General features: G+C 62.2%; 195 protein-coding genes, 3 tRNA genes and 1 riboswitch (2 of these 199 only partly in view). Of the genes, 81 read left to right on the top strand and 117 right to left on the bottom strand.

Going from position 1 to position 187,634, the window contains the following annotated elements; genetic code table 11:
- Positions 1 to 1,197: the 3' portion of a M23 family metallopeptidase gene (locus tag M9924_10680; GenBank protein ID MCO5064873.1), read on the top strand. It extends 765 nt beyond the left edge of the window; 1,197 of the gene's 1,962 nt are visible here — the last part of the coding sequence; its start codon lies off the left edge, out of view; it ends in the stop codon at positions 1,195 to 1,197.
- Between the two features lie 8 nt (positions 1,198 to 1,205).
- Here the strand turns inward: M9924_10680 and M9924_10675 are convergent, their stop codons facing one another.
- The 7 genes from M9924_10675 to M9924_10645 form a co-directional block, all read right to left on the bottom strand.
- Positions 1,206 to 2,495, bottom strand: a complete 1,290-nt coding sequence (locus tag M9924_10675; protein ID MCO5064872.1) for a L,D-transpeptidase — start codon at positions 2,493 to 2,495, stop codon at positions 1,206 to 1,208.
- 536 nt (positions 2,496 to 3,031) lie between these two features.
- Entirely contained in the window at positions 3,032 to 5,641 is a 2,610-nt protein-coding gene (gene clpB / locus M9924_10670; protein MCO5064871.1) for an ATP-dependent chaperone ClpB, read from the bottom strand.
- Between the two features lie 203 nt (positions 5,642 to 5,844).
- Entirely contained in the window at positions 5,845 to 6,633 is a 789-nt protein-coding gene (locus M9924_10665) for a DUF4167 domain-containing protein (GenBank protein MCO5064870.1), read from the bottom strand.
- A gap of 330 nt (positions 6,634 to 6,963) precedes the next feature.
- Entirely contained in the window at positions 6,964 to 7,827 is an 864-nt protein-coding gene (prmC, locus tag M9924_10660; protein MCO5064869.1) for a peptide chain release factor N(5)-glutamine methyltransferase, read from the bottom strand.
- Positions 7,820 to 8,899 (bottom strand): peptide chain release factor 1, encoded by a 1,080-nt coding sequence (gene prfA / locus M9924_10655; protein ID MCO5064868.1) that lies wholly within the window; start codon positions 8,897 to 8,899, stop codon positions 7,820 to 7,822. Before prfA ends, prmC begins: the two co-directional genes overlap by 8 nt.
- 10 nt (positions 8,900 to 8,909) lie before the next feature.
- Positions 8,910 to 11,180 (bottom strand): phosphoenolpyruvate--protein phosphotransferase, encoded by a 2,271-nt coding sequence (gene ptsP, locus M9924_10650; protein ID MCO5064867.1) that lies wholly within the window; start codon positions 11,178 to 11,180, stop codon positions 8,910 to 8,912.
- A gap of 66 nt (positions 11,181 to 11,246) precedes the next feature.
- Complete coding sequence (locus M9924_10645; GenBank protein ID MCO5064866.1) at positions 11,247 to 12,500, bottom strand: aspartate kinase; 1,254 nt, start codon at positions 12,498 to 12,500, stop codon at positions 11,247 to 11,249.
- Between the two features lie 372 nt (positions 12,501 to 12,872).
- Here M9924_10645 and ubiG point away from each other — a divergent pair, with 372 nt between their 5' ends.
- Complete coding sequence (gene ubiG, locus M9924_10640; GenBank protein ID MCO5064865.1) at positions 12,873 to 13,619, top strand: bifunctional 2-polyprenyl-6-hydroxyphenol methylase/3-demethylubiquinol 3-O-methyltransferase UbiG; 747 nt, start codon at positions 12,873 to 12,875, stop codon at positions 13,617 to 13,619.
- 5 nt (positions 13,620 to 13,624) lie between these two features.
- On the opposite strand, the gene M9924_10635 is transcribed toward ubiG, so the two are convergent.
- Genes M9924_10635 through M9924_10620 form a run of 4 tightly spaced genes read right to left on the bottom strand, consistent with a single transcriptional unit; the run spans position 13,625 to position 15,973 of the window.
- On the bottom strand, positions 13,625 to 14,050 hold the full coding sequence (locus M9924_10635) for a DUF1178 family protein (protein MCO5064864.1): 426 nt from the start codon (positions 14,048 to 14,050) through the stop codon (positions 13,625 to 13,627).
- Positions 14,047 to 14,907 (bottom strand): carbon-nitrogen hydrolase family protein, encoded by an 861-nt coding sequence (locus tag M9924_10630; GenBank protein ID MCO5064863.1) that lies wholly within the window; start codon positions 14,905 to 14,907, stop codon positions 14,047 to 14,049. Before M9924_10630 ends, M9924_10635 begins: the two co-directional genes overlap by 4 nt.
- 9 nt (positions 14,908 to 14,916) lie before the next feature.
- Entirely contained in the window at positions 14,917 to 15,183 is a 267-nt protein-coding gene (gene grxC / locus M9924_10625; GenBank protein ID MCO5064862.1) for a glutaredoxin 3, read from the bottom strand.
- 22 nt (positions 15,184 to 15,205) lie between these two features.
- On the bottom strand, positions 15,206 to 15,973 hold the full coding sequence (locus tag M9924_10620) for a ComF family protein (GenBank protein ID MCO5064861.1): 768 nt from the start codon (positions 15,971 to 15,973) through the stop codon (positions 15,206 to 15,208).
- Between the two features lie 71 nt (positions 15,974 to 16,044).
- Here M9924_10620 and M9924_10615 point away from each other — a divergent pair, with 71 nt between their 5' ends.
- A complete protein-coding gene (locus M9924_10615; GenBank protein ID MCO5064860.1) occupies positions 16,045 to 16,914 on the top strand; it encodes a methyltransferase domain-containing protein in 870 nt (289 codons plus the stop codon).
- Here the strand turns inward: M9924_10615 and M9924_10610 are convergent, their stop codons facing one another.
- The 5 genes from M9924_10610 to argJ form a co-directional block, all read right to left on the bottom strand.
- On the bottom strand, positions 16,915 to 17,103 hold the full coding sequence (locus M9924_10610; protein ID MCO5064859.1) for a Flp family type IVb pilin: 189 nt from the start codon (positions 17,101 to 17,103) through the stop codon (positions 16,915 to 16,917).
- A 97-nt stretch (positions 17,104 to 17,200) separates the two neighbouring features.
- On the bottom strand, positions 17,201 to 17,506 hold the full coding sequence (locus tag M9924_10605) for a hypothetical protein (GenBank protein MCO5064858.1): 306 nt from the start codon (positions 17,504 to 17,506) through the stop codon (positions 17,201 to 17,203).
- Positions 17,507 to 17,646: 140 nt separating this feature from the next.
- On the bottom strand, positions 17,647 to 18,060 hold the full coding sequence (locus M9924_10600) for a (deoxy)nucleoside triphosphate pyrophosphohydrolase (protein ID MCO5064857.1): 414 nt from the start codon (positions 18,058 to 18,060) through the stop codon (positions 17,647 to 17,649).
- A 2-nt stretch (positions 18,061 to 18,062) separates the two neighbouring features.
- On the bottom strand, positions 18,063 to 18,848 hold the full coding sequence (locus M9924_10595; protein MCO5064856.1) for a GNAT family N-acetyltransferase: 786 nt from the start codon (positions 18,846 to 18,848) through the stop codon (positions 18,063 to 18,065).
- Positions 18,848 to 20,089, bottom strand: coding sequence for a bifunctional glutamate N-acetyltransferase/amino-acid acetyltransferase ArgJ (gene argJ, locus M9924_10590; protein MCO5064855.1), 1,242 nt, complete (start codon positions 20,087 to 20,089; stop codon positions 18,848 to 18,850). The genes M9924_10595 and argJ overlap by 1 nt, the downstream gene beginning before the upstream one ends.
- Before the next feature lie 222 nt (positions 20,090 to 20,311).
- On the opposite strand from argJ, the gene M9924_10585 reads away from it, so the two are divergent.
- Together M9924_10585 and M9924_10580 are read left to right on the top strand one after the other, a co-directional pair.
- On the top strand, positions 20,312 to 21,778 hold the full coding sequence (locus M9924_10585) for a hypothetical protein (GenBank protein ID MCO5064854.1): 1,467 nt from the start codon (positions 20,312 to 20,314) through the stop codon (positions 21,776 to 21,778).
- 69 nt (positions 21,779 to 21,847) lie between these two features.
- Positions 21,848 to 22,258, top strand: coding sequence for a TonB C-terminal domain-containing protein (locus M9924_10580; GenBank protein ID MCO5064853.1), 411 nt, complete (start codon positions 21,848 to 21,850; stop codon positions 22,256 to 22,258).
- A gap of 35 nt (positions 22,259 to 22,293) precedes the next feature.
- On the opposite strand, the gene M9924_10575 is transcribed toward M9924_10580, so the two are convergent.
- Positions 22,294 to 23,223, bottom strand: a complete 930-nt coding sequence (locus M9924_10575) for a peptidylprolyl isomerase (protein ID MCO5064852.1) — start codon at positions 23,221 to 23,223, stop codon at positions 22,294 to 22,296.
- A gap of 255 nt (positions 23,224 to 23,478) precedes the next feature.
- Between M9924_10575 and secA the strand changes: the two genes are divergently transcribed.
- The 3 genes from secA to M9924_10560 all read left to right on the top strand — a co-directional run bounded on the left by secA (position 23,479) and on the right by M9924_10560 (position 27,241).
- A complete protein-coding gene (secA, locus tag M9924_10570) occupies positions 23,479 to 26,184 on the top strand; it encodes a preprotein translocase subunit SecA (protein ID MCO5064851.1) in 2,706 nt (901 codons plus the stop codon).
- A 426-nt stretch (positions 26,185 to 26,610) separates the two neighbouring features.
- On the top strand, positions 26,611 to 26,916 hold the full coding sequence (locus M9924_10565) for a type II toxin-antitoxin system RelE/ParE family toxin (protein MCO5064850.1): 306 nt from the start codon (positions 26,611 to 26,613) through the stop codon (positions 26,914 to 26,916).
- Entirely contained in the window at positions 26,900 to 27,241 is a 342-nt protein-coding gene (locus tag M9924_10560) for a putative addiction module antidote protein (GenBank protein ID MCO5064849.1), read from the top strand. Before M9924_10565 ends, M9924_10560 begins: the two co-directional genes overlap by 17 nt.
- A gap of 85 nt (positions 27,242 to 27,326) precedes the next feature.
- Here the strand turns inward: M9924_10560 and M9924_10555 are convergent, their stop codons facing one another.
- On the bottom strand, positions 27,327 to 27,806 hold the full coding sequence (locus M9924_10555) for a hypothetical protein (protein MCO5064848.1): 480 nt from the start codon (positions 27,804 to 27,806) through the stop codon (positions 27,327 to 27,329).
- Complete coding sequence (locus tag M9924_10550; protein MCO5064847.1) at positions 27,787 to 28,587, bottom strand: archaeosortase/exosortase family protein; 801 nt, start codon at positions 28,585 to 28,587, stop codon at positions 27,787 to 27,789. Before M9924_10550 ends, M9924_10555 begins: the two co-directional genes overlap by 20 nt.
- A gap of 671 nt (positions 28,588 to 29,258) precedes the next feature.
- On the opposite strand from M9924_10550, the gene M9924_10545 reads away from it, so the two are divergent.
- Both M9924_10545 and M9924_10540 read left to right on the top strand, forming a co-directional pair.
- Positions 29,259 to 30,668, top strand: a complete 1,410-nt coding sequence (locus M9924_10545) for a lipopolysaccharide biosynthesis protein (GenBank protein ID MCO5064846.1) — start codon at positions 29,259 to 29,261, stop codon at positions 30,666 to 30,668.
- Complete coding sequence (locus tag M9924_10540; GenBank protein ID MCO5064845.1) at positions 30,665 to 31,924, top strand: GNAT family N-acetyltransferase; 1,260 nt, start codon at positions 30,665 to 30,667, stop codon at positions 31,922 to 31,924. The genes M9924_10545 and M9924_10540 overlap by 4 nt, the downstream gene beginning before the upstream one ends.
- Positions 31,925 to 31,926: 2 nt before the next feature.
- Here the strand turns inward: M9924_10540 and M9924_10535 are convergent, their stop codons facing one another.
- From M9924_10535 to M9924_10525, 3 genes are read right to left on the bottom strand one after another with little or no spacing between them, the layout of a single operon-like run.
- Positions 31,927 to 32,697, bottom strand: a complete 771-nt coding sequence (locus M9924_10535) for a rhomboid family intramembrane serine protease (GenBank protein ID MCO5064844.1) — start codon at positions 32,695 to 32,697, stop codon at positions 31,927 to 31,929.
- A gap of 10 nt (positions 32,698 to 32,707) precedes the next feature.
- On the bottom strand, positions 32,708 to 33,289 hold the full coding sequence (locus M9924_10530; protein ID MCO5064843.1) for a cob(I)yrinic acid a,c-diamide adenosyltransferase: 582 nt from the start codon (positions 33,287 to 33,289) through the stop codon (positions 32,708 to 32,710).
- Between the two features lie 11 nt (positions 33,290 to 33,300).
- Positions 33,301 to 33,492, bottom strand: coding sequence for a twin transmembrane helix small protein (locus tag M9924_10525; protein MCO5064842.1), 192 nt, complete (start codon positions 33,490 to 33,492; stop codon positions 33,301 to 33,303).
- Positions 33,493 to 33,694: 202 nt separating this feature from the next.
- Here M9924_10525 and M9924_10520 point away from each other — a divergent pair, with 202 nt between their 5' ends.
- Positions 33,695 to 34,555 (top strand): YihY/virulence factor BrkB family protein, encoded by an 861-nt coding sequence (locus tag M9924_10520; protein ID MCO5064841.1) that lies wholly within the window; start codon positions 33,695 to 33,697, stop codon positions 34,553 to 34,555.
- Here M9924_10520 and M9924_10515 read toward each other — a convergent pair.
- Both M9924_10515 and gluQRS read right to left on the bottom strand, forming a co-directional pair.
- Positions 34,509 to 35,414: a DMT family transporter gene (locus M9924_10515; protein ID MCO5064840.1), complete on the bottom strand. Its 906-nt coding sequence runs from the start codon at positions 35,412 to 35,414 to the stop codon at positions 34,509 to 34,511. The genes M9924_10520 and M9924_10515 overlap by 47 nt on opposite strands.
- Before the next feature lie 126 nt (positions 35,415 to 35,540).
- Positions 35,541 to 36,404 carry a tRNA glutamyl-Q(34) synthetase GluQRS gene (gene gluQRS, locus M9924_10510; protein MCO5064839.1) on the bottom strand — a complete coding sequence of 288 codons (864 nt, stop codon included), beginning with the start codon at positions 36,402 to 36,404 and terminating at the stop codon, positions 35,541 to 35,543.
- A 71-nt stretch (positions 36,405 to 36,475) separates the two neighbouring features.
- Between gluQRS and M9924_10505 the strand changes: the two genes are divergently transcribed.
- Both M9924_10505 and M9924_10500 read left to right on the top strand, forming a co-directional pair.
- Positions 36,476 to 37,135, top strand: coding sequence for a DNA-3-methyladenine glycosylase (locus M9924_10505; protein MCO5064838.1), 660 nt, complete (start codon positions 36,476 to 36,478; stop codon positions 37,133 to 37,135).
- 105 nt (positions 37,136 to 37,240) lie between these two features.
- On the top strand, positions 37,241 to 37,798 hold the full coding sequence (locus tag M9924_10500; GenBank protein MCO5064837.1) for an HNH endonuclease: 558 nt from the start codon (positions 37,241 to 37,243) through the stop codon (positions 37,796 to 37,798).
- Here the strand turns inward: M9924_10500 and M9924_10495 are convergent.
- Together M9924_10495 and M9924_10490 are read right to left on the bottom strand one after the other, a co-directional pair.
- Entirely contained in the window at positions 37,795 to 38,289 is a 495-nt protein-coding gene (locus M9924_10495) for a disulfide bond formation protein B (protein MCO5064836.1), read from the bottom strand. The genes M9924_10500 and M9924_10495 overlap by 4 nt on opposite strands.
- A gap of 19 nt (positions 38,290 to 38,308) precedes the next feature.
- A complete protein-coding gene (locus M9924_10490; GenBank protein MCO5064835.1) occupies positions 38,309 to 38,896 on the bottom strand; it encodes a DedA family protein in 588 nt (195 codons plus the stop codon).
- 173 nt (positions 38,897 to 39,069) lie between these two features.
- Between M9924_10490 and M9924_10485 the strand changes: the two genes are divergently transcribed.
- From M9924_10485 to M9924_10455, 7 genes are all read left to right on the top strand, one after another.
- Positions 39,070 to 39,154 (top strand) — tRNA-Leu (locus M9924_10485).
- A gap of 18 nt (positions 39,155 to 39,172) precedes the next feature.
- A complete protein-coding gene (locus M9924_10480) occupies positions 39,173 to 40,828 on the top strand; it encodes an AMP-binding protein (protein ID MCO5064834.1) in 1,656 nt (551 codons plus the stop codon).
- Positions 40,829 to 41,048: 220 nt separating this feature from the next.
- Positions 41,049 to 41,795, top strand: a complete 747-nt coding sequence (locus M9924_10475) for an electron transfer flavoprotein subunit beta/FixA family protein (protein ID MCO5064833.1) — start codon at positions 41,049 to 41,051, stop codon at positions 41,793 to 41,795.
- A gap of 25 nt (positions 41,796 to 41,820) precedes the next feature.
- Positions 41,821 to 42,750: an electron transfer flavoprotein subunit alpha/FixB family protein gene (locus M9924_10470; GenBank protein ID MCO5064832.1), complete on the top strand. Its 930-nt coding sequence runs from the start codon at positions 41,821 to 41,823 to the stop codon at positions 42,748 to 42,750.
- 112 nt (positions 42,751 to 42,862) lie between these two features.
- A complete protein-coding gene (locus M9924_10465; protein ID MCO5064831.1) occupies positions 42,863 to 43,741 on the top strand; it encodes a 3-hydroxybutyryl-CoA dehydrogenase in 879 nt (292 codons plus the stop codon).
- Between the two features lie 201 nt (positions 43,742 to 43,942).
- On the top strand, positions 43,943 to 44,785 hold the full coding sequence (locus M9924_10460; protein MCO5064830.1) for a MoxR family ATPase: 843 nt from the start codon (positions 43,943 to 43,945) through the stop codon (positions 44,783 to 44,785).
- A 2-nt stretch (positions 44,786 to 44,787) separates the two neighbouring features.
- Positions 44,788 to 45,231, top strand: coding sequence for a GNAT family N-acetyltransferase (locus tag M9924_10455; protein ID MCO5064829.1), 444 nt, complete (start codon positions 44,788 to 44,790; stop codon positions 45,229 to 45,231).
- Here M9924_10455 and M9924_10450 read toward each other — a convergent pair.
- Positions 45,209 to 45,655: an HNH endonuclease gene (locus M9924_10450; protein ID MCO5064828.1), complete on the bottom strand. Its 447-nt coding sequence runs from the start codon at positions 45,653 to 45,655 to the stop codon at positions 45,209 to 45,211. The genes M9924_10455 and M9924_10450 overlap by 23 nt on opposite strands.
- Before the next feature lie 45 nt (positions 45,656 to 45,700).
- Between M9924_10450 and M9924_10445 the strand changes: the two genes are divergently transcribed.
- On the top strand, positions 45,701 to 46,891 hold the full coding sequence (locus tag M9924_10445; protein MCO5064827.1) for a VWA domain-containing protein: 1,191 nt from the start codon (positions 45,701 to 45,703) through the stop codon (positions 46,889 to 46,891).
- Here the strand turns inward: M9924_10445 and M9924_10440 are convergent, their stop codons facing one another.
- Complete coding sequence (locus M9924_10440) at positions 46,892 to 47,524, bottom strand: NrsF family protein (GenBank protein ID MCO5064826.1); 633 nt, start codon at positions 47,522 to 47,524, stop codon at positions 46,892 to 46,894.
- Positions 47,521 to 48,042 carry a sigma-70 family RNA polymerase sigma factor gene (locus M9924_10435; GenBank protein MCO5064825.1) on the bottom strand — a complete coding sequence of 174 codons (522 nt, stop codon included), beginning with the start codon at positions 48,040 to 48,042 and terminating at the stop codon, positions 47,521 to 47,523. Before M9924_10435 ends, M9924_10440 begins: the two co-directional genes overlap by 4 nt.
- A gap of 191 nt (positions 48,043 to 48,233) precedes the next feature.
- On the opposite strand from M9924_10435, the gene M9924_10430 reads away from it, so the two are divergent.
- The 4 genes from M9924_10430 to M9924_10415 are packed head-to-tail and all read left to right on the top strand — an operon-like array spanning position 48,234 to position 50,675.
- Positions 48,234 to 48,509, top strand: a complete 276-nt coding sequence (locus M9924_10430; GenBank protein ID MCO5064824.1) for a DUF2282 domain-containing protein — start codon at positions 48,234 to 48,236, stop codon at positions 48,507 to 48,509.
- Positions 48,510 to 48,566: 57 nt separating this feature from the next.
- Positions 48,567 to 49,421: a DUF692 domain-containing protein gene (locus M9924_10425; GenBank protein MCO5064823.1), complete on the top strand. Its 855-nt coding sequence runs from the start codon at positions 48,567 to 48,569 to the stop codon at positions 49,419 to 49,421.
- A 1-nt stretch (position 49,422) separates the two neighbouring features.
- The gene (locus tag M9924_10420) at positions 49,423 to 50,184 is read left to right on the top strand and encodes a putative DNA-binding domain-containing protein (protein MCO5064822.1); all 762 of its coding nucleotides are present in this window, start codon (positions 49,423 to 49,425) and stop codon (positions 50,182 to 50,184) included.
- Positions 50,181 to 50,675: a DoxX family protein gene (locus tag M9924_10415; GenBank protein ID MCO5064821.1), complete on the top strand. Its 495-nt coding sequence runs from the start codon at positions 50,181 to 50,183 to the stop codon at positions 50,673 to 50,675. Before M9924_10420 ends, M9924_10415 begins: the two co-directional genes overlap by 4 nt.
- Here M9924_10415 and ugpC read toward each other — a convergent pair.
- The 5 genes from ugpC to M9924_10390 form a co-directional block, all read right to left on the bottom strand.
- On the bottom strand, positions 50,634 to 51,677 hold the full coding sequence (ugpC, locus tag M9924_10410) for a sn-glycerol-3-phosphate ABC transporter ATP-binding protein UgpC (protein MCO5064820.1): 1,044 nt from the start codon (positions 51,675 to 51,677) through the stop codon (positions 50,634 to 50,636). The genes M9924_10415 and ugpC overlap by 42 nt on opposite strands.
- An 8-nt stretch (positions 51,678 to 51,685) precedes the next feature.
- Positions 51,686 to 52,534, bottom strand: coding sequence for a sn-glycerol-3-phosphate ABC transporter permease UgpE (gene ugpE / locus M9924_10405; GenBank protein MCO5064819.1), 849 nt, complete (start codon positions 52,532 to 52,534; stop codon positions 51,686 to 51,688).
- A 25-nt stretch (positions 52,535 to 52,559) separates the two neighbouring features.
- Positions 52,560 to 53,444, bottom strand: a complete 885-nt coding sequence (gene ugpA, locus M9924_10400) for a sn-glycerol-3-phosphate ABC transporter permease UgpA (GenBank protein MCO5064818.1) — start codon at positions 53,442 to 53,444, stop codon at positions 52,560 to 52,562.
- A gap of 100 nt (positions 53,445 to 53,544) precedes the next feature.
- Positions 53,545 to 54,840, bottom strand: coding sequence for a sn-glycerol-3-phosphate ABC transporter substrate-binding protein UgpB (gene ugpB / locus M9924_10395; protein MCO5064817.1), 1,296 nt, complete (start codon positions 54,838 to 54,840; stop codon positions 53,545 to 53,547).
- Positions 54,841 to 55,013: 173 nt separating this feature from the next.
- A complete protein-coding gene (locus M9924_10390; GenBank protein MCO5064816.1) occupies positions 55,014 to 55,709 on the bottom strand; it encodes a TlpA family protein disulfide reductase in 696 nt (231 codons plus the stop codon).
- Between the two features lie 30 nt (positions 55,710 to 55,739).
- Here M9924_10390 and argH point away from each other — a divergent pair, with 30 nt between their 5' ends.
- The 4 genes from argH (at position 55,740) to M9924_10370 (ending at position 61,348) form a co-directional block, all read left to right on the top strand.
- Entirely contained in the window at positions 55,740 to 57,140 is a 1,401-nt protein-coding gene (argH, locus tag M9924_10385) for an argininosuccinate lyase (protein ID MCO5064815.1), read from the top strand.
- Between the two features lie 61 nt (positions 57,141 to 57,201).
- On the top strand, positions 57,202 to 57,408 hold the full coding sequence (locus tag M9924_10380) for a lipoprotein (protein MCO5064814.1): 207 nt from the start codon (positions 57,202 to 57,204) through the stop codon (positions 57,406 to 57,408).
- 14 nt (positions 57,409 to 57,422) lie between these two features.
- Entirely contained in the window at positions 57,423 to 58,691 is a 1,269-nt protein-coding gene (gene lysA / locus M9924_10375; GenBank protein ID MCO5064813.1) for a diaminopimelate decarboxylase, read from the top strand.
- Between the two features lie 128 nt (positions 58,692 to 58,819).
- A complete protein-coding gene (locus M9924_10370) occupies positions 58,820 to 61,348 on the top strand; it encodes a TIGR02302 family protein (GenBank protein MCO5064812.1) in 2,529 nt (842 codons plus the stop codon).
- Positions 61,349 to 61,620: 272 nt separating this feature from the next.
- On the opposite strand, the gene M9924_10365 is transcribed toward M9924_10370, so the two are convergent.
- The 4 genes from M9924_10365 to M9924_10350 are packed head-to-tail and all read right to left on the bottom strand — an operon-like array spanning position 61,621 to position 64,633.
- Positions 61,621 to 61,986 carry a response regulator gene (locus tag M9924_10365; GenBank protein MCO5064811.1) on the bottom strand — a complete coding sequence of 122 codons (366 nt, stop codon included), beginning with the start codon at positions 61,984 to 61,986 and terminating at the stop codon, positions 61,621 to 61,623.
- Between the two features lie 46 nt (positions 61,987 to 62,032).
- Positions 62,033 to 62,935, bottom strand: a complete 903-nt coding sequence (locus M9924_10360; protein ID MCO5064810.1) for a CBS domain-containing protein — start codon at positions 62,933 to 62,935, stop codon at positions 62,033 to 62,035.
- Positions 62,932 to 64,053 (bottom strand): 3-dehydroquinate synthase, encoded by a 1,122-nt coding sequence (gene aroB, locus M9924_10355; protein ID MCO5064809.1) that lies wholly within the window; start codon positions 64,051 to 64,053, stop codon positions 62,932 to 62,934. Before aroB ends, M9924_10360 begins: the two co-directional genes overlap by 4 nt.
- Positions 64,040 to 64,633 carry a shikimate kinase gene (locus M9924_10350; protein MCO5064808.1) on the bottom strand — a complete coding sequence of 198 codons (594 nt, stop codon included), beginning with the start codon at positions 64,631 to 64,633 and terminating at the stop codon, positions 64,040 to 64,042. The genes aroB and M9924_10350 overlap by 14 nt, the downstream gene beginning before the upstream one ends.
- Before the next feature lie 114 nt (positions 64,634 to 64,747).
- Between M9924_10350 and M9924_10345 the strand changes: the two genes are divergently transcribed.
- The 5 genes from M9924_10345 (at position 64,748) to M9924_10325 (ending at position 68,639) form a co-directional block, all read left to right on the top strand.
- A complete protein-coding gene (locus M9924_10345; GenBank protein MCO5064807.1) occupies positions 64,748 to 64,912 on the top strand; it encodes a histidine kinase in 165 nt (54 codons plus the stop codon).
- A complete protein-coding gene (locus tag M9924_10340) occupies positions 64,909 to 65,832 on the top strand; it encodes a site-specific tyrosine recombinase XerD (GenBank protein ID MCO5064806.1) in 924 nt (307 codons plus the stop codon). The genes M9924_10345 and M9924_10340 overlap by 4 nt, the downstream gene beginning before the upstream one ends.
- Positions 65,833 to 65,917: 85 nt before the next feature.
- Positions 65,918 to 66,868, top strand: a complete 951-nt coding sequence (locus tag M9924_10335) for an acetyl-CoA carboxylase carboxyltransferase subunit alpha (protein ID MCO5064805.1) — start codon at positions 65,918 to 65,920, stop codon at positions 66,866 to 66,868.
- Positions 66,869 to 67,026: 158 nt separating this feature from the next.
- Positions 67,027 to 68,385: a hypothetical protein gene (locus tag M9924_10330; GenBank protein ID MCO5064804.1), complete on the top strand. Its 1,359-nt coding sequence runs from the start codon at positions 67,027 to 67,029 to the stop codon at positions 68,383 to 68,385.
- An 11-nt stretch (positions 68,386 to 68,396) separates the two neighbouring features.
- Complete coding sequence (locus M9924_10325) at positions 68,397 to 68,639, top strand: sulfurtransferase TusA family protein (protein MCO5064803.1); 243 nt, start codon at positions 68,397 to 68,399, stop codon at positions 68,637 to 68,639.
- Here the strand turns inward: M9924_10325 and M9924_10320 are convergent, their stop codons facing one another.
- Positions 68,640 to 69,728, bottom strand: coding sequence for a GTP-binding protein (locus tag M9924_10320; GenBank protein MCO5064802.1), 1,089 nt, complete (start codon positions 69,726 to 69,728; stop codon positions 68,640 to 68,642). It lies immediately after the preceding gene.
- Entirely contained in the window at positions 69,725 to 70,876 is a 1,152-nt protein-coding gene (locus tag M9924_10315) for a D-alanyl-D-alanine carboxypeptidase (protein ID MCO5064801.1), read from the bottom strand. Before M9924_10315 ends, M9924_10320 begins: the two co-directional genes overlap by 4 nt.
- A 159-nt stretch (positions 70,877 to 71,035) precedes the next feature.
- Here M9924_10315 and M9924_10310 point away from each other — a divergent pair, with 159 nt between their 5' ends.
- Positions 71,036 to 72,199 carry a M20 family metallopeptidase gene (locus tag M9924_10310; protein MCO5064800.1) on the top strand — a complete coding sequence of 388 codons (1,164 nt, stop codon included), beginning with the start codon at positions 71,036 to 71,038 and terminating at the stop codon, positions 72,197 to 72,199.
- A 53-nt stretch (positions 72,200 to 72,252) separates the two neighbouring features.
- A tRNA-Arg gene (locus tag M9924_10305) sits at positions 72,253 to 72,329 on the top strand.
- A gap of 23 nt (positions 72,330 to 72,352) precedes the next feature.
- On the opposite strand, the gene M9924_10300 is transcribed toward M9924_10305, so the two are convergent.
- The 5 genes from M9924_10300 to pqqB form a co-directional block, all read right to left on the bottom strand.
- Positions 72,353 to 72,991, bottom strand: a complete 639-nt coding sequence (locus M9924_10300) for a NeuD/PglB/VioB family sugar acetyltransferase (GenBank protein ID MCO5064799.1) — start codon at positions 72,989 to 72,991, stop codon at positions 72,353 to 72,355.
- Positions 72,992 to 73,067: 76 nt separating this feature from the next.
- The gene (gene pqqE, locus M9924_10295) at positions 73,068 to 74,159 is read right to left on the bottom strand and encodes a pyrroloquinoline quinone biosynthesis protein PqqE (GenBank protein ID MCO5064798.1); all 1,092 of its coding nucleotides are present in this window, start codon (positions 74,157 to 74,159) and stop codon (positions 73,068 to 73,070) included.
- The gene (gene pqqD, locus M9924_10290) at positions 74,156 to 74,455 is read right to left on the bottom strand and encodes a pyrroloquinoline quinone biosynthesis peptide chaperone PqqD (GenBank protein ID MCO5064797.1); all 300 of its coding nucleotides are present in this window, start codon (positions 74,453 to 74,455) and stop codon (positions 74,156 to 74,158) included. The genes pqqE and pqqD overlap by 4 nt, the downstream gene beginning before the upstream one ends.
- A complete protein-coding gene (gene pqqC, locus M9924_10285; GenBank protein MCO5064796.1) occupies positions 74,452 to 75,210 on the bottom strand; it encodes a pyrroloquinoline-quinone synthase PqqC in 759 nt (252 codons plus the stop codon). The genes pqqD and pqqC overlap by 4 nt, the downstream gene beginning before the upstream one ends.
- Positions 75,207 to 76,136, bottom strand: a complete 930-nt coding sequence (gene pqqB / locus M9924_10280) for a pyrroloquinoline quinone biosynthesis protein PqqB (GenBank protein ID MCO5064795.1) — start codon at positions 76,134 to 76,136, stop codon at positions 75,207 to 75,209. The genes pqqC and pqqB overlap by 4 nt, the downstream gene beginning before the upstream one ends.
- An 831-nt stretch (positions 76,137 to 76,967) precedes the next feature.
- Here pqqB and M9924_10275 point away from each other — a divergent pair.
- The 4 genes from M9924_10275 to M9924_10260 all read left to right on the top strand — a co-directional run bounded on the left by M9924_10275 (position 76,968) and on the right by M9924_10260 (position 80,274).
- Positions 76,968 to 77,519 (top strand): hypothetical protein, encoded by a 552-nt coding sequence (locus M9924_10275; GenBank protein MCO5064794.1) that lies wholly within the window; start codon positions 76,968 to 76,970, stop codon positions 77,517 to 77,519.
- Positions 77,520 to 78,066: 547 nt separating this feature from the next.
- Entirely contained in the window at positions 78,067 to 78,672 is a 606-nt protein-coding gene (locus tag M9924_10270) for a CDP-alcohol phosphatidyltransferase family protein (protein ID MCO5064793.1), read from the top strand.
- Positions 78,673 to 78,697: 25 nt separating this feature from the next.
- Positions 78,698 to 79,342 (top strand): 1-acyl-sn-glycerol-3-phosphate acyltransferase, encoded by a 645-nt coding sequence (locus M9924_10265; protein MCO5064792.1) that lies wholly within the window; start codon positions 78,698 to 78,700, stop codon positions 79,340 to 79,342.
- On the top strand, positions 79,342 to 80,274 hold the full coding sequence (locus tag M9924_10260) for a phosphatidate cytidylyltransferase (protein MCO5064791.1): 933 nt from the start codon (positions 79,342 to 79,344) through the stop codon (positions 80,272 to 80,274). Before M9924_10265 ends, M9924_10260 begins: the two co-directional genes overlap by 1 nt.
- Positions 80,275 to 80,280: 6 nt before the next feature.
- On the opposite strand, the gene M9924_10255 is transcribed toward M9924_10260, so the two are convergent.
- The 3 genes from M9924_10255 to M9924_10245 are packed head-to-tail and all read right to left on the bottom strand — an operon-like array spanning position 80,281 to position 82,127.
- On the bottom strand, positions 80,281 to 80,571 hold the full coding sequence (locus M9924_10255) for an N-acetyltransferase (protein MCO5064790.1): 291 nt from the start codon (positions 80,569 to 80,571) through the stop codon (positions 80,281 to 80,283).
- Complete coding sequence (locus M9924_10250) at positions 80,568 to 81,194, bottom strand: alpha/beta hydrolase (GenBank protein MCO5064789.1); 627 nt, start codon at positions 81,192 to 81,194, stop codon at positions 80,568 to 80,570. The genes M9924_10255 and M9924_10250 overlap by 4 nt, the downstream gene beginning before the upstream one ends.
- A 3-nt stretch (positions 81,195 to 81,197) precedes the next feature.
- Positions 81,198 to 82,127, bottom strand: coding sequence for a VOC family protein (locus M9924_10245; GenBank protein MCO5064788.1), 930 nt, complete (start codon positions 82,125 to 82,127; stop codon positions 81,198 to 81,200).
- Positions 82,128 to 82,313: 186 nt separating this feature from the next.
- Between M9924_10245 and M9924_10240 the strand changes: the two genes are divergently transcribed.
- Positions 82,314 to 83,861 (top strand): alkaline phosphatase family protein, encoded by a 1,548-nt coding sequence (locus M9924_10240; protein MCO5064787.1) that lies wholly within the window; start codon positions 82,314 to 82,316, stop codon positions 83,859 to 83,861.
- 48 nt (positions 83,862 to 83,909) lie between these two features.
- Here the strand turns inward: M9924_10240 and M9924_10235 are convergent, their stop codons facing one another.
- The 4 genes from M9924_10235 to M9924_10220 all read right to left on the bottom strand — a co-directional run bounded on the left by M9924_10235 (position 83,910) and on the right by M9924_10220 (position 85,586).
- Entirely contained in the window at positions 83,910 to 84,458 is a 549-nt protein-coding gene (locus M9924_10235; protein MCO5064786.1) for a PRC-barrel domain-containing protein, read from the bottom strand.
- 102 nt (positions 84,459 to 84,560) lie between these two features.
- Complete coding sequence (locus M9924_10230; GenBank protein MCO5064785.1) at positions 84,561 to 84,731, bottom strand: hypothetical protein; 171 nt, start codon at positions 84,729 to 84,731, stop codon at positions 84,561 to 84,563.
- A gap of 78 nt (positions 84,732 to 84,809) precedes the next feature.
- Entirely contained in the window at positions 84,810 to 85,256 is a 447-nt protein-coding gene (locus tag M9924_10225) for a hypothetical protein (protein MCO5064784.1), read from the bottom strand.
- Positions 85,257 to 85,262: 6 nt separating this feature from the next.
- On the bottom strand, positions 85,263 to 85,586 hold the full coding sequence (locus M9924_10220; GenBank protein ID MCO5064783.1) for a hypothetical protein: 324 nt from the start codon (positions 85,584 to 85,586) through the stop codon (positions 85,263 to 85,265).
- Between the two features lie 185 nt (positions 85,587 to 85,771).
- On the opposite strand from M9924_10220, the gene M9924_10215 reads away from it, so the two are divergent.
- Positions 85,772 to 86,152: a response regulator gene (locus tag M9924_10215; GenBank protein ID MCO5064782.1), complete on the top strand. Its 381-nt coding sequence runs from the start codon at positions 85,772 to 85,774 to the stop codon at positions 86,150 to 86,152.
- On the opposite strand, the gene M9924_10210 is transcribed toward M9924_10215, so the two are convergent.
- Together M9924_10210 and M9924_10205 are read right to left on the bottom strand one after the other, a co-directional pair.
- The gene (locus M9924_10210; GenBank protein ID MCO5064781.1) at positions 86,138 to 86,686 is read right to left on the bottom strand and encodes a sigma-70 family RNA polymerase sigma factor; all 549 of its coding nucleotides are present in this window, start codon (positions 86,684 to 86,686) and stop codon (positions 86,138 to 86,140) included. The genes M9924_10215 and M9924_10210 overlap by 15 nt on opposite strands.
- An 8-nt stretch (positions 86,687 to 86,694) precedes the next feature.
- Positions 86,695 to 86,880, bottom strand: coding sequence for a hypothetical protein (locus M9924_10205; protein MCO5064780.1), 186 nt, complete (start codon positions 86,878 to 86,880; stop codon positions 86,695 to 86,697).
- A gap of 212 nt (positions 86,881 to 87,092) precedes the next feature.
- Between M9924_10205 and M9924_10200 the strand changes: the two genes are divergently transcribed.
- The 3 genes from M9924_10200 (at position 87,093) to M9924_10190 (ending at position 88,669) form a co-directional block, all read left to right on the top strand.
- A complete protein-coding gene (locus tag M9924_10200; GenBank protein MCO5064779.1) occupies positions 87,093 to 87,893 on the top strand; it encodes a response regulator in 801 nt (266 codons plus the stop codon).
- A 94-nt stretch (positions 87,894 to 87,987) separates the two neighbouring features.
- Positions 87,988 to 88,152 carry a DUF1328 domain-containing protein gene (locus tag M9924_10195; protein ID MCO5064778.1) on the top strand — a complete coding sequence of 55 codons (165 nt, stop codon included), beginning with the start codon at positions 87,988 to 87,990 and terminating at the stop codon, positions 88,150 to 88,152.
- Between the two features lie 196 nt (positions 88,153 to 88,348).
- Positions 88,349 to 88,669 (top strand): hypothetical protein, encoded by a 321-nt coding sequence (locus M9924_10190; protein MCO5064777.1) that lies wholly within the window; start codon positions 88,349 to 88,351, stop codon positions 88,667 to 88,669.
- 2 nt (positions 88,670 to 88,671) lie between these two features.
- Here the strand turns inward: M9924_10190 and M9924_10185 are convergent, their stop codons facing one another.
- From M9924_10185 to xylF, 3 genes are all read right to left on the bottom strand, one after another.
- The gene (locus tag M9924_10185; protein MCO5064776.1) at positions 88,672 to 89,460 is read right to left on the bottom strand and encodes an ATP-binding cassette domain-containing protein; all 789 of its coding nucleotides are present in this window, start codon (positions 89,458 to 89,460) and stop codon (positions 88,672 to 88,674) included.
- 14 nt (positions 89,461 to 89,474) lie between these two features.
- Positions 89,475 to 90,791 carry a sugar ABC transporter permease gene (locus tag M9924_10180; GenBank protein ID MCO5064775.1) on the bottom strand — a complete coding sequence of 439 codons (1,317 nt, stop codon included), beginning with the start codon at positions 90,789 to 90,791 and terminating at the stop codon, positions 89,475 to 89,477.
- Positions 90,792 to 90,871: 80 nt separating this feature from the next.
- Positions 90,872 to 91,912: a D-xylose ABC transporter substrate-binding protein gene (gene xylF / locus M9924_10175; GenBank protein MCO5064774.1), complete on the bottom strand. Its 1,041-nt coding sequence runs from the start codon at positions 91,910 to 91,912 to the stop codon at positions 90,872 to 90,874.
- A 226-nt stretch (positions 91,913 to 92,138) separates the two neighbouring features.
- On the opposite strand from xylF, the gene M9924_10170 reads away from it, so the two are divergent.
- Positions 92,139 to 93,365 carry an ROK family protein gene (locus M9924_10170; protein ID MCO5064773.1) on the top strand — a complete coding sequence of 409 codons (1,227 nt, stop codon included), beginning with the start codon at positions 92,139 to 92,141 and terminating at the stop codon, positions 93,363 to 93,365.
- On the opposite strand, the gene phoB is transcribed toward M9924_10170, so the two are convergent.
- The 8 genes from phoB to M9924_10130 form a co-directional block, all read right to left on the bottom strand.
- Entirely contained in the window at positions 93,344 to 94,033 is a 690-nt protein-coding gene (phoB, locus tag M9924_10165) for a phosphate regulon transcriptional regulator PhoB (GenBank protein ID MCO5064772.1), read from the bottom strand. The genes M9924_10170 and phoB overlap by 22 nt on opposite strands.
- Positions 94,034 to 94,043: 10 nt before the next feature.
- Positions 94,044 to 94,751: a phosphate signaling complex protein PhoU gene (gene phoU / locus M9924_10160; GenBank protein MCO5064771.1), complete on the bottom strand. Its 708-nt coding sequence runs from the start codon at positions 94,749 to 94,751 to the stop codon at positions 94,044 to 94,046.
- Between the two features lie 34 nt (positions 94,752 to 94,785).
- Positions 94,786 to 95,610, bottom strand: coding sequence for a phosphate ABC transporter ATP-binding protein PstB (pstB, locus tag M9924_10155; GenBank protein MCO5064770.1), 825 nt, complete (start codon positions 95,608 to 95,610; stop codon positions 94,786 to 94,788).
- A gap of 12 nt (positions 95,611 to 95,622) precedes the next feature.
- Complete coding sequence (gene pstA / locus M9924_10150) at positions 95,623 to 96,939, bottom strand: phosphate ABC transporter permease PstA (protein ID MCO5064769.1); 1,317 nt, start codon at positions 96,937 to 96,939, stop codon at positions 95,623 to 95,625.
- A complete protein-coding gene (gene pstC / locus M9924_10145) occupies positions 96,936 to 98,378 on the bottom strand; it encodes a phosphate ABC transporter permease subunit PstC (GenBank protein MCO5064768.1) in 1,443 nt (480 codons plus the stop codon). The genes pstA and pstC overlap by 4 nt, the downstream gene beginning before the upstream one ends.
- Positions 98,379 to 98,452: 74 nt before the next feature.
- Positions 98,453 to 99,490, bottom strand: a complete 1,038-nt coding sequence (locus M9924_10140; protein MCO5064767.1) for a substrate-binding domain-containing protein — start codon at positions 99,488 to 99,490, stop codon at positions 98,453 to 98,455.
- 202 nt (positions 99,491 to 99,692) lie between these two features.
- Positions 99,693 to 100,715, bottom strand: coding sequence for a PAS domain S-box protein (locus M9924_10135; GenBank protein MCO5064766.1), 1,023 nt, complete (start codon positions 100,713 to 100,715; stop codon positions 99,693 to 99,695).
- A 48-nt stretch (positions 100,716 to 100,763) separates the two neighbouring features.
- A complete protein-coding gene (locus M9924_10130; GenBank protein ID MCO5064765.1) occupies positions 100,764 to 101,105 on the bottom strand; it encodes a response regulator in 342 nt (113 codons plus the stop codon).
- Between the two features lie 213 nt (positions 101,106 to 101,318).
- Between M9924_10130 and M9924_10125 the strand changes: the two genes are divergently transcribed.
- On the top strand, positions 101,319 to 101,594 hold the full coding sequence (locus M9924_10125) for a hypothetical protein (GenBank protein MCO5064764.1): 276 nt from the start codon (positions 101,319 to 101,321) through the stop codon (positions 101,592 to 101,594).
- A 29-nt stretch (positions 101,595 to 101,623) separates the two neighbouring features.
- Positions 101,624 to 101,839, top strand: a complete 216-nt coding sequence (locus M9924_10120; GenBank protein ID MCO5064763.1) for a hypothetical protein — start codon at positions 101,624 to 101,626, stop codon at positions 101,837 to 101,839.
- On the opposite strand, the gene cbbX is transcribed toward M9924_10120, so the two are convergent.
- The 6 genes from cbbX to M9924_10090 all read right to left on the bottom strand — a co-directional run bounded on the left by cbbX (position 101,836) and on the right by M9924_10090 (position 108,618).
- A complete protein-coding gene (gene cbbX / locus M9924_10115) occupies positions 101,836 to 102,771 on the bottom strand; it encodes a CbbX protein (protein ID MCO5064762.1) in 936 nt (311 codons plus the stop codon). The genes M9924_10120 and cbbX overlap by 4 nt on opposite strands.
- Entirely contained in the window at positions 102,761 to 103,183 is a 423-nt protein-coding gene (locus M9924_10110; protein MCO5064761.1) for a ribulose bisphosphate carboxylase small subunit, read from the bottom strand. The genes cbbX and M9924_10110 overlap by 11 nt, the downstream gene beginning before the upstream one ends.
- 20 nt (positions 103,184 to 103,203) lie before the next feature.
- Positions 103,204 to 104,661 (bottom strand): form I ribulose bisphosphate carboxylase large subunit, encoded by a 1,458-nt coding sequence (locus tag M9924_10105; protein ID MCO5064760.1) that lies wholly within the window; start codon positions 104,659 to 104,661, stop codon positions 103,204 to 103,206.
- Complete coding sequence (gene tkt, locus M9924_10100; protein MCO5064759.1) at positions 104,658 to 106,628, bottom strand: transketolase; 1,971 nt, start codon at positions 106,626 to 106,628, stop codon at positions 104,658 to 104,660. Before tkt (M9924_10100) ends, M9924_10105 begins: the two co-directional genes overlap by 4 nt.
- A 65-nt stretch (positions 106,629 to 106,693) precedes the next feature.
- Entirely contained in the window at positions 106,694 to 107,566 is an 873-nt protein-coding gene (locus M9924_10095; protein ID MCO5064758.1) for a phosphoribulokinase, read from the bottom strand.
- A gap of 8 nt (positions 107,567 to 107,574) precedes the next feature.
- Entirely contained in the window at positions 107,575 to 108,618 is a 1,044-nt protein-coding gene (locus M9924_10090) for a class 1 fructose-bisphosphatase (GenBank protein MCO5064757.1), read from the bottom strand.
- Positions 108,619 to 108,742: 124 nt separating this feature from the next.
- On the opposite strand from M9924_10090, the gene M9924_10085 reads away from it, so the two are divergent.
- From M9924_10085 to M9924_10070, 4 genes are all read left to right on the top strand, one after another.
- A complete protein-coding gene (locus tag M9924_10085; protein MCO5064756.1) occupies positions 108,743 to 109,678 on the top strand; it encodes a LysR substrate-binding domain-containing protein in 936 nt (311 codons plus the stop codon).
- A gap of 123 nt (positions 109,679 to 109,801) precedes the next feature.
- Positions 109,802 to 110,212 carry a hypothetical protein gene (locus M9924_10080; GenBank protein MCO5064755.1) on the top strand — a complete coding sequence of 137 codons (411 nt, stop codon included), beginning with the start codon at positions 109,802 to 109,804 and terminating at the stop codon, positions 110,210 to 110,212.
- A gap of 160 nt (positions 110,213 to 110,372) precedes the next feature.
- Positions 110,373 to 111,353, top strand: coding sequence for a formylglycine-generating enzyme family protein (locus tag M9924_10075; GenBank protein ID MCO5064754.1), 981 nt, complete (start codon positions 110,373 to 110,375; stop codon positions 111,351 to 111,353).
- 140 nt (positions 111,354 to 111,493) lie between these two features.
- On the top strand, positions 111,494 to 113,050 hold the full coding sequence (locus tag M9924_10070) for an arylsulfatase (protein ID MCO5064753.1): 1,557 nt from the start codon (positions 111,494 to 111,496) through the stop codon (positions 113,048 to 113,050).
- 333 nt (positions 113,051 to 113,383) lie between these two features.
- On the opposite strand, the gene M9924_10065 is transcribed toward M9924_10070, so the two are convergent.
- The 5 genes from M9924_10065 to M9924_10045 all read right to left on the bottom strand — a co-directional run bounded on the left by M9924_10065 (position 113,384) and on the right by M9924_10045 (position 116,424).
- Positions 113,384 to 114,097, bottom strand: coding sequence for an LrgB family protein (locus tag M9924_10065; GenBank protein MCO5064752.1), 714 nt, complete (start codon positions 114,095 to 114,097; stop codon positions 113,384 to 113,386).
- Positions 114,090 to 114,449, bottom strand: a complete 360-nt coding sequence (locus M9924_10060) for a CidA/LrgA family protein (protein MCO5064751.1) — start codon at positions 114,447 to 114,449, stop codon at positions 114,090 to 114,092. The genes M9924_10065 and M9924_10060 overlap by 8 nt, the downstream gene beginning before the upstream one ends.
- 184 nt (positions 114,450 to 114,633) lie before the next feature.
- Complete coding sequence (gene corA, locus M9924_10055) at positions 114,634 to 115,608, bottom strand: magnesium/cobalt transporter CorA (GenBank protein MCO5064750.1); 975 nt, start codon at positions 115,606 to 115,608, stop codon at positions 114,634 to 114,636.
- A 297-nt stretch (positions 115,609 to 115,905) separates the two neighbouring features.
- Positions 115,906 to 115,980 (bottom strand) — tRNA-Glu (locus M9924_10050).
- Positions 115,981 to 116,043: 63 nt separating this feature from the next.
- Positions 116,044 to 116,424, bottom strand: a complete 381-nt coding sequence (locus tag M9924_10045) for a fimbrial protein (protein MCO5064749.1) — start codon at positions 116,422 to 116,424, stop codon at positions 116,044 to 116,046.
- 19 nt (positions 116,425 to 116,443) lie between these two features.
- Between M9924_10045 and M9924_10040 the strand changes: the two genes are divergently transcribed.
- Together M9924_10040 and rpoH are read left to right on the top strand one after the other, a co-directional pair.
- Positions 116,444 to 117,472, top strand: a complete 1,029-nt coding sequence (locus M9924_10040; GenBank protein MCO5064748.1) for an RluA family pseudouridine synthase — start codon at positions 116,444 to 116,446, stop codon at positions 117,470 to 117,472.
- A gap of 221 nt (positions 117,473 to 117,693) precedes the next feature.
- Positions 117,694 to 118,602: an RNA polymerase sigma factor RpoH gene (gene rpoH / locus M9924_10035; protein MCO5064747.1), complete on the top strand. Its 909-nt coding sequence runs from the start codon at positions 117,694 to 117,696 to the stop codon at positions 118,600 to 118,602.
- A 52-nt stretch (positions 118,603 to 118,654) separates the two neighbouring features.
- Here the strand turns inward: rpoH and M9924_10030 are convergent, their stop codons facing one another.
- Entirely contained in the window at positions 118,655 to 119,170 is a 516-nt protein-coding gene (locus M9924_10030) for a gamma-glutamylcyclotransferase (protein MCO5064746.1), read from the bottom strand.
- Positions 119,171 to 119,263: 93 nt separating this feature from the next.
- On the opposite strand from M9924_10030, the gene M9924_10025 reads away from it, so the two are divergent.
- Complete coding sequence (locus M9924_10025; protein ID MCO5064745.1) at positions 119,264 to 120,229, top strand: DUF2125 domain-containing protein; 966 nt, start codon at positions 119,264 to 119,266, stop codon at positions 120,227 to 120,229.
- Between the two features lie 174 nt (positions 120,230 to 120,403).
- On the opposite strand, the gene M9924_10020 is transcribed toward M9924_10025, so the two are convergent.
- Both M9924_10020 and hisC read right to left on the bottom strand, forming a co-directional pair.
- Positions 120,404 to 121,339, bottom strand: coding sequence for a prephenate/arogenate dehydrogenase family protein (locus M9924_10020; GenBank protein ID MCO5064744.1), 936 nt, complete (start codon positions 121,337 to 121,339; stop codon positions 120,404 to 120,406).
- Between the two features lies 1 nt (position 121,340).
- Positions 121,341 to 122,453: a histidinol-phosphate transaminase gene (hisC, locus tag M9924_10015; GenBank protein ID MCO5064743.1), complete on the bottom strand. Its 1,113-nt coding sequence runs from the start codon at positions 122,451 to 122,453 to the stop codon at positions 121,341 to 121,343.
- 121 nt (positions 122,454 to 122,574) lie between these two features.
- A riboswitch (SAM riboswitch) is annotated at positions 122,575 to 122,651 on the top strand.
- A gap of 74 nt (positions 122,652 to 122,725) precedes the next feature.
- Between hisC and M9924_10010 the strand changes: the two genes are divergently transcribed.
- On the top strand, positions 122,726 to 123,892 hold the full coding sequence (locus M9924_10010; protein MCO5064742.1) for a homoserine O-acetyltransferase: 1,167 nt from the start codon (positions 122,726 to 122,728) through the stop codon (positions 123,890 to 123,892).
- A 1-nt stretch (position 123,893) separates the two neighbouring features.
- Entirely contained in the window at positions 123,894 to 124,508 is a 615-nt protein-coding gene (gene metW / locus M9924_10005) for a methionine biosynthesis protein MetW (protein MCO5064741.1), read from the top strand.
- 2 nt (positions 124,509 to 124,510) lie between these two features.
- On the opposite strand, the gene M9924_10000 is transcribed toward metW, so the two are convergent.
- The 3 genes from M9924_10000 to M9924_09990 all read right to left on the bottom strand — a co-directional run bounded on the left by M9924_10000 (position 124,511) and on the right by M9924_09990 (position 128,177).
- Positions 124,511 to 126,346: an ABC transporter ATP-binding protein/permease gene (locus M9924_10000; protein MCO5064740.1), complete on the bottom strand. Its 1,836-nt coding sequence runs from the start codon at positions 126,344 to 126,346 to the stop codon at positions 124,511 to 124,513.
- Between the two features lie 84 nt (positions 126,347 to 126,430).
- The gene (locus tag M9924_09995; protein MCO5064739.1) at positions 126,431 to 127,339 is read right to left on the bottom strand and encodes a lipid kinase; all 909 of its coding nucleotides are present in this window, start codon (positions 127,337 to 127,339) and stop codon (positions 126,431 to 126,433) included.
- 70 nt (positions 127,340 to 127,409) lie between these two features.
- Complete coding sequence (locus M9924_09990) at positions 127,410 to 128,177, bottom strand: class I SAM-dependent methyltransferase (GenBank protein ID MCO5064738.1); 768 nt, start codon at positions 128,175 to 128,177, stop codon at positions 127,410 to 127,412.
- Positions 128,178 to 128,281: 104 nt separating this feature from the next.
- On the opposite strand from M9924_09990, the gene gloB reads away from it, so the two are divergent.
- Positions 128,282 to 129,049, top strand: coding sequence for a hydroxyacylglutathione hydrolase (gene gloB / locus M9924_09985; protein MCO5064737.1), 768 nt, complete (start codon positions 128,282 to 128,284; stop codon positions 129,047 to 129,049).
- Position 129,050: 1 nt separating this feature from the next.
- Positions 129,051 to 129,482: a cupin domain-containing protein gene (locus M9924_09980; protein MCO5064736.1), complete on the top strand. Its 432-nt coding sequence runs from the start codon at positions 129,051 to 129,053 to the stop codon at positions 129,480 to 129,482.
- Here M9924_09980 and M9924_09975 read toward each other — a convergent pair.
- Together M9924_09975 and M9924_09970 are read right to left on the bottom strand one after the other, a co-directional pair.
- Entirely contained in the window at positions 129,467 to 131,080 is a 1,614-nt protein-coding gene (locus M9924_09975) for a hypothetical protein (protein MCO5064735.1), read from the bottom strand. The two genes, M9924_09980 and M9924_09975, sit on opposite strands and share 16 nt — an antisense overlap.
- A gap of 66 nt (positions 131,081 to 131,146) precedes the next feature.
- Entirely contained in the window at positions 131,147 to 132,436 is a 1,290-nt protein-coding gene (locus tag M9924_09970; GenBank protein ID MCO5064734.1) for an adenylosuccinate synthase, read from the bottom strand.
- A 180-nt stretch (positions 132,437 to 132,616) separates the two neighbouring features.
- Here M9924_09970 and M9924_09965 point away from each other — a divergent pair, with 180 nt between their 5' ends.
- Positions 132,617 to 133,516 (top strand): DMT family transporter, encoded by a 900-nt coding sequence (locus M9924_09965; GenBank protein ID MCO5064733.1) that lies wholly within the window; start codon positions 132,617 to 132,619, stop codon positions 133,514 to 133,516.
- Between the two features lie 2 nt (positions 133,517 to 133,518).
- On the opposite strand, the gene serA is transcribed toward M9924_09965, so the two are convergent.
- The 6 genes from serA to M9924_09935 form a co-directional block, all read right to left on the bottom strand.
- Positions 133,519 to 135,111 (bottom strand): phosphoglycerate dehydrogenase, encoded by a 1,593-nt coding sequence (gene serA, locus M9924_09960; GenBank protein ID MCO5064732.1) that lies wholly within the window; start codon positions 135,109 to 135,111, stop codon positions 133,519 to 133,521.
- Positions 135,112 to 135,203: 92 nt separating this feature from the next.
- The gene (locus M9924_09955; protein ID MCO5064731.1) at positions 135,204 to 136,382 is read right to left on the bottom strand and encodes a phosphoserine transaminase; all 1,179 of its coding nucleotides are present in this window, start codon (positions 136,380 to 136,382) and stop codon (positions 135,204 to 135,206) included.
- A 253-nt stretch (positions 136,383 to 136,635) separates the two neighbouring features.
- Positions 136,636 to 137,313 carry an outer membrane beta-barrel protein gene (locus M9924_09950; protein MCO5064730.1) on the bottom strand — a complete coding sequence of 226 codons (678 nt, stop codon included), beginning with the start codon at positions 137,311 to 137,313 and terminating at the stop codon, positions 136,636 to 136,638.
- A gap of 160 nt (positions 137,314 to 137,473) precedes the next feature.
- A complete protein-coding gene (locus tag M9924_09945) occupies positions 137,474 to 138,265 on the bottom strand; it encodes a porin family protein (protein ID MCO5064729.1) in 792 nt (263 codons plus the stop codon).
- 179 nt (positions 138,266 to 138,444) lie between these two features.
- Positions 138,445 to 139,797 carry a phosphoglucosamine mutase gene (gene glmM / locus M9924_09940; GenBank protein MCO5064728.1) on the bottom strand — a complete coding sequence of 451 codons (1,353 nt, stop codon included), beginning with the start codon at positions 139,795 to 139,797 and terminating at the stop codon, positions 138,445 to 138,447.
- A gap of 76 nt (positions 139,798 to 139,873) precedes the next feature.
- The gene (locus M9924_09935; protein MCO5064727.1) at positions 139,874 to 140,197 is read right to left on the bottom strand and encodes a hypothetical protein; all 324 of its coding nucleotides are present in this window, start codon (positions 140,195 to 140,197) and stop codon (positions 139,874 to 139,876) included.
- 73 nt (positions 140,198 to 140,270) lie between these two features.
- Here M9924_09935 and M9924_09930 point away from each other — a divergent pair, with 73 nt between their 5' ends.
- Complete coding sequence (locus M9924_09930; protein ID MCO5064726.1) at positions 140,271 to 140,519, top strand: hypothetical protein; 249 nt, start codon at positions 140,271 to 140,273, stop codon at positions 140,517 to 140,519.
- An 83-nt stretch (positions 140,520 to 140,602) separates the two neighbouring features.
- Here M9924_09930 and ftsH read toward each other — a convergent pair whose 3' ends face one another.
- From ftsH to M9924_09860, 14 genes are all read right to left on the bottom strand, one after another.
- A complete protein-coding gene (ftsH, locus tag M9924_09925) occupies positions 140,603 to 142,540 on the bottom strand; it encodes an ATP-dependent zinc metalloprotease FtsH (protein ID MCO5064725.1) in 1,938 nt (645 codons plus the stop codon).
- 112 nt (positions 142,541 to 142,652) lie between these two features.
- Positions 142,653 to 143,879 (bottom strand): tRNA lysidine(34) synthetase TilS, encoded by a 1,227-nt coding sequence (tilS, locus tag M9924_09920; protein ID MCO5064724.1) that lies wholly within the window; start codon positions 143,877 to 143,879, stop codon positions 142,653 to 142,655.
- Positions 143,880 to 143,920: 41 nt separating this feature from the next.
- A complete protein-coding gene (gene ybgF / locus M9924_09915; GenBank protein MCO5064723.1) occupies positions 143,921 to 144,973 on the bottom strand; it encodes a tol-pal system protein YbgF in 1,053 nt (350 codons plus the stop codon).
- Between the two features lie 187 nt (positions 144,974 to 145,160).
- Positions 145,161 to 145,664 (bottom strand): peptidoglycan-associated lipoprotein Pal, encoded by a 504-nt coding sequence (gene pal / locus M9924_09910; GenBank protein ID MCO5064722.1) that lies wholly within the window; start codon positions 145,662 to 145,664, stop codon positions 145,161 to 145,163.
- A 229-nt stretch (positions 145,665 to 145,893) separates the two neighbouring features.
- The gene (tolB, locus tag M9924_09905) at positions 145,894 to 147,144 is read right to left on the bottom strand and encodes a Tol-Pal system beta propeller repeat protein TolB (GenBank protein MCO5064721.1); all 1,251 of its coding nucleotides are present in this window, start codon (positions 147,142 to 147,144) and stop codon (positions 145,894 to 145,896) included.
- 89 nt (positions 147,145 to 147,233) lie between these two features.
- The gene (gene tolA, locus M9924_09900; GenBank protein ID MCO5064720.1) at positions 147,234 to 148,376 is read right to left on the bottom strand and encodes a cell envelope integrity protein TolA; all 1,143 of its coding nucleotides are present in this window, start codon (positions 148,374 to 148,376) and stop codon (positions 147,234 to 147,236) included.
- A gap of 8 nt (positions 148,377 to 148,384) precedes the next feature.
- Positions 148,385 to 148,837: a protein TolR gene (gene tolR, locus M9924_09895; GenBank protein MCO5064719.1), complete on the bottom strand. Its 453-nt coding sequence runs from the start codon at positions 148,835 to 148,837 to the stop codon at positions 148,385 to 148,387.
- A 27-nt stretch (positions 148,838 to 148,864) separates the two neighbouring features.
- Positions 148,865 to 149,581: a protein TolQ gene (tolQ, locus tag M9924_09890; GenBank protein ID MCO5064718.1), complete on the bottom strand. Its 717-nt coding sequence runs from the start codon at positions 149,579 to 149,581 to the stop codon at positions 148,865 to 148,867.
- A 206-nt stretch (positions 149,582 to 149,787) separates the two neighbouring features.
- Positions 149,788 to 150,246 carry a tol-pal system-associated acyl-CoA thioesterase gene (gene ybgC / locus M9924_09885; GenBank protein ID MCO5064717.1) on the bottom strand — a complete coding sequence of 153 codons (459 nt, stop codon included), beginning with the start codon at positions 150,244 to 150,246 and terminating at the stop codon, positions 149,788 to 149,790.
- 5 nt (positions 150,247 to 150,251) lie between these two features.
- Positions 150,252 to 151,289: a Holliday junction branch migration DNA helicase RuvB gene (ruvB, locus tag M9924_09880; GenBank protein ID MCO5064716.1), complete on the bottom strand. Its 1,038-nt coding sequence runs from the start codon at positions 151,287 to 151,289 to the stop codon at positions 150,252 to 150,254.
- Between the two features lie 43 nt (positions 151,290 to 151,332).
- The gene (gene ruvA, locus M9924_09875; protein ID MCO5064715.1) at positions 151,333 to 151,953 is read right to left on the bottom strand and encodes a Holliday junction branch migration protein RuvA; all 621 of its coding nucleotides are present in this window, start codon (positions 151,951 to 151,953) and stop codon (positions 151,333 to 151,335) included.
- Positions 151,954 to 151,962: 9 nt separating this feature from the next.
- Positions 151,963 to 152,478, bottom strand: coding sequence for a crossover junction endodeoxyribonuclease RuvC (gene ruvC / locus M9924_09870; GenBank protein MCO5064714.1), 516 nt, complete (start codon positions 152,476 to 152,478; stop codon positions 151,963 to 151,965).
- A 70-nt stretch (positions 152,479 to 152,548) separates the two neighbouring features.
- Complete coding sequence (locus M9924_09865; GenBank protein ID MCO5064713.1) at positions 152,549 to 153,073, bottom strand: DUF1465 family protein; 525 nt, start codon at positions 153,071 to 153,073, stop codon at positions 152,549 to 152,551.
- 591 nt (positions 153,074 to 153,664) lie between these two features.
- Positions 153,665 to 156,205, bottom strand: coding sequence for a sulfatase-like hydrolase/transferase (locus tag M9924_09860; GenBank protein ID MCO5064712.1), 2,541 nt, complete (start codon positions 156,203 to 156,205; stop codon positions 153,665 to 153,667).
- A 198-nt stretch (positions 156,206 to 156,403) separates the two neighbouring features.
- Here M9924_09860 and M9924_09855 point away from each other — a divergent pair, with 198 nt between their 5' ends.
- The gene (locus M9924_09855; protein MCO5064711.1) at positions 156,404 to 157,444 is read left to right on the top strand and encodes an AraC family transcriptional regulator; all 1,041 of its coding nucleotides are present in this window, start codon (positions 156,404 to 156,406) and stop codon (positions 157,442 to 157,444) included.
- 401 nt (positions 157,445 to 157,845) lie between these two features.
- On the opposite strand, the gene M9924_09850 is transcribed toward M9924_09855, so the two are convergent.
- Positions 157,846 to 159,486, bottom strand: a complete 1,641-nt coding sequence (locus tag M9924_09850) for an acyl-CoA synthetase (GenBank protein ID MCO5064710.1) — start codon at positions 159,484 to 159,486, stop codon at positions 157,846 to 157,848.
- A 150-nt stretch (positions 159,487 to 159,636) separates the two neighbouring features.
- Between M9924_09850 and M9924_09845 the strand changes: the two genes are divergently transcribed.
- The 7 genes from M9924_09845 (at position 159,637) to M9924_09815 (ending at position 166,503) form a co-directional block, all read left to right on the top strand.
- On the top strand, positions 159,637 to 160,299 hold the full coding sequence (locus tag M9924_09845; protein MCO5064709.1) for a thiamine phosphate synthase: 663 nt from the start codon (positions 159,637 to 159,639) through the stop codon (positions 160,297 to 160,299).
- Positions 160,299 to 161,348: a sel1 repeat family protein gene (locus tag M9924_09840; GenBank protein MCO5064708.1), complete on the top strand. Its 1,050-nt coding sequence runs from the start codon at positions 160,299 to 160,301 to the stop codon at positions 161,346 to 161,348. Before M9924_09845 ends, M9924_09840 begins: the two co-directional genes overlap by 1 nt.
- A gap of 98 nt (positions 161,349 to 161,446) precedes the next feature.
- Positions 161,447 to 162,013: an elongation factor P gene (gene efp, locus M9924_09835; GenBank protein MCO5064707.1), complete on the top strand. Its 567-nt coding sequence runs from the start codon at positions 161,447 to 161,449 to the stop codon at positions 162,011 to 162,013.
- Positions 162,014 to 162,041: 28 nt separating this feature from the next.
- The gene (locus M9924_09830) at positions 162,042 to 162,842 is read left to right on the top strand and encodes an inositol monophosphatase (GenBank protein ID MCO5064706.1); all 801 of its coding nucleotides are present in this window, start codon (positions 162,042 to 162,044) and stop codon (positions 162,840 to 162,842) included.
- 98 nt (positions 162,843 to 162,940) lie between these two features.
- The gene (locus M9924_09825; protein ID MCO5064705.1) at positions 162,941 to 163,951 is read left to right on the top strand and encodes a MotA/TolQ/ExbB proton channel family protein; all 1,011 of its coding nucleotides are present in this window, start codon (positions 162,941 to 162,943) and stop codon (positions 163,949 to 163,951) included.
- 1 nt (position 163,952) lies between these two features.
- Complete coding sequence (locus M9924_09820) at positions 163,953 to 164,981, top strand: peptidoglycan -binding protein (GenBank protein MCO5064704.1); 1,029 nt, start codon at positions 163,953 to 163,955, stop codon at positions 164,979 to 164,981.
- A gap of 25 nt (positions 164,982 to 165,006) precedes the next feature.
- Positions 165,007 to 166,503, top strand: a complete 1,497-nt coding sequence (locus M9924_09815; GenBank protein MCO5064703.1) for a carboxypeptidase M32 — start codon at positions 165,007 to 165,009, stop codon at positions 166,501 to 166,503.
- 6 nt (positions 166,504 to 166,509) lie between these two features.
- On the opposite strand, the gene M9924_09810 is transcribed toward M9924_09815, so the two are convergent.
- From M9924_09810 to M9924_09800, 3 genes are read right to left on the bottom strand one after another with little or no spacing between them, the layout of a single operon-like run.
- Positions 166,510 to 167,187 (bottom strand): lysoplasmalogenase, encoded by a 678-nt coding sequence (locus M9924_09810; GenBank protein ID MCO5064702.1) that lies wholly within the window; start codon positions 167,185 to 167,187, stop codon positions 166,510 to 166,512.
- Positions 167,184 to 168,074 (bottom strand): EamA family transporter, encoded by an 891-nt coding sequence (locus M9924_09805; protein MCO5064701.1) that lies wholly within the window; start codon positions 168,072 to 168,074, stop codon positions 167,184 to 167,186. Before M9924_09805 ends, M9924_09810 begins: the two co-directional genes overlap by 4 nt.
- Before the next feature lie 22 nt (positions 168,075 to 168,096).
- On the bottom strand, positions 168,097 to 168,861 hold the full coding sequence (locus tag M9924_09800) for a DUF3108 domain-containing protein (GenBank protein ID MCO5064700.1): 765 nt from the start codon (positions 168,859 to 168,861) through the stop codon (positions 168,097 to 168,099).
- Between the two features lie 232 nt (positions 168,862 to 169,093).
- Between M9924_09800 and rpmB the strand changes: the two genes are divergently transcribed.
- Both rpmB and M9924_09790 read left to right on the top strand, forming a co-directional pair.
- Positions 169,094 to 169,387: a 50S ribosomal protein L28 gene (gene rpmB, locus M9924_09795; GenBank protein ID MCO5064699.1), complete on the top strand. Its 294-nt coding sequence runs from the start codon at positions 169,094 to 169,096 to the stop codon at positions 169,385 to 169,387.
- Positions 169,388 to 169,507: 120 nt separating this feature from the next.
- The gene (locus M9924_09790) at positions 169,508 to 170,185 is read left to right on the top strand and encodes a queuosine precursor transporter (protein MCO5064698.1); all 678 of its coding nucleotides are present in this window, start codon (positions 169,508 to 169,510) and stop codon (positions 170,183 to 170,185) included.
- A 265-nt stretch (positions 170,186 to 170,450) separates the two neighbouring features.
- Here the strand turns inward: M9924_09790 and M9924_09785 are convergent, their stop codons facing one another.
- From M9924_09785 to M9924_09765, 5 genes are all read right to left on the bottom strand, one after another.
- A complete protein-coding gene (locus M9924_09785; protein MCO5064697.1) occupies positions 170,451 to 171,380 on the bottom strand; it encodes an esterase-like activity of phytase family protein in 930 nt (309 codons plus the stop codon).
- A 98-nt stretch (positions 171,381 to 171,478) separates the two neighbouring features.
- Positions 171,479 to 173,377 (bottom strand): cobaltochelatase subunit CobT, encoded by a 1,899-nt coding sequence (gene cobT / locus M9924_09780; protein MCO5064696.1) that lies wholly within the window; start codon positions 173,375 to 173,377, stop codon positions 171,479 to 171,481.
- 3 nt (positions 173,378 to 173,380) lie between these two features.
- Positions 173,381 to 173,860 carry a hypothetical protein gene (locus M9924_09775; protein ID MCO5064695.1) on the bottom strand — a complete coding sequence of 160 codons (480 nt, stop codon included), beginning with the start codon at positions 173,858 to 173,860 and terminating at the stop codon, positions 173,381 to 173,383.
- Positions 173,861 to 173,869: 9 nt separating this feature from the next.
- Positions 173,870 to 174,856 carry a cobaltochelatase subunit CobS gene (gene cobS, locus M9924_09770; protein ID MCO5064694.1) on the bottom strand — a complete coding sequence of 329 codons (987 nt, stop codon included), beginning with the start codon at positions 174,854 to 174,856 and terminating at the stop codon, positions 173,870 to 173,872.
- 117 nt (positions 174,857 to 174,973) lie between these two features.
- Positions 174,974 to 175,591, bottom strand: coding sequence for a J domain-containing protein (locus M9924_09765; protein MCO5064693.1), 618 nt, complete (start codon positions 175,589 to 175,591; stop codon positions 174,974 to 174,976).
- A 131-nt stretch (positions 175,592 to 175,722) separates the two neighbouring features.
- On the opposite strand from M9924_09765, the gene M9924_09760 reads away from it, so the two are divergent.
- Complete coding sequence (locus M9924_09760) at positions 175,723 to 176,025, top strand: BolA family transcriptional regulator (GenBank protein ID MCO5064692.1); 303 nt, start codon at positions 175,723 to 175,725, stop codon at positions 176,023 to 176,025.
- Between the two features lie 3 nt (positions 176,026 to 176,028).
- On the opposite strand, the gene hpt is transcribed toward M9924_09760, so the two are convergent.
- The gene (gene hpt, locus M9924_09755; GenBank protein ID MCO5064691.1) at positions 176,029 to 176,571 is read right to left on the bottom strand and encodes a hypoxanthine phosphoribosyltransferase; all 543 of its coding nucleotides are present in this window, start codon (positions 176,569 to 176,571) and stop codon (positions 176,029 to 176,031) included.
- A gap of 10 nt (positions 176,572 to 176,581) precedes the next feature.
- Positions 176,582 to 177,151, bottom strand: coding sequence for a hypothetical protein (locus M9924_09750; protein ID MCO5064690.1), 570 nt, complete (start codon positions 177,149 to 177,151; stop codon positions 176,582 to 176,584).
- Positions 177,152 to 177,346: 195 nt separating this feature from the next.
- On the opposite strand from M9924_09750, the gene ftsE reads away from it, so the two are divergent.
- The 5 genes from ftsE (at position 177,347) to M9924_09725 (ending at position 180,805) form a co-directional block, all read left to right on the top strand.
- Positions 177,347 to 178,006: a cell division ATP-binding protein FtsE gene (ftsE, locus tag M9924_09745; GenBank protein ID MCO5064689.1), complete on the top strand. Its 660-nt coding sequence runs from the start codon at positions 177,347 to 177,349 to the stop codon at positions 178,004 to 178,006.
- Positions 177,999 to 178,994 carry an ABC transporter permease gene (locus M9924_09740; GenBank protein MCO5064688.1) on the top strand — a complete coding sequence of 332 codons (996 nt, stop codon included), beginning with the start codon at positions 177,999 to 178,001 and terminating at the stop codon, positions 178,992 to 178,994. The genes ftsE and M9924_09740 overlap by 8 nt, the downstream gene beginning before the upstream one ends.
- A 168-nt stretch (positions 178,995 to 179,162) precedes the next feature.
- Positions 179,163 to 179,309 (top strand): hypothetical protein, encoded by a 147-nt coding sequence (locus M9924_09735; protein ID MCO5064687.1) that lies wholly within the window; start codon positions 179,163 to 179,165, stop codon positions 179,307 to 179,309.
- A 135-nt stretch (positions 179,310 to 179,444) separates the two neighbouring features.
- Positions 179,445 to 180,017, top strand: a complete 573-nt coding sequence (locus tag M9924_09730; protein MCO5064686.1) for a YdcF family protein — start codon at positions 179,445 to 179,447, stop codon at positions 180,015 to 180,017.
- A 5-nt stretch (positions 180,018 to 180,022) separates the two neighbouring features.
- Positions 180,023 to 180,805, top strand: coding sequence for a 1-acyl-sn-glycerol-3-phosphate acyltransferase (locus M9924_09725; protein MCO5064685.1), 783 nt, complete (start codon positions 180,023 to 180,025; stop codon positions 180,803 to 180,805).
- Here the strand turns inward: M9924_09725 and M9924_09720 are convergent, their stop codons facing one another.
- Entirely contained in the window at positions 180,806 to 181,171 is a 366-nt protein-coding gene (locus M9924_09720) for a cell division protein ZapA (protein MCO5064684.1), read from the bottom strand. It lies immediately after the preceding gene.
- A 77-nt stretch (positions 181,172 to 181,248) separates the two neighbouring features.
- Positions 181,249 to 181,521: a DUF4164 domain-containing protein gene (locus M9924_09715; protein MCO5064683.1), complete on the bottom strand. Its 273-nt coding sequence runs from the start codon at positions 181,519 to 181,521 to the stop codon at positions 181,249 to 181,251.
- A 223-nt stretch (positions 181,522 to 181,744) separates the two neighbouring features.
- Here M9924_09715 and tkt (M9924_09710) point away from each other — a divergent pair, with 223 nt between their 5' ends.
- The 4 genes from tkt (M9924_09710) to M9924_09695 form a co-directional block, all read left to right on the top strand.
- Positions 181,745 to 183,742, top strand: coding sequence for a transketolase (gene tkt, locus M9924_09710; GenBank protein MCO5064682.1), 1,998 nt, complete (start codon positions 181,745 to 181,747; stop codon positions 183,740 to 183,742).
- A gap of 58 nt (positions 183,743 to 183,800) precedes the next feature.
- A complete protein-coding gene (gene gap / locus M9924_09705; GenBank protein MCO5064681.1) occupies positions 183,801 to 184,808 on the top strand; it encodes a type I glyceraldehyde-3-phosphate dehydrogenase in 1,008 nt (335 codons plus the stop codon).
- Between the two features lie 178 nt (positions 184,809 to 184,986).
- The gene (locus M9924_09700) at positions 184,987 to 186,846 is read left to right on the top strand and encodes a potassium/proton antiporter (protein MCO5064680.1); all 1,860 of its coding nucleotides are present in this window, start codon (positions 184,987 to 184,989) and stop codon (positions 186,844 to 186,846) included.
- 79 nt (positions 186,847 to 186,925) lie between these two features.
- A protein-coding gene (locus tag M9924_09695) for a phosphoglycerate kinase (GenBank protein MCO5064679.1) crosses the window boundary here: on the top strand, positions 186,926 to 187,634 show its 5' portion. The gene runs 488 nt beyond the window's last position; only the first 709 of its 1,197 coding nucleotides appear in the window; the start codon lies at positions 186,926 to 186,928; its stop codon lies off the right edge, out of view.

Below are 187,634 nucleotides of genomic sequence, written 5' to 3'. Positions count from 1 at the left end.
AAGCAGGGGGTCGAGGACGATATTTCCTATGCCGAGGACATCATCCCGATAACCACCGGCACGGCGATCGAGGCCGCTCTGAAGAATGCAGGCTATGTCGGCGCCGACGCGGATGCCGCCGCGGCCAAGCTGAACGAGCTTCTGCATTCGCCGACGCTCAAGGAAGGCCAGGTTCTGCGCGTCGGCCTCGAACTGCACGGCGAAACGCCGACGATTGTGCGCGCCAGCCTCTATGAAAGCGCCGGCGCGGCGAGTTCGATCCTGTGCGTGGCGCTCAACGACCGTAAGCTGTTCGTTCCCGCGCAGGACCCCGACCCGACGCCCGCGCTTCTTGCGGCCTTCGACGATTCGCCGCCCGTCATGGCGAGCGGCAACCTGCCCACCATTTACGACGCGATCAACCGCGCCGCCGGTTCCTACGGCATTTCCGAGTCGGCGACTCACGCCCTGCTGCGCATGTTTGCGTCGGACGTGGACTTCCAGTCGCGCGTCTCGGCCACGGACCGGATGGAACTGCTGTTCTCCGAGCCGGACGAGGACGACCGCATTTCAAGCGATTCGCAGCTTCTCTACGTATCCGCCACCTTCGGCGGCCAGATGCGCACGCTCTACCGCTTCCAGTCGCCGGACGGCGGCGTGGATTATTTCGACAAGAACGGCAAGAACAACAAGCAATTCCTGTTGCGCACCGCCGTTCCGAACGGGCGCTTCACATCGGGCTTTGGCGCGCGGCGTCATCCAGTGCTCGGCTACACGCGCATGCATACCGGCGTCGACTGGGCGGCACCCACCGGAACGCCGATTCTCGCGACCGGCAACGGCGTCGTCGAAAAAGCCGGTTGGGCGGGCGCCTATGGACGCCAGACCATTATCCGCCATTCAAACGGCTACGAAACATCCTACAATCACCAGAGCGCCATTGCGCGGGGCATCAAGCCCGGCGCGCGGGTGCGGCAGGGCCAGATCATCGGATATGTCGGTTCGACCGGCCTAGTTACCGGCGCGCACCTGCACTACGAGCTTATCGTCAACGGCACGAAGGTCGACCCGATGCGCGTTCGCCTGCCTGCGGGTAAGACGCTGAAGGGCGACGAACTGACCGCGTTCAAACGCGAGCGCGACCGCATCGACGAGATCATGAAGGAAAACGATTCCGGTCAGTTGAAGGTCGCCAGCACCAAGGGCACCGACGGCTAGCGCGTCGCCTACTCCACAAATTCCACGGTCACGCCGGGCTTCACCAGCTTCGCCAGTTCCTTTGCGTCCCAGTTCGTCAGGCGCACGCAGCCATGGCTTTCGGTCTTGCCGATCTTCGATGGCTCCGGCGTTCCGTGCACGCCATAGGTCGGCTTGTCCAGCGCGATCCAGACATTGCCGACGGGTCCGTTCGGGCCGGGTGGAATGTTCAGCACCTTGTCATTGGCGCCCTGCTTGAAATTCACTTTCGGATTATAGGTATAGCCGGGATCGGTCACCACGCGCGACACCACATGGGTCCCTGTAGGCGAGGGCGTCTCGGATGAACCGATCGTCGCCGGATAGGCCGCCACCAGCTTGCCGTCCTCGCCATAGGCGCGCACCTGCTTATTGCCTTTATCGGCAATGATCCGCGCAACCGGACTGGTGACGTTCTTGCCGACATTGGCGACGCGGACGACCGTTCCCGGTCGATTGAAATTCGCATCGGGATTGAGTGCGCGCAGGAACTTTTCGTCCATGTGGAAGCGCTCGGCCAGCATTTCCGGCACCGAGGTATAGCCAAGCTGCTCCAGCTTGGCCTTTTCGCTGTAGTCCTCCGGCACCGATGCGACGAACGGGCCCGCCGCATCTTCGGCGGTAATCATGTAGTCGATCAAAGCGTCGCCGCCGGTCGCCGCCAACTGCTCCTTGATTATTGCCGTGTCCGTCGATTTCAACGGCTGCCCGGTCAGCGCGCGATAGTTCTCCAGCGCCCTGTCCACATTCGAGCCGAACCGACCGTCGATGACGCCCGGCGATGCACCGGCCCGGTCGAGCAGCACCTGCAATCCGGCGACATCCTCGCGGATTTCCGACTGGATCGTCGGCGTTGTCGCGGGTGCCTTGCCGAGATCAATCACCGATCCCCCACCGTTTGGCGACCGCGCAGCGTCCGGTTGCGTCAGGTCTGGCGCGGGCAGCGGCTCGCGCTCGACCACGCGCGGCTCCTCGCGCATCGTCTCGTCCGGATATTGGCCGTAACCGTCGTCCGGATAGCTGCGCTCATAGCGGCGGCGTTCATATTGCTCGAGTTCCGGGTCGTCATAAGGCGCGTCGTCGTTCCACCTGCGCGGAGCCTGGAAGCGCGGGCGCGGCGGCTCCGCCGGTTCGACCGAAACCACTTCGCCGGTCACGGAATCGACGATCACGCGGTTTCCCTGTGCGTCGTAATAGACCTCGGCATCGCGGAACTGCGCCTGCGCCGCGCTCGCGCCGGCGACCGTCGCTGCAACAAATACAATCCGGGCAATGCGAATCACGTCCAACTCCGCGTTAGGCGATGACAATGCAAATCACTCGCTATCATCTCATATATGAACCGGGCGTGAAAATGGCCGGATCGCGGCGGAACGGCGTTAACATCGCTGGATTTGTACAACCCCTCATCCCGCTACCGCGACCTTCTCCCACAAGGGGAGAAGGACGATTTCACTATCGTCGGCGCAAATCGCGAATGTTTCGCAATAAGCCAGATGTTGAAAAAGTCTTCCTTCTCGCTTGTGGGAGAAGGCGGCTGCGCCAGCGGCGGCTCCAGAATGAGCGGGTTGCCCGAGACGTCGTCCTTCTCCCCTTGTGGGAGAAGGTGCCGGCAGGCGGATGAGGGGTCGGGTCAATGAGAACCGCTCGGTGACCATTCTGCATGGCACGGGGAGCAGCATGGACAACGATAATTTCTGGCAGGATTTTGCTGGCCAGCTACCGATCATCTTCCGATCCAATCAAGGCGTTGTGGCTCCAACAAAAAAAGCGCGGCGGAAACCCGCCACGCCTTTTGTCCTGACGCCCGCCAATCTCAGGCGGCGACTTCGGCCTCGTTCACCACGCGCGGCTTCGACCGGAAATTGAGCCGGTCGGAGCCCGCGGTTATCTTGACCTTCGAGCCGTCGAGAATGTCGCCGAGCAGGATTTTCTCCGCCAGCGGGTCCTGAAGCTCCTTCTGCATGACGCGCTTGAGCGGTCGCGCACCGAAGGCGGGCTCGTAGCCCTTGTTCGCCAGCCAATCGACGGCATCCTTGTCCAGTTCGAGCTTGATCTTGCGGTCGGCAAGCAGCTTTTCGAGCCGCGCAAGCTGGATTTCGACGATCTGGCCCATGTCCTGACGCCGCAGCCGATGGAACAGGATGATCTCATCGATACGGTTCAGGAATTCCGGGCGGAATGCGGCCCGCACGCGCTCCATGACAAGCTCGCGCACCGAGTCCACATCGTCGTCCTCGCCGAGATTGACGAGGAATTCCGCGCCGAGATTCGACGTCATGACGATCAGCGTGTTGCGGAAATCGACGGTGCGACCCTGCCCGTCCGTCAGGCGTCCATCATCCAGCACCTGCAACAGCACGTTGAAGACATCGGGATGCGCCTTTTCGATCTCGTCGAACAGGATGACCTGATACGGGCGACGCCGCACGGCTTCGGTCAGCACGCCGCCTTCCTCATAGCCGACATAGCCGGGAGGCGCACCGATGAGGCGGGCCACGGAGTGCTTCTCCATGAATTCCGACATGTCGATGCGCACCAGCGCCTGGTCGTCGTCGAACAGGAACCCTGCCAGCGCCTTGGTCAACTCCGTCTTGCCGACGCCGGTTGGACCGAGGAACATGAACGAGCCGATGGGCCGGTTCGGGTCCTGCAAACCGGCGCGCGCGCGGCGCACCGCCTTGGACACGGCCTGAACCGCTTCGCCCTGACCGACGACGCGCTTGCCGATGGAATCTTCCATATGCAGGAGCTTTTCCTTTTCGCCTTCCAGCATCTTGTCGACGGGAATGCCCGTCCAGCGGGAAACGATGTGCGCGACGTGATCCGGCGTCACGGTCTCCTCGACCATGCTACCGCGATTGTCCTGCGATTCGGCCTCCGCAAGCTTCTTTTCCAGCTCGGGAATCCTGCCATAGGCAAGCTCGCCCGCCTTCTGGAACTCACCCTTGCGCTGCGCGCTCGCAAGTTCGTTGCGCGCATCGTCAAGCTGCTTCTTCAGTTCGGCGGCAAGGCCAAGCTTCTGCTTTTCCGCCTGCCACTTGGCGGTGAGGTTGGCGGACTCTTCTTCAAGTCCTGCCAGTTCCTTTTCCAGCCGGATAAGCCGGTCCTTCGAAGCGTCGTCCTTTTCGACCTTCAGCGCCTCGCGCTCGATCTTCAACTGCATGATTCGGCGGTCGACCTCATCGAGCGCTTCCGGCTTCGAATCGACCTGCATGCGCAGGCGTGAAGCGGCCTCGTCCACGAGATCGATGGCCTTGTCCGGCAGGAAACGATCGGTGATGTAGCGGTTCGACAGCGTGGCCGCCGAAACAAGCGCGGAGTCCGAGATGCGAACCTTGTGGTGCTGCTCGTACTTTTCCTTGAGGCCGCGGAGGATCGAGATCGTGTCCTCGACCGTCGGCTCGTCGACAAACACCGGCTGAAAGCGACGGGCGAGCGCCGCGTCCTTCTCGATATATTTCCGGTATTCGTCCAGCGTCGTGGCGCCGACGCAGTGCAGTTCGCCGCGCGCGAGCGCCGGTTTCAACAGGTTGGACGCATCCATCGCGCCGTCCGCCTTGCCCGCCCCGACCAGCGTGTGCATCTCGTCGATGAACAGGATGATGTCGCCGTTTGCCGAGGTGACCTCGTTGAGCACGGCTTTGAGCCGTTCCTCGAACTCGCCGCGATATTTCGCGCCGGCAATGAGCGCACCCATGTCGAGCGCCATCAATTGCTTGTCTTTCAGGCTTTCCGGCACATCCCCGTTGACGATGCGCAGCGCAAGCCCTTCCGCAATCGCGGTTTTGCCGACGCCCGGCTCACCGATCAGCACGGGATTGTTCTTGGTGCGGCGCGAAAGCACCTGAATGGTGCGGCGGATTTCGTCGTCACGGCCGATCACCGGATCGAGCTTGCCCGAGCGCGCATCGGCGGTCAGGTCGCGCGCATATTTCTTCAACGCATCATAGCCCTGTTCGGCGGATGCGGTATCGGCGGTGCGGCCCTTGCGGATGTCGTTGATGACGGCGTTCAGCGTCTGTGGGCTGACACCGGCCTTGGCCAGAATATCGGCGGTTTTCGCGGATTTCTCCATGGCCAGCGCCTGGAGCAGGCGCTCCACGGTGACGTAGCTGTCGCCCGCCTTCTTGGCCAGTTCCTCGGCCGTCGAAAAGACCTTCGCGAGCGGCTGGGCCATGTAAAGCTGGCCATTGCCGCCCTCGACCTTGGGCAACGCCTCAAGAGCAGCGTCGACGGCAAGTTCCACATCGCCCGGACGCCCCCCGGCACGCTCGATAAGCGAGGCCGCGAAGCCTTCATCGTCATCGATGAGGGCCTTCAGAATATGCTCAGGCGTGAACTGCTGATTATTGCGATTGAGCGCATATTGCTGGGCTGCCTGGACAAAGCCGCGAACGCGCTCGGAGTATTTTTCCAGATTCATAGTCTATGTCTCCCTTCCCTCCCCACCCCGCTTCGCGGCGGCGGTTCGGCTTGTGAGGAACCCTCTTCACCGAAGCAGGGCCCGTTTCTCGAAGACATATGGGTGATTTTCAATACTACTCAAGGGCACATTAGCCCTTGCCGAAAAGAAAATCGGCGGGAACAAACATCCCCGCCGATTTCCGCTTTTATCTCTGCCTTATCCTATTCGTCGGATGCGGCCACGGCAGGCGCTTCGCCGCCGCCCTGCGCCACCTCCTGGGGGGCCGAACCATCCTCTCCGGCCTGCTCGTCGCGGCGGCGCTCGCCACGGCGCGGCCTGCGGGTGCGGCGCGGCTCCTCGGGCGCGGCCTCAGCCGCAGGAGATGCAGTTTCGCCGGTCAGGAAGGCCGGAAGCGAATCGGCATCAGCGCCGGCATCGTCCGACGCCTGCGCATCGCGGGGCTGATCGTCCTGCGGCCTGCCTTCGCCGTTGCGATGGCCATTCTGATAGCCGCGCTCGCGACGTTCCCTGTTGCGGAAATTCTCGCGGCGACCATTGTTTTCGCGCTGGCCGTTTTCGCTGTTCAGCGCCACTTCGGCAGGGACCCCGTCGATCACCGGCTGCGGACCGGCCCCGGCATCCTGAGTCGCTCCAGCGCCTTCGGAAACACCGGCCGGCCTGTCGAAATCGCCGCCGTCATCATCCATGTCGTCGTCGAAATCGTCGCGATTCTGGACATTCTGGATCGGCATCTGGGCCTGCGCCGCAGCGATGATCCGGTTGTAGTGTTCGGCGTGCTGGAGATAGTTTTCCGCCATCACGCGATCGCCTGAACTCATGGCGTCACGCGCCAGAGCACCGTATTTTTCGGCGATTTGTTGAGCCGAGCCCCGGATTTTCACATCCGGCCCGTTGCTTTCGTAACTGCGCGTAAGGGGGTTCGGGCCCTTGCGATTGTTGTTGTTATTGTTGCGACCGCGCATGCGCCGGTTCTGCTGTTGTGGCCTCATTATGATCTCTTCACATTGCAAATCATGATCGAAGCGGGCGTCCGCGACGCTCGCTGCTTCGTGTTTCCCTGACGGTGCTCGCCCGCTGGAATCGCGTTGGCGTCACGTGCCATCCAACCCGGTTTCGAGTTACCAGAGCCGGCTGACCACCGCACTCAAGCGGAGCGTCGTCTTACGCAGAAAGGCAGCTTTTAAATTGGAGCCCGATTCCCATCGAAGCTGCCTGCTTCGTCCAATCCGGCTGGCCGGACCCTATAGATTGTTTCCCGGCCTGCCAAGAGCTTTTTTTTCCGCGCGCAAAGCTCCTGTTCTCAGCGTAAAAATCCCGTTTCAGGCAAAAATAAAGGCGCATACCCGGTCGTTTTGCGCGAGATCGCGGTGTTTTTGCGCGAGAACAAACTCCCTTTGCGCGAAAACGCGTTCGACGTCGGCGGCCTGATCGAATCCGATCTCGACCGCGACCATTCCCCGAGCTTCGAGATGGCGCGAAACACCTTCGGCAATCGCCCTGTAGGCTTCCAGACCGTCATCCCCGCCGTCAAGCGCGGCCCAGGGATCGAAATCCCTCACTTCGCGCTCCAGATTCGGTAGGTCGTTCCTCCTTACATAGGGAGGGTTGGACACGATTACATCAAACGCCCCTTCGACCGGCTCGAACCACGATCCCTGCCGCGTAGAAAACCGGCTATCGAGCCCAAGTCGGCGGGCATTCGAAACGGCGGTTTCCAGCGCCTCGGAGGAGATATCAACGCCGACCGATTCGGCCTCCGGCACCTCGTGCAGCAGCGCAAGGGCGATCGCCCCGGTGCCGGTTCCCAGATCGAGAATCCGACAGCTTCCCTTTTTCCGCACGATGTCGCGGACCGTGGGCAGCACAGCATCGACCAGTATTTCGGTGTCGGGACGCGGTTCGAGCGTTTCGGGCGAAAGTGCTAGCCTCAGGCCGTAAAACTCGCGAAACCCAAGAATACGATGGACCGGCTCGCCGGAAAGACGGCGGGCGACCGACAGTTCAATCGAATCGACAATGGCGGGCGGCAACAAGCGTTGCGGATCGGCGATGGCGTCCGCCCGGCTTGTGCCGGAAAAATGCTCGACGATGAGCCGCGCATCGAGATCGGGTGTCGCAATCCTGGCTTCGGCCAACGCGGATCGCGCCGCGCGCAGCACCGAGCCGAGCGTCCGCTCAGCCATCGGCGTTCATATCCGCCAGGAGCCGCGATTGCTGGTCGGCGATCAGCGCATTGACGATCTCGTCCAGCTCGCCCTCCATGACGCGGTCAAGCTTGTAGAGGGTGAGGTTGATGCGGTGGTCGGTGACCCGCCCCTGCGGGAAATTATAGGTGCGGATGCGTTCGGAGCGGTCGCCGGACCCGACCTGCGAGCGCCGCGATTCGGAGCGCTCCTCGGCAGCCTTCGAGCGCTCCATGTCATAGAGCCTCGCCCGCAGAATCTGCATGGCGCGGGCGCGGTTCTGGTGCTGCGATTTTTCAGCCTGCACGACGACGATCCCGGACGGAATATGCGTGATGCGCACCGCCGAATCGGTGGTGTTCACATGCTGCCCACCCGCGCCGGACGCACGCATCGTATCGATGCGGATGTCCTCGTTGCGGATTTCGATATCGACCTCCTCCGCCTCGGGCAGCACGGCGACGGTGGCTGCGGAAGTGTGGATGCGTCCGCTGGCCTCGGTCTCCGGCACGCGCTGGACGCGATGGACCCCGGATTCGAATTTGAGATGGGCGAAAACCCCCTTCCCTGCGACGGAAGCGATGATTTCCTTGAAGCCACCGACCTCGCCCTCGCTGGCGGAAACCAGCTCGACGCGCCAGCCCTTCAGGGCGGCGTAGCGCTCGTACATGCGATAGAGGTCGCCCGCGAAAAGCGCCGCTTCGTCACCGCCGGTTCCGGCGCGGATTTCGAGGATCGCGTTCCTCTCGTCCGCCGCATCCTTGGGAAGCAGCAGGATCTGGATGTCGCGTTGAAGCGCCTCGATGCGATCCTCGACCTCGGGCAGGTCCGCCTCGGCCAATGCCCGCATCTCCCCGTCAGTCGACTTGTCGGCAAGCATGGCTTCCAGATCGGCCTGCTCCTGTTCGGCATCGCGGAGCGAGCGGATCTTGCCGACCATTTCCTGCATGTCGGAATATTCGGACGCCATCTTCACATAGGCGTCGGCGCTCGGCCCGGCAGCCATCTGCGCTTCGAGCATCTCGAAACGCTTCACGACCTGATCCATCCGATCACGCGGCAAGGCAATCATCGTCTACACTCTACAAGGGAATCTTGCGGTCGTCGGCAAATGCTTGGAGCAGCGCCCGCATCGGCAAGGTGGCGCTCTTGCCGGACAGGTTTTCCTGCATGAAGGTCTCCAACTGGCCAAGCGGCAGTTCGAGCATCATGGCCTTGACCGGGCCGATGGCGGCAGGCGACATGGAGATGGAGCGATAGCCGAGGCCCATCAGGGCCATTGCCGAGATCGGCTTGCCGGCCAGTTCCCCGCACAGCGTGACAGGCGTGTTGTTGCGCCTGCCCGCATCCGCAATGTCCTTCAGCGTCCTGAGGAACGGCACGGACAACGGATCGAAACGGTTGGCGAGGGTCGAATTGCCCCTGTCGGTCGCCATGACGAACTGGAACAGGTCGTTCGACCCCACCGACACGAAATCCACCGCCGACATCAGCTCGTCCAGTTGCCACAGAAGCGAAGGGACTTCGAGCATCGCGCCGAGCTTCAGCGTGTTCGGCAGCATGTGCGCAAAGCGCGACAGATGGCGAACCTCCGTGTCGATGATCTCGCGCGCCTGCGCGATTTCGCCCAGTTCGGTGACCATGGGCAGCATCACCTTGAGCTCGCGACCCCCCGCCGCCTTGAGCAGGGCGCGAACCTGAGTCTTGAGCAGGCCGGGACGGTCCAGCGTCAGGCGGATGGCGCGCCAGCCGAGCGCCGGGTTTTCCTCCGGCTGCATGCCCTTGAAATAGGGGAGCACCTTGTCGCCGCCTATGTCGATGGTGCGGAAGGTGACGGGCTTGCCACGCGCGGCGTCCAGCACGTCCTTGTAGAGCCTTTCCTGCGCCTCGGCGCGCGGGAAAGTGGATGCGACCATGAATTGCAGTTCGGTGCGGTAAAGCCCGATGCCCGCCGCGCCGGACTCCGCGAGTTGCGGCAGGTCCACCAGCAGGCCTGCATTCATCAGCAAGTCGATCTTCGTTCCGTCCTTGGTCAGCGACGGCCTGTCGCGTAATTCCCTGTAAAGCTGCTGCCTGCGGGCGCGGAAGCGAACCTTTTCGGCGTAGGCAAGCTCCACATCCTGCTGCGGACGAAGATGGATCGTTCCCTCATCGCCATCGACAATGACCGGGTCGCCGTTTTCGGCCATCGACACCGCGCCCTTGACCTGCCCGACGGCTGCAATGCCCATGGCGCGCGCCACGATCACAACATGGCTGGTGGCCGCTCCGTCCTCGAGGATGAGGCCGCGCAGCTTTTCGCGCGGATAATCCAGCAATTCGGCAGCGCCCATCGAGCGCGCGACGATGATCGAATCCTTCGGCAGGGCAGCGGCGATGTCGTCGGGTGCCCGGCCCATCAACTGGCGCAGCAGCCGATTGCCGAGATCGTCGAAATCGCTCATGCGCTCGCGCAGATAGGGATCGGTCATGTGCAGCATGCGGGCGCGCATGTCGCTCTGCACCTTTTCGACCGCCGCTTCCGCCGTCAGCCCATTGTTGATTGCCTCTTCCAGCCGGCGCACCCAGCCCCGGTCGTTGGCGAACATGCGATAGGCTTCAAGCACGGCGCGGTGCTCGCCCTCGAACGCCACGTCACGGCGCGACAGCATGTCGTCGATGGAAAGCCGCAGCGAACCAAGTGCGCTTTCGAGGCGCTCCAGTTCCCTGTCGCTGTCCTCGTTGAACAGGTTGGTGACGACGATGCGCGGCTCGTGCAGCACCACATGGCCGAGGCCGACGCCTTCATTGAATGACAGGCCGCCGATTGTGACCGGCTTGGACAGGTCGAGTTCCAGTCCGGGGCGCGTCAGCCGCGTAAGGCCGCCCGCCGCGATCATCTCGGCCATCACCATGGCGGTGGTTTCGAGCGCCTCGACCTCGTCTTCCCGATAGGTGCGCATGGTGCGGTTCTGCACGACGAGCACGCCAAGCGTGCGCCCCGCTCGCAGGACCGGCACGCCAAGGAAGGAGTGGTAAATCTCCTCGCCCGTTTCCGGCAGGTAGGTAAAGGCGGGGTGCTTCTGGGCGTCCGACAGGTTGAGCGCACGCGCGCTGGCCGCGATGGTGCCGACGAGCCCCTGCCCCACCTGTAGCTGGGCAAGGTGGACGGCGCTCGGATTCAGACCCTCCGTCGCGTAGAGTTCGAGGACGGAATCGGCGCGCAAGACGTAGAGCGAGCAGACTTCAGCGACCATGTTCGAGGCGATGTCGCGCACGATCCTGTCGAGTCGCTCCTGCGGCTCTAGCGGCTCCGCCATCAATTCGCGGAGTTTTTTCAGCAATACACGCGGACCACCCGCAGCATCGCGCATCGGCGTCCCTTCCGACCCTGACGGACCATTTTGCCCGGCGAACCGCTCGATTCGCCAGCAGAATTTCTACTGCTTATCGAGCCCGTAGACCGAATGCAAAGTGCGAACGGCCAGTTCGGTATACGGCCCGTCGATAAGGATGGAGATCTTGATCTCCGAAGTGGTGATCGCACGGATGTTGATCGCTTTTTCGGAAAGCGCCTTGAACGCCGTCGCGGCGACGCCCGCATGGCTGCGCATTCCGATGCCGATGACCGATACTTTCGACATGCCTTCATCGTGCTGCACGGTATCGAAGCCGACCGTTGGGCGGATTTTCTCCAGCACGGCCAGCGCCTTGTCGACATCGCCGGACGGCACCGTGAAGGTCATGTCGGTCGATTTGCCGTCTTCAGAAATGTTCTGGACGATCATGTCGACATTGATGCCCGCCTCGGCCAGCGGCCCGAAAATTCCTGCGGCGACGCCGGGACGGTCGGCGACGCGGCGGAGCGAAATCTGCGCCTCGTCCTTGGCGTAGGCAATGCCGGTAACAACCTGCTGTTCCACGATTTCATCCTCGTCGCAAATGAGCGTTCCGGGCGGGTTCAGGAGATCGCCCATGCCGGGCGCGTCCGGATCGTCGAATGAGGAACGCACGAATGTGCGCACCTTGTGCACCATTGCAAGCTCGACCGATCGGACCTGCAGCACCTTTGCCCCGAGCGACGCCATTTCCAGCATTTCCTCGAAGGTGATCTTCGACATGCGCCGCGCCTTCGGCTCGATGCGCGGATCGGTGGTGTAGACCCCGTCCACGTCGGTATATATGTCGCAGCGATCGGCCTTCACGGCAGCCGCGATGGCAACGGCGCTGGTATCCGAGCCCCCGCGGCCAAGCGTCGAAATGCGGTTGTCGGGCGCCAGCCCCTGAAAACCGGCAACCACCGCCACCTGGCCTTCCTTGAAGCGCTGGATGAGGAACGAGCCATCAATGTCGGTGATGCGCGCCGCGCCGTGCGCGCCGTCGGTACGGATCGGTATCTGCCAGCCGAGCCACGAACGGGCATGGATGCCCATGTTCTGCAGCGTGATCGCCAGCAGGCCCGCCGTCACCTGTTCGCCCGACGCAACCACGGCGTCATATTCGCGCGCGTCGTGCATGGGCGAGGCTTCCTTGGTCCACCCGACCAGCTCATTGGTCTTGCCCGCCATGGCCGAAACCACGACGGCCACCTCATGGCCCGCATCGACCTCGCGCTTTACATGCCGCGCCACATTGCGGATGCGGGCGATGTCGGCGACCGATGTTCCGCCGAATTTCATCACGATGCGCGCCATGTGCGGACAGATGCCTTGTCGAATGTCGCCGGAGAACCCCGGCTGCTCCTGCAATGAAGCGCCCGCAAAGGCGAGCGCCGAAACCGCGGCCTCCTTAGCCAAAGCCCGCCCGCTTCGCAAGTTGTCTGCGCGCATTGCGGCGGGCAGGGGGGCGAGGCGGGGGCGTCATTGCGGCTTGCTTGACGCGATTTAGCTGCCCCTCATCCCGCTGCCGCGTCCTTCTCCCCGTTTTGACGGGGAGAAGGAGGATAGTCGCCGACGCTGGCGTCCCCCTCGCCCCGTTGTAACGGGGAGAGGGTAAGGGTGAGGGGCAGCGCCAACCTTGACATTTCGCCGGCCAGACCCGACTTCCTTGCCTCCAAGGAGAGATTCATGGCGCAGGCAGAACGCACGACGATCGACCCCGAAGAACTGGAACGGTTCTCGCGCATCGCAGCCGAATGGTGGGACCCTTCCGGAAAATTCCGCCCGCTGCACAAATTCAACCCGGTGCGGCTGGCCTATATACGCGACCAGATCGCGGCGCGGATGGGACGCGACCCGCTGGCTGCACGGCCGCTCGAAGGCGTGCGCGTTCTCGACATCGGCTGCGGCGGCGGCCTGTTGTGCGAGCCGATGGCGCGGCTGGGCGCAACAGTCGTTGGCGTCGATCCGGCGGAGCGCAACATCGAGGTGGCGCGGCTGCACGCCGCGGAAGGCGGGCTCGACATCGACTATCGCGCCACCACCGCCGAAGCGCTGGCGGACGCCGGAGAACAGTTCGACGTGGTGCTGAACATGGAAGTGGTCGAGCACGTCACGGACATCGACCTGTTCATTCAGCGCACCAGCGAGATGGTTAAACCCGGCGGGTTGATGTTCGTTGCGACGATCAACAGGACGCTGAAAGCGCTGGGGCTGGCGATCATCGGCGCCGAATATATCCTGCGCTGGCTGCCGCGTGGAACGCACCGCTTCGAAAAGCTGGTGCGCCCACAGGAGCTTGAGACCGCACTCGGTAAGGCCGGACTTACGGTAATAGACCGCACGGGCGTGACCTACAATCCGCTTGCGGACCGCTGGAGCCGGTCGAAGGATATGGATGTGAACTATATGCTGCTGGCGGAACGGCCGGCATAGGCCGGTCAGTTGCGCTCGTCGGGAAAATTCGGCAGCGGCAGGAATTCGATGCCGTCCTCGGCAAGCTCGCGCGCCTCCTCGACAGTCGCCTCGCCATAGATGCCGCGCGCATCGGTTTCGCCAAAGTGGATTTTTCGGGCCTCGTCGGCAAAGCGATCGCCGACATAATCCGCATCGGCCTTCACGCGCTCGGCGAATGCCTTCATCTCCGCCATGACGCGGCGCTGCTGCTCGCCCATGGCCAGCGCGATCTTTTCCTGCTTGCGCGCCGTGGACACCGCAGGCGCCATCAGCGCCTTCTCCACCCTCGTGCTGCCGCAATGCGGGCAATCGACGAAGCCGCGCTTCTTCTGCGTGTCGAAATCGTCATTCGAGCGGAACCAGCCCTCGAACTCATGAGCGCTGTCACAAACCAGGGAAAAACGAATCACGATGCGGCACCCTTGAACTCCACAGGCCCGACCTCGCTCAGCCCGAACTCGCGCGCATTCTTGAGATTGGGAATTTTCGCGCGCGCGGCAGCTACCTGAGCGGTGTCGATCTCGGCCAGGATAACGCATGGTTCGTTACCATTCGCTTCCGCGATCACCCGCCCCCAGGGGTCGATGACGAGCGAATGGCCATAGGTCTCGCGGCCATCCTCGTGCAGGCCGCCCTGCGCGGCAGCAACGACAAAGGCTCCGTTCTCGATGGCACGGGCGCGCAGCAGCGTATGCCAATGCGCCTCGCCGGTCTGGCGGGTGAAGGCGGCGGGAACCGTCAGCACCTGCGCACCGGCGAGCGCCTCGGCGCGGAAAAGCTGCGGAAAACGCAGATCGTAGCAGATGGCGAAGCCGAGCCTCGCAAAGGGAAGATCTGCGACCACCGCCCGCGTTCCGGGCTCGTAGGCCGAGGATTCCCGCCAGCTTTCGCCATTGTCGAGATCGACGTCGAACATGTGGATCTTGTCGTAGGACGCGATCAGCGCGCCGTCCGGCCCGTACAGCAGCGCCCGGTTGGCGAGCTTGCCGTCCTCTCGCAGGATCGCGGTGGAGCCGACATGCAGCACGATGCCAAGCTCGGCGGCAAGGCGGGAGGCCGTGCGGGCGACAACATCCCGCTCGACGGAGGTGAACAGCGCGACACGCGCATCCTTGTCGCGGATGAGGCCGCCGGTCATCTCGGGCGACTGGACATAGGCCGCGCCCTTCGCGGCGGCCTCGCGCACGAGATGCTCGAACTCGACGGCGTTGCGGTCCGGGCTGGTGCCAGAGCGCATCTGGACGGCAGCGGCCTTGAAAATCGTCATGGCGTATCCTCAGCCCAGCGCGCCGGTCTTGAGCAGGCCGTCGAGCCTGCCCTGGTCCTCGAGCGCATGCAGGTCGTCACAGCCGCCGACATGAACATCGCCCACGAAAATCTGCGGAAAAGTGCGGCGACCGGAGCGCGCGACCATCTCCTCGCGCAGTGCGGGGCTGAAACTCGCATCGTGTTCGGTATAGGCCACGCCCTTGCGGTCGAGCAGCCGCTTGGCCGCCGCGCAATAGCCGCACATCGCTCGCGTATAGATGGTCACATCAGGCATGTTCGTTCGCTTTCCTTGCCGACTATATAGTCTCAGCCTCATCCGGCTGAAAGTCCCCCGGCAGCACGCGCGCGAAGGTGAGCACATCAACCGCCCCCGCGCCGCCTTTCATAAGGGCTTTGGTCACGGCGTTGACGGTCGATCCGGTGGTGTACACATCGTCGACCACGAGCACGCGGCGTCCGGCCACGTCGATAAGCTTCTGCGGCGGCACGACGAAAGCCGCGCGCACATTGTCCTGCCGCTCGGCAAGCTTGAGGCCGACCTGCTGGCGCGTGTTCCTGATGCGCATGACCGCATCGGGAAGCATCGGCTTCGCGGAAAGGCGGGCGAGCGAGCGCGCAAGCTCCGCCGACTGGTTGAACCTTCGCCGCAGCAGCCGCGCCCGGTGCAGCGGGACCGGCACGATCACGTCCGCCTCCCGCAGCAATTGCGATCCGGCGCGCATCATCCACCGCGCCATCCAAGGCGCGAGATCGGTCTGGTCGCGATATTTCAGGCTCTGCACCATCGAACGCGCAACCCCGCTGTAGCCGACCGCCGCGCGCGCCCGCCGAAACGGCGGCGGATTTGCAATCGCGTCCGCCGACAGGAAACCGTCGCCCATGTCGTGCGAGAAGGGCGTGCCCATGACCTCGCACCACGGGCGTTCGAGAAAGCGGACGCCCGGCCAGCACAAAGCGCACAGCGTGGCAGGCGCCGAGACGACGCGGCCGCAACCCGGACAGCAGGGCGGAAAGAGGATTCCCGCCGCACGTACCGCCAGATCCGTCAAGGAAGCCCTGAACATGGCCATTGTCACCGATCAACCGCTTCGGTATGGCCTGTGCCGTGCCGCCGCACAACAGGAAGAAATGCCGCGTGCAACTGCTATTCGATACCGAACTTGCGCTCGCCCGAAGGTTGCGGGCGCTGCATGCCCATGTGACCGGCGCGGATTTCCTGATGGAACGTGTCGCAGACGATCTCGGCGAGCGGCTGGCGACCGTGGAGCGGCGGTTCGACCGCGCCATCGCCGCTTTCTGCACCACCGGACATGCGGCAAGGGCGCTGGAGCGCAGCGGCAAGGTCGGTCACGTCTTGCGCGTGGAGCGCGACGCGGCGCTGCTCCTTCCCGATGACGGGCTGACGGCGGCGGCTGAAACCCTGCCGGTCGAACCCGAAAGCGTGGAGCTTGCCGTCTCGCTGCTGGCGTTCCAGGAGGTCAACGACCTGCCCGGCCTGCTGCTCCAATTCCGGCGCGCGCTGAAGCCGGACGGCCTTTTCCTTGCGGCCATGGCAGGTGGGGAAACCTTGCGGGAACTGCGCGAAAGCCTGCTGGTCGCGGAAACCGAATTGACCGGAGGTGCGGCGCCGCGCGTCAATCCCTTCACGGACGTGCGGGATGCAGGCGCTCTGCTCCAGCGGGCCGGTTTCGCGCTGCCGGTCGCGGATGTCGAGGCGATCACGGTCCGGTACCCGCATCTTTTCGCGCTGATGGCGGACCTGCGGGCGATGGGCGCTACCAACGTCCTGCTCGACCGCAGCCGAAAGCCCGTGACACGTCGGCTTTTCATGCGCGCGGCGGAGATTTATGCGGAGCGGTTCTCAGATGCGGACGGACGCATAAGGGCGACATTCGCAATCATCTGGCTGTCGGGATGGGCGCCCGACGCCTCGCAGCAAAAGCCTTTGAAGCCGGGGTCGGCACAAGTTTCGCTGGCGCGGATATTGAAGCAGGGCGGCGACTGATCAGCCGGGCGGGATGCCGAGCGCTTCCTGCACGGTTGAGCTGTTGTTGTCCCACATATTGTTGATGGACAGCCCCGCGCTTTTGGCGCCACCGAGCAGCGCAACGCAGATCAGCACAGCGATCAATCCATATTCCACGGCGGTGGCACCGCTCTCGTCTTCAATGAATTTTCTGACCGTGTAGAACATGGGTCGACCGCCTCTCCATGCGAGAACGGTAGCAAACGGAAATTAAAAAGCCCTGCGCTGCTTTGCTAAGATTGCACCGGAAATCTGCCGCATCCGTTCAGCATGCGCCGCGCCGGGAGCCGTCCGGGCGAATGACGCAGACGGAATCGGGCGATGGCTGGAGAACGCTGCGACGAAGCGTGTAGGTGTTGCCCTTGTTGATCGAACCGACCTGCATCGTATCGATGCCCGCGCCGTCGGCCCATTGGTCGCTGCGCTTGTCGAGCACGGGGACAATGAGGATCGTCAGCGCGGCGATGCCGAGGCCGAAGAGCAGCGTTGCCCTGAGAAGGCCCATGCCGGCTCCCCGCATACTCCAGCTTCCCTCGTCACCGACGAACTGCCACCCGCGTTCCTGCTCCATCGACCCTCGCAACGCGACTTCCCGCACAAGTTGTAGATTTGAGGGACATTTTCACGATCGCCTCAACGACTCGTTAACAAATCGCCGATGCTCGCAACACCGTTAATGAAAGGTGAAGCCCCCCGCATGGACAGCACGGGTCAAAGCAGGTCGATCAAGAATGGAATGAGGGGCGCGTCGGCGGGCGGCATGGGGTAGTCGCGCAGCTTCGAGGGCTTGACCCACTTCAAGGCCTGCGCATCCAGAGGTTGCGGAATGCCCGTGAACTTCCGGCAGACATAAAGCGGCATCAGCAGGTGAAACTTCTCGTAGCGGTGGCTGGCGAAGGTCAGTGGCGCAAGGCATTCGGGCTTCGTCTCGATGCCGAGTTCCTCGCGCAATTCGCGCACCAGCGTTTCCTCCGGCGTTTCGCCGGGCTCCACCTTGCCGCCCGGAAATTCCCAGAGCCCGGCAAGCTGCTTGCCTTCGGGACGCTGCGCAATCAGCACGCGGCCGTCAGCATCGACCAGCGCGCAGGCGACGACCAGCAGGATGGGGAGTACGGGCTTTTCCATGCTCATTTCTTCGCCGGGCGGCGATAGTGATAGCGATAGGCTTCCACAAAGCCGATCGTCTCGTAGAGCCTGAGCGCCGGCGTGTTGTCAGCCTCGACCTGGAGCCATGCCTGTTCAGCGCCACGCAGGCGCGCCCACCGCAGGGCCGACAGCACGACGCGCCTTCCATAGCCCTTGCCGCGTTCGCGGGGGCCGGTGGCGATCTCGAACAGCCCGGCGAGATCGCCGTCATGGACGCAAACGGCGGTCGCAAGCGGCGTCCCGCTGTCTTCCAGCACGAACAGGCCCGCCTCCGCATGGATAGAGCTGATGATTTCCGTCAGGCCGGGCCGCAATGCCGGGTCCATCATATGGACTTCCATCGCGGCATTGATGAAGCGCCCAATGTCCTTCAACGGAATCTGAAGAATCGCATTGTCGACGGGCAGGTCCTGGAGGCTCGCCCGCATGACCAGCGATTCCGACATGCTGATCCAGCCCTGCGCGTCGAAATAATCGGTCAGCGCGGGACCCGACAATGGCGAAAGGCGAAAAGTCAGCGGCCTGCCATAAGCTTCGAACCAGCGTCCGGCGCGCGCCACGCGCTCTTCGAGGTCGCGCACATCGCCCGGATCGAGCGGATTGACGGAGTTCAGCCGCTTGGCCGGGTGCCCGGCGTTGAGCCGCACGACCCAGGTTCCGTCATAATGCACAGAGGCCGCAGGCCACGCGCGAAACGCCGCCGCTTCGAAGCGGCGCACCAGCGGCAGGCCCGCCGAAATGCCTGGATTTGTGCCGTTTGAGATCATCAACTGCGGTAATCGCCATTGATGGCAACATATTCCTTGGTGAGGTCGCAGGTCCAGACCGTGGCCTTGCCCCGGCCAAGCCCGATATCGGCGCGGATGCGGATTTCATCGCGCTTCATGTAGGCCGAGGTCGCTTGTTCCGAATAGGAAGGATCGCGCTCGCCCTCAAAGGCAAGCCTGTTGTCGCCGAACCAGATCGACAGCAGATCACGATCCGCCGGTTCGCCCGACTTGCCGACCGCCATGACCACGCGTCCCCAATTGGCATCCTCGCCTGCAATCGCTGTCTTGACCAGCGGCGAGTTTGCGATGGATAGCGCAATGCGTTTGGCCGAGCGGGCCGACCGCGCCCCGGTTACCGTAACCTCGACCTGCTTGCGCGCGCCCTCGCCGTCGCGGACCACCTGTAGGGCAAGATTCTTCAGGATTTTGTTCAATCCGCGCTTGAAGAGCATCAGCAGCGGGTCGCGTATGTCGGAGATGCGCGGCGCGCCGCGATCCGCAGCGGCGCCGGTCGCAAACAGAAGCAGCGTATCGCTTGTCGAAGTGTCGCTGTCGACCGTGACGGCGTTGAATGTGCCGCTTACGCCTTTGGAGAGCAATTGCTGGAGAACGGGCGCGGCAATCGGCGCATCCGTTGCAACGAAGGACAGCATGGTCGCCATGTCGGGCGCGATCATTCCGGCCCCTTTTGCGATGCCGTTGATAACCACGTCGGTCTCCCCGAGCTTCACCGTGACGGTGGCGACCTTCGGATAGGTGTCGGTGGTCATGATCGCCCTCGCCGCATCCAGCCAGCGGTCCTCGCTCGCCTGCCGGGCAAGGTCCGCCAGAAGATGGGTGAACTTGCCGGGGTCGAGCGGCTCGCCGATGACACCTGTTGAGGCGAGGAACACTTCGGAGATGTCACATGCAGCGGCAGCCGCAGCGGCCTTGCCGGTGGCCGAGGTCGACTCGCGGCCCTTGCGCCCCGTGAATGCATTCGCATTGCCGGAATTGACCACGAGGATGCGCGCCTTGCCGCCGCCAAGGTTCTCGCGGCAGAAATCGACCGGAGCGGACGGGCATCTGGAGCGAGTGAAAACCCCGGCGATTTCAGTTCCCGGTGCAAACACCATTGCGAGCAGGTCCGTCCGGTTTCGATATTTGATGCCGGCCTCCGCCGTCGCGATGCGCACACCCGCAACGGACGGCATCTTTGCGTATTTCTTCGGTGCGAGGGGTGAAATCTGTTCCGACATTGGGCGACCGGCTGCCTTTTCTGGATTTGCGTTCCGTTTGCCCCAGCCACGCACCGAGCGCAAGTGCGCCGAGCAGCACGAAGCCCGCCAGAATGCACCAGTGACCGCCCGATACATGGAGTTGCGGTTGCAAGCAGGTTTCAATCTGATAATCAGTAATCTCTAATATTCGATGTGCCGCTCCCACAATGCGGACCTGAAAGAATGAAATTGCGAGGCACGATGAGCGATCGAGGCACGGCGGCGGCAGCGCGCGACGAAACTGATTCGGTGTTGACCTTCCGGGACATCTTCAACCGGCTCTGGACATGCCGGGCGCTGCTCGTGCTGCTGCCGTTTCTCGGCATCTGCGCCGCCGCGCTCGCCGTGCTCGCCGACAGCGCGTCGAACCGCCAGATCATCTCATACCATGTGAAGCTGATCGGCATAGAAAACGGAAACTATCCGAACGCGACGGCCTTCTCGCCCGCAGACCTCAAGTCGTCGACCGTCCTGACCGCATTGGCGGAGCGGTTTCATATCGGCACGGATCGGCTGGAGCAGGCCATCGGCGTCAGCTATGACGACCCGGCGGCGGCAGGCATCGAGCGAAAATACCAGCAGAAGCTGGCCACGCGGGGCCTCCAGCCGGCGGATATAGATGCTATCAACAGCGACTATCTCGCCGAGCTTTCAGCCGCCATGAACAGCGGGCTGCGCATCGAAGTGAACAACGACCTGCTCGGCCTTTCCTCCCGCGAGGCTATCGCACTGGCCTTTGCCGTACCGGCGACATGGAACGATGTTTTCGTCAAGCGGTATCGCGTGCTGGCCAGCTCGGACCTCAGCGAAGCCAGCATCAGCTCCGTGCCGAAGCAGCCTTCCGGCACGGTCGCCCTGCTGCTCGTGGGGGAGCAACTGGACAGGATCGAGGCAGGCGTCGCCATCATAAGCGAGGACAACCGGCTGGCCGGACTCACTACGCCGGACGGGCTGACCGCGCAGGAACTGGCGAACCTGATCCGGGAGTTCAGGACGATCGAGTACAACCCTCTGCTGGCAGGAGGATTTCCGCCGACCGATCCGGTCGCCGTCGCCCTGCGCAGTCAGTTGGTCACGAAATCGAGGGAGATCGCAGGACGCATAGAAGGGATCGACCGGAACCTGAACAGGCTGTTCGGAGAAACGAGGTCTAGGTCGCCCGAAAACGGCTTCACGAGCGGCCCGCTTCTGGACCAGGGCGCACTCGACAAGGTGGTCGAACTCGTGGAGCGGGCCTCCTATGTCGCCTATGTTCGGGACCTGATGGACAAGCGGCAGCAGCTTGTCGGCCAGATGTCGCGACTCAATGCACGGCAGGACGCGATCATCATACGAGATGCCGGAAGCGTGCTGCCGGAGGCGGGCAACCTGCCGGAGACGGCGAAACGGAACCTCGACATGCTAACGTCGAAATATCGAGACCTGTTTTCACTGGCGCAGAGGAAGCTCTTCGAGAGCAGCGGCACGTTCTATGCGGCAAGGTCCACGCCCACCGATCGCGGCTCGCTCTATTCCGCCCTTGTCGTGGTGGCGCTGGGCGGGGTGGCGGGCTTTGTGCTCGCCATGCTCTACGCGCTTCTGATGCCCGCCTTCCGCGCGGCAATCGCCAAGGGCAGGAACCACGCCTCTCGCCAGCTTCGCGTAATTGCCTCGGGCGAGACAACGTGAGAGCATCGCATCCGCGCCAATCCCGGCGCGGGGCAGCCGCCGCCGGCTGCCGGGACAGGCGAGGCCGCAATGCATGGACCGCTGATCGTTGCAGCCACGGGACTGGGCATTCTGGGCCTTTCGGCCTTCGCTTGCGCAGCACAGGACGCCTCCTGTCGCCAGAGTACGCCCGTCAATACGCTGGAAGCGATGTGGTCTGCGCTCGGCAGGTGCTGGCAGCCGCCGGAGGGGACGCAGGGCCTCGAAGTGACGGTGCGGTTTTCGCTCAGGCGTGACGGCTCGCTCAACGGCAAGCCGCAGATTACCTGGCTGAAACGCGGCGGTACCGAAGCGGCGCGCGAGGCATTCGTGGCGTCCGTATTCCGCGCGCTGGAGCTGTCGCTGCCGATTCCCCTCACGGAATCGATGGGAAATGTCGCGGCGGGCAGGCCGATGACCATGCGGTTCACCAGCCCCGATCCCAAGGAAAGGACGCTCTGAGCCTCAGCCGGAGCGTCCCTGTATGTGGTCTCCGGTCAGGGTTTGGGCGTTTCCATCCCCTCGACGGACTGCTTCAAGGCAGGATCGGCGATATCGATCTTGGCCGCGCCGCGCAAGCTCTGGATCAGTTCGAGATATTTGTCGCGCAGCACCAGCGAACGGACCTGGTCCTTCACATCGTCGAAGGCCGGCGGCTGCTTGGCGCGCTTGTCCTCGACCTTGATGACGTGGAACCCGAACTGCGTCTGCACAGGCGTCTTGGTGTAGGTACCCGGCGCGAGGTCGAAGGCGGCCTTCTCGAATTCGGGGACCATCTGGCCCGCAGAGAAATAGCCAAGGTCGCCGCCATTGGCGCCCGAGCCCGGATCGGTGGACTTTTCCTTGGCGATGTCCTCGAACTTCTTGCCCGCGTCGAGATCCTTGATGATCGCCTCCGCTTCCTCCTTGGTCTTGACGAGGATGTGGCGGGCGTGAATTTCGTTCTCCGCAGGCTGCGCGGCGATTTCCTTGTCGTAGCGCGCGCGGATTTCGTCATCGGTGATCTTCGCCTGGACTTCCTTTTCGATCACCGCCGCGTGGAGCGCGCGCTGCTGCAGGAAGGCGAGGCGACGCTGCATGTCGGGGTCCTTGTCGATGCCCTTCGCGGCAGCCTCGGCCGCCATCAGGCGAATTTCGATGACCGCCGAAAGTGCCGCGGCGCGCTTCTGCTCCTCGGGCAGGCGCGCGAACTGCTGGTCGAGGTCCTCGATGGCGAGATCAAGGTCGGCCTCGGTGATCGGCTGGCCGTTGACGGTGGCAAGCACGGTGTCGGGCGCGGGCTTCGGAGCAGGCGCGGGAGCCGCAGCCGCGGGCGGGGTCTCGGCCGGTTTCGCATCCTGTGCGAATGCCGCGAACCCGGTCCCGGCGGACAACAGGGCAGCGATGGAAAGCCGGATCAGGGATACGCGGCAAAAGGACGGGGACATCAAAACAACTCCAGTAGGATTCGAGCGCGCAAGTACATGCTGAAAGCGGCTTAAAATGTGGCGGTTTCCCAAGTGCGACGGTGTTTAGTTGCCACGTTGACATCGCCGCGCACCCCTCTTATCTGTCCACCACCTTTGCGTCCAGAAGCGATTTTGGGCGCTTTTCGTTTTGCTTCGAATCCACTGCCTTTAACGGTTGCGCGGCGGATTCGCCCGGTTTCCCGACCGGGGTGCGCCAATTGAAAGGGCCATTGAATGGTCAGCTTCGGCAATCTCGCCCGCAAGATTTTCGGTTCCGCGAATGACCGCCGCGTCAAGGGCATGCGTCCACGCGTCGAGGCGATCAATGCGCTGGAGCCGGAGGTGGCGGCGCTGTCCGACGAGGCGCTGCGCGCACGAACGGCGGAGTTCAGGCAGCAGCTTGCCAACGGCGCGACGCTGGACGACCTCCTGGAGCCTGCCTTCGCCACAGTGCGCGAGGCAGCGAAGCGCGCGCTCGGCCTGCGCCCCTTCGACGTGCAGCTCATGGGCGGCATGGTGCTGCATGGCGGAAACATCGCCGAGATGCGCACCGGCGAGGGCAAGACGCTGGTCGCCACCCTGCCCGTCTACCTGAACGCGCTGGCCGGCAAGGGCGTGCATGTGGTCACGGTGAACGACTATCTCGCCAGCCGCGACGCCGAATGGATGGGCCGCGTCTATGGTTTCCTCGGCATGACGACCGGCGTGATCGTCCACGGTCTGGACGACGAGCAGCGTCGCGCCGCCTACGGTTGCGACATCACCTACGCGACGAACAATGAGTTGGGCTTCGACTACCTTCGCGACAACATGAAGTATGAGCGCGCCCAGATGGTGCAGCGCGAACACTTTTTCGCGATTGTCGACGAGGTGGACTCGATCCTGATCGACGAGGCGCGCACACCGCTGATCATTTCGGGGCCGCTCGAAGATCGCTCGGAAATGTACAACACCGTCGACGCGCTGGTGATCAAGCTCGAAGCCGCCGACTATGAGGTCGACGAAAAGCAGCGTACGGCGATCTTCACCGAGGAAGGCACGGAGAAGATGGAGGGCCTGCTCGCCTCAGCCGGTCTGCTGCGCGGGGAATCGCTCTATGACGTGGAAAACGTCGCGATGGTCCACCACGTCAACAACGCGCTCAAGGCGCATCGCCTGTTCCAGCGCGACAAGGACTATATCGTGCGCAACAACGAAGTCGTCATCATCGACGAGTTCACGGGCCGCATGATGCCGGGCCGCCGCTATTCGGAAGGGCTGCATCAGGCGCTTGAGGCCAAGGAGCATGTGGCGATCCAGCCGGAAAACCAGACACTCGCCTCGATCACTTTCCAGAACTATTTCCGCATGTACAAGAAGCTGGCGGGCATGACCGGCACGGCGCTGACGGAAGCGGAGGAATTCGCCAACATCTACAATCTTGGCGTCACCGAAATCCCGACGAACCTGCCCATCCAGCGCCTCGACGAGGACGACGAGGTCTATCGCACCATCGAGGAAAAATACCGCGCCATCGTCCGCGACATCCGTGAGGCAAGCAGCAAGGGCCAGCCGATCCTCGTAGGCACGACCTCTATCGAAAAGTCCGAGCTGCTGGCGGAGCGGCTCCGCAAGGAGGGTCTCAAGGATTTCCAGGTGCTGAACGCCCGCTACCACGAGCAGGAAGCGGCCATCGTGGCCCAGGCGGGACGTCCGGGCGCAATCACCATTGCGACCAACATGGCCGGGCGCGGCACCGACATCCAGCTTGGCGGCAATGCCGACATGCGCATCGCGCAGGAGCTGGCCGACATGCCGGCGGGACCGGAGCGCGAGGCGAAGGAAAAGGCCATACAGGAGGATATCGCCAAGCTGAAGCAGCAGGCGCTGGCCGCCGGCGGCCTCTATGTGCTGGCGACGGAACGCCACGAATCCAGGCGCATCGACAACCAGTTGCGCGGACGCTCGGGACGCCAGGGCGATCCGGGCCGCTCGAAATTCTACCTGTCGATCCAGGATGACCTGATGCGCATCTTCGGCTCGGACCGCATGGACGGCATGCTCCAGAAGCTCGGCCTCAAGGAAGACGAAGCCATCATCCATCCCTGGATCAACAAGGCGCTCGAAAAGGCGCAGAAAAAGGTCGAGGCCCGCAATTTCGATATCCGCAAGAACCTGCTCAAATATGACGACGTGATGAACGACCAGCGCAAGGTCGTGTTCGACCAGCGCCTGTCGCTTATGGACGGCGGGAGCCTCACCGAGACGGTCGCGGAAATGCGCGAGGACGTCGTCGACGATCTCGTCACCCGGTTCATCCCGGAAAATGCCTATGCAGAGCAATGGGATGTGCAGGGGTTCAAGCAGGCCGTGCTCGAACAGTTGAACCTCGACCTGCCTGTGGACGAATGGGCGAAGGAAGAAGGCATCGCCGAGGAAGAGATGCGCGAGCGCCTGCTGAACGCGGTCAACGCCGCCGCCGAGGACCGCGCGAAGCGGTTCGGCCCCGAGATCATGACCTATGTCGAACGCTCCGTTTTGCTCCAGACGCTCGATCAGCTCTGGCGCGAGCACATCGTCAATCTCGACCATCTGCGCTCGGTGATCGGCTTCCGCGGCTATGCGCAGCGCGATCCGCTGAACGAATACAAGTCCGAATCCTTCGAGATGTTCCAGGCGATGCTCGCCAATCTGAGGCAGGCCGTGACCGCGCAGCTCATGCGTGTCGAACTGGTGCGCGAGGCCGCCGATGCGCCGCCGCCGGAAGCGCCCAAGGTGTTCGGCCATCACATCGATGCGACCACCGGTCAGGACGATTTCGGCGAAGGCGACGACGAAGCGGTCGTCGATCCTTCACAGCGCGATCCGAACAACCCCGCCACCTGGGGCAAGGTGGGGCGCAACGAGCCATGCCCGTGCGGCTCCGGCAAGAAATACAAGCACTGCCACGGCGCGTTCTAGATGTGAGCTTTCAGGAGCAAGATTCAACACACTCTCGGGGGGCATCGCCGCGTCAGCGGCAAACGACGTCGAAGCAGCGGCTCCCATGCTGGCAACAGCAGGCGGAACGCTTCTCAGGAACAGGCGGCGAGCGATCTTCATGTCAGCCTTCCCCCACTGAGCCAGTGCTGCGAGTTCGGCCTCGGGACGGCGCCGCGCGATGTCAGCCAACTGCGCTTCCTTGTGCTTCTCCCATAGGCAAATCAGGCACCGTGCGAAGTTCGGGCGGTCGAAGGACAGCCTGTGCCACGGCTGAGCGAACATGGAACGACACTTTTTGAGGAGAAAGTTCTGGCCGAATGGCTCAAGGACAAGGGCCAACTGCCCAAATGAATGACCGGTCCAACCCCTGACCTTGCATTTCTGTAGTTTATAGGATACATATTTGTGGTCGACGTCGTCACGACGAGCGTATTCGATGCGTGGTTTGACAAGTTGCGGGACCGTGGCGCCAAGGTTCGAATTGGGGTACGAATTAGCCGAGTCCAGCGAAACAACTTTGGCGATGTCAAATATTTCGGTGGAATCGGAGAACTGCGCATTCCATACGGGCCGGGCTATCGGATCTATTTCGTCAAGCGCGGTGAAGTGGTTGTGATCGTTCTGTGTGGTGGCGACAAAGACAGCCAGGACCGGGACATAAAGCGCGCCCTTGAGATCGCAGAGGAAATCAAAGATGCCGACTACTCTTAAAAGGTGGGACCTCGCGAATTTCCTCAATTCGGCGGACGATGTTATTGCCTACCTTGAGGTTATCCTTGAAGACGGCGACATGGCGGAGCTTTACGCCGCCCTTGGCGATGTGGCTCGCTCTCACGGCATGACAGAGATTGCCAAGATCACAGGTATGTCGCGCGAAAGCCTATACAAAGCCCTAAGCGCCAAAGGGAATCCGTCCTTCTCAACCGTGATGCGCGTCCTCGGAGCGATGGGCCTTCGCTTGACAGTCAAGCCAATCGAAGCCGCGAACGACGGACGCGAAAACGATAATTACGCCGAGGCTCGTTTAGGCGCATGACGCGCTATCAGTACATTTTCACTCCGGGCTTATCCGCCAAAACGCGCAGCGTTCTAAAAACGCTCCACCGCTTCCGGTTTCGGTGTCAGCCTGAGAGAGCCGCGAGCTCATCCTGCGAGATCGGCATGGGTTCGCAGCCCTTGTCGAACAGGATGGCGCGCACCCGGACCGCAGGCGCGCCGATGCCCACATAGCGCTTGAGTCGGTTCAGGTAGTGATGCGCCATCGGACCAAGCAGAGGCTGCTTTGGCTCCAGCGAGCCGCCCGCCGAGTAGATCAGCGTCCTGTCCTTCGACGCCCATTCCACGATGTTGCGGTGCCAACCCTGCGGCGAGACGTTGGCGATCTGCACACGGCATGCGCCGCGCGTGCCGGTCACCCATTGCGGATCGGTGTTGGGCGGCGCGAATTGCACCGCGAAGCTGTTATGCTCCAGCAGGGCGACAATGTCGTTCTGGTCCGGATACATCATCCGGTCGCTCGCGCGGCCATCGGCGTTCACCTTCAGCGAGAGGCTGACCACGCCGACGAGGATGAGGAGAACGCTAAGCGCGAGCCGGGGCATCGGAATCGATCCACCTGAAATAGATAGACAGCACGGCAATGATCGACAGCCATTCGGCAAGGGACGCGCCGACGGCACCGTGGATCACGTCGTAATAGGCCGGGAAAAATGCAATCGCGCTCATGCGAACGACATTGATCGCGACGGTCGCGGCGCAGGCCAGCACCACCGCCTTCAAAATGGTCAGGGACCATTTCCGGTTGAACACGCTCATGAAAAAGACGCCGCACAAAAGAGCCAGCGAAACATTGGTGAGCGAGGAACAGGCAGGTTCGAGGAACAGCACGCCGGTGCCGTCCCAGAAGGGAATGGTGTTTCCGGCCGAACCGGTGCCGACCACGAAGCCGACCAGCTTGGCGTCAATGGACAGTATCAGGTTGCTGAAGCTCGCAAAAAGCAGCCGCGCCCAGAGCATCGGAATGGTGATGCCGAACATCAGCACCCCGACCCGGCGAAACGGCGTGCCGGAGGTGCTCGTCCACACGAGGTAAAGCGCCATGAGGGCGACGCCAAGCCAGCTCGCCGCCGAGATCGGGAACAGAAAGCCGAGGCAGGCAACCACGGCAAGCACATAGTCGAATGGCCGGATCGGCTCGTCGCCCGCCTGCTTGAGCAACCAGAAAACGCCGCCCGCCGCCACCCAGACAAGGGCGCTGATGCCGAAGGTGTTGAAAACGGTGCCCAGCGCGCCGCTTTCGCCCAGTTCCTTGAAAAAGCGCTCGCTGATGCCGTTCAGGAAGCCGACCGCGAAAAGCCCCGCATAGAGCTGCGCCCGTGTCATTCGAGAAGCTGTTGAAACTTCCGCCACGCCCGAGGCGGAAAGTGAATGCGCCACCATTACCCCATCCCGCCTTGATGGTGCTGTCACGCCAAAACGCTGCTGCGCTCCGGCGTGACAATTATTGTCCGGCAATTACTTCTTGGAGCGACGACGGAACAGAACATAGCCGCCAGCCACCGCAAGCGCCGGGAGACCAAGCCCGAGAACCGGCACCGGAGCGGAATGCGAACTGCCGCCCCCGCCATTGCCGCCCTTGGGTGGAAACAGGATACCCCCAGCATTTGCCGGTACTACATATGACAGGCCCAAGATGGCCGCACAGATCAGTGGTTTTGTAAATTTCACCTCGAACCCTTCCTGAGACATGGTAGCACGACTCCGGATTGTATTCGCGCGGGCGCGCGCAGGCAGCATATAAGAGGGTGTAACATGGCTTATGCATTGGGAGTAGTACAAAGCTGCCAGGCACGGACGCCCCACCCCCTCCAACTTGCTGAATTACTCCGCAAACTTTGTAGGAAATTCACAGATTTGGCAGATTATGCAGCAGATGCACAGAAGTTAAGGTCCTTTTGCCGGGTCATGGTCCTCTAAATCATTTGATCTGTACGCCGAACCGATTCTTAAAATCTGTTCTCCAATATGCAAAGGCCCCAAGCGGAGACGAGTATTTGCGCTTTTCCGCCGCAACCACTGCGGAACGTATCCTACCTTCGCGGCTGAGCGCCCTGGCACAACCGGGCCTCGCCCGTATCGATGCCGTTCTGTTTGCCGACGACGAGCGGGCCGCCGCCGGGCGCATGTCGCTGGCCGCCTTTTCCATCCGCGTCGTCAGCGCGGTCATCGCCCTCGTCATGCAGATCCTGATGGCGCGCTGGATGCAGAGCTTCGAATACGGGATCTTCGTGCTCGTCTGGACCACCATCATCATCGCGGGCTCGGTCGCCAGCTTCGGCTTCCACACCTCCGTGATTCGCTATGTCTCCGAATATCGCGAGCGAGGCATGCCATCCGAACTGAGGGGCATTCTTCTCACCAGCCGGTTGTTCACGCTTGTCGTGTCCTCGCTCCTCGCGGCGCTCGGCATTCTGGGCGTCTGGCTGTTGCGGCCCTGGATCGAGAGCTATTACGTCGTGCCGTTCTACCTGGCCATGATCTGCATGCCGATGGTGGCGCTCGGCGACGTGCTTCAAGGCATAGCGCGGGGAAATTCCTGGGCGTACTGGGCGCTTGGTCCCATCTACATCGTGCGCCCGACGCTGATCCTGCTGTTCATGGGCGGGGCAATCCTCGCCGGTTTTCCTGCCACCGCCGACACGGCGATGGTGGCAGCCATTCTCGCCACCTACGCAACCACGATCGGCCAGATGACGGGCATCGGGCTGAACCTCTCCCGCATCGTCGCGCCCGTCGGACCCTCGTTCAGGCTGCGGGAATGGATCACGGTCTCGCTGCCGATCTTCCTCGTCGAGGGTTTCTTCTTCCTGCTGACCAACATGGACGTGCTGATGGTCGGCTTCCTGATGGAGCCCCATGACGTGGCCGTCTACTTCGCCACGGTGAAGACGCTCGCGCTGGTGCATTTCGTCTATTTCGCCGTGAAGGCGGGCGCGGCGCAACGTTATGCCCAGTTCACCCATTCGAACCCGTCGCGCCTCGCGCAATTCGCGCGCGAAACCGTGTCCTGGACCTTCTGGCCTTCGCTTGCCCTTGCGCTGGTCGTGCTGGCGCTCGGCAGGCCGATGCTGATGCTGTTCGGCGCGGATTTTGTCGCGGGATACCCCCTGCTCTTCGTCCAGATGATCGGTGTGGTGGCGCGCGCCGCGGTCGGCCCCGCCGAAAGCCTGTTGACCATGAGCGGCAACCAGAATTCATGCGCGACCGTCTACGGTGCGACGCTCGCCCTGAACCTGACCCTGTGTTTCGTCCTGATTCCGGCGTTCGGCCTGTGGGGCGCGGCGATGGCGACTGCCCTGTCGATGATGTTCGAGGCGGCGGCGCTCTCCTGGACGGTGTGGCGGAAGCTCGGCGTGACAATGACCATTTTCCTCCCGGCGGTCGCGAAAGACGCAAGCGCATGAAGGCTTCGCCCATTCTGGAGGAGGTCGCGCGCAGTTCCGCCGGGCAGGACCGTGGCCGAACCGACTGGTACGTGCCGCCCGTTCTGGTCCAGCCGGACAGGTCGCCAAGACGTCTGGCGATCTATGCGGGACAATCCGGCTTCGACCTGATCGACGAGTTGCAGTTCCTCTGCGACAGGACGATCGAGCCGAACGTGTTTTTCAGCCCGCCCTTCCTGGCGCCCGCAATGCCGCGCGTGGAGGAGCGGGACGTGCGGCTGGCGGTCATTCGCGACGGCGCGCAAAGCAATGACCGGGTGCGCATGCTGCTACCCTTCACGGTGCAGCAACCGCCCGGCGGTATCGGACCGGGCATCATGCGCACATGGGCGCACGCCTTCGGCCTGCTCGGCACGCCGCTGATCGACCGCGACGACCCGGCGGGCGTTCTGGAGGACTTCCTCGCCATGATCGGCCGCGCGCATCTTGGCCTGCCCAAGGTGCTGGTGCTGCCGGACATCAAGCTGGACGGAGCCTTTGCGGGACTGCTGCGGACGCTGGCCGAGGCGAGCGCGCTGCCCTGGAATATCGTTTCTCGCGTCGAACGCCCGATGCTGGGCAGCCATCTGTCCGGCGACGACTATTTCCGCAAGGCGCTTCGCCCGCACCATCTGCGAGAGTTCAGGCGGCTGCGCAGACGTCTCGAAGAACAAGGCAAGGTGGAGCACACGGTGGCGCGCACACCGGAGGAGGTCCGCATCGCGATGGAAACCTTCCTTGCGCTGGAAGCGGCAGGCTGGAAGGGCAAGGGCCGCACCGCAATGGCAATCGACCGCTACGTCGCTGCATTCGCCCGCGAGGCGGTGCAAAACCTTGCCGAGCGCGGCATGTGCCGCGTTCACGCGCTGACCCTCGACGGCAAGGCCATCGCCTCGCTGATCGTGTTCATCGAGGCAGGTGTCGCCTATACGTGGAAAACCGCCTTCGACGAGGCATGGTCCGCATTCTCGCCCGGCACCCTTTTGATGATGGACGTCACGCGGCAGCATCTGGAAGATCCGAACATCGATGTCACGGATTCCTGCGCGGTGCCCGACCACCCGGTCATGAGCAGGCTCTGGTCCGAACGCCAGATGATCGGCACCATCGTGCTCGGCATCAGGCCGGAGGCCGATCGCGCCGCGCGGCAGGTGGCCGCGCAACTGCATCTCTATGACGAGACGCGCGCCATCGCGCGCGAGGTCAAGAAGCGGGTCAGGAAAGTCACGCGCCGATAGCGCTATTGGCGGCCCCAGCGCGGCACGGGACCTTCCGGGACCGGCTCCACCGCGCTTGTCTGTTCGAGTTGCACTGCCTTCGGCACCACGATCGCATGGTCGAAGAGCGGAACGCCGCGACGCCGCATGACAAGCACAAGCAGCGCGCCGGCGATGATGCCGCCGACATGGGCGGCGAAAGACACCTGCTCCTCGCCGCCCCACAGGAACATGCCGAACTGGAGCGCGACCCAGGCGGCGAGCGAAATCCATGCAGGAATGCGCAGCGGGATGCGCCCGAAGGCAAGCACCCAGACCTTCACGCGCGGGTGCAGCATCAGATAGGCAGCCACGATGCCGGCAATCGCGCCGGATGCGCCGATCAGCGGCGTCTGCGAATCCGGCGCGGCAAGGCCGTGCACCAGCGCGCCTGCCGCCGCGCACAGGAAATAGAACAGCAGGTAACGGAAATGGCCCAGCGCATCTTCGACATTGTCGCCGAAAACCCACAGGAACAGCATGTTGCCGCCGAGATGGAATATGTCGCCGTGCAGGAAGGAATAGGTGAGGTAGGTCAGGTCTTCCGGCACGATGGCGAAGTTCGGCGGCAGTTCGGCGATGTCGAACACGACGGACGGAATGTAGCCCAGCCCGAACACGGCCGCCTGAACGAACTCATCCGACTGGAAGTTGACCAGCAGGAACACCAGCACATTCGCGATAATCAGGCCGATGGTCACATATTGCGCCTTGATGTAGCGCAGGCTGTTCGCATCGTGCAGCGGAATGAACATCGCGCTCCGTCTATCTGTTCTGGCCGGGGACCCATAGCACGTCAGCATTGCCGTTGTCATTTGCGGCGCGGGCCGCCACGAACAGCAGGTCGGACACGCGGTTCATGTAACGCAGCGCCTGCGGGTTGACCTGTTCGCCGGGCTGCCGCGACAGCGCCACCATCAACCGCTCCGCGCGGCGCGCGACCGTGCGCGCCAGATGCAGCGCGGCGGCGGCAGGCGTTCCGCCGTTCAGCACGAATGAGCGCAGCGGCTGAAGATTGGCGTTCAGGCTGTCTATGTCCTTTTCGACCCGCTCCACCTGCGAGGCAACGATGCGCAGCGGCTCGTAATCGAGCGGCTTGCCCGTATCCGGCGTGCTGAGGTCGGCGCCGAGGTCGAACAGGTCGTTCTGGATGCGGCCGAGCATGCGGTCGATGTCGGGAAGAGCAGTGCCGAGATGCACCCGCGCCAGCCCGATGCAGGCATTCGCCTCATCGACCGTGCCGAACGCCTCGACGCGCAAATCGTCCTTGGGTCGTCGCGTGCCGTCGCCGAGGCCGGTCGTGCCGTCATCGCCGGTGCGCGTGTAGATCTTGTTCAGGCGGACCATCGAGAAACACTCTAGTTTCGCGTGGCCCAGACCGCCAGCAGGATGAACACCAGCGCGAAGAACTGGAGGACGACGCGCGCCTGCATCAGCTTGTTCGACGTGTTGCCCGAGCCGCCGCGCATCAGGTTGACCAGACCGCGAATGAGCACCGCCAGCACGGCAACCATGAAGATGATGGCGATGATGTTGAAAACTGAGGACATGGAGATTTCCTTGCTGTGCCCGACCACATGCCGGATGCCCGGCGGCGCGACTCCTGCTGACGTGATAGCGCCGTTTCGCACGCGCCGACAGGGTCTATGTCACAAAGGAACGCCTTCTTTCAGGGTTGCCAAGGCGGGCAAAGCCCACGCATATGTCGATGCGGCGGGGCGGGGTCGCGGTACCAAAGGGACTGGGAAGTGAATGCTGCGCAGGATCGTCGCCGTCAAGCGTGTCTTGTATGACGCACTTGGTCATTTCAACTACGACGACGGCTGGTCGATGGCGAGCCATCTCGCCATCAGCGCGCTCATGGCCTTGTTTCCGTTCCTTATTTTCGCGACCACGCTGGCCAGCTTCCTCGGCGCGCAGGCCTTCGCCGAAACGGCGGTGCACCTCGTATTCGACACCTGGCCGGAGCAGATCGCAGCACCCATCGCCAGCGAAGTGGTGAACGTGCTCACCGTGCAGCGTGGTGACCTTTTGACCTATGGCGCCGTGCTGGCGGCATTTTTCGCATCGAACGGCATCGAAGCGCTGCGCACCTCGCTCAATCGCGCCTATCGCGTCGTCGAGAACCGTTCATTCATCTGGCGGCGCCTGCAAAGCCTCGTCTTTGTGATGATCGCGACGATCAGCTTCGTCGCCATCAGCGTGCTGCTGGTTTTCGCGCCGATCCTCGTGCGCCTTGCTGAACAGAACTTCGAATGGATCAGGCCCTATCTCGGGACCATCACGATCTGGCGTTACGTCATTGCGTCTGTCGTCATCGTGGTCGGACTGGTCGCCGTCCATTTCTGGCTGCCGGCGGGCAAGCGCCGCTTCACCGAGATCGTGCCGGGCTTGATCTTCACGCTCGTCGGCTGGCTCGTCGGTTCCACCGTGTTCGCCACCTATCTCGACAATTTCTCGTCCTACGTCACGACCTATGCGGGGCTGGCCTCCATCATGATCGCCATCGTGTTCCTGTATATCGTTTCGGCGATCTTCATCCTCGGCGGCGAGCTGAACGCGTCCATCAGCCGCTTTCTGGAAGCGCGCGCGCGGGTACCTTCGCAGTGGTGAATCCGCCGCGCGTCGCAAGCGCCACACCGATCGTGGCGACCGCCATGCCGGCGATCTGTACCGGGGTCAGTGTCTCCCCGAACAGGTACCACGCGATCACCGCCGTGACCGACGGCACCAGATAGAACAGCGACGACACGCGCGCCATCTCGCCTTCGCGAATCATCCGCATCAGCAGGAAAATCGCGCCGATGGAGAGCACCAGCGTCAGCCAAAGCAGCGCGAACACCAGTTCGCCGTTCAGCGTGACGGTGCGCGTTTCGAACAGCGCGGAGCCGAGCGCCATCACCAGCGTCGCGCCGACATATTGCCACGCGGCGTTGCCCAGCAGGTCGACTCCCGCGCCGAACTTCTTCTGCCACACGGTGCCGGAACTGATGGCAAGCACCGCGACCGCGCTGGCCGTGAGCGTCGCCGTATTGATGCCCGCGCCGGTCACGCCGAGCTTCGGCCACAGCACCACGACGACACCGACGAGCCCGGTGGCAAGTCCCAGCCATTGGCGCGGCGCGATGCGCTCCTTCAGCAGCCATCCCGCCAGAACGGAAGTGACCAGCGGCTGCAATCCGGCGATCAGCGCCGAAATTCCGGCGGGCAGGCCCCTATGCACGGCCCAGAAGACGCCGCCGAGATAGACCCCGTGGATCAGCACGCCTGCAATGGCCGCCTGCCCCGCCTGCCGCCATGTCAGGCGGGTTCTGGACAGCGCCAGCGCCAGAATTGCAATGATCGCAAAGGCGAGCGCGAACCGCACCGCCAGAAAGGTGAAGGGCTCCGACCACGGCATCGCATAGCGCGCGCCCAGAAAGCCGGTTGCCCACAGCAGGACGAAGACGGGCGGAATGAAGCGAGCAGGCATTGGCGCGACCGATTGGAAAGGCTGGGGGACTAGGCCGAATTGCGCCCGACAGCAAAGGCAAAGAATTGAACCAGAGGTTCAGGAAAGCGAACAGATGTGTTTGGCCGGGGTGAGTTTGTGGAGATGTCAAAACCCCAGCATCGCCCTGATGTCCTCGGGCGTCCTGCCTGCCTCGCGCAGCGCGCGAAGGCCGGTGCTGCGTTCGGACTTGGACAGTTTGCGCCCGTCGGGCCCAAGGATCAGCCGGTGGTGATGATAGGCGGGCGCCTTGAAGCCGAGGAGCTTCTGCAACACACGCTGCACGGACGTGGCTTCATAAAGGTCGCGTCCACGCACGACATGCGTGATCCCTTGCAATGCGTCGTCGACGACGACCGAAAGATGATAGCTGGTGGGAACGTCGCTGCGGGCGATGACCACATCGCCCCAGCGTTGCGGCGCGGCGGGGATCATCTCATGCGCAGATACGTCGGAAGCGGAGAACTCCGTCCATTCCGTCCCGCCGACGACCGCGATGGCCTTCCCCATGTCCAGCCGCCACGAATAGGGTGCGCCCGATGCAAGGCGTGCGCGCCGCGTGGCTTCGCTCGCCTGCCGGTCGAGCGGCGGATAGAGCGGTGCGCCGTCGGGATCGCGCGGCCAGTCGCCCTCATGGCCGGTGACGAAGGCGCGAATTTCGCCCCGGCTCATGAAGGCGGGATAGACCAGCCCCTCTGAACGCAGGCGCGCCAAAGCTTCGACGTAGACATCGAAATGATCAGACTGCCGGCGCACGGGCCGTTCCCATTCGATGCCGAGCCAGCCGAGATCGCGATAGATGCCCTGCTCGAATTCCGGCGTGCAGCGCGCGGTATCGATATCCTCGATGCGCAGCAGCACGCGCCCGCCGCGCTCCCCGGCAAGCTTCGCATTCAGCAGCGCCGAATAGGCGTGGCCGAGATGCAACTCGCCATTCGGGCTGGGCGCGAAACGAAAGACCGGAACCATCATTGCTGCCAGAATCGGATTGTGCCGTGCGTTTGCCCGTTGATAGTGCAAGGGAGCAGCAACAGGGAAGCTTCATGCGCCGCATCGCGACACAGGAGGACATCGGCGAAGCGCTGGACGCATTGTGCAGGGCCGACGCCCGGCTGCGCGACGTGCGGACGATCGCGGGCGACATTCCGCTGCGCCGAAATCCGCCGGGCTTCGCGAGCATCGCCGCCGTGGTGGTGTCGCAGCAGGTGTCCACGGCCAGCGCCGCCGCGATCTTCGGGCGCTTCAGGCAATTGCTCGACCCGCTGACGCCGGAAGCCGTGCTGGCGGCAGGCGATCCGCTGTTCCGCGAAGCGGGTCTGTCCCGGCCGAAGCAGAAGGCCCTGCTCGCCATCGCAGGCGCGGTGCAGGGCGGACTGGACCTCGAAGCGGTCGCATTGCTCGACGGCGAACAGGCGATGGCGGCGCTCACCGCCATTCCCGGCATCGGGCCATGGACGGCTGAGGTCTACCTGCTGACCGCTGCCGGGCATCCCGACATCTTTCCCTCGAAGGACGTGGCGCTGCAGGCGGCGGTCCACCACGCGCTCGGGCTCGAATCACGTCCGACACATAAGGCATTGGAAGCGCTGGCCGAATCATGGTCGCCATGGCGGGCGGTCGCCGCAAGGCTGTTCTGGGCCTATTATCGCTCTACAAAAGGGCGTGACGGCCTGCTGACTGCACCGGAATCATCCAAAAACTGACGAATTTCGACATTCGGATGGGGTCCCGCGACACCGGGACGCTTCACAATCCCGTCATGTCGCGCATACATTGTGCCTGCCAGTGATTTGGGCGGAGGTGAACGAGTGACGATCGCCGTGTCTCCCGATGGGCTACCGGCTCTGGTGCTGAACGCGGACTACCGCCCGCTCAGCTACTATCCATTGTCGTTGTGGTCCTGGCAGGACGCAATCAAGGCCGTGTTCCTCGACCGGGTGAACATTGTCGCCGAATATGAGCATATGGTTTCCTCGCCGACCTTCGCGATGAAGCTGCCGAGCGTCGTGAGCCTGAAATCCTATGTGAAGCCCTCGCGCTATCCGGCGTTCACCCGTTTCAACGTGTTCCTGCGCGACCGCTTCCAGTGCCAGTACTGCGGTACGGATCAGGACCTCACATTCGACCATGTGATCCCACGGCGTTGCGGCGGCGCGACGACGTGGGACAATGTCGTCGCCGCATGTTCGCCCTGCAACCTGCGCAAGGGCGGTTTGCTTCCGGCCCATGCCAAGATGTGGCCGCGCCAGAAACCCTACCAGCCGACCGTTCACGACCTGCACAACAATGGCAGGCTTTTCCCGCCCAACTATCTGCATGAAAGCTGGATGGACTATCTCTACTGGGATGTCGAACTGGAGCCTTAGGCGTTCTTCGCTGCCGCACGCGCCGCGACCAGCATCAGCACGAAGCTCACCACAGCATTCCACCCGGCAAAGGACAGGCCGAGCACGCGCAGCGCCGCCGTGTCGCAGGACGGCGGTATGATGGTATTGATGGCATCCAGCACGCCCTTTCCGCCGGTTTCAACCGGAGCGACCGCGCCGCAATCGGTCGGGCCGGCCCACCAGCCCCATTCGACGCCCGCGTGCTTGACGCCGAGATAGAGGCTGTAGGCCATGATGGCCGCGCCGATCCACAGCAGCGCCCGCGTCAGCACCGGCGGCCAGCGCAGCCAGGCCGACAGCGCGGCCAGCAGCATCAGCGGCGCGCCGACATAATAGGGCGTGCGTTGCGCATAGCAGAGCTTGCAGGGGATGTAGCCGCCCAGATGCTGGAAGCCGAGCGCGGTGCCGACCGTGATCGCCATGGCGAGGGCGAGGAAAAGCGCGGCGCGCAGATGGATCGATGACGGCATGGACACGTATCCCGAATGGTCAGTGCAGATATTTGAAGGCGATGTAGAGCAAAATCACGGCAGCCGCCGCAAGGGCCGCAATGGTTCCGAGCCTTTGCTCGATGAAGTGCCGAATCGGCTCGCCATAGGTCTTGAGCAGCCAGGCCAGCGCGAAAAAGCGCGCCCCGCGCGCGACAATGGCCAGCAGGATGAACAGCCAGAGATTGACGCCGACGACCCCCGACAGGATGGTCACGACCTTGATGGGCGGCAGATGCGCAAGCCCCGAGGTAGCGAGCAGGATGATGATGAGCCCGATGCCTGTCGAGTTCTTCAGTGCTTCGAACTCGTCGAGCTTGCCGTAGAATTCAAGAATGGGCTTTGCCAACCCCTCATAGGCATAGTGTCCGAGAAACCAGCCCGCGATGCCGCCCAGCACCGATGCGACCGTCGCAACGAGCGCATAGCGATAGGCTCGGTCGGGCCGCGAGAGCGCCATCGGCAGGTAAAGCACGTCGGCGGGAACGAGAAAGACTGAGCTTTCGACGAAGGCGATGATGGCCAGCCACCATTCCGCCGATTTGCGCGCCGCAAGCGACAGCGTCCAGTCATAGAGTTTGCGAAGCATTGCCCGTCCGGAATTGGCCTTGGCGCGTGTCTAGAGAGATTTTCGCGGCGGAGCAATGCACGCACGGCACGCATGGCGTCAATGCCGCGTGATCGGATTCGCCGAGAGCGCAGTTGACGAGGAAAGCCGCCTTCGTGTACTGCCCCTGCCGTCCGGTGCAATTCGCATCGTGGGCCCCTATGGCGGAACTGGTAGACGCGTCCGACTCAAAATCGGATTCCGCAAGGAGTGCTGGTTCGATTCCGGCTAGGGGCACCATTTCGCTTACAGGCGGTGATGCTCGAAAAACGCGACAGCTACGATGCGCTCATCCGGGACTTCCGCTGGAGGATTCCGGAGCGTTTCAACATCGGCGTCGCGGTGTCCGACCGCTGGGCCGCAATCGACCCGGATCGCGTCGCCATCCATGCCTTCGATGCTGGGGATGGAAAATCCACGCTGACATTCGGGGAACTTGCACGGCAATCCGACGCGCTTGGACTGGGCCTGCGCGGGCTTGGGATCGGCGCGGGCGACCGCGTGGCGCTGCTGCTGCCGCAATCCTTCGAGGCGGCAATCGGCCATGTGGCGATCTACAAGATTGGCGCGGTGGCCGTTCCCCTTGCCCTTTTGTTCGGCGTCGAAGCGCTGGAATACAGGCTGAAAGCCTGCGGCGCGAAGGCCGTCATCACCAATGCAGGCGGCGCAGCCACGCTCGCTGCGATCCGTGGCGCACTGCCGGAACTGGCGCATGTCGTCGTGACGGAAGCGGTTGATCCGGGAGCGGGCCTGCTGCCCTTTCACGAACTGGCTGCGCGGGCGGACAGATTCCAGCCGGTCGAGACCGGCCCCGACGATCCGGCGCTGATGATCTTCACCTCGGGCACGACCGGCCCGCCGAAGGGCGCCTTGCACGGCCATCGCGTGCTGCTCGGGCACCTGCCGGGCTTCGAGATGGCCTATCAGTTTCCGCCACAGGCCGACGATGTGATGTGGACGCCGGCGGACTGGGCATGGGCAGGCGGGTTGCTGAACGCCATGCTGCCCGCGCTCTATCTTGGCATTCCGGTCGTCGCGGGACGCTTCGAGCGGTTCAATCCGCGCACCGCGTTCGATCTCATGGAGCGCATGGGCGTGACGCTGGCGTTCCTGCCGCCGACGGCGCTGCGCATGATGAAAGGCTCCGGCGAGAGCGCGAAGAGACGAGCCTTGCGGCTTCGCGCCGTCATGTCGGCAGGCGAGCAGCTTGGCCGCGAAACCTATGAATGGGCCGAACAGGAATTCGGGCTGACGGTCAACGAGTTCTACGGGCAGACGGAATGCAATCTGGTGATCGGCTCCTGCGCCGCGCTGGGTGCGGCGAAGGCCGGTGCGACGGGCCGCGCGGTGCCGGGGCACGTGGTCGAGATCATCGACGCGAAGGGCAATGTGCTGCCGCAGGGCGAGGTCGGGCAGATCGCGGTCCGGCGGCCCGATCCGGTCATGTTCCTCGGCTACTGGCAGGACGCCGCGGCGACGGAGAAGAAGTTCCTCGGCGACCGGATGCTGACCGGCGACCAGGGCCATGTCGACAATGACGGTTTCATCCATTTCTTCGGGCGCGACGACGATGTGATCACCTCTGCGGGTTACCGCATCGGGCCGGGCGAGATCGAGGATTGCCTCGTCGGGCACCCGGAGGTGGCGCTGGCCGCCGCCGTTGGCAAGCCCGATTCCGTGCGCACCGAGATCGTCAAGGCCTATGTGGTGCCGAAGCCGGGCGTCGAGCCGTCCGAGGAGCTGGCGCGCCGCATCCAGCTCTGGGTGCGTAGCCGCCTGTCGGCGCACGAATATCCGCGCGAGATCGAGTTCGTGGACAGCGTTCCCTTGACCACATCCGGCAAGGTGATCCGCCGCATTTTCCGCGAACGCGCCAAGCTGGAAGCGCAGGGCAAAACCGCAGCCGGCAACTGATGCGGATGCGGAAAATTCAACCGATTTTGGTCGATGTTGTGATATTGACGCAGGTAGCCGGTCAAACTAGGGTCCGCCCGCTTTCGAGCCATCCGCCCGGCGATGCGGGCGTCCAGCGAATGACAGCGACATGAACGGCGCCAAAATGTCGGCAATCGGCAAGTTTCAAGGCTGGTGCGGTGATATTTGCCGCGAAGTCCCGAGAAGAGGTGATTGAAAGATGAAGGTACTCGTCCCGGTCAAGCGGGTTGTGGATGCGAACGTGAAGGTCCGGGTGAAATCGGACGGGTCGGCGGTTGAGCTTGCCAATGTGAAGATGGCGATGAACCCGTTCGACGAAATCGCCGTTGAAGAGGCGATCCGCATGAAGGAAGCCGGCAAGGCGGAGGAAATCGTGGTGGTCTCCATCGGCCCCGCGCAGGCTGCCGAAACGCTGCGCACCGCGCTTGCGATGGGTGCGGACCGCGCCATTCTGGTCAAGACCGACGAGACGGCGGAGCCGCTCGGCGTCGCCAAGGTGTTGAAAGGCGTGGTCGATGCCGAGAAGCCGGGCATGGTGATCCTCGGCAAGCAGGCCATCGACGACGATTCCAACCAGACCGGCCAGATGCTGGCGGCACTTCTCGGCTGGGCGCAGGGAACGTTCGCCTCCAAGATCGAGTTTGCCGGCGACAAGGCGAAGGTCACGCGCGAGGTCGACGGCGGCCTGCAGACCGTCGAACTCAAGCTGCCCGCCATCGTGACGGTAGACCTGCGGCTGAACCAGCCGCGCTATGCCTCGCTGCCGAACATCATGAAGGCGAAGAAGAAGCCGCTGGACGAGAAGTCCCCGGCGGATTTCGGGGCCGACCTCAAGCCGCGCCTCAAGGTGCTCAAGACCGAGGAACCGGGCGGCCGCAAGGCGGGCGTCAAGGTCAAGGACGTGGCCGAGCTGGTATCCAGCCTCAAGGCGGCAGGCGTGCTGTAAGCGAGCGATAGAAAGGAACAAGACAATGGCAATTCTTCTCATCGCCGAACATGACAATGCCTCGCTGTCCGACCAGACCGCGAAGGCGCTTTCCGCCGCGCTCAAGATCGGCTCAGATGTCGATGTGCTGGTTGCTGGCAAGGGTGCGAAGGGCGCTGCCGACGCCGCCGCGAAGCTGAAAGGCGTTCGCAAGGTTCTGCTGGCGGAGGCGGACGAACTGGCCGAGCGGCTGGCCGAACCGACAGCCGACCTCGTCGTCTCGCTGGCGGGCGACTATGACACGATCGTCGCGCCCGCCACCACCAGCGGCAAGAACGTGCTGCCGCGCGTGGCCGCGCTGCTCGACGTGATGCAGGTTTCGGAGATCGTCGAGGTCGTCTCGCCGGACACGTTCAAGCGCCCGATCTATGCCGGCAACGCCATCCAGACGGTGCAGGCGACCGATGCGAAAAAGGTCATCACGGTGCGCACCGCCTCCTTCCAGGCGGCGGGAGACGGCGGTTCGGCCAAGGTCGAGACGGTGAAGGCGGCAGCCAATCCGGGTCTCTCCACCTTCGTCGAGAACAAGCTTTCGGAAAGCGACCGGCCCGAGCTGACATCGGCCAAGATCATCATTTCCGGCGGTCGCGCGCTCGGCTCCTCGGAAAAGTTCCAGGAAGTCATCCTGCCGGTGGCCGACAAGCTGGGTGCAGCCGTTGGTGCTTCACGCGCAGCGGTCGACGCCGGGTATGCGCCGAACGACTGGCAGGTCGGACAGACCGGCAAGGTTGTGGCGCCCGATCTTTACATCGCCTGCGGCATTTCCGGTGCGATCCAGCATCTTGCGGGCATGAAGGACTCCAAGGTCATCGTCGCCATCAACAAGGACGAGGAAGCGCCGATCTTCCAGGTGGCCGACTACGGCATCGTGGGCGACCTGTTCGTGATCCTGCCGGAGTTGCAGAAGGCGCTTTGACTTTCGGTCAGCGACACGCAAAATTTAGCGGGCCGGGGTGGACGAAAGCCACCCCGGCCTATTAGTTTGCGCTGCAACAGAAACTCATTTCACCATCCGGCGGGTATCGGAAATGACGAAAATCAAGACGGTCGGCATCATCGGTGCGGGCCAGATGGGTGGCGGGATCGCCCATGTGTCCGCGCTCGCGGGCTATGACGTCCTGCTCTACGATATTTCGCCCGACCGCATCGAGAACGGCATCGCGACCATAAACGGCAACCTCGCCCGCCAGGTCTCGTCCGGCAAGCTGGACGACAAGACGCGCAAGGAAGCGCTGTCGCGAATTTCGCCCGCGCCCGCGATGGCCGATCTGGCCGGCGCGGACATCGTCATCGAGGCCGCGACGGAAAACGAAGAGGTGAAGCGCAAGATCTTTCAGGAATTGTGCCCCCAGCTCAATCCGGAAGCGATACTGGCGACGAACACCTCGTCCATTTCGATCACCCGGCTGGCGGCGCAGACCGACCGCGCCGAGCGCTTCATCGGCATCCACTTCATGAACCCTGTCCCGGTGATGAAGCTGGTGGAACTGGTGCGCGGCATCGCAACCGAAGACCCGACCTTCGAGGCGGCGAAGGAATTCGTGCACCGGCTCGACAAGACGGTCACGCTTTCCGAGGATTTCCCGGCTTTCATCGTCAACCGCATTCTGCTGCCGATGATCAACGAGGCGATCTACACGCTCTATGAGGGCGTCGGCACCGTGGAAGCTATCGACACCGCCATGAAGCTTGGCGCGAACCATCCGATGGGGCCGCTCCAGCTTGCGGATTTCATCGGGCTGGATACATGCCTTTCCATCATGCAGGTACTGCATGACGGCCTGTCCGACTCCAAATACCGCCCCTGCCCTCTGCTGGTGAAATATGTCGAGGCCGGGTGGCTCGGACGCAAGGCCGGACGCGGCTTCTACGACTATCGCGGCGAACATCCGGTCCCGACACGGTGAACAGCGGACAAGTGTATTTGAACAGTGAGCGTGGCGATGTTCGCGCTGCCCCTCACCCTTACCCTCTCCCCGTGAAAGACGGGGCGAGGGGGACACAAGCGTTGGGGATTGTCTCCCTTCTCCCCGTCACGACGGGGAGAAGGTGCCGGCAGGCGGATGAGGGGCTGTCCGCGCAGCGCCCCGTACTGCGGAGGACCTCGAATGCGCTTTGAAGGCACCCGCGACTATGTTGCGGACAAAGACCTGATGGTGGCAGTGAACGCCGCAATCGCGCTGGAGCGGCCTTTGCTGGTGAAGGGCGAGCCCGGAACCGGCAAGACCGAACTCGCACGGCAGCTCGCCTCGGCGCTCGGTCTCGACCTGATCGAATGGCACGTCAAATCCACGACACGCGCCCAGCAGGGCCTCTATGAATATGATGCCGTGTCGAGGCTGCGCGACAGCCAGCTTGGCGATGCACGGTTCAACGACATCCACAACTACATCAAGCGCGGCAAGCTGTGGGATGCGTTTGCCTCGGACAAAAAGGTGGTGCTTCTGATCGACGAGATCGACAAGGCGGACATCGAGTTCCCGAACGACCTGCTCCAGGAACTCGACCGCATGGAATTCTTCGTCTACGAAACCGGCGAGACGATCCGTGCAGAGCAAAGGCCCATCGTCATCATCACCTCGAACAATGAGAAGGAACTGCCGGACGCATTCCTGCGCCGCTGCTTTTTCCACTATATCCGCTTTCCCGACTTGGACACGCTTCAGCGCATCGTGGAGGTGCACTATCCGGGCATCAAGCAGAACCTCGTGCGCGCCGCGCTGAACCAGTTCTACGAAATCCGTGAGGTGCCCGGCCTGAAAAAGCGGCCTTCGACCTCCGAAGCACTGGACTGGATAAGACTGCTGGTTGCCGACGACATCGAACCCGCGGACCTGCGGGGCGACGCGAAGAACGCGCTGCCGCGTCTGCACGGAGCACTGCTCAAGAACGAGCAGGACGTGCATCTGTTCGAGCGGCTGGCGTTCATGGCCCGCCGCCAGGGTAGCTGACCATGGGCGTCGAGGTCCGGGCATTGTCCGAGGGCGACCATTCACAATGGCGCAGGCTGTGGGCAGCCTATCTGGAATTCTACAAGACGAACCTGCCGGACGAGGTTTTTGAGACGAGTTGGCAACGTTTGTTCGCAGAAGGCGAATTCGAGCCGCGCGGCCTGATCGCAACGATAGGCGGCGAGCCGGTCGGCCTCGTGCACTATCTTTTTCACCGCTCCATGTGGTCGATCGAGGGCAACTGTTATTTGCAGGACCTCTACACCTCGGTCGAGGCACGCGGCAAAGGTGTCGGAGCAGCACTCATCGAGGCGGTCAGGCAGGCAGCCGCCGAGCGCGGCGTCACCAATGTCTACTGGATGACCCACGAGACGAACCAGACAGCGCGGGCGCTTTACGACCGCGTGGCGCGCCGCACCGGCTTCATTGAATATGATCTGCTTTGAGACTTGGCCGCACCGAAATACCGGCTGAGGAAACGGACAGGCTGAGAGCGGTCCTGATGGCTGAAATGCCCGCGACGGCCCACAGCGCCTCGATCGGCCAGCAATGATCGGCAGGCAAGGCGCGTTTCACCTTGAGGTAGTCGCTGTCCAGAAACTCCGCGAGAAACTTCTTGCCCTTGGCCTCGTTGCAGGCGCGGCAGGCGGGAATGGTCAGGCGTCCGCCGCGATGCGCTTTTGCGATGACATGGTCTCGCGTGGCCTGCTGGCCCGGCGTCGTTCCCTTGCCGCACCAGCGCTGCATGCCGATGCCGCAATAGGCGCACCAGTTGCGGCGATCATCCTGCCACCAGTCGCCAAGTGCCTGATAGGCCACGCGGTTCAGCGTTTCGAGGCTGCTCAAATCCATGGTGACCGGATAAACCAACCGCGCTAAGATTCCGTGGAAGCGATAGGGACAAGTTTATCGTTTATGTTCATACCTTTTTTCCTCGAATTGAAGGCTGCGCGGGTTCCCGTCTCGCTGCGGGAATATCTGACCCTGCTGGAAGGCATGCAGTCTGACCTCGTCACCTACGACGTGGAAGGCTTCTACTATCTGGCGCGGGCGGCCTTGGTGAAGGACGAACGGCACATCGACCGCTTCGACCGCGTGTTCGCGCATGTGTTCCGGGGCGTCGAGGCCGTATCGGGCCAGGCGGGCATCGACGTTGCGAACCTGCCGGAGGAATGGCTGCGGCGGCTGGCGGAAAAGCACCTGACGGAGGAAGAGAAAAAACTTGTCGAGGCGCTGGGCGGCTTCGACAAGCTCATGGAGACCTTGAAGAAACGGCTCGAAGAGCAGAAGGGACGCCATCAGGGCGGCAGCAAATGGATCGGGACGGCGGGGACATCGCCGTTCGGGGCCTATGGCTACAATCCCGAAGGCATCCGCATCGGTCAGGAGACCAGCCGCCATCGTCGCGCGGTGAAGGTGTGGGACAAGCGCGAGTTTCGCAATTTCGACGATTCGGTCGAGCTTGGCACGCGCAACATCAAGGTGGCGCTGAAGCGCCTGCGCCGCTGGGTGCGCGACGGCGCGGTGGAGGAACTGGACCTGCCGGGCACGATCCACGCCACGGCGGAACATGGCTATCTCGACGTGCAGACGCGGCCCGAACGCCGCAATGCGGTGAAGCTGCTGATGTTCTTCGACGTGGGCGGTTCAATGGACGATCATGTCCGCGTCGTCGAGGAACTGTTTTCGGCGGCGCGCGCCGAGTTTCGCCAACTCGAATTCTTCTACTTCCACAACTGCCTCTATGAGGGCGTGTGGAAGGACAATCGCAGGCGTCACGCCGAAAAGATTCCCACTTTCGACGTGCTGCACAAATACGGGCACGACTACAAGGTGATCTTCGTCGGCGATGCCGCGATGAGCCCCTATGAAATCGTCACACCCGGCGGCTCGGTCGAGCACTGGAACGAGGAGGCCGGCGCCGTCTGGCTGCAACGCGCCAGGGCGCAATGGCCGGATGCGGTGTGGATCAATCCCACCCGGCACGAGCATTGGGGCTATTCGCATTCGACCAGCCTGATACGCGACCTGTTCGGCGGGCGCATGTATCCGCTGACGCTGGAAGGGCTGGACACCGCTACGCGCGAGTTGTCGCGCAGGCATTGACTACCAGCGCAGCAGGAAGCGTCCTGCAAGGGCGCCGAGCACGGCAAGGCCGGTAATGGCGAGCGTGTACCAGGTCGCAACGAAAAGAGGCGAATCGTCCGTGCAATGCGCGGCATAGAAAGTGGCGGCGATACCACCTGCGAGAACCCCGGCGACCGCCCCCGCCAGCGCAGGGCGGGTTGGCGCTCCGTAGCGCAGCGCGGCAAGGAAAATCGCCAGCGGACCAAGGCCGATCAGCGGAATGAATGTCATGCAAAGCATCGCATTCGTGCCGATCCAGGCAGCCTCGCGCGAAGCGGGAGAAAGCACGAGCAATTCCAGAAGGGCCGCAATTCCGACGACGGCGGGTGCCGCGAGCAGGACAACCGCGCTTCCTCGTTCGCCCGGCCGCGCCAGCGGCAGAAACAGCGAGGCCGCGCTGAGCGCCAGCACGACCGTCACGACGAACTTGAAGGGAAAGCGCATGGTGCCCATGGCAATTGCGATGTCGGGGCGCGGGCCGAGCATGGCGAAAAACGCCAGCGCCGCCGCAAGGATGGCGGCGATGAAGGCGAGCTTCAGGACAGTTGCAAGCGAGGCGCCTTGCGCCGGGCTGTCTGTCTGCAATGCGTGGATCAGTTCGTCGGTCTTCATGTTTCGCCCCGCCCGAACCTGGCCGCAAGCGCCTTCAACCCGCGATGCAGCGCGACGCGCACCGCCGTTTCGTTCATGCCGAGCTTTGCCGCCGTTTCGCCGATGCTGTTGCCATCGACGGAAATGGACGAAACCACGGATCTCTGTCCGGCGGGCAGCGCATCGAGCACGCGGCCAAGGTCGCGTTCGCTGAGCGATTCCTGAGGCTCCGGCGCAGCGATCATATCCCGGAAATCATCGATATCGACATCCACGCGCCGGCCGCGCCTGCGCCACGCATCGATCAGCTTGTAGCGCGCGATCGCATAGAGCCACGGCAGCACGGCGGCGTCCTGCCGCCATGTATGGCGCTTGAGATGAATGGCCAGCAAGGTTTCCTGCACCACGTCCTCAACATCGGCCCCGCCTTGCGTCTTGCGCCCCACGAAACCACGCACCAGCGCGGCCGTGCGACGCAGAAACTCGGCATAAGCCTTCTCGTTACCGCCGAGCGCGGCCCGCAGCAAACCGGCCAACATGGCTTCGGTATCGGCGTCCACGCCCAATCGCTTTCCTTCTATTCGCGTTTCGCCGCCATTTGTTACGCACAGCGTGGCCCTTAGCCAACCCGCCCGCAGAAAAAATTCCATCCGCTGTAACAAGCGCGTCGAGACTGGCGAACCCTTGCTTGTGAGGCAACCGACCTCGCCAACTGAAAGAGGAGATTTCCATGAACCGCAATACGATTGCGCTGGCGCTGGCCGGCTCGCTTGCGTCCGCTCTCGCTGCTTCGGCAGCCCCGCTTCCCGCCGAAAAGATGGTCGGCATGGAGAAGTGCTACGGGATCGCGCTGAAGGGGCAGAACGACTGCGCCGCCGGCGCCGGAACCACATGCGCGGGAACCTCCGCAACGGACTACAATCCAGCGGCCTGGAAGGCCGTTCCGGCAGGAACCTGCACGACGATGGAAGTCGACGGGCACAAGGGCATGCTCGAACCGATGTGATCGCAGGATTACGGGGAGCCTTTCCGGCTCCCCTTTTTCACGAATGGAGGCCGGACAATGGACAATCGCACCCTACCGTTGCGCGCAGGCGTCGGCCTGAAGCCGGAGCACTATGGCGAGATCATCGAAACACAGCCGGATGTCGGCTTTTTCGAGGTTCATGCCGAAAACTACATGGGAGCGGGCGGGCCGCCGCATCGCTATCTCGAGGCGATTGCCGGGCGCTATCCATTGTCGCTGCACGGCGTCGGGCTCTCCATCGGCTCGGAAGGACCGCTGGACAAGGCGCATCTCGCGCGGCTCAAACATCTCAATGAGCGTTACGCGCCCGCCAGTTTCTCCGAACACCTGGCATGGTCCACGCATGAGTCCGAATTCATGAACGACCTGCTGCCCCTGCCCTACACGCAAGCCTCCCTTCGTCGCGTGGCAGACCATGTCGATGAGGTACAGCAGGCGCTCGGTCGCCGCATGCTGCTGGAAAATCCCTCGACCTATGTGCTGTTCGAGGAAAGCACCATCGACGAGATCGACTTTCTCGAAGGGATCGCCGCACGCGCCGGATGCGGGCTGCTTCTGGACGTTAACAACGTCATGGTGTCGGCGGTCAATCACCGTCTCGATCCCTATGCTTATATCGACCGGTTTCCGCTGCATCTGGTCGGCGAAATTCACCTCGCCGGGTATGACGAAGCATTCGATGGCGCGGGCGACCGGCTGTTGATCGACGCGCATGGCAGTGCCGTGCTGGACGACGTTCTGGCGCTCTATCGCCACACGGTCGCGCGCGGCGGTGCGAAGCCGACGCTGGTGGAGTGGGACAACAACATTCCCGACTGGCAGACGCTCTTTGCCGAGGCGGTCAAGGCCGACGCGATACTGACCGACGCCCAGGTGCGAAAGGTCGCCTGAAATGGCCGCGATCACGCAATCGCAATTTGCCGCAGCACTTTTCGCGCGCGAAGCCGCGCCGCCCGGATTGACGACCGCGCGCGGGGAGGCTGACGCGAGCCGCTTTGCCGTCTACCGCAACAACGTGGCCGTCGCGCTGATCAAGGCGCTTGAAGGCCGGTTTCCCGTGACCCGGCGCGTCGTGGGCGACGGTTTTTTCCGTATGATGGCGCACGCGTTCATCGAGAAGAACAAGCCGAGCTCGCCGCTGATTTTCGAATATGGCGCTGAGATGCCGGATTTCATTTCAGGTTTCGAGCCTGCCCGCCAACTGTCCTATCTGCCCGACCTTGCACGGATCGAGGCCGCTTGGACCAGCGCCTATCATGCCGCGGAAGCGCCGGTCGTCACAGCGGCAGATCTGGCAGCCATTGCGGACGACCTCGCCGGGTGTCGCCTCGTCGCGCATCCCTCGACTTTCCTGATTGCAAGCGCCCACCCGGCAGGGTCCATCTGGGCCGCCAACCAGGCATCGGACGTCGCGCCACTACAGACGTATGGCCCCGAAACGATCCTTGTCGCGCGGCCGTTCGCGGACGTTCACGTTCATATTTTGCCAGCGCAGGACACGGCATTCGTGCAGCACCTGTTTGCGGGCCACAGCCTTGGCGACGCGGGGCAAGAGGCGCTGTCCCGGAACGAACGTTTCGATTTCGGGACAGCGCTTGTCGGTCTGGCTTCGCTGGGCGCATTCACTTCCATTCAGACCGGGAGGACCCGATGAGCACCTATCCCGAAGCAACGCCGCTCGGCGGCTCGCTGCTTTGCCGCGCGCAATCCCTGCTGGCCTCCATCCCGGCTTCGATTCCCCTGCTCGCGCTGCGTGTGGCGCTCGCCGTGCCGTTCTTCAAATCGGGGCTGACGAAGTGGGACGGATTCCTGACCCTTTCCGGCGGCGCACAATATCTGTTCTCCCAGGAGTTCAAACTTCACATTCTGGGCGCCGAATATCCGTACCCGTTCCCGATGCTCATGGCCTATGCCTCCGGCATTGCCGAAATCACGCTGCCGATCCTGCTTGTGCTCGGGCTGGGAACGCGATTCGCGGCGCTCGGCCTGCTGGCAATGACCGCGATCATCCAGCTTACCGTACCGGAGGGATGGGCGAATTTTCACCTTCCATGGGCCTCGATGGCGTTGACCCTTGTTGTGTTCGGCAGCGGCAGATTCGCACTAGACGCGCTTGCCGGCAGCGTCAAACCAGTGAAGCATTGACTGCGGGACGGATACGGTGAGCTTACCGCCAAGCTCTTGCGAGGAGCGCCCGGCGACGCGCACAACCACGCGCTGGCCGGCGGCTGCGCAATAGAGGAAGCTCTCCGCGCCGACCGGTTCGACACCCTCGATGACCGCAGCGAGCGCCAGTCCACCCTTGGCCGCCTTTGCATCGACATCTGCATCCTCCGGGCGAAAGCCCAGTGTGACCGCACCGGCAGGAGGGGTAAGCGAAAGTGCAGCGCCGTCCGCCAGCCTACCCTCTTTGAGTGGCAGAAGGTTCATGGGCGGCGCGCCGATGAAACCGGCGACGAAGGTGGATGCGGGCCGTTCGTAGATGTCGAGCGGATTGCCCATCTGCTCGACCTGCCCCGCATTCATTACCAAGAGAATGTCGGCCAGCGTCATCGCTTCGAGCTGGTCATGCGTAACGTAGACGGAGGTGACGCCCAGCGCGCGCTGGAGGTTCTTGATCTCGACGCGCATCTGGCCGCGCAGCTTCGCGTCCAGATTGGACAGCGGCTCGTCGAAGAGGAACACCTTTGGCTGGCGCACGATGGCGCGCCCCATCGCGACGCGCTGCCTCTGGCCACCGGACAGTTCGCGCGGGCGGCGGTCGAGAAGATGCGACAGTTCGAGGACCTTCGCCGTCTCGCGCACCCGCCTGTCGATCTCGTCCTTCGGCGTGCCGCGATTGCGCAGGCCGTAGGCCATGTTGTCGTAGACCTTCATGTGCGGGTAGAGCGCGTAATTCTGGAACACCATCGCGATGTCGCGCTCGGTCGGGCCGATGGCGTTCACCACCTTGCCGTCGAAGGCGCATGTGCCCTCGGTGATCGTTTCCAGCCCCGCGATCATGCGCAGCAGCGTGGACTTCCCGCAGCCGGACGGCCCAACCAGCACGCACAGCGCCTTGTCGGGTATGGCGATGGAAACGCCTTTCACTGCCTCGACACCGCCGGGATAGACCTTGCGCACGTCCTTGAGATCGACAGTCGCCATTCACACACTCACTTTTCCGTCTCGACCAGGCCGCGCACGAACCAGCGCTGCATCAGCACGACCACCAGGATCGGCGGGACGATGGCCAGCATGGCCGTCACCATGACGAGGTGCCATTCGGTGTCGGCGTCGGCGAAGGACACCATCTTCCTCAGCGCGATGACGATTGTGTTCATCTGGTTGTCGTTGGTGACAAGCAGCGGCCACAGATATTGCGTCCAGCCATAGATGAACAGGATCACGAACAGCGCCGCTATATTCGTGCGCGAGAGCGGCAGCAGGATGTCCTTGAAGAAGCGGAACGGCCCTGCCCCATCGACCCGCGCGGCCTCGACCAGCTCGCCCGGAATGGTCAGGAAGAACTGCCGGAAAAGAAGCGTCGCCGTGGCCGACGCGATCAGCGGCACGATGAGCCCGGCATATGTGTCGATCAGCCCGAGATCAACCATCACCTTGTAGGTCGGCAGGATGCGCACCTCCACGGGCAGCATCAGCGTGATGAAGATGATCCAGAAGAAGGTCATGCGCAGCGGAAACCGGAAGAACACAATGGCGTAGGCCGACAGGATCGAGATGACGATCTTGCCGAGCGCGACGCCGAGCGCCACCACCGTCGTGTTGAACAACAGGGTCGAGACCGGCACACCGCCGATGCGCCCCACCCCACCGAACAGCGCCTCGGAATAATTTTCGAGGAAGCGGTCGCCGGGCAGCAGCGGCAGCGGCGGACGCAGGATCGTTTGCAGCGAATGGGTGGACGCCACAAATGTGTAGTAAATCGGAAAGGCGACGATGACGATGCCGGCGATCAGCACGGCATGCGCGACATAGATGCCCGCCCGCGACTGGCCGATCATCAGCTTGTCGGCGCCACTCGATGGCTCAGCCATAGTGCACCTTCCTCTCCACATAGCGGAACTGGATGGCCGTGAGCGCGATGACGATTGCCATCAGGATCACCGATTGCGCGGCGGAATCGCCGAGGATCAGATTGACGAACCCGTCATTGTAGACCTTGTAGACCAGCGTCTCGGTGGCCTTGCCGGGACCGCCCCCGGTGACGGCGTGGATGATGCCGAACGTGTCGAAGAAGGCGTAAACCGTGTTCACCACCAGCAGGAAAAAGGTAGTCGGCGCCAGCAGCGGGAACACGATCGTCCAGAATCGCTTGAACTCGCGCGCGCCGTCGATTGCCGCGGCCTCGATGAGGGTTTTCGGAATGGCCTGCAGGCCAGCCACGAAGAACAGGAAATTGTAGCTGATCTGCTTCCACGCCGCCGCCATGACCACCAGCACCATGGCCTGGTCGCCTTTCAGCAGGGGGTCCCATGCAATGCCCATCCAGCGCAGCCCATAGGCCAGCGAGCCGATGGAGGGATTGAACAGGAACAGCCACAGCATGCCCGCAATGGCGGGCGCGACCGCATAGGGCCAGATCAACAGCGTGCGATAGAGATTGCGGCTGCGCACCACCTTGTCGGCCATCACCGCAAGCACAAGCGCGACAACCATGGAAAGCAGCGCGGTCGAGATGGAAAACACCGCCGTGACGTGAATGGAATTGATGTAGTTGGGGTCTGAAAGAACGCGCTTGAAATTGTCGAACCAGACGAATTGCGATTTCAGGCCGAAGGGATCTTCCCTGAGCATCGACTGGTAAAGCGCCTGGCTGGCCGGCCAGTAGAAAAACACCAGCGTGATCGCCAGTTGCGGAGCAACCAGCAGGTAGGGAAGCACCTTGTTCGGAAAGACCACGCGTGGGGTCAATGAAAACCTCGTTAACCGGGATGGAAATGACGCTCGCCAGCCTGCCGGTACCCTCTCCCTTCAAGACGGGAGAGGGTGAGGCGCGGGATCAACGCCAGCTTTACTGCGTCGCTTCCTTGATTGCCGCGTTGCCGCGCGCAACAGCATTGTCGAGCGCCTGCTGGGTCGTCTCCTGGCCAGCCAGCATCTTTTCGAACTCCTCGTTCATGATGTCGCGCACCTGCGGCAGGTTCGGCAGGCGAACGCCCTTGGAGTTTTCCGTTGGAGCCTTGCCCATCATCTGCTTGATCGGAATTTCGCGCGCGGGGTTCTTTTCATAGAAGCCGTCCGCCTTGGTCTTTTCATAGGCGGCAAGCGTCACCGGCAGATAGCCCGACACCTGATGCAGGCGCGCCTGAATGTCGGTCTGCGACAGGAAGTTGAAGAACGCGGCGACCGCCTTGTATTCTTCGTCGGACTTGCCGCCGAACACCCAGAGCGACGCGCCGCCGGGGATCGTGTTCTGCGGCTCGGTGTCATAGGGCAGCATGCCGGTTCCGTAGTTCATGCCCGACTTCACGATGTCGCCAAGGCCGCCCGACGATTCGGTGAAGATGCCGCATTCGCCCGCAAGGAAGATCTGCTTCGCCTCGGAAGTGCGGCCGCCATATTTGAACGTGCCGTCCTTGGCGAGGTCAGCCAGCGCCTGGAAGTGCTTCACGAATGGCTCGGAATTGATTTTCAGTTCCACGTTCGGCCCGGCGATGCCGTTTTCCTGCGTGCCCCACTGGTAGTTGTTCCACGCGGCATAATTTTCCGTGTGAATCCAGGTGAGCCATGTCGAGGTGAAGCCGCAAGGAGCAGCACCCGAGGACTTGATCTTCTTCGCCGCATCCCACACCTCGTCCCATGTCTTCGGCGGGTTGTCGACGTCCAACCCGGCCTTCTGGAAGATGTCCTTGTTGTAGTAGAGGATCGGCGAGGACGAATTATAGGGAAACGACAGCATCGTACCGTCCGGCTTCGAATAATAGGCGACGATGCCCGGCAGGTACTGGCTCTTGTCGAACGGCTTGCCGCCCATGGAGAGGATGTCCGCCACCGGCTTGATCGCGCCTTCCGCCGCCATCATCGTGCCGGTGCCCGCGTCGAACACCTGGATGATGTTGGGAGCCTGCTTGGCGCGGAAGGCCGCGATGCCGGCATTGAGCGTCTCGGGATAGGTGCCCTTGAACACGGGGGTGACCTTGTAGTCGCCCTGGCTTTCGTTGAACTCCTTGGAAAGCTGCTCGACGACTTCGTTGTTTGCGCCGGTCATCGCATGCCACCAGCTTATTTCGGTGACGGCATAGGCGGAGGTGGTGGAGAAAATGGTGAATGCAGCGGCAAACCCGGCCGCAAAGCCTGTAACTTTCATCGATCACTCCCTAATCTCGTTGGGATGAAGGGAGGCCGATCATCAAGCTGGGCCGCCCCGACAACCAAGGCGAGTATTCCCGGATTGTGACGGTCGCACAATAAATTTGTTTCCGTTTTGTGAAACAGCTAACAAAATCCAAGTTTTCCAAGGAAAAGTGACGTAAGGGAAGGTTAGCCGCCTAACGCCTTTTCGATCAACCTGTGCGCGTCCGGCCCGGACCATTCGGCGGGTCCGTTCATGCTGGCGACAAGACATCCACGCGGATCGATGAGCAGTGTGACCGGAAGGCCGAGCGCGAGGCCCTGCTTCTTCAGGTCCTCGAAAAGGGCCAGCGTGTTCTCTCGATAATAAGCCAGCGACTGCACGCCGGTTTCTTCCAGAAATTTGCGCGGCTTTGTATCGTCGCCCGTGTCGACATTGACCGCGACGACCTCGAACCTCTCGCTACCCTTGTCACGCTGGAGCGCATCGAGCGCCGGCATTTCGGCGCGGCACGGCGCACACCACGTGGCCCACAGGTTCATGAGAACGGTCCTGCCGGAAAAGTCGCCGAGCGTCATCGGCTTGCCCTCGGGCCCGTTGAACGAAAGCGAGGCGAGCGAGCGCGGCGGATCGGCGGGAAGCATGGCGGCGACATCGCCCGTTGCGGCGGCGGCCACGGTCTTCGCCTCGTCGGCGGCAGCCGCGCAGGCGGTGTCTTGCGGCGCGGGCGCAGTGCTGGCAGCTTGCGGCGCGTCGGCTGGCATGTTGCGTTCCGGCCCGCCGGTGACATATACGGCAACCGCGCCGGCAGCCAGACCGGCGACCGCGGCGAGCGCGATCAGCCGCAGTGAAGGAAACAATCTGGTCTGCTTGTCATCGGACATGCGGTCAATTCTCCGTAGCGGGTTATAGCAATGAGCGACAAGAAGACCAGCAACCAGATGTGGGGCGGACGTTTCGCCTCAGGTCCGGCCGCGATCATGGAAGCCATCAACGCCTCCATCGGCTTCGACCGCAAGCTTTACCGGCAGGACATTCAAGGCTCCGTCGCCCATTCCCGAATGCTTGCCGAAAAAGGCATCATTTCGGCAGCCGACCAGAAGAAGATCGAACAGGGGCTGGGCGAAATCCTTGCCGAGATCGAAGCCGGCACATTCGAGTTTTCGACGAAGCTCGAGGACATTCACATGAATGTCGAGGCGAAGCTGGCGGAAAAGATAGGAGCGGCGGCGGGCAGGCTGCACACGGCGCGCTCGCGCAACGACCAGGTGGCGGTCGATTTCAGGCTGTGGGTCAAGGACGAGACGCTGCGCGTGGCAGCGGCTCTCAAGGATTTGATCTCGGCCTTTCTCGACCGCGCGGAAGAGCATGCCGCCACGGTGATGCCGGGCTTCACCCATCTGCAGACCGCGCAGCCCGTGACCTTCGGCCATCACTGCATGGCCTATGTGGAAATGTTTTCGCGCGACATGTCGCGGGCGACCGATGCGGCGGAACACATGAACGAAAGCCCGCTGGGCGCCGCCGCCCTTGCCGGCACCGGCTTTCCGATCGACCGGCATATGACGGCTGCAGCGCTCGGCTTCCGCGAGCCGACGCGCAACTCGCTGGACAGCGTGAGCGACCGCGATTTCGCGCTGGAGTTCCTGTCGGTGGCGGCGATCTGCGCGACGCACCTGTCGCGGCTGGCGGAAGAAATCGTCATCTGGTCGACGCCGCAATTCGGCTTCGTGCGCCTGTCGGACGGCTACTCAACCGGATCGTCGATCATGCCGCAGAAGAAGAACCCCGACGCCGCCGAACTGGTGCGCGCCAAGACGGGCCGCATCAATGGCGATCTGATCGGCCTGCTGACTGTGATGAAGGGCCTGCCGCTCGCTTATTCCAAGGACATGCAGGAGGACAAGGAAGCGGTGTTCGACGCCGCCGAAACGCTGGACCTGATGCTGGCCGCCGCGACCGGCATGGTGAAGGACATGACCGTCAATGTCGCCGAGATGAAGAAGGCCGCCGGTTCCGGCTATGCGACGGCGACCGACCTTGCCGACTGGCTGGTGCGCGAACTCGGCCTTCCCTTCCGCGAGGCGCACCATGTGACCGGCCGCGCCGTGGCGCTGGCGGAGGCAAGGAAGAAGCCGCTCGACAAGCTGTCGATTGCCGATTTCCGCTCGATCCACGACGGCATCACACCGGATGTGTTCTCGGTGCTCACCGTGCAGAACTCCGTCAGGAGCCGCACTTCGTTCGGCGGCACCGCACCATCTGAAGTGCGCAAGCAAATCCGCTACTGGCGCAAGCGACTTGCAAAAGGATAAGCTCGTGCAAGATGGAGATAATTCGGCTAGAAGCATCTGCGCATCGGACTGGGAAAAGCATATGAGCGGCAGCAGATTGTTGGTAGCGCTTGCGTTGATCGGCGCCGTGGCGGCATTGTCCGGCTGCGGGCGCAAGACCGCGCTCGACACGCCCTATCAGGCGTCCGTCGACGCCCGAAAAGACGCCCAGCGCAACAAGCAGCCCCTGCCGCCGGAACAGCCGAAACCGGTCGAGGACAGGCCGTTCATTCTTGACCCCCTTCTATAGCCGGACCAATTCCAGTGAACCATTTCGAGTATCGTGACGGCGTCCTCCATGCCGAGGATGTGCCTGTGCCGCAGATCGCGGCTGAGGTGGGCACGCCTTTCTACTGCTATTCCACCGCGACGCTTTCGCGCCACTACCGCGTGTTCAGCGAAGCCTTCGCGGGGCTGGATTCGCTGGTGTGCTACGCCATGAAGGCCAATTCCAACCAGGCGGTGCTGCGCACGCTGGCGCGGCTTGGCGCGGGCGCGGACGTGGTGTCCGAAGGCGAATTGCGCCGCGCGCTTTCCGCCGGGATTCCGGCTTCGAAGATCATGTTTTCCGGCGTCGGCAAGACCGCCCGCGAGATGGATTTCGCGCTGGAGGCCGGCATCCACTGCTTCAACGTCGAATCCGAGCCGGAACTCGACCTGCTTTCCAGGCGGGCGGTGGCCGCCGGGCGCACCGCGCCCGTTTCGGTGCGCATCAACCCGGACGTGGATGCCAAAACGCATCGCAAGATCGCAACCGGCATGGCGGAGAACAAGTTCGGTATTCCATGGCAGAAGGCAAGACAGGTCTATGCCCATGCCGGGAAGCTGCCGGGAATCAGGGTCGTCGGCATCGACATGCATATCGGCAGCCAGATCACCGACCTGCAACCTTTCGACGACGCCTTTGCGCTCCTGGCCGAACTGGTCGGCACGCTGCGCGCGGATGGCCACCAGATCGAGCATGTCGACCTCGGCGGTGGCCTCGGCGTGCCCTATCAGTTCGACAACAGCCCCCCGCCCCTGCCCGACGAATATGCGCGCATCGTGATGAAGCACACGACGGAGCTGGGCGTTAAGGTGATCTTCGAGCCGGGACGGCTCATCGCAGGCAATGCGGGCATCCTCGTCGCCGAAGTGATTTATGTGAAGGAAGGCGACGCCAAGAACTTCGTGATCGTCGATGCGGCGATGAACGATCTCATCCGGCCCACGCTCTACGAAGCCTATCACGAGATCCGCCCCGTTGTTCAGACGGCGGCGAGCGGCCCGCGCATCCGGGCCGATATTGTCGGGCCGGTCTGCGAGACCGGCGATTTCCTCGCGCAGGACCGGGACCTGCCCTTCCTGAAATCCGGCGACCTGATCGCGATCGGAACGGCGGGCGCCTATGGCGCGGTCCAGGCCAGCACCTACAACACCCGCCTGCTCGTGCCCGAAGTGCTGGTCGACGGCGACCGCTTCCATGTCGTGCGCGCACGACCGACCTACGAGCAGTTGATCGGGCTGGATTCAATCCCGGATTGGCTCGCATAGCGAATTTCTATTCCGGATTGAAGCGTCGCGGCCCCGTTCACGATTTCGCTATTCTGCCTCGCCAGCGCCCATATTGATGCTATGTTCGTCCGGACAGCGGGCCGATGCCGGGCCGCACTGGATGCTCGATGACGCAAGAGCCGACCGATACCGCACCGAGTGGCGAGACCGTGAAATCACTGCGCGGCTCACGCATGATCGTTCGCGCGACGATTATCGTGGAGCGGCTGTGGCCGCTGGTGCTGCCCTTCCTGCTGGTCGTGGCGCTTTATCTCAGCGCATCCTGGTTCGGGCTGTTTCGCGGGTTGTCCGAACCGGCGCGGCTGGCGTTGGCTGGAATATTCGTGCTTTGCGCGCTCGGCGCGCTGGCGCTGCTGCGGCATTTCAGGCTGCCGGATGCGGCTGAGGTCGACCGCCGTGTCGAAACGGCAAACAGGCTGGCGCACACGCCCGTGCAGGTTCAGTCCGAACGACCCGGCGGCGCGCCGGACGGATTCGCGGAAGCGCTGTGGCGCGAGCACCAGAAGCGCATGGCGGAAAAGCTGCGGGGTCTCGGAGGCGATACGCCGCGAACCGGCGTTCCCGAACGCGATCCATGGGCGATTCGTTCGGTGGCGGCGCTGTTGGTCGTGACGGCATTCGCCTTTTCATTGGGCTCCTCCGGCGGCAGCATCACCGACGCGTTCCGCCCCGGCGCGGGCGTCGCAACCGTTCCGCCGCGCATCGATGCCTGGGTCACGCCGCCCGGCTATACCGGCAAGGCACCGATCTTCCTGACCTCGGAGGCGCATCGCGACAGCAGGGAATTCACCGTACCTGCGGGCAGCGAACTGGCGTTGCGCGTGACGGGTGGCAGCGGCGAGGAAACGCTGGGCTACCTGACGCCTGCGGGTGAACGGATCATCGATCCGCAGGCGAAGGCAGCGGATGCACCGATCGATCCCGTCGCCGAGAGATCGGCCAACCGGCAGTTTTCGATGAAGGTTCGCGAGAACGGCTCCGCTCTTCTGCACAACGGAACGGCGGAACTCGCGCAATGGACCTTCACGGTCATTCCGGATACGCCGCCAATCATTCATTTCACCGAAGAGCCGACGCAGGCCCTCAACGGCACGCTAGAACTGCGCTACGAGATCAAGGACGATTACGGCGCGACCGCCGCCGAGGCGAAGTTCGAGCTGGCGGAACCTGCAGGACCGCAAGCGAAACCGCTCTATGGCCCGCCCGAACTGAAGCTGACCATCCCGCGCCGGGGCGCGACGCCGCCGACCGCGAAGGTGACTAAGGACCTGACCGAGCACGTCTGGGCCGGATCGAAGGTGCGCCTCACCTTGCAGGCGACCGATGCGGCAGGCCAGACGGCATTGAGCGAGACGAAGGAATTCATCCTGCCGGAGCGACCCTTTACAAATCTGCTCGCCAGGTCGGTGATCGAGCAGCGCAGGATTTTCTCCCTCGACACGAACCGGAAGAAGGACGCGCTCGATCTTATCGACGCGATCACCTTGCGACCGGAGGACACTTTCGACGTGCTGGCGCAATTCCTCGGCCTGTCGTTCGGGCGCGCGATGCTCGACAAGGCGGGCGACGACAACCAGCTTCGCGCTGCGTCCGATTATTTCTGGGAACTGGCGCTCGGCATCGAGGATGGCGAGTTGAGCGACGCGGAAAAGCGTCTCAAGCAGGCCCGCGAGGCATTGAAGCAGGCGCTTCAGCGCGGCGCGAGCGATCAGGAAATCGACAAGCTCATGAAAGAGCTGCGCGAGGCGATGAACCAGTATCTGCGCGAGTTCGCCGAACGCGCGCAGCGCGCGCCGAACCAGCAGGCGCAGCAGCCGAACGACCGCACATTGAGCGAAAAAGACCTCCAGAAGATGCTGGACGAGATCGAGAAGCAGGCGAAATCCGGCAATCGCGACGCCGCCGAGGAACTGCTCGCGCAACTCGAAAACCTGATGAACAATCTGCAGGCGGCCCGCCCGCAGCAGGGCGAAAACGGCCAGCAGAGCGAAATGCGCCAGCAGATGAACAAGCTCGGCGAAATCATGCGCCGCCAGCAGGAAATGATGAACGAGACGCACCGGCTCGACCAGCAGCAGCAATCAGAACAGGGCGAGCCCGGGGAGCAGGGCGAAAACGGCCAGCGCCCGATGACGCCGGAGGAATTTGCCGATGCCATGAAGCAGTTGCAGGAGGGCCAGGGCGGCTTGCAGCGCGAACTCGATCAACTCATGGAAGACCTGAAGGGCATGGGCATCAAGCCCGGCGAGGGCTTTGGCGAGGCGGGCAAGCAGATGGGCGAGGCGCAGGGCGCGCTTGGCCAGAGCGAAGGGGAACGCGCGACCGGCCATCAGGGACAGGCGCTCGAAGCGCTGCGGCGCGGCGCGCAGGACATGATGCAACAGATGCAGCAGGCGATGCAGGGCGATCAGGGCGAAGGCCAGCAAGGCACCCGCCAGCAAAGCTCGGACCGCGACCCGCTTGGCAGGCCGCGCGCCACGCGCGGGCCGGACGATGGCGACACGACGCGCGTGCCCGACGAAATCGACGCGCAGCGCGCCCGCCAGATCCTCGAAGCCATCCGCAAGAGGCTCGGCAATGCGCTCAGCCCGGAACTGGAGCGCAGCTACCTCGAACGCTTGCTGGAAATGCGCTAGGTCATGGACTCATAAATGCGGTTGAAATGGCACCTGAAACGGCAAGAAGCTGCGAGGAGAAGCGCGAAGGGCGATGGGGTTCCATCGTTCGAGCGGTTCGACGCGGCAGCTTGCCGCCGTTTCGGTGTCCTTCGGATGTGGCCCATCGGCCCGGCTACTTTGTCGGAAAGACTTGAAAATGCACCACATTTCCTGCGTCTTGCCTTCGCGTATCCGAACCGATGGCCTCACACCATTTCAATCGGATTTATGAGTTCATGACCTGGGGCGGATCAGGCCGCCAGCAACCTGGAAACCCGCGAACGGAAATCCGCAAGCGCAAACGGCTTGAGCAGCACGTCCTGAATGATGCCGCTCAATTCATCGGCGCGCTCCCGTTGGTCGGCATAGCCCGTGACCAGCATGATCTTGAGGCCCGGATAGGCGCGCGCGGCTTCCTTGGCCATTGCAATGCCATCCATTTCCGGCATGCGGATATCGGAAACGACGAGATCGTAGTCCGCCGAGCAGGCGTGAATGCGGTCCAGCCCCTCAGCGCCGTCCGTCGCCTCTTCGATGGTGTGCCCGATGTTCTTCAACGCGCGCGAGGTCATTGCGCGCACGGAGTCATCGTCTTCAACAATAAGTATCTTTGCCATGGGCAGAGTTATGCCGCGCAATCCTTGACGTTCCCTGAATGACCGGTCAGGCGCTCGCCGCCACGCTGCCGATGTCGCGGATGCGGATGCGCGTGATGCGGTTCTTCTGCCTGCGCATGACGACGAACCGCTTGCCGTGAAAAGTGAACGCCTGCTTTTCGTCGGGAATGGATTGCGCCTCATGGATGACCAGCCCGGCAATGGTCGTGGCCTCGTCGTCCGGAAGCGTCCAGCCGAGCGCACGGTTGAGATCGCGGATGGGCACCGCGCCGTCGACCACGATGGAACCGTCCGCCTCCTGCTTGACGCCCTGCACGTCGAGATCGTGCTCGTCGGCAATGTCGCCGACGATTTCCTCCATGATGTCCTCAAGCGTGACCAGCCCTTCGACCTCGCCATATTCGTCGACGACGATGGCGAAATGAGACTTGCGCCGCAGGAATGCGGCAAGCTGCTCCTCAAGCGAGGTGGTGTCCGGCACGAACCACGGCTTCATCGCGACTGCCATGATGTCCAGCTTGGAAAAATCGTTGCCCGCATCGTTCAGCGCGCGCAGCACGTCCTTGGCGTGCAGGACCCCGACAATATTGTCGAGCGAACCTTCCCACAGCGGCATCCGCGTGTGCGGACTGTTGAGCAGTGCGCGCACGATCTGCTCGGGTGGATCGGCGGCGTTGATCGAGCGCATGTTGAGACGGTGCACCATCACGTCGGACACTTCGAGTTCGGAAAGCTGGGCCAGCCCGTCGCGTGGCGCGGGGCCCCTGGCGTCGTCCTCCTGCGATTCCTCCGCCGGCGCGGAATGCTGGAGCGGACCGGCCTCCGAAGGTTTGCGCTTGCGGCGGCGGATCAGGCGGAACCCGAGCGCGGAGAGCAGCGGTCGCCCCAGGATCGCGGCAAGCGCCAAGACGACCAGAAGCGTAAGACCGGCTGCGCCGAGCGGCGTCATTGCGAAAGGTTCTCCTTCAGGAAGGACAGGACCTCGGATTGGGGCACGTCCTTGGCGATGAAAGACTGCCCGATGCCCCGCGTGAGAATGAACGTCAGCGCGCCGCGCGACACCTTCTTGTCCTGCGTGATGTAGTCGAGCAATTTTTCCGCACCCGGCAATTCTCCCGGAATATCGGACATGCGCCAGGGCAGGCCGACAGTCCGCAAATGCGCCTCGACGCGGGCCGCATCGTCGGGACTTGCAAGGTTCATCCGCGCCGAGAAGCGATGCGCCAGCGCCATGCCGATGGCGACGCCCTCGCCATGCACCAGCCGCGCGGAATCATAGGCCGTCGCGGCCTCGAGCGCATGACCGAAGGTGTGGCCGAGATTGAGCAGGGCGCGATCGCCGGTCTCGAACTCGTCGCGCGCCACGACATCGGCCTTGGCCCGGCAGGACTGGGCGATCGCCTCGGTGCGGGCAGCCCCGCCCGCGAACACGTCGCGCCAGTTGTTCTCCAGCCAGGCAAAGAAATCGGGCCGGTCGATCAGCCCGTATTTGGCGACCTCGGCATAGCCTGCCCGGAATTCGCGCGCGGACAGCGTGTTCAGCACATCGGTGTCGGCCAGCACGAGTTTCGGCTGGTTGAACAGGCCGACAAGGTTCTTGCCCTGCGGGCTGTTGATGCCCGTCTTGCCGCCGACCGACGAATCGACCTGTGCCAGCAGCGAGGTGGGCATCTGCACGAAGGGCATGCCGCGCCGCGCAATGCCTGCCGCGAAACCGGCAAGGTCGCCGATGACGCCGCCGCCGAAGGCGACGACAAGATCGTTGCGCTCAAGCTTCGCGGCGATCAAACCCTCGACCACGCGTTCGAGCATGGAATAGCTCTTCGTCTTTTCTCCCGCCGGAAGCACGATGGGCGTGGCGGCGATGGAGGCGGATGCGAGGCTTTCGGTAAGCGCCTGCAAATGGTATGAGGCGACATTCTCGTCGGTCACGACAGCGGCGCGCGCATTGGGCCTGAGCGCGGCGATTTCCGCGCCGGCGCGCCCGACCAGCCCCGCGCCGATGCGGATGGAATAGGCACGCGCGCCAAGCCCGACTTCAATCGTCACCGGTTCAGACATTTGCACGCGCACTCCCGCATTCGCCGACAAGATGGGCGGCAATGGCGGCCACCACTTCGGCTGCGATCACGTCCTTGCCCGCATCGCGCGTGACGACCGTGATGTCCGCCGTCTGATAGACCGGATAGCGCTCGGCCATCAGCCGTTCCATGACACCGCGCGGGTTCGGATCCTTCAGCAGCGGCCTGTTCTGCTTTTTGGAAACACGATCCATCAGCAGGTCGATATCCGCCTTGAGCCAGACCGAAATCGCCCTTGCGCGGATCACGTCCCGCGTCTGCGCGTTCATGAAAGCGCCGCCCCCGGTCGAAAGCACGCGCGGCCCGTCTTCGAGCAGGCGCTGGATCACGCGCTGTTCCAGCGCGCGAAATTCGGGTTCGCCATAGCGCTCGAAAAGCTCGGGCACGGTCATGCGGGAAGCCTGCTCGATCTCATGGTCGCTGTCGGCGAATGGCAACCCGATGCCTAGCGCGACCTTGCGCCCGATGGCGGTCTTGCCCGCACCCATCAGCCCCACGAACACGATCGAGCGCCCGTTCAGCCGCGCATTGATCTGTTCCGCCGTTTCATTGCCGTCTGTCGTCATGCAGATGCTTTCGGCACGAAACGAATGGCTCGTCAAGCTGCGGGCGCGTCTTGAAATGGCCTTGGCATCAACCGATAAGGGCTGCGCTCAGCGAAACAGGCCGATTCGTCCACCATGCCGTCCCTATTCCGGTTTCTCACCGTCATCGCCATACTTGTCGGGCTTGCCTATGCGGCGATGTTCGCGCTTGCCGAATTCGTGACGCCGAACCAGGTGGAAATCAGCGACCGCGTGCCCCTCGACCTGCCGCCCGCGGGCCAACCGGCGACCGCGCCATGAGCAGCGCGCGCATCGACGCATTCCTTGAGATGATGAGCGCCGAGCGCGGGGCTGCGGAAAACACGTTGCAATCCTACCGACGCGACCTGGAAGACGCCGCGGAGCATGTGGGAGGACGGCTGGCCGAAGCATCCACCGAGCAGCTCCGTGACTATCTGAACGAGATCGCGGACCGAGATTTCGCGACATCGTCGCAGGCGCGCAAATTGTCTTCGCTGCGCCAGTTCTTCAAGTTCCTCTATGCGGAAGGGTTGCGCGCGGACGACCCGACCGGAACGCTTGACAGCCCCCGCCGCGACCGCGCCCTGCCGAAAACCATGAGCGAGGCGGAGACGACGCGCCTGCTCGACCGCGCGGCGCAGGAAGCGGCCGACACCGACCTTTCGGACGGTGCGAGACTGGCCGCGATCCGCATGCATGCGCTGGTGGAGGTTCTTTACGCGACCGGCCTGCGGGTCTCCGAACTGGTGGCGCTGCCGATCGGGGTCGCAACCCGCGACGACCGCTTTTTCATCGTGCGCGGCAAGGGCAACAAGGAACGCATGGTGCCGATTTCGTCGAAGGCGCGCGTGGCGATGCGCGCCTGGCTGGAGGTTCGGAAAAACATTGCCGCGTTCGCCGAAAACCCGTGGCTGTTTCCCGCAGGCTCCGAAAGCGGTTACCTGCCGAGGCAGGTTTTCGCGCGCGACCTCAAATCGCTCGCGGCACGGGTGGGCATCGCCTCGGCGAAGGTATCGCCGCATGTGCTGCGGCACGCCTTCGCAAGCCATCTGCTCCAGAACGGCGCGGACCTGCGCGCCGTCCAGCAACTGCTCGGCCATTCCGACATTTCGACCACGCAGATCTACACGCATGTTCTTGAAGAGAGGCTGGTCAGGCTCGTTCAGGATCATCATCCGCTTGCCGATGAGGCGGGCTGACGCTATGTCAGGCTGAATTTCGTTGCCCCGGCTCTTTCGCGGCACACCGCAGTAGATCGCCGAGAATTCATGGGTTCGCGCAGGCATGTATAATTATCTCGACTTCGAAAAGCCGGTCGCCGACCTCGAAGGCAAGATCATCGAGCTGAAAAAACTCGCCGAAAGCGGCGAGGCCGTCGATGTCGGCGACGAAATCGCGCGTCTTGAAAAGCGCTCGCAGGAAGCGTTGCAGGATGTCTACCGTTCGCTGACGCCCTGGCAGAAGGTTCAGGTGGCGCGCCATCCCGACCGTCCGCACTGCGTGGACTACGTCGCAAGCCTGTTTACCGATTTCACGCCGCTGGCGGGCGACCGGGTGTTCGGCGAGGATGCGGCCATCGTCGGCGGCTTCGGGCGCTTCCACGGGCAGCCCATCGCGGTCCTCGGGCAGGAAAAAGGCTCCGACACCAAAACCCGCCTCAAGCATAATTTCGGATCGGTGCGGCCGGAAGGCTATCGCAAGGCCGTTCGCATCATGGAAATGGCCGACCGCTTCGGCATTCCGCTGGTCACGCTGGTCGATACGGCTGGCGCCTATCCCGGCGTCGGGGCGGAGGAGCGCGGGCAGGCCGAGGCCATTGCGCGCTCCACCTCCGCCTGCCTTGGGCTGAAAGTGCCGTCCGTGTCGGTGGTGCTCGGCGAAGGCGGCTCGGGCGGCGCAATCGCCATCGCGACCGCGAATCGCGTCTACATGCTGGAGCACGCCATCTATTCGGTGATCTCCCCGGAGGGCGCGGCCTCGATCCTGTGGCGCGACACGACGCGCTCGAAGGACGCGGCCACGAACATGCGGATCACCGCGCGCGACCTGCTTGACCTCAAGATCATCGATGGCATCATTCCCGAGCCGCTGGGCGGCGCGCACAGGGGCCGCGAAAAGATCATCAAGGATACAGGAAAGCAGATCGACAAGGCGTTCAAGGAGTTGAGTTCGTCGAATGCCGACTTCCGCGAGCAGCGCCGCGAGAAGTTCCTGGCCATGGGCAGGCACCTCTAGGCCTCAAAGGTGCCACAAAATCGCCGTGTCCGTGGGCAAGTGAAGGCATGGTGGCTTTCGGGGTAACGGTAACCAGTTCTCAAGGTTAACGGGTTTAGCGTCACGGGAAATGCGCGGTGCCGGACAGGCAGCGCGGGGACAAAAGATCGAACGATACGATGGCAGCGAAACTGATCAAGGCCGGTGCATTGGTGGCGACCCTGTTGCTCGCCGCCGGCTGCAATGAAAAGTCCATATCGGGTATGGCCTCTCGCGGCCAGCCGCACATCTCTTCCAAAACCCTTGCTGAGATGAAGAAGCAGGGCATGCCGATCGGCTCCCCTGTCGTTGCGCGCGTCTTCAAGGAAGAAGCCAAGGTCGAGATCTGGAAGCAGAAGGGCAATGGCCGATACGGTCTGCTCGCGACCTATGACATCTGCAAATATTCCGGCCAGCTTGGCCCGAAATTCACCGAGGGCGACCGCCAGGCGCCGGAGGGCTTCTACACGGTCCGTCCCGGCCAGATGAATCCCAATTCGCAATATCATCTGTCGTTCAATATCGGATATCCGAACGCCTTCGATACGGCCCATGGCCGCACGGGCTCGAACCTGATGGTGCACGGGGCGTGCTCGTCCTCCGGCTGCTATTCGATGACGGACGGGCAGATCGAGGAAATCTACGCCATTGCGCGCGAGTCTTTCAAAGGCGGGCAGCAGGAATTCCAGATACAAGCCTATCCGTTCCGCATGACCGCCGCCAACATGGCCCGGTACCGCAAGGACTCGAATTTCGAGTTCTGGAAGAATCTCAAGGAAGGCTACGACGCATTCGAGATCACCAAGGTGCCGCCCAAGGTGGATGTCTGCGAAAAGCGCTATGTCTTCAACATGAACGCACCGCTCGGAACGAAGATTTCGCCGACCGGCGCATGCCCGACCCCGGCCATGTCCGACGCCATGGGCGTTGCCTACCAGTCGTACCAGCAGAAATATGAAGCCGCCTTCGCCGCAGCGATCGGCAAGGGCGCGCCGCCGAAGGATTCCATCAACGGCATCGAGGAAGCCAATCTGGTCAAGGACTGGACCAAGCGTCGCGCCCGCGGCGAGCGCATCACGATGGACCCGCCCTCGCTGGACGCCAACGGCAACCTCGTCGTGACCTCCCAGATGGGCCGCGCCAACAACGAGGCCGGGCGCAAGTTGGCCGCACAGGAGGCCGAGCAGGCCGAAAAGAAGCGCGAGGCGGACGCCCAGCTTGCCGCCGCCCGGCGCGCCGAAGAAGAAAAGGCCGCGCAGATCGCAGCCGCCAAACAGCAGGAAGAAGCCGCAAGAGCGATGGCCGAGGCGCAGGCCGAAGCAACCGCCGGCAACGCCGTGCAGGCGCCGGAGGCGACCTCCGCCATAGCGCCCGCCCCCGCGACACCGACCGCCGACCAGCCGGCGCAAAGCGAGGCGATGGCAGTAGCACCCGCCGAGGAGGGCTCCGGCGTGATCGGAAATGTGCGCAAGCGGCTGGGCAAGCTGTTCGGCGGCTGACGCAAAGCCGGATGGACGATACGCCGGTCTATGATCTCAAGGGATTGAACTGTCCCCTGCCCGTGCTGAAAGCGCGGCGGCGGCTGGCCGACATGCAGGCCGGAGCGCTTTTGTGGGTCGAGACGACCGACCCGCTGGCGGTCATCGACATCCCGGCCTTCTGCCGCGATACCGGACACAGGCTGGTTGATACCGAAGCGCTGCCGGACGGCCATCGCTTCCTCATCGAGCGCGGCTCCCTTACCGCGACGTGATTACCTGCCCGCAATTGCCAGCGGATTGTCTTCCATCGCCGCGCGATCCGGCTGATCGACGCCCGGCTGGTTGGTGACCGCGGCAAACAGCCGCCGCACATGGTCGGCGTTGAGGTCGAAGCCGATGACAACGAGGCGCGTGCCGCGTGTTTCGTCGGACCAGGCTGGCAGCCATGCGGGCGGATGAAATGTCTTCTGGACGGCATGCAGCACCAGCGGCCTGTCCGGTCGTTCCTGCACCTCAGCAATGCCTTTCAGGCGAAGCAGCTTGTCGCCATGCACATTGCGCAGAAGATCGAGAAAGGTCTCCAGCGCGCTGAACGGCAACGGCCCGTCATGGCGTAGCGAGAGCGACGATATGCGTTCGTCATGCGCCGAACCGTGATGGTGGTGATGATCGTGATGATGATGGTCGTGGTGATCATGCGTTTCGCCGAGCCAGCGGTTCACATCGGCGGTCTTGGTCGCGGGATCGTAGAGCCCGCAGGATGTCACGATCGGCGCAAGCTGTTCCGCGCGCGCGGAATAGAGCGCCGCGCCGGGATTGAGCTTTCGCAGGCGTTCCCGCAGCTCGGATAGATCGCTTTCATCGGCGAGGTCTTCCTTGCTGATGAGAAGGCGATCCGCAACCGCCACCTGCTTGACTGCCTCGGGATGCGCATCGAGCGTGGCGGCGCCGTTGACCGCATCGACCAGCGTGACCACGCCGTCCAGCCGGTAAGCCTCGACCAGCGCCGGATGGGCCATCAGCGATTGCAGCACAGGCACCGGATCGGCAAGCCCGGTGGTCTCGATGACGACGCGCCGCAGCCTGCCCGTCCGGCCCGTCTGCACGCGATCGACAATATCGGCCAGCGTATCGACGAGTTCGCCGCGCACGGTGCAGCACAGGCAGCCATCGGCCAGTTGAATGACGCCGTCCGAAGCCTGCTCGACCAAAAGGTGGTCGATCGTGACGTCCCCGAACTCATTGATGATGACCGCCGTATCGGCCATCGCAGGTTCCTTGAGCAGCCGGTTCAGCACGGTTGTTTTCCCCGCGCCCAGAAACCCGGTCAGCACCGATACCGAAATGGGATCGCTGCTCATTTGCGAAGCTCTCCCGCCGATCCGGCGTCGCCCTGCACAGGCGCGGAGAAGCCGGTGGGCGCGGGCAGGTCAGGCCGCCAAGATGGGATCGGCACGTCCGCAACATCCTCGTCGCTCTGGCCGCGCCGGGCGAGCGGTACGGGGCCGGTTGCACCGCCAAGCCCGACTTCCACAAGCCGGGGCGCATGGTCGAGCTTCTTCTTGAAGGGCGATTCCGGCTTTTCCTGCGCCTCCTCGCTCGGCTGGTCCTGCTTCTTGCCCTTGACCTGCGTCGGGCAGATGATCGGGCGCTGGTTAGCGGGTTCACGCGTCGCGTCTCCATAGAAAGGCAATGTCGAGACCGTCTGCGATCCGGCGTTCGGATTGGCGAAGCCAGCATCCAGCATGGCCGCCGCATCCATCGCGCGGCTTTGCGCATCCTTCGAGCCGAGCACGATGGCGACCAGTGTGCGCCCGTCGCGCGTCGCAGACCCAATCAGGTTGAACCCGGATTCGCAGACGAAGCCTGTCTTCATTCCGTCCGCGCCGTTGTAACGCCCGATGAGCAGGTTGTAGTTGGTCAGCGCGCGCTTGCCCGCGCGCAGGCCCTCGATCCTGTAATAATGGCTGTATTGCGGGAAATCACGGCGCAACGCCGAGACAAGCAGGGCCTGATCCCGCGCCGTCGTGAACTGGTCGGGCGCGAAAAGCCCGTTCGGGTTCACATAATGCGTGTCGGTCATGCCGAGCCGCACGGCCTCATTGTTCATGCGCTGCGCAAAGAGTTCCTGCGTGCCACCAACGTTTTCGCCAATTGCCATGGCGATATCATTGGTCGAGCGGACAAGCATCATCTTCAGCGCATTGTCGAGCTTGATGACCGAACCCGGCTGATACCCCATTTTCGCGGGTATCTGCGAAGCAGCTTTTTTCGACACGCGGATGGGCGAATCGAGCGTGAGTTCCCCCGCTTCGATGGCGCGGAACGTGACATAGGCGGTCATCAACTTGGTCAGCGAGGCGGGATACCAGCGCTGGAACGCTTCCTGATGATGGATGACGCGGCCGCTTTGCAGGTCGAAGAGCATGGACGGATTGGCAAGCGCAGGCGCACCCGCAAGGAGCGCCGCACCGACGAGCAAGAACCGCAGGAATGAGACAGGTTGCATTCGCATTTCCGATACCGCATTGCCGGAACGCCGGACGGAATAGTTGGCAAGGCACTTCCGGCGACGTCGGCTTGGGTGCTATCTACCTTATATGATGTGAAAATGGCAGTCGGTTTGCGGCTCGATATTTTCTTTGCCCAATGAAATGTGAGTGAAATCATGCCGGTAATCAATCGCGCCGCGGAATTGCAGCAGGAAGTATCCGAATGGCGACGTCATCTGCACCGCAATCCCGAACTCATGTTCGACGTTTTTGAAACGGCGGATTTCGTGGCCGCCAAGCTTGCAGAGTTTGGTTGTGACGAAGTGGTGCGCGGATTGGGGCGCACCGGCGTGGTCGGTATCATCAAGGGCGACAAGGGCGAGGGCGAAACTGTCGGGCTGCGGGCCGACATGGATGCGCTTCCCATTACGGAGACGACCGGCACGCCCTATGCTTCGAATGTGGCCGGCAAGATGCATGCCTGCGGGCATGACGGCCACACCGCCATGCTGCTCGGCGCAGCGAAATATCTCGCAGAAACCCGCAACTTCGCGGGGCGCGTGGCGGTGATCTTCCAGCCGGCGGAGGAAGGCGGCGGCGGCGGAAACGAAATGGTCAAGGACGGCCTCATGGAACGCTTCGGCATTTCGGAAGTGTTCGGCATGCACAACATGCCCGGCCTGCCGGTAGGACATTTCGCGACGCGGCCTGGCCCGATCATGGCGGCGACCGCGGAATTTACCATTCATGTGCGTGGGCGGGGCGGCCATGCGGCCATGCCGCATCAGAGCAACGATCCGGTGGTGATCGCGGCCCAGCTCGTGACCAGCCTGCAAACCATCGCCTCGCGCACCACAAACCCGCTGGACGCCGTGGTCGTTTCCGTCACCAAGATCCATGGCGGCGACGCCCACAACGTCATCCCCGAAAGCGTCGAACTGGCCGGAACGGTGCGCACGCTGCGCGAAGACGTCGCCCGGCGCACAGAGGCGCGGATGCGCGCGATCTGCTCAGGCATCGCGGCCGCCAACGAAGCGGACATCGATTTCGAATTCGATCCCAACTATCCCGTGACCAGCAACCATCCCGAGCAGACCGTATTCGCGGGCAATGTGGCGGCTGAAATTGCCGGCGAACAGAACCTCAGCCGCTCCATGCAGCCCCTGATGGGCGGCGAGGATTTTTCCTACATGTTGCAGGCACGGCCCGGCGCCTTCATTTTCATCGGCAACGGAAACAGCGCCAGCCTCCATCATCCGGCCTATGATTTCAACGACGAGGCAATCCCCTTCGGCATCAGCTACTGGGTCCGCCTCGCGGAAGCGGCGCTCGCTCGATAGGCTCAATCAGGGCATTGTCGAGCGCCGCCGAAGCGGTTATGTGAGTGGCGCGTGGTCCCGTAGCTCAGTAGGATAGAGCGGCAGATTCCTAATCTGTAGGTCACAGGTTCGATTCCTGTCGGGATCACCAGTATCCCCGATCCGGGATGCGAACTACGAACCGACCTTCCGGATCATTCTGGCTGGATTGCCCACCATGACGCTGCCTTCGGGACAATCGCGCACGACGTTCGCAGACATGCCGAGCAGGCTACCCGCGCCTATGCTTATGCCATTCTTGATGGTGCTGCCGCTACCGACATAAGTTGACTTGCCGATCTTCACACTGCCGGCAACCACGACGTGCGAGCCGATAATGCAATAATCGTCCACGACAGCGTCGTGATGGATGACGGAATTTGGAAGAACGATGACGTGGTCGCCAATCGAAGCATTCGAGGGAATAACAACGCCGGGAAGAAGCAATACTCCTTTTCCGATCGATGACAGGCTGGAAACGAAGGCACTTTCGTCAACTATGGTGGCATATCGATCGATCGGCAGATTGAACCCCTGAAATATCTTTTCCCGGATCGAGAACGTATTTTCCGACCCGATGATGGATATCACCTTTGCATCCGGGAAATCATCGAGCGCAGCACGTGACTTGATAGGTATACCACACAAATCGCCGCCGACTTTCGCCGGATTGTCGTCAATGAAAGCAACGATCTCAAATCGCGACCTGATTGTGTCGAACGCATCGAGTGCATTTCCACCGCTTCCCAGGACGATGAGTGGAGATTTCGCCATTGCGCGTATTCGATCCTTCGGGCTGCATTCAGCAAGATTGGGCGGTGCCAGAACGCATCATGGTTAGCAGGCCGACCTAGAAAACGCCAATACGGCGATAGGTGATGTCCGCCGGTTCGCCGGATGAACTCAGCTTCGCAAGGTCGACGATCCTCTCATGCAGCAGCGATTTCGAGCAGGCCGGATCGGTGGCGCTCGCATCGCCCGCCAGGAGCATGGCCTGGCACCGGCAGCCGCCAAAATCGATCTCGCGCCGCTCGCAGGAGCGACACGGCTCCTGCATCCAGTCAAAGCCCCGGAAGGCGTTGAACGCCTCGGAGCGGTCCCAAATGTCGGCAAGCGGGCTTTGCCCCACATTGTCGAAAACAAGATGCGGGATCGACGCCGCCGCGTGGCACGGCATCGCCGCCCCGTCCGGCGCGATCATGAAGGCGTCGCGCGCCCAGCCGCCCATGCAGGGCTTGGGGAAACGCGCGTAGTAGTCCGGCGCGACGAAATCGATTGCAAGCGTGCCGCGCAGTTCCCGCTGCGCGGCCTCGATCATCGCGGCAACGCCCATGACTTCATCGCGCGCCGGCATCAGCGCCTGACGATTGAGCAATGCCCATCCGTAATATTGGATGTTGGCGATCTCGAGCCGTTCCGCGCCGAGCGTCAGGGCAAGCTCGATGAAACCTTCGACCTCCGCCATGTTGCGGCGATGGATGGGCGCGTTGATGGTCAGTGGCAGGCCGGCGGCGCGAACCTGCGCGGCGGTGGCGAGTTTCTTCGAATGCGCGCCGCGATGATTGCCGATCATTTCGGTGGTTTCGGGCAGCGCGCCCTGAAAGCTCAATTGCACATGGTCGAGGCCGCTTCGTGCAAGTTCGTCCATCAGCCCATCGCGCACGCCCACCCCGGCAGTGATGAGGTTGGTGTACACGCCGCGCCCGGCAAGTGCTGCGACCAGTTCGACCAGATCGGGCCGAAGCGTCGGTTCGCCGCCTGAAAGATGGATTTGAAGCACGCCGAGATCGGCGGCCTGCCCGAACACGGAAAGCCATTGCCGTGTGTCAAGCTCGCGATTGGCCTTGAGCAGTTCGAGCGGATTGGAGCAGTAGGCGCATTGCAGCGGACACCGATGCGTCAGCTCCGCGAGTATGCCGATCGGCGGGCCGGGAGCGCTCATAGTTGCAACACCATCCGGTCCGACCAGTCCTGCGCGAAGGCGATGACATCGGCCTCGATCTCACCCGCATCGGCGTCGTACTGGCCGGCCAGCACGCTCGACATTTCGGCAATCGAGCGGCTGCCGTCGCAAAGCCGCAGGATGGACAGGCTGGCTTCGTCGGGCCACAGAACCTTTTCCGGCGAAAGCAGTGCCCACGCGCCGCGTACCGCATCGTAATGCAACCGCACATGGCGCGGCAGGCGCGGCCTGCTCGCGCTGCCGGCAATCGAACGGGATGCCGCTAAGCGGTTCATCCCGGATGGTCCTGCGGAACGAACGCCCCCGGCGCGGGCAAGGCAGGCTGCACATAGGCGAAGTGCAACGCATCCAGCATTGCCCACAACATGTCGCACTTGGCGACCAGCGCATCGACGGCTGACTGCTGCTCCTCGATGGTTCGCGCATGTTCGACCACATAGCCAAGCGCGAACTCCGCATCTCGGGGCGCCTGCTGCAAGCGGGGCGTAAAATAGGACAATGTGTCCTCGGTCACGTAGTCGTAGCGTTTGAGAATGGCGGGCACGCGCTCGCCTATGACCCTTGGTGAGAAAAGCTCGGTCAGAGAGGACGCGATTGCTTCGAGCAGGCTGCACTTCTCGACAAGCGTGAGATAGGCACCCACCGCAAAGCGGGTGGCCGGCAATGCAAGCCTCTGCGATTTCACCATGTCGACGTCGAGGCCGAGACCCGTGGCAAGGCGCAGCCAGCGCTCGATGCCGCCCGGTTTCGTGCCGTCGCCGTCATGGTCGATGATGCGCTCACGCCACGCTACGCGCATGGCGGGATCGTCCAGCCGCGAAAGCACGATTGCATCTTTCCTCGGTATCGCCGCCTGATAGCAATATCGGTTGAGCGCCCATGCCTGCATCTGCCCGCGCGTCAGCTTTCCCTCGACCATGAGCCGGTGGAAGGGATGGTTGATGTGATAGCGCTCCTCGCCCACCTCCCGCAGCAGCGCCTCAAGCTGGCCCGGCCGCAGGATGCGATCCACCTGGAAAGGGCGCTTCACAGATCCACCTCCATGCCGTCGAAGGCGACAAGCCAGCCTTGTTCTTCAACCAGCCTGCGCTCCGGCGAGGCGCTGTCCAGTATAGGATTGGTGTTGTTGATATGAATGTAGCAGCGGCGAACGACAGCCAAATCCGCCAGCGCCGCCAGCGAACCGTCCGCTCCACCGATGTGAAGATGGCCCATGCGCTGCCCGGTCTTTTCACCGACACCCGCTTCGGCCATTTCGTCGTCGCGAAAAAGCGTCCCGTCGAAGAAGAGCAGGTCGGCACCTTCGATCCGGCGCCTCAGCGCCGCCGTGACCGACGCGCAACCTGGAATGTAGTGCAGCTTCTTGCCGCCGCCGACCGCTGAAATGGCCACGCCAACCGTGTCGCCTTCATCCGCGCCGAAATCCCTGCCCGCTTCGCCGGTCTCCAGATAGAGCGCGACCTTGCCCGGCACGCCGTAGAGTTCGACTTCGAGCAGCGGGCGACCGTCCACGGCCTCGATGATCGCCGGCCGGTCGAGCGCAATCGGAATGCGCCGGACAAAGGCCGGGTCGAGCACGCGAAAGACCGGATTCTGCTCGATAACCTCCAGCACGCGCTCCGTGGCATAGAGATTGAAGGGCTGACGCTCGCGAAGGCTCAGTAATCCGGCGATATGGTCGATATCGGCGTTCGTCAGCACGATGGCCTCGATCGGACTGGCGCGCAGCGGGCCGTCCGGGTCAGGTTGCAGTGAGCGCGCGGCGGCGATCTGCTGGCGAATGTCGGGCGATGCGTTGAATATGACCCACCCGTCCCCGCTGGAAACGGCAATGCTCGATTGCAGCCGAACGGGAACATCGCCATCGCCGATCCGCGCGCGGTGGCTGTAGATGTAGTTACAATTCCACTGGGGCACCCCGCCGCCCGCGGCGGAGCCCAAAACCCTGACCCGCATTGCAGATCAGGCGCCCGCTGCAGAGCCGACCATGAAAGCCGGGAGCCTGCAACGAGCGCCCGTGTCTCTGTCTATTTCTTTTCGAGTTCCGACGACTGATAGCGAGAAATCTCGAAGCCAGCCGAAACCTGACACATTTGCGGCTTGGTCCAGGACTTTTTCATCGCATTCCTCCACAATGAAATTTCAAAGTGCGGTGCCCAACTCAAGTTAGCACCATGGGAAGGCGGGGCAAGTGAAAAAATCAGTCAGTTGGTAGCGCCGAAATTTGACGTCACGCATCTCGCGATTCGCATCGAACTCTCATATGCTTAAAGGTGTGGAGTACTACGTCTCACATATGACACCCATTAAGCGAGCGCGTGTTCATAGAGGAACATGCTCGCACTGCAACAATGGCGAAGGCCAGCTCGGTCAAGCAAAGACCAACTCCGGCAATACCGGATGGGATGGACCGTTCCAGTCGGTAGAAGAGGCTGAGTTGTTCATGCATACGCAGTTTCCACGCTTTACAGACAAGCGAAAATGCAGTCATTGCAAACCGGGGTCAATCTCTAGATCCATCTGGCCAAAGAGCTAGAGCTCGTACTGCCGTTGTTTCGGCAATGCGATCAAAGCCATACGCATCGCCCAAACAAAGGGGGATAACAAGAACGCTTTGCGCGATCTTGTCAATGGCCACAGGCTTGGAGAAAAATCACGCACAAAGCGATGACAAGGCATTTGCAAGGAAGCCCTAGGCAGCTGGATGAGAGGTTAATTTCTCCCCACGGACGCTTGCAAGAGTTTGTGACTTGTGTCATTGTATGTAGAGAAACTGGAATCGCGGGCATGTCTGACACGCTTGTAAAGGCTTTGGATGGCGAAATCGCACAACTTGAGCGAAAGTTGGCGGCGAACCCAGACTATATAAAGCTTGCTGAAGTTCGGCGATTGCGTGCGCTCTATTTGGGTGAGCGCCAACACACTCAAATCGACAACCCGCCAGCCCCCACCGGGGTAGTGCGTCGCCCTTCACTTGTGGGCAATACTAGCCGTTCACGCACTTCAACTGAACGCCAGAAAATTGTCGACGCAGCAAAGGACTATATCAGGGAGTTTATTAACCCAACAAAAACTGCAGATATTTTTGCCTTTCTTGAAAGGGCCGGGTTCCACATCCCCGGCGAGAAACCGCAGAACAATCTATCCGCAATGCTCTCCAACTCACCCGACTTTGTTTCACATGGGCGAGCTGGATGGACGCTTGCTGAAAATGAAATCGCCGTAGACGCGGGTCATAGCCAGACAACGTCTACGGCGAATGTCGAGGACCGTCTTGATCAGGCGGTTGAACCCCACAGCGCATGGTCGGTAGAGCCCGCGCCGGGAGGTGGTACATGAGGAGATAACGATTTCCCCTAACGTCAGGGCCGGGCTGATCCCCCGGCCTTTTCGGTTCGTCATATCATACAATTAGCCGCCATTTAGTCAAGCTTTGATTTGTAGATTCAAATCAAGCTGTCGTGGTTGTTTGTACTTGGGACTGAACAATATGCTTGGCGAATGCCACCGAGCGATCCAATCTTATTGCGCTAGCAAATATCCCATACACGCCCGTCCACAATCCCGCCATACCATTCCAAGCATGAGATCGGAAGGAGCACTCGCCTAACGATTCGCGCGCACTCAGCCAAAACACTACTGGCACTTTCGGCTGGCGTGTGCCGATAAAACTTCATGCAGCCAGTTCGTTCACCCACTATCAAGTGCTGAAGCAATCAAGCCGCCAACTACCCCATATTGAAATTTCGAGTGCCACTCCAAAAATCGCGAGCGCCTCGCAATGCCCCTCCCCGGCGCAGGCATTACCCCTTCCTGATTTGAACGGCGTTCAAATTTTTGCCGCAATTCAGATGAACAAGGTTCATAAATGGCTCAGGGGGAGCATGTGCCGACGCTCTACGACATCAAGCCGGCTTTCCAGTCACTGCTGCGGCCGCTCACCCGGCAATTGGCGGCTGCCGGGATAACGGCCAATCAGGTCACGCTCGGCGCGGCTGCGCTGTCGCTCGCGGCGGGCATCGCCATCGCCCTTTTTCCGTCCGGCAGGCTGGCTCTCCTGCTACTGCCCTTGGTGCTGCTGGTCCGCATGGCACTGAACGCTATAGACGGCATGCTGGCGCGCGAGCACGGACAGGCTTCGCGGATCGGCCTTGTGCTCAATGAATTGTGCGACGTGATTTCCGACTGGGCGCTGATCCTGCCCTTCGCCGCTGTTCCGCTGTTTCCCGCCTGGGGCGTGGTTGCTTTCGCACTCACCGCCGCGCTGGCGGAATTTGCGGGGATACTCGGCGTTTCGCTCAATGCCTCGCGCCGCTATGACGGGCCGTTCGGCAAGAGCGACCGCGCATTCGCGCTAGGCTTGATTGCGGTTCTGGTCGCCTTCGGTGTTCCGCTCGGCAATCTCGCACCCATCCTGTTTCCCCTGTTGGCGTTGCTGTCGCCGGCAACGGTAACAAACCGCATCCGCGCTTCACTCGCGCAGGCAGCTTGAGGCGCATCGAATGTTCCGCGATCACATGAACAAGCTCGTCAAGAGCTGGACCAGTTCCCTGCTCGCAGGTTTCGCATGGGTTATCACCGGAGTGCGGCCGATCTGGTCGGGCAGCGCGCCGTCCACCCGGCAGCGCATCTACTACGCGAACCACGCCAGCCACGGCGATTTCATCCTGCTGGCCTCCTGCCTCCCCCGAGGCGAGCGAGCGCGCACGCGGGCAGTCGCGGCGGCGGACTATTGGGGCAGCACGCGGCTGCGTCGCCTGATTGCGAACGACCTGCTTTCGACGGTGCTGATCGAGCGCAAAGTGTCGGAAGGCGCGCCGCATCCCATGCAGGCAATGTTGCAGGTGCTGGCGGAGGGCGATTCCCTCATCATCTTCCCGGAAGGCACTCGCAATACGGACGATGCGCAGGCGCTGCTGCCCTTCCGTTCCGGTCTCTACAACCTCGCGACGGCAAGGCCGGACGTGGAACTCGTGCCCTGCTGGATCGAAAACATGTCGCGCGTGCTGCCCAAGGGCAAATTCCTGCCGGTGCCGCTTCTGTGCCGCGTCATCTTCGGCGCGCCGGTCGCACTTGAACTGAATGAGGATCGCCCGGCCTTCCTCGCCCGCGCCCGCGAGGCGCTGCTTGCCCTCGACCCTCGTAGGAAGCGAAGCACATGATGCTGAACGACTACCAACTTCTCTCGGTCGGCCTGTTTGCCATCCTTGCATCCGCGAGCACGGTATCGTTCGCTCTCAACCGGCACGCGGCGGCTCCGACGGCGACGCTCGCCAACCTGACCGAGCGCATCAATGCCTGGTGGGCGATGGTGGCGGTTCTGGGCTTCGCGCTTCTGTTCGGAAAGAACGGGCTGGTCGTGCTGTTCGCGTTGATCTCGTTCTTCTCGCTCCGCGAGTTCGTGACGCTCACCCCGACGAGGCGCAGCGACTACTGGGTGTTGATCGGCATGTTCGCCATCATCATCCCCGTGCAGTACTGGCTGGTGTGGAGCGAATGGTACGGGCTGTTCGTGATTTTCATTCCCGTCTACTGCTTCCTGCTGATGCCGGCCATGACCGCGCTCAGCGGCGATACGGAACACTTCCTCGAACGCATTGCGGCGCAACAATGGGCGGTGATGATCTCCGTCTACTGCATGAGCCATGTGCCTGCCCTGATGACGCTACCGCTGCCGGGCTTCGAGGGACGCCATTTGCTGCTGGTCGCCTTCCTGATGATCACGGTACAGGGCAGCGACGTCCTTCAGTACATATTCGGCAAGCTGTTCGGCAGGCACGCCGTCGCGCCGCGCGTCTCGCCGTCAAAGACATGGGAAGGACTGCTGGGCGGGCTGGCGAGCGCCAGCCTGCTTGGCGCGGCGCTCTACTGGCTGACGCCGTTTACGCCTTTGCAGGCCGGGCTGATCGCCTTCCTCTCCTGCTCCATGGGCTTTCTCGGCGGACTTGTGGCCTCGGCCATCAAGCGCGATCAGGGCGTGAAGGATTGGGGCCACCTGATCGGCGGTCACGGCGGCATGATGGACCGCGCGGACAGCCTGGTCTTTTCGGCCCCGATCTTCTTTCACATCGTGCGTTATTTCTGGGCTGTCTAACGAACACTACCCCTTGAGCACGTCCGCCCATTCCGGGTGACGCCGGAACTGGGCGGCGGCGAAGGGACAGAGCGGAATTATCTTCTTGCCCGCCGCGCGGGCATCGGCAATGCCGCGCTCGACCAGCTTCAGGCCCACGCCCTGCCCGCGAAACGCATCCGGCACCAGCGTATGGTCGATGATGATGGTGCTTGCGCCGCTTTTCGTAAACGTCATCTCGGCTTCGGAGCCATCTTCCCCGCGCAGCCAGTAGCGCCCCTTCGTATCGGTTTCGTCGAGCTTGATCTCGTTCGTCATTTCAAGGTCTCCTTCGATATGCCGGCTAAAAAGCTCCGCGCCGCCTCTAATTCATTCTGCCTCAGTTCGTGGCCGCCTTCGTGCCAGTCCAGCGTGACATCGGCGCCCAGCGCACGCAGATGCGCGTCGAGCCGGGAGGTCAATTGCGGCGGGCAGATCGGGTCCCGCCGCCCCGCCGTGATGAGCACTTTCCTTCCCGCAAGCGTTCCTTTCACATCGGGTTCAAAGGGAATCAGCGGATGCAGGAGCGCCACCGCGTCGAACAGGTCCGGCGCGGCGAACAGCGTCGCCGCAAGGATGTTCGCACCGTTCGAATAGCCGATGCCCAGGACCGCGTTCGGCTTCGCCGCCGCCACATGCGCCGCGACGAAGCCCTGCATCTTCCGCGTGGCGCGGGCAAGGTCGTCCATGTCGTAGACGCCTTCGCCAGTGCGCCGGAAGAACCGCGCGGCCCCGAACTCCGACACGTCGCCGCGCGGCGAAACGACCGTCGCGGCCGGAACAAGATCCTTGCCGAGACCCACGAGCTGGTGTTCGTCGCCGCCGGTTCCGTGGAACGCGAACAGCAGCGGGCCGCCCGGAGAACCGGGCGACACGATGTGCCTATAGCTGTCCTTGCTCATGACCTACGCCTCCAGAGGCTCAAGGTGCTTTTCGAGATACGGCCGCAGATGCGCGTGCTGCGCCGGGAGCTTCAGCGCCTCGCCGAGATGCGCGCTGTCCTCGTCGCGGTCGAAGCCGGGCTCGTTGGTGGCGACTTCGAACAACACGCCGCCGGGCGTGCGGAAATAGATCGCCCAGAAATAGTCGCGGTCGATCACCGGCGTCACCTGATAGCCCGTATCCATGAGCGCCTTGCGCACCGCAAGCTGGTCGGCGCGGTCTTTCACCGCAAAGGCGACATGGTGCACGGAGCCCGCCCCGAGGTCCGCGAACGGCGCGCCGGGAATGGTTTCCACATCGACAATGCCCGCGCCATTGCCGTCAGGCATGATGAAGCGCGTGACCTGACCCGATTTTTCGGACTCCTGATAGCCCATGAACTTCAGCAACTCAGCCATGCGGCCATCGTCACGCAACCGCATCGACACCGAATGGAAGCCGCGTATGGCTTCGTCAGACGGGACATCGCCGCCGGTCCACGGCTCGCGACCGTCCGTGCTTTCGACAAGCGCGAATGAATCATGGTCCGGCCCCTCGAATGTAAGCCGTGACTGACCGAAGCGTTCATCGCGCTGCACCTGCCCGGCACTTTTGGCTTTGAGTCTTTCCTCCCAATATCCCAGCGTTCCCTGCGGGACCGAAAACGCCGTTGTGCCCACCTCGCCGACGCCCCTGCGGGCACGGCCGATATTCGGAAACGGAAAATAGGTCATGACGCTGCCGGGCGTGCCTTTCTCATCGCCATAGTAGAGATGATAGACATCCGGCGCATCGAAATTGACCGTCTGCTTGACCCTGCGCAGGCCGAGCGTGTGCGTGAAGAAACGGTTGTTCGAGCGCGCATCCGACGCCATCGAGGTTACGTGATGCAGCCCTTTGATCTGGTCCAACATGATGAACTCCCTTCGGATTTCTGTGTTGCCCGAAATGTCGTCCCGGCGGCCCCGAATGAAAAGTCCCTCACCCGACGATAGACTGTCGCCGTTTTGTGAACGACATTGAGATATCGTTCATCAATAGATCATCTTGTCTTGGACCGGGAATCGCGTTCGATGGCTGCGTCCCTTGGGAGTGGATCGATGGCGCGGCCCAACCTGCTTTTCATCACATGCGACCAGTGGCGCGGCGACTGCCTGTCCGCAGCAGGCCATCCGGTCGTACGCACGCCGAATGCCGACGCGCTGGCGGGCGAAGGCGTGCTGTTTCGCAGGCACTATGCGGGGGCAGCGCCCTGCTCGCCCGCGCGCGCTTGCATCTATACCGGCCTCTACCAGATGAACAATCGCGTCTGCCGAAACGGTACGCCGCTGGATGCCCGCCACGGCACCATCGCGCAGGCAGCGCGCGCCCTTGGCTATGAGCCGACGCTGTTCGGTTATACGGATGTTTCGCCCGATCCGCGCTTTTTCGCCCCCGGCGACCCGGTCCTGCGTTCCTATGAAGGTGTGCTGCCGGGGTTTACGGCGCGCCAGCTCCTGCCGGAGCATCAAAGGCAGTGGCTGTCCTGGCTGGCCATGCAGGGTGTCAAAACCGACGCCGTGTTTCCCGACATCCATCGCCCGGCAAACGGCGACGTCGCAACGGTTTCCAAGGCCCCGCCGATCTATACGCGCGAGCAGACGCCCGCCGCATTTCTCACCGGGGAGTTCCTGCGATGGCACTCGGAGCAGGACGGACCCTGGCTTGCGCATATCTCATATCTCAGCCCGCACCCGCCCTTCATCGCACCGGAGCCGTTCAACACGCTCTACGACCCGTCGGACGGTCCGGCATTCCGCCGTGCGCCGACATGGAAACAGGAAGCGCGTTCGCATCCCTATCTCAAGCATGAGCTGGACAAGCAGAAGCGATCGAAATTCCTGCCGGGACATAAAGGCAAGGTGCGAAACCTGTCCGAGGATGAATTCCGCATCATCCGGTCCATCTATTTCGGGATGATCTCAGAGGTCGACGATCAGCTTGGGCGCATCTGGAACACGTTGAAGCAAAGCGGCGAATGGCAAAACACGATCATTGTGCTCACCTCCGACCATGCGGAGATGATGGGCGACCACTATATGCTGGGCAAGGGCGGCTATTTCGACCAGAGCTACCATCTCCCGCTTATCATTCGCACACCCTTTGGCCGAAGCAGGGCGACGGTCGACCAGTTCACCGAAGCGGTCGACCTGATGCCCACCATGATCGAACTGCTCGGCGGCATAGCGCCCGATCATCTCGACGGCCAATCTCTGAAGCCGTTCCTGACCGGCAAGCCCCCTGCTGACTGGCGCACGGCGGCGCATTGGGAGTTTGATTTTCGCGCAATCGCGAAGGGCGAGAAGAACCAGCCGTTCGGCCTGAACCCCCGCCAATGCAACCTCGCTGTGCTGCGCACGGAAAGATACAAATATGTGCATTTCGGAGGCGGGCTTCCGCCGCTGCTGTTCGATCTAAACGACGACCCCGACGAACTCGTCGACCGCGCAAGGGACCCTGCACTCGCCAGCCTGCGGCTGGACTTCGCCGAGCAATTGCTGTCTTGGCGCGCGGAACATCTGGACCAGTCGCTCGCATTGAGCGAATTGACCGAAACAGGCGTCGCCGGAAGCTTTGCCGCGCCGAGCTGGCGTTCCGGATGGCGATAAAAAAAGAGGCCGGCACTGGGCCGGCCTCAACTGGAGCTTGCAGATTGTTTAGTTAGCCGGCTGCGGTTCCTGCGTAGCCGGCGCAGCGGCCGGCGGCGTCGTCATATTGTCCGCCGGAGCAGGCGCAGTCGTCGTGCTGCCCGTTGTCGCCGGAGGCGTCGGGTCATATGGCGTCCGGTCGAACTCCGGCAGCGCCTGCAACTGGTCCTTGGTCATCGCCATGACGATCCAGCGATCACCATTTCGTTCGGTCCATTCAGCGGACTTGTAGTCCACCTCAACGTCCTTCTGGCCGACTCCGAGGAAGCCGCCGACACCAACCACCATGGATTTCACCATGCCATTGGGATCGATCACCAGATCGCTGACGTCACCGATCTTCTCGGCATCGTCGCCGGTTCCGTTATAGACGCTCTCGCCGATGATATTGGCTGCCAGCAGCCCGTCGGCCTTCATAGCCGGGGCCTCGGCGGCAGGCTGGGTCGTTTCAGCGGGCACTGCCGGCATCGGCGCGGCGGGCGCGGTCTGTTCCTGTGCGAAAGCTCCGCCGGCAACCAGCGAAGCGACAGCGGTGGTCAAAAGCAATTTGCGAAACATAGTCGTCTCCCTTCTGTAAATCGTTGCCCGACCTTCAACGAATAACCGGGCGGCGTGTATGACCAACGTCGGACTCCCTTGTGGGTTCCGAAGTTTTCCGGGTTATTGAGATCCCTGAGATTGCTCGACCGGAGTCGATGCATCGATTTTCTCGCCGTAGAACTCGAGCCCGAACCATGCGATCACGGCGAGCGCGAGACCGACGAGCAACACGACCAGCATGTGCTGGCCACGACGTCCCTGTCTTGCTTTTTCGGGTTCGATTTTAACCATCACCTTCTCCTTTCAACACCGCTGGGCGGTGTTCGAGAAGGCAATGCTCGGGAAAATGCTTGGTTCCGCCGGGCGGCTTCAATCCTGCTCGGGAGGCGGCGGGCGACGCGTGTTTTCCTTGATGATCTGGTAGGCGAGAAAGCCCACGAGCGGCGTGGCGATAAGGCCGATACCTGCCTTGCTGCGCAACAGATTGGATGCAATCGCGATGCCCGATGCGGCCGCCAGCGCGGAAATTTCAGATTTTCGGAAGGCTGCGGTACGCCTGGCGCGACGACGCGCCGTGAGCTTGAAAATCAGCAGAGCGAGCAGGGCAAGCAGTATGAAGCCAGCACCGAAACCAAGCGCGGCCTGAAGGCTACCATACCGTTCCGCCGCGAAAATATAGCCGGCTCCGACCAGAAACCCTAAGCCGCACAGCAGGCAGATGGCTGCGAATCCATAGACGAAAACCGCCAGTTTTGCCCTTCGCAAGGCGAGTTTCGTCTCGCCGGAAGCGAGGCTACCAAGCAAGGCGGCAAGCATATGCGGTCACCGCCTGGAAATCAGTGCGAATAAAAATCCGATCCCGGCTGCGATAGCCAGTGAGGTGACGGGCTTTTCACGGACCGCGGTAACGATTTGCGCCTCGACGTCCTCCGCGCTCTTGCGCAGACCTTCCATCGCCGCATCGCCCTGGGCGCGCAAATGCTCCATGCCTTCGCTGGCCGCGTGGCTTGCGGCGCTGTAGGAGTCCTGTTTTGTCCTGGCGAGCAATTCGGTCAGTTTCTGGATGTCGCGCTGCAACTGGCGAACATCTTCTTCAAGCGTCGAGTCCGGCGCATCGACCTTCGCGCCCTTGGTGGTAGCAGCCATAACCGTCTCCCTCATTCCTGAAAACGCACAACGCGGCGCATCAGGCGAAGTTCCTTTGAACTCCGTCATTCTATCTGGCGCAAGCCCATCATTTGCAAATGATATTGTAAGTCTCGCCCATCCGGCCCTATGTACGCGATTGCAGGCGCGTGCCTGATTTCAGATTGGGACGGGCGGATACACCATTGGCATCGAAATCGCTGGCTGGCGCGCGCATAATCGTTCTGGAGGACGAACCGTTGATCGCGCTGGAGGTGGAAGACCTTTGCCGGGAAAACGGCGCCGATTTCGTAATGACCTACAGTGTGTTTGAAGAGGCCGAGACGGCGCTGCAGGAGCGGTTCGACCTGGCCGTGGTTGACCTCATTCTTCGCGGAAAGTCTGCGCTCCCCCTGGCGGACCAGCTTCGGGCATCCAGCACACCCATCGTGTTTACGACCGGGGGCGATGCCGACGGCCAGCTTGCGCTGCTATTTCCCGACGCCCCGCTTGTCCGCAAACCCTATACCGGCTCGGACCTCATTGACGCCCTGAGTTCGGTGCGGCGCAGGTCAGGCGGCGTTTGAGCTGATGACCTGTGCGGAGATCGCGTCGGGACCGAAATCCGCCTCGCCGGAGACTGCCAGCACCTGTTGCAGGCGCGTGCGCGCGCGGCTGACGCGGCTCTTGATCGTGCCGACGGCGCAATCGCAGATTTCCGCTGCCTCTTCATAGGAAAAGCCCGACGCCCCGATCAGGATGATGGCCTCGCGCTGGTCGGGAGGCAGCGTGGAGAGAGCCTCGCGAAAATCCGCGAGGTCGAGCACGCCCAATTGACCCGGGTGCACCGCGAGCTTTTGGGTCATGATCCCGTCGCTGTCCTGGACTTCGCGACCACGTTTGCGCATCTGCGAATAGAATTCGTTGCGCAGAATCGTGAACAGCCAAGCCTTCAGATTCGTCCCCGTTTCGAAACTGTCCTGCTTGTCCCATGCCTTGACGAGTGTTTCCTGCACAAGGTCATCGGCCCTGTCGGCGTTTTGTGAGAGCGAAACACCGAAAGCGCGCAGGCTTGGGATGGCGGCAAGCAAATCCTTCTTGAAGCTTTCCGGCTGAGCCATCGCGCCCCTCAATCCTTCTCGAGCTTGGTTTCGACACGTTCAAGCTGGCTCAGAAGTTGCGCGAAGCGGTCAGGGACTTCTTCGGCGACCAGGCTTTCATAGTATTGCTTGAGCTTTCGCCCGATCTCCGCATTCGGTCCAAGGGCGGCCTCCCCGCGCGCCCGCTTTTTGTTGTCCGATACCTTGTCTGCCACCGGCCTTTCCCCTTGCTGTTAATCTACCCGCCCTTTTTCCGGTATCGCAGGTCATATTGAAATTGTTAGCGGAACAGGTCCCGCCGGTCTGCCCGTAACGGGGCCGCGACATATTCGTTCCCTCTTTCTGGAACATTTTTTGCCGCCATACATTATGTGCATGTCCGGCCTGCAAAGGCTATCTACGCAAACGCATCAATTGAGGGTAACCAATGGCAAATCTGTCCACGGCTATTGCGCCGCATCTGCCCTACCTGCGGCGCTTCTCGCGCGCGGTTTCGGGGTCCCAGTCGAGCGGCGATGCAATGGTTGCAGCACTTCTGGAAGCGATAATCGCTGACGTTTCAATTTTCCCGAAGGCCTCCAGCGATAGAATCGCCCTCTACAAGCTCTTCGCCAAGCTGTTCACCGCCATATCGAGGAGGATCCCTTCCGAAGGCCAGCAGGTCGCAGGCTGGGAGGAACACGCGGCAGCCAACCTTTCCGCGCTCGCCCCGTTGCCGAGGCAGGCCTTCCTGCTGGTTTCGGTCGAAGGGTTTTCCGAAGAGGAAGCCGCAGAAGTCCTGGATACGTCGGAAGAGGAGTTTGAGTCGCTTCTTTCCCGGGCGAGCGAGGAACTGTCCCGGCAGATGGCGACGGACGTCATGATTATCGAGGACGAGCCGCTGATCGCCATGGACATCGAACAGATGGTGGAAAGCCTTGGGCACCGCGTCGTGGGCGTGGCGCGCACGCATGCCGAAGCCACGGCCATGTTCGAAAAGACCCGACCCCGGCTCGTGCTGGCTGACATCCAGCTTGCCGACGGCAGTTCGGGCATCGACGCGGTGAACCAGATCCTGGGAATGACCTCCATCCCGGTCATTTTCATAACCGCGTTCCCGGAACGGCTGCTGACGGGCGAGCGCCCCGAACCCACCTTCCTCGTCACCAAGCCGTTCAACAATGAAATGGTCAAGGCATTGATCGGACAAGCGCTTTTCTTCGATCGACAGGCCAAGGCCGCGGCGTGACACGTTCGATTTTTCAGGCCATTCACGCCGCCGCCGTGGAACCCAAACCCGGCTCATCCGTTATAGAAACAAGACGATCAAGGAGGTTGTAGCCATGCTTTATTGGGCTCTCGTTTTTCTCGTTGTGGCGATCATCGCCGGCGCACTGGGCTTCGGCGGTATTGCGGGTACGTCCGCAGGTATCGCCCAGATCCTGTTCTTCATATTCCTGGCGTTCCTTGTGATTTCGCTGATCGCCAGCTTCATACGCCGCGCCTAGAGCGCGCCGCCCAAAACCCGTCACCGTATCCCTCAAGCGGTGGCGAGTGGCCGCCGGGTTATGCTCCTCGCCGGACATAGCCCGGCGGAACTTTTGAGGTGGGTATTCACCAGAGGGATACGCCTCACAACCATTTGTTCACAATTCGCCGGAACCGCCTCGTGCTATATTCGTTTATGAGCAGGAGGTGCGGCAGATGGAACATATCGCTGCTTTGTTGCTGATTGTCGGCTGTTCGGGAAACCTTGACCAGTGCAAGGAAATTCCGGCCCCCGGCCCGGTCATCTACGAGACGATGGAAGAGTGTGCGGCGGACCTGCCGCAGGCCCGAACCGATACACAGACGCTTGCCGCGCGCGTCTTTTCGCAATGCGTCTATGTCGACCCGGCGATGGAAGAGGAAGACGCCGAACTCGTCTGGGACATCACGCCCGACGGACATCTGAAAGCAGCGGTGATTGCGGGCGGCGCGACAGTCGCGTCGGTTTCTCCTCGCGAAGAAAGCCGTCGCCAGTAAGCTCAGGCCGCCGCCTTCAATGCGCCCGGGCCCGGAATGGCTCCGGGCGGGCACTTTCCGAGAATGATCATCCCCAGAACCTCGTCCTGAGTCACGTCGGACGTATGTGCGGTGCCCACCACCTGCCCGTTCTTCATGACGCAAACCCTGTCGGCCAGTTCGAACACGTCATGTATGTCATGGCTGATGAGGAAAATACCGATGCCCTCGCTCTTCAACTGGGTGACCAGTTCGCCGACCTGCGCGGTTTCCTGCGGGCCGAGTGCGGCCGTAGGTTCGTCCATGATAAGGATTCGCGCATTGAACAGGATCGCGCGCGCAATGGCGACTGATTGGCGCTGGCCACCGGACAGCCGCACCACCGGATCCTTGAAGCGCTGGAAACGGGGATTGAGGCGACCCATCACGCGGCGCGCCTCGGCCTCCATGGCCACATCGTCCAGCGTGCCATAGGGCGTCATCAATTCGCGGCCCAGAAACAGGTTAGCGGCGGCATCGACATTGTCGGCCAGCGCAAGCGTCTGGTAGATCGTCTCGATGCCGTATTTCTTGGCATCGCGCGGCGTGGAAATCTGCGCTTCCTCGCCGTCGATGAATATTTCGCCGCTGTCGCGCTTGTACGCCCCGGACAAGATCTTGATCAGTGTGGATTTGCCCGCGCCGTTGTGGCCGAGCAGCGCCACGACTTCGCCGGGATAAAGGTCGCAGGACGCATCGTCCACGGCCCTGATGCCGCCGAAGGCAATCGAGATATTGCGCATATCGACCAGTGGAACGCGCTGTTCGCTCATGGCACGGCCTCCCTTCAGACGCGCTTGCGGTACATCGTGTCGAGCCAGACGGCGACGACAAGCACGATGCCAACGACGATGTTTTGCAGCGGCGTGTCGATGCCCAGCAGCACCATACCCGACTGCAAGGATTGCATGAGCAACGCGCCAAGCATGGCTCCCGCTACGGTGCCCGCGCCGCCGGCCAGCGACGTGCCGCCAATGACCGCTGCCGCGATCACCAACAGTTCGTCCAGCGTGCCGAGCGCATTGGTTGCCGCGTTGAGGCGGGCCGAGGAGATGGCGGCGCTGATGGCCGCCAGTCCTCCCATGATCATGAATATGCGCATCACGACCCGGCGCGTGTTGATGCCGGCCAGCTCCGCCGCCTCCGGATTGCCGCCGATGGCGAACACATATCGGCCGAAGCGCGTGCGCGTGGTCACGAACGTCATCACAATGCCGATGGCCAGGGCAATCAGGACCGGAATCGCAAGTCCGTGGGCGATGAACAGCCCGCCCTCGGGAACGGTGATGTTGTTCGCCTCTGCGTATGAACGCACGATGCCGACCGGCCACGGATAGGAATTGGCGACCGCCACGGCTCCGAGAATGAGCGCGCAGGTTACCGCGCCCAGAAACAATTCAGCCCAGACCGGACGCAACGGAAACTTGAAGCGCTTGCGCTGCCGCCGCGCCTGGACCAGCAACAGCACCACGGCCGCGCAGCCCACGATAGCTACGATCCAGCTTGCGGTTGCCCCGATGGAGCCTTGCGGGCCGCCGCCCATCAGGCGGAAGGTCGGGTCAAGCGGCGCGACGGTGCGCCCGCTCGTCACCCACCACGCGGCTCCGCGCCAGACCAGCAACCCGCCCAGCGTGACGATGAAGGCCGGGATCGTGAGATAGGCAATGAGAAAGCCTTGCAGCGCGCCGATCAATATGCCGAGCAGCAGCCCGGTCACGAGCGCAATCACCCATATCCACGGACTGCCGAGCGGGATACCAAGCACCTGCGGCAGGTATTCCGCCTGAGTGACGCCCATGATCATCCCGACGAAGCCCTGCACGGACCCCACGGAAAGGTCGATGTTGCGCGTCACGATGACCAGCACCATGCCGGTTGCCATGATGGCCACCGACGCGGTCTGGACGGACAGGTTCCAGAGGTTTCGCGGCGTCAGGAACAGGCCGCCCGAGAAATAATGCAGGCCGATCCAGATGACCGCCAGCGCGCCGATCATGCCCAGCATGCGCGTGTCGAGTTCGGTCGCCTTGAGAAAACGCTGCACCGCGCCGAGTTCGGCTGCGCGGGCGCGGTCCGCCGAAGTACCCGATACAAGATCGCTCATCGTCTCCTCCCGACGGACATGTTAGAACAAACCGGCCGCTTTGTGGAGCGGCCGGTTCGCTGTGGGTTCGCCGGATCGGCTTAGTTGCAGGCGGCGACGCTGCCCGCAGTGACGCCCTGGCAGACGACATCCTTGGAAACCCAGCCGGCGTCGATCACCACGTTGAGGTTGTCCTTGGTGATCGCGACGGGCGTGAGGAACACCGAGTTCATCTCGATGCCGCCGGGCGTCGTGAACTTGGTCACGCCGCCGATTTCCTCCATCTTCTTGCCGTCGGCAAGCTCGGACGCAATTTCGGCGGCCCGCTTGCCGAGCTCGCGCGCGTCCTTCCAGACCGAAACGGTCTGCGTGCCGAGCGCGATCCGGTTGAGCGCGGCATGGTCGCCGTCCTGGCCGGATACCGGTACGGAACCGGCAAGGCCCTGCGCCTGCAGGGCGGCAATCGCGCCACCCGCAGTGCCGTCATTCGAGGCGACGACGGCATCGACCTTGTTGTCGTTTGCGGTCAGGAACTGCTCCATGTTCTTCTGGGCGTTGGCGGGCAGCCATCCGTCCGTATAGGCCTCGCCGACATTCTTGATCTTGCCGGCATCAATGGCTTCCTTGAGGACTTCCATCTGGCCCGCGAACAGGAAATCGGCATTCGGATCAGCGCCGTTGCCCTTGATGAAGACATAGTTGCCCTCGGGCTTGACGGCAAACACGCCCTTCGCCTGGAGGCGACCGACTTCCTTGTTGTCGAAGGTGAGGTAGAAGGCGTCCTTGTTTTCGATCAGCCGGTCATAGCCGACGACCGGAATGCCTTCCGCGACGGCCTTTTCGACCGCCGGGCCGATGGCGCTCGCGTCCTGCGCCAGCACGATCAGCGCGTTCGCGCCCTGGCTGATGAGGCTTTCGACATCCGTGAGCTGTTTGGCAGGGCTGGATTGCGCGTCGGCGGAGATATATTTGTCGCCGGCGGCCTCGATGGCCGCCTTCATGGCAGCCTCATCCGTCTTCCAGCGCTCTTCCTGAAAGTTGGACCAGGATACGCCGATGATCTTGTCCTTCGCGGAGGCCACGCCACCGAGCGTAAGTGACAGCGCAACACCCGCCAGCATGGCGGCTGCAAATTTCTTCATGGTTTCCTCCCAATGCCCCGAAGCAGGGCAAATTGACATATCGTCAGGCATCTCGAAATATTTTTTCGAGGCACGAAAAAAAGAATGGCTCAACTGGAACGTGCTGTCAACGTGGCGTCCGTCCATTTTTTCGCGTCCCGAAATAATAGGTGACGGCAGCTTGCTTCTCTGCCAAGAATGAAGCAACAACCTCGGCAAGAGGGTTGAAGGAGGAAATGTCGAAGCAATGTCCGTTGCAATCCGCCATGATGATTTGCGGCGGCGCAACCGTTCGCTCCTCATCGGCGCGATCAGGCGCGCGGGCTCGCTTTCGCGCACGGCGCTCGCCACTTCGACCGGCCTCAGCCATTCCACCATCTCGGCAATTTCCGCCGACCTGATTGCCGAAGGCATTCTGCGCGAATCCAACGGCAGCGCCGACAACGGCTCAAGGCGAGGACGGCCGCAGGTCGGCATCGAGATTGCGCCGGAAGCCGCATCCGTCGTCGCTGCCGTCCTCTCGCTCAATTCCATATCGGGCGCGGTCATCGACTATGCCGGCAATATCGTGGTCCAGGAGAGCCGCCGGATTCCGACGCTCACCGCCGGGCGCGACGAACTGTGCACCTCGATTCTCGAATTCATCTTCAGCCTGCTGGATCGCTCCGGGCGCAGCGCGAGCCTCAAGCGAATCGTACTGGCGACGCAGGGCACGACGGACGCCGAGGGCCGCACACTGGTCTGGTCCCCCATCACGCCGCACAGCGACTTGCCCTTCGCGGCACTGATCCACGACCGTTTCAAGGTGCCGGTCACGGTGCAGAATGACTGCAACATGATGGCGGAGGCGCTGCGCTGGCTCGACCCCACCCGCTACCGCAACGATTTCATCGCGCTGCTCATCTCAAACGGCATCGGGATGGGTCTTATGTCGAAGGGCGGTCTGTTTGTCGGCACACGTTCATCGGCTTCCGAATTCGGACACATGAACCACCGCCCCGGCGGCGCACTTTGCCGATGCGGGCGCAATGGCTGCATCGAGGCCTATGCGGGCAATTATGCGATCTGGCGCCGCGCGCATGGCCTGCCCGAGGACACGCCTCCGGTGGCCGATGTCGACGACGCGGAAATGGAGGCAATTGCCGAACGCGCGCGCAGGGCGGACGGACCTGAGCGGCAGGCATTCGCACAGGCAGGCGAAGCCATCGGCTACGGGCTTGGCAGCCTGTTCGCGCTGATCGATCCCGCGCCGGTTGCCTTCATCGGGTGGGGCGCGCGACATTTCGACCTTCTGGAGCCCTCGATGAAACAGGCATTGGCCCAGACAGCCGGCGGCCAGCACAACACCGCGCCGACCTACGAGACCATCGCGCAGGAGGTTCCGATTATCGAGAAGGGCTGTGCGATGCTGGCACTGACCTGGATCGACAGGGAGGTCTATGCGACCTCCGATCAGTCCTCGCGGATCGCGTAGCCCGCTCCGCGAATGGTGCGGATGACATCGGGCATGCGCCCCGTGTTCACCGCCTTGCGCAGGCGTCCGACATGCACGTCGACCGTGCGCTCGTCGATATAGATCGTCTCGCCCCAGACATTGTCCAGAAGCTGCGCGCGCGAAAACACCCGGCCCGGGTGGCGCATCATGAATTCGAGCAGGCGGAACTCGGTCGGACCGAGCTTCAGCTCCGACTTCTTGCGGTAGACGCGATGCTGTTCCCGGTCGAGGACGATGTCGCCGACCTTGAGTACGCTGGACAGCACCTCAGGCTTCGCGCGGCGCAGCAGGGCCTTGACCCGCGCGAGGAATTCCGGCGTCGAGAAGGGCTTCACCAGATAGTCGTCGGCACCCGTCGAAAGACCGCGCACGCGGTCGCTTTCCTCGCCGCGTGCCGTCAGCATGATGACCGGCAGGCGCTCGGTCTCAGGGCGTATACGCAGACGCCTGCACAGCTCGATGCCGGACACGGCGGGCACCATCCAGTCCAGCACCAGCAGGTCCGGCACGTTTTCCTGAAGCCGGATTTCCGCCTCGTCGCCGCGCGCGATCACTTCGACCTGATAGCCCTCGGCTTCGAGGTTATATTTCAGCAGGACGCCAAGCGGCTCGTCATCCTCGACAACCATGATCTTGGGTGCAAGCATCGCTCACTCCTCATGCGCCGACAATCGCCGCCGTCGTCTCGTCGTGCTTCGGGCGCTGCGTCGGCAACTGCTCTCCGGTCACGACAAAGAAGGCGATCTCGGCGATATTGGTCACGTGGTCGCCGATGCGCTCCAGGTTCTTGGCGCAAAACAGCAGATGCGTGCAGGCCGTGATGTTGCGCGGATCTTCCATCATATAGGTCAGAAGCTCACGAAAGACCGCAGTATAGCTCACATCGATCTTCTCGTCCTCGTCACGCAGACCGCGCAGCCCGGCACTGTTGCGCTCGACATAGTAGTCGACGACTGCCTGCACTTGAGCCAGCACGAGCGACGACATGTTCTCGATTCCATGCGATAGCGCTTTCGGCATGGCCGAAGCGCCCACCGCGCTGACCCGCTTCGCGATGTTCTTCGCAAGGTCTCCTATGCGCTCCAGATCGCCAGCCATCCTGATGGCGCCCAGCACCGCGCGCAGATCCTGCGCCATCGGCTGACGCTTGCCTATCAATGTGATCGCCCGGTCGTCCAGCTCGCGCTGGTAGGTGTCCATCACCGCGTCCTCGGAAATCACCCGCTGTGCCGCGGCCAGATCGCCGGCAAGAAGCGCCTTGATTGAACCGTTTACCATCGTGCCTGCCGTTTCCGCCATGTCGCGGATCAGCCGGTCGATTTCGTTCAATTCCTCATCGTAGGCCGAAACTGTATGCTCACCCATGTGCCTGTCCTCGCGACTTGATGTTCTCTCACCGTCAGCCGAAGCGGCCGGTGATATAGTCCTGCGTGCGCTTTTCATCCGGGTTGGTGAACATTTTTTCGGTCGGTCCTTCCTCCACCAGATAGCCAAGGTGGAACATCGCCGTGCGCTGCGAAACGCGCGCCGCCTGCTGCATCGAGTGCGTGACGATGACGATGGTGTAGTTCTGCTTCAATTCGTCGATGAGTTCCTCGACACGGGCGGTCGCGATCGGATCGAGCGCCGAACAAGGCTCGTCCATCAGGATCACCTCCGGCGACACCGCGATGGCGCGCGCGATGCAAAGACGCTGCTGTTGGCCGCCTGAGAGGCCGGTGCCCGCCTCGTGCAGGCGGTCCTTCACCTCGCCCCACAGCGCGGCGCGCTGGAGGCTTTTTTCCACCACCTCGTCCATCTCGGCCTTGCTGCGCGTCAAGCCGTGAATGCGCGGCCCATAGGCGACGTTCTCATAGATGGACTTGGGAAACGGATTCGGCTTCTGGAACACCATGCCGACACGCGCGCGCAGTTCCACCACGTCGATGGAACGGTCATAGATGTCCTCGCTGTCGAGTGTGATCTTGCCGCCCACGCGGCAGCCCGCAATCGTGTCGTTCATCCGGTTGAGGCAACGCAGGAATGTCGACTTGCCGCATCCCGAAGGTCCGATCAGCGCCGTCACCTGATTCTCGCGGATCAGGAGGTCGACGTCGAACAGGGCCTGCTTCTCGCCATAGTGCACGGTGACCTTGTCACCACGCATCTTGATGATTTCGTTCGTACCGGCAGTCATCCTGGCGCTCACCGCTTCTTCGATCTTATTTTCATTCATAACGTTCATGATAAGACACTCCTACCAGCGGCGCTCGAATTTCCGACGCAAGACGATCGCCGTCAGATTCATCACCATCAGGAAAACAAGAAGAATTATGATCGCGCCCGACATGCGCTCCACAAAGGCGCGTTCGGCTTCGTTCGCCCACATATAGATCTGCACGGGCAGCGCGGTCGAGGGGTCGAACGGCGTCGTCGGATAATTCGCGACAAATGCCACCATGCCGATGAGCAAGAGCGGGGCGGTTTCGCCGAGCGCGCGCGCAAGGCCGATGATGGTGCCCGTCAGGATGCCGGGCATGGCGAGCGGCAGGACGTGATGGAACACAACCTGCATCTTGGACGCGCCGAGCCCGAGTGCCGCCTGCCGGATCGACGGAGGCACGGCGGCAAGTGCTGCGCGCGTCGCGATGATGATCGTCGGCAGCGTCATCAGCGACAGCGTGATGCCACCGACAATTGCCGCAGAACGGGGCATGCCGAGAAAATTGATGAACACGGCAAGGCCGAGCAGACCGAACACGATGGAAGGCACCGCGGCCAGATTGTTGATGTTCACCTCGATCAGGTCGGTCAGCCGGTTCTTCGCCGCGAACTCCTCGAGGTAGATCGAGGCCGCGACGCCGACGATGAGCGCCAGCACAAGCACGATCAGCATCATGTAGAGCGAGCCGACGATGGCGACACCCACGCCCGACGTTTCAGGCCGGCTCGACGCGCCATAGGTAAACAGGCCGGTGTTGAACTTTTCGGCCAGCGAACCGTCTGTCGCAAGCTGCTTCATCCACTCGACCTGCTGGTCGTTCACCTTGCGACGCGCTTCCGGCACGCTGAGATCGACCTGACCTTTGAAGGCGGAGTCGATATTTGCCGAGGCAAGCATCCGCACGTCCACCGTCTGCCCCATCAAGGAAGGATTGGCGACGAGTTGGTCGCGCAACTGGATGCGCGCGCTGTCTGAAATAAAGCCGCGCAGCTTGCCCACCAACGGCTTGTCGTCCGGGTCTATGCCGAGCTTCTGGATGAGAGCCTGCTGCACGAGCTTGTCGTAATTGGCCTTGACCAGGACGGACGGATCGCTCGCGCGCTTGTCCTGAGGGTCGATCAGCGCCGCGTTGAAGGTCACAGGCAGTGTGACATTTGTCTGCCAGAAAGCCGTGTAGCCCTTGCTGACGATGGAGCCAAGCATGATGGCGAGAAAGGCGAGGCCGAACGTGATCGCCGCGATGCCATAGAACTTGAAGCGTGCCTCGGCGGCGTAGCGCTTCTTGATCCCGATGTCGCGACGCGCCGGGCGCTGGGCAACCGGCAGTGTGGAGGCCGTGATGTCGGTCATTCGTATTGCTCCCGGTATTTGCGCACGACGGCGAGCGCGACGATGTTCATGATGAGCGTCACGAAGAACAAGGTGATGCCGAGCGCGAAAGCCACGAGCGTCTGGGGCGAATTGAATTCCAGGTCGCCGGTAAGCTGGTTGACGATCTTCACGGTGATGGTGGTCATCGCCTCGAAGGGATTGGCTGTCAGGTTCGCCGCCACGCCGGCGGCAAGCACGACGATCATCGTTTCGCCGATGGCGCGCGAGGCGGTCAGAAGCACCGCGCCGACAATGCCGGGAAGCGCGGCGGGCAGGATTACCTTGCGTATCGTTTCCGAGCGCGTCGCGCCGAGGCCGAGCGAACCGTCGCGCATCGCCTGCGGCACTGCCGTGATGATGTCGTCGGAAAGCGACGACACGACAGGGATCAGCATGACACCCATGACGAGGCCGGCAGTGAGGATCGATTGCGCCTGAATGAAGGGCGATCCGCCGCCGAGAACCGCGCTGATGTCGCGCAGCCAGGGGCCGAGCGTCACGAGGGCAAAGATACCGTAGACGATGGTGGGAATGCCGGCCAGCAGCTCCAGCGCGGGTTTGACCACCGAACGCAGGTTGCGGCTGGCATATTCAGACATGTAGACCGCCGACATCAGGCCGACGGGCACCGCGACGAGCAGCGCCACCAATGCGATGTAGAGCGTGCCGGCAAGGAGCGGGATAAGGCCGAACTGTCCCTGCGAGCCGCCGGAACCGGCAGCCGCGAAACGCGGGTCCCACACCGTGCCGAAGAAAAAGCTTGCCGGGGACACTTCACCGAAGAAGGCGATGGTCTGGAACAGCATCGACAGGACAATGCCGACGGTCGTCAGGATCGCGATGGTCGATGCGGAAAACAAGGTGCCAAGGATGACCATTTCAACCTTGTCGCGCGCGCGCTGCCGCACTGCGATCTGCCCGATGCCGAAGAGACCGCCGAGAACGGCAAGCGCGAGGCTCGCAAGGCCGCCGATCCAGCCGAGACGCGAGGTCGCGGCGTTCGTCTCGACCGCAATGGGGATCATGTAGTCCTGCGTGTCGGGAGCAAGCGCTACTCCCTTGTCCGCCAGCAGTGGCGTCAGTTCCGCCATAGTGGATGGCGGCGGCCCGTCGAGCCTCTGGATCGCATTCGCGAGGCTTCTGACCAGCGTTCCATGTACGGGGGAGGCTTCGCCGCTGTGGGCCTGAAGGTCGCTCGTGACCCGATCCTTCAAGTAGATGTCGGAGCCGATCGACCAGACGATGAGAAAGGCAAGCGCGGGCAATATGGCGAGCAATGCCGCCCATGCACCATGATAATGCGCTCGCGAATGAGCCTTAACGACCCCGTCATCGACAGAAAGGGCGCGAACCCTGCCTGCCACGAAAATAACCAGCCCGACACAGAGTACGAGCCCGAAGGCAGTAAGAAAAGACATTCAAGATCCTCAGCAGAAGCGCCCGCCTGCCAGAAGGAATGTGGCGCCGCGCGAGGCGCAGCGCCACTTTCGAATTACATGGTCTTGCCGCCGGAGAAGGCGTCGCGCTGCTCCTGACGCTCGGCGTCCGGAGCCGGAACGAGGCCATACTCGGCCAGCGGACCATCGGGGCCGATCATCTGGTCGTCAAGGAAAAATTCGACATATTCCTTGAGGCCCGGAACGACGCCGAGATGGGCCTTCTTCACGTAGAAGAAGAGCGGACGCGACACAGGATACTCACCGGCAGCGACCGTCTCGACGGAGGGCGTGACGCCCGACACGGTCGCGACCTTCAGCTTGTCGGCATTGTTTTCATAGAAGGACAGGCCGAACACGCCGACGCCCTGCTTGTTGGAGTCGATGCGCGCCAGCGTTTCGGTGTAGTCACCATCGATATCGACGGCCTTGCCATCCTTGCGCACGGCCTTGCAGGCATCGCCCGCGGCCTTCTCATCAAGACCCGCAGCCTTGGCGGCTTCGGGCCCGCCGAGCGCCTCGCAGCCGGCGATCAGCAGCTTCTCTTCGAAGACTTCGCGCGTTCCGTGCTTTTCGCCGGGAATGTAGGCAGTGATGTCCCAATCCGGCAGCGCGGAATTGACTTCGCTCCACTTCATGTTCGGATTGTCGACGAGCTTTCCGTCCACAACGATCTTGGCGGCAAGCGCCTTGTAGACGTCTTCCGGCGTCAGCGCCCAGTCGGGACCGGACGCGTCGGTCGCGAACACGATGCCGTCATAGCCGAACTTGACTTCCTGGATGTCGGTCACGCCGGCCGTCTTGCACGACTCGACTTCGCTGTCCTTGATAGGACGCGAGGAGTTCGCAATGTCGATCGTGTCTTCACCTGCGCCCTTGCAGAATTCCTTGATACCGGCGCCCGAGCCGCCGGATTCGACGACCGGCGTCTTGAAGTTGCCAAAGGTTTCGCCAAAGCGCTCGGCAACGATCTTCGCATAAGGAAGAACGGTCGAGGACCCGGCAATCTGGACCTGGTCACGCGCGGAAGCCGCGCCTGCGGTCAGCGCCAAAGCGAGCGCCGCCGCGGATGCGGTGAGGAATAGCTTGTTCATTTGCCTGCTCCTGTTCGGACAGTTTTTGGATTTTCAAAAATTCGTGCGAGGCCAGGGAACAATCCGTCACTTCTGGCCTCTAACGCCATTGGAGCGGCGTCGAGAGAGGCAATAGCGAGCCAATGTTACAGCTGCATGACAAAATTGAGACGGTTCGGCACCGCCTGCCGTGGATTGGCGCAGCAACCGCAAATTGTGATGTTCAGGAGGAACTTTCGAGGGGCGATTGCACCGCAAACGAGGCCAGAGGCGCTTCAAGTTTCCAGACATAGCGCCCCTGCTCGTGCTCCAGCGAGGACGACCCGTTCAATGCCTGCGGGGCGACCCGCTTCAGCACGACCGTGCCGAAGCCTTTCCTGCCTTCGTCACTGGCAAGGGGAGCGGAAATTTCGGCGCTCGCCTCCTCCCAGGACAGCGCCAGCTCCGGCTTTCCTTCACTGTCCAGCCGGATCGCCCAAAGCACCTCGAGCTTGCCCTGATCATGCGCCAGCGCGCCATATTTCGCGGAGTTCGTGCCAAGCTCGTGAAACGCCATGCCCATTGCCTGCACGGCATTTGACTGGAGCATGATGTTCGGGCCTGCGACCGATATCCGGTCCTCATGCCCGAAAGGCCGCAAATGCTCCAGCACAAGGTCCCGCAGGCTGGCCCCCGTCCAGTCGGACGTGACAAGGAGGTCATGGGACCGCGAGAGCGCCATGATCCTTTCGCGAATCTGGGTCTCCACCTCGGCGGCATCCGTTGCACGCTTGGTCGTTTCACGCACCATGGAAAGGATGACCGCAAACTGGTTCTTCACGCGATGGTTCACCTCGCGCATCAGGAGTCGGATGCGCCGCTCGTTTTCCTTGGCGGTGGTGATGTCGCGGGCGATCTTCGATGCGCCGATGATCTTGCCTCGCGCGTTCTTGATTGGCGAAATGGTGATGGAGACGGCAATCAGCGTGCCGTCCTTCTTCATCCGCGTGGTTTCAAAGCTCTCGACCGGCTCGCCCCGCTTGATGCGTTCGATGATCGTCGCTTCCTCTGCCTGCAAATGATCGGGAATGAGCATGCGCACGGATTGCCCGATTGCCTCTTCCTCGGAATAGCCGAACAGCCGGGTCGCAGCCGGATTCCAGCTCGTGATGATGCTGTCCAGGTCCTTGCTGACAATCGCGTCGAAAGACCATTCGACGATGGAGGCAAGGCGCGCAATGGCATGGGGGTTGGCACGGGAAACCATGGAACCTGCTAACACTTGCCCCCGTGATCGGCAATCTCCCGCATGCGATCATTCTCCGAGGGCGGCATTGATGACCTCGACAAGTTCGGCGGGCACATAGGGCTTGGGAATGAAGGCAACACCTTCCTTGACGGCTGCCAGTTCTTCGTGTGTTTCGCCCGAAGTCATCACAATGACCATATCGGGCCGCTGGTGGCTCACGATCTCGGACAGGGCGACGCCGTCCATGGAACCCGGCATGTCCACATCGGTAAACAGGATATCGATGGTGGGATCGATCGAGATGCGGCGCAGCGCATGGTCCGCATTTGGCGATTCCACAACGTCGAAACCCGCTTTCACGAGTTCGTCGGCGATGTGCATGAGCAGGAGCGGCTCATCCTCTACCACCAATATAGTTCTCCTCGTCACACCACGCCCCGCAGTCCAAATCCGATTCTGGCTCTGCCCTCCCGACATAGACGCGAAAGACGCGGGCAAGTTCCACGCACGCAGCAAAAAGCCGTCAATCAAGTTGTGGATTGTCTTTTTTTCGCCAGCGTACGGATTTCAACTAGCGATTGAAATCAACAGAGTGCCACAATCGTTTGCGACGAGGCGAGCATGGCAGAGGACTATCTTCACGTATTGCAGGAGAACGCCCAGCTCGCTTCCCAGACGGCGCAGGTGGTGGCGCGGCTGCTCGAAACATCCGCGCTGACGGAGGATCACAAGACGCGCATGCGGCCTGCCATCGAGGGCAAGCAGGTCGAACTCGCCTTGCTGATCGACAGGCTCGGCATTCTGGAGCGCACCAATGAGATCGACGCGATGCTGCGTGCTGCCGCGAATGTCGAGCGTCTTTGGGAAAACATCGCCTCCCGGCTGGAGATACATTAGCGCGCGTCACCGAAATGAAGGAGGGAAGCATGACGCAGATTGCGAATATCGATGCACCGACCTCGGGCATCAGCGGGCCTCGCTATGACCGGGAATGCCGCGAGGCGCTCAGGCCCGCCTTCGAAAATCTTCTCGATCTGGCGGCGGAGGCGGGATGGGACCGCAGGCGCGCCGCATTCGAACTCATGTATCTGGCGTCCAGCAACATTGCCGACGGTCCCGACGCCGCGCGACGCGCTGATTAGCTTGCGGCGCAGTCGGGCTTTGCGGACCCGTTTCCATGCAGGGCGAAAACCCTGCTTGCCCTGATGTCTTCCGCTGCAATGATCGAAAGCGCCTCGGCGTCCAAAGGACCGGCGGCCTGTTCGAAGAGCCGGTTTGCCTGCCTGAGGCGGGCACGGTCCAGCGCATTGCGGATCGAGCGCGCATTCGCGAAATGCGGCTGGGTCCGCCGCCGGACAATGTAGTCCGACAGTGCCTCTCGGGCAGCCGGTTCCAGCCGGTAATTCTGGCGGGCGAGCATGGTTTCCGCGATGCGGAACAGCTCGTCATCCGTGTAGTCGGGAAAATCGATGTGGTGGGCGATGCGCGAGCGGAAGCCCGGATTGCTCTCGAAAAACCGATCCATACGGTTGCTGTAGCCGGCAAGGATCACCACCAGATCGTCACGCTGGTTTTCCATGACCTGAAGCAGGATTTCGATGGCTTCCTGCCCATAATCCCGTTCGTTTTCAGGACGATAGAGATAATATGCCTCATCGATGAACAGCACGCCACCCATTGCCTTCTTGAGGATTTCCTTGGTCTTGGGCGCGGTGTGGCCGATATATTGGCCGACAAGATCGTCGCGCGTCACCGACACCAGATGCCCCTTCCGGATATAGCCGAGCCTGTGCAGCAGGTCGGCCATGCGCAGGGCGACGGTGGTCTTGCCCGTGCCGGGATTACCGGTGAACGACATGTGCAGCGTCGGGGTCTCGTGCGCCAGCCCAATCGACTTGCGCGCGCGCTCAACGAGGAGGAGCGCAGCCGTCTCGCGGATGCGCTTCTTGACGGGTGCGAGGCCGACAAGCTCGCGGTCAAGCTCCTCCAGCACATCCTTGACGCCGGACGTCTCGAACTCCGAACGGAGATCGACGACTGCGCCCACGTTTTGAGGCGAGGCTTCAGCGCGCATAGCGCGATCCGGTCGGGTGATCCATGGCGTAGGGCGTGGTGGTGTAGCGCACCGCGCGTCCGCGCCCTTCCTGCCGCGCCAGCCGGAATCCCGGTTCGTCCGCCGGGCGGTTGACGATGAAGGACAGCTTCACCGACTCCCAGCCATGCGATGCGTCGAAGGCCACAAGCCTGATGTAGCGGTCGCCATAGACCTTGCGGCACTCCCGCAACTCCATCATCAGCGCGGCGGCGTCCGGATTGTCGAACATGGGGTGGCCCCACATGTCCCAATAGGTGTTGCGCGGGTGCGGGTCGTCGGTGAATTCGAGACTGACCGCCCAGCCATTGTCGATGCAATACTGGACCTGCGAGGTGATCTGCTCGTCGGTGAGGTCGGGCAGGAAGGAGAAGGCTCCTTGTGTGATGCGCATTGAGAATACTCCTCTCGATGTCATTCCGCCGCCGTCGCCACCGGCACGAAATCCGGCGAGTCGGTCGAGGCGTAGTTGAAGGTCACGTCTTTCCACGTCTCCAGCGCCTGCCTCAGCGGGAGGCAGTGGCGCGCCGCATCCTGGAGGATCTGCGGCCCCTCCCTGACATAGTCGCGGCCTGCATTGCGCGCGAAGATCATCGCCTCCAGCGCAACCCGGTTCGCCTGCGCGCCGGCGGCCACGCCCATTGGGTGGCCGATCGTTCCGCCTCCGAACTGGAGCACGACATCCTCGCCCAGCAGGTCGACGAGCTGATGCATCTGGCCCGCATGGATGCCGCCGGAGGCGACAGGCATCAGCTTGTTGAGCGACGCCCAGTGCTGGTCGAAGAATATGCCGTTTTCCAGTTTCATCGGATTAAAATCGTCGCGGCAGATGTCGTAGTAGCCCTTGGTGGTCGCGGGGTCGCCTTCGAGCTTGCCGACGACCGTGCCCGCATGGATGTGATCGACGCCTGCAAGCCGCATCCATTTGGCGATGACGCGGAACGACACGCCGTGACTTTTCTGCCGCGTATAGGTCGAGTGTCCTGCCCGATGGAGATGCAGGATCATGTCATTGCGGCGCGCCCACTTCGCCATGGATTGGATGGCCGTGTAGCCGATCACCAGATCGATCATGACGATGGTAGAGCCGAGTTCCGCCGCGAATTCCGCGCGCTCGTACATGTCCTCCATCGTGGCGGCGGTGACGTTAAGATAGGTGCCCTTGATCTCCCCCGTTTCCGCCTGCGCCTTGTTGACGGCTTCCATGCAGTAGAGGAAGCGCTCGCGCCAATGCATGAAGGGTTGCGAATTGATATTCTCGTCATCCTTGGTGAAATCGAGACCGCCCTTCAGCGCCTCGTAGACCACACGGCCATAGTTGCGGCCCGATAGGCCGAGCTTGGGCTTGACGGTCGCGCCAAGCAGCGGGCGCCCGAACTTGTCCAGCCGCTCGCGCTCGACCACGATGCCGGTGGCCGGGCCCTGGAACGTCTTCACATAGGCGACCGGCAGCCGCATATCCTCCAGTCGCAGCGCCTTCAGCGGCTTGAAGCCGAACACATTGCCGATGATCGAGGCCGTCAGGTTGGCGATGGAGCCGGGCTCGAACAGGTCGAGGTCATAGGCGATATAGGCGAAAAACTGGCCGGGCGCGTTCGGCACCGGATCGACCCGGTAGGCCTTGGCGCGGTATTTCTCCTTGGCGGTCAGCCGGTCGGTCCACACCACGGTCCATGTCGCGGTCGAGCTTTCGCCCGCGACCGCGGCTGCCGCCTCGATTTCGTCCACGCCGTCCTGCGGCGTGATGCGGAACACCGCGATGACATCCGTATCCTTCGGCTCGTAGTCGGGCTCCCAATAGCCCATCTTCCGGTATTCCATGACGCCAGACCTGTAGCGGGCGGCGCCGGTGACGGTCATCGATTTTGTCATGGTTTTCTTCCTTCCTTGAAAATGGCGATCAGCCGCAGCGCCGTTTCGGCGGCGTGTTCGGCGGTGATGTTGAAATGGCGGTAGAGATCGGCGGCTGGCGCGCTCGCCCCGAATCCGTTCATGCCGATGAATGCGCCCCGCTCGCCGATCCAGCGGTCCCAGCCGAGCCGTGCGGCCGCTTCGATGGCGACGCGCGGCGCAGTGCCCAGCACCTCGTCGCGATAGTCTTGTTCCTGAGCTTCGAAACGCTCCCATGAGGGCATCGAAACCACCGCTGCGGAAACGCCCTCGCGCGCCAGCAGCCCGGTCGCCTTGACCGCGATCTCAACCTCCGAGCCGGTCGCAATGAGGGTCACATCCCGGTCGCCATCCGGGCGGCGCAACAGATAGGCCCCGCGAGCCGACAGATTGCCTGGCTGACCGGCCTCGCGCAGCATGGGCAGGTTCTGCCGCGACAGCACGAACACGCTCGGGCCGTTGGCGGCGAGCGCGAGTTCCCATGCTTCGGCTGTCTCGACGATGTCGGCGGGGCGATAGACGTCGATACCGGGCGTGGCACGCAGCATCGCCAGATGCTCAATCGGCTGATGCGTGGGACCATCCTCGCCGAGGCCGATGGAATCATGGGTCATCACATAGATGACGCGCTGCTTCATCAAGGCAGAAAGGCGCATCGCACCGCGTGCATAGTCGGCAAAGCACAGGAACGTGCCGCCATAGGGAATGAACCCGCCATGCAGCGCGATGCCGTTCATGGCCGCCGCCATTCCATGTTCGCGAATGCCGTAGTGAATGTAGCGCCCGCCATAGTCTCCGGGCGCAATGCGGCCGAGTCCCTTGGTCAGCGTCAGGTTGGAATGCGTGAGGTCCGCCGAACCGCCGATCGTCAACTCCGTCGCGGCGTTTATGACGGCCAGCGCCATCTCGGACGCCTTGCGCGTCGCGACGCCGGTCGCCTGCTGCACATGCTCCTCCCGGAACGCAGCAAGTGCCCGGTTCACGCCATCCGGCACGCGGCCTGACACCAAGTCCTCGAAAGCGCCGCGATGCGGGGAAGCGGCCAGCCTGCGTTCCCAGTCGATCCGCGCGGCCCTGCCCCGCTCCGCGACGGATCGCCAGCCCGAAAGGATACCCGCCGGGATTTCAAACGGCTCATACGGCCAGCCGAGCGCCTCGCGCGTCGCGGCGATCTCAGCTTCACCGAGCGGCGCGCCATGCGTCTTTTCGGACCCCTGCATGTGGGGCGCGCCTTTGCCGATCAGGGTGCGGCAGGCGATCAAAACGGGACGTTCGGCCTCGCGCGCCTGTTCGAGCGCCGACGCGATTGCCTCCATGTCATGGCCGTCGATCTCGAACACCTCCCATCCGGCGGCACGAAAGCGCGCCGGCTGGTCCATCGACGTGGCCAGCGCCGTCGGACCGTCGATAGAGATAGAATTGTTGTCCCAAAGCACGATCAGGCGACCAAGCTTCAAATGCCCCGCAAGGTCGATCGCCTCATGGCTGATGCCTTCCTGGAGGCAGCCGTCCCCGGCGATGACATAAGTGTGGTGATCGACCAGATCGGCGCCGAAGCGCGCCGCCATCATGCGTTCCGCAAGCGCCATTCCAACAGCGGTAGCGAGGCCCTGCCCGAGCGGGCCGGTCGTCGTCTCGATGCCGAGCGCATGGCCGTATTCGGGGTGGCCCGCCGTGCGGCTGCCGAGCTGGCGGAAGGACTGCAACTGCGCCATCGGCATGTCCTCGTAGCCGACCAGATGGTGCAGGGCATATTGCAGCATCGAACCATGCCCGGCTGAAAGCACGAAACGGTCACGGTCGGGCCAGTCGGGCTTCGACGGGTCGAGGGTAATGAACCGCGAGAACAGAACGGTCGCGACATCCGCCATGCCCATCGGCATGCCGGGATGGCCGGAATTGGCCTTCTGTACGGCATCCATCGCCAGTGCGCGGATTGCATTGGCCATTTCCCGCTCCGACGGAAACGCTTCCGGCCTTGGGGCTGCAATTGCCTGGTTCACGACGTTCTCCTTCAGGACGCGCGCCTCTTGCGCTCGAAGAGTTGCAGGATGAGCGGGGTCAGTATGAGTTGCATTGCGAGATCGAGCTTGTTGCCAGGCACGACGATCGAGTTCGCACGGCTCATGAACGAGTCGTGGATCATCGACAGCAGGTAGGGAAAATCGATGCCGCGCGGATTGGCGAAGCGGATGACCAGCATGGACTCGTCGGGCGTTGGTATCCAGCGCGCGATGAAAGGGTTCGACGTATCGACAATCGGCACGCGCTGGAAATTGATGTTGGTCAGCGCGAATTGCGGCACGATAAAGCGTGTATAGTCGGGCATGCGGCGCAGGATCACGTCCACCACGGCCTCGGTCGAATAACCACGGGTCGCGCGGTCGCGATGGATTTTCTGAATCCATTCGAGATTGATGACGGGAACGACGCCGATCTTCAGGTCCGCCAGCCGGGCGAGGTCGACCTTGTCGGTGACGGCGCAGCCATGCAGCCCTTCATAGAAGAGCAGGTCACTTTGGCCGAACTCCCGCCATGGCGTGAACGTGCCGGGGGCGGAGCCATATTGCTCCGCTTCATCGTCATCGTGGACATAGGTGCGCGTGCGGCCCTGCCCTTTGCGGCCATATTCCTCGAACACCTCCTGGAGGATTTCCAGCTCATTGGCTTCGGCGTTGAAATGGGTGAAATTGGGGTTTCCGCCCGATTCCTCCTCCGCCACCTTGGCCTTCATGCCCGCTCGGTCGTAGCGGTGAAAGGCATCGCCCTCGATGAAGGCGGCCTCGATCTTCTCGCGGCGGAAAATCTGCTCGAAAATGCGCTTGACCGAGGTCGTGCCCGCGCCCGAGGAGCCGGTGATCGAGATGATGGGATGCTTTGCCGACATCGGGTCCCTCATGCCCTGAAAAGACCGCGATTGCTGAACAGCGGATGCCGCTCGCCGATGGCGGACGGCTCCAGATGATAGCGGGCGATGCGCTCGACCTCCTTGCGCGAGCCGAAGCAAAGCGGCACGCGCTGGTGCAGCGAAAGCGGCGTGATATCGAGTATCGGATCGATGCAGTCGGTCGCCCGGCCACCCGCCTGCTCGATCAGGAAGGCTATCGGATTGGCCTCATAGACCAGTCGCAGCCGCCCATGCGCATATCCCTTGCGCTGGTCGGCCGGATAGCAGAACACGCCGCCACGGATCAGGATGCGATAGGCGTCGGCGACGAGCGATGCGATCCAGCGCATGTTGAAATCGCGTTCGCGCGGGCCGTCGCTGCCTTTCAGGCAATCGTCGACATAAAGGCGGACCGCCTCGCTCCAGTGCCGGTAGTTCGCCGCATTGATGGCAAATTCGGACGTCCGTTCAGGAATGATGCGGCTTTCATGAAGCTGCACATATGTTCCGAGGCGGCTTGAAAAAACGAAGACGTGCGTGCCGCTGCCCAGCGACACGACCAGCGCGAGTTGCGGGCCGTAGATGAAAAAGCCCGCCGCAAGCTGCTTCCTGCCCGGTTGAAAAAAATCGGCGGCAGGATCGGTCGGCCTGCCGCCGAGACACGGGAGGATCGAAAAAATCGTGCCAATGGAAACATTCGATTCGATGTTCGACGAACCGTCGAGCGGATCGATCGCGACTGCCAACGGAGCGCCTGGACACAGCGCGACCGCGCGCTCGTTTTCTTCAGACGCATAGGCCGCGACCGGCGCGTCACGCATCGCGGCGAGGAACAGATCATCCGCGACGACGTCCAGCTCCTTCTGCGCATCGCCGTCGCTGTTGAGCCGCCCGGTGGCCACGCCGATGCCGGTCGCCCCTTCGAGAACCATCGAACGGACCTTGCGCGCCGCGCCCGAAAGCTGCCGGATCGTTTCGGCCACGGCACCCCGCACCGCGTCGCCGGAGCCGGCAAATGAATCGAGATATGCGTCGAGCGTGGCCGTGGCCATATGTGCCTCCCGACCCCGCTTCGATGCTCCTCGCAGCCGGGATCGGAGGAAGCGAAACAGACTTGCTGCCGTCAGTAAATTTTAATCACTTTACCTATTAGATAAATTATATTTACTATTGGTCATGCGCAATCTTTCGCTCAAACAACTCCGCACCGTGCAGGAAATTGCTGTGCGCGGCAAAATAAACAGTGCAGCCAATAGCTTGTCCCTGACCGCGCCGGCTGTGACCATCCAGCTCAGGCAGGCGGAAGAAGAGATCGGGCTTGCCCTTTTCGACCGCACACAGGACGGCATGCGTCCGACCGCCGCAGGGTTGGCGGTCATCGATGCCGCACAAGCGATCCAGGAAAGGCTGCGCATGCTCGGCGACGAGATAGATGCGCTCAAGGGCCTGCGCGCCGGGAGCCTGACGCTTGGCGTCGTATCCACCGCCAAATATTTCGCGCCACGCCTGATGGCGGCTTTCGCCCGGCTTCATCCGGCTATCGATATGAAGCTGGCGATTGGCAACCGCGCCGAGATCATCGACATGCTCAAGGACCACGCGGTGGACATTGCCCTGATGGGGCGGCCCGCCCGAACGGTTCCGGTGCGCGCCGTCGCCTTCGGCGACCATCCGCTGGTGATCGTGGCAGCGCCCGACCACCCGCTGGCGAAGATACGCGACATATCCAAGGCACGCATCGCGGAGGAGAGGTTCCTTATCCGCGAACCCGGATCGGGCACGCGCATTTCGCTCGAGATCTTCTTCTCCGACATTCCGGGCCGTATCGATGACCTTGGCGTCGAACTGGGTTCGAACGAGACCATCAAGCAGGCGGTGATGGCCGGATTGGGCGTGGCATTCATTTCCGCGCATACGATTGCGCTTGAAGTCGAGTTCGGTCGCCTCGTTGTGCTGGACGTGGAGGGCCTGCCGATCCGCAGGCAGTGGTTCAGCGTCATGCGGGCGGATCGCACGGCGTCCCCGGCCATGGCGACGTTCCACGACTTCCTGATGCAACAGGGCGTCGCCTATCTTCCCTTGCTGGACAAGCTCTATCCGGCCCAGTCATGACCTGAATGCAGACGGACAGATGCAACCGTGGGTGGAGGACGGTTTGCCCGGTCTCTCATTTGATGGTAGCTGGAAAACGGGATGCTTCGAAATTGTCTGAGATTGCAATGAGGGATTTTGGCTATGCGAACTGTTCTGTTGGGAATTGCCACAGGCATCAATATGCTTGGAATGCTGGCCACCGCGTCTGCTGCTTCACTTGAAGCAGCGCAGGGTGCCTGGACCATGAACGGAACCTCATGCGAGGATACCTTTCAGAATGTGAACGGCACGATTGAATTCAAGAACCGGGATTCCTCGCAGAACACCGGAATTCTGGTCAAGGGAAACGAAATCCTCGGACCGCTCGCCACCTGCCGCGCCGACCAGGTGCAGGAACAGGGCGACCATCTGGTTGCCTATCTGAGCTGTTCGGACAGCATTCTGATGGGCGGTTTCAGCGTCGCGTTCCAGATACTGGACGGCGGACGCCTGAAGCGTTTCGATACGATGTTTCCGGACATTTCCGTCATCTACCAGAAATGCGACCTGTAAGGTCCGCACCGCAGCCTGCTCCATCTTGAACATTCAGGTGCCGCGCGACGAGGTTCGCGATCGCGCGGCAGGACGGTCTTCAACAAACTCGTGATCTCCTTGACGGGGATAGACCGGCAGTGCAAGCTGAGATGCTTGCGGCCATTGAGGGCAGGTTGTGATGAACCGGGTTGCTCGCGAATCTGGGAATATGCGATCGCACCGGGATGCAATGGTCTACATCCCGGGCGGCGTTTTTACGATGGGCTCCGACAGCCACTATCGCGAAGAAGCGCCCACGCACAGAGTTCATGTCGATCCGTTCATGATCGACGTTGCACCGGTAACGAACCGCGAATTTCGACGGTTCGTCAGCGAAACCGGCCATGTGACGCTCGCCGAGAAAATACCCGACGCAAACGACTATCCGGGCGCCCTGCCCGAAATGCTCTTTGCCGGTTCGCTCGTGTTCAAGAAGACGCCCGGGCCTGTCGACCTGCGCGACCCCACGAACTGGTGGCACTTCACGAAAGGCGCGAACTGGCGGCATCCGGGCGGCCCGAACAGCGGCTTGTTCAAACGTGACAATCACCCGGTCGTCCATGTCGCCTATGAGGACGCGCTCGCCTATGCAAAATGGGCCGGCAAGGACCTTCCGACCGAAGCCGAATGGGAATTTGCCGCGCGCGGCGGCCTTGAAGAAGCCGAGTATGCCTGGGGCGAGGAGTTTGCGCCCGGCGGACGGCAAATGGCCAATACCTGGCAGGGACTGTTTCCTTTTGAAAACACCAAGCTGGACGGGTTCGAGCAGACCTCGCCCGTGACGAAGTTTCCGCCGAACGGCTACGGTCTTCATGACATGATCGGAAATGTCTGGGAGTGGACCTCCGATTGGTGGACAGAGCAACATTCTGCGGACGCGGACAGCCCCTGCTGCCTGCCCCGCAACCCGAGGGGAGGATTGGAGGGGGAAAGCTATGATCCGCGCCAGCCGGAAATCCGGATACCGCGGAAAGTGCTCAAGGGAGGGTCACACCTGTGTGCGCCGAACTACTGCAGGCGCTATCGGCCTGCGGCAAGGCACGCGCAGCCCGTTGACACATCCACGAGCCATGTCGGGTTTCGCTGTGTCCTGCGCGAAAAGCCTTCATCGGAAGCGTAACTAAGCGGCCCAGGGCCAGTATTTTCCCGAACCGCCGCAATCGCCGGCGAACGCCCATATTCCCGAAATGCCGAAGTGGCTCGCAGAGCAGCACGTCGGGCCGTCCACCGTTTTTTCAAAAGAAGCTAGAGGATGTGAAAATGGCAAAGACACCCAAAGCAGATAAGCCGAACATATTGGTCATATGGGGAGACGATATCGGGCAATCGAATCTCAGTTGCTATACCCATGGTCTCATGGGCTACCGGACCCCGAACATCGACCGCCTGGCCAAGGAAGGAATGCTTTTCACCGACTCCTACGGCGAACAATCCTGCACAGCCGGACGATCGTCTTTCATCACCGGGCAAAGCGTCTACCGGACAGGACTGTCGAAAGTCGGCGTTCCCGCAGCACCGGTCGGCATGAGCGAAAAGCTGGTGACGATCCCGGCGGTTCTCAAGAATCTCGGCTATGCCACCGGCCAGTTCGGCAAGAACCATCTCGGCGACCTCAACCACATGCTGCCAACCAATCACGGTTTCGATGAGTTTTTCGGCAACCTCTATCACCTGAACGCCGAAGAAGAGCCGGAGATGTACGACTATCCGCCGGAGAAAGACTTTCCCAATTTTCGTGCGAACTTCGGACCTCGCGGCGTCATTCGCTCGTGGGCAACGGATGTGGACGACCCGACGGTCGAACCGCGATGGGGCAAGGTCGGCAAGCAGAAGATCGAGGACACCGGTCCGCTCACACGCGAGCGCATGGTGACCTGCGACGACGAATTTGCCGAAGCGGCGTCCGATTTCATCAAGCGACAGCATAAGGACGGGAAGCCCTTTTTCGTGTGGCTCAACTTTACCCACATGCACCTTTTCACACACACAAAGAAGGAAAGTCTCGGGCAGGCAGGCCGTTGGCAGTCGCCCTATCACGACACAATGATCGACCACGACAAGAACGTCGGCCAACTGCTCGACCTGCTGGATGAGTTGGGGATCGCCGACGATACGTTCGTCATGTATTCGACCGACAACGGCCCGCATCGCAATTCATGGCCGGACGGCGGCATGACACCCTTCCGTTCGGAGAAGAACACCAATTGGGAAGGCGCGTTCCGCATCCCGCTGCTGGCGCGGTGGCCCGGCCATATCGAGGCCGGCTCGGTCGCAAACGGAATCGTCCAGCACCACGACTGGTTGCCCACTTTCCTCGCCATGGCCGGAGCGCCGGACATCGTGGACAAGTTGAAAAAGGGCTATGAGGCCATTGGCCGGACATACAAGAACCACATCGACGGCGTGAACCTTGTGCCTTACCTGACCGGCAAGGAGAAAGAGAGCCCGCGCAATCTTTTCGTCTACATCAGCGATGACGGCGACATACTGGCGATCCGGTACGACAACTGGAAGATCGTGTTCATGGAGCAGAGATGCCAGGGGACGTTACAGGTCTGGGCCGAGCCATTCGTAAGACTACGCTTACCGAAACTGTACAATCTCAGGACCGATCCGTACGAGTTCGCCGATGTCACGTCGAACACCTATTACGACTGGTTCCTGCATCGCGACTACATCATATTGGCGGGTCAGACGATTGCCGGCAAATTCGCTGAAACCTTCAAGGACTTTCCGCCCATACAGCGTCCGAACAGCTTCACCATCGATGACGCGCTTGCGAAGATGGCAGACGCCTCCGGCGGCGGCTTGCACTAAGCTTTGAAGCAGGGGCGGCGGGAATGCTCGCCGCCTCCGCTCCGCATGCAAACAGGTTGCGGTGCTAGAGCGTTTCATGGTTAGGATGAATCATTCTGTTTGTCGTTTGGCGAGGCGATCCACAAGGAAGGTCGCGAAGAACGGGCTGGTTGCCCGGTCGAGCGGCATGACGAAGTGGGTGTCCGCCAAACGCAAACCCGAAGGGCCGGGCCGGTTTGCGCCAAATCCTTCGGTCTTTGTCTTGTCCGGGCCACCAGCCCGCCCTTCGACAAACCCCTTGGCCTTGCCGCAAACCGTCGCCGGCAGAATGCTTCAACCTAACCATGAAACGCTCTAGAAAAGCGACAGGATAAGCGGAGCGAGGAATGCGGTGAGAACCGCATTCAAGCCCATGCCGATCGATGCAAAGACACCTGCCGTCTCGTTCACCTGGAACGCCCTGACGGTGCCGAAGCCGTGCGCCGCCACGCCAACGGCAAAGCCCCGCGCGCGCCAGTCGGTAAACCGGAACAGGTTCAGCATGGGCGTGACCATTATGGCCCCACCGATTCCCGTCAGGATCACGATGACTGCAGTGAGCGTGGGCTGCCCGCCGATGTTCTCGGAAATGCCGATGGCAACCGGCGCCGTTGCCGATTTCGGCGCGATCGTGGCGAGCAGTTCATGGTCCGCGCCGAACATCCAGGCGATGCTGAGCGCGGAAGAAATCGCCGCGAACGACCCTGCGAAGAGTGCCGCAGCAGCGGGAAAAATCGCCTTGCGGATCGCCGACAGATTTTCCTGAAGCGGCACGGCGAGGCACACGGTTACCGGGCCGAGCATGAAATGGATGAACTGCGCACCGGCAAAATACCGCTCATAGCTGGTGTCGGTGATCTCAAGCAAAATGGCGAGCAGGACCACCGCTATCAGTACGGCGTTGAACACAGGGTTACGCCCGGATTTCACAAACAGCGTCTCGCCGATCTGGTAGGCGAAGAGCGTCGCGCAAAGCCACAGCAGGGGTTGCTGCGAAAGGTACGACCAGATCTTGAAAGCGTCAGTCATCGGACCTGCTCCCGGTCAGGCGCGCGACAAGGACGAAGGTCGCCGCCCCGACGAGGATTGCGAGCGCGGTCGAAACGAGGATCGATACGGTCAAGGCAAACCAGTGCGCCTGGAGCACCTGCAGATTGGCGACGACGCCCACCCCGACCGGCACGAACATGAGCGCCAGATATCTCAGCAGGCCTTTGGCAACCGGCGAAATGATCTCGCGCAGCCCCGGCGAAATGTTCAAGGCCACAGCCATGAACACCATTCCGAGGACAGGTCCCGGCAAGGGCAGATGTATCGCCCGCGCGATGACCTCTCCGGTCAGTTGAAAAAGCAATATGATGGCGAATGCTGGAACAAGCATCCTGCGTCTCCTGGCAATTCACGGACGGAGACTTCATAGCCTGAAACGGAGAAGGGATGCACACCCAACTGTTCATGGCAGGCATTCGCAACCGGGAGTGGTTCGCTGCTTCAGGAGGTGGAAGGCCGCAGATGCAGGCGATCACAAACCCGGGCGTGCGGGGAGGAGTTTGACGACTTGCGCTCTACAGCCATCCCTGACGCTTGAACCACCAATACGGAACCACAGCGGCTACAACCATCAGGAGGAGCGCCGCCGGATATCCAAATGCCCATTTCAGTTCCGGCATTATGTCAAAATTCATTCCGTAGATTGATGCAACCAGCGTCGGGGGAAGGAATACGACGGCGGCTACGGAGACGATCTTGATGATTGCATTTTGTTGAATGTTGATCATCCCCAAGGTTGCATCGAGCAGAAACGTAATCTTGTTGCTCAGCGATTCAGCGTGAGCCGTCAGGGAATTGATGTCACGGGAGATCGTTTTCACCCGGGAACGAAGATCGGAGCTTTGTTTGCCTTCAAGTGAAACGCTCGTGAGATAGCTGCCCAGCCGCTGCAAGCTCACCAGACTATACTGAATGTTGGACAGAAAATCCTCTTTGCGTCCTATGCGCCGGAGCAGCACCTGAAATCCGATGTCACGTTTCGATGCGTTGCTTTCGCTCGGATGAAAGATTTCGCCGGACAAGTCGACCACGTCCCGGCTAACCGCTTCCAGCAAATCGGCCAACCTGTCCACAATCGCTTCAAGCAGCCCCAGGAGAATCGACTGTCCGTTGTTGCATTGGAGGTCCGAAGCCTCCGCTCGCATGGGAAAAGTCTGGAACGCTCGTGGCTCATGGTATCTCACCGTTACAAGCTTTCCCTTGGCAAGAACGAAAGTTACGGGACCGACGACATTTCTTTCCGTATCAGAATGTGCCGGCAGGATAACCGTCATGAAGTGAGCGCCGTTTTCGCTGTACAAGCGAGACGAAATCTCGATTTCCTCCATTTCATCGCGCGTTGGAACGTTGACGCCGAGCCAACCTTCGATGACTGCCTCTTCCTCGTCAGTCGGGTTGGCCAGATCAACCCAAACAGCTTTGCTGTTCAGATCCGATGGATCAGCTATCAAGCGCAGGCGCCCGCTCTCGGCAGCAAAAACTCTCAGCATAACAGTCGTTCTGACTTGGTTGGCTTTAGGGTCCATGCATACGACCAATCGGGTGCCAGCCGCCAGTACTCAAAGCTGTATAAAGCGCTTACGGTGGGATTGACCCTTGAAACAAAGCCGGCCGACACCAGCCAGACATGCCTAGCGGTTGGACGCACCAACTCGTCGCGGCGCAAGGCGCGGCTTGGATGAATTCGCATACGCGCAACAGGTTTCGACCATCGGCGCGGCTCAAACGACTTTCTTAACGATCATCTGCTGGTCTTGCCGCAGAAGCGTCCAAGCGAAAGATATTGCTGGTACGCCCAAGGGGAATCGAACCCCTGTTTGCGCCGTGAGAGGGCGCCGTCCTGACCGCTAGACGATGGGCGCAGCAAGAATGCGCATATAGGCAATATGCGCGCGGTTGGCAACATCGTTGCGCATCGCTTCGGCTCAGTTCGGCGCGATCTCGAAACGGCCCGCCATTCTGTTCGATCCGAGATCGAACACATAGATCGCCTGAGTGCCAGCCGCCTCTTCGACCAAGAGCGATATCTTGTCGCCCGACAGCGACTGCGAGAGCACCCGCGCGCCTTTCGGAAGCGCGATTGTGCCTTCGAGCGGCGCGCCCGCCGGAACGGCCAATGCCTGCGGTTCCGCCGTGGTGGGCGTTGCGATGCGCGACTTGTAGACAATCGCGCCGACGACAGCCATAAGGGCCACGAACAAAAGGCCGAGATTGATCCCCATGAAGCGGATCATCTTGCGCCGCACCTTCTCCACCGCAGGATCGAGCGGCTTTTCGTCGTCGGTGTCGAAAGCGGGATTGGTCATGCAAGACGGTCCAGTGCAAATGAGCGCTCCTGATAACGAAGAGACGGACGGATTGATAGTGCTGACCGCCGCCGCAAACGATGCCGGCCAGCGCCTTGACCAATGGCTTGCCGCAAGGCTCGCCCCGCAGCTTTCGAGGAGCCGCATCCAGGCCCTGATCCGCAAGGGAGCCGTGACGCTCGACTCGATCACCGTAGCCGAGACGCGGCAGAAGCTGAAAGGCGGCGAAACGGTCCGCATCGCCGTGCCGGAAGCCGAACCCGCCGAGCCGCAGGGAGAGGACATTCCCCTCGATATATTGTTCGAGGATGACGAGCTGATCGTCATCAACAAGCCGGCAGGACTGGTCGTTCACCCTGGTGCAGGCAACTGGACCGGCACGCTCGTCAATGCGCTGATCCATCATTGCGGCGACAGCCTGTCGGGCATTGGCGGCGTGAAGCGGCCCGGCATCGTGCACCGGCTGGACAAGGACACCAGCGGCGTTCTCGTGGCGGCGAAAACGGATCGCGCCCACAAGGCGCTGTCGGACGCCTTTGCCGATCATGGCCGGAACGGCGCGCTGGAACGCGCTTATGTGGCGCTCGTCTGGGGCAGCCCCTCGCGTCCGACAGGCACGGTCGACGCCGCACTCGGTCGCGCCGCCGACCGTGTGCGCCGCGCCGTGGTGCCCGAAGGCCGAGACGACGCCCGCCATGCGGTCACGCACTATTCGGTTCTGGAGCGCTTCGGCGCGCAGAAGGACGGATCGTTCACGGCCTCACTGCTGGAATGCCGGCTGGAGACGGGCCGCACGCACCAGATCCGCGTCCACATGGCGCATATCGGCCATCCGCTGGTTGGCGACAGGGACTACGGCCAGTCGCACCGCACCAAGGCGAACCGCCTGCCGCAGCCACTGCAACAGCAAGTGCTGGATTTTCCCCGGCAGGCGCTGCACGCGCGCCTTCTTGCGTTCAGGCACCCGGCCACCGATATATTGATGAGCTTCGAGGCGCCGATACCGCGCGACATGGAGGAACTCATCGACGGGTTCCGGGCATTGTGAGTGCGGGCGGGAACAGTAACATTGATGCGAGCCTCAACATTCCTGACTGGCCTTCAGCCGGGCGAGGTGCCATTTTGTTCCCAGTGGAACAGATATTGAACTTTCTGATTTCATCCCTATCTAAGCTTGTTGCACGGCGCTGAGGAAGCCTTGTTTTCTGAAGGCCGGCACCATGTTCGCCTTGATCGGGAACATGGAGATGAAAAGGAGGGGTGCTGTTAATGGCCCAATCACTGCCAAGTATTGTTTCGGGCGAAGGCGGGCTTTACCGCTATCTCGAAGAAATCCGCAGATTTCCGATGCTGCAACCGCAGGAAGAGTACATGCTCGCCAAGCGGTATCAGGAGCATCATGACACGAACGCCGCGCACAAGCTGGTAACCAGCCATCTGCGGCTCGTTGCAAAGATCGCCATGGGCTACCGTGGCTATGGACTGCCCATTGGAGAGGTTATCTCCGAGGGCAATGTCGGCCTGATGCAGGCCGTCAAGAAATTCGAGCCGGAGCGCGGCTTCCGCCTTGCGACCTACGCGATGTGGTGGATCAAGGCTTCGATCCAGGAATATATCCTGCGCTCGTGGAGCCTCGTGAAAATGGGCACCACGGCAAACCAGAAGCGACTGTTCTTCAACCTTCGCAAGGTGAAGGGCAAGATTCAGGCTCTGGAAGACGGCGACCTGAGGCCCGACCAGGTGAAGGAAATCGCCACCAAGCTGAATGTCTCCGAGGAAGAGGTCGTTTCGATGAACCGCCGCCTTTCCGGCGATGCATCGCTCAATGCCCCGATTCGCGCAACGGAAGGCGAATCCGGTGAGTGGCAGGACTGGCTGGTGGATGACCATGACAGCCAGGAGGCAATGCTCATCGAGCAGGACGAACTGGAAAATCGCCGCGCCATGCTGGAAGGCGCGCTGGGCGTGCTGAACGATCGCGAACGGCGCATCTTCGAGGCGCGCCGCCTGTCGGAGGACCCGATCACGCTCGAGGATCTTTCGACCGAGTTCAACATCAGCCGCGAACGCGTGCGCCAGATCGAGGTGCGGGCGTTCGAGAAGGTGCAGGACGCAGTGCAGGCAGCCGCCCGCAAGCAGGCACAGTCGCTGCGCACCATCGAGGCGCAGCCGGCCTAAAACCGGACACGGAATGGAGAAAGGCCGGGCCTCGCAGCCCGGCCTTTTTTGTTCAGGCAAGCCTCGCTGCGACTCGCTCCAGCCAATGGTCGCTGATGCCGAGCGCATGCAGGTGCTCGATGGTGGAGCGGACATAGTCGGGATTCGCTCCGCTTTGCCCCTGTGCCGTGCGCACGATCTCGGCGGCGTGCGCTTCGTCAATCCGTCCGGCATATTGTTCGTGTCGAGGATCGGCGACATAGGTGACAGCCCGAACCTGCCGCCCGTCAGCAAGGCGAACCGGCAGGAGGCGCTCCAGATAGACATTCGTCACCAGTTCGCGGGCACGCAGATACGTCATGACCTCGCCCTGCAAGTCGCCCGGAACGCGGAACGCCAGCCCGACGCACGAGCCGCCACGGTCGAGCCCGAGCACCAGCCCCGGTCGCTCACGGGTGCCGCGATGCACCCAGGATTTTACGCAAAGCGCCCGTCGATAGCCCGACAGGCGCGCCCGGCTCGTCTCCACATGCGCGAATCCCGGATTCCAGATCAGCGAACCGTAGCCAAAAACCCAAAAATCGCCCATATCCCAAAGCCTGATCCGAACCGCCGTCCGACCTACGAGAGAGCCGACATGTCGTCAAGCGAAGCGCCGCGTTCAAGAAGCAGTCGCCGATTCATGTGGCTTGCGCTTTTCATTATCGTGTTGTTCGGCGGCTACAGCGCCGGTTGGTACTGGCTGGCGCAGCAGGCAACGCAGCGTGTCGACGACGCCGTCGCGCGACTGAACGACGACGGGCGCACCACGATCTGCGAAAACCGGCAGATTGGCGGCTTCCCGTTTCGCCTCGGCCTGACCTGCGACAGCGTGGCCTATGAGGACGATGTGAACCATATCGTCGCGACATCGGGCGGCCTGCGAACCGCCGCGCAGGTTTACGAACCGCTCAAGACAATCGCCGAACTGGATGGCCCGCTGCGCGTCGAAGCTCCGGGTATAACGCCGCTGTTTATCGAGTGGGATTCGCTGAGAGCTAGCGCCCGGCTGGCGCGCCCGGTGCCCACATTGATTTCCGTCGAAGCGCAAGGGCTGTCCGGTATCTCCGACCCGGACGACGAGACGGACCCGGTGGATTTCTTCAGTGCCGAGCAGGCGGAAGCGCATCTGCGCCCGAACGGCCCGGATCTTGATTGGGCGGGCAGTTTCCGGCAATTGGAGATCGATCCGGGCGCTGTCGGCAACCGCACATTGCCGGTTTTCGACGGCGAGGGCGACGCGACGATAAGAAATGGCGTCGCGCTCATCCAATCGCGCCCGAAGAGCCTGCGGGGCCAGTCCGTGGAAATCAGGAAGCTCGCGCTGGTCTCAGGAGAGGCGCAGATGGAATTGAGCGGACCGATCGCCATAGACACGAACGGCCTGGTCGATGCCTCGCTCCGGCTCGGGATGAAGAACCCGGCAGCCGTCTCCACGATATTCCAGACGGCGGTGCCCGAGCGCGCGAATGAGATCGGTCAGGCCTTCGCGGCTCTTGGCATGCTCGGGGACACGCCCTCCGTCCCGATCAAGATCGAGAAAAGCAGGATCAAGCTCGACCTGATCCTGGGTTCCGTCACGCTCGGACAATTGCCGCCTGTCGAGTAGGCATCCACCCCTCATCCGCCTGCCGGCACCTTCTCCCTCAAGGGGAGAAGGCAGACTTCGCCAGAGCCTCGCTTATTCTGCAACCTTGGTGGTTGAAGTCGGCGCTTGCGCAATTCCCTTCTCCCCTTGTGGGAGAAGGTGCCGGCAGGCGGATGAGGGGTATCTATCCAGCGCCTAGGTTTTCGTCGGATGCTCCGCGACGTGACGGCCAAAGTCCGGCGCGTCGACCTCCTGCCCTGCCTCGATGATCGAGCGGCGCACGCCGCGCGTGTGCGTGAAAAGGTCGAAGAGCTTGTCCCCGTCCCCCCACCTTATCGCGCGTTGCAGGGCCGCAAGGTCCTCCGAGAACCGCGAGAGCATTTCGAGGATAGCGTCCCGATTGTGCAGGCACACATCCCGCCACATGGTTGGGTCGGACGCAGCGAGACGCGTGAAGTCCCGGAAGCCCGATGCCGCATATTTGATGACCTCGGTCTTCGACACATTCTGGAGGTCGTCGGCTGTGCCCACGATGTTGTAGGCGATGATGTGCGGCAGATGCGAGACGATGGCCAGCACCTTGTCGTGATGGGCAGCGTCCATGACATCGATATTGGAGCCGCAGCGCCGCCAGAATTCCGACAGCCGCTCCAGCGCCTCCGGGTCGGTGTCCGGCAGCGGAGTGAAGATGCACCAACGGTTTTCGAACAGTTCCGCAAAACCCGCATCCGGTCCCGATTTCTCGGTGCCGGCGAGCGGATGGCCTGGAATGAAATGCACCCCCTCCGGCACGAAGGGAGACATCTGGGCAATGACACTCGCCTTGGTGGAGCCGACATCGGTGAGGATCGCGCCCGGCTTCAGAACGGGCGCGATCGCCTCGGCCACCGCGCCGGACGAGCCGACCGGAACGGAAACGATGACGAGGTCCGCGTCCTTCGCCGCTTCGGCGGGATCGGAATGATAGGAATCGCCGAGCCCCAATTCCTGCGCACGCTTCAACGTGGCGGTGCTGCGGCTTGCGATGGCGACGTGACGGGCAAGGCCCTTCGCAGCGATAACCCGCGCCAGCGAAGAACCGATCAGACCGATGCCGATAAGGGCGATCCGGTCAAACATGGGTTCGGACATATCACTTTCCCAGAAACTCTTTGAGCGCGGCGATCACACCGCGATTTGCCTCTTCCGTGCCGACGGACATGCGCAGGGCATCTGGAAATCCGTAGGCGGCGACGCGGCGCAGGATGAACCCCCGCGCCAGCAGATATTCGTCGGCGCGCTCGGCACAGTATCGCTCGGCGGAAGGAAAGTGCATCAGGAGGAAATTGCCCACGCTGGGCGTGACGCGCAGGCCGAGCTTCGTCAGTTCCTCCGTCAGCCATGCCAGCCATCTGGTATTGTGCTCGACGGAGCGCGTGACGTGCTCGCGGTCCTGCATCGCCGCGACGCCAGCCTCGATCGACATGGCGGTGACGTTAAACGGATCGCGCACCCGGTCCATCGCTTCGATGATGTGCGACGGCGCATAAATCCAGCCGATGCGCGCGCCACCGAGTCCGTGCACCTTGGAGAAGGTGCGCGTCATCACGACATTTTCGGACGAGCCGACCAGTTCGACGCCCGCTTCATAATCATTGCGGCGCACGAACTCAGCATAGGCTGCGTCCAGCACCAGAATGGCGTGCTTCGGCAGCCCGGCCTGAAGGCGGCGCACCTCGTCAAAGGGCAGGTACGTGCCGGTCGGATTGTTCGGATTGGCAATAAACACGATCCTGGTGCGCTCGGTGACGGTGGCGAGGATCGCGTCCACATCTGTCCGCTCATTCGTTTCCGGCGCGGTGACCGGGGTCGCCCCGGTCATCTGGATATAGATCCTGTACTGGAGAAAGCCGTGCTCGGTGACGATGCCTTCGTCGCCCGGCTGCAGATAAAGGCGGGCCAGAAGCGCCAGCGCCTCGTCGGACCCGTTGAAGCAGATGATGTTCGCGGCGTTGAGGCCATGGGTCTCGGCGATTGCCTGGCGCAGGCGCGTGGAGCGACCGTCGGGATAAAACTCCATGCGTTCCGCCGCCGCCCTGACGGCCTCGATCGCCTTCGGCGAAGCGCCGAGCGGGTTCTCGTTCGACGACAGCTTGAACACCTTCGCCACGCCCGGATGCGCCGACGACTTGCCCGGCACATAGGCTTCGATGTCCATCACACCCGGATTGGGTTCGGGACGGGAAAGGGCTCTTGCGCGTGACATTCGTTTCGCCTGCGATGAATTGCGTCAGGGCAATAGCCCCCGTTCATGGGAATGTCGAGGGCATGGCTTGGTCCACCGCATTTCGCTCCGTTGACGTATGCCCCGCGCAAGCTTAAATAACCTCCGAACCCGTGGTGATTTGCCGGTCGGCTTGCAGCCACGTTAAACAAGTCGCTAAAGGGCCGTGTCAGTCTGGCAACCGGCATTTGCGACGAGGCAATGCCGGTTTTTTGTTGGGCATCTGGCCCGGCTGGCCGGCGAAAGTGAGTGAAATGGCCGCGCCGCGCCGCAAGACGAAGAACAATGAGGCAGACAATCCGTCGAGCCCGGTGCTGCGCTTCGGCGCGGACCGGCCGCTGGTGCTGGAAGCGGGCGTCTCCCTTTCCCCGTTCCAGATCGCCTATGAGACCTATGGCGAGCTGAATGCGGCGCGGTCCAACGCCGTGCTGATCTGCCACGCGCTGACCGGCGACCAGTATGTTGCGAGCAACAACCCCATCACCGGTAAGCCGGGCTGGTGGGAGGTTTTGATCGGGGCGGGCAAGATCATCGACACCAACCGCTTTTTCGTCATATGCCCGAACGTCGTCGGCTCCTGCCTCGGCTCCACGGGTCCAGCCTCGACCAACCCGGCGACCGGCAAGCCATACGGGCTCGACCTGCCATTGATCACCATTCGCGACATGGTGCGCGCGCAGGCGATGCTGGTCGACCATTTCGGCATCGACCAGCTTTTCTGCGTCATCGGCGGCTCGATGGGCGGGATGCAGGTTCTGGAATGGACGTCGAGCTATCCCGAGCGCGTGTTTTCCGCGCTGCCGATGGCGACCGGCTCGCGCCATTCGGCGCAGAATATCGCCTTCTACGAGGCCGGGCGGCAGGCCGTCATGGCCGACCCCGACTGGCGCGGCGGAAAATATATCGAGGCGGGCGTGCGGCCTGAAAAGGGGCTCGCGGTCGCGCGCATGATCGCGCACATCACCTATCTTTCGGAGGCCGCGCTGCACCGCAAGTTCGGGCGCAATTTGCAGGACCGTCCGAAGCTCACCTTTTCCTTCGACGCCGACTTCCAGATCGAAAGCTATCTGCGCCACCAGGGCATGACCTTCGTGGATCGCTTCGACGCCAATTCCTATCTCTATCTCAGCCGGGCAATGGACTATTTCGACATGGCCGCCGACCATGACGGCCATCTCGCCTCCGCCTTCAAGAACACGCATACGCGCCTCTGCGTGGTCTCCTTCACCAGCGACTGGCACTTCCCGACCGAGGAAAGCCGGGCGCTGGTGCACGCGCTCAATGCGTCGGGCGCGCCGGTCTCATTCGTCGAGATCGAGACCGATCGCGGCCACGACGCCTTCCTGCTGGATGAGCCGGAACTGTTCAACGCCATTGGCGGCTTCATCGCATCCGCCGCGCGCGACAAGGGACTCGCCTGACATGACCGTGAACGCGACCCCGCGCATCGACCTGCAGGTCATTGCGGACCTCATTCCCGACAGTGCCAAGGTGCTGGACGTGGGCTGCGGCGACGGCGAACTGCTGGAACTGCTGCGCAACCGCAAGTCAATCGACGGGCGCGGCGTCGAGATATCCCAGCGCGGTGTCAATGAATGCGTCGCGCGCGGATTGTCCGTGATCCAGGGCGATGCGGACACCGACCTCGTCTACTATCCCGACAATTCGTTCGACTTCGCGCTGTTGTCCCAGACCCTTCAGGCAACGCGCAATCCCCGCACCGTTCTGGAGCACCTTCTGCGGATCGGACAGCACGTCATCGTGTCCTTTCCGAATTTCGGCCATTGGCGGGTGCGCTCCTCCCTGTTCTTTCGCGGGCGGATGCCGGTGACCAAGGACCTTCCCTACGACTGGTACGACACGCCGAACATCCATTTCTGCACCATCCGCGATTTCGTCGTTCTGTGCGAGGAAGTCGGCGCGAAGGTGGAGAAGGCCGTTGCCATCGACGGCAACGGCCAGAAGATCGTCTTTTCGATGCCGTGGTGGTTCTGGAACTTCTTCGGACAGCAGGCGGTGTTCCTGCTGCGCCGATAAATTTACTTGCCTGCCCGCGCCAACCGCCTTTGCCGCTGCTTTACCGGCGAAGCCAACGCGCGTGAGGCGAAATCGACCGGCTTGAGCGCCCTGCCCTGCGTGTCCTTCGCGAGCGCAACCTGACGCTTGAAGAAGGTCATGTTGGGCAGAAGACGTCCGATGTTGATGACGGTCGATTTCGGCAGTTCGCTCTCCAGCAGGCTGTAGATGTCCCGCCGGCAGGTGGCGTCGAGCGCATCGAGCGATTCGTCGATCACCACCCAGTCCGGCTTGTGGACGGCCAGACGGGCAAAGGCCAGCAATCGCTGGTCGTCCTCGTTCAGTTCCTTGTCCCAGCGGGTTTCATGGTCGAGCGAATCGGCCAGCCTGTTGAGACCGACGCGCTTGAGCGCCGCGTCCAGCACCGTGTCCGGGAACGCACCCGCCTGCATCGGATAGGACAGCACGCGCCGCAGCGACCCGCGCGGCAGGTATGGCGTGCGCGGGAAGAAGAACATGGTTTCGTCCTTCGGCATTTCGATCCGCCCCCTGCCCCACGGCCACAGGCCGGCGAGCGCCCGGAAAAACAGCGTCTTTCCCGCGCCGGGATCGCCGGTAATCAGCACGCGCTCGCCCTGTTTGATCGTCACGCGATCTTCCTCCAGCCTCGTGCAGCCCGTCGGGGAGACGATCTCCAGCCCGTCCAGCTTCAATTGCTTGCGCGCGCTTTCGGCAAACTCGATGCGTTGCTCGCCGCCATGCAAATGGTCCGCCTCGACAAGGGCGGCGCGGAACGAGGCCACGCGCAACAGCGTCGCCCGCCAATCCGCAATCGCGCCGATATTGTTGATGAACCAGCGCAGCGACGAATGCACCTGGTTGAAGGCCCCGACGGCCATCATCAGGCCCCCGAACGTGATATCTCCGGCAAAATAGACCGGCGAAGCCACGAGGATCGGCGCGACGATCGTCAGCCAGCCATATCCGTCGGTCACCCATTCAAGACGAATCTGCACCGTGTAGATGCGCATGATGGACGCCAGCAGATTGGCAAGGTCGCTTTCCATCCGCCGCTTTTCGTCCTTTTCGCCGCCCGCAATGGCGATGGCGTCGACATGCTCGTTCACACGCATCATGGAAAAGCGCAGGTCCGCCTCCCGCGCATAGCGTTCGGCATTCAGGTTAATCAGCGGGCGGCCGACCAGCCATGTGATGACGGATGCCGAACCCGCATAGATGAACGCGGCCCAGACCATGTAGCCCGGTATGGAATAGGTTTCGCCGCCGATGTGGAAAACGAAGCCCGAGGACAACGACCACAAAATGCCGACGAATGAGACGAGGAGGATCGAGGACTGGAACAGGCCGAAAGATAGTCCGGTGACGAGGTCGGCCAGATGGCCGGCATCTTCCTGCATGCGCTGGTCCGGATTGACGCCGATAGCTCCCGCATTTGCCAGCCGGAACGCGCGGCGAGGCTTCATCCATTCCGCGATGAGGTCCTGCGTCAGCGCCTCGCGCAGGCGCAGCCGGAATCGCTGGTTCAGCCATGTCTGCGAAACGCCGAGCGCGAGCAGGCCGCCCGCGATCAGCGCGAACATTTCGAGCTGGCGGAGGAGCGCCGACAGGTCGCGCCGTTCGATGGCGTCATAGAACGGGGCGTTCCATCTGTTCAGGATGATCTGCCCGAGCGAGGTGGCTATGATCACGGCGACCGCGCAAAGCCCCAGCACGATGATCCTGTTGCGCAAAGGCGAACCGTGAAACGCCTCGCGCATCGTCGCGAGTTGTGCCCGAAACCCTATCGCCTCTGCCGCCTCGGCCGGTGCTGGTGCTGCTGTCGTGGACTGGTCGGACATAGTGCGAATCCCATGAAGAGGCAGCAGTCTTAGAGTGTTTCATGGCGAGGTTGAAGCATCTGCCGAAGCGCGCAGTCGCACGCATCAACCTTGTTTCTGCGGGCGCTCGCTCGGCGCGTAGACGCGCACGGATTTCGGCCGGATGCGGAAATGCGCGGGCGTCCATGTCGTCAGCTCGCCATCGGTGTTGACGGGGCGCGGGCGGCTGGTGCGCACGGTGACCTCCGTCGTCTTGAAGGCTCGCACATCGTCCCATTGCCCCTGCGTGCCGCGCCGCAGGCTCGGCAGCAGCCGCAGCAGGCGCCACCAATGGTCGACTTCGAGGCTATAGACATCCAGCCAGCCGTCATCCGCCGTGGCCGTTTCCTCGACGGTCATGCCGCCGCCATAGTGACGGCCATTGCCGACCGAAATCTGCATGGTGCGGATTGTTTCCGTCGAATCGTCATGGTCGAGGAAGGCCTTGAACAGCCGGGAGCGCGCCAGGAGCCGCGCGGCCACGATGCCGTAGCCAAGCGAACCCCAGCGCTTCTTCGCGTGTGCGGTCAACTCGCCCGCCAGTTCGGCGGAAAAGCCGATGCTGGCGACGTTGAAGAAAAGATGTCCGTTGACCTCGCCGAGATCGATCAGCTTCGGCTGGCCAGCCGCGATGATCTGCGCCGCCTGCACGGGATCGGGCGGGATGCCGAGCGTGCGCGCAAAATCGTTCGCCGTGCCGAGCGGCAGGACGCCCAGCGGCAGGCCCGTATAGACCAGCCCGGCAGCGGCGGCGTTCAACGTCCCGTCGCCGCCGCCGATGATTGCGAGATCGACATTGCGGGCGCGCCGCGAAATAAGTTCCGACAGGTTCTCCTGTTCCGCGGTCGATGCCTCTTCAAGGCCGATGCCTCCGGCACGCAGCACGTCCTTGACCGCATCGATCGATTCGGCGCCGCGCCGCGCGCGCGGATTGACGATCAACAGGGCTTTTCTGGTCTGCTTTCGCGTCAAGATGGTCGCTCACGCTCGAAATGTCGGCCTATATTTAGGGTGGGAACCTCGGCACGGCCAGCACAGCAAAGATTTAGCGGCGCAGCTTTGACTGCGTGCCGCCGACACGGTGATTCAACGCCGCGCCCTGCGGGCTGAGCACCGGCACGAATACCCTGCGCGATGCGCGCTTGGCGGCGGGAAGCGCCTGATAGAGGCGCTTCTGCGCTTCAACTACGATCACCCCGGAGAAGATCGGCCAGAAGCGGCGTCCGAGCCGTTCCATCGTGCTGTGAAACCGCAGGATCCAGCGCCGCTTCGACGGCGGATAGAACAGTGCGTCCGCCCAGGCGGAGGGCGTGAAATTCGCCTCCCTCAACAGCGTGTCGAGCTGGCTGCGCGAATAGGGTCGGCCAGTGCCGAAAGGCGTGTGCTCGAACCGCGCCCACACGCCGCGACGGTTCGGCACGACGATGACGACGCGGCCCGAAGGTGACAGCACGCGCCAGATTTCATTTAGCGTCTCGCGCGGATTTTCCGAATGTTCAAGAGTATGGACAAGCAGGACCCGGTCCACGGACGCATCCACCAGTGGCAGTTCCTCCTCGAACACGAGCGCAGTGGCCGCAGGCGTGTCGGCGGGCCAGCGCACGGCGCCCTGCGCCGCCGGCATGAACGCGATGGTCCTGTCTGCGTCGGTCCCGAACCTCTCCAGCCAGGGCAGCGTGTAACCGATCCCAACGAGCCTTTCCTTCGGGACCTTGGCCCAGATGCTCGAAAGCGCCATCGTGATGGAGCGTTCCGCGAGGCGGCCGGTCAGGCTGGCATAGAATGAACGAAGATTGACAATGTCCGAACTCATGCGCGAGACGCTATCCGGCCCGGCCGACTGTTTCAACATGCGCGGCGGATGACATCGCGCTTGCCGCCGCCTACACTTGGGCCGCGGAAGCAAGAGGACATGCAATGACCATCGTGATCGATCAGTTCAACTGCCGCAGCGACAATTTCTGCGTCCTGGTGCACGACACCGGCAGCGGCCTGACGGCGTTGATCGACGCGCCGGAGGAAAGCAGCATCCTTGCAGCGATTGAGCGGACCGGCTGGACGCCTTCGCTGATCTTCACGACGCATCATCATGGCGACCACGTCGAGGCGAATCTCGCGCTCAAGAGCCGTTTCGGCCTGAAGATCGTGGCACCCGAGAGCGAAGCTGACCGCATCCCGGGCGTCGACGAAACGGTGAAGGACGGCGACACGCTGGATTTTGCGGGCGAGCCGGTTTCCGTGATCGCGACGCCCGGCCATACGGCCGGCCATGTCAGCTACCACTTCGCCCGTTCACGCGTGGCGTTCACAGGCGACACGCTTTTCGCGATGGGATGCGGCAGGCTGTTCGAATGTCCTCCTGCGGTGATGCATGATTCGCTGGGCAAGCTCGCCGCCCTGCCGGCCGACACCACCGTTTATTGCGGCCATGAATATACGCTTTCCAACGCCCGTTTCGCGGTGACGGTCGACCCGCTGAACGAGGCGCTTGCAAACCGCCTGACACAGGTCGAGGCACTTAGGGCGGAAGGCAGGCCAACCCTGCCGACGACGATTGCAGACGAACTCGCGACCAACCCGTTCCTGCGCTGCGCGGACCCGTCCATCCGGGCCGATCTCGGCATGACCGGCGCGAGCAATGCGGACGTCTTTGCGGAAATCCGCAAGCGCAAGGACAATTTCTGAGATGACGGCGCAGGAAATCATTGCCGCGCTCGAATTGTCTCCGCACCCGGAGGGCGGCTGGTACACCGAGACATTGCGTGACAATCCCTCAGGCGGGCGCGGGCACTCCACCGCGATCTACTTCCTGCTTGAACAGGGTCAGATTTCGGCGTGGCATCGTGTCAAGGACGCAGCGGAGGTCTGGCATTTTTATGCAGGCGCACCGCTATTGCTCAGCGTCGCGCCATCTTCCGGGCCGGTCGAGGCTGCAATACTCGGCGCGGGGATCAAAAATGGAGAACGACCACAGGCAGTGGTTCCAGCCGGATATTGGCAAAGTGCGCGAAGTCTTGGCGATTGGACCCTTGCAGGCTGCACCGTTGCGCCGGGTTTCGATTTCTCAGGCTTCGAAATGGCCGCACCGGGTTGGGAACCGGGTCAGCCGCTGCTCTGAATGCCCCAGGCCTTCAGGACATCATCGAACACCTTTTCACCCGGAATGCCCTTTTCCATCGTGATGAGCGCGCGGCGACCGGATTTGTAGACAATCGGCACATCAAGCCAGCTACGCTCCCGCAAGAGGCGCATATTGGCATCCATGTCCTGCTGGGCATCGTTGAGCGCTATCAGGAAAAAGCCGTCCGAAATCTTGGCGGGAATACCGGAAAGAGGCGTGCCCGCGTCCTGCTCGGACGATTTCAGAGCGACCCGCAGCACATTGTCGATGCCGCCACCCTCGAAATTCTGGGGCGTGAGAAAGATCATCTCGATGATATGGCTTGCAGGAAGGGTCGTATCCGCATTGCGCCTTATGGTCATGCGCAACTGGACTTCCTTGCCGGGAATTGTCGCTTCCGCACGGATTGCAGGCTCCGGCGGCCTGTCGCCGCCCGGCGATTCCTGCACCACGGACCAGACGATCGAGCCGGGCTCCGCCGAACCGTCGGCGGAATTTGTCCGTTCCTCGTAGAAGATGGCGCGCTGGCCGACAGGCACGGCGGCGGCCTGATCGGCCGGGGCGGCCTGTTCGGCAGGCGCCGCCGGCGCTTCCACTGGCGGCGCGACATCACTCGGAGCAGTCTGCGCGGTATCCGCCGGTTGGTCAGCGGGCGGCTGCGCGTCCTCCGGCTGGTCCGTGCCCTGCTGCCCGGCAGCCGGATCCTGTGGTCCTTCCTGTATGACCGGCGACGCCTGATTGCTGGTCGCTTCGGCGACCGACGATCCTTCGCCGACGGTGGACCCCGACTGGGCAGGCCCGGCATCGGCTTCGGACCCGTCGGGATTGAGCTGCTGTGTGAATTTTACCGGACCGTTCGAGGCGGGCGGCTGCTCCGGCGTCTCGCTTCCGACATCTGCCGCGACAGGCGGGTTGTCGCCTGGCGCTGGTGCGGGCGCCTGTGACGGCGCATTAAGAGAACTGGTCAGGTCGGCGACCATGCTCTGAAGCTGGTCCTTGTTCAGCCATGCCGCATAGCCACCTCCGGCGAGCGCGATCAGGAGCAGGAGAGCCGCAATCAGGCGGCCGAAACCACGGCGCGGAGCGGGCTCTTCCGGCAGATATTCCTGTTGGGATGGCGGCACGTCATAGCCGTCATCGTCGTCCAGCGGCTCGTACTCGTCCTCTTCGGCCTGCAGCGGCGGCGGCGCCTGCCGCACTGGCTGCTGGTGAGGCGCAGGGGGACGCGACGTCGGCGTCGTGACCGAGCGCGGCTGCTCAGCCGAACGATAGGTTTCCGCCGGGCGCGGCTTTGGCGGAATGACGGCCTGATTCTTCAAGCCGTTGAGTGAATTGAGCACATTCTCAAGTTCGTCCAGCGGCTCGGTGCGGCGCGCCGGAGCAGGCGGCGCGAACGACCTCTCGACCTCCGCGATTGCCTCTTCCAGCGACCGGCGTTGACGTTCTGCAACGGCGGCCGGCGGCGGCGGATTCATGCCGGCAAGCTTCGCCCCTATCGTGCTGCGCGCCTTGTCATAGACGCGCTGGCGCATTTCGGGACTTGTCTCGCCAAGCCCCTCGAGCGTCCGCTTCAATACTGCCACAAAATCTGACATTCAAATCCGACCTGAATTCCTCGCGCCCGCCCCCCGATGCATGCAAATCAGGCACGGCGCGTAAAATTAGTCTTGAAAAGGGTCCGTCACAAGTATCGTGTCGTCGCGCTCCGGACTGGTTGACAACAAAGCCACCGGCGCCCCGATCAGTTCCTCTATGTGGCGAACATATTTGACAGCCTGCGCCGGAAGTTCCGCCCAACTGCGTGCCCCTGCTGTCGTCTGAGTCCACCCTTCAAGCGTTTCGTAAATCGGCTTAACCGCAGCTTGTGCCCGCATTGAGGCAGGAAGGTAGTCGATTCGCTTGCCGTCAAGCTCATAAGCGACGCAGACCTTGATCTCCTTGAGACCGTCCAGCACGTCGAGCTTGGTGAGCGCGATTCCCGAAATGCCGGATGTCTTGACCGTCTGGCGGACCAGCACCGCGTCGAACCAGCCGCAACGGCGGGGGCGGCCCGTATTGACGCCCACCTCGCGCCCGACGGTTGCGAGATGCTCGCCGATTTCGTCGTGCAGTTCACACGGGAACGGCCCCTCACCGACGCGCGTGGTGTAGGCCTTGGTGATGCCCAGCACATAGCCGATCGCAGTCGGCCCGAGCCCGGAGCCTGCGGCTGCCTGTCCGGCCACTGTGTTGGAAGAGGTGACAAAGGGATATGTGCCATGGTCATTGTCGAGCAGCGCGCCCTGCGCGCCCTCGAACAGGATGCGCGCGCCGACACGGCGCTTTTCTTCGAGCACCCGCCACACCTGATCCATGAAGGGCAGGATCTCGTCGGCAATCGACATCAGTTCGTCATAGATCTTGCCTGCATCGATTTCCTCGATCCCCATGCCGCGACGGAGGGCATTGTGGTGTCCGAGCAGGCGCTCGATCTTCACCATGAGCGTATCCGGTTCGGACAGGTCGACCAGCCGGATGGCGCGCCGCCCGACCTTGTCCTCATAGGCCGGGCCGATGCCGCGCTTGGTGGTCCCGATCTTGAGACCTCCCGTCGCATCTTCCCGAATCGCGTCGAGTTCGCGATGCAGCGAAAGAATGAGCGGCGCGTTGTCGGCGATGCGCAGTATTTCCGGGTTGATCTCGACACCTTGCCCGCGCAACTTCGCGAGTTCCTGGACGAAATGGTGCGGATCGACGACGACGCCGTTGCCGATGACCGAAAGCTTGCCCTGCACGAGGCCGGAGGGAAGCAGGGCGAGTTTGTAGCTGACGCCGTCGATGACGAGCGTATGTCCGGCATTGTGGCCGCCATGGTAGCGAACGACGACGTCGGCACGCTCCGACAGCCAGTCCACAATCTTTCCCTTGCCCTCGTCGCCCCATTGCGAGCCGACAACCACAACATTCGCCATATCTGAACCCTGATGAATCGCCCGGAGGAGAAGTCGATATCTCGAAACCAGCGCTCTATACCGCCTGAACCCCGAAAGCGACAATCCTTTTCAGCCGAATGGCTGGGATAGCGTTTCAGCCGGCGTGCCGGTTTACTCCATTGCGACCCTCGTTTAGATGCCGACCCGTTGGGACACGAGATGCATCTGCGCGCCTATATCTACCTGCTGCTGACAACCCTTTTCTGGGGCGGCAATGTCATTGCGGGAAAGCTCGCCGTCGGCCACATCTCTCCGATGCTGCTCACGGCGGGCCGTTGGGGGCTGGCATTCCTGCTGATGCTGGCGATCGGCTTCCACAATCTGAAACGCGACTGGCCGCTGATAAAGCAGCATTGGATGCTGCTCGCGATGCTCGGCATTCTCGGCTTCGCACTCTTCAACGTCGCGCTCTACACCGCGCTCGAATTCACCTCGGCGCTCAACGTCAGCATCGAGCAGGCCGCCATTCCCATGCTGATCTTCCTGCTGAATTTCCTGTTCTTCAGGACCAGGGCGAGCTGGGGCCAGATCGCCGGGTTGCTCGTCACCCTGCTTGGCGTCGCACTGACGGCGAGCCATGGCGAGTTGCGGCGGCTTCTGGCGCTTGACCTGAACTTCGGGGACGCGATCATGCTGGTCTCCATTCTCGTCTATGCCGGATACACCGTCATGCTGCGCTACAGGCCGAACATCCACTGGCATTCGCTGATGATCGCGCTGTCGGGTGCGGCGTTTGTCGGCTCGCTGCCCTTTGCGGTGGCGGAATTCGCATCCGGGTCGGGCGTCCTCCCCGACACGCGCGGATGGAGCCTGCTGCTCTACGCGGTGATTTTTCCTTCACTGCTGGCGCAGGTGCTCTACGTGAAGGGAATCGAACTGATCGGCGCGAACCGGGCGGGCCTGTTCATCAATCTGGTGCCGGTGTTCGGCGCGGTGTTGTCAATCCTCCTGCTGGGGGAGGCGTTCCACCTGTATCATGCCGTCGCGCTGGCGCTCGTATTCGGCGGCATCGCGCTTGCGGAAATCAGCGGACGCCGCGTCGGCGCGGCGCCCGCCTGACGCTAGTTCACGTCGAACTGCAAGCGCTTGGCGGAAGCGATCTTCGGGTTGGACCTGAGATCGTTCAGCGCCTTTTCGGGGAACGGCGCATCCAGATAGAGCAGCGCAATCGCATCGCCACCCGGCATGTCTCGCCCAAGCTGGAAGTTGGCGATGTTGACGTCGTTCGCCCCGCAGATCGTGCCCAGGAGGCCGATGATGCCCGGCGCATCCGGGTTGGTGGTGTACAGCATGTGATGCCCGACCTCGGCGTCGAGGTTGATGCCCTTGATCTGGATGAAACGCGGCTTTCCGTCCGAGAAGCACGTTCCGGCGATCGAGCGCGTCATGCTCGGCGTCTTGACCGTCAGCTTGATATAGCCGTCGAACACGCCCGACTTGTCGCGCTTCACCTCGGACACGATGATGCCGCGCTCCTTCACCATGATCGGCGCCGACACCATGTTGACGTCGGAAACCTGCGGGCGAATGAGACCGGCCAGCGCCGCGCTCATCAGTGCGCGGGTGTTCATCAGGGCGGTCGCGCCGTCGAAGAGGATTTCCACCTCCTTGATGGGCTCCTCGGTGACCTGCCCGACGAATGCGCCGAGCACTTCGGCCAGCTTGACGAAGGGCCTCAGCCGCGGCGCTTCCTCCGCCGTGATCGACGGCATGTTGATGGCGTTGCTGACCGCACCCTTGACCAGATAGTCCGACATCTGCTCGGCGATCTGCAAGGCCACGTTCTCCTGGGCCTCAGCGGTCGATGCGCCAAGATGCGGCGTGCAGACGACATTCGGGAACTGGAACAGATCGTTGTCGGTCGCGGGCTCGACCTCGAACACATCGATGCCCGCGCCTGCAACCTTGCCGCTCTTCAGCGCCTCGACCAGGTCCTTCTCGACGATCAGGCCGCCCCGGGCGCAATTGATGATTCGCACGCCATCCTTCATCCTTGCGATGGCATCGGCATTGATGATGCCACGCGTCTTGTCGGTGAGCGGCGTGTGCAGCGTGATGAAATCGGAGCGCGCGAACAATTCGTCCAGTTCGACCTTCTCGACGCCAAGCTCGGCTGCCCGTTCCTCCGACAGGAACGGATCGAATGCGATGACATGCATTTTCAAGCCGACGCCGCGCGAAGCCACGATGGAGCCGATGTTTCCGCAGCCGATGACACCCAGCGTCTTGCCGGTGATCTCGACGCCCATGAAGCGGTTCTTTTCCCACTTGCCCGCATGCGTCGAGGAATTGGCCTCGGGCAGTTCACGCGCAACCGCGAAAATGAGCGCGATGGCGTGCTCGGCGGTCGTGATGGAATTGCCGAAGGGCGTGTTCATCACAATGATGCCGCGACGCGATGCCGCCGGTATGTCAACATTGTCGACGCCTATACCGGCGCGGCCGATCACCTTGAGCCTCGTCGCGGCATTGATGAGCTTTTCTGTGACCTTGGTGGCCGAGCGGATCGCCAGGCCGTCATATTTGTCGATCACTTCCAGCAGTTTGTCCTTGTCCTTGCCGAGGTCCGGCAAATAGTCGACCTCCACACCACGATCCTTGAAGATCTGGACCGCGGTCGGCGAAAGTTTGTCTGATACGAGTACGCGAGGCATGGCGTATGTCCTTGGATTCATTCTTGAATGATGGGAAGGGCCGGCTTCCCCCGCCAAACTTGCGAAGGAAGCGCGGTCAGCCTTGAAACAGATCAGGCCGCAGCCCGAAGCGCGAGCTTTTGTTGGGAGAAAGCCCAGTCCAGCCAGGGCAGCAGCGCCTCGATGTCCGAGGTTTCGACGGTCGCGCCGCACCAGATACGCAGGCCCGGAGGCGCATCGCGATAGGCGCCGATGTCGAAGGCTACGCCTTCCTTTTCAAGCGCCGCGACCACGCCCTTAGCAAAGGCCGCCTGCCCGTCCTTGTCGAGCGCCGCGACGTCCGGGTCGACGATCGAGAGACAAACGGACGTGTTGGAGCGTGTGGCCGGATCGACTGCGAGATTGCCCAGCCATGCGCGCTCACGGGTGAACCCGTCGAGCACCGCGAAATTCGCATCGGCCCGCGCAATGAGGGCGTCGAGTCCGCCGATCGACTTCGCCCATTTCAGCGCATCGAGATAGTCTTCCACGCACAGCATGGACGGCGTGTTGATCGTTTCGCCCTTGAAGATGCCCTCGATCAGCTTTCCACCCGAAGTCAGGCGGAAAATCTTGGGCAGCGGCCATGCGGGTTTGTAGCTCTCGAGACGCGCGACGGCACGCGGCGAGAGAATCAGCATGCCATGCGCGCCCTCCCCGCCCAGAACTTTCTGCCAGGAGAAGGTGACGACATCGAGCTTGGCGAAATCGAGCCTTTGCGCGAAAGCGGCGGATGTGGCGTCGCAGATCGTCAGGCCGGTGCGATCAGCCGGAATGAAATCGCCGTTCGGCACGCGCACGCCGGAGGTCGTACCGTTCCAGGTGAAGACCACGTCGCGATTGAAATCGATCGCGGAAAGGTCGGGCAACTGGCCATAGGGCGCTTCGATTGTGCGCGCATCGGGCAGCTTGAGCTGCTTGACCACATCCGTGACCCAGCCCGAGCCGAAGCTCTCCCACGCCACCATATCGACGCCGCGCTCGCCGAGCAGCGACCAGAGCGCCATTTCGACCGCGCCGGTATCCGAGGCGGGTACGATGCCGATCCTGTAGTCGGCAGGCACGCGCAACACCTCGCGGGTAAGCTCTATGGCCTGTTCAAGGCGGCTCTTGCCGATCTTGGCACGGTGAGAGCGCCCGAGCGGAGCTTCCGCCAATGCCTCCGGCGACCAGCCTGGACGCTTTGCACACGGACCTGAAGAGAAATTGGGATTTGCCGGACGCACTGCCGGCTTGGACGAAATCGTCGTCATCGTGGTCTATCCTTCCAGATAGTTAGCCCCTCGTTGGGGAGGGGTGGCCCACGGACGCGGATATGAGATCAGGCGGTTGTCGTCAAGAGCAAAATACATGTCGCTATTGAAGACCATCCGGCTATCGCATCAGCGCATGCGCAAAGCCAGTCCGTCTCGAAACCCGAGATGAGTCACGCCGAAATCGGCAAAGCATCGCCCTGCGGTCCTGACCCAACCGCCCGGTCGCATAGCGCGCGCCGCGAACGCCGTACTAGTTCATCGTGTAGCGGAAGCCGATCCGGAGCTGGTGCAGATTCAGACCATCCTCAACTGTACCGCTGCCATAGTCGACATATTGCGTCGTCGGCGAAGCGAGGAACTGATATCCCATATCGAAGGTCAGGCTGTCCGACATGCGATATCCGACGCCTGCGTTCAATGCAAAAGCGAACTCCGTCTGGGAGGAGTTATAGCCCGGAACCGTGCCCGAGAAGGTCTCAGGCATCGTGTCCAACGTGCGCATCAGGCCCACGCCCGCACCAACATAGGGCGTGAAATCCGCATAGGTTCCAATATCGTAATATCCGTTGAGCAACATACTCCAGATCCTGAGGCGGCCTGAATTGGTCGCATCGGCAGGATCGGAATAGGACTCCCGCGTGATATAGCTCGTCGTAATGTCCCCACGCAGCCTTTCATTCAGGCGGTAGCCGGTGCCGACCGTGTAGCCAAAACGCCTTGTCTGGCTGTCCTCGCCATTCTGCGTGTAATCATAGACAGGGTCGCTGGCGACATAGCTCAGGCTGCCGAGCAAGTACCAATTCGACGTCGGCTTGAATCCTGCCGCCGGTGACTGGTCCGAAATCACCACCGGCAACTTTTCCGCCGCGAACGTGCATGCACACGTGCCCAACAGCACAGCCAAGGTAAACTGAATTCTAGAAGACATGCCTACGCCCATACCACCCAATGATTTGGTCCACTCTATAACAGGAATTACTTAATTTCAAGATGCTTATATTATGTTACCGTTTGGGAGCTGAAAGCCAACAAAAAACGCCCGGCAAGCCGGGCGTCCATGCAGTATCAGGAGATGCTAAGTTGGGAGCCTATTTGTAGACCGGCTCCACGGCGGGCACGTAGACCGCGGGTTCGACGCAGTTTGCGGCGCTTCCCCCAAGCGCATACCGGAGGCCGCCACGAACTTCATGGACATTCAGACCGTCATCGAATCCAGGACCGGGTTGCGTGCCGACCTGCTCGAACATGCGTCCGCCTTCCACATGTGTGAACCGATAGCCTGCGTCCAATTGCAGCTTGTCGGTCAGGCAGTAGGAGGCACCGGCCATCACCGCTGCCGCAAAGCGCCAATTCGAATCACCGGGATGTTCCGCACCGGGCGGCGTGTTCACCAGCGTATCCCACTTGATATGGGCACCGCCGATGCCCGCGCCGACATAGGGTGTGAACCCGCCCCAAGTGCCGAAGTCGACATAGGCATTCGCCAGCAACAACCAGGCCGACATCGAGGATGTGTCGGTCGTCGCACCGCCGCTGCTCGATCCGTTGAAATCTGCATCGAACCAGTAATCGGCCGTGATGTCTGTGCGGAAATGTTCGTTGATCTGGTAGCCGACGCCCGCGCCCAGCGTGAACGCGCCGTCCAGATTGCCTTCAAGAATGTCCGTCCCCGGCAACGGAACGCCCGCTCCGTAGGTGATGTATTCGGCTTCGCCGAAATCGGCCCAATGCCCGCCGAGATCGCCGCGAATGTACCAGCCGCCCGTGTTGGGCTGTTCGTAGACCACGGGGGCCGGATCAACCGCGGGCATGTCCGCAGCCAGAGCCTGCACCGTGGTGCCCGCCAACAAAACAGCGATGCCGGTCAAGAAAACGCGCATAGTCAAAACCCTCACGGAATGCCGAACGGCTGTTCGGCGCCACCTCATCCGTTATGGATAATGAATCGCAAAGGTTAATCTGCTCTTAACCGTCTTTGTTAACCACGTTGCGCCCGCATTCCGGAAACGCAAAGCGCGGCCCGCAGGCCGCGCCCTTGTAAATCGATGGGTAACTTGGATCAGGCGGCCGAACGGACCTCCGCGATGACGCCGACGATTTCGTCCACGACGGATTCGACCAGCACCGAATCATCGCCTTCAGCCATCACGCGGATCAGCGGCTCGGTGCCCGAGGGACGAATGACGAGCCGCCCTCCTGCGCCGAGGCGCGAGCGCCCGTCCTCAATCGCCTGCTTGACCGATTTCGCCTCTAGCGGCTTTCCGCCCGAAAAGCGGACATTCTTGAGAAACTGCGGCACGGGCTCGAATTTGCGGCAAAGTTCGCTGACGGGCTTCTCGGCGCGCTTGACGCAGGCAAGCACCTGCAAGGCGGATACCAGGCCGTCCCCCGTGGTCGAAAAGTCGGACAACACGATGTGGCCGGATTGCTCTCCGCCGACATTGAAGCCGTGCGCCCGCATGTGTTCGACAACATATCGGTCGCCAACCTTGGTGCGATGAAGCTGGAGGCCCTGCTCGCCGAGGAAACGTTCGAGGCCGAGATTCGACATGACGGTGGCCACGACGCCGCCGCCCGCCAGACGGCCCGCCTCGTTCCAGGACTCCGCGATCAATGCCATGATCTGGTCACCATCGACGATTGCGCCGGTTTCGTCCACGATGGTCACGCGGTCCGCATCACCGTCGAGCGCAATGCCGATGTCGGCGCGCACTTCGTGCACCTTCTTCTGCAGTCCCGCCGGATGGGTTGAACCGCAATCCTTGTTGATGTTGAAGCCGTTGGGCTCGACATTGATGGCGATGACTTCCGCGCCAAGCTCCCAAAGTGCTGCGGGCGCAACCTTGTAGCCAGCGCCGTTTGCGCAATCGATCACGATGCGCAGGCCGGCAAGCGACATCGAACGCGGCAGCGTGCGCTTCGCGAACTCGACGTAGCGGTCATGCACACCATCGACGCGCTTTGCGCGTCCGAGCGCATCCGGGTCAGCCAGGTTGATGTCGATCTTCTGGTCCAGCATCGCTTCGATGCGCTGTTCATGCTCGTCCGAAAGCTTGTAGCCATCAGGGCCGAACAGCTTGATTCCATTGTCGTCATAAGGATTGTGCGAGGCCGAGATCATCACGCCGATATCGGCACGCAGCGACCGCGCGAGCATCGCAACTGCGGGCGTCGGTATCGGGCCAAGCAGGAACACGTCCATGCCCGCCGCACAAAATCCTGCCACCATCGCGTTTTCCAGCATATAGCCGGACAGGCGCGTGTCCTTGCCCACCACGACCCTGTGCCGGTGATCGCCGCGCTGAAAGGACATGCCTGCCGCCATGCCGACGCGCATCGCGACATCGGCAGTCATCGGAAAGGAATTGGCGCGTCCACGGATGCCGTCGGTGCCGAAATAACGCTTTGTCATCAAACTCATGGGTCCCAAAAGTTAACGGATGCTATTGCCACAGAATCCCCCGGCCGGCGCATCACATTTAATAAGTCTATGTTACCAGTGATTGCGAAAAAGTTGCTTCGAATTTTTCTCGATCGAAAGCGCCCTCCTGCCCCGCCACGCAGTGATGCAAAATGCAAGCCGGCATCGCAAGGCTTTTATAATTTAGCATAATATAATATATTGATGGGCGCTTGATCGCATCCATCAACTCCATCCATACCGAGGCCATTGTGAGTTCAATCATACGTTCGTGCAGCCGCATCGCTGTTGCATCGCTCGCCGTGCTTTCAATTTCCACGCAAGCTTTCGCCGAAACGCCTTCGATGAAGGAATGCGCTTTGAAATTCGAGGCAGTCAGAAAAAGCGCCACCCCGGAAAAGCCCGCGCCGAAATGGACGGAATTTCGCGATCGGGAATGCGGAACGGGAAATTCCGCGGGCACAGTGGCGATTGCCCAGGCGGATACCCCGAAGCCCGCGACTGAAATCGCCATCCCCGAAGGCGTAACCTTCCCCGAAAAGATCGACGCGAAGTTCTCGTCCGAGACCCCTGCAAAGCAGCGAATGAAGACCTGCCTCGACGCCTATCACGCAAACAAGGCAGCGAATACGCTGGGCGACCTGCGCTGGGTCCAGAAGGGCGGCGGTTATTTCAGCCTATGCACCGCGCGCCTGAAGGCAACCGCGCAGTAGGCCGCCGGTCAAAAGCCAGAAGCCAACACAAACGAAAAAACGCCGCATGACGCGGCGTTTTCTGTTTGTCGGTCAACGCATTTTCAGCTTTGCGGCTGTGGCTCCATGCCGCCTTCCGGCTCCGAGCCCTTCTTCTTGCCGCGTGTCGATCCGGCCTTCGGCACAGCGGATCCGCGTGAGGGCGGCGTATCGTCACCCAGATCGCGCGAAGGCTTCTTGCCGGCAATAAGCTGCTTGATCTCCTCGCCGCTGAGCGTCTCGTATTCGAGCAGCCCTTCCGCCAGCGCGATCCATTCCTTCTTGTGCTTGGTCAGGATGCGCATGGCCGTCGAATAGGCTTCGTCGATCAGGCGACGCACTTCAGCATCGATGATCTGGGCCGTCTCTTCCGAGACGTTCTGGGTGCGCGCTACCGAATGGCCGAGGAACACCTCTTCCTGGTTCTCGCCATAGGCAACATGGCCGAGCTTGTCCGAAAAGCCCCAGCGGGTGACCATGGCGCGCGCCAGCTTGGTCGCCTGCTCGATGTCGGAAGATGCGCCGGAGGTGATGTTTTCCTTGCCGAACTTGATCTCTTCCGCCACGCGTCCACCCATCATGATCGCAAGCCGCGAGATCATGTATTTGTAGCTCATCGAATAGCGGTCGCCTTCGGGCAACTGCATGACCATGCCGAGCGCACGTCCGCGAGGAATGATCGTCGCCTTGTGCAGCGGATCGGCAGCGGGAACATTCAACGCGAGGATGGCGTGACCGGCCTCATGATAGGCGGTGAGCTCCTTTTCCGCCTGCGTCATCGCCGAGGAGCGCCGCTCCGCGCCCATCATGACCTTATCCTTGGCGTCTTCGAATTCCTGCATGGTCACGAGGCGCTTGTTGCGCCGGGCAGCCATAAGGGCCGCCTCGTTGACGAGATTGGCGAGGTCGGCGCCGGAGAAACCCGGCGTCCCGCGCGCGATGACCTTGAGGTCGACATTCGGCGCGAGCGGCACGTTGCGCACATGCACTTTGAGAATCTTCTCGCGGCCATTGATGTCCGGGTTCGGCACCACGACCTGCCGGTCGAAACGGCCCGGCCTCAGGAGCGCGGGGTCGAGAACGTCGGGCCGGTTGGTCGCGGCAATCAGGATGATGCCTTCATTGGCCTCGAAGCCATCCATTTCGACCAGCAACTGGTTCAGCGTCTGCTCGCGTTCGTCATTGCCGCCGCCGAGACCCGCACCGCGATGGCGGCCAACGGCATCGATTTCATCGATGAAGATGATGCAGGGAGCGTTCTTCTTCGCCTGATCGAACATGTCACGCACGCGGCTTGCGCCGACACCGACGAACATCTCGACGAAATCCGAACCGGAAATGGTGAAGAACGGCACGTTGGCCTCGCCCGCGACCGAGCGCGCGAGCAGGGTTTTGCCTGTCCCGGGAGGGCCGACGAGAAGCACGCCGCGCGGAATCTTGCCGCCGAGCCTCTGAAATTTTTGCGGATCGCGCAGGAACTCGACAATCTCCTCGAGGTCTTCCTTGGCCTCGTCGACGCCTGCCACGTCCTGAAAGGTCACCCGGCCATGCGCCTCGGTGAGCAGCTTTGCCTTCGACTTGCCGAAGCCCATCGCACGTCCCGAACCGGACTGCATCTGGCGCATGAAGAAGATCCACACCCCGAGAATCAGGATCATCGGCAGCCATGACAGCAGCACGCCCAGAAGCGAGCCGGAACCGTCCGTCTCGGGCCGCGCGTTGATGGTCACGTCCTTGTCCTCAAGGCGCTTCACCAGATCGGAATCGCCCGGCGAATAGGTCTGGAACGCGGCGGCGCTGTCGGAATAATTGCCCGTTATGCGCTGCCCCGAAATCGTGACCGTCTTCACGCGACCGGCTTCAACCTGGGAAAGGAATTCGGAATAGGGGATATCCTGTACGGACCCCCGCTGCTGCGGGCCGCCCTGAAACAGGTTGAAAAGCGCAATGAGCAAGACCGCGATGATCGCCCACAAAGCAAGATTACGGTAATTCGGATTCATCACTTCCCTGTCGCGCTACCGCAGGCCGCCGCGCGACCGTGCTGGATTGGCACTAAATTCTTCCCAACATAGGGACGCCGACGCACCTTGCCAAGCGCTCCCTTCACTTCCGTTACGTTGTCTTTTCAATGTGACCCTGAAAAGGCAAAGACGGTAAACGACTTGCGCCAATCAAACGTCCCACCTCATTGGCGAGCACAAGATCGAAAACCGGCAGGAATTGCCGCCAAGGGGCAACCACGGGGATTTTTGCCCGGTCAGGCGGCAAGATCGGCTCGGCACGCCGGGCGGCGCGGATCAGGCTGTCGGGCGCGGGCGCCGGGCGAGACGAATCGACGCGCCCGCCCTCCTCGGCCGCGACAATCGCATATCGACCGTCCCAGATCGTGTCCGGGGTCGGTGCGTCCTGCGGCAGACCGCGCGCCTCGCGCAGGAAGAAAATCGCGTCCTTTCGCGCATCGATCAGCGCGCGGGCGAGATTTGCGCGCAACGTCCCGGCCCGCAACCTGTGCAGGAGCGCGCCGATGCGCTTGCGGTCCGGCAGTTGCTCGGCGCCGCCCGCCACCGCCACGAGCGCGCCGAGCGCTGCGATTGCCGTTTCGTCCGACGCCTCAAGGGCATCACGGTCGAGCCGGATCAGGCCCGGCGCAGCGTAGAGTGCATGAAGCCGCACGATTCCCGCCGCCCAATGGGCGCGCGCCATGCGGATTGCGGCGGCATCCGCTGCCGCCGACACGGCGCGATCCATCTGTGCTTCACCGTCCTTCGCCTGCCCGAGCGCTGTACGCAGCCGGGCGCGCTCGAAACGAGCATCGCTGTTGCTGGGATCAACGGTCCAGCCTACGCCCTGCGCGACGAGATAATTGCGCAACTGGTCCCTCTTCACTCCGAGGAGCGGACGGAGAAACCACGCCGAGCCGCCAAAAAGCGTCGCGGGCGCGATCCCGGCGCTACCCCGCCCTTCGCCGCGCGCGCCTCGCATCAGCGCCGTTTCGGCAAGGTCGTCGCGCGTATGGCCCGTGAAAACCGCCAACGCACCGATGCTCGCTGCGAACTCCCCAAGGAGGCGATGGCGCGCAAGGCGAGCAGCGGCCTGAATGCCGCGTATCGGCTTTTCGCCGGTCCAGCGAAGCACGACATGTTCGAGGCCGATATCGCGGCAAAGCCTGCCGACATCCTCCGCCTCCATTGCGGACGCGGGCCGCAACCCGTGATCGACGGTGGCTGCAATCAGCTTTGCGCCGGGACAGGATCTGTCAAGATGAGCCTTGAGAAGAAGAAGCAGCGCGAGTGAATCGCTGCCGCCGGATACTGCCGCGACATACTTTTCGCCCGGCATGAAATCATAGGAATTGAAAAGAGAGGCCAGCGGCCCACCGTTCAGCACTTGGCTTCGGCCTGTTCCCGCTCGATGCGCTTCTTGAGCGCCGCAGATGCGTTGGGATAGCGCTTTCCCACCTCGACGAAGGTCGCGCAGCCGACATCACGCTGGTTGATGCCGACAAGCGAGACGCCGAGCTTGAACAGCATGTCAGGCGCCTTCTTGGCTCTCGGGTACTTCTTGTTCGCATCCAGAAAGACTTCGGCGGCTTCACGGTATTTCTGCTGCCCTAGCAAGGACTCACCCAGCCAGAACTCCGCATCCGGTGCGCGTGCATCGTCGGGGAAACGCTCGACATGCTGCCTGAAACCGGCCTCCGCGGCCTTGTATTGGCCGGCCAGAATGGATTCATAGGAACTGCGGTAGAGGTCGTCGGGATCGTTGGAAGGGGGCAGCGCCGCGACCACCGTGTCGTCGGATGTGTCGGTCCCTTCCTGCGGCAGCGCGGCATTCGGATCGCGTGTCGTGACGGCGGTGTCGCCGACGCTGCCGCCGACGACATTGCCGTTCTGGTCGAATGTGATGGTGCCGAACGACTGTTGCGGATCGCCAGGCTGCGATCCGGCATCACTGGATTGAGGTTCCGCCAGCGGAGCCGACGCAAGCTGCTCGATGGACCGCGCGGTTGATTGCTGCGGAACGGTCGCGCCGCCGTTCGACGCGGTTGCGGCCTTCTCCGGAGTTGCAGTCGCCGCCGGTTCCGCCATCGTATGCTTGCGCGGGGTCTTTGCGCCGCCCGCATCGGTCTTCTTGTCTTCCAGCTCCTGAAAGCGAAACTCGTTGTCCTCCTGCATCTTCCGGATCTGCTCCTGAAGCTGCAGGAGCTGGAAGTTCAATTCCTCGATGCGCCCGTTCATCTGCCGCAATTGTTCATCCAGCGCCTGGTTGGTCGATTGGGCAAGAACGACCGGCGCCCGCTCCTGGACAGGGAACACCCCCGGCAGTCCCTGCTGCGGCGCGGGCGCAATATTGTCTGCGGAGCCGGCCGCCTGCGCCGCCCCGGACAGAAGCAGCGCTGCCACGGCGCCGCTCAAAAGACTTCGAAATTGCATCTGGCTCTCGCAATCCATCTCACGGACCAAGCGGTCCTTCGTTGAAATATGCCTATATTAGCGGCCAAATTTAGGTGTTTGCAGCGCAGCATTGAAGATGCGGAAAGGTGTTGCAGACACGCAACAATCCCCCAAATGAAAACGCCGGGCAATTGCCCGGCGTTTCCAAAACCCAGTTTGAGGTCGATCAGCTACCCGGTCCACGCGGAACGGTGACGGCGCGGCGATTCTGCGACCAGCAGGAGATGTCGTCGCAGACTGCGACCGGACGCTCCTTGCCATAGGAAATCGTCTTGAGGCGGTTGCCGGCGACGCCCTGGCCGATCAGGAAATCGCGGGTCGCCGCGGCGCGTCGCGCGCCGAGCGCCAGATTGTATTCGCGGGTTCCACGCTCGTCGGCGTGACCTTCGACGGTGATCGCATAATTGGTGTAGCGGTTGAGCCACTGTGCCTGCCGTGCGAGCGTCTGCTGCGCATCGGCGCGGATGGCCGAGGAATCCGTATCGAAGAAAATGCGGTCACCGACATTGACTGTGAAATCCTGCGGCGAGCCGGGTCTCGCAGCCCCGGCGCCAAGGCCGAGGTCGCCTGCGCTGTTGGGCGTCTTCTTGGACGCGCAGCCCGCGATGGCCAATGCTGCCACCAGAGCCACTGCGACCGGGTTTCTTGCTATAGCTGCGATGCGGCGCATGGCCACCTCTCCTTCAAATCAAAACTTGGCGAATTGTAACGAACTGGTTGACCATCCAGTAACCACGTTGCGGTTAATGCGCGCTCAACGAACAGGGTTAATGTTTTCATACCAGCAGCCGCAAACTCCTGATTCGCGGGGCATTTCCCTCGACCCGGAGCCTTCCGAACCGAATGGGGCCAAAAGGCGGCGAAGTCTCAAAAAATGCTGCCACGGCGACAGGCCGGGTTCAGTCGAGTAATGGCGACCAGGCGGGGTCGGACGCAAAATTCGGCGACGGGATCGGTTGCTCGTTGCGCCCGGTCAGGTCGATGGACCTGAGCTTCGGACCGCCCGATCCGGCCCCTTCCGCAAAGTACATCAGCACCCGCCCGTTGGGTGCCCAGGTCGGGCCTTCCTGCGCGAAGCCGGATGAAAGGATGCGCTCGCCCGACCCATCAGTCTTCATCACGCCGATCTGAAATTCGCCGCCCACCTGCTTGGTGAAAGCGATCAGGTCGCCGCGCGGCGACCACACCGGCGTGGAGTAACTGCCGCCTCCGAACGAGATGCGGGTCTGCCCCGAGCCGTCCGCGCCCATCGCGTAGATCTGCGGCTGCCCGCCCCGGTCGGATGTGAAAACAACCTTGCTACCGTCAGGCGAATAGGAGGGCGAGGTGTCGATTGCGTTGGTGTTGGTCAGCCGCGTCGTGTTGCGGCTGCGCAAGTCCATCGCGAAAATGTTCGAATTGCCGTCGTCGCGCAACAGGCTCATGATGACCTTCTGGCCATCCGGCGAAAAGCGCGGCGCAAACGTCATGCCCGGAAAATTGCCGACGAGTTCGCGCTGTCCGGTCTCGATCTGCAACAGATAGACCTGCGGCTGGCCGCTCTCATAGGACATGTAGGTGATTTCCTGCCGGGTCGGCGAGAAACGCGGCGTCAGCGCAATGGTCGAACCCTTCGACAAATAACGCACATTCGCGCCGTCCTGGTCCATGATCGCGAGGCGCTTGAGGCGTTTGTCCTTGGGGCCGGATTCGTCGATGAAGACCACGCGCGTGTCGAAATAGCCTTCTTCGCCTGTCAGCGCCTTGTAGATGGCGTCCGCAATGATGTGTGCGACCCGGCGCTTGTTGGCCATTGGTGCAAAGAACTGCTCGCCGACCAGTTGCTGCGCGCCGAACGTGTCCCACAGCCGGAATTCGGCGCGGATGCGCCCGTCCGCCTCGGTCGAGACGCGGCCCGTGACGAGCGCCTGGGCATTGATGACCTTCCAGTCCTCGAAGCGCGGCTGTGCGTCCGGATTGGAAATTTTCTCCACGAAGGCGGCCTTGTCGATCGGCGCGAACAGGCCGGAACGCTTCAGGTCGGCTGCGACGATGGACGAAATCTCGACACCGAGCCCTTCGCCGAGAAAGTCGGTGACGGCGATCGGCAGAGGCTCGATGACGCCCTTGTTGACGTCGATTTCGACCCGCGCCATCGCCGGGTTCATCATCGCGAGGGGAGCGCCGGCGAGCGCCGACAGCACCAGAAGCGATTTCAACAGTTTCATCATTCCCTTGTGCCTCATAAATCTCGTGGCGATCAGAACATGTCGCTCGGGTCGAAGTTCACAGCGATTTCGGACCAGATCTCGGCCTTGCCCGCAGGCAGTTGCAGCCCTTGCTGGTCACAGATTTGAACGGCGCGCACGGCGCTCTGGTCGAAGGCCCGGTTGCCGCTCGATTCCTCGACCCGGGGACGACCGTCGAGCTTGCCGCTGGCATCGACGTTGAATGTTACCTTGACGCGCAGCCCGTCCCCGCCCTCGGCCCCGGCGGGTATCGTCCAGCAACCACTGAGCTGATCCCTCAACGCATCTTCCTCGCCACGCGAGAGTTTCGCGCCCTGATTCTGCTTGCCGCCGAGCGCCGCCTGCTGGCTGGAGCGTTTCGCTCCGCCGCCCGCGGTCTTTTCCTTGCTGAGGAGTGCCGCGACCTCATCCTCATTGAACTCGCTGTCTTCGGATTTGGGCTTCGACGATGCTTCCTTGGCGGGCGCTTCGGACGCCTTGCGGTCCGGCGCCTTGGCGGTCTGCGCTTCAGCCGGCTTCGGCTTGGATTCCGGCGCGGGCGCGTTGTCGGGCAGCTTCACCGCTTCCTCGACCGGCCGGGAATCGGCAATCGTTTCGGCGATCGAATCCGTGGTCTCGGGCTGCGCGTCGGCCACTTTCTGCTCCGGCTGGTCGGCGGGCTTCGGCTCCGCCTGCTTTTCCGGTTCGGGTTTCGGTTCCGGCTGCTTCACCGGATCGGGCCTGACGTCCTGCTTCGGCTGCTCGGCCTGCGCAACCTCTGTGGCAGGAACCGGCTTCGGCTCCTCGGTCTTCTGGACCTCTTCCTTCTTGACCGGTTCCTCAGGCTTCGGCTGGGGCTTTGGCGCTTGTGCCGATTCGACCGGCTTGGGCTTTGCATCCGGCACCGGAGGCTTGTCGGTGTCGACCTCGTTATCGCCGATCTTCTGCGCGTCGGGCAGGGTCTGGGGCCGTTCAGTCGGCGTCGGGGCAGGCTTTTCCGCCATGGGCGCCTTCTTGTCGCCCAACTGGACCTGCGCCGTCTGTTCCATGGGCACGATGTCCACCGAAATCGACTCGACCGAAGCATCCATGGAGCGCGGTGAGGACAGCGACACCAGTCCCAGGCCGAGCAACACGGCGTGCATCACGACCGAGCTTGTGAGACTGCCCCTCATGACCCGCTTCAGGAACCCTGCTGCGGAAGGCCGACGAGGCCGATATTTTTGTAACCGGCGGAGCTGATCTCGGCCATCACCCCCATGATCGTGCCGTAGTCCGCCGTGCGGTCGCCCCGTATCAGGATGCGCTCGTCATAGCCCGTCTTTGCAATGGCGGCGAGCTTCGAGGCCACTTCCTCCAGCGGGTAGGATTCGTCGCCGATCCAGATTTCCCCCTCCCGGTTGACAGAGACCTCCAGCGGCTTGGTCTCCGTCGCGGTCGTCGCCGCATTGGCCTTGGGCAGATCGATCGGCACGGTGGAGGTCAGCAGCGGCGCGGCCACCATGAAGATAATCAGCAGAACCAGCATCACGTCCACGAGCGGCGTGACGTTGATCTCCGACATCAGGCCGTGATGACGGCCACGGCGTCTATGACCCCGTCCGCCGCGACCTGCACCCCCTACGGACATTCCCATGATCGTCTTTCCAATCCGCTCCTGGCCTCAGGCAGCCGCCCTTGGAGCAACCTTTTCATCGATTTGGCGCGACAGTATGGCGGAGAACTCGTCGGCGAAGCCTTCCATGCGCAGGCCGAGCTTGCCGACATCGGATGATAGCTTGTTGTAGGCGATGACGGCGGGGATGGCCGCCAGCAGGCCGATCGCGGTGGCGAGCAGCGCTTCGGCAATGCCGGGCGCGACCACCGCGAGGTTTGTCGATTTCGATCCCGCGATCGCCTGGAACGAGGTCATGATGCCAACTACCGTGCCGAACAGGCCGATGAAGGGCGCCGCAGAGCCGATGGTCGCGAGGAAGCCCAGCCTGCTCTCGAGCTGTTCCATCTCGCGTGTCAGCGCAAGGTCCATGGCCTTGTCGATGCGCGTTTGGAGGCCGATGGGTGATTTCGCGCCTTTTTCGAAGGACTTTTTCCACTCGCGCATGGCGGCGACGAAGATTGCGCCCATGCCGGACGTGCTGCGGTCGGCAAGGGTCCGGTAAAGTTCCTCGAGCGATTGCCCCGACCAGAAGATCTGCTCGAATCGATCAAGCGCGGTGCGCATGCGCGCATAAGCGAAGATCTTGTCGAACACGATGGCCCATGTCCACACGGAGGCCCCGAGCAGACCCACCATGACGAGCTTCACCACCCAGCCGGCTTGCCAGAACAAGCTCCAGACCGACAATTCCGCGCCAGTCGCCGCGAGAGGAAGTTGTTCCATATGTTTGTCCCTAAAAGAAACGGGCCCGCAATGTGGGCGCCACACAGTCTTTCTCTCGCACTGCCGAAATCCGGCCAGCCTTGCCTGGAAAGCGCGTTTCGCGGCCTTTTCACGGCGAAATTTGGTGAAAGGAAGGCATGTCGGATTCATGCAACCTTTCAGCATTCTCTTAATGAGCTGTTATGGTTAATGATCGGTTATAAAAGTCAATGGCTGCCGGGCAAAAACGCCGCGACCCATTCCTTTGGAAAACGGCGCGGACGTCCCGTTTCCCCTATGATGGCGGCCTCGACCCGTGCCTCCACAAGCACATCTTCGCCGCGCAGCAGGCGTTGCGCCATGAAGATGCGCGCGCCCGAAAGCTCCGCGACATGCGTTACCACGGTGATGATATCGTCGATGCGCGCGGGAACGCGAAAATCGATCTCCATGCGCCGCACCACCCACACGATGCGCTCTCCGTGCTTTCCGTCGTGCAATTCCGTGTGATGGACGCCTGAAAGGCGCAGGAAATCCGAGCGGCCCCGTTCGAGAAATTCCAGATAGCGCGCGTGGTAGACGACGCCTGAAAAGTCGGTGTCCGCATAGTAGACGCGCGCCACCAGCCGGTGGACGCCGTTTTCGATCACCCCAGTCAGGGCAAGGTTGCTTCCTTCCGCGCCCATCAAGATCATTCCTCCTGGAAGAGATTGATCTGTTGCTGCGCGAGGTCGTTCGGCGGATCGATTCCAAGATGCCGCCACGCGTTGGCGGTCAGGACGCGCCCGCGCGGTGTTCGCTGGATGAAGCCCTGCTGGATCAGATAGGGTTCGATAATATCCTCTATGGCGTCGCGCGGCTCGGACAGGCCCGCCGCGATGGTCTCGATACCCACCGGCCCGCCGCCGAAATTCGACGCGATCATGGTGAGGTATCGCCGGTCAAGCTGATCCAGCCCCAACTGGTCGACTTCGAGCCGCGACAAGGCTTCGTCGGCGATGTGGCGGTCCACCCGATCCGCGCCCGCCACGCTCGCAAAATCGCGAACGCGACGCAGCAGGCGACCGGCAATGCGCGGCGTTCCCCGCGCGCGCCGCGCGATTTCAACCGCGCCGTCGTCGGCGATCGGCATTCCGAGAATTCGCGCGCCGCGCCGCACAATCAATTCAAGCTCCTCCACCGTATAGAAGTTCAGCCGCACCGGAATTCCGAAGCGGTCGCGCAGCGGGTTGGTGATGAGACCAAGACGCGTCGTCGCGGCGACGAGCGTGAATTTCGCGAGGTCGATCTTCACCGAGCGCGCCGCAGGCCCCTCCCCGATGATCAGGTCGAGCTGGTAATCTTCCATCGCCGGATAGAGGATTTCCTCCACCGCCGGGCTCAGCCGGTGGATCTCGTCGATGAATAGCACGTCGCGCTCTTCGAGATTGGTCAACAGCGCCGCCAGATCACCCGCCTTGGCGATCACCGGCCCCGAGGTCGAGCGGAAATTGACGCCCATCTCGCGGGCCATGATCTGCGCGAGCGTCGTCTTGCCGAGGCCGGGCGGTCCCACGAACAGCACATGGTCCAGAGCCTCGCCGCGCCCCTTCGCCGCCTCCACGAACACTTTGAGGTTGGCGCGCGCCGCCGCCTGCCCGACGAACTCGTCGAGCGTCTGGGGGCGAAGCGTCTGGTCGACATCCTCGCCGCGCCGTTCTGAGGAGATCAGGCGTGGGGCAGTGCTCATACCGGCTTCCTCGCACGAGCTTTCGCCACGAACAAGGCGGGGATCAACGCGCCAGTTCCTTCAGCCCGAGCCGGATGAGCTTCGCGGAATCCGCGCCCTCGCCCGCCGCCTTCAGCGCCGCCGCCACAGCATTGGCGGCGATGTCGCGCGAATAGCCGAGATTTGCCAGCGCCGACACGGCGTCCACGACCGGCGATGGCGCAACGCCGTCTCCCAATGCCTGTTTCAGCCCGATCGTGCCACCCGCCTCGCCCGCATAGGCTGGAGCCTTGGCCTTCAATTCGGTGACGATGCGCTCGGCCACCTTCTTGCCGATGCCCGGCGCGCGGCTCACCATTGCAATGTCGCGCAGCGCAATCGCATTGGCGAGGTCGGCCGGCGAAAGCGTGGAAAGCACCGCAAGCGCGACTTTCGCGCCCACCCCCTGCACATTGTTCATGAGCAGGCGGAACCATTCCCGCTCTAACGCCGACTGGAAGCCGTACAGACGGATCATGTCCTCGCGCACATAGGTGTCGATGAAGAGCGTCACGGCCTCACCCGGCCCCGGAAGCGCGGACAGGGTGCGCGTCGAACAATAGGCGACATAGCCGACGCCCTGCACATCTATCGTGCAATGGTCGTCCTCGATTTCATCCACCAATCCCTTGAGCTTGCCGATCATCGCCCCTGCCTACCCCGCCATGGCCGTAGCCAGACGGCCTTGAACGCTCTGGCGATGATGCGCGTGGCAGATCGCGATGGCCAGTGCGTCAGCGGCGTCTTCGGTGTCGAACGTCGCCTTCGGCATCAGCACCTTAACCATCATGACGATCTGCCCCTTTTCGCCCTTGCCGACGCCGATCACCGCCTTCTTGACGGCATTCGGCGCATATTCGGCAACCGCCAGCCCCCCCAGCGCCGGAACCAGCATGGCGACGCCGCGCGCCTGCCCGAGTTTCAGCGTCGCCGAGGCGTCACGGTTGACGAAAGTGTTTTCGACCGCCGCTTCCTCAGGCGCGTAGCGGCGCATCACCTCCACCAGCCCGTCATGCAACTGGCACAGGCGCGACGCCAGTGCGGCCTTCTCGTCCGAGCGGACGGTGCCCGCCGCGACGAACCGCAGCGAATTTCCGACCGCCTCGATGACGCCCCATCCGGTGCGCCTCAGGCCGGGGTCTATACCGATGATTCGAATCGCACCCTGCATGGCTGAATTATCCCTTTTGGACCATCCCATGCCAGCGAAATGTGAACAAAGCAGAAACGTTCTGGGGAAATCAGCTCCGGCCGAATGCGGTCTTGAGCAGCAGAATCTGGTCCGAGACCGGATTGCCCCGGCGATTGGCCGCTGCGTCGCCCGGCTGCCCGTAAAGCTCCTCGTCCATGCGGCGCACCCGCGCCTGGAGCCGCAGCGACAGGTCAACCAGTTCGCGGAATTCATCGGGCAATTCGACCCATCCGGGCGTGTCCCGATGTGCCGAAGGCGTGTCCAGCCGCACCTTGACCTTCTCGGAAGCGACCTGATCGCGCGTCATCTCACCTGAATTGAGCGCGCGCTGGAGCAAGAGCCACGAGGCCACCTGCATGAGCCGGGTGGTCAGCCGCATCGATTCGGCTGCGTAAAGCGTCGCCGCCGGTCGCGACAGGCCCTTCGCGGCTGCACGGCCCCTGCCGTCCAGATATTCCGCTGTCCGTTCGACCAGAGCCATGCCCTCGCTGTAAAGTGGCTTGAAGGAATCCGAATAAACCCTTCGTTCCGCCAATCGGACGGTGTTTGCGGCTTCCTTCGAAACCTCAGTCATACCGGCGCCCCTGCCGTTTGTTTTTTCATTTTTTCGCCTGCCAACGTTCTTCTCCGCGCCTCTCTTGCGATCAAGCGGGTGGACGCGAAGATGCGCCGGAGATCACCGGTTGGCAAGTTTATGTTTAATAAAGGGTTAACGTGATCTCTTTGATTTCATTGATCGCGACCATCGAAATTCCAACTAGGAATAATTTCGAAGATTTTCAGCGACTTGAACGCATTTTAGACGCTATCTCAATCGGGTCGGGTAGTCTTGGCATCCCAATCAACAAACGACACAAAGCGCTCAATGAACCCCCAGTCATAGAGATTGGATCGAGTTTTTCCGTTCCTCTATGACATCCGATCAGGCCAAACGTCTCAAGCGCCTTTTCAGCACATGAGATTTCTTTGTCACGCATTTCGACAGTTTCGGCATTCTCCCAAAGCTCGGACAACTGCTTTACGCAAACCGGCTTATTTTCGGTCGAGTTCAAATGTGCGACGAGCATGCTTTCCCGGACGCATAATGCCGCCTCACCTTTGATCGTGCCGAACTCAATCGTTTTTTAGACCGACAAGCGACAATGCTGTGCCGGGCGCCTGCGGACTATTGCGGGCCAGCCTGCATGTGATGAATCGGATTCCCATCAACCGCTGTAGCCTGCGTGTTTTCGAGATTCTTGATATCCTTTTCGGTCATCTGAGGGCGGTCGACCTTAAGGGTCAACTTGTTCAGCTTCGCGGTGAGTTCAAACGGCGGCTTATAGTCGGCATCGTTGACGCCCGTAAGCGTGTCAGAGCCGACGTCGAAGCTTTCGTCCCACTGCAGGATCATCGGAAGGGTGTGCTCGAGCTTTTGCGTAGACACCACCTTGCCGTCGACTTTCAACGTCCCTACGCCCGGCTGACCCAGACCGCTCATATTGTTGTACGCCAGCGTTCCCACGCCGAGCCCGTCATACTTGAAATCGAACTCGATGATATGATTGCCGGGCTCCAATGCGTCGGGACCTTCCCATTTTACCCGTTTGAGATCGACGAGGTTCCACAGAAACGCCGGCTTTCCGGCGAGCAGATAGAAGCCGTATCCTCCAAAGCGCCCGCCCGACGTCAGTAACATGCCTTCCGCGCCGCCGCTGGGCACATCGATATCGGCGGTTATCGTATATGAGCTGTTGAGGATGGATGGCGAGTCGCCCTGGGGCAGGCCGACCATCGGTTTGGTATAGGTGAATTCGGTGCGCCCAGCCGTAATGTTCGGGCGGGGCGCCACTATACGCGCGGCCACCGAGGCATCCATCGGGAAGACTTCGTATTTCTTCGCTTCCGCAATGAAGACCTCTTTCAACTCTTTCACCTTGTCAGGATGCTGCTCTGCAATGTTGTGGGACTGGCTGAAATCGGTGTTCAGGTCATACAATTCCAGCACCTGGTTGTTGAGCGGATCCGGGTTAGCGGCTCCAAAAGCCTCCCAAGGTGCTCGGTTAACCTTGGTGCTGAGCAGCCAACCATCGTCATAGAGTGCCCACTGGCCCATCATCTCGAAATACTGGATCTTATGCCGCGTCGGCGCCTTGGCGTTGGCAGCATCAAACGTGTAAGCAAAGCTTGTGCCTTCCATCGGTGCTTGCTTGATACCGTCGACAGTTTCAGGCGCCGGAATTCCGGTCGCTTCGAGGATCGTTGGCACAACGTCGATGACATGCATGAACTGTTCACGCAAACCGCCTTTGTCCTTGATGCGATCCGGCCACGACACAGCCATGCTCTGGCGAATGCCACCCAGCTTCGACCCGTTCTGCTTGAACCAGGTGAACGGGGTGTCGAACGCCCAGGACCAGCCGGCAGACATGTGGTTGTAAGTCTGTTCGGTGCCCCATACGTCATACCACTTCATCTGCACATCAACGGGCATCTTGTTGATCCCGTTGAAGAATGCGACCTCGTTTGGCGTTCCGAAAGGCCCGCCTTCCGCGCTCGTGCCGTTGTCGCCATTGATGTAAAAAATCAGCGTGTTGTCGAGCTTCCCCATGTCCTCGATCGTTTGCACGACGCGACCGATCTCGTGATCATTATACGCTGCGTAGGCAGCGAACACGTCCGCCTGCCTGATGAACAGTTTCTTCTCGTCAGGCTTGAGGTCGTCCCAGTTTGGAAGGATTTCCGTCGGCCAGGGCTCCATCTGGGTATTTTGCGGAATGACGCCCAGCTTTTTCTGGTTCTCGAATATCTGGTCGCGCAACTTGTTCCAGCCCTCGTCGAACAGATGCATCGCGCTGATTTTTTCGACCCATTCCTTTGTCGGATGATGCGGCGCATGGGTCGCGCCGGGTGCATATTTGATGAAGAACGGCTTATCCGGCTGAGTCTGGTTGAGCCTGCTGAGGTAGTCTATCGCGTCATCCGCCATGCCGGTGACCAGGTTCCAATCCGGCTTGCCCTCAAAGGGATAGATCTGCGTCGTATTGCGAAACAGGTTCGGCTGCCATTGATTGGCGTCACCCCCGACGAACCCGTAGAAATACTCAAAACCCATCCCTGTGGGCCATTTGTCGAAGGGTCCAACAGAACTGGCGGCAAACGCCGGCGTATTATGATCCTTGCCGAACCAGGAAGTCGCATAGCCGTTGTCGAGCAGGATCCGCCCGACGGTCGCCTTATCCTTGGGAATAATGCTGTTGTAACCCGGGAACCCTGTGGATTGCTCCGAAATCACACCGAAACCGACAGAATGGTGGTTGCGGCCGGTGATCAGCGCAGCGCGAGTGGGCGAACACAGCGCCGTAGAATGAATATTATTGTAGCGCAGCCCCTCTTCTGCAATCCGGTCCATTGTTGGTGTCGGGATAACACCACCGAAAGTACTTGGAACACCGAATCCCGCGTCGTCGGTTATTACCAGAAGGATGTTGGGTGCTGCTCTGGGCGGCACGATCCGCGGCGCCCACCACGGTTGTGACTGAAGCGCGTCGTCCTTGATTGCGCCGCCAAATTCGGGATCGGGCGCCGGCAACTGCTTGCCGTCGATTGTTGTCGTCGCACTCGGCGAGCCGGGACTTCCGGTGGTCTCTTGCGCGGCAGCGAAACTCGTGGCGATACCAATGGCGGTTAGAATGGTACCAAGCGACAGCGAATATTTGAATTTCATTTGAACCCTCCCCGGCGTTTCCTCGCGCGGTCGCCCAGCGTTGCAGGTATCCGCTGCACTGGAGTTCCGGCGAATTGAATTTCGCGGCCATCACGAATGGCATCGCGACAACACAAAGTTGGTGCTGCGATGAGCCTTCGCTTTACGCAACGTTAACTCATCTGATAAATCGCTGCTTTAGTTTAGGGGACATCGAACGTGGAAAAATCCTTCGATGCTGCATATCAGCGGGCCGGTCCTCTTTCGCAGGCTTGCGACCTTCTCAAAGAATTCGGGGTGAACGGTAAGGACATCGGCGAGCGCGTGGGAATTGACCTCGAATATCTATCGCCGGATTCGCGAGTGCCGTTCGAAGCTTGCCTTCTCTTTCTGGAATTGTGCGTGCAACGCACCGGTTGTGAGCACTTCGGCTTACTTCTCGGTTCGCGCTATGCTTGGAAATCGCATGGTATAATTCAAAGGCTGGCCAACGAAGCACCTTCTTTGCGTATTGCGCTTCAGGATTTTGAGGCATGGCAGCTTGGTTACGCTAGCGGCGCGGCGGTGTACCTCCATCGCCACGGGAGCGATTTTGCTTTTGGATATGGAGTATACGACCGCGCCTCATATGGTAGTCGTCAGCTCTACGACCTCTGCGCTGCAGTTGGTTGCAATATGCTGCAAGATTTGACGGGCGGTCGCGTGTCTCCCATAGAGATCTGCTTTCACTACGATGCCCCGGTCAATATTATCCCGTATCAACGAATCCTGAATGCACCGCTGAGATTTAATCAGGACCAGTTCTGCCTCGTGATACCAGGCGAAAGGATAGATGAACCCCGACCTGACGCAGATCCTCTGCGCCGGCAACACATTCTTTGCGAGATCAATGCAGCACTCGGAAGGACGACAAACAAATTGTCTGCAAGGGTCAAACATCTCATCCGACCGCAACTTTTGATGGGAGACCCTTCAATGGAAGGAATTGCAAGGCTGCTTGGGATGCCTTCTCGCACACTTCGGCGTCGCCTTGCGGCTGAGGGGACCACCTTTGAGAGAATTAGAGATGACGTTCGCTATGCCGCCGCCCGCGAACTCCTTGATCTCACCGATGTTGGCCTGGGCGAAATAAGTGCCGCCTTGGCCTTCGCCAGTCATTCCACGTTTACTCAGGCATTTTCACGGTGGAGTGGGGCAAGCCCCGCGATTTGGCGCCAGCACTTAAAGCAAGGTGTGCAGGGCGGCAAAATGCAACTCTGACAAATCCAATTGCATAGCGATTAGAGCGGCGACGGGCGGGAGTTCCCCTCGTCTATTGAGGCGCGCGATTTCTTATATAAAATCAATGAGTTACACGCCTGATGACCTAAAGGATCAAGACGCAACCCCCATAACATATTGAGTTGACTAAATTTCTAGCTAACAAAGGGTTAACGCGAAGTCGGCCCAAAAAAAGAGCCGCGGGAGGGGCGGCTCTCAGGAGTCTAACAGGGAGGCGTCAAACAAAGTGGTCCAAACCACCAGGTAAGAATCCAGATCACTGGATGCCCCCACTATGCACAGCAGAAGCTTAATGAAAGCTTAAAGAGTCAAAGAATCTTTAAGCGGACTGTGCCAACTCGTTGCACTTCGCTTGCATTCAATTCAAAATCGACGGGAATTCAGGCCTCGCGCGCCATCTCGCGCAACCTGAACTTCTGGATCTTTCCGGTCGAAGTCTTGGGGATTTCCGCGAAAATGATCGCCTTCGGGCACTTGAAGCGTGCCAGCAGCGTCCTGCAATGCTCGATGATCTCGGCTTCCGTGGCTGTTCGTCCCGGTTTCAGCTCAACATAGGCGATGGGAACCTCGCCCCATCTGTCGTCCTGCCGTGCGACGACCCCGCACGACGCCACGGCGGGATGCTTGTAGAGCGCATCCTCGACCTCGATGGACGAAATGTTCTCGCCGCCCGAGATGATGATGTCCTTGGAGCGGTCCTTGAGCTGGATATAGCCGTCCGGATGCATGACGCCGAGGTCGCCGGAATGGAACCATCCGCCGAAGAAGGCCTCGTCCGTCGCCTTCGGGTTCTTGAGGTAGCCCTTCATGACGATATTGCCCCGGAACATCACCTCGCCGATGGTCTGCCCGTCCGACGGCGTCTCCTCCATCGTTTGCGGGTCCCTGACGGTCAGATCCTCCAGCGCCGCATAGCGCACGCCCTGCCGGGCTTTCTTCGCGGTGCGCTCCGTCCGGTCCAGCGCATCCCATTCGGAATGCCACTCGTTCACCACAGCCGGGCCGTAGGTCTCCGTCAGGCCGTAGAGATGCGTCACCGCAAAGCCGGCATCGGCCATGCCCGCCAGCACCGCCTCGGGCGGAGGAGCGGCGGCGGTGTTGAAGCTCACGGTCTGCGGAAATTCGCGCTTGTCCTCCTCGGCTGCATTCAGCAGCGTGGACATGACGATGGGCGCACCGCACAGATGGGTCACGCCATGGTCGGCGATAGCGTCATACATCGCCTTGGCCCGCACCCAGCGCAGGCAGACATGCGTACCCGCCTGAACCGCGAGCGTCCACGGAAAGCACCAGCCGTTGCAGTGGAACATCGGAAGCGTCCAAAGATAGACGCAGTGCTTCGACATCTGCGCATGGATGGTGTTCGTATAGGCCATCAGGGCAGCGCCGCGATTGTGATAGACGACGCCCTTTGGGTTGCCGGTCGTGCCCGACGTGTAGTTGAGCGAGATCGCATCCCATTCGTCGTCCGGCATCGACCAGGCGAAGTCAGGGTCGCCCGTGGCCAGCAATTCCTCATAGTCGAGCGTGCCGATGCGCTCGCCCTTGGGATAGGGCGCATCCGCCGGGTATTCCGGATCGTCGAAATCGATCACCAGCGGGCTGACCTCCGCCATGGCCAGCGCCTGGTGCATCACCGGCGAAAATTCGCGGTCCACGATGACGACTTTCGAATCCGCGTGATCGAGCTGGAAGGCGAGTATCGCCGCATCGAGTCTTGTATTGAGGCAATGCAGGACGGCCTTGACCATCGGCACCCCGAAATGCGCCTCAAGCATGGGCGGCGTGTTCGACAGCATCACGGAAACGGTGTCGCCCTTGCCGATGCCAAGCTTTGCAAGCGCCGAAGCCAGCCGCAGCGAACGCGTCCAGAAGGCGGCATAGCTGGTGCTGCTGTCACCGTGGATGATGGCCGCATGATCCGGAAAGGTGCGAGCGGCGCGCTCCAGATAGGAAATGGGCGTTAATTGCTGATAGTTGGCGGCATTCTTGTCGAGATGCAGATCGTAGGGATTGGACATTTCGCAGCTCCTCAGGCTGAACTCTCCATATCGAAGCGGTGCCAATCCGTCATCAGGACAAACGATGTATGGAAGCCCTGTTCAATTGGCGGCGGTTGACCTATGCCGCATTCCAACCAATATCCCGCTGCAAATGCAAAAGCGAATGCCATGACCGAGAACCCGACCCCGAACCGTTGCAGGCTGGTGCTGATCGCGCCCGAAGGCGTGGACACCGCCTCGCTGCTGAATCTGGTCGAGACGGCGCTGAAAGGCGGCGACGTGGCCTCGCTGATCCTGCCGGACTACGGCATGGACGACGCGTCCTTTCAGCGGCATGCGGCGGCGATCGCACCCGTCGCGCAGGCCGCAGGCGCAGCTGTCATTCTCAGCGGCGACACGCGCATCGCGGCGCGCATCGGCGCTGACGGTGTGCACATGGAGGGCGGGCGCGAGGCGCTCAACGACGCAATCGACCGCCTCCAGGACAAGATGGCTGTCGGCGCGGGCGGCGCAAAAACACGCGACGACGCGCTGAGCCTGGGCGAGGCGCGGCCCGACTACATGTTCTTCGGGCGCTTCGGCTACGATACGAAACCAGATTCGCATCCACGCAATCTGGCGCTCGGCACATGGTGGGCCGAAATGATCGAGATTCCCTGCATCGTCATGGGGGGATCGGAGATCGAAAGCGCTCGCGCGGTTGCCCGGACCGGCGCGGAATTCGTCGCGCTGTCGAAGGCCGTATTCTCCGCCCCGGACCCGGCTGCCGCCGTCGCCGCGATCAACACGCTGCTCGACGACCACGCCTCGGCGCTCCGGGGGGCGGCCTGATGCGGCGGCAGCTTGCGGCAGCCTTGCTGGCGAGCCTGCTGCCCGGCCTCGCGGCGGCACAGGACGATCCCGCACCGGTGGATCCGTCCCGCTTCGGCGACGCAATCGAGCCGAAGGACGCCATCGGAAAGCCGCCGGTCACCATCCTCAAATCCAAGGGGATCACGCCCAAGGCGGACGACAATTCGGAGGGCTCGATCAACCCGTCACGCTTCGGCCAGCGGAACCCCGACGAAGCCTATGGTGCATTCCAGCGCGGCCTTTACAAAACCGCCTACAATCTCGCGCTTCCGCGCGCCGAGAAGGGCGACGGGCCGGCGCAGGCGCTGCTGGCCGAGATCGTGTCGCGCGGGCTCGGCGTCCCGGCCGACATGAAACTTGCCGCCAAATGGTATGAGAAGGCCGCCGAGAACAATATTGCCGAGGCGCAATTCCAGTACGGATTGATGCTGCTCGACGGCAACACCGTGCCGAAGGACGTCCAGAAGGCGGAAAAAATGCTGAAGGCGGCGGCGGATAAAGGCAACCCGCTGGCGCAGTTCAATCTCGCCCAGCTCCAGATCACCAATGATGGCGGCCCCGAAGGCGTCAGGAAGTCCGTACCCTATTATCGCGCAGCGGCGGAAGCCGGCGTTCCGGATGCGCAATATGCAATGTCCCAGATCTACGCAAATGGCGCGGGCGGCGTCGCGCGCGATGACAAGGAAGCAAGGCGCTGGCTGGCGCTTGCAGCCAAGCAGGGCTACGACACCGCCGAAATCGACCTCGGCTCCTGGCTGGTCGAAGGCCGTGGCGGCGACCGCGACGCCGAAAAAGGCTTCCGCTGGCTGAAGCGAGCCGCCGACGGCGGCAATATCGCGGCGATGAACCGCGTCGCCAAGCTCTATATGGAAGGTATCGGCACCGAGCCGAACACCATCGACGCCGCCGCGTGGTACTTTCTGGCCCGCCGCGGTGGGCTGACCGATTACGAAATGAACGATTTTCTGGCCGGTCTGACCGACGACGAGCTGAAAAAGGCACTGGAACGGGCCAACAGGCTGCGCTGACGGAAAACGCGTTGCGCCTTGCCACAATTGATAATTTGTGGTCTTAGGCGCGCCAAAGGCGCGACCGCGCCGCGAATTTCTTTCCGAAAGCAAGACAGATGGCCAAGATCAACGGCAACGAAATCCGTCCCGGCAATGTCATCGAACATGATGGCGGCTTGTGGGTCGCGGTAAAGACCAACCATGTGAAGCCCGGCAAGGGCGGCGCCTACAATCAGGTGGAACTCAAGAACCTGATCAACGGCACAAAGCTCAACGAACGTTTCCGCTCTGCCGAAACGGTCGAGCGCGTGCGCCTCGAACAGAAGGATTTCTCCTTCCTCTATGAGCAGGGCGACTCGCTGGTCTTCATGGATACTGAATCCTACGAGCAGCTCGAACTCCAGAAGGATTTCGTCGGTGACCGCGCGGCCTTCCTCCAGGACGGCATGATGGTGACGGTCGAGCTTTACGAGGAAAAGCCCATCGGCATTTCGCTGCCCGACCAGGTGACCCTGACGATTACAGAGGCCGATCCTGTGGTGAAGGGCCAGACGGCCGCGTCGTCCTACAAGCCCGCCGTGCTTGAGAACGGCATCCGCGTGCTGGTGCCGCCTTTCATCGCATCCGGCGAACGCATCGTCGTGGACACCAACGAAATCACCTACCTGCGCCGCGCCGACTGAGCGGATCGCGCAGCAGAAAGGTTTCGACATGGCCCGTTCGGCGCTTCTCAATGTGATGGTGCAGGCCGCCATGAAGGCAGGCCGGTCGCTGGCGCGCGACTTCGGCGAAGTGCAGAATCTGCAGGTTTCGCTCAAGGGTCCGGGCGACTATGTAAGCCAGGCCGATCGCAAGGCCGAGGAGATCATATATCAGGAACTGAGCAAGGCGCGCCCCGGCTACGGGTTCCTGATGGAGGAGCGCGGCGCGGTCGAGGGTGATGACGGCCAGCACCGCTGGCTGGTCGATCCGCTCGATGGCACGACAAATTTCCTGCACGGCATCCCGATATTCTCGATTTCGATTGCACTCGAACGACAGGGACAGCTTGTTGCCGGCGTCGTGTACAATCCCGCAATGGACGAGCTTTTCACCGCCGAGCGCGGCGGCGGCGCGTTCATGAACGACCGGCGTCTGCGGGTCGCGGCGCGCCGGAACCTCTCCGATACCGTCATCGGCACGGGTATTCCCCATCTCGGGCGGGCGAATCACGGCAAATATCTGGTGGAACTGCGCAATGTGATGGCCGAGGTTTCGGGGATACGCCGGTTCGGCTCCATTGCGATCGACCTTGCCTATGTGGCGGCGGGCCGCATGGATGGCTTCTGGGAATCCGGCATGTCGCCCTGGGATCTCGGAGCCGGAATCCTGCTTGTAAAGGAGGCGGGCGGCTTCGTTTCCGACCTCGAAGGCGGCCAATCCATGCTGGAAACGGGCGGCATTTGCGCCGGAAACGAGATGATTCACCGCGCCCTGCTCAAGACCGTGCGCCTGCCCTATCAACCATCCTGAAACAATTCGAAGAAGCGTACATAAGCAAAGCCTTTCAATTGCCTTCTACTTTCGGATAGTGTTTCTGAGGCTCTTCTAGGATTCGGATGGACCGGCCTATGGCTTTATTGAACGCTCTCGGATTCGGCGATGCACGCAATCACGATCCCCACAAGCTCACCAGTCCGCGGGTGTTCCTGCTCTCGATGATCGTCTTTCTGGCGATCGTCGCGTTCATAGCAATCATCCTCACCCGCCAGATTCAGACCGCCTTCTCGACCAATCCGGGCCTGAACGGCTTGATTCTGGGTGTCCTCGTCGTCGGCATATTGCTGGCTTTCGGGCAGATCTTCCGTCTGTTCCGCGAGGTTCGCTGGGTCAATTCTTTCAGGCACGGCGAGGATGCGTCCGAGCCGATCCTGCTGGCGCCCATGAAGGCGCTGCTTGGCCGCGCAAGCTCGAACGGCTTTTCGGCAAGCTCGATGCGCACCATGCTCGATTCCATCGCCAACCGCCTCGACGAAAGCCGCGACATCTCGCGCTACCTGATCGGCCTGCTGGTATTTCTCGGCCTGCTCGGCACGTTCTGGGGCCTGCTCGGCACGATCGGCGCCATCGGCTCGACCATCCAGTCGCTCGACCCCGGAACCGGTGACGCCGCTTCGGTGCTCGATGCGCTCAAGACGGGGCTTTCCGCGCCGCTCTCCGGCATGGGCACCGCGTTCTCGTCCTCGCTCTTCGGTCTTTCGGGATCGCTCGTCCTCGGCTTCCTCGACCTTCAGGCGGGCCGCGCACAGAACCGCTTCTACACCGAGTTGGAGAACTGGCTGGCGACCGTCGCCGACCTGTCCTACGACGTGGCGGCGGTCGCGGGGCCGGCGGGCAATTCGGACGACCTCAAGGTGCTGACAGACCGTCTGCACCATCTCCAGGAAACCGGCGGCTCGAACCAGCGCGTCGCAACGGCCATGGCCAATCTCGCCGAGGGCATTTCCGGCCTTGTGAAAAACATGCGCCAGGAACAGCAATTGATGCGCGATTGGGTCGAGCAGCAATCCGAGGAGCAAAAGGCCATGCGCGAGACGCTCGAACGGATCGCAACGGCCTTGAAGCAGCGGGAGCGCAGTTGACATGGCGCTGGCGCGTGGACGCTCCGAACGCCGCGTCGACTACTGGCCGGGCTTCGTCGATGCGCTTTCGACGCTGCTTCTGTCGATCATGTTCCTGCTGTCGGTCTTCGTGCTGGCCCAATTCCTCCTGTCGCGGGAAATCAGCGGCAAGGACGAGGTGCTGAACCGCCTCAATTCGCAGATCAACGAACTGACGCAATTGCTGGCGCTGGAGCGCTCCAATTCACAGGACGCGCAGGACCAGCTTGCCGACCTGCAAGCCTCGCTGTCGGCCGCCGAAAGCGAACGGACGCGGCTTGAGCAATTACTGGCGCAGGGCGCGGGCAACGACCAGCAGGCGCAGTCGCGCATCGGCGCGCTCAGCGGCGAACTGGAAAATGAAAAGCAACTGAGCCAGCGCGCCATGTCGCAGGTCGAATTGCTGAACCAGCAGATCGCCGCCTTGCGCAAGCAGATCGGCGCGCTGGAAGACGCGCTCGATGCATCCGAAAAGCGCGACCGCGATTCCAACGCCAAGATCGCAGACCTCGGCAAGCGCCTCAACGTTGCGTTGGCGCAGCGCGTGCAGGAGCTGAACCGCTATCGGTCGGACTTCTTCGGTCGGCTGCGCGAAATCCTCTCCGACCGCGACAACATCCGCATCGTGGGAGACCGCTTCGTGTTCCAGTCGGAAGTGCTGTTTCCGGTCGGGTCGGAAACGATCAACGACGCCGGTCAGGTCGAGATGAAAAAGCTCGCCGCCGCCATCATCGAGCTGCAAAAGGAAATCCCGCCGGAGATAAACTGGGTGCTTCGTGTCGACGGCCACACGGACAATGTGCCGCTGTCGGGCACCGGGCGCTTCAAGGACAATTGGGAGCTTTCCTCCGCTCGCGCGACATCCGTCGTCAAGTTCCTGATCGCGAACGGCGTGCCCGCCAATCGCCTCGTCGCGGCGGGCTTCGGCGAATTTCAGCCGCTAGATCCGGCCGATACTGACGAGGCCCGCGGGCGCAACCGACGGATCGAGTTGAAGCTCACCGAGCGCTGAGCAACCCAGGACTGCCGGAGCAATCATGTCTTTTCAGAAACTCGATGAACTTGGCCGCAGGCTGGAAGCGCTGGAGCACGCCCTTGCGATCCTCGGCGCGGACGAGGCCACGCATATGGCAGTCGGCGGCGGCGAGAAACGCGCGGAAGCGATGGGCGCGCTGGCGGGCATGCTCCATCGCCAGGCCAGCGCCGCCGAAATCGCGGACTGGATCGACGACGCCGAGCGGGAGGACCTGAACGACGACCAGCGCGTGGCGGTCTCCGAATTCCGGCGGCACTATACCAACCTCATATGCCTTCCCTCCGAATTTGTCGAGCGCCAGACGAACCTGCGCATGCGCTGCGAGCAGCTTTGGCGCGACCTGCGCGCCAAGAACGATTGGGACGGGTTCCGCCCGGCGCTGGAAGGCGTGGTCGCCATGGTGCGCGAGGAAGCTGCGATGCGCGCCGATGCGCTCGGGCTCGACCCGTATGACGCTCTTATGGAGCAATATGATCCCGGCAACCGCGCCGCCGACATCGCGCCGGTATTCGCCGAACTGAAGGATTTCCTGAAGGGCTTCGTGCCGGAAGCGCTGGACGTGCAGGCCGGGCGCGACGCGGCGCGTCCGCGCAGACCGATGTCGGGCGCCTATGCCGTCGACCGCCAGCGGGCGCTTGGCCTTGCGATGATGGGCGCTGTCGGCTTCGACTTCACGCATGGAAGCCTGTCGGTGTCGCACCATCCGTTCTGCGGGGGCGTGCCGAGCGACGTGCGCATCACCACCCGCTACAAGGCCGACGATTTTCTCTCGGCGCTGATGGGCGTGCTCCATGAAACCGGCCACGCGCTCTATGAGCAGAACCTGCCCCGCGAATGGGCTCACTGGCCGCTCGGTCGCGCGCGCGGCATGGCCGTGCATGAAAGCCAGAGCCTGTTCGTCGAAAAGCAGCTTGGCCGCAATCCGGCCTTCTGGCGCTGGGCGCTGCCGGTAGTCGAGCGCGAACTGGGCGAGGCATGGACCATCGACGACATGCTGCCATGGGTCCATCATGTCGAACGCGGCCTGATCCGCGTCGACGCTGACGAAGTCACCTATCCGCTGCACGTCATCCTGCGCTTCGAGCTGGAACAGGAGCTGATCGCGGGCCGTCTGGAAGTGGCCGACCTGCCGGAAGCGTGGGATGCCAAGATGCGCGACTATCTCGGACTTTCAACGTTCGACAATCCCGCCGACGGCCCGATGCAGGATGTGCATTGGCCGGGCGGGGCTTTCGGCTATTTCCCTTCCTACACACTCGGCGCGCTGATGGCCGCGCAGCAATGGGCGGCCTTCGAAAAAGAACATCCGCAGGCGGATGCCGACCTTGCAGAAGGCCGTTTCGACGCAGTCAACGAATGGCGGCGCAAACACATCTGGTCGCAAGGATCGCGCTATTCGACACCGGAGCTGATCGAGCGCGCAACCGGCGAGAAGCTCGACGCGCGCTATTTCATCGACCACCTCAGGCATCGATACGGGCGGGCTGCCGCGAAATAGCGCGACCTAACCAGCGAAGATCACGCTCAATGTGAGCAAGAGCTGGGCGGCGTAGTAGAGCACCCATACCGCATGGCGCGCTGCCCATCGCCCCCGGCCGAGGCTGCTCATGACAAAGCGCTCGAGGGCCAGAACCGTATCCGACGCCATGAACAGGATCGCACCCGTCACGATCCACACAAGGCCGGTCGTCAGCGAAGCAAGGCCCATCAGCAATATGGCGGCGCCATAGGCGAGGATGGGAAATCGCAGCCCTGCAGGCACCTTGCGCAACAGGATGTTCAGCGTGGCAACCGTGGTGACGGTCATGAAAAAGGCCACCGTCAGCAGCAACGCGCCCGATACGAGCGGGGCGATCCAGCCCCGATCATGGCTGAGGAACAGCGCAATATAGGCGATATGGGCGGCGAGGAAGCTCGACAGACCGGCAAGGAATGCCCTGTCGCCTTCACGCGAAAGGCTGGCATCGCCCGCCGCGCTCAAGAGCAGCGCCAGCACCAGCAGGAGGGGCGCTCCAGTTGAGAAGGCAAGCACGGCGAGCAATGCGACCGGCAGAGCCTTGACGAGGGTGCGCCGCCAGGAGGCCGCGCCGTCGACAGCAAAGAGGTAGAGGACCGCCGAGGCGACCGAAAGCAGCAGCGTGCCGTTTTCCGTGCTTTCGATACCGCCGGGAAATGGCATCATGGCTGTGGTTCCGGCGCGGCGACCTTCTCGTCTCCAAACAGCAAAGACTTCGCGGCGAGCACAGCCCCGCCAGTGATGAGCAGGCAGGCGGCAAGGATGCGCATCGAGGGTTCCGCGAAGCCGGCGGCGATCAGCACCAACGTGGACAAAAGCGGAGAGGCGTAGCTGGCCGCACCCAGCACCTGGATATTGCCCCGCTTCACACCGTGATCCCAGGCATAGAACGCAGCGCCAACCGGCATCAGTCCAAGCCCGAGCACGGCAAACCATTGGGCGGGCGTTTCAGGCAGGACCGTTTCTTCCAGCGCAAAATGGCAGGCGAGCGAAAGCACCGCCGTTGCCGCGCAGAACCATGTGACGATGCTCGTCGGCACGCCCGGAAAGCGCCGCGACAGCAGCGAATAGCCCGACCACAGGAATGCGCAGACGAAGGCCATGGCATAGCCGAACGCATATTGCGGATCGAACGAAATGCCGCCGCCCCGGGTCACGATCAGCGCGGTGCCGAACAGGCCGAGCAGCGCGCCCGCCACATGATACCAGCGCAGCCGCTCGCCCGGCATCAGGGCCGAACCCACGACGATGAACAGCGGCCACAGATAGGCAATGAGGCTCGCCTCGACGGCAGGCGCGTTGCGCAGCGCCGTAAAATAGAAGAAGTGGTAGCCGAACAATCCGCCGATCCCGATCAGCCACACCACAGGCGGGACCGGGGTGTTTTCAACGGGCGGCGACCACATCCGCACCGCGACCCCGACCAGCGTGCCGATGGCGAACGTCATCGCCGAAAGCTGGAAAGGCGGCACCGCGCCGGATGCATCGGTCAGCAGCGCCAAAAGCGCCCACATCGCAACCGCCGTGAAGCCGATCAACGTGGCCTTTTGCATTTGCGTCCCCTCGCGGGCGCGATCAGCCCTTCGAGCGGCGCGCCGTTACCGTTACCGTGCCGATCTTGGTTCCCACGGTTGCATATACGGGGGCGTATATGCCGGTCGTGCCGAGCGGCGCAAATGCAATGGTTATTTTCGAGCGGTTTTTCAGGTAGGCCAGTGAACTGGAATCGGGCCGGTAGCCGGAAACCGGAATGAACTTCGCCGAGCAGGTGACGGCCTCGCCGCCAAATCCCGGCACATCGCCGGTCGAAACATGGCCAAGCTGGATGTTGGCGCGCATTTCACCGTCATAGACCTTGATCGTGCGATCGCACACATCGTCGGGCGATTTCGCCCGGATCAGCGTGGCCGAGATGGGGTCGGAAACAGCGCGCAAGTCGCTCGCGCGAAGCGGAACCCAGCGCCGCCGCTTCTTGGTCGGCGGAACATTGACCGTCTTGGCCACATTGCCGTCGGCGAAGGTGATGCTCGTGCGCTGCGATTTCTTGCCCGACTTGTAGTTGGTGGTAAAGGCGGCGGGAATGACGCCCTGAGGCCCAAGGCGGCCCGTAAAGGAGCTGGACCCGGTGGTGCTGTCGAATATCCTCGCAATGCCCGCGCTGCTGACCGAGCCGCTGATGCGGACCTGATCGCCCTCGAACGTGCTGGTGAAATTCGAGCGCGCGATCGGCAGGCCGAGATAGCTCACCGTATATTCGCCGGAATAGGTTTCGCCCGCGCCCGTTTCGCCGGCAACGGCGAGCGCGGTCGCAAGAGCCAATCCGATTTTGCCCAGGTTCACGATCATAGTGCTTCGGTCCGGCGCCTTTTCACACAAGGTAAGATTGTGCACAGGCACAGTCCAGAGGGGATAATTCCGGCCAGAATAAGGTTCCGCGCCGCCCGCAAAGCTTGACGCCCTGCGAAAATGCAACTAAGGGAGCGCCAACTTTCCATGAGGCCGATTGCATGATCCGCGCCTGGCCGCGCGGCGAAGCCCTTTGGCCCGAGACGAAAAACTGAAGGTACACGAAATGTCCCGCGCTTGCGAACTGACCGGCAAAGGCGTCCAGACCGGCAACAATGTCAGCCACGCGAACAACAAGACGCGTCGCCGCTTCCTGCCGAATCTCGTCAATGTGACGCTGATTTCCGAAACCCTGAACCAGAACGTGCGCCTGCGCGTGTCGGCCAACGCCCTGCGTTCGGTCGAACATCGCGGCGGGCTCGATGCGTTCCTCGCCAAGGCGGATGCCGCCGAGCTTTCGCAGAAGGCGCGCCTGCTGAAGAAGCAGATCGCCAAGAAGCAGGCCGAGCAGACCGCTTAAGCTTTCAGGCGGGGGACAACCGCCTTCGAGCCTTGACCGTTCGCGGTCGAGGCTCTTTTCTTTGAAGGCGCGAGCCTTCGCTTTCGTACTCCGACTGGTTCCATCACCCAGGATAAAAAAATGAAGAGCGCTTCACTCTATCTTCCCTTCGTGCTCGCTATGGCGGTAGTCGTCGTGGCGTCGAACATCCTTGTTCAGTTTCCCGTGCAGGGACAACTCGGCACACTGCAACTTGCCGACATCCTGACCTGGGGCGCGTTTACCTATCCGTTCGCGTTCCTCGTCACCGACCTTGCCAATCGGCGCTACGGTCCGTCCGTCGCGCGGCGCATCGTGTTCATCGGCTTCATGCTGGCGGTCGTCTGCTCGATCGTCGTGCCGCCACTCTTCTTCAAGCTCGGCCTGATCGAATTCGGGACCGCGGCCGGCCGCCTGGTCCGCGTCGCTGCCGCATCGGGCGCCGCCTTCCTGACGGCGCAATTGCTTGACGTGACGGTGTTCAACTGGTTGCGGCGCCAAAGCTGGTGGCGCGCGCCGATTTTCGGAACGCTGGCGGGTTCGGTGTTCGACACGGCGATATTCTTTTCCGTCGCATTTGCCGCAAGCTTCGCGTTCATCGGTCCGAACGACGCGTTCGCGCTTGAGCCTGCACCATTGCTCGGACTGTTCGGCATGGAGGCCGCGCGCTGGATTTCGTGGGCAATCGGCGATTTCACCGTCAAGCTGCTGATCGCGGTATTCGCCCTGATCCCCTACCGGCTGATCGTGGCGCGCTGGAGCCAGCCGGTCGCCGCCTAGAGCGGTTCACAGTTCGTTTGAATCATTCTGTTTGTCGTTTGGCGCGGCGGGCCACAAGGAAGGTCGCGAAGGACGGGCTGTTTGCCCGGTCGAGCGGCATGACGACGTGGGCGCCCGCCAAACGCAAACCCGAAGGGCCGGGCCGGTTTGCACCAAATCCTTCGGTCTTTGTCTTGTCCGGGCCACCAGCCCGACCTTCGACAAACCCCTTGGCCTTGTCGCAAACCGTCGCCGGCAGAATGCTTCAAACCAACTGCGAAACGCTCTAATCTACCAGACGGAACTCAAGATAGAGATTTCGTTGCAGCATGGACTGGTTGTCGTCCGACATGAGCGAAACCATGGTCGCACCGTCGGAGCGCTGCCAGACGTCCATCGCCTCCATATTGTCGATCTGGTAGCCCATATTGGCCTCAAGCAGGATCGGGCCGTCCGCCGCCTTGGCGCCTCCCGCGATAAGGTCGCCGGGTATCCGGCGTAGCCGCATGCCGACACCCCGCGCCATGGAAAAGGAGCGCTCCAGCAGCAGCAGGTCGCCATTGGGAAGAAATGCGCCATCCGTGATGTCGAACGGATCGTGACGCTTGACGGTGAAGATGCCTTTGCGCGGACCGCCGAGCACCGCGCCGAAAACATCGCCGTTCTTGTCGATACTTCTTTCGGTGACGATCACCAGCGCGCCTTCGAGCGGCCCGTCCTTCGGCGCATAGGTAACCGCTTCGAAGCCCCGGTTCATGCGCAATTCGCGGCGCGGGATAAGAAAATCCAGATTGGCGAACGCGTCCCGCATCCGCCCGGGCGCAATCTTGAATTGCACGATGCGATGATCCCGCTCCAGCCCGACCGTCGCCACGCCGTCACGCACCGCAAGACCTTCGGCGTCCACAAGCCACTTCTTGTTGATAGGATTGCCGTCTGCGTCCGAAAACTGCTGGATCGTGAAGTTCTCGAATCCGGTGGGACGCATTTCGGCGTCGCGTGTGACCGCGCCGAACACCCAGAAACCAGTGTCGGCCACCGCCATGAAATCCGACCCCGGTTTCAGGAAGCGGAATGCGGAGATTGCGCCAAAATCCGGGACATCGGATGTGAGTTCGAGGCCGCCGACAAATTCCAGCGGGCCGAAACGCGTCGCCTCGCTGCCGATCTCGAAGTTTCGGATGACGCGCGCCCGCACTTCGGCATGCTGGAGCATGTCACGCCCGAAGGAAGGAAAGGCAAGCGCGCAGGCAAGCGAAATCGCAAGCAGAATACCCAGTCGGCGCAGGGGCGGCAAGCGGCCCGCCAGAACCCTCATCCGGCCCGCCGCAATCCGGAGCGATTGCGGTCGCGCGGCGTTTCCTCGGCAAAGAGCGCGGCAAGCTGCTCTGTCATCGCGCCCGCCAGTTCCTCGGCATCGACGATCGTGACCGCGCGCCGGTAATAGCGCGTCACGTCATGGCCGATGCCGATGGCGAGCAATTCGACAGGCGAACGATTTTCGATCAATTCGATCACCGCGCGCAAATGACGTTCGAGATAATTGCCGGGATTCACCGACAGGGTCGAATCGTCAACCGGGGCGCCATCCGAAATCATCATCAGAATCTTTCGCTGCTCGGGTCGCCCGATCAGCCTGCTGTGCGCCCAAAGCAACGCCTCGCCGTCGATGTTCTCCTTCAGGAGTCCCTCGCGCATCATCAGGCCGAGATTGCGCCGCGCGCGGCGATAGGGTGCGTCCGCGCTCTTGTAAATGATGTGGCGCAGGTCGTTGAGCCGGCCCGGATTGGAGGCCTTGCCTTCCTTCAGCCATTTCTCGCGAGACTGGCCGCCCTTCCACGCGCGTGTCGTAAAGCCGAGAATTTCGACCGAAACGCCGCAGCGCTCAAGCGTGCGCGCCAGAATGTCGGCGCAGGTCGCTGCAACCGTGATCGGGCGTCCGCGCATCGACCCGGAATTGTCGAGGACCAGCGACACGACCGTGTCGCGGAATTTCGTGTCCCGCTCCTGCTTGAAGGAAAGCGGCTGCATCGGATCGAGAATGACGCGGGACAGCCGCGCGGGATCGAGGTAACCCTCCTCGAGATCGAAGTCCCAGGACCGGTTCTGCTGCGCCATGAGGCGACGTTGCAGCCGGTTGGCAAGGCGGCCCACCACGCCGGAAAGATTGGCGAGCTGCTTGTCGAGAAAAGCGCGCAGCCGGTCCAGTTCGTCCTCGTCGCACAATTCCTCAGCGCCGACCGTTTCGTCGAACATGGTTGTGTAGACCTTGTAGTCCACCTCCTTGTTCAGGTTCGCAAACGGATTGTCGGGGCGCTTGGCCTCACCCGGCGTCTCTGCCTCGGTGTCGTCATCGTTGGAAACGTCGTCGGCGTCGGCCTCAGCCGCCTCGGTTTCTCCGGCTGCCTCATTATCGTCGGACGATTCGGATTGCTCGGCCTCGGTGTCCTGCGCTCCGGAATCGTCCTCGCCGCCCTCCTCGGATTCCTCCTCGCCCTGCGGCTGGTTGTCGTCCTGATCCTCGGAGTCGTCGGTCTCTTCGTCGTCGCCAAGCTCGTCCGCCATTTCCATCGACACGAGCATGTCGCGGATTACCCGGGCGAACGCCTGCTGATCGTCCAGCTTTCCTTCAAGACCGCCAAGGTTCGAACCCGCCTTCTCCTCGATCCAGTCGCGCCAGAGATTGACGACCTGCTCGCCGCTTTTCGGTATCGCGCGGCCGGTCAGCTTTTCGCGCACGATCATCGCCAGCGCGTCTTCCAGCGGCGCATCCGCGCGATCGCGCACGTCGGCAAGCTGCGCCTTGGAATAGCGGTCCTCCAGCATGTAGGAGATGTTGTCGGCGACGCCGAGCATGGCACGCGAGCCGATGGATTCGACGCGCGCCTGCTCAACGGCATCGAAAATCGCGCGTGCCTGCTTGCCTTCGGGCGCCAGGCGCGCGTGCAGGCGGAAGTCATGGCGCGCGCGCTTGAGCGCCATCGAATCGCCTATGCCGCGCGTCACGCCGATGTCCGCCGCGGTCGGCTTCTTCGGCAGTTCGGGCAGACGAGCAAGATTGCCGGCAAGCGCGGGCCGGTCCTTGGCGAACGAAACCTCCAGCTCATTGTCGCCGGCGATGGCACGCACGCAAATGCCGATCGAGCGCTTCAGCGCATCGAGATCGCCGCCCGTTTTAGGCTTAGCCCGTGTGTTGTCGCCCGGCCCCGCCATGTGTCAGCCGCCCTTCGCCGCGGAAAGATCGTCGACGGCAAATTCCTTCACCGGCTTGCCGGTCGCGTCCACGTCCATCGTTCGCGCCGGTTGCAGATGCACGCCGCTGATGCCCTGGTTCTTCCCGACATAGATCACGTTGTAGAAACCGTCGAAAAAGTAGCGCCCACCATCCTTCCGATAGCCGGAGGGAAATGACAATTCCATATCGCCGTTGCGCATGTAGAGGATGAGCAAGCCACCCGCCTCTTCCGCTACGAGGCCGCCATGCTCGCCCTCGGCAACCGAAATCTTGAGGCCCAGAAACCCGTTCACCGATTCCATGGCCACGCGGACAAGGCCGTCGAAATTCGCAGCCGTGACTTCCCCACCGACACGTGAAATGAACGCCGCCCCGGCTTCAGCGCCACCGGGTGCAAGCGCGACCGAAAGCGCTGCCGCAAGCGGCAGGCTCGTCAGCAGCATTCGCCGGTCAATCAGCATGCGTCCCGTTCAGCCCAGCACCACATTGGCAGCGCTCTCCGGCAATTCCTCGCCGAAAGCGCGCTGGTAGAACTCGGCCACCACCGAGCGCTCAAGCTCGTCGCACTTGTTCAGGAAGGTCAGCCGGAAGGCGAGGCCGACATCGCCGAAAATTTCAGCGTTTTCTGCCCAGGTGATGACGGTGCGCGGGCTCATGACGGTGGAAAGATCGCCGTTCATGAAGGCCGAGCGCGTCATGTCGGCGACGCGGACCATCTTGTTGACGATCTGCTTGCCCTGCTCGTTGCGATAGTGCTTCGCCTTGGAAAGCACGATGTTCACTTCATTGTCGTGCGGCAGGTAGTTCAGCGTGGTGACGATGGACCAGCGGTCCATCTGCGCCTGGTTGATCTGCTGCGTGCCATGGTAGAGGCCGGTCGTGTCGCCGAGGCCGACCGTGTTGGCCGTCGCGAACAGGCGGAAGGCCGGATGCGGGCGAATGACGCGGCTCTGGTCCAGCAATGTCAGGCGGCCGGACGATTCCAGAACGCGCTGGATAACAAACATCACGTCCGGGCGACCCGCATCATATTCGTCGAAGCACAGCGCGATATTGTGCTGGTATGCCCATGGCAGGATGCCGTCGCGGAACTCGGTGACCTGCTTGCCGTCCTTGAGCACGATCGCATCTTTGCCGACGAGATCGATACGGCTGACATGGCTGTCCAGATTGACGCGCACGCACGGCCAGTTGAGCCGCGCGGCGACCTGCTCGATATGGGTCGACTTGCCGGTGCCGTGATAGCCGGACACCATGACGCGGCGGTTGAACGCAAAGCCGGAAAGGATCGCGAGCGTCGTCTGGCGGTCGAAGAGATAGTCGGGGTCGATGTCCGGTACATGCTCCGTCGGCTTCGAGTAAGCAGGCACGACCATGCCCGAATCGAACCCGAACTTTTCCTTCACCGACACCGTCGTATCGGGCAGATTGGCGATGTCGCGGTCGACCTTGTTCATGGCATCCTCTGTTTCCGCGTATTGCGGACAGTCCTAAAATCTCAAGTTGCGCGGTTCTTTAAAGCCTTTTCCACGGCGAGAACAGCCGGAAAAACGGCCTGCCGATCAGCACGCGACCTAGCAGAGGCCCGCCTGCTTCAACATCCGATAGGCCTGAAGAACCTCGCGGAAGCGTTCCTCCGAGCCACGGTCGCCGCCATTGGCGTCCGGGTGGTGGCGCTTCACCAGTTCCTTATAGCGCGCCTTGATGGCCTCGCCAGTTGCATTTGCGTCAAGGCCAAGCGTTTCCAGCGCCTTGGCCTCAAGCGGCCTGGCGCGGCGTGGACGGGTGGCGCGCTGCTCCTGCGCCGTTCCGAACAGATTGAACGGATCGCGCATGCGGTTGTAGTAGCCCGCCCTGCCGGAGCGCTGCTGGGCGAAATCCGGCGACGACTTGGTGCCCGAACTTGTTCCCATCTTCCAGGTGGGGCGGTGGCCGGTCAGCGCTTCCTTCTGGAAACGGGCGATCTCACTGTCGGCCAGGCCGGAGAAATAGTTGAAGCCTCGATTATATTCCCGAACATGGTCGAAGCAGAACCGGAAATACTCGCCTTCGCGCATGCGCCCGACCGGCGCGCGGTGCGTCGCCGGCTCGTTGCAACCGTCCCACTGGCAGACGGGCGCGTCGGCGCGCGCCTCGGCCTTGCGGTCCGGGCGAACGCGAATACGTTCGAAATATTTCGAATAAGCGGTCATCGACTCGAAGTTTGGAGTGCTTCGCGATGCGAAACAAGAATTGACATTTGCGGATTGCAGCGCATAGCGGCGATTTGCGGCGGCGTTCAGGCAAATCGTCCGTGCCGCCTATATGGTGCAAGGAGGTGGTGATGTCCATTCAACAGCGTATGGAAACGAAGCTTGAGGAGGCATTTTCGCCGGAGCGGCTGTCGGTTATCAACGAAAGCCACCTGCATGCCGGCCATCACCATGTCGAGTCCGGCCATCACGCGGAATTCGACGGCACCGGCGAAACCCATTTCCGGGTACGAATTGTCGCAGCCCGCTTTTCCGGCATGAGTCGCATCGAGCGGCACCGTGCCGTCAACGCCCTGCTGGCAGAGGAATTGAAGCGCGGCGTCCACGCGCTTGCCATCGAACCGAGCGCGCCGGGCGAGGCTGTGCGGTGGTAGTTCTCAGGCGTCGCCTTTGACGACGCCCACAAAGGGCAGTTCGCGAAAGGCGTGGGCGACATCCATGCCATAGCCCACGACGAAATAGTCCGGGCACTCGAAGCCGACATAATCCGCTTCGAGGTCGGTCTGGCGGCGCATGCGCTTGTCGAGCAGCACGGCGATGGAACAGCTCTTCGCACCGCGCGAAAGCATCAGTTCGCGGGTGTATTTGAGCGTCTTGCCCGATTCGAGAATGTCGTCGATGAGCAGCACGTCGCGGCCCTTCACGTCATTGTCAATGTCGCGCAGCACGCGAACCTCGCCACTGGTCGTGCCGGCGCCATAGCTGGAAATGAAGATGAACTCGACTTCGGGCGAAAGCCCGGCGTCGTGCATGGCCCGGATCAGGTCGCCGGCGAAGATGAACGATCCTTTCAGGACCGAAATGACCAGCAGGTCCTCATATTCGCGCCCGGCGATTTCCTTGGCCAGTTCGAGATTGCGTCGGGCAATTGCCGAAGCGCTGTAGAGGACTTCGATATCTCTTCCCCGGACGACCGGCATTGAATGGTCCCTATTGAACGAAGCTGACTGAAACCGTCTGCACTCCGTCCTTAGGCAGATGCAGCCGTCCCGAAAAGGGAAAAGTTCCCCGGGCGTCGACCGACGCGTCGCCTGTCCCCAGCTTGTAGCGCGTCCGGGTGCCGTTCGCGGACGCCACCTCGATTTCGAGCGACGGCATCGGCTCCGCGCGCGTTCCTTCGTTGACGACCTCGCCATCGATCATCAGCGTGGGATTCGCGCCCGTGTCGCTGATCTGCGAATTCCAGCCCGCGATCCGCATATGCGTCGAGGGCTTGGCAGGCAGCACGTTGTCGATCTCGCCCAGCAGCACATGTCCTCCCGATATCCAGAAGGCCAGCGCCGCGAGCGCAATCCCGCCCGCCCAGAACAGCGGGCCGCCGCGCGCGGGATCTCGCGCTTCCACAAAGGTGCGCTCCCGCAGCATGTCCATGCCGCTTCGCGCGGCGAATGGCTCATAGGCGTTGGAATGGACCGGCGCCTCACGGCCATCCGGCGAAACCACCACATAGTCTGCGTCGATGAAATCGCGCGCCTTGCCGAAGACAATCCCGTTCGCCACGCCAGCCGCTCCTTGCTCATGGTTGGGGCATATGGTTAGGCAAAGGTAAACGGGAATGGTTAATCTTTCCTCAAGCCAGTTGGTAAAATGCCCGATTTTAACCAGCGGTTAACCGTAAGGGGCGATGGTCGGGCCGGGTGCAATGCCGGGCGGCAACGCACTTCATGATTCATCGAACGTTGCAGGTACCCCAAGGTGATCCGCTTCGAAAATGTCGGGTTGAGATACGGGGTGGGGCCCGAAATCCTGCGCGATGTTTCCTTTTCGATTCCGCAGCGCTCGTTCCAGTTCCTCAGCGGCCCATCGGGCGCGGGCAAGACCTCGCTGCTGCGGCTTCTGTTTCTGTCGCTCAAGCCGACGCGCGGCCTCATCAATATTTTCGGGCGCGACCGGACGACCATCACGCGCTCCGACCTGCCGATGTTCCGCAGGCGCATCGGCATCGTGTTTCAGGATTTCCGCCTGCTCGACCACATGACGACCTATGAGAATGTCGGCCTGCCGCTGAGGGTGCGGGGGCGTTCGGAAGCCAGCTATCGCGGCGATGTGATCGAGCTGCTCAAATGGGTGGGGCTCGGCGACCGCATGCATGCCATGCCCGCCGTCCTGTCCGGCGGCGAAAAGCAGCGCGTGGCCATTGCGCGCGCGCTTATCGAACAGCCGGAAATCCTGCTCGCCGACGAGCCGACAGGCAATGTGGACCCGCCGCTCGCCCGCCGTCTGCTGCGCCTGTTCATCGAGTTGAACCGGCTTGGCACAGCCGTCGTGATCGCAACGCACGACCTCGCCCTGATGGAGCAGGTCGATGCGCGGCGCATGATTCTTTCCGACGGGCGGCTGGAAATCCATGACTGACTTCGCCGCCCACGACATGGACGAAATCGAGGCTGAAGCGCAGCCCGTGCGCGGCAGGACGTCGATGCGGCGCAGGCCGACGCCCATCGTGCCGCAGCGCAATGTCGCGGGCACGGCGCTTGCCATCGTCATCGCGATCATGACCTTCCTGTCCTGCCTGACGCTTGGCGCGGTCAGCCTCGTGCGCGACTCGGCCTCGCAATGGGAAGTGCAGATTGCCAGCGAGGCCACCATCCAGATCAAGCCGGTCGACGACCTCGACATGGAAGCCGCGCTCGAAAAGGTGGCGACGATTGCCGCGAGTTATGCAGGCGTGATGGAGACGCGTATCATCGACCGCGCCGCGACGGCGCGCCTTCTGGAACCCTGGCTTGGCGACGGGCTGGACCTCGACCAGCTGCCGGTGCCGCGTCTCGTCGTCGTCAAGATCGACAAGCAATCGCCGCCGGACTTCACGGGCCTACGCATCGCGCTCAGCGACGCCATTCCATCCGCATCGCTGGACGATCACCGCACCTGGGTGGACCGGCTGGTGGCGATGGCGCACACGACGGTGGCAATCGGCGTGGCCGTTCTGGTGCTGATGCTGGCCGCGACCGTGCTTTCGGTCATTTTCGCAACGCGCGGCGCGATGTCGGGCAACAACGGCATCATCGAGGTGCTCCATTTCGTCGGCGCGGAGGGCCGGTATATCGCCCGGCAGTTCCGGCAGCATTTTCTCGTCAACGGCTTTCGTGGCGCAGCCGTCGGAGGACTGGCGGCGGCGCTCGCCTTTGCCGGCTTTTCCTTCTGGTCGGCCCGCAACCTGGCGACGCCGGAGGCCGATCAGGCGAGCGCCCTGTTCGGCACCTTCTCGATCGGCGTCAACGGCTATCTCGGCGTGTTGCTGATCGTGCTCGTGGTTTCGTTCCTGACTGCCGCGACGTCTCACTTCACCGTGCTGGCCTATCTTTCACATCTCGACAGCAGGAGCAGTTCCGAGACATGAGCCGGGCTTGGTTGCACGGTCGAAGGTAAAATGACAAGCTCCAAGACACGAATGAGCGATTCACGTGGCAAGAGCAGTTCATGGTTAGGTTGAAGCATTCTGCCGGCGATGGTTTGCGACAGGGCCAAGGTCGTTGTCGCAGGTCGGGCTGGTGGCCCGGACAAGACAATGACCGAAGGATTTGGTGCAAACCGGCCCGGCCCTTCGGGTTTGCGTTTGGCAGGCACCCACTTCGTCACGCCGCTCGACCGGGCAACCAGCCCGTTCTTCGCGACCTTCCTTGTGGATCGCCGCGCCAAACGACAAACAGAATGATTCAACCTAACCATGAACCGCTCTAGCATAGAGATGGATCATATGCGCTTTTCGCCCCCCGGCGACGGGACGGATCGGCGCGCAATGCCTTCAGTGGACGAACGCCGATCCCGTTATCGCGGCCCAAGACTCGTCATGCTGTCGCTGCTCCTTCTGGCCGGCGTGCTGGCGGGCGGGTTCGCCGTGTTCGCGCAATATGTGAGCGGATTGACGACGCCGGTCGAGACCGCGCAGGCCGATGCCATCATCGTCCTGACCGGCGGACAGTCGCGCCTGGAAGCGGCGCTGGATCTTCTGAACAAGGGCAAAGCAAAGCGGCTATTGATCAGCGGCGTGCATCCGGCAACCGGGCGCAACGCCATTCGCGCCGCCACCGGCAGCGACAGCGGCCTGTTTTCCTGCTGTGTCGATATCGACCGCGAAGCGCTGGACACGGTGGGCAATGCGCAGGAGAGCGTCAAATGGCTGCGCGAACATGGCTTCGGCAGCGTCATCCTCGTCACCAACAACTACCATATGCCGCGCAGCCTTCTCGAGATGCGCCGCCTTGCCGGGCCGGTCCAGTTCGTCCCCTACCCTGTCGTGAACACGCGCCTCGACCATGGCCGCTGGATCGGCGAACCCGCCGCGCTGCGTGTGCTGGTTACGGAATATTTCAAATATCTCGCCGCGATTGCGCGCGGTGCGCTTCCTGCGGATACGAACTGAACAGCATGCTTCAACTGCGATCCGTCCTTTTCAACGTCCTGTTCTATCTGAGCCTGATCGTGCAGATGTTCCTGTGGGCGCCTTTCTATTTCCTCGCGCCGCGCAAGATGGCCTGGGTGGTGCCGAAATTCTGGGCCAATTCAAGTCTCTGGCTGCACGACAGGATCACTGGGACGCGCCGCCGGATCGACGGCGTCGAGAACATCCCGGAAGGTTCCTTCATCCTCGCCCCGAAGCACCAGTCGTTCTGGGATGTGCTGGCGTTCTTCCCCTATCTCGACGACCCGCTCTACATATTGAAGCGCGAATTGCGCTGGATACCCATGTTCGGCTGGTACATCATGAAGATGCGCCTGATCCCGGTCGATCGCGGAAGCCGGTCGAAAGCGCTGCGGCAGGTGGTTCAGGCGACCAAGGACGAACTCGCCCGGAACCCGCGCCAGCTCATCATCTATCCCGAGGGAACCCGCCGCCCGCCCGGCGCCGAGCCGCAATACAAATGGGGTATCGTCGAGCTATACAATCAACTCAACCTGCCGGTCGTGCCGGTCGCGCATCAGGCTGGTCTGTTCTGGCCGCGCCGCAAGTTCCTGCGCTATCCGGGGACGATCCGCGCGAGCTTCCTGCCGCCCATTCCGCCCGGTCTCGGCAAGGAGGAATTCATGCAGCGGCTCGTTTCGGCAACGGAGGCCGCCGCAGACCGCATCCTGCTCGAAACCTCGCGCGATAAGGTGGCGCCACCCATGCCGCCAACAGCCGAGGCGCGGCTGAAAGAGCTGTCCCAGTAATCAGTTGCTGCGAACGACCAGCTTTTCCGACAGCGCTTCCATGCGCGCCGCAAGCCCGGCCAGCGCGCCGGTCAATGCCGCGTCGTTCTTGTCAGCCTTCGTCAGCGCTTCGTCGCGTGTCTTGCGCAGGGTGCTGATTTCGCTTTCCAGACCTTTGACGCGCTTCTGCAATTCGGTCAGTTCGTCCATGACCATGATGCCGGCCATCACGGTGAGGCGCTGGTCGCCGATTTCGCCGAACGACTCCTTCAGATGCGACACATAGCGGTCGAAGCGCTGCGCGAGATCGATCAGGTGCTCTTCCTGTCCCTCGTCGCAGGCCATCCGATAGGCCTTGCCGTCGATTGTAACCGTGACTTGCGCCATATGCTCTCCCGGGTTTCTCAGAGCGTTTCAGGATTGAATCGGTCCGTCCTGGTGAACGCCCCCGCCATCATGCCGCGCTAGCGGTCCAGCACGGCGCGGATCGTCTCCATCGCGGTCACCAACCGGCGGGAAACCTCCTTGTTCGTCTCTTCCAGACGCTCCGCGCGCGCTTCGGAACTGTCCAGTTCCTGGGCAAGCCTTGCCCGATCAGCGTTCATACGCTGCACTTCGGCGTCCGCGTCCGAATAGTCTTGCTCGTGCTCCAACCGGGCGTTGGCTGCATGCTCCAACGCCTCGATTGCCTTGCCGAGGCGGGCAATCACTTCCTTGAGTGTGGACTCCCCGGTCATGGTTCTCCACCCATTACCGAATCGAAACGCGATCATAATGCGTTGCAGGGGAAAGATTAGGCAGCAGATGAAGCGCGCGTCAACAAAGCGGGTATTTCTTTCCCCCGCTATTCGGAGCGGCCCGGAAATTCATGGCAGCGAACGGGCGGGTTTTATTGACAGCAACCCCGCAACTGCTATGAACCCCCAGCCTTCCCAGCCATTTCGAACCCGGCGTGAGAACATGAGCAACCGCGAAAAACACGACCGTATGGCGAACGCCATTCGATTCCTTGCAATGGACGCCGTCGAGAAGGCCAATTCCGGCCATCCGGGCCTGCCGATGGGTTGCGCGGATATTGCAACGGTCCTGTTCACGCGCTTCCTGAAATTCGACCCCAAGGCCCCCCACTGGCCGGACCGCGACCGCTTCATCCTGTCGGCGGGCCATGGCTCCATGCTCCTCTATTCGGTGCTGTACCTGACCGGCTACGAGGACATGACCATCGAGGATATAAAGAGCTTCCGGCAACTAGGTTCGAGAACCGCCGGGCACCCGGAATATGGCCACGCCACGGGCATCGAGACCACCACCGGCCCGCTTGGACAGGGCATCGGAAACTCCGTTGGCTTCGCGCTCGGCGAGCGGATCATGAACGCGGCCTATGGCGACGATCTCGTCAATCACTACACTTATGTGCTGGCCGGTGACGGCTGCCTGATGGAAGGCATCAGCCAGGAGGCGCTGTCGCTGGCCGGACATCTCAAGCTCAACAAGCTGATCGTCATCTGGGACAACAACCACATCTCCATCGACGGCAACGTGTCGCTCGCCGATTCCACCAATCAGCTTGAGCGTTTCGCGGCCTCCGGCTGGAACACGCTCGCATGCGACGGGCACGACCCGGAAGCCATCGCGCAGGCGCTTGAGGCGGCGCGGAAGTCCGACCGCCCGACGCTGATCGCGGCCAAAACCACCATCGGCTTCGGCGCGCCCAACAAGGCAGGCACCAACAAGGTACACGGCTCACCGCTCGGCAAGGACGAGATTGCCGCAACGCGCAAGGCGCTTGGCTGGGAATATCCTGCATTCGAAATTCCTTCCGACGTTCTGGACGCATGGCGGCTGGCCGGCCTTAACGCCGCCAAGGCGCGCGCGGAGTGGGAAAAGCGCTTCGCCGCTGCGCCTGCCGACCAGCGGGCGGAGTTCGAACGGCGTACGCGCGGCGACCTGCCGGGCGGCTTCGATGAAGTGATCAACGCCTACAAGCAGAAGCTCGCCGCCGACAAGCCGAAGGTGGCGACCCGCAAATCGTCGGAAATGGCGCTCGAGGTCATCAACGGCGTGGTGCCCGAAACCATTGGCGGTTCCGCCGACCTGACCGGGTCGAACAACACCAAGACCAGCCAGACGCAGGAAATCTCGGCGGGCAATTACGGCAACCGCTACGTCCATTACGGCATTCGCGAGCACGGCATGGCCGCGGCCATGAACGGCCTGACCCTGCATGGCGGGCTCATCCCCTATGGCGGCACGTTCCTCTGCTTCTCCGACTATGCGCGTCCCTCCATGCGGCTCGCCTCGCTGATGGGCATTCGCTCCATATTTGTCATGACGCACGATTCTATCGGCCTCGGCGAGGATGGCCCGACCCACCAGCCAGTCGAACATCTGGCCGCGCTCCGCGCCATCCCGAACCATCTTGTGTTCCGCCCGGCCGATGCGGTCGAGACAGCGGAATGCTGGCAGATCGCGCTCGAATCCCGAAAGGCGCCTTCGACGCTGGCCCTGACGCGGCAGAACCTGCCCACGGTTCGCACGGAACACACCGACGAGAACCTGTGCCGTCGCGGCGCGTATGAGCTTGCGCCCGCCGACGGCGAGGCTGCCGTGACGATCTTCGCCACCGGCTCGGAGGTCGAGATCGCCCTTGGCGCACGCGCATTGCTTCAGGCGCATGGCCACCCGACGCGCGTGGTCTCGGTTCCCTGCTTCGAACTGTTCGAGCAACAAAGCGACGGCTACAAAGAGGACATGCTCGGTTCCGCACCGATCAGGATGGCGATCGAGGCGGGCATCCGCCAGGGATGGGACCGCTTCATCGGAACCGACGGTATCTTCATCGGCATGCACGGTTTCGGCGCGAGCGGCGAGATTTCGGATCTCTACAAGCATTTCGGCATCACCGCCGAAGCAGCCGCCGCAGCCGCGGAAAAGGTGCTGCACAAAAAGCCGCATTGATGACCATAGGGCCCTGCCCGTATCTGACGGCAGGGCGGAACTCCCAAGGAGGAATTTCATGGCTGTAAGGGTTGCAATCAACGGGTTCGGGCGCATCGGACGCAACATCGTCCGCGCCATCTATGAGTCGGGACGCAAGGACGTCGATGTCGTCGCCGTCAACGATCTCGGACCTGTCGAGACGAATGCTCATCTGATGCGCTATGACAGCGTGCATGGTCGTTTCCCGCACGAAGTGACCGTGCAGGGCGATACCATCAACATCGGCACCGACAAGTTCAAGGTGACCGCGATCAAGGACCCGGCGCAGCTTCCGTGGAAGGAGCTGGGCGTCGACATCGCATTGGAATGCACCGGCATCTTCACCGCGCGCGCAAAGGCTGCGGCCCATCTCGACGCCGGCGCGAAGCGCGTCATCGTTTCCGCGCCTTCGGACGGTGCGGATTTTACCGTTGTCTATGGCGTCAACCATGACCAGCTGTCGAAGGACCATATCGTCATTTCGAACGCGTCCTGCACGACCAACTGCCTCGCACCGCTGGCCAAGATCCTGCACGAGACGGTCGGCATCGAAAAAGGCATGATGACCACCATCCACTCCTACACCGGCGACCAGCCGACGCTGGACACGATGCACAAGGACCTCTACCGCGCCCGCGCAGCCGCGCTGTCGCAAATCCCGACCTCGACCGGCGCGGCGAAGGCCATCGGCCTCGTGCTGCCCGACCTCAAAGGCAAGCTTGACGGCATCTCGATCCGCGTGCCGACCCCGAATGTGTCGGTCGTCGACCTCAAGTTCATCGCGAAGCGGGACACCACCGCCGAGGAGTTGAACGAAGCGATGATCGCCGCTGCGAAGGGACCGCTGAAAGGCATCTTCAACGTCACGCATCACCCGAACGTATCCATCGACTTCAACCACGATCCGCATTCCTCGACCGCAGCGCTGGACCAGACGAAGGTCATGGGTGGCAACTTCGTTTCCGCGCTGTCATGGTACGATAATGAATGGGGTTTCTCGAACCGCATGGCCGACACGGCGGTTGCCCTCGCGAAAACGATCTGACGGACCTGTCGCGGAAGCCTTCCGCGCACCGAATGAAAATGAAAGCGAGAGGCGCAGCGCCTCTCGCTTTTTTCATTCACGGAGATGAGCGGGCAAAAGACACGGTGTTGCCTTGCATGAGTCTTTTCTTCGCCTCACTCTTGCGTGAGTAAACGTTGATATATGCTGAGGGGGCTAAATGGATCAGACGATCTATCTCGTAACGCTTGTCGGCACCGCGCTTGTGGTGGCGGCGGCGTTTTCGAGCCTGATCGCCTTCCGCTTCGGCGCTCCGCTGCTTCTGCTTTTCCTCGGCGTCGGTCTTGCCAGCGGCACGGACGGGCTGGGCATAGAGTTCGACAATGCGAGGGTCGCCTATTTCATCGGCGCGCTGGCGCTTGCGGTCATCCTGTTCGAGTCCGGCTTCGGAACGCCGATCGCCATCTTCAAGCAAGCGGCTGCCCCGGCATTGATGCTGGCCACGGTGGGCGTGCTCATGACCACCGCGATCTTCGGCGTTGCAGCTTACTACCTGGTGCATCTCAATCTTCTGGAATCCCTGCTGCTCGGTGCAGCCGTCTCGTCGACGGACGCCGCCGCCGTGTTCTTCCTGCTCAGGGCTGGCAATATCAACCTGCGTGACCGGCTGCGCTCCACGCTCGAAGTCGAATCCGGCACTAACGACCCGATCGCCATCTTCCTGACCATAACGCTGGTCTCGATCCTGGCCATCGGGGAAATGCCGGAAGCCGGCGAACTTTCACTCGAACTGGCTCTGGGCTTCATCGAACATATGGGCATCGGCGCGCTCGTGGGCGTGCTGGGTGGCTACGGGGTCGTGAAGCTGATCGAAAGGCTGGATCTCGACCGTGGTCTGTTGCCGATTTTCGTGCTGACGCTGGCCCTGCTCATCTTTGCCGCCGCGGGCTCGGTAGGCGGCTCGGGCTTTCTGGCGGTCTATGTGGCCGGCCTGATCGTGGGCAATGCCGGCATGCGCAGCGCGTCGGCCATCGGACGATTCCAGCATGGCCTCTCATGGCTGGCGCAGATCATCATGTTCCTTGTGCTCGGCCTCTATGCCACTCCGTCGCAGTTCTTGCCCCTGCTCGGCGTCGGGCTGGCGCTCGGCCTGCTGCTCATCTTCGTCGCCCGGCCAATCGCCGTTTGGCTCTGCCTTCTTCCTTTCGGCTTCTCGCGGCCCGAAACGGCCTTCATCTCCTGGGTCGGCCTGCGCGGATCGGTTTCCATCCTGCTGGCGATAACACCCATCACGGGAGGGCTGGAACATGGCCGGCTGATCTTCAATCTCGCCTTCATCATCGTGCTCGTTTCCCTTGTCGTGCAGGGCTGGACCATCGGCCCGCTTGCGCGACGGCTCGGACTGATCGTGCCGCAGCGCGGCGGGTTGGTCGACAAGGTCGAGCTTGAACTGCCCGGCTCCGCACACCACGAATTGCTGGCCTATCGCGTCGTCGCCGGCAGCCCGGTCGAGCGCGGGCAGCGTATCCCTCGCTGGGCGCGGCCTTCGCTGGTCGTGCGCGCGGGACGCTCGATGAAATATCAGGATGCGGGCCGCCTCGTCGCCGGAGACAATGTCTACATTTTCGTCCCCGACCGCTATCCGCGCCTGCTCGACAGGCTCTTTGCCGGGCGTGCGGAAGTCGATCCCGAAGATGCCGACTTCTTCGGCGCGTTTGCCATCGATCCCATGCGCCACGCGACCGATCTCGAGGCGACCTATGGCCCGACGCTTTCGGAGGCGGAGCGAAAGCTGACCATCGGCGCACTGGTCGCCGCGCGGCTCGGCGGTCACGCCGAATATGCCGACCGGGTGCTGCTCGATCCGATAGAGCTGATTGTCCGTGACGTAGATGAAAACGGAAAGATCGCTGCGATCGGTATTTCGCTGGAGCCAATGGCGGTGGCAGCGCCGAGCATTCCCGTCTTTCTCTCAGCCGGCGAAATATGGGACCGGCTCAAGGCGCTGCTTACCCGTTTGCGCACGAAGGCGCCCGCACAAGCCGCCGCATCGGGGTCCGATATCGACACCGAGCGATGAATCGCTGCATGCGGCCTGACGCCGCTTGCATAGTCCATGCGCATTTGTATTGTCGCGGCGCAGTCCCATGGAGAGCATGATGGCCACTTTCAGAACGCTGGATGACATTGGCGAGGTCAAAGGAAAGCGCGTGCTTGTGCGCGTCGATCTCAACGTGCCGATGGAAAACGGCAAGGTGAGCGATCTGACCCGCATCGAGCGGGTCGCGCCGACGATTCTGGAACTCTCCGACAAAGGCGCGAAGGTCGTCCTGCTGGCGCATTTCGGACGCCCGAAAAATGGCCCTGACCCAGCGCTATCGCTTGAGCCGATTGCGCGCGCCACCAGCGAAGTGCTCGGGCGGCCCGTCGGCTTCGTTTCGGATTGCATCGGCGAAAAGGCGCAGGGCGCGATCTTCTCGCTCAATCCGGGCGACATACTGCTGCTTGAAAATACCCGTTTCTACAAGGCGGAGGAGAAGAACGATCCCGAGTTCACAAAACAACTCGCCGCCGACGGCGACATATTCGTCAACGACGCGTTCTCTGCGGCCCACCGCGCGCATTCCTCCACCGAGGGCCTTGCGCACCTGATGCCGGCCTATGCCGGGCGCACCATGCAGGCCGAGCTTGAGGCACTGGAAAAGGGTCTCGGCAATCCTGCCAAGCCCGTTGTGGCCATTGTCGGCGGCGCGAAGGTCTCGACCAAGATCGACCTGCTCATGAACCTTGTAAAGAAGGTGGATGCGCTGGTGATCGGCGGCGGCATGGCCAACACTTTTCTCGCCGCGCGCGGCACCGATGTCGGCA

The organism is Rhizobiaceae bacterium, assembly GCA_023953835.1.
Lineage (GTDB): Bacteria > Pseudomonadota > Alphaproteobacteria > Rhizobiales > Rhizobiaceae > Mesorhizobium_G.
The sequence above is the reverse complement of the archived record's forward strand: the minus strand, read 5'-3'. Positions and strand labels throughout refer to the sequence as shown.

Bases quoted from the DNA above. Each gene is read 5' to 3' on its own strand.
- clpB (MCO5064871.1), bottom strand. From the start codon at position 5,641: ATGAATCTGGAAAAATACTCCGAGCGCGTTCGCGGCTTTGTCCAGGCA.
- M9924_10665 (MCO5064870.1), bottom strand. From the start codon at position 6,633: ATGAGGCCACAACAGCAGAACCGGCGCATGCGCGGTCGCAACAATAAC.
- prmC (MCO5064869.1), bottom strand. From the start codon at position 7,827: ATGGCTGAGCGGACGCTCGGCTCGGTGCTGCGCGCGGCGCGATCCGCG.
- prfA (MCO5064868.1), bottom strand. From the start codon at position 8,899: ATGATTGCCTTGCCGCGTGATCGGATGGATCAGGTCGTGAAGCGTTTC.
- ptsP (MCO5064867.1), bottom strand. From the start codon at position 11,180: ATGCGCGATGCTGCGGGTGGTCCGCGTGTATTGCTGAAAAAACTCCGC.
- M9924_10645 (MCO5064866.1), bottom strand. From the start codon at position 12,500: ATGGCGCGCATCGTGATGAAATTCGGCGGAACATCGGTCGCCGACATC.
- ubiG (MCO5064865.1), top strand. From the start codon at position 12,873: ATGGCGCAGGCAGAACGCACGACGATCGACCCCGAAGAACTGGAACGG.
- M9924_10630 (MCO5064863.1), bottom strand. From the start codon at position 14,907: ATGACGATTTTCAAGGCCGCTGCCGTCCAGATGCGCTCTGGCACCAGC.
- grxC (MCO5064862.1), bottom strand. From the start codon at position 15,183: ATGCCTGATGTGACCATCTATACGCGAGCGATGTGCGGCTATTGCGCG.
- M9924_10620 (MCO5064861.1), bottom strand. From the start codon at position 15,973: ATGTTCAGGGCTTCCTTGACGGATCTGGCGGTACGTGCGGCGGGAATC.
- M9924_10610 (MCO5064859.1), bottom strand. From the start codon at position 17,103: ATGTTCTACACGGTCAGAAAATTCATTGAAGACGAGAGCGGTGCCACC.
- M9924_10605 (MCO5064858.1), bottom strand. From the start codon at position 17,506: ATGGAGCAGGAACGCGGGTGGCAGTTCGTCGGTGACGAGGGAAGCTGG.
- M9924_10600 (MCO5064857.1), bottom strand. From the start codon at position 18,060: ATGGAAAAGCCCGTACTCCCCATCCTGCTGGTCGTCGCCTGCGCGCTG.
- M9924_10595 (MCO5064856.1), bottom strand. From the start codon at position 18,848: ATGATCTCAAACGGCACAAATCCAGGCATTTCGGCGGGCCTGCCGCTG.
- argJ (MCO5064855.1), bottom strand. From the start codon at position 20,089: ATGTCGGAACAGATTTCACCCCTCGCACCGAAGAAATACGCAAAGATG.
- M9924_10585 (MCO5064854.1), top strand. From the start codon at position 20,312: ATGAGCGATCGAGGCACGGCGGCGGCAGCGCGCGACGAAACTGATTCG.
- M9924_10580 (MCO5064853.1), top strand. From the start codon at position 21,848: ATGCATGGACCGCTGATCGTTGCAGCCACGGGACTGGGCATTCTGGGC.
- M9924_10575 (MCO5064852.1), bottom strand. From the start codon at position 23,223: ATGTCCCCGTCCTTTTGCCGCGTATCCCTGATCCGGCTTTCCATCGCT.
- secA (MCO5064851.1), top strand. From the start codon at position 23,479: ATGGTCAGCTTCGGCAATCTCGCCCGCAAGATTTTCGGTTCCGCGAAT.
- M9924_10560 (MCO5064849.1), top strand. From the start codon at position 26,900: ATGCCGACTACTCTTAAAAGGTGGGACCTCGCGAATTTCCTCAATTCG.
- M9924_10555 (MCO5064848.1), bottom strand. From the start codon at position 27,806: ATGCCCCGGCTCGCGCTTAGCGTTCTCCTCATCCTCGTCGGCGTGGTC.
- M9924_10550 (MCO5064847.1), bottom strand. From the start codon at position 28,587: ATGACACGGGCGCAGCTCTATGCGGGGCTTTTCGCGGTCGGCTTCCTG.
- M9924_10540 (MCO5064845.1), top strand. From the start codon at position 30,665: ATGAAGGCTTCGCCCATTCTGGAGGAGGTCGCGCGCAGTTCCGCCGGG.
- M9924_10535 (MCO5064844.1), bottom strand. From the start codon at position 32,697: ATGTTCATTCCGCTGCACGATGCGAACAGCCTGCGCTACATCAAGGCG.
- M9924_10530 (MCO5064843.1), bottom strand. From the start codon at position 33,289: ATGGTCCGCCTGAACAAGATCTACACGCGCACCGGCGATGACGGCACG.
- M9924_10525 (MCO5064842.1), bottom strand. From the start codon at position 33,492: ATGTCCTCAGTTTTCAACATCATCGCCATCATCTTCATGGTTGCCGTG.
- M9924_10520 (MCO5064841.1), top strand. From the start codon at position 33,695: ATGCTGCGCAGGATCGTCGCCGTCAAGCGTGTCTTGTATGACGCACTT.
- M9924_10515 (MCO5064840.1), bottom strand. From the start codon at position 35,414: ATGCCTGCTCGCTTCATTCCGCCCGTCTTCGTCCTGCTGTGGGCAACC.
- gluQRS (MCO5064839.1), bottom strand. From the start codon at position 36,404: ATGATGGTTCCGGTCTTTCGTTTCGCGCCCAGCCCGAATGGCGAGTTG.
- M9924_10505 (MCO5064838.1), top strand. From the start codon at position 36,476: ATGCGCCGCATCGCGACACAGGAGGACATCGGCGAAGCGCTGGACGCA.
- M9924_10495 (MCO5064836.1), bottom strand. From the start codon at position 38,289: ATGCCGTCATCGATCCATCTGCGCGCCGCGCTTTTCCTCGCCCTCGCC.
- M9924_10490 (MCO5064835.1), bottom strand. From the start codon at position 38,896: ATGCTTCGCAAACTCTATGACTGGACGCTGTCGCTTGCGGCGCGCAAA.
- M9924_10480 (MCO5064834.1), top strand. From the start codon at position 39,173: ATGCTCGAAAAACGCGACAGCTACGATGCGCTCATCCGGGACTTCCGC.
- M9924_10475 (MCO5064833.1), top strand. From the start codon at position 41,049: ATGAAGGTACTCGTCCCGGTCAAGCGGGTTGTGGATGCGAACGTGAAG.
- M9924_10470 (MCO5064832.1), top strand. From the start codon at position 41,821: ATGGCAATTCTTCTCATCGCCGAACATGACAATGCCTCGCTGTCCGAC.
- M9924_10465 (MCO5064831.1), top strand. From the start codon at position 42,863: ATGACGAAAATCAAGACGGTCGGCATCATCGGTGCGGGCCAGATGGGT.
- M9924_10460 (MCO5064830.1), top strand. From the start codon at position 43,943: ATGCGCTTTGAAGGCACCCGCGACTATGTTGCGGACAAAGACCTGATG.
- M9924_10455 (MCO5064829.1), top strand. From the start codon at position 44,788: ATGGGCGTCGAGGTCCGGGCATTGTCCGAGGGCGACCATTCACAATGG.
- M9924_10445 (MCO5064827.1), top strand. From the start codon at position 45,701: ATGTTCATACCTTTTTTCCTCGAATTGAAGGCTGCGCGGGTTCCCGTC.
- M9924_10440 (MCO5064826.1), bottom strand. From the start codon at position 47,524: ATGAAGACCGACGAACTGATCCACGCATTGCAGACAGACAGCCCGGCG.
- M9924_10435 (MCO5064825.1), bottom strand. From the start codon at position 48,042: ATGTTGGCCGGTTTGCTGCGGGCCGCGCTCGGCGGTAACGAGAAGGCT.
- M9924_10430 (MCO5064824.1), top strand. From the start codon at position 48,234: ATGAACCGCAATACGATTGCGCTGGCGCTGGCCGGCTCGCTTGCGTCC.
- M9924_10425 (MCO5064823.1), top strand. From the start codon at position 48,567: ATGGACAATCGCACCCTACCGTTGCGCGCAGGCGTCGGCCTGAAGCCG.
- M9924_10420 (MCO5064822.1), top strand. From the start codon at position 49,423: ATGGCCGCGATCACGCAATCGCAATTTGCCGCAGCACTTTTCGCGCGC.
- M9924_10415 (MCO5064821.1), top strand. From the start codon at position 50,181: ATGAGCACCTATCCCGAAGCAACGCCGCTCGGCGGCTCGCTGCTTTGC.
- ugpC (MCO5064820.1), bottom strand. From the start codon at position 51,677: ATGGCGACTGTCGATCTCAAGGACGTGCGCAAGGTCTATCCCGGCGGT.
- ugpE (MCO5064819.1), bottom strand. From the start codon at position 52,534: ATGATCGGCCAGTCGCGGGCGGGCATCTATGTCGCGCATGCCGTGCTG.
- ugpB (MCO5064817.1), bottom strand. From the start codon at position 54,840: ATGAAAGTTACAGGCTTTGCGGCCGGGTTTGCCGCTGCATTCACCATT.
- M9924_10390 (MCO5064816.1), bottom strand. From the start codon at position 55,709: ATGTCCGATGACAAGCAGACCAGATTGTTTCCTTCACTGCGGCTGATC.
- argH (MCO5064815.1), top strand. From the start codon at position 55,740: ATGAGCGACAAGAAGACCAGCAACCAGATGTGGGGCGGACGTTTCGCC.
- M9924_10380 (MCO5064814.1), top strand. From the start codon at position 57,202: ATGAGCGGCAGCAGATTGTTGGTAGCGCTTGCGTTGATCGGCGCCGTG.
- M9924_10370 (MCO5064812.1), top strand. From the start codon at position 58,820: ATGACGCAAGAGCCGACCGATACCGCACCGAGTGGCGAGACCGTGAAA.
- M9924_10365 (MCO5064811.1), bottom strand. From the start codon at position 61,986: ATGGCAAAGATACTTATTGTTGAAGACGATGACTCCGTGCGCGCAATG.
- M9924_10360 (MCO5064810.1), bottom strand. From the start codon at position 62,935: ATGACGCCGCTCGGCGCAGCCGGTCTTACGCTTCTGGTCGTCTTGGCG.
- M9924_10350 (MCO5064808.1), bottom strand. From the start codon at position 64,633: ATGACGACAGACGGCAATGAAACGGCGGAACAGATCAATGCGCGGCTG.
- M9924_10345 (MCO5064807.1), top strand. From the start codon at position 64,748: ATGCCGTCCCTATTCCGGTTTCTCACCGTCATCGCCATACTTGTCGGG.
- M9924_10340 (MCO5064806.1), top strand. From the start codon at position 64,909: ATGAGCAGCGCGCGCATCGACGCATTCCTTGAGATGATGAGCGCCGAG.
- M9924_10335 (MCO5064805.1), top strand. From the start codon at position 65,918: ATGTATAATTATCTCGACTTCGAAAAGCCGGTCGCCGACCTCGAAGGC.
- M9924_10330 (MCO5064804.1), top strand. From the start codon at position 67,027: ATGGCAGCGAAACTGATCAAGGCCGGTGCATTGGTGGCGACCCTGTTG.
- M9924_10325 (MCO5064803.1), top strand. From the start codon at position 68,397: ATGGACGATACGCCGGTCTATGATCTCAAGGGATTGAACTGTCCCCTG.
- M9924_10320 (MCO5064802.1), bottom strand. From the start codon at position 69,728: ATGAGCAGCGATCCCATTTCGGTATCGGTGCTGACCGGGTTTCTGGGC.
- M9924_10315 (MCO5064801.1), bottom strand. From the start codon at position 70,876: ATGCAACCTGTCTCATTCCTGCGGTTCTTGCTCGTCGGTGCGGCGCTC.
- M9924_10310 (MCO5064800.1), top strand. From the start codon at position 71,036: ATGCCGGTAATCAATCGCGCCGCGGAATTGCAGCAGGAAGTATCCGAA.
- M9924_10300 (MCO5064799.1), bottom strand. From the start codon at position 72,991: ATGGCGAAATCTCCACTCATCGTCCTGGGAAGCGGTGGAAATGCACTC.
- pqqE (MCO5064798.1), bottom strand. From the start codon at position 74,159: ATGAGCGCTCCCGGCCCGCCGATCGGCATACTCGCGGAGCTGACGCAT.
- pqqD (MCO5064797.1), bottom strand. From the start codon at position 74,455: ATGAACCGCTTAGCGGCATCCCGTTCGATTGCCGGCAGCGCGAGCAGG.
- pqqB (MCO5064795.1), bottom strand. From the start codon at position 76,136: ATGCGGGTCAGGGTTTTGGGCTCCGCCGCGGGCGGCGGGGTGCCCCAG.
- M9924_10275 (MCO5064794.1), top strand. From the start codon at position 76,968: ATGTCTGACACGCTTGTAAAGGCTTTGGATGGCGAAATCGCACAACTT.
- M9924_10265 (MCO5064792.1), top strand. From the start codon at position 78,698: ATGAACAAGCTCGTCAAGAGCTGGACCAGTTCCCTGCTCGCAGGTTTC.
- M9924_10260 (MCO5064791.1), top strand. From the start codon at position 79,342: ATGCTGAACGACTACCAACTTCTCTCGGTCGGCCTGTTTGCCATCCTT.
- M9924_10255 (MCO5064790.1), bottom strand. From the start codon at position 80,571: ATGACGAACGAGATCAAGCTCGACGAAACCGATACGAAGGGGCGCTAC.
- M9924_10250 (MCO5064789.1), bottom strand. From the start codon at position 81,194: ATGAGCAAGGACAGCTATAGGCACATCGTGTCGCCCGGTTCTCCGGGC.
- M9924_10245 (MCO5064788.1), bottom strand. From the start codon at position 82,127: ATGTTGGACCAGATCAAAGGGCTGCATCACGTAACCTCGATGGCGTCG.
- M9924_10240 (MCO5064787.1), top strand. From the start codon at position 82,314: ATGGCGCGGCCCAACCTGCTTTTCATCACATGCGACCAGTGGCGCGGC.
- M9924_10235 (MCO5064786.1), bottom strand. From the start codon at position 84,458: ATGTTTCGCAAATTGCTTTTGACCACCGCTGTCGCTTCGCTGGTTGCC.
- M9924_10230 (MCO5064785.1), bottom strand. From the start codon at position 84,731: ATGGTTAAAATCGAACCCGAAAAAGCAAGACAGGGACGTCGTGGCCAG.
- M9924_10225 (MCO5064784.1), bottom strand. From the start codon at position 85,256: ATGCTTGCCGCCTTGCTTGGTAGCCTCGCTTCCGGCGAGACGAAACTC.
- M9924_10220 (MCO5064783.1), bottom strand. From the start codon at position 85,586: ATGGCTGCTACCACCAAGGGCGCGAAGGTCGATGCGCCGGACTCGACG.
- M9924_10210 (MCO5064781.1), bottom strand. From the start codon at position 86,686: ATGGCTCAGCCGGAAAGCTTCAAGAAGGATTTGCTTGCCGCCATCCCA.
- M9924_10200 (MCO5064779.1), top strand. From the start codon at position 87,093: ATGGCAAATCTGTCCACGGCTATTGCGCCGCATCTGCCCTACCTGCGG.
- M9924_10195 (MCO5064778.1), top strand. From the start codon at position 87,988: ATGCTTTATTGGGCTCTCGTTTTTCTCGTTGTGGCGATCATCGCCGGC.
- M9924_10190 (MCO5064777.1), top strand. From the start codon at position 88,349: ATGGAACATATCGCTGCTTTGTTGCTGATTGTCGGCTGTTCGGGAAAC.
- M9924_10185 (MCO5064776.1), bottom strand. From the start codon at position 89,460: ATGAGCGAACAGCGCGTTCCACTGGTCGATATGCGCAATATCTCGATT.
- M9924_10180 (MCO5064775.1), bottom strand. From the start codon at position 90,791: ATGAGCGATCTTGTATCGGGTACTTCGGCGGACCGCGCCCGCGCAGCC.
- xylF (MCO5064774.1), bottom strand. From the start codon at position 91,912: ATGAAGAAATTTGCAGCCGCCATGCTGGCGGGTGTTGCGCTGTCACTT.
- M9924_10170 (MCO5064773.1), top strand. From the start codon at position 92,139: ATGTCCGTTGCAATCCGCCATGATGATTTGCGGCGGCGCAACCGTTCG.
- phoB (MCO5064772.1), bottom strand. From the start codon at position 94,033: ATGCTTGCACCCAAGATCATGGTTGTCGAGGATGACGAGCCGCTTGGC.
- phoU (MCO5064771.1), bottom strand. From the start codon at position 94,751: ATGGGTGAGCATACAGTTTCGGCCTACGATGAGGAATTGAACGAAATC.
- pstB (MCO5064770.1), bottom strand. From the start codon at position 95,610: ATGAACGTTATGAATGAAAATAAGATCGAAGAAGCGGTGAGCGCCAGG.
- pstA (MCO5064769.1), bottom strand. From the start codon at position 96,939: ATGACCGACATCACGGCCTCCACACTGCCGGTTGCCCAGCGCCCGGCG.
- pstC (MCO5064768.1), bottom strand. From the start codon at position 98,378: ATGTCTTTTCTTACTGCCTTCGGGCTCGTACTCTGTGTCGGGCTGGTT.
- M9924_10140 (MCO5064767.1), bottom strand. From the start codon at position 99,490: ATGAACAAGCTATTCCTCACCGCATCCGCGGCGGCGCTCGCTTTGGCG.
- M9924_10135 (MCO5064766.1), bottom strand. From the start codon at position 100,715: ATGGTTTCCCGTGCCAACCCCCATGCCATTGCGCGCCTTGCCTCCATC.
- M9924_10125 (MCO5064764.1), top strand. From the start codon at position 101,319: ATGGCAGAGGACTATCTTCACGTATTGCAGGAGAACGCCCAGCTCGCT.
- M9924_10120 (MCO5064763.1), top strand. From the start codon at position 101,624: ATGACGCAGATTGCGAATATCGATGCACCGACCTCGGGCATCAGCGGG.
- cbbX (MCO5064762.1), bottom strand. From the start codon at position 102,771: ATGCGCGCTGAAGCCTCGCCTCAAAACGTGGGCGCAGTCGTCGATCTC.
- M9924_10110 (MCO5064761.1), bottom strand. From the start codon at position 103,183: ATGCGCATCACACAAGGAGCCTTCTCCTTCCTGCCCGACCTCACCGAC.
- M9924_10105 (MCO5064760.1), bottom strand. From the start codon at position 104,661: ATGACAAAATCGATGACCGTCACCGGCGCCGCCCGCTACAGGTCTGGC.
- tkt (MCO5064759.1), bottom strand. From the start codon at position 106,628: ATGGCCAATGCAATCCGCGCACTGGCGATGGATGCCGTACAGAAGGCC.
- M9924_10095 (MCO5064758.1), bottom strand. From the start codon at position 107,566: ATGTCGGCAAAGCATCCCATCATCTCGATCACCGGCTCCTCGGGCGCG.
- M9924_10090 (MCO5064757.1), bottom strand. From the start codon at position 108,618: ATGGCCACGGCCACGCTCGACGCATATCTCGATTCATTTGCCGGCTCC.
- M9924_10085 (MCO5064756.1), top strand. From the start codon at position 108,743: ATGCGCAATCTTTCGCTCAAACAACTCCGCACCGTGCAGGAAATTGCT.
- M9924_10080 (MCO5064755.1), top strand. From the start codon at position 109,802: ATGCGAACTGTTCTGTTGGGAATTGCCACAGGCATCAATATGCTTGGA.
- M9924_10075 (MCO5064754.1), top strand. From the start codon at position 110,373: ATGAACCGGGTTGCTCGCGAATCTGGGAATATGCGATCGCACCGGGAT.
- M9924_10070 (MCO5064753.1), top strand. From the start codon at position 111,494: ATGGCAAAGACACCCAAAGCAGATAAGCCGAACATATTGGTCATATGG.
- M9924_10065 (MCO5064752.1), bottom strand. From the start codon at position 114,097: ATGACTGACGCTTTCAAGATCTGGTCGTACCTTTCGCAGCAACCCCTG.
- M9924_10060 (MCO5064751.1), bottom strand. From the start codon at position 114,449: ATGCTTGTTCCAGCATTCGCCATCATATTGCTTTTTCAACTGACCGGA.
- corA (MCO5064750.1), bottom strand. From the start codon at position 115,608: ATGCTGAGAGTTTTTGCTGCCGAGAGCGGGCGCCTGCGCTTGATAGCT.
- M9924_10045 (MCO5064749.1), bottom strand. From the start codon at position 116,424: ATGACCAATCCCGCTTTCGACACCGACGACGAAAAGCCGCTCGATCCT.
- M9924_10040 (MCO5064748.1), top strand. From the start codon at position 116,444: ATGAGCGCTCCTGATAACGAAGAGACGGACGGATTGATAGTGCTGACC.
- rpoH (MCO5064747.1), top strand. From the start codon at position 117,694: ATGGCCCAATCACTGCCAAGTATTGTTTCGGGCGAAGGCGGGCTTTAC.
- M9924_10030 (MCO5064746.1), bottom strand. From the start codon at position 119,170: ATGGGCGATTTTTGGGTTTTTGGCTACGGTTCGCTGATCTGGAATCCG.
- M9924_10025 (MCO5064745.1), top strand. From the start codon at position 119,264: ATGTGGCTTGCGCTTTTCATTATCGTGTTGTTCGGCGGCTACAGCGCC.
- M9924_10020 (MCO5064744.1), bottom strand. From the start codon at position 121,339: ATGTCCGAACCCATGTTTGACCGGATCGCCCTTATCGGCATCGGTCTG.
- hisC (MCO5064743.1), bottom strand. From the start codon at position 122,453: ATGTCACGCGCAAGAGCCCTTTCCCGTCCCGAACCCAATCCGGGTGTG.
- M9924_10010 (MCO5064742.1), top strand. From the start codon at position 122,726: ATGGCCGCGCCGCGCCGCAAGACGAAGAACAATGAGGCAGACAATCCG.
- metW (MCO5064741.1), top strand. From the start codon at position 123,894: ATGACCGTGAACGCGACCCCGCGCATCGACCTGCAGGTCATTGCGGAC.
- M9924_10000 (MCO5064740.1), bottom strand. From the start codon at position 126,346: ATGTCCGACCAGTCCACGACAGCAGCACCAGCACCGGCCGAGGCGGCA.
- M9924_09990 (MCO5064738.1), bottom strand. From the start codon at position 128,177: ATGAGTTCGGACATTGTCAATCTTCGTTCATTCTATGCCAGCCTGACC.
- gloB (MCO5064737.1), top strand. From the start codon at position 128,282: ATGACCATCGTGATCGATCAGTTCAACTGCCGCAGCGACAATTTCTGC.
- M9924_09980 (MCO5064736.1), top strand. From the start codon at position 129,051: ATGACGGCGCAGGAAATCATTGCCGCGCTCGAATTGTCTCCGCACCCG.
- M9924_09975 (MCO5064735.1), bottom strand. From the start codon at position 131,080: ATGTCAGATTTTGTGGCAGTATTGAAGCGGACGCTCGAGGGGCTTGGC.
- M9924_09970 (MCO5064734.1), bottom strand. From the start codon at position 132,436: ATGGCGAATGTTGTGGTTGTCGGCTCGCAATGGGGCGACGAGGGCAAG.
- M9924_09965 (MCO5064733.1), top strand. From the start codon at position 132,617: ATGCATCTGCGCGCCTATATCTACCTGCTGCTGACAACCCTTTTCTGG.
- serA (MCO5064732.1), bottom strand. From the start codon at position 135,111: ATGCCTCGCGTACTCGTATCAGACAAACTTTCGCCGACCGCGGTCCAG.
- M9924_09955 (MCO5064731.1), bottom strand. From the start codon at position 136,382: ATGACGACGATTTCGTCCAAGCCGGCAGTGCGTCCGGCAAATCCCAAT.
- M9924_09950 (MCO5064730.1), bottom strand. From the start codon at position 137,313: ATGTCTTCTAGAATTCAGTTTACCTTGGCTGTGCTGTTGGGCACGTGT.
- M9924_09945 (MCO5064729.1), bottom strand. From the start codon at position 138,265: ATGCGCGTTTTCTTGACCGGCATCGCTGTTTTGTTGGCGGGCACCACG.
- glmM (MCO5064728.1), bottom strand. From the start codon at position 139,797: ATGACAAAGCGTTATTTCGGCACCGACGGCATCCGTGGACGCGCCAAT.
- ftsH (MCO5064725.1), bottom strand. From the start codon at position 142,540: ATGAATCCGAATTACCGTAATCTTGCTTTGTGGGCGATCATCGCGGTC.
- tilS (MCO5064724.1), bottom strand. From the start codon at position 143,879: ATGCCGGGCGAAAAGTATGTCGCGGCAGTATCCGGCGGCAGCGATTCA.
- ybgF (MCO5064723.1), bottom strand. From the start codon at position 144,973: ATGCAATTTCGAAGTCTTTTGAGCGGCGCCGTGGCAGCGCTGCTTCTG.
- pal (MCO5064722.1), bottom strand. From the start codon at position 145,664: ATGCGCCGCATCGCAGCTATAGCAAGAAACCCGGTCGCAGTGGCTCTG.
- tolB (MCO5064721.1), bottom strand. From the start codon at position 147,144: ATGATGAACCCGGCGATGGCGCGGGTCGAAATCGACGTCAACAAGGGC.
- tolA (MCO5064720.1), bottom strand. From the start codon at position 148,376: ATGAGGGGCAGTCTCACAAGCTCGGTCGTGATGCACGCCGTGTTGCTC.
- tolR (MCO5064719.1), bottom strand. From the start codon at position 148,837: ATGGGAATGTCCGTAGGGGGTGCAGGTCGCGGCGGACGGGGTCATAGA.
- tolQ (MCO5064718.1), bottom strand. From the start codon at position 149,581: ATGGAACAACTTCCTCTCGCGGCGACTGGCGCGGAATTGTCGGTCTGG.
- ybgC (MCO5064717.1), bottom strand. From the start codon at position 150,246: ATGGGCGCGGAAGGAAGCAACCTTGCCCTGACTGGGGTGATCGAAAAC.
- ruvB (MCO5064716.1), bottom strand. From the start codon at position 151,289: ATGAGCACTGCCCCACGCCTGATCTCCTCAGAACGGCGCGGCGAGGAT.
- ruvA (MCO5064715.1), bottom strand. From the start codon at position 151,953: ATGATCGGCAAGCTCAAGGGATTGGTGGATGAAATCGAGGACGACCAT.
- ruvC (MCO5064714.1), bottom strand. From the start codon at position 152,478: ATGCAGGGTGCGATTCGAATCATCGGTATAGACCCCGGCCTGAGGCGC.
- M9924_09865 (MCO5064713.1), bottom strand. From the start codon at position 153,073: ATGACTGAGGTTTCGAAGGAAGCCGCAAACACCGTCCGATTGGCGGAA.
- M9924_09860 (MCO5064712.1), bottom strand. From the start codon at position 156,205: ATGAAATTCAAATATTCGCTGTCGCTTGGTACCATTCTAACCGCCATT.
- M9924_09850 (MCO5064710.1), bottom strand. From the start codon at position 159,486: ATGTCCAATCCCTACGATCTGCATCTCGACAAGAATGCCGCCAACTAT.
- M9924_09845 (MCO5064709.1), top strand. From the start codon at position 159,637: ATGACCGAGAACCCGACCCCGAACCGTTGCAGGCTGGTGCTGATCGCG.
- M9924_09840 (MCO5064708.1), top strand. From the start codon at position 160,299: ATGCGGCGGCAGCTTGCGGCAGCCTTGCTGGCGAGCCTGCTGCCCGGC.
- efp (MCO5064707.1), top strand. From the start codon at position 161,447: ATGGCCAAGATCAACGGCAACGAAATCCGTCCCGGCAATGTCATCGAA.
- M9924_09830 (MCO5064706.1), top strand. From the start codon at position 162,042: ATGGCCCGTTCGGCGCTTCTCAATGTGATGGTGCAGGCCGCCATGAAG.
- M9924_09825 (MCO5064705.1), top strand. From the start codon at position 162,941: ATGGCTTTATTGAACGCTCTCGGATTCGGCGATGCACGCAATCACGAT.
- M9924_09820 (MCO5064704.1), top strand. From the start codon at position 163,953: ATGGCGCTGGCGCGTGGACGCTCCGAACGCCGCGTCGACTACTGGCCG.
- M9924_09815 (MCO5064703.1), top strand. From the start codon at position 165,007: ATGTCTTTTCAGAAACTCGATGAACTTGGCCGCAGGCTGGAAGCGCTG.
- M9924_09810 (MCO5064702.1), bottom strand. From the start codon at position 167,187: ATGATGCCATTTCCCGGCGGTATCGAAAGCACGGAAAACGGCACGCTG.
- M9924_09805 (MCO5064701.1), bottom strand. From the start codon at position 168,074: ATGCAAAAGGCCACGTTGATCGGCTTCACGGCGGTTGCGATGTGGGCG.
- rpmB (MCO5064699.1), top strand. From the start codon at position 169,094: ATGTCCCGCGCTTGCGAACTGACCGGCAAAGGCGTCCAGACCGGCAAC.
- M9924_09790 (MCO5064698.1), top strand. From the start codon at position 169,508: ATGAAGAGCGCTTCACTCTATCTTCCCTTCGTGCTCGCTATGGCGGTA.
- M9924_09785 (MCO5064697.1), bottom strand. From the start codon at position 171,380: ATGCTCCAGCATGCCGAAGTGCGGGCGCGCGTCATCCGAAACTTCGAG.
- cobT (MCO5064696.1), bottom strand. From the start codon at position 173,377: ATGGCGGGGCCGGGCGACAACACACGGGCTAAGCCTAAAACGGGCGGC.
- M9924_09775 (MCO5064695.1), bottom strand. From the start codon at position 173,860: ATGCTGATTGACCGGCGAATGCTGCTGACGAGCCTGCCGCTTGCGGCA.
- cobS (MCO5064694.1), bottom strand. From the start codon at position 174,856: ATGAACAAGGTCGACCGCGACATCGCCAATCTGCCCGATACGACGGTG.
- M9924_09765 (MCO5064693.1), bottom strand. From the start codon at position 175,591: ATGACCGCTTATTCGAAATATTTCGAACGTATTCGCGTTCGCCCGGAC.
- M9924_09760 (MCO5064692.1), top strand. From the start codon at position 175,723: ATGTCCATTCAACAGCGTATGGAAACGAAGCTTGAGGAGGCATTTTCG.
- hpt (MCO5064691.1), bottom strand. From the start codon at position 176,571: ATGCCGGTCGTCCGGGGAAGAGATATCGAAGTCCTCTACAGCGCTTCG.
- M9924_09740 (MCO5064688.1), top strand. From the start codon at position 177,999: ATGACTGACTTCGCCGCCCACGACATGGACGAAATCGAGGCTGAAGCG.
- M9924_09735 (MCO5064687.1), top strand. From the start codon at position 179,163: ATGACCGAAGGATTTGGTGCAAACCGGCCCGGCCCTTCGGGTTTGCGT.
- M9924_09730 (MCO5064686.1), top strand. From the start codon at position 179,445: ATGCTGTCGCTGCTCCTTCTGGCCGGCGTGCTGGCGGGCGGGTTCGCC.
- M9924_09725 (MCO5064685.1), top strand. From the start codon at position 180,023: ATGCTTCAACTGCGATCCGTCCTTTTCAACGTCCTGTTCTATCTGAGC.
- M9924_09720 (MCO5064684.1), bottom strand. From the start codon at position 181,171: ATGGCGCAAGTCACGGTTACAATCGACGGCAAGGCCTATCGGATGGCC.
- M9924_09715 (MCO5064683.1), bottom strand. From the start codon at position 181,521: ATGACCGGGGAGTCCACACTCAAGGAAGTGATTGCCCGCCTCGGCAAG.
- tkt (MCO5064682.1), top strand. From the start codon at position 181,745: ATGAGCAACCGCGAAAAACACGACCGTATGGCGAACGCCATTCGATTC.
- gap (MCO5064681.1), top strand. From the start codon at position 183,801: ATGGCTGTAAGGGTTGCAATCAACGGGTTCGGGCGCATCGGACGCAAC.
- M9924_09700 (MCO5064680.1), top strand. From the start codon at position 184,987: ATGGATCAGACGATCTATCTCGTAACGCTTGTCGGCACCGCGCTTGTG.